The organism is Microbacterium sp. ARD31 (assembly GCF_031844425.1).
This window is the reverse complement of sequence record NZ_JAUZVE010000001.1, coordinates 115,344-339,312: the sequence shown is the minus strand read 5'-3', so window position 1 is coordinate 339,312 and position 223,969 is coordinate 115,344. Positions and strand designations below refer to the sequence as shown.

At 70.0% G+C, this 223,969-nt stretch carries 218 protein-coding genes, 8 tRNA genes, 1 other RNA gene and 3 pseudogenes (2 of these 230 only partly in view); 87 read left to right on the top strand and 143 right to left on the bottom strand.

Annotated elements, in window-relative coordinates; genetic code table 11:
* The 7 genes from pepN to dut all read right to left on the bottom strand — a co-directional run.
* On the bottom strand, window positions 1-145 hold the beginning of the coding sequence (pepN, locus tag Q9S36_RS01690) for an aminopeptidase N (protein WP_311283700.1). It extends 2,378 nt beyond the left edge of the window; the window shows 145 of its 2,523 coding nt (coding positions 1-145); the start codon lies at window positions 143-145; its stop codon lies off the left edge, out of view.
* 28 nt (window positions 146-173) lie between these two features.
* Window positions 174-2,141 carry a 1-deoxy-D-xylulose-5-phosphate synthase gene (gene dxs, locus Q9S36_RS01685; protein WP_253034606.1) on the bottom strand — a complete coding sequence of 656 codons (1,968 nt, stop codon included), beginning with the start codon at window positions 2,139-2,141 and terminating at the stop codon, window positions 174-176.
* A 74-nt stretch (window positions 2,142-2,215) separates the two neighbouring features.
* Window positions 2,216-5,080, bottom strand: a complete 2,865-nt coding sequence (locus tag Q9S36_RS01680) for an aconitate hydratase (protein ID WP_311283698.1) — start codon at window positions 5,078-5,080, stop codon at window positions 2,216-2,218.
* A 150-nt stretch (window positions 5,081-5,230) separates the two neighbouring features.
* A complete protein-coding gene (locus tag Q9S36_RS01675) occupies window positions 5,231-5,872 on the bottom strand; it encodes an LON peptidase substrate-binding domain-containing protein (RefSeq protein ID WP_311283697.1) in 642 nt (213 codons plus the stop codon).
* 42 nt (window positions 5,873-5,914) lie between these two features.
* Window positions 5,915-6,694: a DUF3159 domain-containing protein gene (locus Q9S36_RS01670; RefSeq protein WP_311283696.1), complete on the bottom strand. Its 780-nt coding sequence runs from the start codon at window positions 6,692-6,694 to the stop codon at window positions 5,915-5,917.
* Window positions 6,691-7,275, bottom strand: a complete 585-nt coding sequence (locus Q9S36_RS01665; protein WP_064002126.1) for a DUF3710 domain-containing protein — start codon at window positions 7,273-7,275, stop codon at window positions 6,691-6,693. Before Q9S36_RS01665 ends, Q9S36_RS01670 begins: the two co-directional genes overlap by 4 nt.
* Complete coding sequence (gene dut, locus Q9S36_RS01660) at window positions 7,272-7,721, bottom strand: dUTP diphosphatase (protein ID WP_311283695.1); 450 nt, start codon at window positions 7,719-7,721, stop codon at window positions 7,272-7,274. Before dut ends, Q9S36_RS01665 begins: the two co-directional genes overlap by 4 nt.
* A gap of 12 nt (window positions 7,722-7,733) precedes the next feature.
* Here dut and Q9S36_RS01655 point away from each other — a divergent pair, with 12 nt between their 5' ends.
* A complete protein-coding gene (locus tag Q9S36_RS01655) occupies window positions 7,734-8,204 on the top strand; it encodes a DUF3093 domain-containing protein (RefSeq protein WP_064002128.1) in 471 nt (156 codons plus the stop codon).
* Window positions 8,205-8,225: 21 nt separating this feature from the next.
* On the opposite strand, the gene Q9S36_RS01650 is transcribed toward Q9S36_RS01655, so the two are convergent.
* Complete coding sequence (locus Q9S36_RS01650) at window positions 8,226-8,519, bottom strand: DUF4193 domain-containing protein (protein WP_018186686.1); 294 nt, start codon at window positions 8,517-8,519, stop codon at window positions 8,226-8,228.
* A 218-nt stretch (window positions 8,520-8,737) separates the two neighbouring features.
* Here Q9S36_RS01650 and sepH point away from each other — a divergent pair, with 218 nt between their 5' ends.
* Window positions 8,738-9,760, top strand: coding sequence for a septation protein SepH (gene sepH / locus Q9S36_RS01645; protein ID WP_311283694.1), 1,023 nt, complete (start codon window positions 8,738-8,740; stop codon window positions 9,758-9,760).
* Window positions 9,761-9,763: 3 nt separating this feature from the next.
* Here the strand turns inward: sepH and Q9S36_RS01640 are convergent, their stop codons facing one another.
* Complete coding sequence (locus tag Q9S36_RS01640; RefSeq protein ID WP_311283693.1) at window positions 9,764-10,894, bottom strand: alkaline phosphatase family protein; 1,131 nt, start codon at window positions 10,892-10,894, stop codon at window positions 9,764-9,766.
* 75 nt (window positions 10,895-10,969) lie between these two features.
* Here Q9S36_RS01640 and Q9S36_RS01635 point away from each other — a divergent pair, with 75 nt between their 5' ends.
* Genes Q9S36_RS01635 through Q9S36_RS01625 form a run of 3 tightly spaced genes read left to right on the top strand, consistent with a single transcriptional unit; the run spans window position 10,970 to window position 14,708 of the window.
* Window positions 10,970-13,423, top strand: coding sequence for a DNA topoisomerase IV subunit A (locus tag Q9S36_RS01635; RefSeq protein WP_311283692.1), 2,454 nt, complete (start codon window positions 10,970-10,972; stop codon window positions 13,421-13,423).
* An 11-nt stretch (window positions 13,424-13,434) separates the two neighbouring features.
* Window positions 13,435-14,043, top strand: coding sequence for an SRPBCC family protein (locus Q9S36_RS01630; RefSeq protein WP_311283691.1), 609 nt, complete (start codon window positions 13,435-13,437; stop codon window positions 14,041-14,043).
* A complete protein-coding gene (locus Q9S36_RS01625; protein ID WP_311283690.1) occupies window positions 14,040-14,708 on the top strand; it encodes a DUF4166 domain-containing protein in 669 nt (222 codons plus the stop codon). The genes Q9S36_RS01630 and Q9S36_RS01625 overlap by 4 nt, the downstream gene beginning before the upstream one ends.
* Window position 14,709: 1 nt before the next feature.
* Here the strand turns inward: Q9S36_RS01625 and Q9S36_RS01620 are convergent, their stop codons facing one another.
* Together Q9S36_RS01620 and Q9S36_RS01615 are read right to left on the bottom strand one after the other, a co-directional pair.
* Entirely contained in the window at window positions 14,710-14,958 is a 249-nt protein-coding gene (locus Q9S36_RS01620) for a DUF4287 domain-containing protein (protein WP_253034595.1), read from the bottom strand.
* Between the two features lie 31 nt (window positions 14,959-14,989).
* The gene (locus Q9S36_RS01615; protein ID WP_396653714.1) at window positions 14,990-17,062 is read right to left on the bottom strand and encodes a type IIA DNA topoisomerase subunit B; all 2,073 of its coding nucleotides are present in this window, start codon (window positions 17,060-17,062) and stop codon (window positions 14,990-14,992) included.
* A gap of 194 nt (window positions 17,063-17,256) precedes the next feature.
* Between Q9S36_RS01615 and Q9S36_RS01610 the strand changes: the two genes are divergently transcribed.
* Complete coding sequence (locus Q9S36_RS01610; protein ID WP_018186680.1) at window positions 17,257-17,478, top strand: hypothetical protein; 222 nt, start codon at window positions 17,257-17,259, stop codon at window positions 17,476-17,478.
* A gap of 61 nt (window positions 17,479-17,539) precedes the next feature.
* Here the strand turns inward: Q9S36_RS01610 and Q9S36_RS01605 are convergent, their stop codons facing one another.
* The 5 genes from Q9S36_RS01605 to Q9S36_RS01585 form a co-directional block, all read right to left on the bottom strand.
* The gene (locus Q9S36_RS01605) at window positions 17,540-18,553 is read right to left on the bottom strand and encodes a sugar-transfer associated ATP-grasp domain-containing protein (protein WP_217531711.1); all 1,014 of its coding nucleotides are present in this window, start codon (window positions 18,551-18,553) and stop codon (window positions 17,540-17,542) included.
* A gap of 24 nt (window positions 18,554-18,577) precedes the next feature.
* A complete protein-coding gene (locus Q9S36_RS01600; RefSeq protein WP_311283689.1) occupies window positions 18,578-19,600 on the bottom strand; it encodes a sugar-transfer associated ATP-grasp domain-containing protein in 1,023 nt (340 codons plus the stop codon).
* 2 nt (window positions 19,601-19,602) lie between these two features.
* A complete protein-coding gene (locus tag Q9S36_RS01595) occupies window positions 19,603-20,307 on the bottom strand; it encodes a coenzyme F420-0:L-glutamate ligase (RefSeq protein ID WP_064002135.1) in 705 nt (234 codons plus the stop codon).
* Window positions 20,304-21,623 carry an RNA polymerase sigma factor gene (locus tag Q9S36_RS01590; protein ID WP_311283688.1) on the bottom strand — a complete coding sequence of 440 codons (1,320 nt, stop codon included), beginning with the start codon at window positions 21,621-21,623 and terminating at the stop codon, window positions 20,304-20,306. Before Q9S36_RS01590 ends, Q9S36_RS01595 begins: the two co-directional genes overlap by 4 nt.
* 222 nt (window positions 21,624-21,845) lie before the next feature.
* Window positions 21,846-22,775: a proteasome assembly chaperone family protein gene (locus Q9S36_RS01585; protein ID WP_064002137.1), complete on the bottom strand. Its 930-nt coding sequence runs from the start codon at window positions 22,773-22,775 to the stop codon at window positions 21,846-21,848.
* Between the two features lie 86 nt (window positions 22,776-22,861).
* Between Q9S36_RS01585 and Q9S36_RS01580 the strand changes: the two genes are divergently transcribed.
* The 3 genes from Q9S36_RS01580 (at window position 22,862) to sucB (ending at window position 27,516) form a co-directional block, all read left to right on the top strand.
* Window positions 22,862-24,334, top strand: a complete 1,473-nt coding sequence (locus tag Q9S36_RS01580; protein ID WP_311283686.1) for a leucyl aminopeptidase — start codon at window positions 22,862-22,864, stop codon at window positions 24,332-24,334.
* A complete protein-coding gene (gene lpdA, locus Q9S36_RS01575; RefSeq protein WP_311283685.1) occupies window positions 24,331-25,701 on the top strand; it encodes a dihydrolipoyl dehydrogenase in 1,371 nt (456 codons plus the stop codon). Before Q9S36_RS01580 ends, lpdA begins: the two co-directional genes overlap by 4 nt.
* A 63-nt stretch (window positions 25,702-25,764) precedes the next feature.
* Window positions 25,765-27,516 (top strand): 2-oxoglutarate dehydrogenase, E2 component, dihydrolipoamide succinyltransferase, encoded by a 1,752-nt coding sequence (sucB, locus tag Q9S36_RS01570; RefSeq protein ID WP_311283684.1) that lies wholly within the window; start codon window positions 25,765-25,767, stop codon window positions 27,514-27,516.
* Between the two features lie 14 nt (window positions 27,517-27,530).
* On the opposite strand, the gene Q9S36_RS01565 is transcribed toward sucB, so the two are convergent.
* Window positions 27,531-28,805, bottom strand: a complete 1,275-nt coding sequence (locus Q9S36_RS01565; RefSeq protein WP_311283683.1) for a hypothetical protein — start codon at window positions 28,803-28,805, stop codon at window positions 27,531-27,533.
* A 117-nt stretch (window positions 28,806-28,922) separates the two neighbouring features.
* Here Q9S36_RS01565 and Q9S36_RS01560 point away from each other — a divergent pair, with 117 nt between their 5' ends.
* The gene (locus Q9S36_RS01560; RefSeq protein WP_311283682.1) at window positions 28,923-29,633 is read left to right on the top strand and encodes a DUF4191 domain-containing protein; all 711 of its coding nucleotides are present in this window, start codon (window positions 28,923-28,925) and stop codon (window positions 29,631-29,633) included.
* A gap of 9 nt (window positions 29,634-29,642) precedes the next feature.
* On the opposite strand, the gene Q9S36_RS01555 is transcribed toward Q9S36_RS01560, so the two are convergent.
* A complete protein-coding gene (locus Q9S36_RS01555; RefSeq protein ID WP_396653713.1) occupies window positions 29,643-30,071 on the bottom strand; it encodes an RDD family protein in 429 nt (142 codons plus the stop codon).
* 131 nt (window positions 30,072-30,202) lie between these two features.
* Between Q9S36_RS01555 and glnA (Q9S36_RS01550) the strand changes: the two genes are divergently transcribed.
* Window positions 30,203-31,627: a type I glutamate--ammonia ligase gene (gene glnA, locus Q9S36_RS01550; RefSeq protein WP_311283680.1), complete on the top strand. Its 1,425-nt coding sequence runs from the start codon at window positions 30,203-30,205 to the stop codon at window positions 31,625-31,627.
* A 57-nt stretch (window positions 31,628-31,684) separates the two neighbouring features.
* Here the strand turns inward: glnA (Q9S36_RS01550) and Q9S36_RS01545 are convergent, their stop codons facing one another.
* The 7 genes from Q9S36_RS01545 to Q9S36_RS01515 form a co-directional block, all read right to left on the bottom strand.
* On the bottom strand, window positions 31,685-32,008 hold the full coding sequence (locus tag Q9S36_RS01545; RefSeq protein WP_311283679.1) for a GntR family transcriptional regulator: 324 nt from the start codon (window positions 32,006-32,008) through the stop codon (window positions 31,685-31,687).
* A gap of 107 nt (window positions 32,009-32,115) precedes the next feature.
* Window positions 32,116-33,042 (bottom strand): glutaminase A, encoded by a 927-nt coding sequence (glsA, locus tag Q9S36_RS01540; protein WP_311283678.1) that lies wholly within the window; start codon window positions 33,040-33,042, stop codon window positions 32,116-32,118.
* A complete protein-coding gene (locus tag Q9S36_RS01535) occupies window positions 33,039-33,305 on the bottom strand; it encodes a hypothetical protein (RefSeq protein WP_311283677.1) in 267 nt (88 codons plus the stop codon). Before Q9S36_RS01535 ends, glsA begins: the two co-directional genes overlap by 4 nt.
* Window positions 33,306-33,353: 48 nt before the next feature.
* Window positions 33,354-34,262, bottom strand: a complete 909-nt coding sequence (locus Q9S36_RS01530) for a DUF808 domain-containing protein (protein WP_311283676.1) — start codon at window positions 34,260-34,262, stop codon at window positions 33,354-33,356.
* Window positions 34,263-34,289: 27 nt separating this feature from the next.
* The gene (locus tag Q9S36_RS01525; RefSeq protein ID WP_311283675.1) at window positions 34,290-37,271 is read right to left on the bottom strand and encodes a bifunctional [glutamine synthetase] adenylyltransferase/[glutamine synthetase]-adenylyl-L-tyrosine phosphorylase; all 2,982 of its coding nucleotides are present in this window, start codon (window positions 37,269-37,271) and stop codon (window positions 34,290-34,292) included.
* 4 nt (window positions 37,272-37,275) lie between these two features.
* Window positions 37,276-38,613, bottom strand: coding sequence for a type I glutamate--ammonia ligase (gene glnA / locus Q9S36_RS01520; protein WP_064002148.1), 1,338 nt, complete (start codon window positions 38,611-38,613; stop codon window positions 37,276-37,278).
* Window positions 38,614-38,691: 78 nt separating this feature from the next.
* Window positions 38,692-38,874: an SPOR domain-containing protein gene (locus Q9S36_RS01515; RefSeq protein WP_253034582.1), complete on the bottom strand. Its 183-nt coding sequence runs from the start codon at window positions 38,872-38,874 to the stop codon at window positions 38,692-38,694.
* Between the two features lie 92 nt (window positions 38,875-38,966).
* Here Q9S36_RS01515 and ppgK point away from each other — a divergent pair, with 92 nt between their 5' ends.
* Window positions 38,967-39,788 (top strand): polyphosphate--glucose phosphotransferase, encoded by an 822-nt coding sequence (ppgK, locus tag Q9S36_RS01510; protein ID WP_311283674.1) that lies wholly within the window; start codon window positions 38,967-38,969, stop codon window positions 39,786-39,788.
* Between the two features lie 16 nt (window positions 39,789-39,804).
* Here the strand turns inward: ppgK and rnpB are convergent.
* The 3 genes from rnpB to Q9S36_RS01495 form a co-directional block, all read right to left on the bottom strand.
* An RNA gene (gene rnpB / locus Q9S36_RS01505) (RNase P RNA component class A) lies at window positions 39,805-40,165 on the bottom strand.
* A gap of 31 nt (window positions 40,166-40,196) precedes the next feature.
* Window positions 40,197-41,960: a bifunctional 3'-5' exonuclease/DNA polymerase gene (locus Q9S36_RS01500; RefSeq protein ID WP_311284439.1), complete on the bottom strand. Its 1,764-nt coding sequence runs from the start codon at window positions 41,958-41,960 to the stop codon at window positions 40,197-40,199.
* A complete protein-coding gene (locus tag Q9S36_RS01495) occupies window positions 41,918-42,649 on the bottom strand; it encodes a zinc ribbon domain-containing protein (RefSeq protein ID WP_217531803.1) in 732 nt (243 codons plus the stop codon). The genes Q9S36_RS01500 and Q9S36_RS01495 overlap by 43 nt, the downstream gene beginning before the upstream one ends.
* Before the next feature lie 96 nt (window positions 42,650-42,745).
* On the opposite strand from Q9S36_RS01495, the pseudogene Q9S36_RS01490 reads away from it, so the two are divergent.
* From Q9S36_RS01490 to Q9S36_RS01455, 8 genes and pseudogenes are all read left to right on the top strand, one after another.
* Window positions 42,746-42,889 (top strand): annotated as a pseudogene (locus Q9S36_RS01490) (amino acid permease C-terminal domain-containing protein); the annotation flags it as partial.
* A gap of 45 nt (window positions 42,890-42,934) precedes the next feature.
* Window positions 42,935-43,007: transfer RNA gene (locus Q9S36_RS01485), tRNA-Val, on the top strand.
* Between the two features lie 165 nt (window positions 43,008-43,172).
* Window positions 43,173-45,899 carry a pyruvate dehydrogenase (acetyl-transferring), homodimeric type gene (gene aceE, locus Q9S36_RS01480; protein WP_311283672.1) on the top strand — a complete coding sequence of 909 codons (2,727 nt, stop codon included), beginning with the start codon at window positions 43,173-43,175 and terminating at the stop codon, window positions 45,897-45,899.
* A gap of 8 nt (window positions 45,900-45,907) precedes the next feature.
* Window positions 45,908-47,110 carry a helix-turn-helix domain-containing protein gene (locus Q9S36_RS01475; RefSeq protein WP_311283671.1) on the top strand — a complete coding sequence of 401 codons (1,203 nt, stop codon included), beginning with the start codon at window positions 45,908-45,910 and terminating at the stop codon, window positions 47,108-47,110.
* A gap of 85 nt (window positions 47,111-47,195) precedes the next feature.
* Window positions 47,196-48,113: an ACP S-malonyltransferase gene (locus Q9S36_RS01470; protein WP_311283670.1), complete on the top strand. Its 918-nt coding sequence runs from the start codon at window positions 47,196-47,198 to the stop codon at window positions 48,111-48,113.
* The gene (locus Q9S36_RS01465) at window positions 48,110-49,111 is read left to right on the top strand and encodes a beta-ketoacyl-ACP synthase III (RefSeq protein WP_311283669.1); all 1,002 of its coding nucleotides are present in this window, start codon (window positions 48,110-48,112) and stop codon (window positions 49,109-49,111) included. Before Q9S36_RS01470 ends, Q9S36_RS01465 begins: the two co-directional genes overlap by 4 nt.
* Window positions 49,112-49,181: 70 nt before the next feature.
* A complete protein-coding gene (locus tag Q9S36_RS01460) occupies window positions 49,182-49,430 on the top strand; it encodes an acyl carrier protein (RefSeq protein ID WP_036308817.1) in 249 nt (82 codons plus the stop codon).
* 50 nt (window positions 49,431-49,480) lie between these two features.
* Window positions 49,481-50,719 carry a beta-ketoacyl-[acyl-carrier-protein] synthase II gene (locus Q9S36_RS01455; RefSeq protein WP_311283668.1) on the top strand — a complete coding sequence of 413 codons (1,239 nt, stop codon included), beginning with the start codon at window positions 49,481-49,483 and terminating at the stop codon, window positions 50,717-50,719.
* Between the two features lie 170 nt (window positions 50,720-50,889).
* On the opposite strand, the gene Q9S36_RS01450 is transcribed toward Q9S36_RS01455, so the two are convergent.
* Window positions 50,890-51,393, bottom strand: coding sequence for a DUF3145 domain-containing protein (locus tag Q9S36_RS01450; protein WP_311283667.1), 504 nt, complete (start codon window positions 51,391-51,393; stop codon window positions 50,890-50,892).
* Window positions 51,394-51,593: 200 nt separating this feature from the next.
* Here Q9S36_RS01450 and Q9S36_RS01445 point away from each other — a divergent pair, with 200 nt between their 5' ends.
* Together Q9S36_RS01445 and Q9S36_RS01440 are read left to right on the top strand one after the other, a co-directional pair.
* Complete coding sequence (locus Q9S36_RS01445) at window positions 51,594-51,782, top strand: hypothetical protein (protein ID WP_311283666.1); 189 nt, start codon at window positions 51,594-51,596, stop codon at window positions 51,780-51,782.
* Window positions 51,783-51,921: 139 nt separating this feature from the next.
* Complete coding sequence (locus Q9S36_RS01440) at window positions 51,922-52,200, top strand: hypothetical protein (protein ID WP_311283665.1); 279 nt, start codon at window positions 51,922-51,924, stop codon at window positions 52,198-52,200.
* Here the strand turns inward: Q9S36_RS01440 and Q9S36_RS01435 are convergent.
* Both Q9S36_RS01435 and Q9S36_RS01430 read right to left on the bottom strand, forming a co-directional pair.
* A tRNA-Ile gene (locus tag Q9S36_RS01435) sits at window positions 52,198-52,271 on the bottom strand. The two genes, Q9S36_RS01440 and Q9S36_RS01435, sit on opposite strands and share 3 nt — an antisense overlap.
* A 14-nt stretch (window positions 52,272-52,285) precedes the next feature.
* Window positions 52,286-53,365 carry a DMT family transporter gene (locus tag Q9S36_RS01430; protein WP_311283664.1) on the bottom strand — a complete coding sequence of 360 codons (1,080 nt, stop codon included), beginning with the start codon at window positions 53,363-53,365 and terminating at the stop codon, window positions 52,286-52,288.
* A gap of 41 nt (window positions 53,366-53,406) precedes the next feature.
* Here Q9S36_RS01430 and def point away from each other — a divergent pair, with 41 nt between their 5' ends.
* The 3 genes from def to Q9S36_RS01415 all read left to right on the top strand — a co-directional run bounded on the left by def (window position 53,407) and on the right by Q9S36_RS01415 (window position 54,744).
* Window positions 53,407-53,973, top strand: coding sequence for a peptide deformylase (gene def, locus Q9S36_RS01425; protein ID WP_311283663.1), 567 nt, complete (start codon window positions 53,407-53,409; stop codon window positions 53,971-53,973).
* Between the two features lie 14 nt (window positions 53,974-53,987).
* On the top strand, window positions 53,988-54,377 hold the full coding sequence (locus tag Q9S36_RS01420) for an ester cyclase (protein ID WP_311283662.1): 390 nt from the start codon (window positions 53,988-53,990) through the stop codon (window positions 54,375-54,377).
* 100 nt (window positions 54,378-54,477) lie between these two features.
* Entirely contained in the window at window positions 54,478-54,744 is a 267-nt protein-coding gene (locus Q9S36_RS01415; RefSeq protein ID WP_311283661.1) for a hypothetical protein, read from the top strand.
* A gap of 97 nt (window positions 54,745-54,841) precedes the next feature.
* Here Q9S36_RS01415 and Q9S36_RS01410 read toward each other — a convergent pair whose 3' ends face one another.
* The 3 genes from Q9S36_RS01410 to Q9S36_RS01400 all read right to left on the bottom strand — a co-directional run bounded on the left by Q9S36_RS01410 (window position 54,842) and on the right by Q9S36_RS01400 (window position 56,105).
* Window positions 54,842-55,078 (bottom strand): hypothetical protein, encoded by a 237-nt coding sequence (locus Q9S36_RS01410; protein ID WP_311283660.1) that lies wholly within the window; start codon window positions 55,076-55,078, stop codon window positions 54,842-54,844.
* Between the two features lie 122 nt (window positions 55,079-55,200).
* Window positions 55,201-55,276: transfer RNA gene (locus Q9S36_RS01405), tRNA-Asn, on the bottom strand.
* A 61-nt stretch (window positions 55,277-55,337) separates the two neighbouring features.
* Entirely contained in the window at window positions 55,338-56,105 is a 768-nt protein-coding gene (locus tag Q9S36_RS01400; protein ID WP_311283659.1) for an ATP-binding cassette domain-containing protein, read from the bottom strand.
* A 215-nt stretch (window positions 56,106-56,320) separates the two neighbouring features.
* On the opposite strand from Q9S36_RS01400, the gene Q9S36_RS01395 reads away from it, so the two are divergent.
* A complete protein-coding gene (locus tag Q9S36_RS01395) occupies window positions 56,321-57,724 on the top strand; it encodes a DUF222 domain-containing protein (RefSeq protein ID WP_311283658.1) in 1,404 nt (467 codons plus the stop codon).
* Window positions 57,725-57,899: 175 nt separating this feature from the next.
* On the opposite strand, the gene dnaG is transcribed toward Q9S36_RS01395, so the two are convergent.
* Genes dnaG through dusB form a run of 3 tightly spaced genes read right to left on the bottom strand, consistent with a single transcriptional unit; the run spans window position 57,900 to window position 62,282 of the window.
* Window positions 57,900-59,753 (bottom strand): DNA primase, encoded by a 1,854-nt coding sequence (dnaG, locus tag Q9S36_RS01390; RefSeq protein ID WP_311283657.1) that lies wholly within the window; start codon window positions 59,751-59,753, stop codon window positions 57,900-57,902.
* Entirely contained in the window at window positions 59,753-61,102 is a 1,350-nt protein-coding gene (locus tag Q9S36_RS01385; protein ID WP_396653712.1) for a deoxyguanosinetriphosphate triphosphohydrolase, read from the bottom strand. The genes dnaG and Q9S36_RS01385 overlap by 1 nt, the downstream gene beginning before the upstream one ends.
* A 19-nt stretch (window positions 61,103-61,121) precedes the next feature.
* The gene (gene dusB / locus Q9S36_RS01380; RefSeq protein WP_311283656.1) at window positions 61,122-62,282 is read right to left on the bottom strand and encodes a tRNA dihydrouridine synthase DusB; all 1,161 of its coding nucleotides are present in this window, start codon (window positions 62,280-62,282) and stop codon (window positions 61,122-61,124) included.
* A 63-nt stretch (window positions 62,283-62,345) separates the two neighbouring features.
* Here dusB and Q9S36_RS01375 point away from each other — a divergent pair, with 63 nt between their 5' ends.
* Complete coding sequence (locus Q9S36_RS01375) at window positions 62,346-62,840, top strand: glutathione peroxidase (protein WP_311283655.1); 495 nt, start codon at window positions 62,346-62,348, stop codon at window positions 62,838-62,840.
* Here the strand turns inward: Q9S36_RS01375 and Q9S36_RS01370 are convergent, their stop codons facing one another.
* A complete protein-coding gene (locus tag Q9S36_RS01370) occupies window positions 62,841-63,518 on the bottom strand; it encodes a DsbA family oxidoreductase (protein ID WP_253034732.1) in 678 nt (225 codons plus the stop codon).
* Between the two features lie 59 nt (window positions 63,519-63,577).
* On the opposite strand from Q9S36_RS01370, the gene Q9S36_RS01365 reads away from it, so the two are divergent.
* Complete coding sequence (locus Q9S36_RS01365) at window positions 63,578-64,144, top strand: AAA family ATPase (RefSeq protein ID WP_311283654.1); 567 nt, start codon at window positions 63,578-63,580, stop codon at window positions 64,142-64,144.
* Between the two features lie 2 nt (window positions 64,145-64,146).
* Here Q9S36_RS01365 and Q9S36_RS01360 read toward each other — a convergent pair whose 3' ends face one another.
* Both Q9S36_RS01360 and recO read right to left on the bottom strand, forming a co-directional pair.
* Window positions 64,147-64,953, bottom strand: a complete 807-nt coding sequence (locus Q9S36_RS01360) for an isoprenyl transferase (protein ID WP_311283653.1) — start codon at window positions 64,951-64,953, stop codon at window positions 64,147-64,149.
* The gene (recO, locus tag Q9S36_RS01355) at window positions 64,950-65,678 is read right to left on the bottom strand and encodes a DNA repair protein RecO (RefSeq protein WP_311283652.1); all 729 of its coding nucleotides are present in this window, start codon (window positions 65,676-65,678) and stop codon (window positions 64,950-64,952) included. Before recO ends, Q9S36_RS01360 begins: the two co-directional genes overlap by 4 nt.
* Before the next feature lie 35 nt (window positions 65,679-65,713).
* On the opposite strand from recO, the gene Q9S36_RS01350 reads away from it, so the two are divergent.
* Complete coding sequence (locus Q9S36_RS01350; protein ID WP_217531459.1) at window positions 65,714-66,400, top strand: TRIC cation channel family protein; 687 nt, start codon at window positions 65,714-65,716, stop codon at window positions 66,398-66,400.
* Window positions 66,401-66,427: 27 nt separating this feature from the next.
* Here Q9S36_RS01350 and leuA read toward each other — a convergent pair whose 3' ends face one another.
* Window positions 66,428-68,188 (bottom strand): 2-isopropylmalate synthase, encoded by a 1,761-nt coding sequence (gene leuA, locus Q9S36_RS01345; protein ID WP_217531460.1) that lies wholly within the window; start codon window positions 68,186-68,188, stop codon window positions 66,428-66,430.
* A gap of 185 nt (window positions 68,189-68,373) precedes the next feature.
* On the opposite strand from leuA, the gene Q9S36_RS01340 reads away from it, so the two are divergent.
* Window positions 68,374-69,000 (top strand): hypothetical protein, encoded by a 627-nt coding sequence (locus tag Q9S36_RS01340; protein WP_311283651.1) that lies wholly within the window; start codon window positions 68,374-68,376, stop codon window positions 68,998-69,000.
* Between the two features lie 16 nt (window positions 69,001-69,016).
* On the opposite strand, the gene Q9S36_RS01335 is transcribed toward Q9S36_RS01340, so the two are convergent.
* The 12 genes from Q9S36_RS01335 to lepA all read right to left on the bottom strand — a co-directional run bounded on the left by Q9S36_RS01335 (window position 69,017) and on the right by lepA (window position 80,847).
* Window positions 69,017-69,946 (bottom strand): NADP-dependent oxidoreductase, encoded by a 930-nt coding sequence (locus Q9S36_RS01335; protein WP_311283650.1) that lies wholly within the window; start codon window positions 69,944-69,946, stop codon window positions 69,017-69,019.
* Between the two features lie 38 nt (window positions 69,947-69,984).
* A complete protein-coding gene (gene era / locus Q9S36_RS01330; RefSeq protein ID WP_396653711.1) occupies window positions 69,985-70,881 on the bottom strand; it encodes a GTPase Era in 897 nt (298 codons plus the stop codon).
* Window positions 70,878-72,200: a hemolysin family protein gene (locus Q9S36_RS01325; protein WP_311283648.1), complete on the bottom strand. Its 1,323-nt coding sequence runs from the start codon at window positions 72,198-72,200 to the stop codon at window positions 70,878-70,880. Before Q9S36_RS01325 ends, era begins: the two co-directional genes overlap by 4 nt.
* Window positions 72,197-72,664, bottom strand: a complete 468-nt coding sequence (gene ybeY, locus Q9S36_RS01320; protein WP_311283647.1) for an rRNA maturation RNase YbeY — start codon at window positions 72,662-72,664, stop codon at window positions 72,197-72,199. Before ybeY ends, Q9S36_RS01325 begins: the two co-directional genes overlap by 4 nt.
* Window positions 72,661-73,779, bottom strand: a complete 1,119-nt coding sequence (locus Q9S36_RS01315) for a PhoH family protein (RefSeq protein WP_396653710.1) — start codon at window positions 73,777-73,779, stop codon at window positions 72,661-72,663. The genes ybeY and Q9S36_RS01315 overlap by 4 nt, the downstream gene beginning before the upstream one ends.
* Window positions 73,736-74,083 (bottom strand): HIT domain-containing protein, encoded by a 348-nt coding sequence (locus tag Q9S36_RS01310; RefSeq protein ID WP_064002185.1) that lies wholly within the window; start codon window positions 74,081-74,083, stop codon window positions 73,736-73,738. Before Q9S36_RS01310 ends, Q9S36_RS01315 begins: the two co-directional genes overlap by 44 nt.
* Before the next feature lie 44 nt (window positions 74,084-74,127).
* Complete coding sequence (locus Q9S36_RS01305; RefSeq protein WP_253034726.1) at window positions 74,128-74,865, bottom strand: 16S rRNA (uracil(1498)-N(3))-methyltransferase; 738 nt, start codon at window positions 74,863-74,865, stop codon at window positions 74,128-74,130.
* Between the two features lie 2 nt (window positions 74,866-74,867).
* Window positions 74,868-75,983 (bottom strand): molecular chaperone DnaJ, encoded by a 1,116-nt coding sequence (dnaJ, locus tag Q9S36_RS01300; RefSeq protein ID WP_311283646.1) that lies wholly within the window; start codon window positions 75,981-75,983, stop codon window positions 74,868-74,870.
* Window positions 75,984-76,014: 31 nt separating this feature from the next.
* Window positions 76,015-77,049: a heat-inducible transcriptional repressor HrcA gene (gene hrcA / locus Q9S36_RS01295; RefSeq protein ID WP_253034724.1), complete on the bottom strand. Its 1,035-nt coding sequence runs from the start codon at window positions 77,047-77,049 to the stop codon at window positions 76,015-76,017.
* 70 nt (window positions 77,050-77,119) lie between these two features.
* Window positions 77,120-78,337, bottom strand: coding sequence for a radical SAM family heme chaperone HemW (gene hemW, locus Q9S36_RS01290; protein ID WP_311283645.1), 1,218 nt, complete (start codon window positions 78,335-78,337; stop codon window positions 77,120-77,122).
* Window positions 78,337-78,987 carry a DUF1990 family protein gene (locus Q9S36_RS01285; RefSeq protein WP_064002190.1) on the bottom strand — a complete coding sequence of 217 codons (651 nt, stop codon included), beginning with the start codon at window positions 78,985-78,987 and terminating at the stop codon, window positions 78,337-78,339. Before Q9S36_RS01285 ends, hemW begins: the two co-directional genes overlap by 1 nt.
* A gap of 9 nt (window positions 78,988-78,996) precedes the next feature.
* Window positions 78,997-80,847, bottom strand: a complete 1,851-nt coding sequence (gene lepA, locus Q9S36_RS01280) for a translation elongation factor 4 (protein WP_311283644.1) — start codon at window positions 80,845-80,847, stop codon at window positions 78,997-78,999.
* A gap of 212 nt (window positions 80,848-81,059) precedes the next feature.
* On the opposite strand from lepA, the gene Q9S36_RS01275 reads away from it, so the two are divergent.
* From Q9S36_RS01275 to rpsT, 3 genes are all read left to right on the top strand, one after another.
* Window positions 81,060-85,796 (top strand): ExeM/NucH family extracellular endonuclease, encoded by a 4,737-nt coding sequence (locus tag Q9S36_RS01275; RefSeq protein ID WP_311283643.1) that lies wholly within the window; start codon window positions 81,060-81,062, stop codon window positions 85,794-85,796.
* An 83-nt stretch (window positions 85,797-85,879) separates the two neighbouring features.
* Window positions 85,880-86,614: an alpha/beta fold hydrolase gene (locus Q9S36_RS01270; protein ID WP_217531472.1), complete on the top strand. Its 735-nt coding sequence runs from the start codon at window positions 85,880-85,882 to the stop codon at window positions 86,612-86,614.
* A gap of 128 nt (window positions 86,615-86,742) precedes the next feature.
* On the top strand, window positions 86,743-87,003 hold the full coding sequence (gene rpsT / locus Q9S36_RS01265) for a 30S ribosomal protein S20 (protein WP_064002194.1): 261 nt from the start codon (window positions 86,743-86,745) through the stop codon (window positions 87,001-87,003).
* A gap of 63 nt (window positions 87,004-87,066) precedes the next feature.
* Here the strand turns inward: rpsT and holA are convergent, their stop codons facing one another.
* The 6 genes from holA to Q9S36_RS01235 form a co-directional block, all read right to left on the bottom strand.
* Complete coding sequence (gene holA / locus Q9S36_RS01260; protein ID WP_217531473.1) at window positions 87,067-88,101, bottom strand: DNA polymerase III subunit delta; 1,035 nt, start codon at window positions 88,099-88,101, stop codon at window positions 87,067-87,069.
* Window positions 88,102-88,142: 41 nt separating this feature from the next.
* Window positions 88,143-90,437 (bottom strand): ComEC/Rec2 family competence protein, encoded by a 2,295-nt coding sequence (locus tag Q9S36_RS01255; protein WP_311283642.1) that lies wholly within the window; start codon window positions 90,435-90,437, stop codon window positions 88,143-88,145.
* The gene (locus tag Q9S36_RS01250; protein ID WP_311283641.1) at window positions 90,434-91,024 is read right to left on the bottom strand and encodes a ComEA family DNA-binding protein; all 591 of its coding nucleotides are present in this window, start codon (window positions 91,022-91,024) and stop codon (window positions 90,434-90,436) included. Before Q9S36_RS01250 ends, Q9S36_RS01255 begins: the two co-directional genes overlap by 4 nt.
* 284 nt (window positions 91,025-91,308) lie before the next feature.
* On the bottom strand, window positions 91,309-91,911 hold the full coding sequence (locus tag Q9S36_RS01245; protein WP_311283640.1) for a hypothetical protein: 603 nt from the start codon (window positions 91,909-91,911) through the stop codon (window positions 91,309-91,311).
* A gap of 197 nt (window positions 91,912-92,108) precedes the next feature.
* The gene (gene leuS, locus Q9S36_RS01240) at window positions 92,109-94,688 is read right to left on the bottom strand and encodes a leucine--tRNA ligase (RefSeq protein WP_311283639.1); all 2,580 of its coding nucleotides are present in this window, start codon (window positions 94,686-94,688) and stop codon (window positions 92,109-92,111) included.
* A gap of 68 nt (window positions 94,689-94,756) precedes the next feature.
* Complete coding sequence (locus Q9S36_RS01235) at window positions 94,757-96,040, bottom strand: anthranilate synthase component I family protein (protein WP_311283638.1); 1,284 nt, start codon at window positions 96,038-96,040, stop codon at window positions 94,757-94,759.
* A gap of 33 nt (window positions 96,041-96,073) precedes the next feature.
* On the opposite strand from Q9S36_RS01235, the gene Q9S36_RS01230 reads away from it, so the two are divergent.
* The 5 genes from Q9S36_RS01230 (at window position 96,074) to Q9S36_RS01210 (ending at window position 99,675) form a co-directional block, all read left to right on the top strand.
* Window positions 96,074-96,751 carry a DedA family protein gene (locus Q9S36_RS01230; RefSeq protein WP_311283637.1) on the top strand — a complete coding sequence of 226 codons (678 nt, stop codon included), beginning with the start codon at window positions 96,074-96,076 and terminating at the stop codon, window positions 96,749-96,751.
* A gap of 4 nt (window positions 96,752-96,755) precedes the next feature.
* Window positions 96,756-97,802, top strand: coding sequence for an App1 family protein (locus tag Q9S36_RS01225; RefSeq protein WP_253034713.1), 1,047 nt, complete (start codon window positions 96,756-96,758; stop codon window positions 97,800-97,802).
* 10 nt (window positions 97,803-97,812) lie between these two features.
* On the top strand, window positions 97,813-98,520 hold the full coding sequence (locus tag Q9S36_RS01220) for an SOS response-associated peptidase (protein ID WP_311283636.1): 708 nt from the start codon (window positions 97,813-97,815) through the stop codon (window positions 98,518-98,520).
* Window positions 98,521-98,578: 58 nt separating this feature from the next.
* Complete coding sequence (locus Q9S36_RS01215; RefSeq protein WP_290440359.1) at window positions 98,579-99,385, top strand: 3-methyladenine DNA glycosylase; 807 nt, start codon at window positions 98,579-98,581, stop codon at window positions 99,383-99,385.
* 83 nt (window positions 99,386-99,468) lie between these two features.
* Window positions 99,469-99,675, top strand: a complete 207-nt coding sequence (locus Q9S36_RS01210; RefSeq protein WP_253034709.1) for a hypothetical protein — start codon at window positions 99,469-99,471, stop codon at window positions 99,673-99,675.
* Here Q9S36_RS01210 and Q9S36_RS01205 read toward each other — a convergent pair.
* The 3 genes and pseudogenes from Q9S36_RS01205 to Q9S36_RS01195 form a co-directional block, all read right to left on the bottom strand.
* On the bottom strand, window positions 99,658-99,942 hold the full coding sequence (locus Q9S36_RS01205) for a low temperature requirement protein A (protein WP_359918885.1): 285 nt from the start codon (window positions 99,940-99,942) through the stop codon (window positions 99,658-99,660). The genes Q9S36_RS01210 and Q9S36_RS01205 overlap by 18 nt on opposite strands.
* 127 nt (window positions 99,943-100,069) lie before the next feature.
* Window positions 100,070-100,145: transfer RNA gene (locus Q9S36_RS01200), tRNA-Ala, on the bottom strand.
* A 354-nt stretch (window positions 100,146-100,499) separates the two neighbouring features.
* Window positions 100,500-101,393: pseudogene (locus Q9S36_RS01195) on the bottom strand (IS5 family transposase).
* A gap of 212 nt (window positions 101,394-101,605) precedes the next feature.
* Here Q9S36_RS01195 and Q9S36_RS01190 point away from each other — a divergent pair.
* The 3 genes from Q9S36_RS01190 (at window position 101,606) to Q9S36_RS01180 (ending at window position 103,053) form a co-directional block, all read left to right on the top strand.
* Complete coding sequence (locus tag Q9S36_RS01190) at window positions 101,606-101,902, top strand: hypothetical protein (protein ID WP_311283634.1); 297 nt, start codon at window positions 101,606-101,608, stop codon at window positions 101,900-101,902.
* Window positions 101,899-102,303 carry a four-helix bundle copper-binding protein gene (locus Q9S36_RS01185; protein WP_253034706.1) on the top strand — a complete coding sequence of 135 codons (405 nt, stop codon included), beginning with the start codon at window positions 101,899-101,901 and terminating at the stop codon, window positions 102,301-102,303. The genes Q9S36_RS01190 and Q9S36_RS01185 overlap by 4 nt, the downstream gene beginning before the upstream one ends.
* Before the next feature lie 129 nt (window positions 102,304-102,432).
* Entirely contained in the window at window positions 102,433-103,053 is a 621-nt protein-coding gene (locus tag Q9S36_RS01180) for a DUF305 domain-containing protein (protein WP_311283633.1), read from the top strand.
* A gap of 135 nt (window positions 103,054-103,188) precedes the next feature.
* Here Q9S36_RS01180 and Q9S36_RS01175 read toward each other — a convergent pair whose 3' ends face one another.
* The 12 genes from Q9S36_RS01175 to rplU all read right to left on the bottom strand — a co-directional run bounded on the left by Q9S36_RS01175 (window position 103,189) and on the right by rplU (window position 111,406).
* A complete protein-coding gene (locus tag Q9S36_RS01175; RefSeq protein WP_311283632.1) occupies window positions 103,189-103,632 on the bottom strand; it encodes an HAD hydrolase family protein in 444 nt (147 codons plus the stop codon).
* A gap of 459 nt (window positions 103,633-104,091) precedes the next feature.
* Window positions 104,092-104,325 (bottom strand): helix-turn-helix domain-containing protein, encoded by a 234-nt coding sequence (locus tag Q9S36_RS01170; RefSeq protein ID WP_311283631.1) that lies wholly within the window; start codon window positions 104,323-104,325, stop codon window positions 104,092-104,094.
* A gap of 157 nt (window positions 104,326-104,482) precedes the next feature.
* Window positions 104,483-104,558 (bottom strand) — tRNA-Ala (locus Q9S36_RS01165).
* A gap of 72 nt (window positions 104,559-104,630) precedes the next feature.
* Entirely contained in the window at window positions 104,631-105,008 is a 378-nt protein-coding gene (gene rsfS / locus Q9S36_RS01160) for a ribosome silencing factor (RefSeq protein ID WP_311283630.1), read from the bottom strand.
* On the bottom strand, window positions 105,008-106,240 hold the full coding sequence (locus Q9S36_RS01155) for a hypothetical protein (RefSeq protein ID WP_311283629.1): 1,233 nt from the start codon (window positions 106,238-106,240) through the stop codon (window positions 105,008-105,010). The genes rsfS and Q9S36_RS01155 overlap by 1 nt, the downstream gene beginning before the upstream one ends.
* Window positions 106,237-106,833 carry a nicotinate-nucleotide adenylyltransferase gene (nadD, locus tag Q9S36_RS01150; RefSeq protein ID WP_311283628.1) on the bottom strand — a complete coding sequence of 199 codons (597 nt, stop codon included), beginning with the start codon at window positions 106,831-106,833 and terminating at the stop codon, window positions 106,237-106,239. The genes Q9S36_RS01155 and nadD overlap by 4 nt, the downstream gene beginning before the upstream one ends.
* 10 nt (window positions 106,834-106,843) lie before the next feature.
* Window positions 106,844-107,068 carry a hypothetical protein gene (locus Q9S36_RS01145; protein ID WP_253034889.1) on the bottom strand — a complete coding sequence of 75 codons (225 nt, stop codon included), beginning with the start codon at window positions 107,066-107,068 and terminating at the stop codon, window positions 106,844-106,846.
* A 44-nt stretch (window positions 107,069-107,112) separates the two neighbouring features.
* Window positions 107,113-108,372 (bottom strand): glutamate-5-semialdehyde dehydrogenase, encoded by a 1,260-nt coding sequence (locus Q9S36_RS01140; RefSeq protein ID WP_217531487.1) that lies wholly within the window; start codon window positions 108,370-108,372, stop codon window positions 107,113-107,115.
* Window positions 108,373-108,414: 42 nt separating this feature from the next.
* Window positions 108,415-109,245 carry a glutamate 5-kinase gene (gene proB / locus Q9S36_RS01135; protein ID WP_311283627.1) on the bottom strand — a complete coding sequence of 277 codons (831 nt, stop codon included), beginning with the start codon at window positions 109,243-109,245 and terminating at the stop codon, window positions 108,415-108,417.
* Complete coding sequence (gene obgE / locus Q9S36_RS01130) at window positions 109,242-110,747, bottom strand: GTPase ObgE (RefSeq protein WP_064002213.1); 1,506 nt, start codon at window positions 110,745-110,747, stop codon at window positions 109,242-109,244. Before obgE ends, proB begins: the two co-directional genes overlap by 4 nt.
* A 71-nt stretch (window positions 110,748-110,818) precedes the next feature.
* On the bottom strand, window positions 110,819-111,076 hold the full coding sequence (rpmA, locus tag Q9S36_RS01125; protein WP_064002214.1) for a 50S ribosomal protein L27: 258 nt from the start codon (window positions 111,074-111,076) through the stop codon (window positions 110,819-110,821).
* Window positions 111,077-111,097: 21 nt separating this feature from the next.
* Window positions 111,098-111,406 (bottom strand): 50S ribosomal protein L21, encoded by a 309-nt coding sequence (gene rplU / locus Q9S36_RS01120; RefSeq protein ID WP_064002215.1) that lies wholly within the window; start codon window positions 111,404-111,406, stop codon window positions 111,098-111,100.
* Window positions 111,407-111,617: 211 nt separating this feature from the next.
* On the opposite strand from rplU, the gene Q9S36_RS01115 reads away from it, so the two are divergent.
* Window positions 111,618-111,890, top strand: coding sequence for a DUF4031 domain-containing protein (locus Q9S36_RS01115; RefSeq protein WP_217531489.1), 273 nt, complete (start codon window positions 111,618-111,620; stop codon window positions 111,888-111,890).
* Between the two features lie 9 nt (window positions 111,891-111,899).
* Here the strand turns inward: Q9S36_RS01115 and Q9S36_RS01110 are convergent, their stop codons facing one another.
* Window positions 111,900-114,254 (bottom strand): Rne/Rng family ribonuclease, encoded by a 2,355-nt coding sequence (locus Q9S36_RS01110; RefSeq protein WP_311283626.1) that lies wholly within the window; start codon window positions 114,252-114,254, stop codon window positions 111,900-111,902.
* A gap of 302 nt (window positions 114,255-114,556) precedes the next feature.
* On the opposite strand from Q9S36_RS01110, the gene Q9S36_RS01105 reads away from it, so the two are divergent.
* On the top strand, window positions 114,557-115,162 hold the full coding sequence (locus Q9S36_RS01105) for a vitamin K epoxide reductase family protein (RefSeq protein ID WP_311283625.1): 606 nt from the start codon (window positions 114,557-114,559) through the stop codon (window positions 115,160-115,162).
* Window positions 115,163-115,214: 52 nt separating this feature from the next.
* Here the strand turns inward: Q9S36_RS01105 and ndk are convergent, their stop codons facing one another.
* Genes ndk through ileS form a run of 4 tightly spaced genes read right to left on the bottom strand, consistent with a single transcriptional unit; the run spans window position 115,215 to window position 120,751 of the window.
* The gene (gene ndk / locus Q9S36_RS01100) at window positions 115,215-115,631 is read right to left on the bottom strand and encodes a nucleoside-diphosphate kinase (protein ID WP_311283624.1); all 417 of its coding nucleotides are present in this window, start codon (window positions 115,629-115,631) and stop codon (window positions 115,215-115,217) included.
* 1 nt (window position 115,632) lies between these two features.
* Window positions 115,633-116,028 carry a DUF4233 domain-containing protein gene (locus Q9S36_RS01095; protein WP_311283623.1) on the bottom strand — a complete coding sequence of 132 codons (396 nt, stop codon included), beginning with the start codon at window positions 116,026-116,028 and terminating at the stop codon, window positions 115,633-115,635.
* Complete coding sequence (locus tag Q9S36_RS01090; RefSeq protein WP_311283622.1) at window positions 116,025-117,377, bottom strand: folylpolyglutamate synthase/dihydrofolate synthase family protein; 1,353 nt, start codon at window positions 117,375-117,377, stop codon at window positions 116,025-116,027. Before Q9S36_RS01090 ends, Q9S36_RS01095 begins: the two co-directional genes overlap by 4 nt.
* A complete protein-coding gene (gene ileS, locus Q9S36_RS01085) occupies window positions 117,374-120,751 on the bottom strand; it encodes an isoleucine--tRNA ligase (protein ID WP_311283621.1) in 3,378 nt (1,125 codons plus the stop codon). Before ileS ends, Q9S36_RS01090 begins: the two co-directional genes overlap by 4 nt.
* Before the next feature lie 221 nt (window positions 120,752-120,972).
* Between ileS and Q9S36_RS01080 the strand changes: the two genes are divergently transcribed.
* Together Q9S36_RS01080 and Q9S36_RS01075 are read left to right on the top strand one after the other, a co-directional pair.
* A complete protein-coding gene (locus Q9S36_RS01080) occupies window positions 120,973-121,635 on the top strand; it encodes a hypothetical protein (protein WP_311283620.1) in 663 nt (220 codons plus the stop codon).
* Entirely contained in the window at window positions 121,632-122,144 is a 513-nt protein-coding gene (locus Q9S36_RS01075; protein ID WP_311283619.1) for a GNAT family N-acetyltransferase, read from the top strand. The genes Q9S36_RS01080 and Q9S36_RS01075 overlap by 4 nt, the downstream gene beginning before the upstream one ends.
* On the opposite strand, the gene Q9S36_RS01070 is transcribed toward Q9S36_RS01075, so the two are convergent.
* Window positions 122,141-122,554 carry an OsmC family protein gene (locus Q9S36_RS01070; RefSeq protein WP_311283618.1) on the bottom strand — a complete coding sequence of 138 codons (414 nt, stop codon included), beginning with the start codon at window positions 122,552-122,554 and terminating at the stop codon, window positions 122,141-122,143. The genes Q9S36_RS01075 and Q9S36_RS01070 overlap by 4 nt on opposite strands.
* Before the next feature lie 48 nt (window positions 122,555-122,602).
* Here Q9S36_RS01070 and Q9S36_RS01065 point away from each other — a divergent pair, with 48 nt between their 5' ends.
* The 3 genes from Q9S36_RS01065 to Q9S36_RS01055 are packed head-to-tail and all read left to right on the top strand — an operon-like array spanning window position 122,603 to window position 124,890.
* A complete protein-coding gene (locus tag Q9S36_RS01065; protein ID WP_311283617.1) occupies window positions 122,603-123,346 on the top strand; it encodes an ATP-binding cassette domain-containing protein in 744 nt (247 codons plus the stop codon).
* Window positions 123,343-124,035 (top strand): methionine ABC transporter permease, encoded by a 693-nt coding sequence (locus Q9S36_RS01060; RefSeq protein ID WP_311283616.1) that lies wholly within the window; start codon window positions 123,343-123,345, stop codon window positions 124,033-124,035. Before Q9S36_RS01065 ends, Q9S36_RS01060 begins: the two co-directional genes overlap by 4 nt.
* Window positions 124,036-124,080: 45 nt before the next feature.
* Complete coding sequence (locus Q9S36_RS01055) at window positions 124,081-124,890, top strand: MetQ/NlpA family ABC transporter substrate-binding protein (RefSeq protein WP_311283615.1); 810 nt, start codon at window positions 124,081-124,083, stop codon at window positions 124,888-124,890.
* Window positions 124,891-125,030: 140 nt separating this feature from the next.
* On the opposite strand, the gene Q9S36_RS01050 is transcribed toward Q9S36_RS01055, so the two are convergent.
* Window positions 125,031-125,864, bottom strand: coding sequence for a type IV toxin-antitoxin system AbiEi family antitoxin domain-containing protein (locus Q9S36_RS01050; RefSeq protein ID WP_311283614.1), 834 nt, complete (start codon window positions 125,862-125,864; stop codon window positions 125,031-125,033).
* Between the two features lie 271 nt (window positions 125,865-126,135).
* Between Q9S36_RS01050 and valS the strand changes: the two genes are divergently transcribed.
* Window positions 126,136-128,712: a valine--tRNA ligase gene (gene valS / locus Q9S36_RS01045; RefSeq protein ID WP_311283613.1), complete on the top strand. Its 2,577-nt coding sequence runs from the start codon at window positions 126,136-126,138 to the stop codon at window positions 128,710-128,712.
* Window position 128,713: 1 nt separating this feature from the next.
* Window positions 128,714-128,962, top strand: a complete 249-nt coding sequence (locus Q9S36_RS01040) for a hypothetical protein (RefSeq protein ID WP_311283612.1) — start codon at window positions 128,714-128,716, stop codon at window positions 128,960-128,962.
* A 7-nt stretch (window positions 128,963-128,969) separates the two neighbouring features.
* On the opposite strand, the gene Q9S36_RS01035 is transcribed toward Q9S36_RS01040, so the two are convergent.
* Together Q9S36_RS01035 and Q9S36_RS01030 are read right to left on the bottom strand one after the other, a co-directional pair.
* Window positions 128,970-129,185, bottom strand: coding sequence for a hypothetical protein (locus tag Q9S36_RS01035; RefSeq protein WP_311283611.1), 216 nt, complete (start codon window positions 129,183-129,185; stop codon window positions 128,970-128,972).
* Window positions 129,182-129,781, bottom strand: coding sequence for a helix-turn-helix domain-containing protein (locus Q9S36_RS01030; protein WP_311283610.1), 600 nt, complete (start codon window positions 129,779-129,781; stop codon window positions 129,182-129,184). Before Q9S36_RS01030 ends, Q9S36_RS01035 begins: the two co-directional genes overlap by 4 nt.
* 97 nt (window positions 129,782-129,878) lie before the next feature.
* Here Q9S36_RS01030 and Q9S36_RS01025 point away from each other — a divergent pair, with 97 nt between their 5' ends.
* Window positions 129,879-131,936, top strand: a complete 2,058-nt coding sequence (locus Q9S36_RS01025; RefSeq protein ID WP_311283609.1) for a M3 family metallopeptidase — start codon at window positions 129,879-129,881, stop codon at window positions 131,934-131,936.
* A 6-nt stretch (window positions 131,937-131,942) separates the two neighbouring features.
* Here the strand turns inward: Q9S36_RS01025 and Q9S36_RS01020 are convergent, their stop codons facing one another.
* From Q9S36_RS01020 to Q9S36_RS00995, 6 genes and pseudogenes are all read right to left on the bottom strand, one after another.
* Window positions 131,943-132,506 (bottom strand): dihydrofolate reductase family protein, encoded by a 564-nt coding sequence (locus Q9S36_RS01020; RefSeq protein WP_311283608.1) that lies wholly within the window; start codon window positions 132,504-132,506, stop codon window positions 131,943-131,945.
* Window positions 132,507-132,545: 39 nt separating this feature from the next.
* Entirely contained in the window at window positions 132,546-133,814 is a 1,269-nt protein-coding gene (gene clpX, locus Q9S36_RS01015) for an ATP-dependent Clp protease ATP-binding subunit ClpX (protein ID WP_064002236.1), read from the bottom strand.
* Window positions 133,815-133,943: 129 nt separating this feature from the next.
* Window positions 133,944-134,609 carry an ATP-dependent Clp protease proteolytic subunit gene (locus tag Q9S36_RS01010; RefSeq protein ID WP_064002237.1) on the bottom strand — a complete coding sequence of 222 codons (666 nt, stop codon included), beginning with the start codon at window positions 134,607-134,609 and terminating at the stop codon, window positions 133,944-133,946.
* Between the two features lie 20 nt (window positions 134,610-134,629).
* Window positions 134,630-135,226: pseudogene (locus Q9S36_RS01005) on the bottom strand (ATP-dependent Clp protease proteolytic subunit); the annotation flags it as partial.
* A gap of 165 nt (window positions 135,227-135,391) precedes the next feature.
* Window positions 135,392-136,936, bottom strand: a complete 1,545-nt coding sequence (gene tig, locus Q9S36_RS01000) for a trigger factor (protein ID WP_311283607.1) — start codon at window positions 136,934-136,936, stop codon at window positions 135,392-135,394.
* 68 nt (window positions 136,937-137,004) lie between these two features.
* A tRNA-Pro gene (locus tag Q9S36_RS00995) sits at window positions 137,005-137,081 on the bottom strand.
* 94 nt (window positions 137,082-137,175) lie between these two features.
* Here Q9S36_RS00995 and Q9S36_RS00990 point away from each other — a divergent pair.
* Window positions 137,176-137,249, top strand: a tRNA-Gly gene (locus tag Q9S36_RS00990).
* Window positions 137,250-137,322: 73 nt separating this feature from the next.
* On the opposite strand, the gene Q9S36_RS00985 is transcribed toward Q9S36_RS00990, so the two are convergent.
* The 8 genes from Q9S36_RS00985 to Q9S36_RS00950 form a co-directional block, all read right to left on the bottom strand.
* Window positions 137,323-139,785: a DEAD/DEAH box helicase gene (locus Q9S36_RS00985; RefSeq protein WP_311283606.1), complete on the bottom strand. Its 2,463-nt coding sequence runs from the start codon at window positions 139,783-139,785 to the stop codon at window positions 137,323-137,325.
* Entirely contained in the window at window positions 139,782-140,537 is a 756-nt protein-coding gene (gene tatC / locus Q9S36_RS00980) for a twin-arginine translocase subunit TatC (protein ID WP_311284437.1), read from the bottom strand. Before tatC ends, Q9S36_RS00985 begins: the two co-directional genes overlap by 4 nt.
* 61 nt (window positions 140,538-140,598) lie before the next feature.
* Window positions 140,599-140,853, bottom strand: coding sequence for a Sec-independent protein translocase subunit TatA (gene tatA, locus Q9S36_RS00975; protein ID WP_311283605.1), 255 nt, complete (start codon window positions 140,851-140,853; stop codon window positions 140,599-140,601).
* A 56-nt stretch (window positions 140,854-140,909) separates the two neighbouring features.
* Window positions 140,910-141,869, bottom strand: coding sequence for a WYL domain-containing protein (locus Q9S36_RS00970; RefSeq protein ID WP_311283603.1), 960 nt, complete (start codon window positions 141,867-141,869; stop codon window positions 140,910-140,912).
* Complete coding sequence (locus Q9S36_RS00965; protein WP_217531512.1) at window positions 141,866-142,864, bottom strand: YafY family protein; 999 nt, start codon at window positions 142,862-142,864, stop codon at window positions 141,866-141,868. The genes Q9S36_RS00970 and Q9S36_RS00965 overlap by 4 nt, the downstream gene beginning before the upstream one ends.
* Before the next feature lie 44 nt (window positions 142,865-142,908).
* Window positions 142,909-143,874 (bottom strand): FKBP-type peptidyl-prolyl cis-trans isomerase, encoded by a 966-nt coding sequence (locus tag Q9S36_RS00960; RefSeq protein WP_311283601.1) that lies wholly within the window; start codon window positions 143,872-143,874, stop codon window positions 142,909-142,911.
* A gap of 4 nt (window positions 143,875-143,878) precedes the next feature.
* A complete protein-coding gene (locus Q9S36_RS00955) occupies window positions 143,879-144,892 on the bottom strand; it encodes a tRNA (adenine-N1)-methyltransferase (RefSeq protein WP_311283600.1) in 1,014 nt (337 codons plus the stop codon).
* On the bottom strand, window positions 144,889-145,569 hold the full coding sequence (locus Q9S36_RS00950) for an HAD family phosphatase (protein WP_311283599.1): 681 nt from the start codon (window positions 145,567-145,569) through the stop codon (window positions 144,889-144,891). Before Q9S36_RS00950 ends, Q9S36_RS00955 begins: the two co-directional genes overlap by 4 nt.
* Before the next feature lie 78 nt (window positions 145,570-145,647).
* On the opposite strand from Q9S36_RS00950, the gene Q9S36_RS00945 reads away from it, so the two are divergent.
* Window positions 145,648-146,511, top strand: a complete 864-nt coding sequence (locus Q9S36_RS00945) for a PAC2 family protein (RefSeq protein ID WP_253034911.1) — start codon at window positions 145,648-145,650, stop codon at window positions 146,509-146,511.
* Window positions 146,512-146,517: 6 nt separating this feature from the next.
* Here Q9S36_RS00945 and Q9S36_RS00940 read toward each other — a convergent pair whose 3' ends face one another.
* The 5 genes from Q9S36_RS00940 to Q9S36_RS00920 all read right to left on the bottom strand — a co-directional run bounded on the left by Q9S36_RS00940 (window position 146,518) and on the right by Q9S36_RS00920 (window position 151,949).
* A complete protein-coding gene (locus Q9S36_RS00940; protein WP_311283598.1) occupies window positions 146,518-147,351 on the bottom strand; it encodes an undecaprenyl-diphosphate phosphatase in 834 nt (277 codons plus the stop codon).
* Window positions 147,352-147,361: 10 nt separating this feature from the next.
* Window positions 147,362-148,660 carry a M20/M25/M40 family metallo-hydrolase gene (locus tag Q9S36_RS00935; RefSeq protein ID WP_311283597.1) on the bottom strand — a complete coding sequence of 433 codons (1,299 nt, stop codon included), beginning with the start codon at window positions 148,658-148,660 and terminating at the stop codon, window positions 147,362-147,364.
* Window positions 148,661-148,746: 86 nt separating this feature from the next.
* Window positions 148,747-148,831 (bottom strand) — tRNA-Leu (locus Q9S36_RS00930).
* 92 nt (window positions 148,832-148,923) lie between these two features.
* The gene (locus Q9S36_RS00925) at window positions 148,924-150,027 is read right to left on the bottom strand and encodes a VIT1/CCC1 family protein (protein WP_311283596.1); all 1,104 of its coding nucleotides are present in this window, start codon (window positions 150,025-150,027) and stop codon (window positions 148,924-148,926) included.
* Window positions 150,028-150,107: 80 nt separating this feature from the next.
* Window positions 150,108-151,949 carry a DEAD/DEAH box helicase gene (locus tag Q9S36_RS00920; RefSeq protein ID WP_217531544.1) on the bottom strand — a complete coding sequence of 614 codons (1,842 nt, stop codon included), beginning with the start codon at window positions 151,947-151,949 and terminating at the stop codon, window positions 150,108-150,110.
* A 98-nt stretch (window positions 151,950-152,047) separates the two neighbouring features.
* Between Q9S36_RS00920 and Q9S36_RS00915 the strand changes: the two genes are divergently transcribed.
* A complete protein-coding gene (locus tag Q9S36_RS00915; RefSeq protein WP_311283595.1) occupies window positions 152,048-152,890 on the top strand; it encodes an SGNH/GDSL hydrolase family protein in 843 nt (280 codons plus the stop codon).
* 6 nt (window positions 152,891-152,896) lie between these two features.
* Here the strand turns inward: Q9S36_RS00915 and Q9S36_RS00910 are convergent, their stop codons facing one another.
* Entirely contained in the window at window positions 152,897-153,688 is a 792-nt protein-coding gene (locus tag Q9S36_RS00910) for a TrmH family RNA methyltransferase (RefSeq protein WP_311283593.1), read from the bottom strand.
* A 78-nt stretch (window positions 153,689-153,766) separates the two neighbouring features.
* On the opposite strand from Q9S36_RS00910, the gene Q9S36_RS00905 reads away from it, so the two are divergent.
* On the top strand, window positions 153,767-154,612 hold the full coding sequence (locus Q9S36_RS00905) for a Sir2 family NAD-dependent protein deacetylase (protein WP_311283592.1): 846 nt from the start codon (window positions 153,767-153,769) through the stop codon (window positions 154,610-154,612).
* A 26-nt stretch (window positions 154,613-154,638) separates the two neighbouring features.
* The gene (locus Q9S36_RS00900; RefSeq protein WP_217531521.1) at window positions 154,639-155,244 is read left to right on the top strand and encodes a histidine phosphatase family protein; all 606 of its coding nucleotides are present in this window, start codon (window positions 154,639-154,641) and stop codon (window positions 155,242-155,244) included.
* A gap of 3 nt (window positions 155,245-155,247) precedes the next feature.
* Here the strand turns inward: Q9S36_RS00900 and Q9S36_RS00895 are convergent, their stop codons facing one another.
* Genes Q9S36_RS00895 through pdhA form a run of 4 tightly spaced genes read right to left on the bottom strand, consistent with a single transcriptional unit; the run spans window position 155,248 to window position 159,867 of the window.
* Window positions 155,248-156,402 (bottom strand): acyl-CoA dehydrogenase family protein, encoded by a 1,155-nt coding sequence (locus Q9S36_RS00895; protein ID WP_311284436.1) that lies wholly within the window; start codon window positions 156,400-156,402, stop codon window positions 155,248-155,250.
* A gap of 8 nt (window positions 156,403-156,410) precedes the next feature.
* Window positions 156,411-157,745, bottom strand: a complete 1,335-nt coding sequence (locus Q9S36_RS00890; RefSeq protein WP_311283591.1) for a dihydrolipoamide acetyltransferase family protein — start codon at window positions 157,743-157,745, stop codon at window positions 156,411-156,413.
* Complete coding sequence (locus tag Q9S36_RS00885; protein WP_064002256.1) at window positions 157,742-158,749, bottom strand: alpha-ketoacid dehydrogenase subunit beta; 1,008 nt, start codon at window positions 158,747-158,749, stop codon at window positions 157,742-157,744. Before Q9S36_RS00885 ends, Q9S36_RS00890 begins: the two co-directional genes overlap by 4 nt.
* On the bottom strand, window positions 158,746-159,867 hold the full coding sequence (gene pdhA, locus Q9S36_RS00880) for a pyruvate dehydrogenase (acetyl-transferring) E1 component subunit alpha (RefSeq protein WP_311283590.1): 1,122 nt from the start codon (window positions 159,865-159,867) through the stop codon (window positions 158,746-158,748). The genes Q9S36_RS00885 and pdhA overlap by 4 nt, the downstream gene beginning before the upstream one ends.
* A gap of 177 nt (window positions 159,868-160,044) precedes the next feature.
* Here pdhA and Q9S36_RS00875 point away from each other — a divergent pair, with 177 nt between their 5' ends.
* Window positions 160,045-160,518: an Lrp/AsnC family transcriptional regulator gene (locus Q9S36_RS00875; RefSeq protein ID WP_253036082.1), complete on the top strand. Its 474-nt coding sequence runs from the start codon at window positions 160,045-160,047 to the stop codon at window positions 160,516-160,518.
* Here Q9S36_RS00875 and Q9S36_RS00870 read toward each other — a convergent pair.
* Window positions 160,466-161,473 (bottom strand): DMT family transporter, encoded by a 1,008-nt coding sequence (locus Q9S36_RS00870; RefSeq protein WP_311283589.1) that lies wholly within the window; start codon window positions 161,471-161,473, stop codon window positions 160,466-160,468. The two genes, Q9S36_RS00875 and Q9S36_RS00870, sit on opposite strands and share 53 nt — an antisense overlap.
* A 91-nt stretch (window positions 161,474-161,564) precedes the next feature.
* Here Q9S36_RS00870 and Q9S36_RS00865 point away from each other — a divergent pair, with 91 nt between their 5' ends.
* Entirely contained in the window at window positions 161,565-162,122 is a 558-nt protein-coding gene (locus Q9S36_RS00865) for a CGNR zinc finger domain-containing protein (protein ID WP_064002260.1), read from the top strand.
* On the opposite strand, the gene Q9S36_RS00860 is transcribed toward Q9S36_RS00865, so the two are convergent.
* Window positions 162,082-162,978, bottom strand: a complete 897-nt coding sequence (locus Q9S36_RS00860) for an alpha/beta hydrolase (RefSeq protein ID WP_311283588.1) — start codon at window positions 162,976-162,978, stop codon at window positions 162,082-162,084. The two genes, Q9S36_RS00865 and Q9S36_RS00860, sit on opposite strands and share 41 nt — an antisense overlap.
* 65 nt (window positions 162,979-163,043) lie before the next feature.
* Between Q9S36_RS00860 and Q9S36_RS00855 the strand changes: the two genes are divergently transcribed.
* Window positions 163,044-163,826 carry an exonuclease domain-containing protein gene (locus Q9S36_RS00855; RefSeq protein ID WP_311283587.1) on the top strand — a complete coding sequence of 261 codons (783 nt, stop codon included), beginning with the start codon at window positions 163,044-163,046 and terminating at the stop codon, window positions 163,824-163,826.
* Window positions 163,827-163,863: 37 nt separating this feature from the next.
* On the opposite strand, the gene Q9S36_RS00850 is transcribed toward Q9S36_RS00855, so the two are convergent.
* The 4 genes from Q9S36_RS00850 to glgA all read right to left on the bottom strand — a co-directional run bounded on the left by Q9S36_RS00850 (window position 163,864) and on the right by glgA (window position 167,099).
* Window positions 163,864-164,658: a hypothetical protein gene (locus tag Q9S36_RS00850; protein WP_311283586.1), complete on the bottom strand. Its 795-nt coding sequence runs from the start codon at window positions 164,656-164,658 to the stop codon at window positions 163,864-163,866.
* 102 nt (window positions 164,659-164,760) lie between these two features.
* Entirely contained in the window at window positions 164,761-165,012 is a 252-nt protein-coding gene (locus Q9S36_RS00845) for a type B 50S ribosomal protein L31 (RefSeq protein WP_018186539.1), read from the bottom strand.
* 80 nt (window positions 165,013-165,092) lie between these two features.
* Entirely contained in the window at window positions 165,093-165,878 is a 786-nt protein-coding gene (locus Q9S36_RS00840; protein ID WP_064002264.1) for an ABC transporter ATP-binding protein, read from the bottom strand.
* Window positions 165,879-165,905: 27 nt separating this feature from the next.
* Window positions 165,906-167,099, bottom strand: coding sequence for a glycogen synthase (gene glgA / locus Q9S36_RS00835; protein ID WP_311283585.1), 1,194 nt, complete (start codon window positions 167,097-167,099; stop codon window positions 165,906-165,908).
* 76 nt (window positions 167,100-167,175) lie between these two features.
* Here glgA and glgC point away from each other — a divergent pair, with 76 nt between their 5' ends.
* From glgC to Q9S36_RS00820, 3 genes are read left to right on the top strand one after another with little or no spacing between them, the layout of a single operon-like run.
* The gene (glgC, locus tag Q9S36_RS00830) at window positions 167,176-168,420 is read left to right on the top strand and encodes a glucose-1-phosphate adenylyltransferase (protein ID WP_217531530.1); all 1,245 of its coding nucleotides are present in this window, start codon (window positions 167,176-167,178) and stop codon (window positions 168,418-168,420) included.
* Between the two features lie 37 nt (window positions 168,421-168,457).
* Window positions 168,458-169,093 (top strand): phosphoserine phosphatase SerB, encoded by a 636-nt coding sequence (gene serB, locus Q9S36_RS00825; protein WP_311283583.1) that lies wholly within the window; start codon window positions 168,458-168,460, stop codon window positions 169,091-169,093.
* A 52-nt stretch (window positions 169,094-169,145) separates the two neighbouring features.
* Complete coding sequence (locus tag Q9S36_RS00820; RefSeq protein ID WP_311283582.1) at window positions 169,146-169,829, top strand: alpha/beta hydrolase; 684 nt, start codon at window positions 169,146-169,148, stop codon at window positions 169,827-169,829.
* 6 nt (window positions 169,830-169,835) lie between these two features.
* Here Q9S36_RS00820 and fabG read toward each other — a convergent pair whose 3' ends face one another.
* The gene (gene fabG, locus Q9S36_RS00815; protein ID WP_064002268.1) at window positions 169,836-170,546 is read right to left on the bottom strand and encodes a 3-oxoacyl-ACP reductase FabG; all 711 of its coding nucleotides are present in this window, start codon (window positions 170,544-170,546) and stop codon (window positions 169,836-169,838) included.
* 92 nt (window positions 170,547-170,638) lie between these two features.
* Between fabG and Q9S36_RS00810 the strand changes: the two genes are divergently transcribed.
* The 4 genes from Q9S36_RS00810 to Q9S36_RS00795 all read left to right on the top strand — a co-directional run bounded on the left by Q9S36_RS00810 (window position 170,639) and on the right by Q9S36_RS00795 (window position 172,560).
* A complete protein-coding gene (locus Q9S36_RS00810) occupies window positions 170,639-171,160 on the top strand; it encodes a DUF4190 domain-containing protein (RefSeq protein WP_311283580.1) in 522 nt (173 codons plus the stop codon).
* A 109-nt stretch (window positions 171,161-171,269) separates the two neighbouring features.
* A complete protein-coding gene (locus tag Q9S36_RS00805; protein WP_217531533.1) occupies window positions 171,270-171,533 on the top strand; it encodes a DUF3099 domain-containing protein in 264 nt (87 codons plus the stop codon).
* Window positions 171,530-171,733 (top strand): hypothetical protein, encoded by a 204-nt coding sequence (locus Q9S36_RS00800; RefSeq protein ID WP_217531534.1) that lies wholly within the window; start codon window positions 171,530-171,532, stop codon window positions 171,731-171,733. Before Q9S36_RS00805 ends, Q9S36_RS00800 begins: the two co-directional genes overlap by 4 nt.
* The gene (locus tag Q9S36_RS00795; RefSeq protein ID WP_311283579.1) at window positions 171,730-172,560 is read left to right on the top strand and encodes an SURF1 family protein; all 831 of its coding nucleotides are present in this window, start codon (window positions 171,730-171,732) and stop codon (window positions 172,558-172,560) included. Before Q9S36_RS00800 ends, Q9S36_RS00795 begins: the two co-directional genes overlap by 4 nt.
* A gap of 20 nt (window positions 172,561-172,580) precedes the next feature.
* On the opposite strand, the gene Q9S36_RS00790 is transcribed toward Q9S36_RS00795, so the two are convergent.
* Window positions 172,581-174,179 carry an ABC-F family ATP-binding cassette domain-containing protein gene (locus tag Q9S36_RS00790; RefSeq protein WP_311284435.1) on the bottom strand — a complete coding sequence of 533 codons (1,599 nt, stop codon included), beginning with the start codon at window positions 174,177-174,179 and terminating at the stop codon, window positions 172,581-172,583.
* A 165-nt stretch (window positions 174,180-174,344) separates the two neighbouring features.
* Between Q9S36_RS00790 and Q9S36_RS00785 the strand changes: the two genes are divergently transcribed.
* The 5 genes from Q9S36_RS00785 to Q9S36_RS00765 are packed head-to-tail and all read left to right on the top strand — an operon-like array spanning window position 174,345 to window position 179,247.
* A complete protein-coding gene (locus Q9S36_RS00785; protein WP_311283578.1) occupies window positions 174,345-175,391 on the top strand; it encodes an iron-siderophore ABC transporter substrate-binding protein in 1,047 nt (348 codons plus the stop codon).
* Window positions 175,392-175,416: 25 nt separating this feature from the next.
* Complete coding sequence (locus tag Q9S36_RS00780; protein ID WP_311283577.1) at window positions 175,417-176,466, top strand: iron ABC transporter permease; 1,050 nt, start codon at window positions 175,417-175,419, stop codon at window positions 176,464-176,466.
* Window positions 176,463-177,512 (top strand): iron chelate uptake ABC transporter family permease subunit, encoded by a 1,050-nt coding sequence (locus tag Q9S36_RS00775; protein WP_311283576.1) that lies wholly within the window; start codon window positions 176,463-176,465, stop codon window positions 177,510-177,512. The genes Q9S36_RS00780 and Q9S36_RS00775 overlap by 4 nt, the downstream gene beginning before the upstream one ends.
* Window positions 177,509-178,318, top strand: coding sequence for an ABC transporter ATP-binding protein (locus Q9S36_RS00770; RefSeq protein ID WP_311283575.1), 810 nt, complete (start codon window positions 177,509-177,511; stop codon window positions 178,316-178,318). The genes Q9S36_RS00775 and Q9S36_RS00770 overlap by 4 nt, the downstream gene beginning before the upstream one ends.
* 23 nt (window positions 178,319-178,341) lie before the next feature.
* Window positions 178,342-179,247, top strand: a complete 906-nt coding sequence (locus tag Q9S36_RS00765) for a siderophore-interacting protein (RefSeq protein ID WP_311283574.1) — start codon at window positions 178,342-178,344, stop codon at window positions 179,245-179,247.
* Between the two features lie 58 nt (window positions 179,248-179,305).
* Here the strand turns inward: Q9S36_RS00765 and Q9S36_RS00760 are convergent, their stop codons facing one another.
* The 5 genes from Q9S36_RS00760 to sufB are packed head-to-tail and all read right to left on the bottom strand — an operon-like array spanning window position 179,306 to window position 183,370.
* Window positions 179,306-179,635: a metal-sulfur cluster assembly factor gene (locus Q9S36_RS00760; protein ID WP_064002279.1), complete on the bottom strand. Its 330-nt coding sequence runs from the start codon at window positions 179,633-179,635 to the stop codon at window positions 179,306-179,308.
* A 9-nt stretch (window positions 179,636-179,644) separates the two neighbouring features.
* Window positions 179,645-180,415 (bottom strand): Fe-S cluster assembly ATPase SufC, encoded by a 771-nt coding sequence (gene sufC, locus Q9S36_RS00755; RefSeq protein ID WP_253034464.1) that lies wholly within the window; start codon window positions 180,413-180,415, stop codon window positions 179,645-179,647.
* 14 nt (window positions 180,416-180,429) lie between these two features.
* Window positions 180,430-180,759 (bottom strand): non-heme iron oxygenase ferredoxin subunit, encoded by a 330-nt coding sequence (locus Q9S36_RS00750; protein ID WP_064002281.1) that lies wholly within the window; start codon window positions 180,757-180,759, stop codon window positions 180,430-180,432.
* Window positions 180,756-181,952, bottom strand: a complete 1,197-nt coding sequence (sufD, locus tag Q9S36_RS00745) for a Fe-S cluster assembly protein SufD (RefSeq protein WP_253034465.1) — start codon at window positions 181,950-181,952, stop codon at window positions 180,756-180,758. The genes Q9S36_RS00750 and sufD overlap by 4 nt, the downstream gene beginning before the upstream one ends.
* Window positions 181,952-183,370: a Fe-S cluster assembly protein SufB gene (sufB, locus tag Q9S36_RS00740; RefSeq protein ID WP_064002283.1), complete on the bottom strand. Its 1,419-nt coding sequence runs from the start codon at window positions 183,368-183,370 to the stop codon at window positions 181,952-181,954. The genes sufD and sufB overlap by 1 nt, the downstream gene beginning before the upstream one ends.
* 219 nt (window positions 183,371-183,589) lie before the next feature.
* Here sufB and Q9S36_RS00735 point away from each other — a divergent pair, with 219 nt between their 5' ends.
* Together Q9S36_RS00735 and Q9S36_RS00730 are read left to right on the top strand one after the other, a co-directional pair.
* On the top strand, window positions 183,590-184,507 hold the full coding sequence (locus tag Q9S36_RS00735) for a COX15/CtaA family protein (protein ID WP_311283573.1): 918 nt from the start codon (window positions 183,590-183,592) through the stop codon (window positions 184,505-184,507).
* Between the two features lie 85 nt (window positions 184,508-184,592).
* Window positions 184,593-184,997 (top strand): dinucleotide-utilizing enzyme, encoded by a 405-nt coding sequence (locus Q9S36_RS00730; protein ID WP_311283572.1) that lies wholly within the window; start codon window positions 184,593-184,595, stop codon window positions 184,995-184,997.
* A gap of 22 nt (window positions 184,998-185,019) precedes the next feature.
* Here the strand turns inward: Q9S36_RS00730 and Q9S36_RS00725 are convergent, their stop codons facing one another.
* Window positions 185,020-185,946: a heme o synthase gene (locus tag Q9S36_RS00725; RefSeq protein WP_311283571.1), complete on the bottom strand. Its 927-nt coding sequence runs from the start codon at window positions 185,944-185,946 to the stop codon at window positions 185,020-185,022.
* Window positions 185,947-186,167: 221 nt separating this feature from the next.
* On the opposite strand from Q9S36_RS00725, the gene tkt reads away from it, so the two are divergent.
* Genes tkt through pgl form a run of 5 tightly spaced genes read left to right on the top strand, consistent with a single transcriptional unit; the run spans window position 186,168 to window position 192,625 of the window.
* Window positions 186,168-188,249, top strand: a complete 2,082-nt coding sequence (gene tkt, locus Q9S36_RS00720; protein WP_311283570.1) for a transketolase — start codon at window positions 186,168-186,170, stop codon at window positions 188,247-188,249.
* Complete coding sequence (gene tal, locus Q9S36_RS00715) at window positions 188,246-189,358, top strand: transaldolase (protein ID WP_311283569.1); 1,113 nt, start codon at window positions 188,246-188,248, stop codon at window positions 189,356-189,358. The genes tkt and tal overlap by 4 nt, the downstream gene beginning before the upstream one ends.
* A gap of 3 nt (window positions 189,359-189,361) precedes the next feature.
* Window positions 189,362-190,909, top strand: a complete 1,548-nt coding sequence (gene zwf, locus Q9S36_RS00710) for a glucose-6-phosphate dehydrogenase (protein ID WP_253034470.1) — start codon at window positions 189,362-189,364, stop codon at window positions 190,907-190,909.
* Window positions 190,906-191,838, top strand: a complete 933-nt coding sequence (locus tag Q9S36_RS00705) for a glucose-6-phosphate dehydrogenase assembly protein OpcA (RefSeq protein WP_217531322.1) — start codon at window positions 190,906-190,908, stop codon at window positions 191,836-191,838. The genes zwf and Q9S36_RS00705 overlap by 4 nt, the downstream gene beginning before the upstream one ends.
* 7 nt (window positions 191,839-191,845) lie before the next feature.
* A complete protein-coding gene (gene pgl / locus Q9S36_RS00700; RefSeq protein ID WP_311283568.1) occupies window positions 191,846-192,625 on the top strand; it encodes a 6-phosphogluconolactonase in 780 nt (259 codons plus the stop codon).
* Window positions 192,626-192,661: 36 nt separating this feature from the next.
* Here pgl and Q9S36_RS00695 read toward each other — a convergent pair whose 3' ends face one another.
* From Q9S36_RS00695 to Q9S36_RS00645, 11 genes are all read right to left on the bottom strand, one after another.
* Entirely contained in the window at window positions 192,662-193,018 is a 357-nt protein-coding gene (locus Q9S36_RS00695) for an RNA polymerase-binding protein RbpA (RefSeq protein ID WP_064002292.1), read from the bottom strand.
* The gene (gene secG / locus Q9S36_RS00690) at window positions 193,018-193,266 is read right to left on the bottom strand and encodes a preprotein translocase subunit SecG (RefSeq protein ID WP_064002293.1); all 249 of its coding nucleotides are present in this window, start codon (window positions 193,264-193,266) and stop codon (window positions 193,018-193,020) included. The genes Q9S36_RS00695 and secG overlap by 1 nt, the downstream gene beginning before the upstream one ends.
* Before the next feature lie 97 nt (window positions 193,267-193,363).
* Window positions 193,364-194,155, bottom strand: a complete 792-nt coding sequence (gene tpiA / locus Q9S36_RS00685; RefSeq protein ID WP_217531320.1) for a triose-phosphate isomerase — start codon at window positions 194,153-194,155, stop codon at window positions 193,364-193,366.
* The gene (locus tag Q9S36_RS00680) at window positions 194,143-195,360 is read right to left on the bottom strand and encodes a phosphoglycerate kinase (RefSeq protein WP_311283567.1); all 1,218 of its coding nucleotides are present in this window, start codon (window positions 195,358-195,360) and stop codon (window positions 194,143-194,145) included. Before Q9S36_RS00680 ends, tpiA begins: the two co-directional genes overlap by 13 nt.
* A gap of 2 nt (window positions 195,361-195,362) precedes the next feature.
* A complete protein-coding gene (gap, locus tag Q9S36_RS00675) occupies window positions 195,363-196,373 on the bottom strand; it encodes a type I glyceraldehyde-3-phosphate dehydrogenase (protein WP_311283566.1) in 1,011 nt (336 codons plus the stop codon).
* 137 nt (window positions 196,374-196,510) lie between these two features.
* Entirely contained in the window at window positions 196,511-197,137 is a 627-nt protein-coding gene (locus tag Q9S36_RS00670; protein WP_311283565.1) for a Fe-Mn family superoxide dismutase, read from the bottom strand.
* Window positions 197,138-197,250: 113 nt separating this feature from the next.
* Window positions 197,251-198,228: a DNA-binding protein WhiA gene (whiA, locus tag Q9S36_RS00665; RefSeq protein ID WP_311283564.1), complete on the bottom strand. Its 978-nt coding sequence runs from the start codon at window positions 198,226-198,228 to the stop codon at window positions 197,251-197,253.
* A 55-nt stretch (window positions 198,229-198,283) separates the two neighbouring features.
* Window positions 198,284-199,156, bottom strand: a complete 873-nt coding sequence (rapZ, locus tag Q9S36_RS00660) for an RNase adapter RapZ (RefSeq protein WP_217531341.1) — start codon at window positions 199,154-199,156, stop codon at window positions 198,284-198,286.
* Window positions 199,157-199,189: 33 nt separating this feature from the next.
* Complete coding sequence (uvrC, locus tag Q9S36_RS00655; RefSeq protein WP_311283563.1) at window positions 199,190-201,109, bottom strand: excinuclease ABC subunit UvrC; 1,920 nt, start codon at window positions 201,107-201,109, stop codon at window positions 199,190-199,192.
* A 1-nt stretch (window position 201,110) separates the two neighbouring features.
* Complete coding sequence (uvrA, locus tag Q9S36_RS00650; RefSeq protein ID WP_311283562.1) at window positions 201,111-203,996, bottom strand: excinuclease ABC subunit UvrA; 2,886 nt, start codon at window positions 203,994-203,996, stop codon at window positions 201,111-201,113.
* 54 nt (window positions 203,997-204,050) lie between these two features.
* The gene (locus Q9S36_RS00645) at window positions 204,051-204,494 is read right to left on the bottom strand and encodes a MarR family transcriptional regulator (protein WP_311283561.1); all 444 of its coding nucleotides are present in this window, start codon (window positions 204,492-204,494) and stop codon (window positions 204,051-204,053) included.
* Window positions 204,495-204,532: 38 nt separating this feature from the next.
* Between Q9S36_RS00645 and Q9S36_RS00640 the strand changes: the two genes are divergently transcribed.
* Window positions 204,533-204,769, top strand: coding sequence for a hypothetical protein (locus Q9S36_RS00640; RefSeq protein ID WP_311283560.1), 237 nt, complete (start codon window positions 204,533-204,535; stop codon window positions 204,767-204,769).
* A 6-nt stretch (window positions 204,770-204,775) separates the two neighbouring features.
* On the opposite strand, the gene uvrB is transcribed toward Q9S36_RS00640, so the two are convergent.
* The 6 genes from uvrB to Q9S36_RS00610 all read right to left on the bottom strand — a co-directional run bounded on the left by uvrB (window position 204,776) and on the right by Q9S36_RS00610 (window position 212,571).
* Complete coding sequence (gene uvrB / locus Q9S36_RS00635) at window positions 204,776-206,857, bottom strand: excinuclease ABC subunit UvrB (protein WP_311283559.1); 2,082 nt, start codon at window positions 206,855-206,857, stop codon at window positions 204,776-204,778.
* Window positions 206,858-206,916: 59 nt separating this feature from the next.
* On the bottom strand, window positions 206,917-207,513 hold the full coding sequence (gene coaE / locus Q9S36_RS00630; RefSeq protein WP_311283558.1) for a dephospho-CoA kinase: 597 nt from the start codon (window positions 207,511-207,513) through the stop codon (window positions 206,917-206,919).
* 23 nt (window positions 207,514-207,536) lie between these two features.
* Window positions 207,537-208,724 (bottom strand): diguanylate cyclase, encoded by a 1,188-nt coding sequence (locus tag Q9S36_RS00625; RefSeq protein WP_311283557.1) that lies wholly within the window; start codon window positions 208,722-208,724, stop codon window positions 207,537-207,539.
* Window positions 208,724-210,451 (bottom strand): ATP-binding protein, encoded by a 1,728-nt coding sequence (locus Q9S36_RS00620; RefSeq protein WP_311283556.1) that lies wholly within the window; start codon window positions 210,449-210,451, stop codon window positions 208,724-208,726. Before Q9S36_RS00620 ends, Q9S36_RS00625 begins: the two co-directional genes overlap by 1 nt.
* 100 nt (window positions 210,452-210,551) lie before the next feature.
* Complete coding sequence (gene rpsA / locus Q9S36_RS00615) at window positions 210,552-212,003, bottom strand: 30S ribosomal protein S1 (RefSeq protein WP_064002307.1); 1,452 nt, start codon at window positions 212,001-212,003, stop codon at window positions 210,552-210,554.
* 148 nt (window positions 212,004-212,151) lie between these two features.
* Complete coding sequence (locus Q9S36_RS00610) at window positions 212,152-212,571, bottom strand: YchJ family metal-binding protein (protein ID WP_311283555.1); 420 nt, start codon at window positions 212,569-212,571, stop codon at window positions 212,152-212,154.
* A 91-nt stretch (window positions 212,572-212,662) separates the two neighbouring features.
* Here Q9S36_RS00610 and Q9S36_RS00605 point away from each other — a divergent pair, with 91 nt between their 5' ends.
* The 3 genes from Q9S36_RS00605 to Q9S36_RS00595 are packed head-to-tail and all read left to right on the top strand — an operon-like array spanning window position 212,663 to window position 215,017.
* Window positions 212,663-213,193: a hypothetical protein gene (locus tag Q9S36_RS00605; protein WP_311283554.1), complete on the top strand. Its 531-nt coding sequence runs from the start codon at window positions 212,663-212,665 to the stop codon at window positions 213,191-213,193.
* 8 nt (window positions 213,194-213,201) lie between these two features.
* Window positions 213,202-214,083 (top strand): hypothetical protein, encoded by an 882-nt coding sequence (locus Q9S36_RS00600; protein WP_311283553.1) that lies wholly within the window; start codon window positions 213,202-213,204, stop codon window positions 214,081-214,083.
* 16 nt (window positions 214,084-214,099) lie between these two features.
* A complete protein-coding gene (locus tag Q9S36_RS00595) occupies window positions 214,100-215,017 on the top strand; it encodes a 5'-3' exonuclease (RefSeq protein ID WP_311283552.1) in 918 nt (305 codons plus the stop codon).
* A gap of 1 nt (window position 215,018) precedes the next feature.
* Here the strand turns inward: Q9S36_RS00595 and Q9S36_RS00590 are convergent, their stop codons facing one another.
* Window positions 215,019-216,011 (bottom strand): PHP domain-containing protein, encoded by a 993-nt coding sequence (locus tag Q9S36_RS00590; RefSeq protein WP_311283551.1) that lies wholly within the window; start codon window positions 216,009-216,011, stop codon window positions 215,019-215,021.
* 7 nt (window positions 216,012-216,018) lie between these two features.
* Window positions 216,019-217,071 carry an anthranilate phosphoribosyltransferase gene (gene trpD, locus Q9S36_RS00585; RefSeq protein ID WP_311283550.1) on the bottom strand — a complete coding sequence of 351 codons (1,053 nt, stop codon included), beginning with the start codon at window positions 217,069-217,071 and terminating at the stop codon, window positions 216,019-216,021.
* Window positions 217,072-217,193: 122 nt separating this feature from the next.
* Between trpD and Q9S36_RS00580 the strand changes: the two genes are divergently transcribed.
* From Q9S36_RS00580 to Q9S36_RS00560, 5 genes are all read left to right on the top strand, one after another.
* The gene (locus Q9S36_RS00580; protein WP_311283549.1) at window positions 217,194-217,838 is read left to right on the top strand and encodes a heme-copper oxidase subunit III; all 645 of its coding nucleotides are present in this window, start codon (window positions 217,194-217,196) and stop codon (window positions 217,836-217,838) included.
* 24 nt (window positions 217,839-217,862) lie between these two features.
* Window positions 217,863-218,660 carry a cytochrome c gene (locus Q9S36_RS00575; RefSeq protein ID WP_311283548.1) on the top strand — a complete coding sequence of 266 codons (798 nt, stop codon included), beginning with the start codon at window positions 217,863-217,865 and terminating at the stop codon, window positions 218,658-218,660.
* A gap of 40 nt (window positions 218,661-218,700) precedes the next feature.
* Window positions 218,701-219,777 carry a Rieske 2Fe-2S domain-containing protein gene (locus tag Q9S36_RS00570; RefSeq protein ID WP_311283547.1) on the top strand — a complete coding sequence of 359 codons (1,077 nt, stop codon included), beginning with the start codon at window positions 218,701-218,703 and terminating at the stop codon, window positions 219,775-219,777.
* Window positions 219,774-221,597: a cytochrome bc complex cytochrome b subunit gene (locus Q9S36_RS00565; protein ID WP_254632147.1), complete on the top strand. Its 1,824-nt coding sequence runs from the start codon at window positions 219,774-219,776 to the stop codon at window positions 221,595-221,597. The genes Q9S36_RS00570 and Q9S36_RS00565 overlap by 4 nt, the downstream gene beginning before the upstream one ends.
* Window positions 221,598-221,675: 78 nt before the next feature.
* On the top strand, window positions 221,676-222,101 hold the full coding sequence (locus Q9S36_RS00560; RefSeq protein WP_217531301.1) for a rhodanese-like domain-containing protein: 426 nt from the start codon (window positions 221,676-221,678) through the stop codon (window positions 222,099-222,101).
* Window positions 222,102-222,119: 18 nt separating this feature from the next.
* Here Q9S36_RS00560 and Q9S36_RS00555 read toward each other — a convergent pair whose 3' ends face one another.
* The 3 genes in view from Q9S36_RS00555 to ctaD are tightly spaced (at most 6 nt apart) and all read right to left on the bottom strand, a layout consistent with a single transcriptional unit that may run on beyond the window.
* Window positions 222,120-222,917 (bottom strand): PP2C family serine/threonine-protein phosphatase, encoded by a 798-nt coding sequence (locus Q9S36_RS00555; protein WP_217531300.1) that lies wholly within the window; start codon window positions 222,915-222,917, stop codon window positions 222,120-222,122.
* 6 nt (window positions 222,918-222,923) lie between these two features.
* Window positions 222,924-223,358 carry a cytochrome c oxidase subunit 4 gene (locus Q9S36_RS00550; RefSeq protein ID WP_311283545.1) on the bottom strand — a complete coding sequence of 145 codons (435 nt, stop codon included), beginning with the start codon at window positions 223,356-223,358 and terminating at the stop codon, window positions 222,924-222,926.
* Window positions 223,359-223,969, bottom strand: the 3' end of a protein-coding gene (gene ctaD, locus Q9S36_RS00545; RefSeq protein WP_311283543.1) for a cytochrome c oxidase subunit I. It continues 1,132 nt past the right edge of the window; 611 of the gene's 1,743 nt are visible here — the last part of the coding sequence; its start codon lies off the right edge, out of view; its stop codon occupies window positions 223,359-223,361. It abuts the gene before it with no gap.

The following is a 223,969-nucleotide window of genomic DNA, read 5'->3' as shown; positions in this document are numbered from 1 at the left end:
GCGTCTCGAAGTCCTCGCGCGCCGGGTCGGACGCCGATCGCACGTCGAGGTCGACCTCGATCGTCTCGAGCGTGACGACGGATGCGCGGGCCGCGGCATCCTCTCGACTCAGGTTCTCATCGCCGGGATGCTGCGGTGTCTGCATCCCTCCATGCTGTCACGCAGGGGCGACGTCAGTCCGACGCGGAGTCGGCGGGGCCGCGCAGTTCGACGTCCTGCGAGGACCACACCGCGTCGTCGGTCGATTGCCGGGCGATCGGCACGCGCGTGCCGAGGACCTGAGCGACCACGTCCTGCGCGATCTTCGGTGCCGTGAGCCCCGCATCCGCGAGGATCTGCTCGCGACTCGCGTGGTCGATGAACTCGTCGGGGAGCCCCAGCTCATCGACCGCGGTCGACACTCCGGCCTCGCGCAGCACCTGCCGGACCCGGGTGCCGACGCCGCCGACGCGGATGCCGTCCTCGATCGTGATCACGAGGCGGTGGGATGCCGCCAGGTCGACGATCGCGGGGCGGATCGGCACGGCCCATCGAGGATCCACGACGGTCGACCCGATGCCCTGCGCGCGCAGACGTTCGGCGACGGCGACGGCGAGGTGGGCCATGGGTCCGATCCCGACCAGGAGCACGTCCTCCGCGCCGCTGCGGTAGAGGACGTCAGTACCGTCCTCGAGCCGCTCGATCGCCTCGAGGGCGTCGGGTACGGACCCCTTCGGGAAGCGCACGACGGTCGGGGCGTCCTCGACCGTGATGGCCTCGTCGAACAGTTCGCGCAGCCGCTCGCCGTCGCGGGGTGCCGCCAGACGGATGCCGGGGACGAGCTGCAGCATGGCGAGGTCCCAGATGCCGTGGTGGCTGGGGCCGTCGGGGCCGGTGACACCCGAGCGGTCGAGGACGAAGGTGACGCCCGCCTTGTGGAGGGCGACGTCCATCATGACCTGGTCGAACGCGCGGTTCATGAAGGTCGCGTAGATCGCGACGACGGGGTGGAGTCCGCCGAAGGCGAGACCTGCGGCCGAGGCGACCGCGTGCTGCTCGGCGATGCCCACGTCGTACACGCGGTCGGGGAACCGCTGCGCGAACGGTTGCAGACCTGTCGGGCGGAGCATCGCGGCGGTCATCGCGATGATGTCCTCGCGCCGGTCGCCGGCGTCGACGAGGGCGTCCGCGAACACATCGGTCCACGCCACGGCATCCGAGGCTCCGATGGGCTCACCCGTGACGGGGTCGATCTTGCCGACCGCGTGGAACTGGTCGGCCTCGTCGCGCCGAGCCGGCTCGAAGCCGCGCCCCTTGTCGGTGATCGCGTGCACGATGACGGGGGCGCCGTACTCCTTCGCGAGGCGGAGGGTTTCCTCCATCGCGTCGAGGTCGTGCCCGTCGACGGGACCGAGGTACTTGATGTCGAGGTTGGAGTAGAGCGCGATGTTGTTCGTGAACCGGGAGAGGAACCCGTGCGTGCCGCCGCGCACACCGCGGTAGACGGCGCGCCCGATCGGGCCGAACAAGCGCGAGACGTGCGCGGAGCTGCGACGGAGCGTCTGGTAGCTGTCGGCGGTGCGCACGCGGTTGAGGTAGCGGGCCATGCCACCGATGGTCGGCGCGTACGACCGGCCGTTGTCGTTGACGACGATGACGAGGTTGCGGTCGTTGTCGTCGGAGATGTTGTTGAGCGCCTCCCACGTCATCCCGCCCGTCAGCGATCCGTCACCGACGACGGCGACGACGTGACGGTCCTTGCGCCCGGTGCGGGTGAGGGCACGCGAGACGCCGTCGGCCCAGCTCAGCGAGCTCGACGCATGCGAGGACTCGACGACGTCGTGCGGGCTCTCCGACCGCTGCGGGTAGCCGGCGAGGCCGCCGCGGGAGCGGAGCTTCGAGAAGTCCTGTCGCCCGGTCAGCAGCTTGTGGACGTAGGACTGGTGCCCCGTGTCGAAGATGATGGGGTCGTTCGGCGAGTCGAACACACGGTGCAAGGCGATCGTCAGCTCGACCACGCCGAGGTTGGGCCCGAGGTGGCCACCGGTCCGCGAGACGTTCTCGACGAGGAAGGTCCGGATCTCGTCGGCGAGGATGTGGAGCTCCTCGCTCGAGAATCGGTCGAGGTCACGTGGACCGGTAATTCCCTCGAGAAGACTCATGTCCAGAGTCTACGTGGCCCTACGCGAGAGGACCCCGAATCCACGCGGAGCCGGGGTCCTCTTGACAACGGACCTCAGACGAGCGAACGCAGCACGTACTGCAGGATGCCGCCGTTGCGGTAGTAGTCGGCCTCACCGGGGGTGTCGATACGGACGACCGCGTCGAACTCGATCGTCTGCTTACCCTCGGGCGAGAACTCGCTGGGCTCGGCGACGACCTTCACCGTCTTCGGGGTGACGCCCTCGTTGAGCTGCTCGAGACCCGTGATCGAGACGATCTCGGTGCCGTCGAGGCCGAGCGACTTCCAGCTCTCCCCCTCGGGGAACTGGAGCGGCACGACACCCATGCCGATGAGGTTCGAGCGGTGGATGCGCTCGAAGCTCTCGGTGATGACCGCCTTGACGCCCAGCAGGCTCGTGCCCTTGGCCGCCCAGTCGCGCGACGAGCCCGAGCCGTACTCCTTGCCGCCGAAGACGACGAGCGGGGTGCCCTGCGCCTGGTAGTTCTGGCTCGCGTCGTAAATGTACGACTGCGGGCCGCCCGGCTGCGTGAAGTCGCGGGTGAACCCGCCCTCGACGACCTTGCCGTCGTTGACGGCGGCCACGAGCTCGTTCTTCAGGCGGATGTTGGCGAAGGTGCCGCGGATCATGACCTCGTGGTTCCCGCGGCGCGAGCCGTAGGAGTTGAAGTCCTTCTGCGCGACCCCGTGCTCGGTCAGGTACTGCGCGGCGGGGGTGCCCGCCTTGATGTTCCCGGCCGGGCTGATGTGGTCGGTCGTGACCGAGTCGCCGAGCGTCGCCATGACGCGCGCGCCGGAGATGTCGGTGACCGGTGCGGGGGTGCGCTCCATGCCGTCGAAGTACGGCGCCTTGCGGACGTACGTCGAGTCCTCGTCCCATTCGAAGACGGGACCGGTGGGCGTGGGCAGGTTCTTCCAGCGCTCGTCGCCGTCGAAGACGGTCGAGTACTGCTTGATGAACTGCTCGCGGGAGATCGACTGGTCGATGACCTCCTGCACCTCGTCGGGCGAGGGCCAGATGTCCTTCAGGAACACGTCGTTGCCGTCCGCGTCCTTTCCGAGGGCATCGGTCTCGAAGTCGAAGTTCATCGACCCGGCGAGGGCGTAGGCGACGACCAGCGGCGGCGACGCGAGGTAGTTCATCTTCACGTCGGGGCTGATGCGACCCTCGAAGTTGCGGTTGCCCGAGAGCACCGCGGTCACGGCCAGGTCGTTCTCGTTGATGGCCGCCGAGACCTCGTCGATGAGCGGGCCCGAGTTACCGATGCAGATCGTGCAGCCGTAGCCGACGGTGTAGAAGTCGAGCGCCTCGAGCGCCTTGTCGAGCCCGGACTTCTCGTAGTAGTCCGTGACGACCTTCGAGCCGGGGCCGAGCGTCGTCTTGACCCACGGCTTGCGCTTCAGGCCCTTGTCGGTGGCCTTCTTGGCGAGCAGGCCCGCCGCGATCATGACCGACGGGTTCGACGTGTTCGTGCACGAGGTGATGGCCGCGAGGGTCACCGCGCCGTTGTCGAGGAGGTAGGACTGCCCGTCGGGCGTCGTGACCTTGACCGGCTTGGATGCCGCGTGGCGGGCACCGCTCGAGATCATCGAGGGGACGTGCTCGTGGTCGTGCTGGTGCGAGACGCCCTCTGCCGAAACCGTCTCGTGCTCAACACCCGGGGTGGTACCCGGGTCGGAGGCGGGGAACGTGCCCTCGATCTCGACCGAGTCCTCCTCGGCGGCATCCGCGTAGTTGAGGATGTCCTTCTCGAACTGGCTCTTCGCCTCGGAGAGCAGGATGCGGTCCTGCGGGCGCTTCGGGCCGGCGATGGAGGGGACGACCGTCGAGAGGTCGAGCTCCATGAACTCGCTGAAGCTGAGGTCGCGCGCCGGGTCGTGCCACAGCGACTGCGCCTTCGCGTACGCCTCGACCAGCGCGACGGTCTGCTCGTCGCGACCGGTCAGACGCAGGTAGTCGAGCGTGACGTCGTCGACGGGGAACATGGCCGCGGTCGAGCCGAACTCCGGGCTCATGTTGCCGATGGTGGCGCGGTTGGCGAGCGGCACCTGGGCGACGCCTTCGCCGTAGAACTCGACGAACTTGCCGACGACGCCGTGCTTGCGGAGCATGTCGGTGATCGTGAGGACGACGTCCGTGGCGGTCACGCCGGCGGGGATCTCACCGGTCAGCTTGAAGCCCACGACGCGCGGGATCAGCATGGAAACGGGCTGGCCGAGCATCGCGGCCTCGGCCTCGATGCCGCCGACACCCCAGCCGAGCACACCCAGGCCGTTGACCATCGTGGTGTGCGAGTCGGTGCCGACACAGGTGTCGGGGTAAGCGCGCAGCACACCGTCGACGGTGCGGTCGTAGACGACCTTGGCCAGGTGCTCGATGTTGACCTGGTGGACGATGCCGGTGCCGGGCGGGACGACCTTGAAGTCGTCGAAGGCGGTCTGGCCCCAGCGGAGGAACTGGTACCGCTCGCCGTTGCGCTCGTACTCGATCTCGACGTTGCGCTCGAGAGCGTTCTCGCTGCCGAAGAGGTCGGCGATGACCGAGTGGTCGATGACCATCTCGGCGGGCGAGAGCGGGTTGATCTTGTTGGGGTCGCCGCCCAGGGCGGTCACGGCCTCGCGCATCGTGGCGAGGTCGACGATGCACGGGACACCGGTGAAGTCCTGCATCACGACGCGTGCGGGCGTGAACTGGATCTCCGTGTTCGGCTCGGCGTCGGGCTGCCAGTTCCCGAGAGCCTCGATCTGCTCCTTCGTGACGTTCGCACCGTCTTCGGTGCGGAGCAGGTTCTCGAGGAGGATCTTGAGGCTGTACGGAAGCTTCTCGTAGCCGGGAACGGTGTCGATGCGGAAGATCTCGTAGTCGGTGTCGCCGACCGTGAGTGTGCTCTTCGCACCGAAGCTGTCAACAGTGGACACGTGTGCTCTCCTTCGTCGGCGGGCGCGGCGTGAGCCGGCCCTCCCATCTTCGCCCCGCCCGGTCCCGGCGGCTAGTGAGGTCTGCCTTACCATGACGGGCGAAATCTATCTTGATATCAAGATACCTCACGGACGCCTCTGGCACGTGTGTCAGACGTCCCCGTCTTCCGTATCGGCCACATCCGCGATCCGGGCGATGAGGACCGGTTCCTCCTCGAGACACATCCCGCGCAGCCGTTCGAGCAGATCCGCGATGCTCGTGGAACCCAGCAGGCGGAACCGGTCGTACTCCCCCAGCGGGGCCATGGCGGCCAGCTGCCACGTCGAGACGACGGGATCGTCGGCCACCTCGGCATCCGGATCCCAGCGCGCTTCATCGAGGACCGCAGCCAACGTCGCGACACGACGCACGACGCGCTCCACCTCACGGCGCAGCGGCAGGAGGTCCTCGTCCCAGGCGAGCGGCGCGACGGGTGACACGTCCGCCACGGGATGCGGGTCGTCCTCACCCCACCTGTGGACGGCGATCCGCTCCCCTCCCACCGCGATCACGAACAGGTCCTCGGCGCCCGCCTCGACCCGGACGATGCGCGCCAGGGTTCCGAGCATCGCGCGCTCGTCGCCGCCCCCGGCCTCGAATCCGCGCTCGATCAGGACCACCCCAAACGACGGGTCGTCGGCATCGAGCAGCCGCCCGATCATCGTGAGGTACCGCGGCTCGAAGACGCGCAGCGCGAGCGGCGTGTGCGGGAGCAGCACGCTTCCCAGCGGGAACATCGGCACGGCGTCCATGGGCTCAGTCAATCAGCCCCGCGGCGCCGGTGGGGTGGTTCCTCAGCTCTCGTCGAGGCGCGGGACACGCGGCGGGTACAGCGCCCGGACCGCGAGCCATGTCACGGCGACCATCGGGGCGAACAGCGGCAGACCCATGACGAGTTTGAGCGTGCCGAGCGCTGCGACCTCCCCCGCGAGGTACAACGGGAGCTGCACGGCCAGCCGGGCGTAGAACAACGCCGCCCACGCGATCGTGAGCCAGAAGAAGGCACGACGCTTGCGTCGGTCGGCGCGCCACGCGGTGCCCTCGTTCATGAGGAAGCCGACGGCGAGCCCGATGAGCGACCAGCCGATCAGTGCCGAGATCAGCAGACCGGTGCCGTACGCGGCGTTCGTGATCAGCCCGGGGACGAAGTTGTCCTCGCCGCGACCGGTGAACAGCGCGAGCGCGGCAGCGACACCCGTCGCGACGAGACCGCCGAAGGCGGCGGCCGCCGGCGACCGCTGGAGGAGGCGGATGATCGTGAACACGGCCGCGAGCCCGACCGACGCCACGAGTGAGAGCACGAGGTTCTGCCCGGTCACGGTGAAGAGGACCACGAAGACGAGACCGGGGAGGACGGATTCGGCGATGCCGCGCCATCCCCCCATCGCCCGCCAGACGACGTGACCGGTCGTCGCATCCTCGGCCGGATCCAGTCCGGCCCGCTTCGCCGCACCGCCCAGGGCCTGCCCAAGCAGCTCGGACGCCGTCGCACCCTCGGATGCGACCGGGGGGACGAGGTCGGGGCGGGGCGTCGAGGGCTCGTCGGATCCGCCCTGGTCCTGCGACGCGGTCATGCGCTGCCGGGAGAGGCGGGCATCTTCAGCGGGATCAGGTCGCGTGGCGGCATGGGAGTCGCTCCCCGCACCACGACGATCGATCGGAAGAGGTCCTCGACCTGCGCCGCAGCGTCGATGTCGCTCGCGGCGGCTCCGCCGATGACGCCGCGCAGGAACCACCGGGGACCGTCGACACCCACGAACCGGGCGAGACGCTTGCCGGCCGCGCCGTCGGCTCCCGCGACGGGGACCTCGGCGAGCAGCTCGGGACCGAGCGGGCCCTCGCGCTCCTCGACGCGACCGCCCTGCTGGCGCACCTGCTGTCGGATCTGCTCGCGCGTCTCCTCCCACAAGCCGCTCGAGCGCGGCGCGGCGAAGGGCTGGACCTGCAGCGTGGAGCCGGCGTAGTCGAGGCCGACGGCCACGATGCGCTTGGTCTGCTCCTCGACCTCGAGACGCAGGTTCAGGCCCTCGCGGGGCAGCACCTTCACGCCGCCGAGATCGATGTACGGACGGACGGGATTGGCTTCCGCCTCGTCGAAGGGACCGTTGCTGGCACGATCGCTCGGTGCCGACTTGGGGGCGAGCTCGTCGCTCATGCGGGTTGTCCTGTCGTATAGCCGGTGGATCCGAATCCCCCGTCGCCGCGCACACTGTCGGGAAGCGCGTCGACGGGGAGGAAGGTCGCCCGCGAGACGGGCATGACGATGAGTTGGGCGATGCGGTCGCCGGGCGCGACGTCGAACGCCTCTGCGGCATCCGTGTTCAACAGCGTGACCTTGATCTCGCCGCGGTAGCCGGCATCCACCGTCCCTGGGGAGTTGACCACCGTGATGCCGTGTTTCGCCGCGAGACCGCTGCGCGGTACGACGAAGGCGACGTAGCCGTCGGGCAACGCGATGCGCACGCCGGTGCCGATCAGGGCGCGCTGCCCGGGGGCGAGTCGGACCCGCTCCGTGGCGACGAGGTCGGCGCCCGCGTCGCCCGGGTGCGCGTAGACGGGGACCTGAGCCGAGATAATGGGAACGTCCACGGTATCCATCACCCCCCGAGGCTAATGCACAACACCGACCGCTCCGCTCCCCCCTCGTACCGCGAGCGGCTGAGCCCGTCGCTGTGGCTGCTGGTCAGTGCCGCGGTGTGCGCACCGATGGCCGCGGTGACCTTCGCGCCGATCGACACGACCCTCGCGCTCGTGGTCGGTCTGGCCGTCGGCGTGGGCCTCGTCTCGGCACTCATCGCCGGCGCTCCGGTGGTCTCGGTGAGCGACGGCGAGCTCCGCGTGGGCCGCGCGCACATCGCCGTCAGCGACCTCGGCGAGCCCGAGATCCTCGCCGGCGAGGCCGCGCGGGCCGCCCGCGGCAGCGACCTCCGCCGCGACGACTGGCACCTCCTGCGCGGAGGCATCGACGGTGTCGTCCGCGTTCCCGTCGCAGACGAAGACGACCCCACGGCGCGGTGGGTGTTCTCGTCCCGCACTCCCGAGAGGGTGGCGGCGATGATCACCCGCGCGCAGCGGGGTCGCTGAGACCTGGAAGGTCGGTGCCGGTCAGGCCGCGCACTCGGTGCAGATGGCACCGATCGAGGTCTGGTGGTCGATCTGGGTGCGGTGCTTCACGAGGAAGCACTCGACACAGGTGAACTCGTCCTCCTGCGGAGGCAGGACGACGACGTCGAGGTCGACGTCGGAGAGGTCGGCGCCGGGCAGTTCGAAACCGCTCGGGTTGTCGGAGTCCTCGACGTCGACCGAGCCGGACATCTTGTCCGGGACGCGTTCCTTCAGAGCCTCGATCGACTCGCTGTCGTCTTCGGTCTTGCGGGGGGCGTCGTAATCCGTGGCCATGCGAGAACGTCTCAACTTTCGGGGTGTTGCAGTGGGTGCGGCCCGTTCGGGCGGCCATAGTTTGCATCACGCACCCGTGAATCGCAAATGGGCCGCCGGGTCGCCGCCGCCTTTCGGAGGGGCCTCACCGCAAACTCGCGGCACGCCCCGGATATTCCCGTCGCCGGGCGCCCGCCGTGACACCATGGGCGCACACGCTGGATCTGGAGGACGTCCGCATGGAACAGCTCAAAGTGATCGGCACCGAGGACGGTCGCCTCATGCTCGCGACCGACGCCGGCGACCGCTTCTCGCTCGCCGTCGACGAGGCGCTGCGCACGCAGTTGCGCCGTCTGCAGCGCGACGCCGAACCTCGACTCGCCCGCCCCAACCCCCGCGACATCCAGGCGCACATCCGTGCCGGGATGTCGGCTGAGGACGTCGCCCAGCTGCTCGGAGTCCGCGTCGAGGACGTCCAGCGTTTCGAAGGGCCCGTCCTCGCCGAGCGCGAGCACGTCGTCGACCAGGCCCTCGCCGTGACTGTGCTGATCGGCGGCGAGCTCGACCCCGGGGCGCAGCCCACGTTCGGCAACGCCGTGCGCGCGAAGCTCGCCGAGGCGGGCGCGACCGGCGAACGGTGGACGAGCTGGAAGGACCAGAACGGCTGGACCGTGAAGCTCGAGTTCACCGTCGGCGAGGTCGAGCACGACGCGCGGTGGTCGTTCGACCCCCGCCGATCCTCGCTCGCACCCCAGAACTCTGACGCGACGCAGCTCTCCCGGCAAGGCTCCCTCCCGGAGGGCCTCATCCCTCGCCTGCGCGCACTCGACACCGCTCCGCAGAAGGATGCCTCGCGGTTCGACAGCGGATCGTTCGGTCCCCGCGGGCTCGTCGCCCCCGACGGCGCGGCCGAAGTGACCGACGATCGCCCCTCCTCCTCGGCGGCTGTCCAGCAGGCCGCGATCAAGCGTGCCCCGGACGCCCCGGTGACCTCCGCGGAGACGGCCGACCTCCTCGAGGCGCTCCGCCGCCGCCGCGGACAGCGCGAGCCGATGCCGACGGAACAGACCGAACAGCGGTCGTCGAGCCCGGTCGCCCTGTTCGACACGCTCGAGACGCCCGAGGAGTCCGTCCCCGACGAGCCGGCACCCACCGAGACCGAGGCGAGCGAGGCTCCGGCCGAGCAGACGCGCCGCCGCGGACGCACGTCGATGCCGTCGTGGGACGAGATCGTCTTCGGCGCCCGCACCGAGGACGGCTGAGCGTCAGGCGAAGGACCCCAGTCGCACCATCGGGACGACGCGCTCCTGATCAGTGAGTGATCCGTGCTGCCCGATCATGCTCTGCGGCCGCTTGTCCGACTCCCGGTCGTCGTAGTACGCGACCGCTGAGCGGGCGGCCACCAGGACGTCGCCGATGCGAGGGAGCACCTCCGCGTCCACGACCTCGCCGAACAGGCCCGCCGCGACGGCCTCGTCGCGCGACAGCACCCAGGACCTTCCGGACTCGGCCTCGTGCCACCGACGCAAGACGTCGTCCGCGCGTCCCTCCTCCGCGTAGAGATGGAGCATGCGCGGCTCGCCGCCCACGATGCGGACGTCGTCCACCAGCGGATCGCCGTCCTGCAGGAGCAGGTGACGGTGCCGCGGGACGTCGACCACCCCGTGGTCGGCCGTAACGACGGCACCCGCGTGGGCGCCCATCGCCGTGTCGAGATCGCGCGCCGCCACGTCGACGGTCTCCAGCGCGGCCGACCATTCGTCGCTCTCCCACCCGCGCGCGTGCGCGATCGTGTCGAGCTCGGGGATGTAGGTGTAGACGAGGGCGCCCGGATGCCGCAACGCGAGATCCGCGGAGCGCTCCATGCGCTCCGCGATGGTCGTGGCCCCGATGAACTCCGCCCCGCGCTGCAGCGCGCGGGTGAACCCGGTCGCGGCGTACCGCGGCGACGAGACGACGAAGCAGGGTCGCCCGGCTGCGGTCTCGCGTTCGAGTATCGGCGCGCATCGCTGCCACGTGAGCGGATCGAGACCGTCGGTCTCCCAACCCTTGAGCTGATTCGGTGCAAGGTCGGTGCCCGGCACCCGCACGCGGTAGCCGACGAGGCCGTGCCGGCCCGGCGACTCCCCGGTGAGCAGACTCGTCAGCGCCGCTGCGGTCGTCGCGGGGAAGACGGTGCGCGCGGCATCCTTCTTCGTCATGCGTCCGGCGAGGAAACGGGCGTACCCGGCGCGGGCGGTGAGGTTCGATCGACCGAGTCCGTCGACCATGACGACGATCGCCGATCGCGCCGGCGCGAACCACTCGCCGCGCCCCTGCAGCGACGCCAGGATCTGCGGCACGACACCGGTGAGGCTCCGGGCCGTGGGCGGGTCCGCGGGTAGGCTGGCAGTCATCCGGGTCAGTCTTCCACACGGTGCCCCGCCGCCGTCCTGACCCCTGGCAGCATCTCCCGAAGACCGATCGAGGCCATGGCATCGCGCACTCCCCCTCCCCCTCCCGCCGTTGAACGCATCGAGGACGTCGATCTCGCCGACGAGATGCAGGGGTCCTTCCTGGAGTACGCCTACTCGGTCATCTACTCGCGCGCCCTGCCCGACGCGCGGGACGGCCTGAAGCCGGTGCAGCGCCGCATCCTGTTCCAGATGTCGGAGATGGGGCTGCGCCCCGACCGCGGGCACGTCAAGAGCGCGCGCGTCGTCGGCGACGTCATGGGAAAGCTCCACCCGCACGGAGACTCCGCGATCTACGACGCGCTCGTGCGTCTCGCCCAGGACTTCGCCCTGCGCGTCCCGCTCGTCGACGGCCACGGCAACTTCGGCTCGCTCGACGACGGCCCCGCGGCGGCGCGGTACACGGAGGTCCGACTCGCGGCATCCGCCCTCGCACTCACCGAGAACCTCGACGAGGACGTCGTCGACTTCATCCCGAACTACGACGGCCAGTTCCAGCAGCCCGAGGTGCTGTCGGCCGCCTTCCCGAACCTCCTCGTCAACGGCGCGACCGGCATCGCCGTCGGCATGGCGACCAACATGGCGCCGCACAACCTCATCGAGGTCGTCTCGGCGGCCGTCCACCTGCTCGAACACCCCGATGCGACCCTCGACGAGCTCATGGAGTTCGTGCCGGGTCCCGACCTCCCCGGCGGCGGCGTCATCGTGGGACTCGACGGCATCAAGGAGGCGTACGAAACGGGCCGCGGCTCCTTCCGCACGCGCGCGAAGACGTCGATCGAATCGCTCGGCCCGCGTCGCACCGGCATCGTCGTCACCGAGCTCCCCTACATGGTCGGCCCCGAGCGGGTGATGGAGAAGATCCGCGACGCCGTCACCGCGAAGAAGCTCACCGGCATCTCGGACCTGACCGACCTCACCGACCGCAACAACGGTCTGCGGCTCGTGATCGGCATCAAGACGGGCTTCGACCCGAACGCCGTGCTCGAGCAGCTGTACCGCCTGACGCCGCTCGAGGACTCGTTCGGCATCAACAACGTCGCCCTCGTCGCGGGTCAGCCGCAGACGCTCGGGCTGAAGGACCTCCTGCGGGTGTACCTGGACCACCGCATCCAGGTCGTCACGCGGCGCAGCCGCTACCGGCTCGCCCGCAAGCAGGAACGCCTCCACCTCGTCGAGGGACTCCTCATCGCGATCCTCGACATCGACGAGGTCATCCAGGTGATCCGCACCTCGGACGACAGCGATCAGGCCCGCACGCGACTCATGGACGTGTTCGACCTGTCGCAGCCGCAGGCCGAGTACATCCTCGAACTGCGCCTGCGCCGGCTGACGAAGTTCTCGCGTGTCGAGCTCGAGAGCGAGCGCGACACCCTGAAGGCCGACATCGCCGCGCTGGAGGAGCTGCTGGCCAGCGACGTGCTCCTGCGCCGTCAGGTCGCGAAGGAGCTGGATGCCGCGGCCGAGTCCTTCGGCACGCCGCGCCGCACCCTGCTCATGAACGGCGGACCGGTCACCCCGCGCGGCCGCGCCGCTGCCCCCGCCGATCTGCAGATCGCCGACGCCCCGTGCCGCGTCTTCCTCTCCGCGACCGGCCGCATGGTGCGCGCAGAGCTGGTGCCCGACGCACCGGGCGGCGGCATCGTGCCGCCGGTCCGACGATCCAAGCACGACGCCATCCGGTCGGCGGTCGACACGACGACCCGCGGCGACCTGGGCGCGGTGACCACGCTCGGACGCCTCGTCCGGTTCACCCCCGTCGACCTCCCCTCGGTCCCGGCGAACTCGGTGCAGCTGGCGGCCGGCACACGCGCCGCGCAGTACCTCGGGTTGGGCGCGAACGAGCATGTGCTCGCCCTCGTCCCGTTGACGGGCGACGCGCCGATCGCGCTGGGCACGGCGCAGGGCGTCGTCAAGCGTGTCGCGGCGACCGAGCTCCCGGCCGGCAAGCCGGACGTCGAGATCATCGCGCTCAAGCCGGGCGACACCGTCGTCGGGGCGGCGCTCGCGGCGGACGGGACCGAACTCGTCTTCGTCACGACCGATGCCCAGCTGCTGCGGTTCGATGCCGCGGCCGTGCGTCCCCAGGGCCGCTCGGCGGGCGGCATGGCCGGCATCCGTCTGGCAGGCGACGCCCGTGTGATCGCCTTCACCGCCGTAGCCGCGACCGACGACACCGTCGTCACGACCGTCGCCGGATCCACCGCGGCCCTGCCGGGGACGGATGCCGGATCCGCGAAGGTCTCCGCGTTCACCGAGTTCCCCGCCAAGGGGCGTGCGACCGGCGGCGTGCGCGCGCAGCGATTCCTCCGCGGCGAGGACGCGCTCATCCTCGCCTGGGTGGGCGATGGCCCCCGCGCCGTGGGTGCGGACGGTTCGGTCCGGCAGCTGCCCGAACCGGGTGCGAAACGCGACGCCTCCGGTCAGGCCCTCGACGCCGTCATCGGCGCCATCGGCACCGCGGTCTCCTGAGGCGGCACGGCGTGGCTCGGCGCGGCATCCATGTGGAGATCGACATCGCCGCGCCGATGGAGCACCTGTGGGCGCTCACCCAGGACCCCGAGCTGCACCCGCGCTGGGACGTCCGGTTCTCGCGTATCCAGCCGACGGGCACCGACGCGTCCGGGATGCAGCGGTTCACGTACGAACGCCGGACGCCGCTCCACACGGTGCGGGGCACGGGCGTCAGCCTGGGCGAGCGCCTGCGGCCCGACCGCACCCGGACGTCGGCGCTGCGTTTCTCGACGACCGATCGACTCTCTCCGATACGCCGCGGACGGGGGTACTGGCGGTACATCCCCCTCCCCGACGGCAGGGTGCGATTCGTGACGGGGTACGACTACGACCCCGGGTGGGGCCCCGCCGACGTCCTCGTGCGTCCGCTCCTCGGCTGGGCGACGGCGTGGAGCTTCGACCGGCTGCGCATCTGGGCCGAGACGGGGGTCGCACCGGAGCGCTGGGGCCTCGTCTCCGCCTTGGCCTGGTGGCGCGCGGACCGACCTCGCGCGGCGCGGTGCGGTCGTCGACCCGCCGGCCGGCACGCCCTCGACGATGCGCCGGCAACCCTCGCCGACCTTCGGGAGCCGACATGACCTCGCTCTTCCGCACCACGATGGGAGCGGACTTCGATCGTCTGCACCCGCAGCTCCAGCGTCGTTTCGACGTCGGGTTGACGGGCGGCATGGCTTGCGTGGGACGCGGGATCATGACGCAGATCACGCGCGGCCCGTGGTGGACGGTGCCGTTCCTGCAGATCGGGCGCCTTCGCAACATCCTCGTCCCCGACGTGGGCTCCGATGTCCCCTTCACCATCGCCAACTACCCCTACCTCGATCCGTACGGACGGGAGACGGTCACCTTCGTGCGCGAGTACGGGGTCCGCGGCAGGAGGCGCCGGTTCGACGCGACGATGGTGGCAGGGCACGACGGGATCGTCGACTACCTGGGGACCCACCAGCACCTCGCGGTCGACCTCGACGTGTCGGCGGAGCCCGACGGGTCACTCCTCCTGCGCAGCGGCGCACAGCGCTTCTACGAGGGGCCGGTCGCCTTCCGCTTCCCGATGCTGTTCAGCGGCCGCGCGACTCTCCGCGAGCGGTTCGACGAGACCGACGGACGGTTCCACGTCGACCTTCGCGTCGACAACGACCGCTTCGGGTACCTCTTCGGCTACCGAGGGTCCTTTACGTGCGAGTGGATGCCGGCATCCGACGCCCCGGCTCATCTGAAGCCGCGTCGCCACGAGCGGCGCCTCTGAGTCAGGCGGTCAGCTTCGCCTTGACGTAGGCGACGATCGCGTTCGCGTGGCCGTGGCCGAGGCCGTGCTCCTCCTTGAGGAGCCCCACCGTCGCCATGTGCGTCCTCGTGTCGAGCGCGTCGGCCGCGATGTCGAGCCAGTGCTGCACGGGCTGCCCATACGTCTTCTCGATGCTCGGGAAGTACGACGCCGGCCCCTTCGGCTTGTCGCCGGGGGCGATCACAGGAGCGACGACGCGGTGGGAGGTCATGAGCACAGAGTAGATCCGACGGAAGCCTGGGTCAGGCGTCGATCCTTTCGCGGTCGAGCCGTTCGCTCGAGGTGACGATGAAGTCCCGGCGGGGCGCCACCTCGGATCCCATGAGCAGCTCGAACACGGTGGAAGCGACTTCGGCGTCCTGCACCCGGACGCGGCGGAGAGTGCGTCCCGCGCGGTCCATCGTCGTCGTCGCGAGCTGGTCCGCGTCCATCTCGCCGAGGCCCTTGTAGCGCTGCACCGGCTCCTGCCACCGCTTGCCCGACTTCGTCAGCTTCGCAAGCAGCGTGTGGAGCTCCTGCTCGCTGTAGGTGTAGATCGTCTCGTTGGGCTTGGAGCCGGGGTTCATGACGACGACGCGGTGCAGCGGCGGCACGGCGGCGTACACCCGACCCTCTTCGATGAGGGGCCGCATGTACCGGAAGAAAAGGGTGAGCAACAGCGTGCGGATGTGTGCACCGTCGACGTCGGCGTCGCTCATCAGGATGATCTTGCCGTAGCGCGCGGCCTCGAGGTCGAAGGAGCGGCCCGAACCGGCACCGATCACCTGGATGATCGCGGCGCACTCGGCGTTCGAGAGCATGTCGCTGATCGACGCCTTCTGGACGTTCAGGATCTTGCCGCGGATCGGCAGCAGCGCCTGGTACTCGCTGTTGCGGGCGTGCTTGGCCGTCCCGAGCGCCGAGTCACCCTCGACGATGAACAGCTCCGACTCGGCGACGTCGTTCGTCCGGCAGTCGGCGAGCTTCGTCGGCAGCGAGGACGACTCGAGCGCGTTCTTTCGGCGCTGGGTCTCCTTGTGCGTGCGCGCCGAGATGCGCGCCTTCATCTCGGAGACGACCTTCTCGAGCAGCAGGGCGGTCTGCGCCTTGTCGTCCCGCTTCGTCGAGGCGAATTTGGCGGCGAGCTCCTTAGAGACCACCGAGGTCACGATGTTGCGGACCGCCGGCGTGCCCAGGATCTCCTTCGTCTGGCCCTCGAACTGGGGCTCCGGCAGGCGGACGGTCAGCACCGCCGACAGTCCCGCGAGGATGTCGTCCTTCTCGATCTTGTCGTTCGCACCGACCTTGAGCTTGCGGGCATTCGACTCGATCTGCCCGCGCAGCGTCTTCATGAGGCCCTGCTCGAAGCCCTGCTGGTGCGTGCCGCCCTTCGGCGTCGCGATGATGTTCACGAACGAGCGGGTGACCGTCTCGTAGCCCGTCCCCCACCGCAGCGCGATGTCGACCTCGCATTCGCGCTGCACCTCGGTGGGGACCATGGCTCCGGAGGCCTGCAGGACGGGCACCGTCTCGGTGAACGTGCCGGTGCCGGTCAGACGCCACGTGTCCGTGATCGGCGCATCCGGGGCGAGGAAATCGGCGAACTCCGAGATGCCTCCGTCGAAGCGATAGCTCGTCTCGACGGTGTCCACTGTCCGCTCGTCGACGATGACGATCTCGAGACCGGGGACGAGGAACGCGGTCTGACGAGCGCGCTGCTCTAGCTCGCTGAGATCGAACGCTGCGTCCTTCGTGAAGATCTGCCGGTCCGCCCAGTAACGGATGCGGGTACCCGTGACACCCTTCGCCGCCTTGCCGACGACGCGCAGCTCGCTGGACTTCTCGAACGGCCGGAATCCGGATGACGGCGAGTCGCCCTCGAACACGCCCGGCTCACCCCGGTGGAACGACATGGCGTACGTCTTGCCCGCCCGGTCGACCTCGACGTCGAGCCGCTCCGAGAGCGCGTTGACGACGGACGCACCGACACCGTGGAGCCCACCGGATGCCGCGTACGACCCACCGCCGAACTTGCCACCCGCGTGCAGCTTGGTGAACACGACCTCGACACCCGTCAAGCCGGTGCGCGGTTCGACGTCCACCGGGATGCCGCGCGCCCGGTCACGGACCTCGACGCTGCCGTCGGCGTGCAGGATGATCTCGATGCGGTCACCGTGTCCGCCGAGGGCTTCGTCGACCGAGTTGTCGATGATCTCCCACAGGCAGTGCATGAGTCCGCGGGAGTCGGTCGAGCCGATGTACATACCGGGCCGCTTGCGCACGGCCTCGAGCCCTTCCAGGACCTGGAGATGATGGGCGGAATACTCGGCTGTCACGATCTCCCATCGTATGCGGCACCCCCGACACGACGCCGACCGACACACACGCCGTCACGAGGTCGACACGCACAGGGAGCGCATACCGTACGCGCACAGCGAAATGTCATGCAATGGCGGCATACCCGCAACATCGGCGTGGTTGTATTGCGTGACAGTTCACCCGTCATGAGCAGTACGAGGAGGCACCTGACATGAGCACGTCGACCACCACCGAGCCCGGAGCCGTCCTCGAACACCGCCTGACGGCGATGGATCGCTGCGACTCCTGCGGAGCCCAGGCCTACATCGCCGCCGAGGTCAACGGGAGCGAACTCCTGTTCTGCGCCCACCACGGCCGCAAGTACGAGGAGAAGCTCCGCGCCGTCGCCACCTCGTGGCACGACGAGACCGCCCGCCTGACCGAGTCGGTCTGAGCCGCGGCATCCCGATCACGACGAAAGCCCCCTGCGATGCAGGGGGCTTTCGCGATGCCGGTCAGAACCCGACGGCCGCCTGGTACACCGGGAGGAGGCCCGTCCGCACACCCGACGCCGACGGCTTCGGCTGGAAGACGCTGGAGTTGTGGTTGCCCTCGATGACGACGGGACCGTTCGCGGTGATCGCGATGTCCCAGCCCACATAGGGCGCCTCGGGCGTCCGACGGGCGAGGGCGGCGACCAGATCGAGGACCTCGCTGTAGAGCGGCACCCGGAATCCGACGATCGGCGTTCCCGTCACGGGGTGCTCGCGGTAGACGTTGCTGTTCTTGTCGACACCGGGGTACAGCGCGACGCCCTCGTCGTCGAGCATCGTGAACATCCCGCCCGAGGCGAAGTTGTCGATGACGTCGCCGTTGCCGATGCGCAGCACGGCCGCCAGCAGGTGCACACGGTCGTCTTTGTCGAGGAACGTGATGAGCCGGACGGTGTTGACCGCGTCCGGGTACAGCGCCGACATCTCGGGGTGCTGCACGATGAACTCGTCGAGCACCGTCTGGCCCTGGGCGGTCACCTCGGCCCGGAACCGCGCCGGGTCGACGTCGGGGCCGACCTCGTGGAGCTCGATCCCCCCGCCGCCGTGACCCTCGTTGGGCTTGGCCAGCACACGCGGGTGCCGGGAGAGGAACGCCGCCAGCTGCGCGTCGTCGACGTCCCGCAGATCGATCGTCTCGCGACCGAGCAGATCGGCGTACTCGCGGGCGAACCGGCGCTTGTCCTCGAGCTTCGAGCGCCCCTCGGGTGTGTTGTACATCTTCGTGATGCGGAAGGACTTCGGATGCGTCATCCACGTCTTCCGCTCACGCGCGTTCAGGAGCCGGATGTCCCACACCGCGTAGTCGCGGAACGCCATGTCGTAGCGCACCGAGCACCACAGCATGTCCGCGATGATCACCGGCAGCGGCGCCTTCGACACCCGCTGGACGGTCCGCGCGAACTCGACGAGGTTGCCCGGGCGGAGCTTGCGTGCGCGACGGATCAGGTACTGCAGGCGGACGCGGATGCGGCGCATGTCGGTCCCTTCGGTTGGGGTCGGTCAGAAGCGCATCGCAGCGCGGTAGCGGGGCAGCAGACCGCGACGGATGCCGGAGACCGAGGGCTTCGACTGGAAGACGCCGGAGTTGTGGTTGCCCTCGATGACGACGGGGCCGTCGGGCGTGATGGCGATGTCCCACCCGATGTACGGGAAGGCCGGCACGCGACGCGCGAGCCGGTCGACGAGCTCGAGCACCTCGTCGTAGAGCGGCACCTGGAACCCGGTGATGGGTGTTCCCGTCGCGGGGTGCTCGGCGAAGGGGCGCCCCTCCTCGTCGCTGGCGGCGTGCAGGGCACGACCCTGCTCGTCGAGCATCGTGTACATGCCGCCGTTGCTGAAGTTGTCGATGACGCCGCCGTTGCCGATCTTCAGCACACCCGCGAGGACGTGCACCTCGCCGTCGGGATCGAGGTAGGACACCATCCGGAGCGAGTTGACGCTCCCGGGGTACAGCGCCGCCATGTCGGGATGCTGCACGAGCACCTCCTCGACGAGCGTCTGACCGTCGGCGAGCAGCCGATCGCGGAAGGCGTCGACGTCCCCGATGTCGACGGACTCGACGAGCGTGATCCCGTTGCCGCCCACGCCGCCGGGGTTCTTGGCGATGATGCGCGGGTGGCGGGCGACGAAGGCGGCGAAGGCCGCGGCATCCGACTCACCGAGGTCGAGCCACTCACGACCCAACTCGGGCCCGAAACGGGTGGCGAACTGGAGCTTGTCGTCGAAGATCGCCCGCTGCGCGTTGTCGTTGAGGCGTCGCGAGAGGTGGAACGACTTGGGGTCGGTCATGTACGTCTTGCGCTCACGACCCTTGAGGATGCGGAAGTCCCACTCCGAGTAGTTCTCGAACGTCGTCTCGTAGCGCACCGAGCACCAGGCCATGTCGGCGACGACCCACCACAGCGGCGCCTTCGACAGCCGCGCGGACTGACGGGCGAACTGCAGCACACGCTCGGTGTCGAAGTTGACCACCCGGCGCACGAAGAAGCGGGCACGGCGATAGAACCTGTTGACGGCGCCCACGGTCAGCCCTTCGACGGACGGATGATGCCGAGCGGCGTGGACTGGTGTCCCTGACCGAGCGGGTTGTCCGAGAGGATGCGGACGAGCCGCTGCTCCCCGGCCTTGTCGAGCGTCGACCCGAGGATGTTGCCGCCGATGTCGTTGATGTCGACGACCGCCACCTCGAACGCGCCGCCGAGACGGGACTTCAGGCGCGCGGCCACGGCGGCCGGCTCCTTCGGACCGAGCACGACCGCCTTGTTGTACGGCGGGATCGTGTGCGGAGTCGGCCCGTCGATCGACCGTGCCTTGTCGCCGGCGATCCGGTAGAAGTCACCGCGTCGTCCGAACAGCTTCGTGATCGCGGCGACGCCCGCGGCGAACAGGATGCGGGGCGTCCCGCATTCGCGCAGCGCCATCTCCATCGTCTCGGGCATGCCCAGGCCGATGCCGTACTTCGTCTTGACGACGTAGCGCGAGAGGAAACGCGCGAGCGGGCGCGGCGCGATGTCCTCGACGAGGTACGACCTGCCCTGCGTGATCGCGACGATCTTCTCCGTCACGAACAGCAGATCACCGGGCTGCAGCTCGGGCGAGGCGTAGGTCGCGACGATTTCGTCGATGTCCTCGCCCGGCATGACGACGTGCGTCCGGATCGGGATCCGGGCGTACGTCGCGCCGTCGACCGCTCGCGTGAGCTCCTTGCCCTCGTTCGCGGCGCCGCTCATTCGAGGTAGTCCCGGAGCGACTGCGACCGCGACGGGTGCCGCAGCTTCGCCATCGTCTTGGACTCGATCTGACGGATCCGCTCCCGCGTGACGCCGAACGTGTCGCCGATCTGGTCGAGCGTCTTGGGCTGACCGTCGCCGAGGCCGAACCGCATCCGGATGACACCCGCCTCGCGCTCGCTGAGCGAGTCGAGCAGGGACTCCAGCTGACGCTGCAGCATCGTGAAACCGACGGCGTCGGCGGGGACCACGGCCTCGGTGTCCTCGATGAGGTCGCCGAACTCGCTGTCGCCGTCCTCACCGAGGGGCGTGTGAAGCGAGATGGGCTCGCGGCCATACTTCTGGACCTCGATGACCTTCTCGGGCGTCATGTCGAGCTCGCGGCTGAGCTCCTCGGGCGTGGGTTCGCGACCCAGGTCCTGAAGCATCTGCCGCTGCACGCGGGCCAGCTTGTTGATGACCTCGACCATGTGGACCGGGATGCGGATCGTGCGCGCCTGGTCGGCCATCGCGCGGGTGATCGCCTGACGGATCCACCAGGTGGCGTAGGTCGAGAACTTGAAGCCCTTGGTGTAGTCGAACTTCTCGACGGCACGGATGAGGCCGAGGTTGCCCTCCTGGATGAGGTCCAGGAACTGCATGCCGCGACCGGTGTAGCGCTTGGCGAGCGAGACGACCAGTCGCAGGTTCGCGCCGAGCAGGTGGCTCTTGGCGCGCTGCCCGTCACGGGCGACCCACTGCAGGTCGAGACCCAGCTGCGACGACTTCTCGGCAGCCGTCATGTGCGACAGCTTCTCCTCGGCGAACAGGCCCGCCTCGATCCGCATCGCGAGCTCGACCTCTTCGGCCGCGTTGAGGAGCGGGACCTTGCCGATCTGCTTCAGGTAGTCCTTGACCGGGTCGGCGGTCGCACCGGTGATCTGCGTCGAGTAGACCGGGACCTCGTCGTCGTCCGAGGAGGAGATGACGATCGCGCCCGTCGGGAGCGGCTCGGTGAAGGCAGGCTTCGCGGGCTCGTCCTCGTCCTCGCCGTCCGCCTTCTCGGCATCCTTCTTCGTGTCGTCGTCCGAGGCATCGTCGGCGGCGTCGACATCGATCTCGACCTCGTCGACTTCTTCGTCTTCGTCCTCGTCGTCGGCTGCCTTCTTGGCGCGTGCCTTGGCCGGGGACGCCTTCGTCGCGGCAGGCTTCTTCGCCGCGGCCTTGCGAGCCGGGGCCTTCTTCGCCGGGGTGGTCGCCGCCTCGGGCTCGACCGCTTCGGCGGCGTCGACCGTGTCGGCCGCGCGTGTACGGGTGGTCCTCGTGCTCGAAGTCACGTTTCGCCTTTCACCGACGGCACTCCGCCGGGTTTCGGACACTAGTAAGACCCTTGTCAAGTCCGCCGGACTCGCACGGAAGCGACTCCACGGGCCCGACAACGGGTCATTTCGTCCATTCTCTCATACGTCTCGGATGCATGAAGGACGTACCCGTGTCAACACCGAATACCTTGTGCGCATTCCCCGGCGGAATGCTGTCACGGCGGCGCGGAGTGCGACTCAGCCGAGCCCGGGGCGCCGGTCGTCGTCGCCGGAGGGACGGTTCGCGAGGAACCGCTCGAGCTCGGCGGCCAGCTCGTCGGCGGACGGCAGATCGCCGGTGTGGATGATCGGCTGGGCCTGCGTCGAGCCCGCCATGTAGGCGTCGTAACGGTTCTCGAGGTTGCCGAGCATGGCGGTCAGTTCCTCACTGGCCGCGACCTGGTCGTCCACCTTCTCGAGGTACTCCCGGTTCTCCTCGCGGAGGGTGTCGCTGTCGAAGACGAGACCGGTCGCGACGGAGACGCTGTCGAGCGCGGCGATCGCCGCCGCGGGGAAGTCCGTCTCCGCGAGGTAGTGCGGCACCAGCAGGGCGAACCCGGACACCGAGACACCGGCATCCGAGAGCCGGTACTCGAGGAGGTGCCCGGCGGTCGAGGGGACCTGGGTGCGGGGCTTCCACACGGAGTGCGCCTCGGTGAGGTCGGCGCGGTTGCCGCTGACCGTCGTCCCCAGCGGCCGCGTGTGGGGCACCGGCATCGGGATCGCGTGCACCCACGTGACGGACCGGACCTGCAGCCCCTCGGCGAGTCCGACGACGGTGTCGACGAAGGCCTCCCAGGCGAAGTCGGGCTCGTAGCCGGACAGCAGGACGAAGGGCTGACCCAGCGAGTCGTGGACCAGCGCGAGGTCGAGACGGGGAGGCTGGTAGTCCTCGAGGTGGTCGCCGTTGAAGGTGATGAGGGGCCGGCGGGCGCGGTAATCGAACAGCACGTCCGGGTTGAAGGTGATGACCGGTTGCGGGTCGAGCTCGGTGTGCAGGTGGTCGACGACGCGGGTGACCGCGGAACCGGCATCCGTGAAGCCGGTCAACGCGACGACCAGCGGAAGGCCCGCGGGCACGGGCGGCGCCGTCGTGATGCGCTCGTAGAGGGGACCAGACAGGGGCATGTCTCCACTGTAGGAGCACGCCCGAAGCAGGCGGCGCGCCACCCGTCCCGCTCTGAGCGAACGCCCCCGTCCATAGGATGGAGTCCATGCCGTACCCCGAGCTGACCGTGTCCACTTCTCCTGCACGCGACGGCGGTGCCGACGCGATCATCCTCGCCCTCCCGCCCCTCGACGAGGCGGCGTCGGTCCTCGCGGACTGGCCGGGTGTCGAGGAGGTCCTCCGCGGCATCGGATTCAGCGGCACCCCCGGGACCACGACCCGGGTCTTCGCCCCCGCAGCCACCGCGCTCCCCCTCTTCGTCGTGGGGACCGGCTCTGCACCCTCGGCCGAGGCGATCCGGGATGCCGTCGGTGCCGCCGTGCGCACGACGACGGGGTTCGCCCGGCTCGCCGTCGCCCTCCCGCACGCCGAAGCGCACTGGCGCGCCGCGGCCGAAGGCGCGGTCCTCGGCGGATACCGCTTCGAGGGGTACAAGTCCTCCGAGTCCGGGAAGACCCGCGCCTCCCACGTCGTCCTGCATCTGTCGGCCGACGTCGACCCGGAGGAGCTGCGCGCGGTCGACGTCACCGGGTCCGCCGTCGCCCTCGTGAAGGACCTCGTCAACGTGCCCGCGGAGTGGCTCGGACCCGCCGATCTCGCCGAGCGCGCCATCGAGGCCGTCGCGGGGCTCCCCGTCGACGTCGAGGTGCTCGACGAGACCGAGCTCGCGGCGCAGGGCTACGGCGGCATCCTGGGCGTCGGCAAAGGGTCCGACCGTCCGCCGCGTCTCGTCCGCCTGACCTACTCCCCCGCGGGCGCCGACCGCCACATCGCCCTGGTGGGCAAGGGGATCACGTTCGACACCGGCGGGCTGTCGCTGAAGCCACCGGCATCCATGGTCGGGATGAAGTTCGATATGGCGGGCGCGGCGACCGCGCTCGCGGTGGTGCGCGCCGCCGCGCAGCGCGAACTGGCGATCGCGGTGACCGCGTGGCTGTGCATCGCCGACAACATGCCCTCCGGGCGCGCGACCCGCCCCGGCGACGTCCTGCGGATGCTCGACGGGACGAGTGTCGAGGTCCTCAACACGGATGCCGAGGGCCGCCTCGTCCTCGCCGACGGGCTCGTCGCGGCGAGCCGGACGCGACCCGATGTCATCGTCGACGTCGCGACGCTCACGGGTGCCGTGATCGTCGCGCTCGGCAACCGCCACACGGGGGTCATGGGCGACGACGCGACCGTGGCGCGCTACCTCGAGGCGGCAGCATCCGCCGGTGAGGCCGCATGGCAGCTGCCGCTCCCCGACCACATGGAGGACGAGCTCGACTCCCCCATCGCGGACCTCCGCAACGCCAAGGTCGGCGACCCGGCGGGCGGCACGATGTTCGCCGGGCTCTTCCTGCGCCGCTTCGTCGGCCGCACGGGAGAGGCTGCCGACGCCCCCCGCATCCCGTGGGTGCACCTCGACATCGCGGGCAGCGGCGAGAACAAGGCCTCGCCCTTCGGCCCGACCGACAAGGGACCCACGGCGGCGACGGTCCGTTCGCTGCTCGCCTTCCTCGAGGCGGAGATCCGATGAGCCGCCACGAGTTCGACGTCGTCGTCCTGGGCGGCGGCAGCGGCGGGTACGCCGCCGCGATCCGCGCGAGCGAGCTGGGCAAGAAAGTCGCCCTCATCGAGAAGGACAAGGTCGGGGGAACCTGCCTGCACCGCGGCTGTGTGCCGACCAAGGCGCTCCTCCACACCGCGGAGATCGCTGACCACGTGCGGGAAGCCGCCGCGGTCGGCGTCGACGCCTCGCTGACGGGGTTCGATCCGGCGCGGATGACCGCTTACCGCGAAGGCATCGTCGCCAAGAAGTACCGCGGCCTGCAGAGCCTGCTGTCCACGCGCGGCATCACCGTGGTCGCGGGCGAGGGCCGGCTGAGCGCGGACCGGTCCGTGATCGTCGGCGAGGACGAGTACGCGGGTGCGGATGTCATCCTCGCGACGGGCTCGCAGACGAGGTCGCTTCCGGGGGTCGAGGTCGGCGGACGGGTGCTCACGAGCGAGACCGCGCTGACGCTCGACACCGTCCCCGGCTCGGTGGTCGTCCTGGGCGGCGGGGTCATCGGGGTCGAGTTCGCGAGCGCGTGGCGTTCGCTCGGCGTCGACGTCCTCATTGTCGAGGCCCTCGACCGACTGCTCCCGGCAGAGGATGCCGCGTCGAGCAAGGCCCTCGAACGCGCGTACCGCAAGCGCGGCATCCGGACTGCCCTCTCGACCCGCTGCGAGGGCGTCTCGCCGCGCGAGGACGGCGTGGCCGTCACGCTGTCGGACGGAGCCGTCGTCGAGGCGGACTACGTCCTCGTGGCGGTCGGACGGGGTCCCGTCACCGACGGCCTGGGCCTGGACGAGGCGGGTGTCACCCGCGACCGCGGGTTCGTCGTCGTGGGCGACGACCTGCAGACCTCGGTGCCCCACGTGTGGGCCGTGGGCGACATCGTCCCCGGGCTCCAGCTCGCGCACCGCAGCTTCCAGCAGGGCATCTTCGTGGCGGAGCGGATCGCCGGTCTCGCGCCGGTCGCCGTCCCCGAATCGACCATCCCGCGCGTGTCGTACTCCCACCCGGAGGTCGCCTCGGTCGGCCTCACCGAGGAGCAGGCGCGCGCCGCGCACGGGGATCGCGTCGCGGCCTATGAGTTCAACCTCGCCGGCAACGCGAAGAGCGAGATCCTCGGGACCGCGGGCTTCGCCAAGGTCGTCCGCATCGTGGACGGCCCCGTCGTGGGCGTGCACCTCGTCGGCGACCGCGTCGGCGAGCTCATCACCGAGGGGCAGCTCGCGATCGGATGGGAAGCCCACCCGGAGGACATCGCACCGTTCGTCCACGCGCATCCGACCCAGAGCGAAGCCCTCGGCGAGGCGTTCCTCGCTCTCGCGGGCAAGCCCCTCCATACCGTCTGACCCCGTCGCACGGGCGACACTAAGCTAGACAGCACATCGCACTTTCTTGAAGGAGACACAGTCATGAGCACATCCGTGGTCCTCCCCGCGCTCGGTGAGAGCGTCACCGAGGGAACGGTCACCCGCTGGCTCAAGAAGGTCGGTGATTCCGTCCAGGCCGATGAAGGACTCCTGGAGATCTCGACCGACAAGGTCGACACCGAGATCCCCTCGCCCGTCAGCGGCGTCATCGAGGAGATCCTCGTGCAGGAGGACGAGACCGTCGAGATCGGCGCCGTGCTCGCGAAGATCGGTGACGGCTCGTCCGCGCCGGCCGAGTCCGAGCCCGCCGAGTCCGCTCCGGCCGAGTCCGAGCCCGCCGAGTCCGCTCCGGCCGAGTCCGCGCCCGAGCAGTCCGCACCCGCCGAGCCCGCCCCGCAGGAGACCCCCGCCGAGTCCGCACCGGCACCGGCGGCATCCGGCGATGCGAAGGACGTCGTCCTCCCCGAGCTCGGTGAGAGCGTCACCGAGGGCACCGTCACCCGCTGGCTCAAGCAGGTCGGCGACGACGTCGCGGTCGACGAGCCCCTCCTCGAGATCTCGACCGACAAGGTCGACACCGAGATCCCCTCGCCCATCGCCGGCACGCTGACCGAGATCCTGGTCCAGGAGGACGAGACCGTCGAGGTCGGCGCCGTCCTGGCCCGCGTCGGATCCGGCGCCGCCGCGGCACCCGCTGAATCGGCCCCCGCGGCACCCGCCGAGGAGAAGGCCTCCGAGGCCCCGGCGCCCCAGAGCGAGGCGCCCGCCGCCGAGCAGCCCAAGGCCGAGGAGCCGAAGGCCGAGGAGCCGAAGGCTGAGCAGCCCAAGGCCGAGCAGCCCGCTCCGGCCGCACCGGCGCCGGCCGAATCGGCGTCGGACGACGAGGGCGTCACCTACGTGACTCCTCTCGTGCGCAAGCTCGCCCAGCAGCACGGCGTCGACCTGTCGAACGTGCGTGGCAGCGGCGTCGGTGGACGCATCCGCAAGGAGGACGTCCTCAAGGCCGCCGAGGCCCCCAAGGCCGAGTCCGCACCGGCCGCTGCCGCCGCGCCGGCGCCCGCCGCCGTCGAGGTCTCGCCGCTGCGCGGCACCACCCAGGCGATGTCGCGTCTGCGCAAGGTGCTCGCCAGCCGTGCCGTCGAGTCGATGCAGCAGACTGCTCAGCTGACGACGGTCGTCGAGGTCGACGTCACGAAGCTTGCGAGCTACCGCGACTCGGTGAAGAACTCGTTCCTCGAGAAGACCGGCGACAAGCTGTCGTTCCTGCCGTTCTTCGCGCTGGCGGCCGCCGAAGCCCTCAAGGCATTCCCGATCATCAACGCGACCGTCGACGGCGACCAGATCGTCTACCCGGCGAGCGAGAACCTCTCGATCGCGGTCGACACCGAGCGGGGTCTGCTGACGCCTGTCCTGCGTGACGCGGGCGACAAGAACATCGCACAGATCGCGCACGAGATCGCCGACCTCGCCGACCGGACGCGCAACAACAAGCTGAAGCCCGACGAGCTGGCCGGCGGCACGTTCACGCTCACCAACACCGGTTCGCGTGGCGCGCTGTTCGACACCCCCGTGGTGTTCCTGCCGCAGTCGGCCATCCTGGGCACGGGCGTCGTCGTGAAGCGTCCCGGAGTCGTCTCGGTCGACGGGAAGGACGCGATCAGCGTCCGCTCCTACGTCTACCTGGCGCTGTCCTACGACCACCGCGTCATCGACGGTGCCGACGCCGCGCGCTTCCTCAGCGCGGTGAAGGCTCGCCTCGAGGCGGCGCAGTTCGAGGGTCAGCTCGGCGTCTGACACCCCCAGCGGGATCATGGCTGGTCCGCGAGGTCGTACACCTCGCGGACCAGCCATCGCTTTTCCACCCGCACCATGACGAGCACCTGGGTCACCTCGGCCGTCACGATCCGGACGGCCGCGGCACCGCCGTACTCGTCGACCACCTCCACCGCGTAGTCCCCACCCGCGGCGTCGATCGGTCGGGCCGATCCGGACTCCTCCCAGAGCTTTTCGAGACACGCGTCGTCACCACAGGCAGCCAGCGCGTCCACCAGGCCGCGAGCCGCGTCGACGATCTCCGCCGGCCCCTCATCGGACCGGGCGGCGTCCTCCGTCGCAGGATCCTCGTCGCGCACCGGAGAGGCGGATGCCGACGGCGCCGCCGCGCGCGTCGGATCAGCGGACCCGCCGGCCGCCGCTGCCGGGCGCTCCCCCTCCCCTGACGGCCACAGGGCGCCCCCGACGATGACCGCCGTGGCCACGGCTGCCGCGACGAGGAGGACACGGCGCCGTCCCCCCGTGGGCCGGCCTGCCTGCCGATCACCCGCGCGCGGCGTCGCACGGGTGCGACGGACGACCGCGGCCCACGCGCGCCCGACCCGCTCGGCGACCCCCACGTCCACCAAGCGCGCGAGCAGGTCCCGCACGGTGCCGGCGACGCTCCCACTCGCGCGCGGAGGAGCCACGGCGCGTTCGCGTGTCTTAGGCAGGTGCCCGTCCTCGCGCCGTTCCGTCGGAAGCGGTTCGGGATCCGCCGCGGCGAACAACGCGCCTTCGATCGCCTCGCCCTCTCGACGCAGGAGCCGGGGGTCGCCGATCGCCGCTGCGGCGCTCTCGAGTGCTCGCTGCAGCGGCGGGTCTGCGGCATACACCCGCCGGAGGAGGTCGACGGTGTCCTCGCGCCAGGCGAGCGTGCCGGTCAACGCGAGGACGGGTCTGCCCTCGGTGGTGACCCACCATCGTCCGGCCTCGGCACCGAGTCCGTCCGCCTCGCGTGCGCCTCGGAGGGCGCTGACCGCCAGCGTGACGAGGACACCCGGCGGAGGCGAGCCGTCCGTCAGCACCTCGTCGAGCCTGACGGGACAGTGCGGCAGGACGACACGGGAACCTTCCGGCGTCCCCGCGGCGTCCATCGGGGCGAGGAGGTGCTCGGCCCCGTGCGCCGCCCACGCGGGCGAGGCGCCGAAGGCAGCGGCGTCCACCCACACGGTCGGCGGGTCACCGGCGCGCAGTACCCCTGCGAACGGGGCCTCGGCCGCGGTGAGCTCGCGCAGCGCCGGCGGGATGTCCAGAGCGACGGGTTCCATTCCTCCACCCTCCGTCCGCGCCCACCATGATCGGCTGCGCCCCGACGACCGGTGGACAGCCGCCCGCGCCCGACGACGTGTGAAGAAGTCCGCGGGCCGCGAAGGTAGGCTGAGCACATGGCATCCCGCAGTACCGCACCTGAGAAGCGCCCCGGATTCTTCTCCCAGATCCGCTCGCTGTACACGTTCACCCGGAGCGAGTTCCGGTGGTTGCCGTGGGCCTTGATCGGTGCCCTGCTCCTCGGTGTCGCCCTGGGCGTCGGCCTCGGCTTCCTCGTGCCGCCGGTGGCGATCTGGAGCGTCATCCTCTGGGGTGTCAGCGGCCTGCTCATGGGCTTCCTCTTCGCGATGATCCTGCTGACGCGCCTGTCGACGCGGGTCATGTACAAGAAGCTCGACGGGATGCCGGGTGCCACCGGCCACATCCTCTCGACCGGTCTCGGTCGCAGCTGGGTGACGTCCGACATGCCCGTGGGTGTCAACCCGCGGACGCAGGACGCCGTCTACCGGGCCGTCGGTCGCGGCGGGGTCGTCATCATCGGCGAGGGTGCGCGTGGGCGACTGACGCGCCTCGTGAACGATGAGCGCAAGAAGGTCGCGCGGGTCGCCTCGGGCATCAACATCGAGGTCCTCTACGTCGGCGACGGCGAGGGCGACGTCCACATCTCCAAGCTCGCCAAGACCATCAAGGCGCTGCCCAAGACCGTCGATCGCGCCACCCTCGCGGCCGTCGTCAAGCGCATCGACTCGGTGTCGCAGTCGGTGACGTCGCTGCCGATCCCCAAGGGCATCGACCCGACGCGCGCCCGCGCTCCGCGACCCCGGTAAGCGGCCGCGTCAGCCGCGGACGAGGACGGTTCCGACCACTTTGTCGTGGAGGCCCCGCTGGTCGGCGTCCCAGATCACCGCGGGCAGCACGACCACGAGCAGTGCCGTGCGGACGATGGGACGCCAGAGGCCGGGCCATCCGCCGCGCGCCAGCTCCACCCGCATCCCGAGGATCCGGTGACCCGGACTCCCGCCGAGCGTGGGGATGAACAGGATCTGGAGGGCGGCGAACACGATCATCGGCGCGAACAGCGTCCAGCCGGCCTTCTCAGGCAGGGCGAACTGGTCGTATCCGAAGAACGCCGTCGCCAGGACCGTCGCCGCCGCATAGTCGATGAACAGGGCGCCGATGCGCCGGCCGGGCCGGCCGATGCTGCCGCGGCCGGTGGCGGGACGTCCGAGCCGTTCGCCGGGGTAGTCGGGCAGGGTCGATGACACCGTCTCAGCGTAATCCGGGGCACGTAACATCCCCGAAACATCGGGGACACTGCCGGGCAACTGCATCCCGGTAGGTTCGAGGGGCGCCTGATCCGACAGGCGACGACATCGCACCCGATCTTGGAGACTCCATGTTCAAAGATTCTTCCGAGGTGCTCGCGTTCATCAAGGACGAGGACGTCAAGTTCCTCGACATCCGTTTCACGGACCTCCCTGGTGTGCAGCAGCACTTCAACATCCCGGCCTCGACCGTTGACGAGGAGTTCTTCACGGTCGGCCAGCTCTTCGACGGCTCCTCGATCCGCGGCTTCGCGAACATCCACGAGTCGGACATGCAGCTGATCCCGGATGTCACCACCGCCTACCTGGACCCGTTCCGCGAGGCGAAGACGCTGATCATGGTCTTCGACATCTACAACCCGCGCACCGGCGAGATCTACGCCAAGGACCCGCGTCAGGTCGCCAAGAAGGCCGAGAAGTTCCTCGCGTCGACCGGCATCGCCGACACCGCGTTCTTCGCCCCCGAGGCCGAGTTCTACATCTTCGACGACGTCCGCTACGACGTGAAGCAGAACCAGAGCTTCTACTTCGTCGACTCCGAGGAAGGCGCCTGGAACACCGGTCGCGTCGAAGAGGGCGGCAACCTCGCCAACAAGACCCCGTACAAGGGCGGCTACTTCCCCGTCTCCCCCGTCGACAAGCAGGCCGACCTGCGCGACGACATCTCGCTCAAGCTCATCGAGGCGGGCCTCAAGCTCGAGCGCGCGCACCACGAGGTGGGCACCGGCGGCCAGGCGGAGATCAACTACCGCTTCGACACGATGGTCCACGCGGCGGACGACATCCTGAAGTTCAAGTACATCGTCAAGAACACCGCCGAGGAGTGGGGCAAGGTCGCGACCTTCATGCCCAAGCCGCTTTTCGGTGACAACGGTTCCGGCATGCACACCCACCAGTCGCTGTGGAACGGTGGCGAGCCGCTCTTCTACGACGAGAAGGGCTACGGCGGGCTCTCGGACATCGCCCGCTGGTACATCGGCGGCATCCTGGCCCACGCCCCGGCGGTCCTGGCCTTCACGAACCCGACCCTCAACAGCTACCACCGCCTGGTGAAGGGCTTCGAGGCGCCGGTCAACCTGGTGTACTCGGCAGGCAACCGCTCGGCCGCCATCCGCATCCCGATCACCGGTTCGAACCCCAAGGCCAAGCGCATCGAGTTCCGCGCGCCGGATGCCTCGGGCAACCCGTACCTCGCGTTCGCCGCGCAGCTGATGGCCGGCATCGACGGCATCATCAACCGCATCGAGCCGCACGAGCCCGTCGACAAGGACCTCTACGAGCTCCCGCCGGAGGAGGCCAAGAGCATCCCGCAGGTGCCGAACTCGCTGCTCGACTCGCTTGAGGCGCTCCGCGCGGACCACGAGTTCCTGACCCGGGGCAACGTCTTCACGCCCGAGCTGATCGAGACGTGGATCGAGTACAAGATCGAGAACGAGATCCAGCCGCTGGCCCAGCGCCCGCACCCCTTCGAGTACGAGCTGTACTTCGGGGTCTGATCTCCGGATCCTGAGAATGGCTCGTCGGCGTCAGCCGGCGGGCCATTCCGCTTCCTGTCAGCCCGTGGTGGTCGAGCGGGCGAGGGCACCGTCGACGAGCGCTCGCACCCGATCCGCGGGGACGTCGTTCTCGCGGGAGACCTGGACGAGTTGGGCGGCGAGCTCCTGCACTCGGCGCTCACCGGCATCCGTCGACCAGGCCACGACGGTGCCGTTGCGGCCGCGGGTTTCGATCGCCCCGATCGCTTCGAGCTCCTTGTAGGCGCGCGCCACCGTCCCGGGTGCCACGCCGAGGTCGGCAGCGAGGTGACGGACCGTCGGCAGGCGCGTGCCAGCGGGCAACTCCCCCGCCTGCATCTGCTCGAGGAGTTGCGCGCGCATCTGCACGAACGGTGGCTCCGGCGCTTCGGGGTCGATCCTGATCCGACTCGCTCCTGTTGCCATGTCGAAGACCCCCGAGTTCCCTTCGTCGGACTGACTTCAATGTATCAACACAGACCACCGAAGGCGTGCAGATCCAAGTCCGCGCTGATGATGTCTGCCGCTGCATGGCCGCGCACGCTCGTCCCACGCTCGTCGAGCGGCGGACTGATCGTCGCGGCACCCAGGACGCCGGGCGCCGCAAGGACCAGGGCACCGGACACGCTGGATTTCGCAGGGATGCCGACGCTCCGCATCCATCTGCCGGAACCGTCGTACACCCCGCACGTGGCCATGACGGATACGACGTCACGAGCGACCGCCGCGGAGACCACTCGCTCCCCCGTCAGCGGATTCCGGCCTCCGTGGGCGAGGGTCGCGCCCATGACAGCCAATGCCCGAGCGTCGACGAGCGTCGCACACGCACGCGCGTAGACGGCAACCGCGTCGTCGGCGGTCACCGTCAACGTGCCCTCCGAACGCATCAGATGCGCGAGTGCGTGATTGCGATCGCCGAGCAGGTGCTCATCCCGCGCGATCTCCTCGTCAACCTCGAGCGACCTGCCCGCGAAGGCAGAAAGCCCTCGCAGGATCCGCTCGTCACGCTCGGCGACATCATCGCCGTCGACGAGCGACGCTGTGAGGAGCGCACCGGCGTTGACCATGGGGTTGGGCGGGCGTCCCGTGCCGCTCTCGAGCTTGATCGCATCGAAGGCCTCGCCTGTCGGCTCGATCCCCACACGATCGAGCGCAGCGCCGTCCGAGTCGGCCAGAGCCAGCGCGAAGAGGAATGGTTTGACAGCCGACTGCAGGCTGAAGAGGACGCCGGCATCGTCGGATGCCGCGACCTCCCCATCCACGCTGACGAGCGCGACTGCTACCAGGTCGGCATCGGCAGACGCGAGCGCGGGGATGCTGCGATCCACCTCGCCTCCGGTGTGCTCGCGGACCTTCTCCACGAGGCCCGCGAGATCGTACGACGACAGGCCGGTCAAAGGCCGGGGAGGTTGATGTCCTTCGGGTCGACCTCGACCTCACCAACGTCGTCGGGTCCCCCGGTGCCCGGTGCGACCTGGACCTGATCCTCATCGATGTCGCCCGCCACCTCATCGGAGACGTGCTCGTCCTGCTTCTGCTGCGTCTCGGTCTCGCTGCCGGGGCTGTACGCGGTGTCGTGATCGATCTGGTCGTCCTGCGAGTGGGCGGTGTCGGTCGCCTCGGTGGGCTCGACCGGAGCGGAGTTCTGATCGTTGGTCATGACTGGACGGTACGGCCCCGCACGGCAGCCGCCGGACCCCTTGACAGGTCAGTGAACGGAGGCGGACGAACTGCCGCGGTGCTCCTTGTGGCCTCCGCGGAGCCGGCCGACGAGCATGATCACCCCGACAAACACGAGGCCGAGGACGAGGCCGGCGATCGCGGAGACCAGCGTCTCGCCGACCCAGACCACGACCGGACCGGCAGCCTCGAGCAGGTGCTCGACGTCGTGCAGGAGGTCGGTCGTCCAGTGCCACCCGACCTTGCCCACGTTCTCCAGGACGAGGTGTCCACCGACCCACAGCATCGCCACCGTCCCCAGGATGCTGATCCCGCGGAACACCGCGGGCATGGACCGCACGATGCGGGCGCCGTTGTGGCGGACGCGCCTGACCGGGCTCTTCGCCATCCGCAGACCGATGTCGTCGATCTTCACGAGCAGGGCGACGGCCCCGTAGACGAGCAGCGTCATCATGAATCCGATGACGGCCAGGATGGCGAGGGTCTGCCAGATCCCGAGCCCTTCCTCCAGGCTGTCCAGCGAGATGAGCATGATCTCGCTCGAAAGGATGAGGTCGGTGCGGACGGCGCCCAGCACGAGCTTCTTCTCGTCGCGCTCCGCTTCCTCCTCCGCGTGGAGGTGGAACCCGAACCACTCGAGGACCTTCTCCGCACCCTCGAAGCAGAGGAAGGCGCCGCCCAGGATCAGGAGGTAGGGCAGCACCCACGGCGCGAAAGCGGTCAGTACGAGGGCGATCGGGATGATGATCAGGAACTTGTTGATCAACGAGCCGAGGGCGATCCTGCCGACGATCGGCAGTTCGCGGGCCGGGGTTACACCCTGCACGTACTGCGGGGTCACCGCGGCGTCGTCGATGACGACACCCGCGGTCTTGGACGACGCCTTCAGGGCGGCGCTCAGGATGTCGTCGACGACGGCCAGCAGTCCAACAGACATGGGGGAAGCCTTTCGGTGGGTCGGCGCTCAGCCGTAGAAGAGATTCTCGAAGGTGCGGCGGGCTCGCCGCGCGGTCCGCAGCCAATCTTCCTCCACCTGCGTGGCCGAGCGCGGTTCATACTCCAGGAGGCGGCCGATCCCGTCGAGTTTGCCACGGTCGCTCGGCAACACGTCGCTCGTCTGACCGGACAGGAGCGTGTTCGCCGAACGGAGGCGACTCGCGAGCCACCAGGCGGACGAGAGCCGCTCGGCTGCGGCATCCGGGATCAATCCGGCGCCCTGCGCTGCCGCGAGTGCCTGTGTCGTGGACGTCGTGCGAAGACCCTCGACCTGCGCGGCGTGCTGCAACTGCAGCAGCTGCACGAGCCACTCGACGTCGCTGAGGCCGCCGGGGCCGAGCTTCAGATGACGCGACCGGTCGGCCCCCTGCGGCAGCCGCTCGCTCTCGACGCGCGCCTTGATGCGTTTGATCTCGCGCAGGCCCTGCGGGTCGGGATCGAGCGGATAACGGACCTCGTCCGCCAACGCCATGAACCGCGCGATCAGCTTGACGCTGCCGGCGACGCCCCTCGCCCGCAGCAGGGCCTGAGCCTCCCACGACAGGGACCAGCGCCGGTAGTACTCGGCGTAGGCGTCGATCGAGCGCGCCATGGGCCCGTTCCGGCCCTCGGGCCGCAGCCCCGCGTCGAGGTCGAACGGCGCGCGATGGTCCTCGGAATGCGTGCGCAGACCCTGCACGATCTTCAGCGCGAGATCGTGGGCGCGCTGAGGCGGCACACCGTTGGGGTCGTAGACGAACATGACGTCGGCATCCGACCCGAAGCCCAGCTCGGCGCCGCCGAAGCGCCCCATCGCGATCACCGCGAAATCGAGCGAATCGTCCTCGGGGGGCACGACCTCCCGCCAGACGGCCCGCAGCGTCGCCTGGATCGTCACCTCGCTGATGGACGTGAGACCGTCGGCGAGCTCGGCCATCGTCAACTCGCCGAGCAGGCCGCCGAGGGCGAGACGCAGCAGTTCCCGGCGTCGCAACGCACGGACCGACCGCATCGCGTCGCCGATCGACTCGTGACGGGCCTGGATGGCGCGGGCCTCCTGCTGCAGGGCGAACCCGGACCTCGGGCGCAGCTGTTCGGACGAGTCCAGCCACGCGACCGCCTCGGGGATCCACTCCATGAGGTCGGCGGCGTAGCGGGAGCCGGAGAGCACGTGGGTGAGCCGTTCGGCCGCGCCCGACGAGTCCCGGAGCATGCGGAGGAACCACGGCGTGTCGCCGAGGCGTTCGCTGATGCGGCGGAACGAGATCATCCCGTAGTCGGGGTCGACGCCGTCGGCGAACCACCGGATCATCACCGGCATGAGGTGCCGTTGGATGGTGGCCTTGCGGCTGAGTCCGCTCGTCAGTGCGCCGATGTGGCGGAGCGTGCCGGCGGGATCGCGGAAGCCGATGGCCGCGAGACGATCGTGCGCCTGCGTGGACGACAGCGCCCCCTGCTCCTCGGCCGGGAGAGCAGCCACGGCCGACAGCAGCGGCCGGTAGAACAGACGGATGTGGATCTCGCGCACCTGCTGCTTGATCCGCTCCCAGACCGCACCGATGCCCGCCGCGTCGGTGGCGAGGCCCGTGGCGCGCGCCAGGACGCGCAGCTCGTCGTCCGTGGTCGGCATGAGGTGCGTGCGCTGCAGCCGGCGCAGCTGCAGTCGGTGCTCCATGACCCGGAGGGTGCGGTAATGCTGGCCGAAGGCCGCGGCATCCGTCCGTCCGATGTACCCCTCCCCGACGAGCGCGACGAGGGCCCCGAGCGTGCTCTGCTGCCGGATCCCCTCGTCGGCGAGACCGTGGACCAGTTGCAGCAGCTGCACCGTGAACTCGATGTCGCGGATCCCGCCCGGCCCGAGCTTCAACTGCCGCGCGACCTCGTCGGCGGGGATGTGATCCGTCACGCGTTCGCGCATCCGCTGCACGCTGTCGACGAAGTTCTCGCGCGCGCTGCTCGTCCACACCTGCGGCTGCACGGCCGCGCAGTATTCCTCCCCCAGCGCCAGGTCGCCCGCGAGCGGGCGCGCCTTGAGCAGCGCCTGGAACTCCCAGCTCTTCGCCCACCGGGCGTAATAGGACAGGTGCGAGTCGAGGGTCCGCACGAGCGCACCCTGCTTGCCCTCGGGTCGTAGGTTGGGGTCGACCTCCCACAGCGGCGGTTCGATCTCGACGTCCGAGATGCCGCGCATCGTGAGGGTGGCGAGACGCGTCGCGATGTCGATTGCGCGCCCCTCCGCCAGGTCGGCGCCGTCGGCGACCCCGGCGACGAAGATCACGTCGACATCGCTCACGTAGTTCAGTTCGCGGGCCCCGGTCTTGCCCATCCCGATGACGGCCAGCCGCGTCGCCGCGACCTGCTCGCGCGGGAACATCGCGAGCGCCGCACGCGTCCGCGCCGCGCACAGCGAGGCGTCGAGGGCGGCACCGGCGGCGTCGGCGAGAGCGGCCGCCACCTCGGGCAGGACGTCGGTCGCGTCGGTCGCGGCGAGATCGTACGCCGCGATGAGGGCGACGAGCCGCCGGTAGCGGACGCGCAGGGCGACCCACGCGGATTCATCGGATGCCGCCGCGAAACCGTCGGCATCCGCTCCGATCGCCTCGAGCAGCCCCTCCCGCATCGCCTGCGGCGAGGGGAGCATGCGACCGGCCCCGACGAGGTGGGTGAGCTCCTCGGGGTGGCGGAGGAAGAAGTCCGCGAACCCCGACGAGGCACCGAGCAGCGACCACAGCACCGCGCCCGCGTCGTCCATGGCGGTGCGCAGGGCGGCGGCATCGCGCCGACCGATCCGTACGCAGGACTGCACCGCCCCGTCGGGGTCGGCCGCGCGCCGGGCACCCTCGACGAGTTCGTCACGATCCACACCCGTGAGGGAGCTCAGCTCGTCGAGGGCGTCGGAGGATGTCTCGAGGTCGGAGAAGCCCGCACGGGCCAGATCGGTGAGTGCTGCGCGTCGCTCGGTGGAGGCCATCGCCTCAGAGCATCTCGAGGTTCTTCTGCAGCTCGAACGGGGTGACCTGCGACCGGTACTCCTGCCACTCGCGGCGCTTGTTCAGCAGCACGTAGTTGAACACCTGCTCGCCGAGGGTCTCGGCGACGAGCTCGGACTCCTCCATGTACTCCAGGGCGTGGTCGAGGCTCGAGGGAAGCGGACCGTAGCCGAGGGCCCGGCGTTCGGCATCCGTCAACGACCACACGTTGTCCTCGGCCTCGGGCGGGAGCTCGTACTCCTCCTCGATGCCCTTGAGGCCGGCGGCGAGCATGAGCGCGTACGCGAGGTACGGGTTGGCGGCGGAGTCGAGGGCGCGGTACTCGACGCGCGTCGACTGGCCCTTGTTGGGCTTGTACATCGGCACCCTCACGAGGGCGGAGCGGTTGTTGTGGCCCCAGCAGATGAAGCTCGGCGCCTCGTCCCCGCCCCAGAGGCGTTTGTAGGAGTTCACGAACTGGTTCGTGACGGCCGAGATCTCGTTCGCGTGACGCAGGAGGCCGGCGATGAACTGGCGGCCGGTCTTGGAGAGCTGGTACTGCGCGCCCTCCTCGTAGAACGCGTTCATGTCGCCCTCGAACAGGGACATGTGCGTGTGCATGCCGCTGCCCGGCTTGCCGCTGAGGGGCTTCGGCATGAACGTCGCGTAGACGCCCTGCTCGATCGCCACCTCCTTCACGACGGTGCGGAACGTCATGATATTGTCGGCCGTCGCCAGCGCGTCGGCGTACCGGAGGTCGATCTCGTTCTGACCCGGCCCACCCTCGTGGTGGCTGAACTCGACGGAGATGCCGAGGTCCTCGAGCATCCGCACCGAGCGGCGGCGGAAGTCGTGCGCCGTGCCGCCGGGGACGTTGTCGAAGTAGCCCGCCGAGTCGACGGGCTCGGGTCCCTCGGGACCGAAGGACGACGACTTGAGCAGGTAGAACTCGATCTCGGGGTGCGTGTAGAAGGTGAAGCCGGCGTCCCCCGCCTTGGCGAGGGCGCGCTTGAGCACGTTGCGCGGATCGGCGACCGCGGGCTGCCCGTCGGGGGTCGTGATGTCGCAGAACATGCGCGCCGTCGGGTCGATCTCGCCGCGCCAGGGCAGGGTCTGGAACGTGGAGGGGTCCGGGTGGGCCAGCAAGTCGGACTCGTAGGAACGGGTCAGACCTTCGATCGCGGACCCGTCGAAGCCGAGTCCCTCCGCGAAGGCGCCCTCCACCTCGGCGGGGGCTATCGCGACCGACTTGAGGGTTCCGGTCACATCGGTGAACCACAACCGGATGAACTTGACCCCCCGTTCCTCGATCGTCCTCAGAACGAAGTCACGCTGCTTGTCCATCGCATCCTTCCCGGTGCCGAGCCGACTGCAAGACTATCGGTCCGCCACGGCGCCGCACTCACGCGACGCGGGCGCGCCTCAGTCGTCTTCGGCCGCGTCCTCCGCCGCCCACGCGCGGGAGCGTTCGCGCATGATCTCGGGAGCGCGCGCCGCCTCTTCGGCGGTGTCGAACGGGCCGGCCCGATCGACCGACGGCACCTCGTACCCCTGCTGCACCTCGCCCGTCTTCAGGTTGTACCAGTACTTGTCGGCGTCGCTCATGGGGTCCTCCTCGGCCTCGTGTGCTTCATCCTACGAAGGCGGCGCCCGGCATCCTACGATTCCCGTCGCGCGGTCGCAGTAGGCTCGGAGGCATGACTGGGACCGCCACCACCGCCGTCGGCATCGACATCGGAGGGACGGGCATCAAGGGTGCCCTCGTCGACCTCTCGCAAGGAACGCTCCTCACCGACCGGATCAAGGTCCCGACGCCCAAGGGCGCCGAACCCGACGACGTGCTCACGGCCGTGCGCGAGGTGCTCGAGAAGCTCGAGGTCACCGACGCCGACGTCCCCCTGGGCGTCGCGTTCCCGGCGATCGTGAAGAACGGGCGCACCCTGTCCGCCGCGAACGTCGCCGACACGTGGATCGACTTCGAGGCCGAGGCGTTCTTCGAGAAGGGACTCGGCCGCCAGATCCACTTCGCCAACGACGCGGACGTCGCCGGCGTCGCCGAGATGCGCTACGGCGCCGCGAAGGACCGCAACGGCCTCGTCCTGCTGACGACCCTCGGCACCGGCATCGGCACCGCGATGATCTACAAGGGCGTCCTCGTTCCGAACACGGAGCTGGGCCACCTGCACCGCCCCGGTCACAAGAAGGACTTCGAGCACTTCGCCGCCTACTCGGCGATGGAGCGCGAGGAACTCGAATGGGATGCCTGGGCCGGCCGTCTGCAGCAGTACTACGGCCACCTCGAGTTCCTGTTCACGCCCGACCTGTTCGTCGTCGGCGGCGGCGTCTCGAAGCACGCCGACAAGTTCCTGCCGCTGCTCGATCTGAAGACCGAGATCGTCCCCGCTGTGCACCGCAACAACGCGGGCATCATCGGCGCGGCGGCGCTCGCTCTCGCGGGCGAGCGTGAGGACATGCCGGCCGAGCAGGGCAGCGACCTGGCGGACACCACCGCGCGCTGACGCGTCGTCCGGGGGGCGAATGGGCCGGCCTGTACGCCGGGTTCTGTCCGGGGGTCGAAACCCCGTGGACGGTCATCTCTCTCGGCGACACGTTGCCGTGCCGCTCCAGCGGTCTACCCGGGGACTCAGCGGGCCGCGTCGGCATCCCCTGTCTGACCTTGCTCCGGGCGAGGTTTACCGTGCGGGTCGTGTCACCACGACCCCGGTGGTCTCTTACACCACCCTTTCACCCTTACCCCGGTCGGAACCGGGGCGGTCTGCTCTCTGTGGCACTGTCTCGCGGATCACTCCGGGTGGGTGTTACCCACCGCCCTGCCCTGTGGAGCCCGGACGTTCCTCGGTGCGCTCTCGCGCCACGCGACCGTCCAGCCGACCCATTCGCGTGGTCAAGTCTATCCGGCCGGCCGGTCACTCCTTCGCGGCGTCGACCCGCACCTGCAGGTCGAGGCGGAAGTCCAACGGGATGTCGCCGAAGAGCAGGCGCGTGGCCGCGTCGGCCGCGAGCGACACCGCCTCGGCCGCGAGCGCCGCGTGCGCGGCGGGCGTGTGGACGATGACCTCGTCGTGCAGGAAGAAGGCCAGGTGCGCCTGCCGTGCGTGGAGCGGACCCGACCGCGGCGCGGAATCCGCTTCGTCGACGAGCGGCAGTGCCGCGAGGCGCGCACGCAGGTCGCCCAGCCACGCGAGGGCCCATTCCGCCGCCGTCCCCTGCACGACGAAGTTGCGCGTGAAGCGCCCACGGTCGCGCGCGGCGCGGCGGGCGCGCGTCCTGTCCGCCTCGGTCGCCTCGGGGTCCCCCGCGCTCCCCTGCAGCGCTCGCCAGCCCGGCGACGGCGGCGGGCTGCTGCGCCCGAGCCACGTCGAGACGACCCCGCCCTCCTCGCCGACTCGCGCGGCGTCGTCGACGAGCCCCATGGCGCGCGGGTAGGCGCGGCGGAGGGCCGGCACGAGTCGCCCGCTGTCCCCCGTCGTCGCGCCGTACATCGCGCCGAGCAGCGCGAACTTCGCCTCGGACCGGGTGCTCACGACGCCGCGCGAGACGATGCCCTCGTACAGGTCGGTGTCCCGCGCGCTCTCGGCCAGGGCGGCATCCCGCGACATCGCGGCGAGCACCCGCGGTTCGAGCTGCGCCACGTCGGCGACCACGAGCGACCACCCGGGGTCGGCCCGCACCGCGGGGCGCAGCTGACGCGGCATCTGGAGTGCACCTCCCCCGGACGACGCCCACCGTCCCGTGACCACGCCGCCCGGCACGTACACCGGGCGGAACCGGCCGTCGGGTGCCCACTCGTCGCGCCAGGCCCACCCGTTCGCGGTGAACAGCCGCATGAGGCGCTTGTACTCGAGCAGCGGCGCGATCACCGGATGGTCGTACTCGCGCAGCTCCCACTTGCTGGTCGACGCCGCCGCGACCCCCACGCGGTGCAGCGCGCGCAGGAGCTTCGGCTGCGAGTCGAGGCTGACACCGGGGTCGCCGAGGAGCGCACGGATCTCGGCGCCGAGCGCCTCGATGCGCCCGGGCAGGCGTCCGGCGGGTTCCCGGGGCCCCAGCATCCCGGTCAGGATCCCGTCGTGCACCTCCGCGTCCCAGGGCACGCCCGCCGCGTGCATCTCGGTCGCGACGAGGGCACCGACCGATTCCGCCGCCACCAGCAGGCGCAGCCCCGCCGCGCTTGCGGCGATCACCTCGCGCTGACGTTCGAACTCCGCCAGGGCCGAGTCCAGGTCGCGGGGCACCTCGCGCGTGCCCGGATCGATGTCGAAGAGCGCGCTCGGGCCGTCATCGACGACGGATGCCGCGGCATCCCACTCCGTCGCAGAGCGCAGGCGGTCCGCTGCCACCGCACGCGCGCTGTCGCGCAGGATCGCGTGCGCGAGGCGCAGGTCGTGACACCGCGCGACGCGGACGCCTCCCGCGAGGAGGGCCGGGTACCAGGCGGTCGTGTCGCTCCACACCCAGCGGGTGGTGCCCTCCGTGCGCCGCACCCTATCGGCGAAGTCGCGCCTGTCGAGGCGGGTCGTGTCGCCGCGTGATCCGTCGGCGGCGACGGGGACGAGGGCGACACCGTCGCCGATGGCCCCCACCACGATCCAGGGGACGGCGTCCCCGGCGGAGGCGCCCGGGACGGTCAGAGCCCGGAGTCCTCGCCGCGGACGAGGATGCAGCCGCACTCGGGACACGTGACGACGTCGTCCTCGGCCGCCGCGCGGACGGTGTTCAGGTCGGTCCCCGACAGCACCATGCGGCACCCGCCGCAGGTGCGGTGCTGCAGGAGACCGGCGCCGACGCCCCGCGCCGCGAGGCGGTCGTACATCGCGACCAGGTCGGCCGGCAGGCTCGCCGCGATCGCGGCGCGGTCACGCGTGGCGGCCTCGTGGCGGGCGGTCGCGTCGGCCACGACCTCCTTGGCCTCGGCGCTCAGGCGGGCACCCTCCTCATTGACCGAGGCGATGAGCGCCTCCTGGGCCGCGACCGCGGCCTCCGCCTCCTCGAGGCGCTCCATGACCTCGAGCTCGGCGTCCTCGAGGTCGGACTTGCGCTTGGCGAGCGAGGCGATCTCGTGCTCGAGCCCCTGCGCGTCCTTCGCGCTCGACGTCGACGCGAGCCGCTCGTTGTCGCGGGCGGTCCGGGCGTCGACGACGGCGACGTCGGACTGGATGCGGGCGAGCTCCGCCTTCGCGTCGTCACGGGCACCGAGTCGACGGGTGAGCTCGGCCGAGTGCGTCGCGCGCTCGGCGAGCAGCTCCTTCACGCGGGCGGCCTGCGCGGGGTTGCGGCGAGCGTGATCCGCCTGCTGCGCGGCGAGGTCCGCGTCGGCGAGATCGAGGAGGCGGCGCTGGTCGGCGAAGCTGGCTTTCACGCCCTCCAACCTACCCTCGGCCGACGGACCGCCGGGGCGTCGGCTACGAGCGGGATGCCGCGACGCGCGAGCATGTCGTGCCCCGGGTGGGACCACCTGACGCTGAACCTCACGGTCGAGACCTGGCTGCGCTTCCTCATCTGGCTCGCGCTCGGCTTCGTCATCTACTTCGCGTACTCGCGCCGGCACTCGCGACTGGCGAAGGGCGGCGACCTGTCCACCGCGCCCACCGCGCGGTGATGATGCCCCGGGCCTGCGGCTCCCACCCGTAGACTCGGTCCGTCAGGGCCTTTAGCTCAGCTGGTAGAGCGCCACGTTTACACCGTGGATGTCGTCGGTTCGATCCCGGCAGGGCCCACTCCCGGCATCCGCCCTCCGCTGTCTCATCTCGCCGTCTCGAACGGCGAACGCCGCCGGGCGCAATGGGTAGGCTGAGGACAAGCGAGTTGTGCGCGGCGAACAAGCGCGCCCTCGCTCGTACCCTCCTTCCTGGCACGATCTGCCAGGCGACGAAAGGCCTCTTGTGACTGTCAACGATCAGGATCCGTACTCGCAGGGCCCGCAGGACAGCGACCCGGAAGAGACGTCGGAGTGGCAGGAATCCCTGCGCCAGCTCGTCGACGCCCGGGGCGCCGGCCGCGGCCGCGAGATCATGCTGAGCCTGCTGCAGAGCTCGCGCGAGCTGCACCTGAATGTCCCGCAGGTCCCCACCACGGACTACATCAACACGATCCCGGCAGACAGCGAGCCCGAGTTCCCCGGTGACGAAGAGATCGAGCGTCGCTACCGCCGCTGGATCCGCTGGAACGCCGCGTTGACGGTGCACCGCGCTCAGCGTCCCGGCATCGGCGTCGGCGGTCACATCTCGACCTACGCCTCGTCGGCGGCCCTCTACGAAGTCGGTTTCAACCACTTCTTCCGCGGCCCCGACCACTCCAGCGGCGGCGACCAGGTCTTCTTCCAGGGCCACGCCTCCCCCGGTATGTACGCCCGCTCCTTCCTCGAGGGCGGACTCACGAGCCAGCAGCTCGACGGCTTCCGCCAGGAGGCATCCGCTGCCCCCCACGGTCTGCCGTCGTACCCGCACCCGCGCCTCATGCCGGACTATTGGCAGTTCCCGACCGTGTCGATGGGTCTCGGTCCGATCAACGCCATCTACCAGGCGATGACGAACAAGTACCTCACCAACCGCGGGATCAAGGACCTCTCCGACTCGCACGTCTGGGCCTTCCTCGGCGACGGCGAGATGGACGAGGTCGAGAGCCGCGGTCAGCTGCAGGTCGCGGCGAACGAAGGCCTCGACAACCTCACCTTCGTCGTCAACTGCAACCTGCAGCGACTCGACGGCCCGGTGCGCGGCAACGGCAAGATCGTGCAGGAGCTCGAAAGCTTCTTCCGCGGCGCCGGCTGGAACGTCATCAAGGTCGTCTGGGGCCGCGAGTGGGACGACCTGCTCTCCCGCGACATCGACGGCGCGCTGCTGAACCTCATGAACAGCACCCCCGACGGTGACTTCCAGACGTACAAGGCCGAGAACGGCGCGTACGTCCGCGAGCACTTCTTCGGCCGCGACGAGCGCGCCGCCGCCCTCGTCAAGGACTACTCCGACGAGCAGATCTGGAACCTCAAGCGCGGTGGGCACGACTACCGCAAGGTCTTCGCGGCGTACAAGGCCGCCGTCGAGCACAAGGGCCAGCCCACCGTCATCCTCGCCAAGACGGTCAAGGGATACGGCCTCGGTCCGCACTTCGAGGGGCGCAACGCGACGCACCAGATGAAGAAGATGACCCTCGACGACCTGAAGCTCTTCCGCGACCAGATGCACATCCCGCTGACGGACGCGCAGTTGGAGGAGAACCCGTACGAGCCGCCGTACTACCACCCGGGTGAGGGCGACGAGACCATCGAGTACATGGTCGAGCGCCGTCGCGCGCTGGGCGGCACGCTCCCGCAGCGTCGCAGCACGCACACCGCGATCAGCCTTCCCGACGACAGCGTCTACGCGCTGCCGAAGAAGGGCTCGGGCACGCAGGAGGTCGCCACCACGATGGCGTTCGTCCGCCTGCTCAAGGACCTGCTGCGCACGAAGGACTTCGGCCACCGCATCGTGCCGATCATCCCCGACGAGGCGCGCACGTTCGGTATGGACGCCTACTTCCCGACCGCGAAGATCTACAACCCGAACGGACAGAACTACACGTCCGTCGACCGCGAGCTGCTCCTGGCCTACAAGGAGAGCCCGCAGGGCCAGATCATGCACGTCGGCATCAACGAGGCCGGCGCCGTCGCCGCCTTCACGGGTGTCGGCACCTCCTACGCGACGCACGGCGAACCGCTCATCCCGGTCTACGTCTTCTACTCGATGTTCGGCTTCCAGCGCACGGGCGACGCCCAGTGGGCGGCAGGCGACCAGATGGCGCGCGGCTTCATCATCGGCGCCACCGCCGGACGGACCACGCTGACCGGTGAAGGCCTGCAGCACGCCGACGGCCACTCGCACCTGCTCGCCTCGACCAACCCGGCGACGGTCTCCTACGACCCGGCCTACGGCTACGAGATCGCGCACATCGTGCAGTCGGGTCTCGAGCGCATGTACGGCGGGGAGCACGAGGACCCGAACGTCATGTACTACATCACGGTCTACAACGAGCCGATCGTCCAGCCGAAGGAGCCGGAGGATGTCGACGTCGACGGCATCATCCGCGGCATCCACCGCGTCGCGACCGGGTCGGGTGAGGGCCACCGTGCCCAGATCCTCGCCTCGGGCGTGGGTCTGCCGTGGGCGCTCGAGGCGCAGGAGCTGCTGCAGAAGGACTGGGGTGTGAGCGCCGACGTCTGGTCGGTCACCAGCTGGACCGAACTGCGTCGTGACGGTCTGGCGGCGGACGAGCACAACTTCCTGCACCCGACCGAAGAGCCCAAGACGGCCTACGTCACCGAGAAGCTGAGCGACTCCGAGGGGCCGATCGTCGCCGTCAGCGACTTCATGCACGCCGTGCAGGACCAGATCCGCCAGTGGATCCCCCGCCGGTACGCGACGCTCGGTGCCGACGGCTTCGGCTTCTCGGACACGCGCGCCGCGGCCCGTCGCCAGTTCAAGATCGACGGCCCGTCGATCGTCGTGCGCACGCTGCAGGCCCTGGCCGAGGACGGCGTCGTCGACCGCGGCCTGTCGGCTCAGGCGATCGAGAAGTACCGTCTGCACGATGTCAACGCCGGCACCTCCGGCAACGCGGGCGGCGAAGCCTGACCCGCGCGATGACCGAACGGCCGACCGCCCAGGAGAAGGCGGAGACACTGGCGTGGCTCCGTCGCATCTCGGGTGATCTCGCGAGCACCACACTGCGCAGGCTCGAAGAGTCCCTGCCGTGGTACGCCGAGATGCCCCCCGGGCGGCGGTCGGCGGTCGGTCTCGTCGCGCAGTCGGGGATCTCGTCGTTCGTCGACTGGTACGACGACCCGAACTCGACGCCGTGGATCGCAGCGGACGTCTTCGCGTCCGCTCCCCGCGAGCTGCTGCGGAGCATCAGCCTGACCCAGACGCTCCAGCTGATCCGCGTGACGGTGGAGACGACCGAGGAGCGCGTCGCGGGGCGCGGCAACGGGCTGCGCGAGAGCATCCTGCTGTACTCGCGCGAGGTCGCCTTCGCCGCTGCGGACGTGTACGCCCGCGCGGCCGAGGCGCGCGGACTGTGGGATGCCCGCCTCGAGGCGCTCGTCGTCGACTCGATCCTGACGGGCGAGGCCGACGAGGAGCTGCCGAGCCGCATCGCGGCGCTCGGCTGGCACGGTCACGGCGAGGTCGCCGTCCTGGTGGGGACGACACCGCCTCAGCTGGACGTCGACCAGGTGCGTCGGACGGCCCGCAAGCTCGGCGTCGACGTCCTCATCGGCGTGCAGGGTTCGCGCCTGGTGCTCGTCATCGGGCGGGCCGACCAGACGGGCCGGGAGGATGCCGAGGAGCTCCCGTTCACCGAGATCGCGACGCGTCTCGAGCCGGGGTTCGGGAGCGGTCATCTCGTGTTGGGCCCGACGGCGCCCGCCCTGTTGGATGCCGGCATCAGCGCGCGTGCCGCGCTCGCCGGCTTCGCGGTGGCGAAGTCCTGGCGTCACGCGCCGCGGCCGGTCGACGCCGACGACCTGCTGCCCGAACGCGCCCTCGCCGGTGACCCCCTCGCGAAGGCTGCCCTCATCGACAAGATCTACCGACCGCTGCAGGCGCACTCGACGGACCTCGTCACGACCCTGTGGAGCTACCTCGACAACGGCCGCTCGCTCGAAGCGACGGCCCGCGAGCTCTTCGTCCACCCCAACACGGTGCGGTACCGCCTGAAGCGGGTGTCGGACGTGATCGGGTGGGATGCCACCGGTCCCCGTGAGGCGCTCATCCTCCAGACGGCGCTGATCCTCGGCTCGATCGGCGCCGAGGTGACCCGCCGACGCCCGGCGCGCCGCGGCTGATCCTGTACGACACAGACAAACGATCCGCACTTTGTTGTGCGCCGACCGACAGCACGTCCGACCCGAACTTGCAAGGATGGAAACCGTGATCATCGCCGTCTTCCCGGGCCAGGGTTCGCAGACCCCCGGGTTCCTCACCCCGTGGCTCGACACCGAAGGCACCCGCGAGCTGCTCGAGCAGTACTCCGCGTTCGCCGAGGTCGACCTCGTCGCCGCCGGAACCGAGTGGGATGCCGACCGCATCCGCGACACCAAGGTCGCCCAGCCCCTCATCGTCGCCGCGAGCCTGCTCTCCTGGCGCGCGCTCGTCGCCGCCGGTCACCGCCCGGACGGCGTCGCCGGCCACTCCGTGGGCGAAATCGCGGCGCTCGTCGCCGCCGGCGTCCTCACCGAGGAGGACGGTATGCGCCTGGTGGGCATCCGCGGCCGCGCGATGGCCGAGGCCGCCGCGCTCGAGGAGACCGGCATGAGCGCCGTCGTCGGAGGAGACGAGGCCACGGTGCTCGGCCGCCTCGAGGAGCTCGACCTCACCCCCGCCAACTACAACGGCGGCGGTCAGATCGTCGCCGCCGGCGCGCTGCCCGCCCTCGCGGAGCTCGCCGCCGAGGCGCCGCGCGGCAGCCGCGTCATCCCGCTGCAGGTCGCCGGAGCGTTCCACACGCGGTACATGGCGCCGGCCGTCGAGACGCTGCGGTCGGCTGCGGCCGACGTCTCGGCATCCGACCCCTCTCTCACGCTCTGGAGCAACCGCGACGGCGGCACCGTCACCGACGGCCGCGCCGCACTGGATCTGCTCGTCGCGCAGGTCGCGAACCCCGTCCGCTGGGACCTGTGCATGGCTTCGTTCGCCGACAACGGCGTGACCGGGATCATCGAGCTCGCACCGGCGGGCACGCTCGTCGGACTCGCCAAGCGCGGGCTGCGCGGCGTACCGTCTGTTGCGGTGAAGACGCCCGAGGACCTCGCCGCCGCGAACGCCCTCCTGACCGGAGAGAACGCATGACCCCCCAGCTGATCCAGCCGACCGGCGCCGCCCACACCCGCATCTACTCCTACGGTGCGGCGCGCGGTCAGAACGCCGTCCCGAACGAGGACCTGATCGAACCGATCGACTCCAGCGACGAGTGGATCCGTCAGCGCACCGGGATCATCACCCGCGTGAGGGCAGATGCCGACACCTCGGCGATCGATCTCGCCGCCGACGCCGCCGCCGAGGCGATCGAACGCTCCGGCATCCCGGCCGACAAGATCGACGCCGTCATCGTCGCGACGATCTCGAACCCGAAGCAGACGCCGTCGGTCTCGGCGATCGTCGCCGACCGCGTGGGCGCGAACCCGGCGGCCGCCTACGATCTCAATGCCGCCTGCGCCGGCTTCGCCTACGGGGTCGCCCAGGCCGATGCCCTCATCCGCGCCGGCGCCGCCCACTACGCGGTCGTCATCGGTACCGAGAAGCTCAGCGACGTCGTGGACCCCACCGACCGCTCCATCTCGTTCCTCCTGGGCGACGGCGCGGGCGCGGTCGTCGTCGGACCGAGTGAGACTCCGGGCATCGGTCCGACCGTCTGGGGCTCGGACGGCTCGAAGGCGGATGCCGTGGGCATGAACCACACGCTGACCGAGTTCCGCGACGGCCTCGCCCCCTGGCCCACCCTCCGTCAGGAGGGCCCGACGGTGTTCCGCTGGGCCGTCTGGGAGATGGTCAAGGTCGCACGGCAGGCCATCGAAGCCGCCGGGATCACCCCCGACGACCTGGCCGCCTTCGTGCCGCACCAGGCCAACATGCGCATCATCGACGAGTTCGCCAAACAGCTGAAGCTGCCCGAGTCCGTCGTGATCGGTCGAGACATCGAGACGACGGGCAACACCTCCGCGGCATCCATTCCGCTGGCGACGCACCGTCTGCTCGAAGAGCACCCCGAACTCAGCGGCGGCCTCGCCCTGCAGATCGGATTCGGAGCCGGACTCGTGTTCGGCGCCCAGGTCGTCGTCCTCCCGTGACGACGGCACTCCCCCACCTAAACTGACTACCGGCCCGGCTGGGCCCGATTCCCACAGAAGGAGAAATCCCATGGCATTCACCAACGACGAGGTCCTCGCCGGCCTGGCCGAGCTCATCACCGACGAGACCGGAATCTCGTCCGACGAGGTCGCCCTCGAGAAGTCGTTCACCGACGACCTCGACATCGACTCGATCTCGATGATGACGATCGTCGTCAACGCCGAGGAGAAGTTCGGCGTCACCATCCCCGACGACGAGGTCAAGAACCTCAAGACCGTCGGCGACGCCGTCACCTACATCTCGTCCAACCAGGCCTGATCCGCGCGTCCGGTGGGGGTTCGCCCCCACCGGAGCAGCACGAGGGAACCATGAGCAACAAGCGAATCTTCGTCACCGGCATCGGTGCGACCTCCCCCATCGGCGGAACCGCCGGCGAGAGCTGGGACGCCCTCCTCGCCGGAGAGTCCGGCGCGCGCACCCTCGAGCACGAGTGGGTCGAGCAGTACCAGCTGCCCGTCACGTTCGCCGCCGAGGCGAAGGTGCGCCCCGACACGGTGCTGGAACGCCCCGTCGCCAAGCGGCTCGACCCGTCGTCGCAGCTCGCGATGGTCGCCGCCAAGGAGGCCTGGGAGGACGCGGGTTCGCCCGAGGTCGACCCTGAGCGCCTCGGCGTCGAGTTCGCCACGGGCATCGGCGGCGTGTGGACGCTCCTCGATGCCTGGGACACCCTGCGCGAGAAGGGGCCGCGTCGCGTCATGCCGATGACGGTGCCCATGCTCATGCCCAACGCGGCGGCGGGCAACCTGTCGCTGCACTTCGGTGCCCGCGCCTACGCCCGCACCTTCGCGAGCGCCTGCGCGTCGAGCACCGAGTCGATCGTCAACGCCCTCGAGCACATGCGCGCGGGCCTCGCCGACGTCGTGATCGCCGGCGGTACCGAATCGGCGATCCACCCCATCACGATCGCGTCGTTCGCCTCGATGCAGGCGCTCTCGCGGCGCAACGACTCGCCCGAGACGGCATCCCGTCCCGGCAGCATCGACCGCGACGGCTTCATCATGGGCGAGGGTGCGGCCGTGCTGATCCTCGAGACCGAGGAGCACGCCAAGGCGCGCGGCGCCAAGATCTACGCCGAGCTCGTCGGCGGCGGCGTCACGGCGGATTCGTACCACATCACCGCCAACGACCCCGAGGGCACCGGCGCCGCGCGCGCCGTCCGTCTCGCCCTGGAGATGGCGGATGCCGCGCCGGACGACGTGACCCACGTCAACGCGCACGCGACCTCCACCCCGGTCGGCGACCCGAACGAATACGTCGCACTGAAGTCCGTCTTCGGCGACCGTGTCGAGGAGATGCCGGTCTCGGCCACGAAGGCCTCCACGGGCCACCTGCTGGGCGGTACGGGCGCCCTCGAGGCGATGTTCACGGTGCTCGCTCTGCGCGAGCGTGTCGCTCCCCCGACGATCAACATCACGGAGCCGGACCCGGCCGTGCCGTTCCGCCTGTCCGGCGACGCGGTGCCGCTCGGCGACGGTGACCAGCTGGCCATCAGCAACTCGTTCGGCTTCGGCGGTCACAACGCCGTCGTCGCGTTCCGCTCGGTCTGATCCGACACACGACAGACGCCCCCGGGAAGCCACCGGGGGCGTCTGTCGTCCTATCCAGGCGGGGCCGAGGCCGCCCCGGTCTCCGGGAAGCCGTCCGAAGCCGGTCGAAGCTCTCCTGCCCCGCCTGAAAACCTGTCCGATCGTGGAGTGTCCGCTCGGGACGGGTCGTCTCAGCCGACCTTGTGCAGCCAGACGACCGGCGCGTCGTCGCTGGCGTGACGGAACGGCTCGAGCTCGTCGTCCCAGGCGACGCCGAGCGCGACGTCGAGCTCTCGCTGGAGCTCGGTGATGTCGCCACCCGCGATCTCCATGGCGTACCGGAGGCGGTCCTCGCCGATGACGACGTTGCCGGCCGAGTCCGTCTGGGCGTAGTGGATGCCGAGGCTCGGCGTGTGCAGCCACCGGCCGCCGTCGCTGCGCGGCGTCGGGTCCTCGCTCACCTCGTAACGCAGGTGCTCCCACCCGCGCATAGCGGTCGCCAGGGCGGCGCCGGTCCCGGCGGGTCCCTCCCAGTAGAACTCCGCACGTCGGCTGCCGTCGAGGACGGGCTGGTCCGCCCACTCGAAGTTGACGGCGTGCCCGAGGGCACGCCCGGCCGCCCACTCGAGGTGGGGGCACAGCGCGCGTGGCGCGGAGTGGATGAAGATCACTCCGCGCGCCTGAGGTGTGGCCATCGATCTCTCCGTTTCGTTCAGGTACGTCTTCCCCTACGACCTGATGGAGAGTGCTGGCCGGCTATCCGGTTGTGCCGCCATTATCGCCTACGTCGACACCGAATCACAACCGTGTAACACTCACGGCTCCGGTCATCCGTCAACCCCGTAGGACGCTGCCCTGTGCAGAGGCATAGTGGCCGCTCGACGGAAGGAAGATCATGAGCGAGAACACCCCTCACCACCGTGACACCGACGACGCCCACGCCGACGACGCGCTGCCGACCGACGCCGCGAGCGACGAGGTCAAGGCCGACGCGGCCCGAGCCGGCGACGAAGTGTCGGGCGGCGAGGTGTCGGACGACGAGGACAACCCTTTCCCCCAGGGACCGTCGATCACGCATCCCTGATGGGGCGAGGATCCGCGGTCGTCGGCCGCGCATTCGCCCTCGTGTTCCTCGGCGTCCAGCGGGTGCGGCATCCACGCCCGATCCATCCCCGCGGATTGTGTACGGCACGCTCGTCCCGTACGAAAGCGATCAGGGCCGCGTGATGGTGCGTGCGCGCTCGCTCGGGCCGCGTCTGCCCGCGCGGCTGTCCGAGCTGCACCGCACGCTGCGTCGGACGGCGTGGTGGGTGGAGCTCTCGCATGCGACACCCGCGGAGCCGTGGCATCCGTTCGCCCTGGTCGACCTGCGGGCGGCCGACAGTCCGGACGTGATGAGGGCGGATGCCGGTCGCCGCCTCATCCCCGGCGCGCGGATGCCCGCGTGGTTCGAGGCGCTGCGTCAGCCGTCCTACGGCGCCGTGCAACGCGGTGATCGGTAGGGCGGGTGGGACTTGAACCCACGATCGTCGGGTTATGAGCCCGCTGCCTTGACCAGCTTGGCCACCGCCCCCTGTGAGGACGAGCCTATCGTTTCGGTCGTTCCTCGTCCTTGACGGGCGGATCCGGCCAGACCTTCGCGACGGTCTCGGTGATCCGGATCGATCCCGTCGTGGGCTTCTTGCCGTCGGTGAACTCGGTGCTGCCGCGGGAGATCGGGATCTCCTGGCTGTCGCTGATCACCTGCGGGTGGTACCGAGCGAGCTGGAAGACGCCGACGATCGCGAGCGCGCCCGCCACGCTGAACCCGATGTACGCCCAGAACGGGGCACCGCTCGCCTCGTCGAGGACGGCGAGGCCGATGACGATCGCGACGATCGGGTCGATCACCGTGAGTCCGGCGATGACGAGGTCCGGCGGGCCCGACGAGTACGCCGTCTGGACGAAGTAGGCGCCCATCGCCGTTCCGGCGAGCAGCGCGACGATGCACAGGACCGTCAGCCACTCGAAGTCGCCGTTGGCGATGCGGTTGAGGACGACCTTCGCGAGGGTCGCGACGAAGCCATAGACGATGCCGGCCGCGACGATGTAGAACAGGGCCCGCATCCGCTTGCGGAGGGTCACCCACAGGACGCCCAGCACGACGACGACGCCGAGGAGGATCCAGAGGACCGTCAGCAGCTGCGGGTCGCTGATCGGGCGCTCGGTCGCGTACAGCGCGGCGACCGTCACGAAGATGAAGATGCCGCCGACGCACAGGGCGATCGAGGTGATCGAGCGTCGCGTCGGCTTGTGTCCGCTGACCCGCGCGTTGAGCAGCGTGGTGATGACGAGCGAGATCGCGCCGATCGGCTGTACGAGGATCAGCGGCGCGAAGGACAGCGCCGCGAGCTGGCAGAGGATCGCGAGGCCCAGCATGACGGTCCCGAGGACCCACGACGGACGGCGCAGCAACCGCAGGAGCTGACCGCCGGTCAGGCCGGAGACACCCGCCTGCGCGGTGAGCTGCTCGACCTTCTGCACGCCGCGGTGCTGATACTGCGCACCGAACGACATGAACACCGCGCCGATGATCGCGAGCGGGATGCCGATGAGAATCGCCGGGTTCCCGAAGACGCCGACGAGCTCGTCGGTCAGGTCGTCGATCGGCGTCCCGGGGAGAATCACGCCTCGACGATACCGGGCGCGAGCCTCGTTAGGCTTCTGACGTGGCCGTACTTCCGATTCGCATCATGGGCGATCCCGTCCTCCATTCCGTCGCCGCTTTCGTCGACGAGGTGACCGACGACATCCGCACGCTCGTCGCCGACATGTTCGAGACGATGGACACGGCACCGGGTGTCGGCCTCGCCGCCCCGCAGGTCGGCGTCGGGCTCCGTATCTACACGTACTCGTATCAGGACGACGACGGGCAGCCGTGGCGGGGTGTCCTCATCAACCCGGAACTCTGGATGACGCCACCCGAGCCCGGCTCCCCCGACCCCGACGACGAGTCCGAGGGGTGCCTGTCCTTCCCGGGCGAGCGGTTCCCTCTGCGCCGGGCCGACTCGGTCCTGGTGACGGGCACGGACCTCGACGGGGCTCCGGTCGAGATCCGCGTCGAGGGGTGGCGCGCACGCATCATGCAGCACGAGTTCGACCACCTCAACGGCATCCTCTACATCGACCGCCTGTCGGACTCCGACTGGAAGACCACCCAGAAGATCGCTCGCAAGCGCGGCTGGGGCAAGCCCGGACAGAGCTGGATGCCGGGCGTCGACGACCTCGACGCCTGAACGACCGTCCCGCCATGGAGCCGTGGGAGCTGCACGGGTGGTTCGACGACTTCGTCGACACCTGCAACCGGCACGATCTGGCGGCGATCCGGGATCTTCTCGATCCGGGTGTCCGGCGCGCCCACCTCCCCGCAGGAGCGGACGCCTGGATCGATGACCTGGCCGATCTGTTCCACGGCTTCCCGGACTGGCGGTGGAAGACGATCCAGGTGGTCGCCGAGGATGATCGGATCGCCGCGCACCTGCGCGCCGGCGGAACGCACGCAGGGGTGTGGCGCGGCATCCCGCCGACGCGTCGGCACGTGAACGTCGCCGAGTTCCTGTTCCTGCGCATCACGGCGGGACGCGTGGTCGCCGTGACCGGATCGGGCGACGAGGCCGTACAGGCCCACCTCACCGACTGACACCGATGTCCGCCGCTCTGCGTACGATCGCGGAGTCGGCCGGAGAGAGGGATGCCGGTTGGGTGCGAACAGGCGGTACGCGGCGAGCGTCGATGCGCGGATGGACGACCGCATCCTGCAGCGGGTCGCGTCGCGCGGCATCCTGCAGTCCCTCACGAACGAGGAGCTGGAGCTCGACCGCAGGCCCGTGACGACCGATCCGCGCCCTGCCCGGGTGCAGGCGTGGGTGCGCTTCGGCGCCGAGCCGGTGCTCGTCGATGCGGATCTGTGCATGTGGACCGACCGGGCCGCGGCGATCCGATTCCGGGTCGGCGATCAGGAGCGCCGGTGCTGGGTGTGGTCGGGCGCTGTGCTCCGCGACGGGTGAGGTCGGGCCCGGCGTGAGCGCCGCGCTCGACTATGCTGCCGGCGCCACGACGCTGTCCGCTCTCGAACGGCGCGACGTCAGCGTCCTGCGCTGAGGGTCAGCGCCGGCGCGGGCGCGACTGCCGGCGGAACCGGGCTTCGCGCGACGCGACCTGGACGCCGAGCCCGGTGATGCCCGCGACGAGCGCACCGAAGAGGGCGAAGAAGGCGACGTCCTGGCCGCCGCCGTACTGGAACGCGGCCCAGACCAGAAGGAGGACGGAGGCGGCGAGGACGATCACGCCCGCGCGCTCGCCCCAGCTCCACACCTTCCAGCCTCCGACGACGGCGTTCACGGCTCCAGGATGAGGCCGCTGTGGGCCCCGCGTAAGGAAATTTCTCGGAAGTGCGGACGCCGCGCCCCGGCATCCGTGCCGCGAAAGCGAAAACCCCCGGCGGGACCGGGGGTTTCGTTCAATGGCTCCCCGGCTTGGACTCGAACCAAGAACCTATCGGTTAACAGCCGATTGCTCTGCCAATTGAGCTACCGAGGATCAGTCACCCGCCACCGGGCAACCACACAATCGTAGCAAAGCCCGAGGGGTGCTCGTGACATCAGCCGCCGATGCGTGTCGCTTCGTCGGGGGTCCAGAGCACGTCGTCCAGGGTGGGGCCGACACCGATCGGGTGGCCGGCGCGCAGGACGAGGACCTGGGCCTCGAGGTCGGCCACGAGCTCGCGCTCGTTCGTGACGACGAGCAGAGCCATCCCGTCGTCGACACGTCGCCGGAGAGCGTCGAGGACGGCGGGCCGGACGTCGACGTCGAGGTTCGCATAGGGCTCGTCCGCGATGAGGACCGTGGGATCGAGCACGAGGCTGCGCGCGATTGCGACGCGTTGACGCATGCCGGAGCTCAGCTCGTAGGGGTACTTCTCCGACGCCCCGATGGGGAGCTGCAACTCATCGAGCAGCGCGGCGACCCGCAGCGCGAGGGCGCGCTCGTTGACCTTGCGATCACGGGCTGTGATCGGTTCCGCGACGATCTCCGAGATGGTGAGCCGCGCCGGAAGATCCGAGTTCGCGCCTTGACGCAGGTGCCCGGTGCGATAGGTCAGGACCCGCCGGGCGCGACCCCGTGCACGAAGGGAGATGCCGGCGACCTCCCCGACCCCGCCGACGATGCGCAGGTCGCGGTGGTCCGCCCCCGCGAGACACGAGGCGAGACTCGACTTGCCGGAACCCGTCGCGCCCATCACCGCGACGACCTCGCCCGGCGCGACCCGCAGAGACACGCCGTCGACGACACGCGTGTCTGCGGAGACACGAGCGATCGACAGGTCGGAGCAGTAGATGGCGGCATCCGGTTCGGTCACTCGAGGCATGCTTTCCATCCTCATCCGTCGGGGACGCGGGCGCCAGTCCGGGGCGGTGCGGGTGCGGCGGGTCCGGTGCGTTGTTCGGGGCGTGAGATGTCGCGACATCCGCTCGCGGCCGGCCGACGAGGATGAGAGGACTCTCATTCTTGGGGTGTGCATAACGTGTGTTCTGGGCCGGTCCTGCCGGGGTGAATGTCGGAGGTCAGTGGCAGAGTGCAGGTATGACGGATGCGGCGGAAACCCCCGGTAGCGAGGACTATCTCGCTGATCTGGCGGGGGTCGTTGCGGACGTCGATTCCGCGGCCCGGCGGATCGCCGCCGCGCAGATCGAGGAACTGCGCGCGCTGGCCGCCGCCGGCCGTCTCGCCGAAGCGCAGACCGCGCAGCGGAATGCGCGGGTGCAGGTGCATGACATGGCGCTGCGGTCGATCGCGGCCGAGGTCGGCGGGGTGATGCGGGTCACCGATCGGACCGTGCAACGCCGGATCGGTGAAGCGCGGACGTTGATCGAGGGCTTCCCCGCGACGATCGAGGCGTGGGAGCAGGGTCGGATCGTCCGCGGGCACGCGATCGCGATCCTCGAGACCGGGACGAGCCTGCCGGCCGAGATGTGGCCGGAGTTCGAACAGGTCGCGATCACCCGGTGTGAACGGGACACCCCGAACCGGGTGCGAGGCGAGCTCGAGATCCTCGCGCACCGAATGCACCCACGCTCGTTCGCGGAACGACACGAAGAGGCTGCCGCGACGCGATGCGTCCGGATCGTGCCCGGACGAGACGGGATGTCCGACGTGGTCGCGACCCTCCCGACGGTGATCGCCGAGGGCATTCACGACCGGCTCACGCAGCAAGCGCGGGCGATCATCGACACCCGTGACGAACGCGTCGCTGCGCACGGAGGGGCTGGTGACGCTTTCGGGGAAGCCGCCACGACACGCACTGGTGACGGCGACCGCGACGATGACGCCACCACGATCATCGCCACCGACCAGCGCTCCATCGACCAGGTCCGGGCCGACGTGCTCGCCGACCTTCTCCTCGCCGGGACCCCGGTGCTGGATCACACCCGCGACACCACCGCCGGTCCGTTGGGCGCGATTCGCGCGCGTGTGCAGATCCTCGTCCCCGCCGCGACCCTCACCGGCGAGGACAACGGACCGAGCGACCTCGCGGGCCGCTCCCCCATCGACCCCGCGACCGCCCGCACCCTCGCCGGCGGTGCGCAGATCTGGGAACGCCTGTTCCACGACCCCACCACTGGTGTCACGGTGTCGACAGATTCGTACCGGGTTCCGTCGGGGATGCGCCGGTTTCTGCAAGCCCGCGATCAGCACTGCCGTTTCCCCGGGTGCCGGGTCGCTGCCATCCGCTGCGAAGTGGACCACACGCACGATCACGCCCTCGGCGGACGAACAGAACTGTCGAACCTCGCGCATCTGTGCCAACGGCATCACTCGATGAAGCAGTTCACCGCCTGGAGGGTGCGACAACTGAAGGGTGGCGTCCTCGAATGGACCTCACCCCTCGGCAGGACCTACCGCGAAGACGCACCCACCCCGGCCGTCGCCTTCACCCCTGCCGAACCACCACCACCGACCACACCAGCGGAACCCGCACCCTTCTGAGTATCACTCGGCAATCAGAGCGCGTCGCTCTCGTAGCCCAGCGAACACGCCTGAGGGCGACGCGGCGGGGAAAACGCTTCGCTCGCGTAACCCGGCGAGCACGCCTGAGCGTGACGCGGCGGGGAGAACGCCCCGCATCCCACCATCCCGCGTTTCTCCACGGCCACACAAAGCGTCAGACGAGATCAGCCAGCGTCCGGCGCCGCTGGTCAAGGTCCCGCAGCGCGACCCGAACCGCGCGACCCTCCTCGGAGTCCGCCGGCACGCGCTGGACGGCGCCGAGCAGCTCCGCCTTCTCCCGATCCATCGCCCGCAGCCGAAGCCGACGGCACAGCGCACGCGCCGACGTCGTCGCCTCCACCTCCGTCAGCGCCGGGAACGACGCCGTCAACAACTCAGCGGCGAGCCCCCGATACGGCTCCCGCGTCGCGTCCACGGCGGCCGTCGACCACCCGACACGCGAACGGTCCGGCTGCGCCGCCACGGCCTGGCGCACCGCGTCGAGCGCCGGATGCTCCATCGGGATCTGCAACGCGGCATCCACCTCTTCCCGGTCGATGACGTGCCCGTACTGCAGCACACCCATCAGCGCATCCCGCTCGAGGGTCACGCTCGCCGTCCGCGGAAGGCTCGCCACCGTCACCCGCAGCGACGGAGCCGCCCCATCCGAGGACCTCTCGACCGGAGCCGCCTCCGGCTCCCGCGGGCCGCGCGGCCCGCGCGCCGCGCGCTCCACCGCCGGAGTGACCTCACCGAGGTCCATCCCGAGCTTGCGCGCCAGCACCCGCGTGTACCCCGGCCGCAGCGACGAGTCGCGGATCTCCGCGACGATCGGCGCGGCCGCGCGCAACGCGCCGACCCGGCCCTCGACGCTCCCGAGATCGAACCCGGCCAGCTTCTGGTCGATCACGAACTCGAACATCGGCGCCTTCGCGTCCATCAACGCCCGCACGGCGCCGTCGCCGCGATTGAGCCGCAGATCGCACGGGTCGAGACCGTCCGGCGCGACCGCCACGTATGTCTGCGCCGCGAACCGCTTCTCCTCCGAGAACGCCCGCAACGCCGCCTTCTGCCCCGCGGCATCCGGATCGAACGTGAAGATCACCTCGCCCGAGGCACTGTCGTCACCCATCACCCGGCGCAGCACCGTGATGTGGTCCGACCCGAACGCGGTGCCGCACGTCGCGATCGCCGTGGTCACCCCGGCGAGGTGGCACGCCATCACGTCGGTGTACCCCTCCACGACGACGACACGGTGCGAGCGGGAGACGTCCTTCTTCGCGAGGTCGAGACCGTAGAGGACCTGCGCTTTCTTGTAGATCGGCGTCTCGGGCGTGTTCAGGTACTTGGGCCCCTGGTCGTCCTCGTACAGCTTCCGCGCCCCGAAGCCGATCGTCTGGCCCGTGAGGTCGCGGATCGGCCACACCACCCGTCCGCGGAACCGGTCGTACACGCCGCGCTGCCCCTGCGACACGAGCCCCGCCGTCGCCAACTCCTCGTCGGTGAAGCCCTGCGCGCGCAGGGCGTCGCGCATGTTGTTCCACCCCTTCGGGGCGTATCCGACACCGAAGTGCGCGGCGGCACCGGCATCGAACCCGCGTTCGCCGAGGAACCGGCGACCCGCGTCGGCCTCCGCTGTCGCGAGCTGCGCGCGGAAGTACTCGGCCGCGGCCGTGTTCGCCTGGTAGAGCCGCGTGCGGCCGCCGGTCTCGGGCGCAGCACCGCCGTCCTCGTAGTGCAGCTGATACCCGATGCGAGCCGCGAGACGCTCGACCGCCTCCGTGAACGACAGGTGGTCCATCGCACGCAGGAACGAGTAGACGTCGCCCGACTCCCCGCAGCCGAAGCAGTGGTAGTACCCCGCCTGCGGCCGCACGTTGAAGCTCGGACTGCGCTCATCGTGGAACGGGCAGAGCCCCTTGAGGGACCCCACGCCCGCTGACTTCAGCGCGACCCGCTCCCCCACGATGTCCGCGATGTTCGTCCGGGCCTTCACCTCGTCGACGTCGGACTGCCGGATGCGGGCCATCAGAGACCTTCGATCGGCTCGGGAAGGGCGAAGCTCGCGTTCGCGACGACCCGAGACCCCGCCGGCCACAGGCCGAGTTCGCGCAAGTCCACCGGCCCGACGAGAGCCGAGTGCCACTCGATGGCGAAACGGTCGGTGAGCGTCGCCACCTGATCCACCACGACGCGCTTGCGTTCGACATCGCTCGATGCCGCCGCGAAGTCCACCGCGTGCACCCGATCGAGGTGTTCCGGGCGCTCCAGCAGAGCCGACGCGAGGCGCTTCAGCACCCGACGCTGCTCCTTGTAGAGCCCCTTACGACCGTCGATCGACACGACGAACGCCCCGATCGTGCCCTTCAGCACCGCCATCTCGGCCTCGATGACCCGCGGCACGATCATCCGTCCGCGGTAGCGGGTCAGCGCGGGCGTGTCGTAGTGCTCGCGCGTCGCCGCCGTCGCGGCACGAGCGAAGCGCCCGATGAAGTCGGACGTGAGGTTCTTCAGCCGGGCCACCGACGCCCGCGTGCCGTCGAAGTCGGTCATCCACTCGGGAAGTCGCACGAGTCGGTACAGCGCATCGGCGAGTTCATCGCGGCTGAACCCGAGCCCGACCCACGACTGGATCGCCGTCAGCAGCGCCTCGCGCTCCCGGGCATCCGCGAGTCGGCGGGGATCGAGGTAGCCGTTCAGGACGGCGTCCTCGAAGTCGTGCACCGAGTAGGCGATGTCGTCGGAGAGATCCATGACCTCGGCCTCGATGCACCGCACCCGACCGGGCGCGCCCTGCCGCATCCACCGGAAGATCGCCTCGTCCTCGGCGTACACACCGAACTTCTGGCGTCCTCCGGGATCCGGGATCGCGTGATCCGCCGTCCACGGGTACTTGCAGGTCGCGTCGAGGCTCGCGCGGGTGAGGTTCAGCCCGAAGCTCTCGCCGTCGTCGTCGACGACCTTCGGCTCGAGACGGGCGAGGATCCGGAGCGACTGCGCATTGCCCTCGAACCCGCCGATGTCCTCGGCCCACTCGTTGAGCGCCCGCTCGCCGTTGTGCCCGAAGGGCGGATGCCCGAGGTCATGGCTCAGGCACGCCGTGTCGACCACGTCGGGCGAGAGCTCGAGCGCGATCGCGAGCTCGCGTCCCACCTGCGCCACCTCGAGCGAGTGGGTCAGCCGGTTGCGGGCGAAGTCGTCGGGGCTCGCCGGGCTCAGCACCTGCGTCTTGGCCGCGAGCCGCCGGAACGCCGCGGAGTGCAGCACCCGGGCGCGGTCACGGGCGAACCCGTCGCGCAGGGAACGGTGCTTCTCCGGGTGGAAACGCTCGGCGTCGTGGTCGTCGTAGCCCGTGGGACGTCCGGCGGCGATGCCCACGCTCGCGCCGATCCCCGACTCAGCCGCCACTGGTGTCGAGCTCCGCATCCGCAAGGGCAGTGGATGCCGCGTGTCCGATCTCGCGCGAGTCGAGCCACCCGTCGGGCAGGGCCGGCCGCTTCGGCGTGCCCGCACGCCCGCGCTGACCCTCCGCGGCGGCACCGGGGTACGGCGCGTCGAGGTCGAGCGTCGCGAGCAGCTCGTCGATCTCCGCGAGGCTCGACGCGGTCGCGAGGCGAGCCCGCAGGTCACCCCCGACGGGGTAGCCCTTGAAATACCAGGCGACGTGCTTGCGGATGTTGCGGCAGCCGCGGTCCTCGTCCTCGAAGAACTCGACCAGCAGCTCCGCGTGGCGACGGAACGCGGCCGCGACGAACCCGAGGGTCGCATCGACGGGCGGAGCGGCGTGGCCGGTGCCGAGTTCGCGCGCGAGGTCACCGAAGAGCCAGGGGCGGCCGAGGCATCCGCGTCCGACGACGACACCGTCGCAACCGGTCTCGGCCATCATCCGGCGGGCGTCCTCCGCCGACCAGATGTCGCCGTTGCCGAGCACGGGGACGCTCGTGACCGTCTCCTTCAGCTTCGCGATCGCGGACCAGTCCGCGTGGCCCGAGTAGAACTCCGATGCCGTCCGCGCGTGGAGCGCGACGGCGGCGACGCCGGCGCCTTCGGCGATCCGGCCCGCCTCGAGGTAGGTCAGGTGGTCGGAGTCGATGCCCTTGCGCATCTTGACGGTCAACGGGATGTCGCCGGCGGCCTTCGCGGCGCGTTCGACGATCTCGCGGAACAGCTCGGTCTTCCACGGCAGCGCCGCGCCGCCGCCCTTGCGGGTCACCTTGGGCACGGGGCATCCGAAGTTCAGATCGACGTGGTCGGCGTGATCCTCCTCGACGATGATCCGGACCGCGGCCTCGACGGTCGCCGGGTCGACGCCGTACAGCTGGATCGACCGGGGGGTCTCGGACTCGTGGTGGCGGATGAGCCGCATCGTCGTGGCGTTGCGCTCGACCAGAGCGCGCGTCGTGATCATCTCGCTCACGTAGAGGCCCGCACCGTACTCGCGGCACAGGCGACGGAAGGCCGTGTTGGTGATGCCGGCCATGGGTGCCAGGACGACGGGAGCGTCGAGGGTGATCGGCCCGATACGCAGGGGCGCGGGGGGTGCGAGGGTCGAGGACATATCCTTCCCATTCTCCCAGACGGCGAGCGCTTGCGGCATCGGCGCGCGTCTTATCGTGGAGACATGACCGAGACCCCCTCCCTCCGCGACATCCCGTTCACTACGGCCGACGGGAGGGAGGCGACACTGGGCGACTTCGGCGACAAGGCGTTCCTCATCGTCAACGTCGCGTCGAAGTGCGGGTTGGCCCCGCAGTACGAGCAGCTCGAGGAGCTGCAGAAGACGTACGGCGAGCGCGGCCTGCAGGTCATCGGGTTCCCGTGCAACCAGTTCATGGGGCAGGAGCCCGGGTCGATGGAGGAGATCCTCGACTACTGCGCCGTCAACTGGGGCATCACGTTCCCCATCATGGACAAGATCCGGGTGAACGGCTCGCACGCCGCTCCGCTCTACAAGGCGCTGAAGAAGACCCCGAACGCGGAGCGCGCGAAGGGCCCCGTCATGTGGAACTTCGAGAAGTTCCTCGTGACGCGGGACGGCGAGCTGCACCGGTTCCGTCCGCAGACCAAGCCGAACGAGCCCGAGGTGGTCGCGGCGATCGAGGACGCGCTGGCCTGATCAGCTCGCGGCCGACGCCTCCGCGCGCTCGGACCACACCTGACGTGCGATCTGCGCGAACGCCTCGGCGGGCTGCGCCCCGCTGACGCCGTACTTGCCGTCGATGACGAAGAACGGCACACCCTGGATGCCGTAGGCCTGCGCCTGCGCCTGGTCGGCCCGCACCGCCTCGAGGTAGCGGCCGGACTCCAGCGCGTCGCGCGCGGCCTCCCGATCGAGTCCTGCTTCGGCGGCGAGATCGACGAGGTCGTCGATGCGACCGACATGACGGCCTTCGGTGAAGTAGGCCGACATGAGCCGCTCGGTCATCTCCTTCTGGAGACCCTGCTCCTTGGCGAAGTGGAGCAGCTCGTGCGCCTTCACCGTGTTCGTGTGCTTCAGCAGGTCGAACCGGTACTCGAGGCCTGCCTCGGCGGCGACACCCGTCACCCGGTCGAGCATCGGCTTGACCTGCTCGGGTGTCATGCCCTTGTGCTGCGACAGGAAGTCGACCTCGTTCCCGTCGAAGTCGACGGGGGTGTCCGGGGACAGCTCGTACGAGTGGAACGTCACCTCCACGCGGGGGGCGTCGGCGTCGTCCGCCGTCGCCGCGAGCCCCGTCTCGAGGTTGCGCTTGCCGATGTAGCACCAGGGGCAGGCGATGTCGCTCCACACGTCGATCTTGATGGCATCCGTCACATCGCCTGCAACGCGCCGGGCACTCGCATCTATTCCCGCCGCCGTCCTAGGCTGGCGGGATGCTCTCCGCCGACGACCCGCTGCCGGCTCTGCCGCGTCGCGTCGTGATCGCGGGCACGACGGGGGTGGGCAAATCCACCCTCGCACGACGGCTCGCCGACCTGTGGCACCTCGAGTACACCGAGCTTGACTCGCTCTTCCACGGACCGGGCTGGACGCCCCGGCCCGAGTTCCTCGACGACGTGCGCCGCGTCGCCGCCGGTGAGCGGTGGGTGTCGGAGTGGAACTACTTCAGCGCGGGCGGCGGGCAGGTGCTCGGCGAGCGCGCCGACCTCGCGGTGTGGCTCGACCTTCCCCGTCGTATCGCGCGCGCCCGGCTGGTGCGACGCACCCTGCGGCGCAGCATCCTGCGGCAGCCCCTGTGGAACGGGAACGTCGAGCCTCCCCTGTGGACGGTCCTCCGCGACCCCGACCACATCCTGCGCTGGGAGATGCGCACGCACGGCACCTGGCGGGAACGGATGCCGCGGGTCGCGGCCGAGTACGGCCTGCCCGTCGTGCGCCTCCGGCATCCGCGGGAGGTCGAGCGCTGGCTCGCGGGCCCTGCCGCGCGCGCCGCCGACTGACCTCAGGAGGACGTCGGGGCGTCCTTCGCCCCGCCGAAGCGGCGGTCGCGCGCCAGATAGAGCTCGATCGCGCCCCACAGGTCGGTCCGCGAGAAGTCGGGCCACAGCGTGTCGAGGAACACCATCTCGGCGTACGCCGCCTCCCACAGCAGGAAGTTGGACGTCCGCTGCTCACCGCTCGACCGCACGAAGAGGTCGACGTCGGGCATGTCGGGGACGTACAGGTGGCGCCGGAGCGTCTTCTCGGTGATGGCCGAGGGCTTCAGCTTTCCGCGTGCGATCTCCTCACCCATCGCCCGCATCGCGTCGATGATCTCCAGCCGCCCGCCGTAGTTGATGCACATCGTCAACGTCAGGCCGGTGTTGCCGGACGTCAGCTGCTCGGCGTACTGCAGTTCCTTGATGACCGATCCCCACAGCCGCGGCTTGCGTCCGGCCCAGCGGATGCGGACGTTCCACTCGTTGAGCTGGTCCCGGCGGCGGTGCAGCACGTCGCGGTTGTACCCCATGAGGAAGCGCACCTCCTCGGGCGAACGCGCCCAGTTCTCCGTCGAGAACGCGTAGACGCTGAGGTGCCTGACGCCCGCCTGGATCGCCCCGGCGACGACGTCGAGCAGCACCTCCTCGCCCGCGCGGTGCCCTTCGATCCGGGTCAGCCCGCGGCGGTTCGCCCACCGGCCGTTGCCGTCCATGACGATCGCGACGTGGCCCGGCACCGTCCCCTTCGGGAACTCCGGCGGGTACAGCCCGGTCCAGTCGAGCGGTCGATAGGGCACCGCGTCGCGATGCGTGTACGGCTTGGGACTCACCGAGGCGCCTCCAGGTGGGACAGGGAACGGATGCCGCGCTCGGTGTGCCACTGCGCGTAGGCGGCGATGAGGCCGGAGGATGCCGCGGTGGCGCCGGACGAGGCGGCATCCACCACATCCCACTCCCCCGCCAGCAGCGCCCGCAGCAGATCGCCGGTCTCGACACTCACCCGCGGAGCACCGGTGGGCGCGCACGCAGCGCAGACGATGCCGCCCAGCTGCGCGACGAACCACTCGTGCGGCCCTGGAGCACCGCACCGCGCACACTCCCGCAGGGACGGCGCCCACCCCGAGAGCGACATGACCCTCAGGAGGTACGAGTCGAGCACCGACCGCGGGGCGTGGTCGCCGCGGGCGAGGGCGCGAAGCCCGCCGACGAGGAGGAGGTACTGCTGCGGCGTCGTCTCGGCCTCGTTGAGCCGGTCGGCGGTCTCGGACATGGCGGATGCCGCGGTGTACCGGTCGTAGTCGGTCGCGATGTCCGCACCGTAGGCGCCGAGGGACTCGGCCTGCTGCACGATGTCGAGCGAGCGGCCCTTGTACATCTGGACGTCGGCGACCATGAACGGCTCGAGCCGGGCGCCGAACTTCGACGACGTCCGGCGGACACCCTTCGCGACGGCGCGCACCTTGCCGTGACGACGGCTGAGCATCGTCACGATGCGGTCCGCCTCGCCCAGTTTGTGGGTGCGAAGGACCACGACCTCGTCGCGGTAAGTGGGCACCCCTCGATTATCCCGTGACCGGGCACAATGAAGGCGTGACCGAGCCGCAGTTCCTCATCCCCCTCTGGGCAGACCTCACCGCCGTCGGACTCGGCGGCGTACAGGGCGCCCTGTTCGCCTCGGGGTTCCAGGGACAGCGCCGGCTCGACCTGCTCGGGGTCGCGATCATCGGCGTCGTCATGGGCCTCGGCGGCGGCATGATCCGCGATCTGCTCCTGAACACGACGCCCGTCGCCCTCCAGAGCGACGGATACCTCATCACCGTCACCGCCGCGGCCCTCGTCGGGATGCTGCTGGCGAACCTCTTCCAGCGGCTCAACGCCGTCATCGTGGCGCTCGACGCCGTCGCGATCGGCATGTTCGGCGCACTGGGGACGACCAAGGCGTTGGCGCTCGGCCTCCCCCTCATCCCGTCGGTCTTCGTCGGCGCGTGCGCGGCGGTCGGCGGGGGCCTCCTGCGCGACGTGTTCATGGGTCTCCCCGTCGCGATGATGCACGTCGGCTCGCTCTACGCCGTCGCCGCGGCGGTGGGATGCGCCGTCCTGGCCGTCCTCGACCTCGTCGGCGTCGCGGCGGTGCCGGCGGCGATCACCTGCATCGCGGTGACCGCCGTCATCCGGGTCCTCGCCGTCGCGTTCGACATCTCGCTGCCGGAGCAGCGCGCGCTCTACCGGCGCAAGGTCGCCGTCGAGACCTCGACCATCCCGATCATCAGACCGTGATCCGGTCCCGACGGCGACCGCGCGGACTCAGACGCCGGCGAGCTCACTCTCGGACACGCGGCTGCGGATCGCCCGGTTGACCGCCGAGACGACCGCCTTCAGGCTCGCCGTCGAGATGTCACCGTCGATGCCAACGCCCCAGAGGCGCTGGTCCCCGACCTGCAGCTCGACGTACGCGGCCGCGTGCGCGTCGCCGCCGGCACCCAGGGTGTGCTCGACGTAGTCGTAGAGGGAGATCTCGAAACCGCGCTCGCCCAGCACCTTCAGGAAAGCCGCGATGGGACCGTTGCCGGCGCCCGTCGCCGAGACGCGCTCCTCGCCGTCGCGGAGCGTCACCTCGAGCGCGACCTCCCCGGACATGTCGCTCTGCGTACGGGTCGACAGCAGTTCGAAGCGACCCCACTTCTCGTCGGCGGCGGCAGCGGGCAGATACTCGTCGGAGAAGATCGACCAAATCTGACCGCTCGAGACCTCGCCGCCCTCGGCATCCGTCTTCGCCTGGACGACCCCCGAGAACTCGATCTGCAGCTTGCGCGGCAGGTCGAGCGCGTGGTCGGTCTTCAGCAGGTACGCGACACCGCCCTTGCCGGACTGCGAGTTGACCCGGATGACCGCCTCGTACGAGCGTCCCAGGTCCTTCGGGTCGATGGGCAGGTACGGCACGGCCCACTCGATCTCGTCGACCGAGACGCCCGCCGCCTGGGCACGCGCCTCCATCGCCTCGAAGCCCTTCTTGATGGCGTCCTGGTGCGACCCGCTGAACGCGGTGAAGACCAGGTCGCCCGCCCAGGGGCTCCGCTCGGGCACGGGCAGCTGGTTGCAGTACTCGGCGGTGCGCTTGACGTGGTCGATGTCGCTGAAGTCGATCTGCGGGTCGATGCCCTGCGTCAGCAGGTTGATCCCCAGTGCGACCAGGTCGACGTTGCCCGTGCGCTCGCCGTTGCCGAAGAGGCATCCCTCGATGCGATCGGCCCCGGCCATGTAGCCGAGCTCCGCCGCGGCGATCGCGGTGCCGCGGTCATTGTGGGGGTGCAGCGACAGGATGACGTTCTCGCGGTGCGCCAGGTGCCGGCTCATCCACTCGATCGAGTCGGCGTACACGTTGGGCGTCGCCATCTCGACGGTCGCCGGCAGGTTGATGATGACCTTGCGCTCAGGGGTCGGCTCGAAGACCTCGATGACCTGGTTGCAGACGTCGACGGCGAACTCGAGCTCGGTGCCGGTGTAGCTCTCGGGCGAGTACTCGTAGTAGACGGTCGTCTCGGGGATCGTCTTCTCGTACTCGCGGCACAGGCGGGCGCCCTCGAGGGCGATGTCGATGATGCCCTGCTGATCGGTGCGGAAGACGACTTCGCGCTGCAGCACGCTCGTGGAGTTGTACAGGTGGACGATCGCCTGCTTGGCACCGGCGATCGACTCGTACGTGCGCTTGATGAGGTGGTCGCGGGCCTGCGTCAGCACCTGGATCGTGACGTCCTCGGGGATGAGGTCCTCTTCGATCAGCTGGCGCACGAAGTCGAAGTCGGTCTGGCTCGCGCTCGGGAAGCCGACCTCGATCTCCTTGTAGCCCATCTTCACGAGGAGCTCGAACATGATCCGCTTGCGCTCGGGACTCATCGGGTCGATGAGCGCCTGGTTGCCGTCGCGCAGGTCGACGGCGCACCAGCGGGGCGCGACCTCGATGCGCTTGCCCGGCCAGGTGCGATCGGGCAGCTCGACGCGGATCTGCTCGTGGAACGGGCGGTACTTGTGGATCGGGGCGCCGGAGGGCTTCTGGGTGTTTCGCATGATGGGTGCTTCTTCTCTCGTCACTGGTGCGGACCCACGACAACCTCCGCGACGAGTTGGTCCTAGATCGAGGACTCGTCGCGGCGACGAAGAAGGAGGCCGCAGAAGCGCATACCGACACGTTACACCCCGATCCGAAGCGCCGACATCCGAGACGGATGCCGCGGCCCCGACACTCTCCCGGTATGACGCTCCGCCGATCCGCCGCCGTCCTGCTCGCCGGCGCCACCTTGCTGCTCACCTCCTGCGCCGCCGCGGCTGATGCGGGCGGCTCCGCTGCGCCTCCCGGGGCTGCCCTCGCCGCGCTGACACCGGAGAACCCGACCGGCGAGGTGCTCGCACAGGGAACCGTCCTCGACGACGGGACGACGGCGACGCTGTGCCTGGGGGCCGTCGCGGAATCCGCGCCGCCGCAGTGCAGCGGCATCCCCCTCGTCGGATGGTCCTGGGACGGCCTCACGGACGCGGCCACTGCCGGCGGCTCGACCTGGGGGACGTACGCGGTGCGCGGTGTCTACGACGGCGAGAGCTTCACCGTCCGAGACACACCCGTACCCCTCGCCCTGTTCGACCCGATCGCACTGCCCGATCCCACCGGCGGGAAGGCGGGCGCCGCGTCCGCTCAGGACGCCGCGACGATCCAGTCGATCGTGCCCGATGCCCTCGGCTCGGGCTACCTCGGTTCGTACGAACAGGACGGCTGGGTGTACGTCGACGTGATCTGGGACGACGGCACCTGGCAGCGGGCCGCCGATCAGGACTTCGGCGCAGGCAAGGTGATCATCCGGTCCGCGCTGCGCTCCGTCGACTGAGCGGCGTCGCTCTCCGTCAGGGCAGCAACGCGAGCTTGCCGCCCGGGTGCCCCTTCATAAGGAAACGCGCCGCCTCGACCGCGTCGGCGAACGGGAAGGTGCGGGCGACCGGCACCTCGAGCAGTCCGCGCCGCGCGAGGTCGACGAGCTCGCCGCGGACGGAGTCACGGAAGGCCGCGCTTGCGCGCAGCATCCCGCCGATCGCGACGATGCCCTCGGACTCGAGGTCGCGACGGACGATCGTGATGATGCGGGTCCGGTCCTCGACGAGCGCGAGCGAGGCCTCGATCGCCTCGTCGGTCCCCACTCCGTCGAGCGACGCGACGAAGGAGGCGCCCGCCGCCGCATCCTTCGCCCGGTCGACGAGACCCGGGCCGTACGTGATCGGGATGCCGCCGTAGCGCCGCACGACGTCGGCGTTCCGCTCGCTCACCGTCCCGACCACGCGGACACCGCGGATCGCCGCCTGCTGCAGGAAGCTCACTCCGACCGCGCCGGAGGCGGCGTGGAACAGCACCGTGTCGCCGCTTCGCGCACCGCTCAGCTCGAGCAGCTCGGCGGCCGTCGCCCCGGCCAGGAGCAGGTTCGCGGCTTCGGGATGCGTGAGGCTCGACGGCTTCGCGAAGACCATCTCGGCGGGGACCGTCAGCTCGGTCGCGTACCCGCCGCTCACGCGGAACGCGAGCACCTCGTCGCCGACCGTCGCCGCGCCAGAGCCGATCTGCGTGTCGGTACCGAGCGCGGTGATCTCGCCGGACACCTCGTACCCGATCGGGAAGGGGAACGACGCGCCGGGACGAGTGGGGTACTTCACATCCGCGGGGTTCATCCCGGCGGCGTGCACCCGGATCGTCACCTCGCCGGGGCCCGGTGCCGGCGCCTCGACCTCGCGGAGCTCCCACTGCGACAGACCCTCCGGCCCCGTCGCGAACCATGCCTGTGCCATGTCGTCGTCCTTCCGTGGGATGCCGACGCCGTCGCCGGTCAGAATCCGAGGCGCCCCAGTTGCTTGGGGTCGCGCTGCCACTCCTTGGCCACCCGGACGCGCAGCGACAGGAACACGCGGCCGCCGACGAGCGGCTCGATGCCCGTTCGCGACCGCGCCCCGACCTCTTTCAGACGGGACCCGCCGCGGCCGATGATGATGGCCTTCTGGCTGTCGCGCTCGACGACGATGTTCGCGTACACGTCGGTCAGGTCACTGTCCTCGCGGGCCGAGACGTCCTCGACCGTCACGGCAATGGAGTGGGGCAGCTCGTCGCGGACGCCGTCGAGCGCCGCCTCGCGAATGATTTCGGCGATCCGATCCTCGACGCTCTCGTCGGTGACGACCCCTTCGGGGTAGAGCGCGGGGCCCTCGGGCATGAGCTTGAGCAGTTCGTCGGCGAGCACGTCGAGCTGGTCGTCGGTGACGGCCGAGAGCGGGATGACAGCGGCCCAGTCCTCGCGCAGCGCGTCGACCTCCATGAGGCGCTCGGTGATCTCCTCGCGGGTTGCGATGTCGACCTTCGTGACGATGGCCACCTTCTTCGCGCGACCGTATCCGTCGAGGGATGCCGCGATCCGCCGGTCGCCGGGTCCCACTTTCTCGGTGGCCGGCACGAGGAATCCGATGGCGTCGACGTCGCCGAGCACCTGCTCGACGAGGTCGTTGAGGCGCTGGCCCAGCAGCGTCCGCGGCTTGTGGATGCCGGGGGTGTCGACGATGACGAGCTGTCCGCTCGGGCGGTTCAGGATGCCGCGGATCGCTTTTCGGGTCGTCTGCGGCTTGTCGCTCGTGATCGCGACCTTCTCGCCGACGAGGGCGTTGGTCAGCGTCGACTTGCCCACGTTGGGGCGTCCGACGAACGTCACGAAACCGGAACGGTCGGTCACGGTCACTCCGATCCCCGCGAGACGCGGATCTCTCCGGTGGTGGGTGCGAAGGCGCTCTCGGCGGCCTCCAGGCTCTCGGCGCGCTCGACGAACACGGTGGCGAGACCGCGGCCGCGACCGAGGGAGGTGCCGCCGGTGAGGATCAGGCCGCTGTGCTCGACGCGGGCGCCCGGCACCGGGACGCTGCCGAGCGCCTTGCCGAACAGGCCGCCGATCGAGTCGACGTCGTCGTCCTCGAGCTCGATGCCGAAGAGGTCGCCGACCTCGTCGAGCCCGAGGCGCGTGCTCACGCGGAAGCGGCCGTCGCCGAGGTCCGTGACCTCGCTCGTGCGCAGGTCGTACTCGTCGGCGATCTCCCCGACGAGCTCCTCGATGAGGTCTTCGAGGGTCACGAGACCCGACACCCCGCCGTACTCGTCGACGACGAGGCAGACGTGCACGGCTTCGCGCTTCATCTGCTGCAGCAGCGTCTCGGCGCGCATCGACTCGGGCACGAAGACCGCCGGTCGGGCGATCTGGGCGACCGGGACGCCGCGCCACGCGGTCTCGTCGCGGTAGGCGAACTGGACGAGGTCCTTCAGGTACACGACACCGGTGATGTCGTCGGCCTCGCCGTCGGCGATCGGGATGCGCGAGACGCCCTTGTCGAGGAAGAGCGTCATCGCCTGCTGCGTCGTGGCCGCGGCATCCATCGTCACCATGTCGGTGCGCGGCACCATGACGGCGCGCACGAACCGATCGGTGAAGTCGAACACGGAGTGGATCAGGTCTCGGTCGTCCGCCTCGATGAGGTCCTGCGAGGCGGCCTCGTCGACCATGCTGAGGAGCTGCTCCTCGGAGGCGAACGAAGCACCCCGGTGGATGCCGGGGGTCAGCCGGTCCCCCACGAGGACGAGGAGGTGCGCGAGGGGTCCGAGCACGATGCGCGCGCCGCGGATGAGCGGGGCGCAGAACCGCAGGAAGCCCTTGGCGTGCTGACGCCCGACGGCGCGAGGCGAGGCGCCGACGAGGACGAAGGAGGCGATCGTCATGAGGACGACGGCGGCGAGCATCGCCCACCAGATGTTGTCGAAGATCAGCGTGAACGCGACCGTCACGAGCACCGCGGCCGCCGTCTCGACGAGGATGCGGATGAACACGACCGCCGTGCGGTGGGCGTCGGGGTCGGCGGCGATCCGCCGCAGGGCCGTTTCCGAGCGCGCCTCGTCGGCGAGGTCGGCGAGGTCGGCGCGACCCGTCACGTCGAGCGCGGCCTCGAGCGAGGCCATCAGCCCGCCAAGCGCGACGAGCAGGCCGGCCGCGACGAGGAGGAGGATCTCGGTCATGCGCGCCGGCGGCGCTCGCGCGAGTGGAACGCGCCGATGAGCTCCTTCTGGAGTCCGAACATCTCGCGCTCCTCCTCGGGCTCGGCGTGGTCGAAGCCGAGCAGGTGGAGCAGTCCGTGCGTCGTCAGGAGGATGAGCTCGTCCATCGTTGAGTGCTTCGCCGCCTGCGCCTGGGTCTCGGCGACCTGCGGGCACAGCACGATGTCGCCGAGGAGCCCGGGAGGAGTGGGCGCCTCCTCGGTCCCGGGGCGCAGCTCGTCCATGGGGAAGCTCAGCACGTCGGTCGGACCGGGCTCGTCCATCCACTGCACGTGCAGCGCTTCCATGGCGCCTTCGTCGACGAGGAGGATCGCGACGTCGGCGTCGGGGCTGACGTGCAGTTCGGCGAAGTTGTGCTCGGTGAGGCGCAGCAGGACGGTCTCGTCGACCTCCACACCGGACTCGTTGGTGATCTCGATGGTCATGATCGTCCTCGTTTGGGCTGTCGGTCGCGGGGTCCGGCGGGCCGCAGGCCCGCGCGGCGCTCGGCGCGGTTCGCGAACTCGCTCGCCTCGTCGCGCTCACGGCGTGCGGCGAGCTTCTCCTCGTCGTACGCGCTGTAGGCGTCGACGATGCGGCCCACCAGAGTGTGGCGCACGACGTCGTCGCTCGTCAGGCGCGCGAAGTGGATGTCGTCGATGTCTTTGAGCACCCGCGTGACGAGCCGGAGGCCCGACGCGCCCTGCGGCAGGTCGACCTGCGTGATGTCGCCCGTGACGATCATTCGCGTGCCGAACCCGAGACGGGTGAGGAACATCTTCATCTGCTCGGGCGTCGTGTTCTGCGCCTCGTCGAGGACGACGAAGGAGTCGTTCAGGGTGCGCCCGCGCATGTAGGCGAGGGGGGCGACCTCGATCGTTCCCGACGCCATGAGCTTCGGGACGAGCTCGGGGTCCATCATCTCGTTCAGCGCGTCGTAGAGCGGCCGCAGGTACGGGTCGATCTTGTCGGTCAGCGTGCCCGGCAGGAATCCGAGGCGCTCCCCCGCTTCGACGGCGGGACGGGTCAGGATGATGCGGCTGACCTCCTTGCGCTGCAGCGCCTGGACGGCCTTGGCCATCGCGAGGTAGGTCTTACCGGTGCCAGCGGGGCCGATGCCGAAGACGATCGTGTTCTCCTCGATCGCGTCGACGTACTCCTTCTGGCCGAGCGTCTTCGGACGGATGACCTTGCCGCGCGAGGAGAGGATGGCTTCGCCGAGGACCTCGGAGGGACGCATCCCGCCGTTGTCCCGCAGGATGCGGCTCGACTGGGTGACGTCGCTCGGGTCGAGACCCTGCCCCGCGCGCGCCATGCCGATGAGCTCGTCGACGAGTTCGCGGGCACGTGCCACGGCGTCGGACTCGCCGGTGAGCGTGATCTCGTTGCCGCGGACGTGCACCTGCACGTCGGGGTGTTCGCGTTCGACGGTGCGCAGCAGGCGGTCCTGAGGACCCAGCAGCTGCACCATCGCGACGCCGTCCGCGTAGATGCGGTCGACGGTGGGTTCGGTGCTGTCAGCCACCGAGGCTCCCTTCGCTGAGCCCGCCGCCCAGTACATGGGCGTGGACGTGGAAGACGGTCTGACCGGCGCCGGGGCCGGTGTTGAAGATCAGCCGGAAGTCGCCGTCGGCGTGCTCGGCGGCCAGGCTGTTCGCGAGCCCCACCAGCTCCGCGAGGAGGGCGGGGTCGCCCGCGGCGAGCTCCACGACGTCGCGGTACTGCTCGCTCTTGGGGATCACGAGCAGGTGCACGGGAGCCTGCGGGGCGATGTCGCGGATCGCGAACGCGTTCTCGGTCTCCGCGATGATCTCGGACGGGATCTCACCCCGGAGGATGCGGGTGAACACCGACGACTCGCTCATCCTCCCAGTCTAGTCAGCGGCTCCCGGCGTCGGCCGGTGCCGACTCACCAGCGGCCGAGCGCCCGGTTGACCAGCGCGAGCGCTGCGGGACCGGCGGTCGAGGTGCGCAGAACCGTGTCGCCGAGCCGCACGAGGGTCGCGCCGGCGGCCTGCAACGCGTCGAGCTCGTCGGGCGAGATCCCGCCCTCGGGACCGACGACGAGCAGCACGTCACGGGTGTCGGCGGCGTCGAGGTCGACCGCGGAGAGCGCAGCGGATGCCGTGGGTTCGAGCACCAGCATCCGTGCCGACTCGGCCTGCGAGACGAGTTGCCGCGTCGTCACCGGGTCGGCCACCTCGGGCAGCCAGGCACGGTGGGCCTGCTTGGCCGCCTCGCGGGCGATCGACTCCCAGCGTGCGACGCCCTTGGCGACCTTCGCGCCGTCCCACCGCGAGACGGACCGGGCTGCCTGCCACGGGAGGATCGCATCGACGCCGAGTTCGGTCGCGGCCTGCACCGCGAGCTCGTCGCGATCACCCTTCGCGAGCGCCTGCACGAGCACCGTGCGCGGCGACGGCGCCGGGTGCTCCCGCCGCTCGACGACCTCGACGACGACCTCCTTCGGTGCGACCGAGGCGACGGTTCCCGTGAGCCAGAGTCCGCGGCCGTCGCCGACGGTCACCCCCTCCCCGACCCGGATGCGGCGCACGGCGGCCGCGTGGTGCGCCTCGGCGCCTGTCAGCCGGACGACGTCGCCCGGGCCGGCGGCACCGGCATCCTCGATCAGGAAGTGCAGGGCCACGGTCAGCGCTTGAACTTGCCGCGGAGCTTGGAGAACAGACCCGGGTGGAACTCGGCGAGGTGCGGCGGCGCGGGGCGCGTGCGCTTGGCGAGCTCCTGGACGAGGGCCCGCGACTTGGGGTCGAGGTGCGACGGGGTGACCACCTGCACGGCGACGCGGAGGTCGCCGCGCTGCTCGCCGCGGAGCGGGGTGATGCCGCGCCCGCGGATGGTCAGCTCGTCGCCCGCCTGGACACCCTGGCGGATCTCGAGGTCGACGGGGCCGTCGAGCGAGTCGATCGTGACGCTCGTGCCGAGGATCGCGTCGATCATCGACACCTCGAGAGTCGCGAGCAGATCGTCGCCGTCACGGCTGAAGACGTCGTGCGACGCGACCGTCACCTCGAGGTACAGGTCGCCGTTGGGCCCGCCCGCGGGGCCGACCTCGCCCGATCCGGGCAGCTGGAGGCGCAGTCCCGTCTCGACGCCGGCGGGGATGTCGATCGACACGGTGCGACGCGCGCGGACGCGGCCCTGACCCTGACACGTGGAACACGGGTAGGGGATGGTCGTGCCGTAGCCCTGGCAGGTCGTGCAGGGCTGCGACGTGACGACGTTGCCGAGCAGGCTCCGCACGGTCCGCTGGATCTGCCCCGAGCCGTGGCAGATGTCGCAGGTCACCGGCTGGGTGCCGGGCTGGCAGCACGAGCCCTGGCAGGTCTCGCACAGCACCGCCGTGTCGACCTCGATGTCGCGGTGCACGCCGAAGACGACGTCGCCGAGGGTCAGGTCGACGCGCACGAGGGCGTCCTGGCCCCGCTCGCGACGCGAGCGCGGGCGTCCGGCACGCGTGCCCCCGCCGCCTCCGCCGAAGAACGTCTCGAAGATGTCGCTGAAGCCGCCGAACCCGGCCCCGGCGCCGCCGAACGCCCCGGAATCGCCACCGAGGTCGTACCGCTGGCGCTGGTCGGGGTCGCTCAGCACGTCGTACGCGTGCGTCACGAGCTTGAAGCGCTCCGCCGCATCCTCTCCCGGGTTCACATCGGGGTGGAGCTGTCGCGCCAGTCGGCGGTACGCCTTCTTGATCTCCTCGGGGCTCGCGTCGCGCGCGACACCCAGGACCTCGTAGTGGTCAGCCACAATCACCTCTCCGGCCCGGAGGCCGATTCGTTCAGCGCGACTTCTCGTCTTCTTCGAGCAGACGCGTCAGATAGTGCGCGACGGCACGGACCGCCGCGAGATTGGTGGGGTAGTCCATGCGGGTCGGGCCCAGCACGCCCACGCGCGCCTGCGAGCCGCCGGCGTCGTAGTCCCCCGCGACGACGGATGCCTCGGCGAGCCCGAACGGCTCGTTCTCGCGGCCGATGCTGGTCGCCAGACCACGGTCGTCCGCGACCATCTCGCCCATGAGGCGCAGGAGCGTCACCTGCTCCTCGATCGCCTCGAGCAGCGGGTAGATGCTGCCGCGGAAGTCGGCCTCCCGACGTGCGAGGGTCGCCGACCCGGCCATGACCATGCGGTCCGAGCGGAACTCGTCCAGTTCCTCGCCGATCGCGCGCAGGACGATCCGCCGGTTCTCCTCGCGGGGGGCCGGAGCCTCCTCCTCGAGGATACGGGCGATCGCCGCGGCACCGTCGCGGACGCTCTTGCCCGTCAGCAGCGCGGCCATCGCCAGCTTGAGCTGCTCGGCCTCCTCGGCGGACGGCTCGGTCGCGAGGAACGCGACCCGCTGCGAGACCCGGCCGGTGTCGGTCACGACGATGATGACGATGCGGGTGCCGCCGAGGTGGACGACCTCGACGTGCGAGACGTTCGCCCGGGCGAACGACGGGTACTGCACGATCGCGACCTGTCCGGTGAGGCGGGTGAGCGTGCGGACCGTGCGGACGAGCAGGTCGTCGAGGTCGCCGGTGTCCTCCAGGAACGCGCCGATCGCGGAGCGCTGCGCGGAGGTCAGCGGACGGACCTCGGCGAGATGGTCGACGAAGACCCGGTACCCCTTGTCGGTGGGCACACGGCCCGACGACGTGTGCGGCGCGATGATGAGTTCCTCGTCCTCGAGGAGGGCCATGTCGTTGCGGATCGTGGCGGCGGACACACCGAACTGGTGGCGGTCGACGATCGCCTTGCTGCCGACGGGTTCCCGCGTGTCCACGTAGTCCTGGACGATCGCGCGCAACACCTGAAGACCGCGTTCCGAGACCATCATCCCTCCTCCGCTGGCACTCTCGATCTTGGAGTGCCAATTCTACCGCGCGCGGAGCGTTCTGCTCGGATCACTCGGTGAGCGCCCGCACGACGGCGTCGGCGAGAAGCCGCCCGCGGCGGGTCAGCACGATCGTGCCGTGGACCGCCGCCGCGCCGTCGACGAGCTCGTCGGCGATGAGGGATGCCACGTTCCGCCGCCCGATGGCCGTCGCCTCGTCGACGGCCACTCCATCGACGATGCGCGAGCGCAGCAGGATGTCCTCGAGGCGGCGCGCCTCGGCATCCGGTCGCTCCCGTCCCGCGGCCGGGGACTGGCCGACGGCGAGACGCTGGGCGTACGCGGCCGGGTGCTTCACGTTCCACCACCGGAGTCCGCCGATGTGACTGTGGGCGCCCGGGCCGTACCCCCACCAGTCCTGGCCGCGCCAGTACGACAGGTTGTGGCGCGACCGCTGCGCGCCGTTCGTCGCCCAGTTCGAGACCTCGTACCACCCGTATCCCGCCGCGGCGAGCAGTTCGTCGGCCAGCTCGTACATGTCGGCCTGCAGATCGTCATCGGGAGCGGGCACCTCGCCGCGGCGGATCTGCCGCTCGAGTTTCGTGCCGTCCTCAACGATGAGCGCGTAGGCCGAGACGTGATCGGGTGCGAGGGCCGTCGCCGTCTCGAGCGAGGTTCGCCAGTCCTCCAGCGACTCCCCCGGAGCGCCGTAGATGAGGTCGAGGCTGACCGCCAGCCCCGCGTTCCGTGCCGCGGCGACGGCCGTCGCGATGTTCGCAGGGTCGTGGGTGCGGTCGAGGGCGGCGAGGACGTGCGGGACAGCCGACTGCATGCCGATCGACAGGCGTGTCACACCGGCGGCCGCGAGGGTCTCGGCCACGGCGTCCGTCATCGTGTCGGGGTTCGCCTCGACCGTCACCTCGGCACCGTCCGCCAGACCGAAGGCCTCCCGGACGCCGTCGAGCATGCGCGCCAGGTCGCCGGGCGGCAGGAGCGTCGGGGTGCCGCCGCCGAAGAACACCGTCTGCGCGGGGCGGAGCGGTCCGCGTTCGGCCAGCACGCGCCGGGAGATCGCGATCTCGCGCAGGACCTCGTCGGCGTACGCGTCCTGTCGGGCGCCGCGCAGTTCGGTCGCCGTGTAGGTGTTGAAGTCGCAGTAGCCGCAGCGGACGCGGCAGAACGGGACGTGCAGGTAGACGCCGAAGTCGACGTCGTCCGACACGCGCACGTCGGCGGGCAGTGCGCCGTCGAGAGGAGCGGGATCGCCGAGGGGAAGGGCCGAGCCCATCAGGAGCCGGTGGCGTACATCGGCGACATCGCCTGCAGGTACCCCTGGAACAGGGCGCGACGCCGACGCTTCACCAGCGGACGCCAGAGGCGGTAGAGCACGCCGGTCGGCTTGTCGAAGGCACGGACCGTGAACCAGACCTCGTCGTCGTCGCGCCATTCGAGCAGGAAGGACTCCTCGCCGCTGACGACGGATCCGCCGACGGTGCCGAGCGAGAACCCGACCCGACGCGGCTCGTCGACGACCGAGATGACCCGGAGTTCGGCATCGGCCCGCATCCCGCCGACGCGCCCCCGAAGGTGCACGGTCGTCCCGGCGCTCGCGAACGGCACGCCGTCGGCGTCGAAGCGCTGCTCGTCGTCGAGACGACTGGGCTGGACGGCGTTGCCGTCGGCGTCGAAGCCGACACCGGAGTACATCGGACCGGATGCCGGGCGCACATCGGTCACCTGGAGACCCGCCCCGCGCTGCGCTCCCCATCCGAGGAGCGACTCGGTCGAGGTGACGAACCGGCTCTCACCGCTGCCGAGACGCCAGGACGCCTCCGCCGGGGTCGTGCCCTTCGGCGGATAGCCCATGAGATCGGGGGCCTGCGTGGCCCCGACGGCGGCGTAGTCGACGGTCCCTGCCTGGAAACTCCCGCGGCGCATCGTGCCAGCCTACTTCTTGTCCTTGCCCTCGACGTCTCCCGAGAGCGCGGCGATGAACGCCTCCTGGGGGACCTCGACGCGGCCGACCATCTTCATGCGCTTCTTGCCCTCCTTCTGCTTCTCCAGCAGCTTGCGCTTACGGGTGATGTCACCGCCGTAGCACTTCGCGAGGACGTCCTTGCGGATCGCGCGGATGTTCTCGCGGGCGATGATGCGGGCGCCGATCGCGGCCTGGATGGGGACCTCGAACTGCTGACGCGGGATGAGCTTGCGCAGCCGCTCGGTCATCATCGTCCCGTAGGCGTAGGCCTTCTCGCGGTGGACGATCGAGCTGAACGCGTCGACCTTCTCACCCTGCAGCAGGATGTCGACCTTGACGAGGTCGGCGGTCTGCGAACCGGCCGGCTCGTAGTCGAGGCTCGCGTAGCCCTGCGTCTTGGACTTCAGGTGGTCGAAGAAGTCGAAGACGATCTCGCCGAGGGGCATGTTGTAGCGCAGCTCGACGCGGTCCTCGCTGAGGTAGTCCATGCCGAGCAAGGTGCCGCGGCGGGACTGGCAGAGCTCCATGACGGTGCCGACGTAGTCCTTCGGCAGGAGGATGCCGACCTTCACGACCGGCTCGGAGACCTCGGCGACGCGGCCGTCGGGGTACTCGGACGGGTTCGTCACCGTCACGGTCTCGCCGGTGTCGGTCATCACCTCGTACGTCACGGACGGCGCGGTCGTGATGAGGTCGAGTCCGAACTCGCGCGCGAGGCGCTCGGTGATGATCTCGAGGTGCAGCAGACCGAGGAAGCCGCAGCGGAACCCGAACCCGAGGGCGACCGAGGTCTCCGGCTCGTACTGCAGCGAGGCATCCGACAGTTTCAGCTTGTCGAGCGCCTCGCGGAGCTCGGCGTAGTCGCTGCCGTCGATCGGGTAGATGCCCGAGAAGACCATGGGCTTCGGGTCGGTGTACCCCGCGAGCGCCTCGGATGCGGGCTTGCGGTGGTTGGTGATCGTGTCGCCGACCTTGGACTGGCGGACGTCCTTCACACCGGTGATGAGGTAGCCCACCTCGCCGACGCCGAGACCCTTGGTGGGCACGGGCTCGGGGCTCGACACCCCGATCTCGAGGAGGTCGTGGGCCGCCTTCGACGACATCATCTGGATCCGCTCGCGCGGCTCGAGCTTGCCGTCGACCATCCGCACGTACGTCACGACGCCACGGTAGGCGTCGTAGACCGAGTCGAAGATCATGGCCCGGGCGGGGGCGTCGGCATCCCCGACGGGTGCGGGGATGCGCTCGACGATGCGGTCGAGGAGGGCCTCGACCCCCATGCCGGTCTTGCCGCTCACCTTGAGCACGTCGGCCGGGTCGCCGCCGATGAGGTTCGCGAGCTCGGCGGAGTACTTCTCCGGGTCCGCCGCGGGCAGGTCGATCTTGTTGAGGACCGGGATGATCTCGAGGTCGTTCTCGAGGGCGAGGTAGAGGTTGGCGAGGGTCTGCGCCTCGATGCCCTGGGCCGCGTCGACGAGGAGGATCGCGCCCTCGCAGGCCGCGAGCGACCGGCTGACCTCGTAGGTGAAGTCGACGTGGCCGGGCGTGTCGATCATGTTGAGGGCGAACGTGCCGTCGGCGGTGGCCCACGGCATCCGAACGGCCTGGCTCTTGATGGTGATGCCGCGCTCGCGCTCGATGTCCATCCGGTCGAGGTACTGCGCGCGCATGTCGCGGTCGGCGACCACGCCGGTGATCTGCAGCATGCGGTCGGCCAGGGTGGACTTGCCGTGGTCGATGTGGGCGATGATGCAGAAGTTGCGGAGCTGCGCGGGCGGCGTGGCCGCGGGCTGCAGGGGCTGAAGGGCGCGGGGTGACATGACCAGCCGAGTCTACCGGCGCGGGGCCGGGCGCCAGCCCCGACGATCGGGCACCATAACCCGCCACGGCGGCGACACGCCAGTGGCCCGCCGCATGAGAAAGAGTTAACCGATCTGACACTTGCGGGGCCGCGAGACCGACCGAATGCTCAATGTGGCGGTCGGTTCCTGCGCGATAAGCCCCGCGCCCGTGCCGCTTCGGGAGATCCCACGTGTCGAACCCACCCGTTCCTGCGCACGCGTCACCGTCCGCCTTCCGTCGCACCAGCGCTCTGCTGACCGTCACCGCCGTGACGGCCGCGGGTCTTGCCCTCGTGCCGAGCGCGGCGAACGCCGCCGTGTCGGCCGACGCGCCCGTCGTCATCTCGGAGGTGTACGGCGGCGGCGGCAACAGCGGCGCGGCCTTCAACCGCGACTTCGTCGAGCTCGCCAACACGGGCGACGAGACGGTCGACCTCAGCGGGTTCAGCGTGCAGTATGCCTCTGCGACCGGCGCCACCTGGCAGGTGACGAAGCTCGGCGATGTCGACCTCCCCGCCGGCGAGAACCTGCTCATCGGTCAGGCCTTCGGGAGCAACGCGTCGCTCCCCGCCTTCGAGGCGGACGTCGACGGCTCGATCGCGATGAGCGGCAGCGGCGCCAAGGTCGCCCTCGTGTCCACCGAGGCGGCACTGACCGGCAGCACCGGGATCGCCGATCTGGACCAGGTCGTCGACCTGGTCGGCTGGGGCAGCACCGCCTCGGCCTTCGCTGGCTCCGCGCCGGCGCCCGGGACCTCGAACGCGACGAGCGTCTCCCGCGACGAGGACGCCTCGAACACCGCGGACAACGCGGCGGACTTCGCCGCCGGCGCCCCCACGCCCACCGGGCTCGGCGCGGACGTCGACCCCGAGCCGGAGCCCGAACCCGACCCCGAGCCGCAGGTCGCCACGATCGCCGAGATCCAGGGCGAGACGGATGCCTCCCCCCTTGCGGGCCGCACCGTCACCACGACCGGCGTGGTCACCGCGCACTATCCCACCGGCGGCTACAACGGCTACGTCATCCAGACCCCCGGTACGGGCGGTGCACTGGATCTCGAGACGCACACCGCGTCGGACGCCGTCTTCGTCTACGCCCCGGGCGCCGTCCGAGAGGTCGCGCTCGGCGACACGGTCACGGTCACCGGTGTCGTGTCGGAGTTCGACGGGCTCACCGAGATCACCGTGGAGCCGGGCGACGCCGACGTCATTGACGACGCCGCGGCGCCCACGCCCGCGAGGATCGGCTGGCCGACGACGGCGGCGCAGCGCGAGTCGCTCGAGTCGATGCTCGTCGCCCCGGAAGGCGCGTTCACCGTCAGTGACACCTACAGCACGAACCGCTTCGGCGAGGTGGGTCTGGCCGCGGGCGACACCCCCCTGCGACAGCCCACCGACGCCGCCCGCCCGGGCAGTGACGCCGCGGCCGCGGTGGCCGCCGACAACGCCGCGCGCGGTGTGCGTCTCGACGACGGCGCCGGGATCGACTACACGTCGGGCGCCAACCGCGCGCTGACCCCGGCGTACGTCTCGCTCACCGAGCCCGTCACCGTGGGTGCCGGGGTGTCCTTCACCGCGCCGTTGATCGTCGATTACCGCAACGGCACGTGGAAGCTGAACCCGACCGAGCCGCTCGTCGGCGACGGCACGGGAGCCGACGAGGTCGTCTTCGAGAACGTCCGCACCGACGCGCCGGAGGACGTCGGCGGGGACCTGTCGATCGCGTCGTTCAACGTCCTCAACTACTTCACGACCCTCGGCACGGACTCGGCGAGCTGCGAGGCCTACCCCGACCGGTTCGGCGACGGCGTCACCGTCCGTGACGGATGCGCCCAGCGCGGCGCGTGGGACGCCGCCGACCTGGAGCGTCAGCAGACCAAGCTCGTCGAGGCCATCACCTCGGTGGATGCCGCCGTGATCGGTCTCATGGAGATCGAGAACTCGGCCGCTCTCGGCGAGGAGAAGGATGAGGCGACCGCCACGCTCGTCGACGCGCTGAACGCGGAGGCGGGTGCCGACACCTGGGCCTTCGTTCCTTCGTCGGCGGATCTCCCCCCGGCATCCGAGCAGGACGTGATCACCAACGCGATCATCTACCAGCCCGCCCTCGTCTCCCCCGTGGGCGCCGCGCGCGCCCTCGGTGACCAGAGCGCCGACGGCGAAGCGTTCGGCAACGCGCGCGAGCCGATCGCGCAGGTGTTCGAGCCCGCCGCGGGAGGCGACCCGTTCCTGTTCGTCGTCAACCACTTCAAGTCCAAGGGCTCCGCGGGTCCGTGGCCCGGCGACGCCGACACGGGCGACGGTCAGGGATCCTCGAACGAGTCGCGGGTCCGTCAGGCGACCGCACTGCGCGACTGGGTCGCGGAGATCCAGGGCGACGTGGATGCGGTGGCCCTCGCCGGCGACTTCAACTCGTACAGCCAGGAGGACCCGCTGCAGGTGCTCTACGAGGCCGGGTACGCGGATGCCGAGCAGGCGTTCGACCTCGACTCGTCGTCGTACAGCTTCTCGGGGCTCGCGGGCTCGCTCGACCACGTCCTGCTGAACGAGGCGGCGCTCGCCCGCTCCACCGGAGCGGACATCTGGAACATCAACTCCGGAGAGTCGATCGCCCTCGAGTACAGCCGCTTCCGCACCCACGGCACCGAGTTCTACTCGGCCGACCCGTTCCGTTCGAGCGACCACGATCCGGTCATCGTCGGAATGAACGCGGATGCCGCCCCCGTGCAGCTGACCCTTCTCGGGATCAACGACTTCCACGGACGCATCGACAGCAACACCGTCGCGTTCGCGGGGACCGTCGAAGAGCTGCGGAAGGCCGCAACCGGCCCCACCCTGTTCCTGTCTGCCGGCGACAACATCGGCGCCTCGCTGTTCGCGTCGTCCGTGGCGCAGGACGAGCCCACGATCGACGTCCTGAACGCCCTGGGCCTGCAGGCGAGCGCGGTCGGCAACCACGAGTTCGACCGCGGTTTCGCCGACCTGTCGGGTCGGGTGTCGGACGCGTTCGACGCGCCGCAACTGGGCGCGAACGTCTACGAGAAGGGCACGACGACGCCCGCGCTCGACGAGTACGCGCTGCTGGAGGCCGACGGACTGACGGTCGGCGTCATCGGCGCCGTCACGGAGGAGACCCCGACGCTCGTCACGCCGACCGGCATCGAGTCGGTGGACTTCGGCGACCCGGTCGAAGCGGTCAACCGCGTCGCCGCGCAGCTGACCGACGGCGACGCCTCCAACGGCGAGGCGGACGTCATCGTCGCGCTCTACCACGAGGGTGCCGGAGCCGGCACGCCGGACGGCGCGACCCTCGAGGAGGAGGTCGCCGCGGGCGGCGCGTTCGGGGCGATCATCGAGGACACCTCCCCCGAGGTCGACGCGATCTTCACCGGTCACACGCACAAGGAGTACGCGTGGTCGGCACCGATCCCCGGCACGGACCGCACGCGTCCCGTCGTGCAGACCGGCTCGTACGGCGCCAAGATCGGTGAGATCACGCTGACGGTGGATGCCGCCACGGGCGAGGTCTCGGCGCACACCGAGCGCAACGTCGCACGGACGACGACCCCTGCCGCCGACCTCGTCGCCGCCTACCCGCGGGTCGCGGAGGTCGACCGCATCACGAAGGCCGCGCTAGCGAACGCCGCCGCGATCGGCAACACCGAGGTCGGTCAGGTCTCGGGCGACATCACGACCGCCTACAGCGGCGGATCGTACGTCGACGGTGTCTACACCGGCGGATCGCGCGACAACCGGGCGGCGGAGTCGACGCTCGGCAACACGGTCGCCAACATGCTGCGCGACAGCCTTGCGGACCTGCCGAACGGCGCCGTCATCGGCGTGACGAACCCGGGCGGTCTGCGCGCCGATCTGTTCGACACGCAGGCCGAGTTCGGGGCCGGTGCGGTCGCGGGTCTCGAGGACGGATCGATCTCGTTCAGCCAGGCGAACGCGGTGCTGCCGTTCAACAACACGCTCGCGCTGGTCACCCTCACGGGTGAGGAGTTCACGACGATGCTCGAGCAGCAGTGGCAGCGGAATGCCGCGGGCAACGTCCCCCAGCGCCCCTACCTGCAGCTGGGACTCTCGGACAACGTCTCGTACACCTACGACCCGGCGTTGCCGGAGGGTGAGCGCATCACGTCCGTGACGGTCGACGGGGCTCCGATCGATCCCGAAGGGACCTACCGCATCGGCACGTTCTCGTTCCTCGCGGCCGGCGGCGACAACTTCCGCGCCTTCACGGAGGGCGAGGACTACGTCGACACGGGTCTGCTCGACTACGAAGCGTGGGTCGACTACCTCGCCGAGGGCTCGCCCGTCGCCCCCTCGTTCGCGAAGCACGGCGTGCAGGTCTCGGGCGTGCCCGAGACGGTCGCGGCGGGCGAGACCGTGTCGTTCCAGGTGGCCGGGCTCGACCTGACCAGCAAGGGCGCTCCCGCCAACGTCGAGGTCTCGGTGAGCCTGGGCGAGCAGGTGCTCGGCACGGCGCCGGTGTCGGAGGGCGCGGCATCCGTCAGCGTCACCCTGCCCGCCGGAACGCCCGCCGGCGCCGCGCAGCTGACCGTGACCGCCGCCCCCAGCGGCACGGTCGTGCAGGTGCCCGTCACCGTCGAGGAGGCGGCTGAGCCCGCCGCGGCGACGAAGACGCGTCTGGTGGCCGTCACGCCGGTCCACATCAACCGGTTCCTGCCCACGACGCTCGTCGCGATCGTCACGCAGGAGGGCGGCCGCGCCGAGGGCGTCGTCGAGTTCCGCGAGGGCGACACCGTGATCGCGACGGCGGAGGTCCGCCGCGGCACCGCGTCGACGACGCTCGGCCGGCTGTCCCGCGGGACGCACACCTACACGGCGACCTTCGTCCCCGACGACCCGACCGTCGCCGAGGGATCGGAGAGCACGCCGGTGAAGGTCCGCGTCCTCTTCTGACCGGACGGACCGGAACGGGGGCGGATCCATGGATCCGCCCCCGTTTTCGCGTCGAAGGGTCTCCGGATTCGTAGGCTGAGGGGATGACGCCTCAGGTGGTGTTCGTGCACGGCATCCGGACTTCCGCGACGATGTGGCGCGCGCAGGTGGAGCATCTCGCCGCGGCGGGTGTCGGCGCGATCGCCGTCGACCTGCCGGGGCACGGTCGCCGGATGAGCGAGACGTTCACGCTGGACGGCGCGTTCGAGACGATCGACACCGCGGTGAGGGATGCCGCGGCCCGCGGCCCCGTGCTGTTGGTCGCGCACTCGATGGGTGGGCTCGTGGCGATCGAGTACATGGGCCGTGAGGAGCCCCCGCCCGTGGATGCGTTCATCGCCGCCGGCTGCACGTCGATCCCCCGCGGCGCCGGCCTCGCGATCTATCGGGCACTGGCGCGGGGGTTCGATCGCCTGCCCCGACGCGGTCAGCCGCTCGCCGACCTCGTGCTCGACCGGACGCTCCCACCTGAGACGCGGGCGGACTTCGGCGCCGGCGGCTACGCGTACGACACGCAGGACATCGCTCTGCGCAGCCTGTCGGTCCTCGATCTCGTGGTCGCGTTGCAGCGGATCTCGGTCCCGATGTGGTTCGTGAACGGGCAGTGGGACCAGCTGCGGCTCAACGAGCGCCTGTTCACGAAGCTCAAGCCCGAGGCGGAGCTCATCGTCGTGCCCCGGACATCCCATCTCGTCACCGCGATGCGGCCCCGTGTGTTCAACGCGATCGTGGACCTGGCGCTGGCGACGATGGCGCGGGACCGGCCGACTTCGGGATGAGGCGCGCACCTGATAGAATCGGTTTTTGGCTTGCGTGTGGGTTCCTCCCTCACACGACCGCTGCGTGACAGCCCTCTTCTGTCGCCGGCACTTCCAACCGATAACTCCGAACGAAAGATACGTCGAACGTGGCGAACATCAAGTCGCAGATCAAGCGCAACAAGACCAACGAGAAGGCCCGCGAGCGCAACAAGGCCGTGAAGAGCGAGCTGCGGACCGTCGTCCGTCAGACCCGTGAGGCCATCTCGGCCGGCGACAAGGCCGCTGCCGAGAAGGCGCTGCTCAAGGCCACCAAGAAGCTCGACAAGGCCGTCAGCAAGGGCGTCATCCACGAGAACCAGGCGGCCAACCGCAAGTCCTCGATCGCCAAGCAGGTCGCCGCTCTCTGAGCCGCAACTCTTCCGAAGGCCCGTCCCCCTGGGGGCGGGCCTTCGTCGTTCCCGGGCGTGGTCTCAGGCGCCGTAGGGCGCGCGCGTCGCGACGACGGTGACGAGCCGCTCGACCGCGAAGACGGCGTCGCGCGAGGCGCCCTTCACCTCGGCATCCGCTCGCGCGGCCGCCTGGATGGCGATGCCGAGCGACGATTCCGTCCAGCCGGCGAGGTCGCGGCGGGCCCGGTCGACCTGCCAGTCCTTCATTCCGATGCGCGCGGCGAGGGCGCCGGACGGTTCGCGGGAGCCGGCCACGCGCGCCATGGTGCGCAGCTTCGACGCGATGGCGGCGACCATCGGGACCGGATCGGCGCCCGAGGCGAGAGCGTGCCGGAGGGTGATGAGGGCGTCGCCGTAGCGACCCGCGATGGCTGTGTCTGCAACGGCGAACGCGGTGGTCTCGACGCGACCACCGTAGTAGCGGGTGACGACCTGCTCGGTGATGTCGCCCTCGACGTCCGAGATGAGCTGCTGGCAGGCGGCCGCGAGCTCGGTGAGATCGTCCGAGAACGCAGAGACGAGGGCACGGAGGGCGGGCGGGGCGATGCGTCGTTTCGCGGCCTGGAACTCGCCCGCGGCGAAGTCGAAGCGGTCGGAGTCGCGTTTGACGGCGGGGCAGGCGATCTCGACACCGCCGCCGACGCCCGCGCGGATCGTGTCGAGAAGCTTCTTGCCGCGGACGCTCGCGCCGGTATGGCGGAGGACGATCGTCGCGCCGTCCTGCGGCGCCTCGAGGTAGCGGATCGCCTCGGCGAGGAAGGCGTCGGAGCACTTCTCGACCCCCGACACCCGGACGAGCCGCGGCTCGCCGAACAGCGACGGCGACGAAACGGCCAGCAGCGTGCCGGGCGCGTAGTCGTCGGCGCGGACGTCGGTGACCTCGAGACTCGGATCCTCGGCGCGCAGGTAATCGCGGATGCCGGCGGTCGCCCGCTCGGCGCAGACCTCTTCGGGACCGGAGACGAGCACGACCGGTGCCGGCTGCGGCGCCCGCCAGGAGATCTGCGGGATCGCCGACTTCGTCGTCTTCGCGGCGGGACGACGGGGGCTCGGCATGGTGTCCAGCCTACCGAGGGCGGCGGACGGTGACGGGAGCGTCAGCCCTCGCGCGAGCGCCAGAGGCGCAGGCCGGCGTCGTCGCGCCAGACGACGAGGTCGCCGGAGATGTCGGTGCGCGCGACGGTCGCCTGTTCCTCGTGCAGGAGATCGAGGATCTCGTCCCGGGGATGGCCGTATGTGTTCTCGCCCACGGTAACGAGGGCGACGCGAGCGTCGAGATCGCGGTACAGGCCGGCGTCCTGGTCGGCGCTGCCGTGGTGGGCGACCTTGACGACGGAATAGCGGCGATCGACGGCGCCCGTCGCCGCGAGGGAGCGCTGCGGCTGAGCCGACAGGTCGCCGAGGAAGATCGCGTCGGGGACGCGGCATCCGGTCACGTCGATGATGACGCTCGCGTCGTTCCCGGCGGGATAGACCGGATCGCGCGGCTTCGGCCACAGCGCGCGCCAGTGGCACTCCCCCAGCGCTCCGCTCTGGCCGGCCGACACCTCCTGCGTCCGGGCGCCGCGCGCGGCGAAGCGCGCGAGCAGGTCCGCGGCCTCCGCATCGGGGACCGGACCGTGCAGGACGAGGTCGGCGCGCCCGAGCACTGCGCCGGCGCCGCCGCGGTGGTCCATGTCGAAGTGGGTCAACACGAGGATGTCGACGCGGTCGATCGCGAAGCGGTCGAGGCATCCGGCCAACGCCGCAGGCTCGGGGCCCGTGTCGATGAGCATGACGGAAGCGGCGTCGCGCACGAGGACCGCGTCACCCTGCCCGACCTCGCACGCCGCGATCGTCCACTCGTCCGGCACGCGTGTGCGGTCGAACAGTGTGCGCACGGGGCCGGCGGCCACGACCGCGAGGACGACGGCGGCGAGAGTCCACGCCGCCACGCGCCGCAGACGGGGATGCCGCGCCGCGATCACCGCCCCGATCGCTGTTCCCGTCCCGGCGAGTGCGAGGAGCCCCGGCATCCCCTCGAGCCAGGGCAGGGATGCCCCGGGCAGGCGTGCGGCGAGGTCCGCCGTCCCTGCGATCCAGGCCGCGGGCAGCCAGGCGATCGCCGCGAGCCCCTGTGCGAGGACCGGAACGGGCAACGCGAGGCAGGCGAGCAGGCCGAGCACCGTGGCCGCGGGCGCGGCGGGACCCGCCAGGAGGTTCGCGAGCACCCCGACGAGGGGAACCGTCGGCTCGATGAGCACGAGCAGCGGCCCGCAGGCCAGCTGCACGGCGAGCGGCACCGACAGCGCGAGTGCGGCGGGCGACGGCATCCACCTCGACAGTCCGTCGGCAAGCGGTCCCGCGAACAGCAGCAAGGATCCGGTCGCGACGGCCGAGAGGGCGAACCCGAGGGATGCCGCGAGCCACGGATCGAGCACGAGGAGCAGGCACACCGACGCCGACAGCACTGAGACACCCGCGCCGATCCGCCCGAGCAGCAGGCCGAGCATCGCGATCGCGGCCATCGCGCCCGCTCGGACGACACTCGGCTCCGGCGAGACGAGGACGACGAACGCGACGAGCGTCACGAGCCCGGCTGCGACGCGGATGCCGCGCCGCGCCCCGCAGAGCGCTGCGATACCGAACGCGATCCCGACCACGAGCGCGCAATTCGCTCCGGAGACCGCGGTCAGGTGGGACAGCGACGATGCCTTCATCTGCTGGTCGAGCTCGTCGCTCACGGCCGAGGTGTCGCCGACGGCGAGTCCGGGGACGAGGCCGGCGCCGGGATCGGGCAGCCCGTCGACGGCCGACACGAGACCGGTGCGCAACGTCGCGGCCACGCCGAACGGGCCCGAGGGAGGCCGGTCGACGACGAGGGCGGATGCCTCGACGACGAGCACCGCACGGTCGCCGGGGTCCGCCCGGAACGCCGTGCCCGTGACCGTCGCGCGAGCGCCCAAGTCGAGACCCGGTGCACGCTCGGGCGCGCGGACGACGACGGGGGCCGACACGGCCCGGTCGTCATCGCCGACGGTCGCGGACCGCGTGATCGCATCGAAGCGGTACCCCGCGGCGGAGCGCTCCACCTTGCCGACGACGTCGACCTCGAACGTGACGCTGCGGCCCCCGTCGACCTCGAGACGGGCCAGCGCGTCCCGCGCCGGCTGCGCGAGCGCGACGTGGGATGCCGCGGCCGCCGCCACGGCGACGGAGACCGCGACGAGCGCGAGCACGGTGGGCCTGCGCCGCAGCGCCACACCGAGAAGCACGACGGCGATGACCCACAGGACGACCGCCGACACGCCCGCGTGCTCCGGGAACGTGATCGCCGCCCCCGCACCCGCCCACGCCGTGCCGGCGACCGGGAGCAGACGCAGGTCGCGGCGTCGCGCCGTCCGGACACTCACACCGTGACCAGGTCGCGGAGCGAGGCGAGCATCTTCTCGCCGATGCCGGGGACCGCGAGCAGATCGTCCACGCTTGTGAAGCGGCCGTTGTCCTCGCGCCAGTCGAGGATCCGCTGCGCGATCGCGGGACCCACGCGCGGCAGGGTGTCGAGGGCCGCGAGGTCCGCGGTGTTGAGGTTCACGCGACCGTCGCCCTCGGGCGCCGTCGCACCCGCGGCATCCGATCCCTGCTCCCCCGCGGCGGGAACCACGAGCTGTTCGCCGTCGCTGACGGGTCGCGCCAAGTTGACGCCTTCGCGGGATGCCGCATCGGTGAATCCCCCGGCGGCGGCGACCGCATCCACGACACGCGCGCCCTCGTCGAGCCGGTACAACCCGGGCTCGGCGACCTCACCCGACACGTGCACGTAAACGGTCGCGGGGGCCACGGTCTCGGACACGGCATCCGGCACCGTCTCGACCGCAGCCTCCGCCCCGGTCCGGACGATGCCGATCGCGATCGTGACCGCCGCGACCACGACGACGAGGGCGACGGCGGCACCGATCCCCAGCCGGCGACGCGACACCGGCACCGTCTGCGCACCCATGCGTCGAGGATCGCCCGCGGCCACGCGCGCGATCATCCGCCGCCCGTCAGCCGTGGACGGCTACCACGGTTCCCGTGTCGTGGAGGAATCGTCGCAGTGCGGCGCCCCGAGTGCGGCCCCGCAGCGACCGAACGGAGATGGGCATCATCCGCCGACCGCTGAGAGGCAACCGCAACCGTGGATTCGGAGATTGTCCCCGGAATCGGATGCCGCGCACGGATCTCCTCCGAATCCGCGAACAACGTCCGAATCTGCGGATCGCGCCTGTGAGACGCTGCCCAGAGTCAGCGGCGACGAAGCACCACGTCGAACCAACGACGCTTCCGGGGTGGTTCACCGACTCTGACGCCGTACCACTCCAACAACGACACATCATGCGACGACCACCGCTCCGAGCGGATCTCGTGAGAGACCGTTTCCCTCAACGCGGTGAGGCCGAGCCGATCAGCTGACTGCCAGGCCCTGCCCAGACTGGTCGCGCGCCCGGCGCCCGGCTGATCCCACTGACCGGCGAGGTACCCGGCGATGACGGCCTCAGCGTCGGGATGCGCTTCGATGGTCGGGAGGAGCGTCCTTCGCAGATCAGACGTCAACGTCTCCGAATTTGTGTACGGCTGGGAACGTCCGGCGACGTGGGAGAGCGACGACGTGGCCAGTATCTCTTCTTGCACACTGGCCGTCCGCGCGAGTGAAACGGCACGTAAGGCGACATCGAATTCGTCACCCGTCCCTCCCCGATCGACGCTCAGGAACAGCTCCCAGCGCACTCCCCCTTGAGTCTTCGACCAGTCGGCGCCGTCCCTCTCGAAGTGAGCAGACGTGAGATGCGTTGCCATCGCCTTCGAGATCTCGTACTTCGACGAGGTAGACCCGTTCTGGTGTTCCATATGGGCCAACCTAGCCTCGAGAGTTCGGCCCTGGCAGGCGCCGATAAAGGCGACCCTCGGTCCGCCGATCAGTCTCGACCGTGGATTCGGAGAACATCACCGGATTCGGATGCCTCGGGCCGGCCCACTCCGAATCCGCGAACGATATCCGAATCTGCGCATCGCGACGGCACCGCTCCAGCAGCCCGCGGACGGACTCACGCGACGGTGAAGCTGACGACCTTCGGCGCCCGGACGACGGCGCGCGTGATTTCCTTGTCGCCGATCGCGCGGCGGACCTTCTCGTCGGCGCGCGCGAGCTGCTCGAGCTCCTCGCCCGAGATCTTCGCCGGGACCGTGAGGGTGCCCCGCACCTTGCCGTTGACCTGGACGACCGCCGTGACGGACTCCTCGACGAGGAGCGTCGGGTCGGCCTGACGCCACGGCGCCACACCGACGAACGGCTCGTAGCCGAGGATCTCCCACATCTCCTCCGCGGTGTGCGGGGCGAACAGGTCCAGGACCATCGCCACGGCCTCTGCGGCCTCGCGCACCGCCGGGTCGGCCGCACCGGCGCCCGAGTCGATCGTCTTACGGGTCGCGTTGACGAGCTCCATGAGGCGCGCGACGACGACGTTGAACTTCGACTGCTCGACGAGGCCGACGACATCGGCCCACAGGCGATGCGTGACGCGGCGCAGAGCGGCATCGCCCTCGGCCCAGACGACATCCGTGGGGCTCGCGACGTCCGCGGCGATCCGCAGGGCGCGCGCGAGGAACTTCTGGGCACCCGTCGTCGAGACGTCCTCCCAGTTGATGTCGTCCTCCACGGGCCCGGCGAACGCGATCGCGACACGCACGGCATCCGCACCCGGGTCGTCCATGCTCGACGCGAACTCGACGAGGTTGCCCTTCGACTTCGACATCTTCGAGCCGTCGAGCAGCACCATGCCCTGGTTGATGAGGCTCGTGAAGGGCTCGGTGAAGTCGACGAGGCCCATGTCGAAGAGGACCTTCGTGATGAACCGGGCGTAGAGCAGGTGCAGGATCGCATGCTCGACGCCGCCGATGTACGAGTCGACCGGGGCCCACTTGGATGCCTCGGCCGTCGGGAACGGCTCCGTCGCCCCGTTCGGCGCCAGGAAGCGGAGGAAGTACCACGAGCTGTCGACGAACGTGTCCATCGTGTCCGCGTCGCGGAGCGCCGGCTCCCCCGTCTCGGGGTCGACCGTCGTCATCCACTCGGTCGCGCCGCCCAGCGGCGACGTGCCCTTCGGCTTCAGGTCGAGACCCTTCGCGTCGGGCAGCACGACCGGCAGCTGCTCGTCGGGGACGGGCACGATGCGGCCGTCCTCGGTGTGGATCATCGGAATGGGCGTACCCCAGAAGCGCTGGCGCGAGATCAGCCAGTCGCGCAGGCGGTAGGTCTTCGCGGCCCGACCGGTGCCCGCCGCGGTGAGCTCCTCGATCGCGCGCGCGATCGCGTTGCGCTTGGAGAGACCGTTGAGCGAACCCGAGTTGATGAGGCGCCCGTCGCCCGTCAGCGCGGTGCCGGTACAGGCGGGGTCGATCGACTCGAGGTCATCACCGATCGGCACACCGTCCTCGTCGACCTCGATGACCGGGATGGCGCCCGTGACCGGCGCCGTCGTGTCGACGACGACTTTCACCGGAAGGTCGAACGCGCGGGCGAAGTCCAGGTCGCGCTGGTCGTGAGCGGGCACGGCCATGACGGCGCCGTGGCCGTAGTCGGCGAGGACGTAGTCCGCCGCCCAGATCGGCAGACGTTCGCCGTTGATCGGGTTGATCGCGAAGCGGTCGAGGAAGACACCCGTCTTGGGACGGTCGGCGGTCTGCCGCTCGATCTCGCTCGTCTTCTGCACCGTGTCGAGGTAGTCGCGGAACCGCTGCTGCACCTCGGGCGAGGCGCCCTCGGCGAGCTCGGCAGCCAGGTCGGAGTCGGGGGCGACGACCATGAAGGTCGCGCCGTGCAGCGTGTCGGGACGAGTGGAGAAGACGGTGATCTTCTCGTCGCGCCCCTCGATCTCGAAGTCGATGTCCGCACCGACCGAACGGCCGATCCAGTTGCGCTGCATCTGCAGCACCTTGTGCGGCCAGAAGCCCTCGAGCTGATTCAGGTCATCGAGCAGACGGTCGGCGTACTCGGTGATCTTGAAGTACCACTGCGTCAGCTTCTTCTTGACGACCTCGTACCCGCACCGCTCGCAGTGACCGTCGACGACCTGCTCGTTGGCGAGCACGGTCTGGTCGTTGGGGCACCAGTTGACGGCACTCTGCTTGCGGTACGCGAGACCGCGCTCGAACAGGCGCTGGAACAGCCACTGGTTCCAGCGGTAGTACTCGGGGTCGCTCGTGTGAAGCACGCGGCTCCAGTCGTAGGACGACCCGAACGCGCGGAAGCTCGTCTTGTGCTGGGCGATGTTGTTGTACGTCCACTCTCGGGGATCCGAGCCCGCACCGCCCTTGATGGCCGCGTTCTCGGCGGGCAGGCCGAAGGAGTCCCAGCCGATCGGGTTCAGGACGTTGTAGCCGCGGTGGCGCCAGAACCGCGCGACCGCGTCGACGTAGGCGTAGTTCTCGGCGTGCCCCATGTGCAGGTCGCCCGAGGGGTAGGGGAACATGCCGAGCACGTACTTGCGCGGTCGGGTGTCCTCGTCGCCGCCCGCCTTGAAGGGGTCGGCCTCCGCCCACCGGGTCTGCCACTTGGTCTGGATGGCGCGGGAGTCGAAGCTCGTCTGCTCGGGAGTCGATGCGTCGTGGGAGGTGCTGGAGGACACGGTGAACCAATCGTGCAAAGTCGGGAGGGCGCGCGAAAGCGCCGTTTCAGCCTAGCGGACCGGGACTTTCACCAGCCCGGAGGCAGGTCCGCCCCCAAGGCGCGGAGCGGTGCCCGGGCCTTGATCCCCACCTCCGCGACCTCATCCGCGCCGACGGACCCCCAGGTGATCCCCCCTCCGGCGCCGACGTACGCGCCGTCCGGATGGACCACGATCGAGCGGATGACCATGGCGAGGTCCACCCCGCCGTCGTCGCCGATCCACCCGAAGCATCCCGAGAACACCCCGCGCGGCGCGGCCTCGAGCCGGTGCAGGATCTGCATGGCCGACAGCTTCGGCGCTCCCGTCATGCTCCCCGCCGGGAAGGCGGCATCCCACAGCTGGCCGACGGTCGTCCCGGGGCGCAGCCGACCCGCCACCGTGCTCACCAGTTGATGCACCGCCGGGTACGACTCCACCTCGAGCAGCCGTTCCGCCGCCACCGACCCGGGGACGCAGACCCGCTGCAGGTCGTTGCGCATCAGGTCGACGATCATCACGTTCTCGGCCTGCTCCTTGACGCTGGCGCGCAGATCCGCCGCGAGAGCCGCGTCGCGCTCCACCTCCGCGGATCGCGGGCGCGTTCCCTTGATGGGGCGGGTGCGGACGATCCCGTCGTCCACGGCGAGGAACTGCTCCGGCGACGCGCTCGCGAGCGCCCACCCGCCGCTGCGGATGAACCCGCCGTGGTGGGCGGGCGTCGCGGCGCGCAGCCGCAGGTAGGTCTGCACGGGATCGACGGATGCCGCCGTCTCGAACCGCGTCGTCAGGCACAGTTGATACGCGCGCCCCTCGCGGATCTCGTCCCGGCACTGTTCGATGAGTTCCCCGTACTCCCCCGGCTCGTGGCGCGCGGTGGCCTCGACCTGTGGAACAGGACCGACCGACGGCAGCGGCGACGCGGCGACCGATTCGACTTCGGAGACGAACCCGGCCAACCGATCGGCCGGGGCGAAGGCGAGGACACGACGCGAGGAGTGGTCGAACCCCAGCATCCGCTCGACGCGCAGCCAGAGTTCTTCCGGGCCCGGGTCGATCGCGGCCGGCGCACCCGCCCGGGCCGCCGCGGCGTCGTACCCGGCCCATCCGACCCAGCCGCCGCGGAACGGCCCCGCGGTACGGTCACCGCTGCCCGCGGCGATCACGTCGCGTGGAGAGGACGACGGGATGCCGCTGCCCACCCAGCTCCATCCGTCGGACGCCTCCGGGCCGGCGTCGAGCCAGAAGGCGTCGCCCGCGGCGAACAGCCCCGTGAACGCGACCGCAGGATCGACCCACCCCGCGAGGACGCGGTGCGGCAGGTCGCTCGACATCCCTTCAGGGTAGACGGCGGATAATCTGAGGTCGTGAACGAGATCCTCGACTGGTTGCTCGGCACCGTTCAGGCTGTCGACCCGGTCGTGCGGACGATCGTCGCCGGAGTCGCCATGATGCTCGAGACGAGCGTGCTGGTCGGCCTGATCGTCCCCGGCGACTCGATCGTGATCGTCGCCGGCACGGCGGTCGACACCTTCCCCGAGGGCGCGTGGCTCGTCGCGGCGGTTCTCATCGGAGCGTTGGCGGGCGAGAGCATCGGCTTCGCCCTGGGCCGCTGGCTGGGTCCCCGCATCCGCTTCTCCCGCGTCGGCCGGCTCATCGGTGAGCGCAACTGGGCGCGCGCCGAGCTCTACCTGCGGCGGCGGGGCGGGCCGGCGATCTTCCTGTCGCGGTTCCTGCCGGTCCTGCACTCCCTGGTACCGCTGACGGTCGGGATGAGCGGCTTCGCCTACCGGCGGTTCCTCGCCTGGACCGTGCCCGCGTGCGCCGTGTGGTCCGTCGCCTACGTGTCGGTGGCGGCGGCCGCCGCCGAGGGATACCGCGAGCTCTCCGACAACCTGCACTACGCGGGGTACCTGTTCGTCGGCGTGATCGCGGCGTTCCTCCTGCTGGTCTACGTCGCGAAGCGCGTCATCAGCGCGCGCGAGGCCCGTCACCTCGCCGAGGAGGAGCCCGCCGGGCTCGACGCCGACGACGTGAAAGACTGAAGCGATGGCTTCCCCCGCTTCGCCCCCGATGAAGGTGCTCTGGCTCGCGCGCTTGGAGTACAGGTTCCACGCGTGGCGCGAGAAACGCGCCCGCGCACGCGGGCGGACGGCGACCGTCGCCGCGTTCCCGGGGTACGGGAGCACCCAGTGGGTGCGGGTGCTCGGCAGGGTCCTCATCCCCCCGAAGGCCAAGAGGCGCGAACGCGGCGATTACGCGGGTGTGCGCGGATGGCGCAGCTTCGCGTCGGTCCCGGTCGCACACGCGACGGTCACCGTCACCGTGAACGGTGTACCGCACGAGGTCACCGCCGACCGCGGCGGCGTGATCGACGCCGTCCTGCCCGCCACGCTGCCGCCCGGGTGGCAAACGGTCACGATGCGGGTCGAAGAGGCCGAGCCCGTCGAGGCGCGCGTCTTCGTGGTCGGGGACGACATCCGGTTCGGCATCATCTCGGACGTGGACGACACCGTCATGGTGACCGCCCTCCCCCGCCCCTTCGTGGCGGCGTGGAACTCCTTCGTCCTCAACGAGCACGCCCGGCAGCCGGTGCCCGGCATGGCCGTGCTGCTGGAGCGGCTCGCCCGCGAGAACCCCGGATCGCCGGTCCTGTACCTGTCGACGGGAGCCTGGAACGTCGCGCCGACGCTCGTCCGGTTCCAGCGGCGGCACTTGTTCCCGATGGGCGCGATGCTCCTCACCGACTGGGGGCCGACGCACGACCGCTGGTTCCGCAGCGGCAAGCTGCACAAGCAGGAGAGCCTTCGCCGATTGGCCGACGAGTTCCCCGACATCGACTGGCTCCTCATCGGCGACGACGGGCAGCACGACGATGAGATCTATACGCAGTTCACGATCGAGCATCCCGAACAGGTCGCGGCGGTCGCGATCCGGCGGCTGACACCGGCGGAAGCGGTTCTCGCGGGTGGCCGCACGGCGGTCGACGACCACAGCGCCGCCGGGGTGCCGTGGGTGACCGGCGATGACGGGGCGGAACTGCTGGAACGGTTGACGGACGTCGACATCGTCCGCGATGTCCCCCCCTCCTCCTAGGCTGTCCGACATGTGTGGTCGCTTCGTCGTCGCGAATGTCGCTTCCGAGCTCGTCGGCGTGCTGCGCGTCGACGTCGAGAGCGACCACCTCCCGGCGCCGTCCTACAACATCGCTCCCACGTCGCAGGTCGCGATCGTCCTCGACTCGGCCAAGACCGATCCGCCTACGCGGCGCCTCGAGCCGGCGCGGTGGGGTCTCGTGCCGTCGTGGGCGAAGGACGTCAAGGTGGGTGCGCGGGCGTTCAACGCGCGTTCCGAGGAACTCGAGGACAAGCCGATGTTCCGGCAGGCCCTCATCAAGCGCCGCGCGATCGTGCCGGCGACGGGCTACTACGAGTGGCAGACCACCGACGAGGGCAAGACGCCCTACTTCATCCACCCCGCCGACGGCTCGCCCCTGCTGTTCGCCGGGCTTTACGAATGGTGGAAGGATCCCGCGAAGGCCGAGGACGATCCGAGCCGCTGGCTGCTCTCGTTCACCATCCTCACGCGCGCCGCCATCGATCCGCTCGGCTCCATCCACGATCGGATGCCGCTGTTCCTCGATGCCGACTTCGCCGACGCCTGGCTCGACACCGAGGTCGACAACGTGGGCGACCTGCTCGACGCGGCCGTCGACGCCGCGGACCAGGTGGTCGCCGGCCTGACCGACCATGTCGTCTCGAACGCCGTCGGGAACGTCCGCAACGACTCGCCCGACCTCATCGAGCCCGTCTGACCCGCTCGTGACGACCGCCACCGCGACCGTGCTCGACCGGTCCGATTGGACCGAGCGGATGCGGGCGCACGCCGCCCGCGCGGATGCACTCACCGCCCGGCGCCGTCAGCGGGCGGCGCGCGGCGAGACGCATCCCGTCGACGACTTCCTGTACACGTATTACTCGTACAAACCCTCCCTGCTGCGGCGGTGGCATCCCGGGCGGGACGTCGCGCTCGACGACGCGGCCGACGCACCCCACGCGGCCTGGCGGTGGTACCGCGCCGAGGGCGGCGTCGTCGGCGCGGACACCGAGGCGTTCCTCACCGAGAAACGCCCGCTCGTCCGAGCGATCCGCGGCATCCTCGCGGGCGCCCTGGGACGCACGGCATCGTATGGCTGCTTCGGCATGCACGAGTGGGCGATGGTGTACCGCGACCGGGACACGCGGCACCCGGTCCCCCTCCGACTCGGCGCGGAAGGGACGGATGCCGTCGTCGAGGCGCACGATGTGCGGTGCACGCACATCGACGCGTTCCGGTTCTTCACGCCCGACGCCGTGCCCCGCAACCGCTTCGCCCCGACGCGGGAGACGCAGCCGCAGATGGAACAGCCGGGATGTCTGCACGCAGGCATGGATCTCTACAAGTGGGCCGTGAAACTGGGGCCGCTCGTGCCCGGCGAGTTGATGCTCGATGCGTTCGAGCTCGCGCGCGACATCCGGGAACTCGACATGCGTGCGTCGCCCTACGATCTGACCGGGTGGGGGTACAGCGCGGTCCCCGTCGAGACACCCGAAGGGAAGGCGGCCTACGTCGCCGCCCAGCGCGAGTTCACGGCGAGGGCGCAGCCGATCCGTGCGGCGCTCCTCGCACGGATCGGCTGACCCCGGTCTCACCCCGGTGCCGACGTCAAGCCCTCGACCCTCGTCGCCTGCGCCGCGAGACTGGCGGAGTCGAAAGGATCATCGTGAGCGCTGACAGCACCTCGCACTCCCCCGAGCTCGACCGCTTCATCGGCGGTGAACAGGAGGGCCTCCCGCCCGCCCCCGAGGGCGCATCCGACAACAGGGCGGCCGTCGACCCCGACGAGCGGTTCCACGTCCCCGAGGACGGTGACCTCAGCGTCGACGCGCAGCTCGCGCAGGACGACCCGGACTCAGACGACGGGCTCTGATACCTCCCGGCTCGACGCGACGGGCGTACGCCAGAGCAGCACGGCGGCGACCCCTGCCAGGATGGCGGCGGTCAACGTGATCGGGACGGGGATGATGCTGAAGAACACGGCTGCGTAGCTGATCACGCCGTCGAGGACGCGATCCTCCGCGAGCGTGAGGTGGAGCTGATCCGCCGAGATGCTCACCGCGACGACGAACACGAGATCGAAAAGCAACTCGAGAGAGGATGCCGCCCGCCCCGGCTCGTGCGGATCGCGCGGCCGCATCGGGATCAGCCGTAGCGTCGAGGGCAGAGGAGTGTTGATCGGGTTCCCCGGGTCATGCGCACCATGGTGGCATCCCGCCGGTCACGCGCCATGCGGAAACACGAACACCCCGGCGAACCGGGGTGTTTGGTGCACCTGAGGGGACTCGAACCCCTGGCCCCCTGCATGCCCTGCAGGTGCGCTACCACCTGCGCCACAGGCCCGGATGGTCTCGCGGATGCCCAGAACTCCCGGAATCTTGCCCCTCGGCTTCACTCCGGTGGTGGTGATAGCCAGCATACGCGACCGGGCTTCGACGGATCCGGGCGGTCTTGGAGAGATCTCGAGGTATCTGAACAGTTGCGTACCTGTCTACATCTCAAGTCCGGCCCGCCGGCGCCACGGGCAGCATCTTCTGCTGCACGGGTCGGAACGAAGCTACTGGTCTCAGTCTGGCCGCGGGAGGAGAGCCGCCGGGCCGGGCGTGCCGAATGTGAGGAAGACCAGCGTGACGTCGTCACTCTGGTCCCATGGGACTTACCTCGTTGTGGGTGCAGCACTGACGAGGCGGATCGCAGTTAGGGCATGTCTGACAATTGCCGGGTCCAGGCGATGACGGCGTTGAGGATGACAGCGGCCCGGTAGGTGATCGCGAGTTTGTCGTAGCGGGTGGCGAGTCCTCGCCATTGCTTGATGTGGCAGTAGCGGCGCTCGATGACGTTGCGGCCCTTGTAGTCGGCGGCGTCGAGGCCGACGGGGCGTCCGCCGCGTGAGCCGCGGCGCTTGCGGTGGCCTTGCTGGTCGGACGGCTCGGGGATCACGGCCTTGATCCCGCGGGCGCGTAGATGCCCGCGGATCGCGCGGGATGAGTACGCCTTGTCACCCCGGACCGCGTCCGGACGAGTGCGGGGCCGGCCGACGGGACGGGCGACACGCAGGTGTCCCTCAGCGGCAGGAACATCGGCGAGTCCCCGGCCTGGCCTGCTGTCAGCAGCGCGACCAGCGGGAGCCCGTTGCCGTCGACGAGCTGGTGGATCTTCGTCGACAGGCCGCCTCGGGAGCGGCCGACCGCGTGATCAGGCGGCTCGACGCCCGGATTCGTGTAATTCGATCCAGCCCCCTGTGAGGCGCTTCGTGTTCGTCGCGTGCTGATGCGCGCGGGCGATCGTGGAGTCCACCGACAGCGACCACTCCACCAGCCCCGCCTCGTCCGCGGCGGCGGTGAGTGTGGCGAGCACCTTATCCCAGGTGCCTTCCGTGGCCATGCGGTGATGCCAGGTCCATACCGTCTGCCACGGCCCGAACACCTCCGGCAGATCCCGCCACGCGATCCCGCACCGATACCGGTAGACGATGCCCTCGACCATCAACCGCGCGTCCGCGAAGGGCCGTCCCCTGCGCCCGGTCGGGCGCGGCAGCATCTCCTCGAGCAACGACCACTGAGCATCCGAGAGCACCTGAAACCGCGTCACGACCTCAGACTCTCAGCGCGCCGCCGAACTATTTGTCAGACACGCCCTAGGTCGCGACGGCGGCACGACATGGGAGCCGGTGGCCTTCACGGGCGAGAATGACTTCCACGTTCTCACCGCCGCACCGGACGCATCATCGCCACGACGCCCGACGGGCCTCAGGTCAGTACCGACCAAGGGCGACGTTCGGACCGCTGCCAGACAGCCCGATCATGTCCCTCATCGCTATGTCCCCGGACGGCCAGCAACTGATCGGCGTGGGAAGCAAAGGCAGCTCGGAGAGGAGCACGACCCGCGATCTATCGTGGCGAAACATCGGCACGGCGCACGGCTCCGCGCAGGCATTCGCCATTACCGACGCTGGCGACATCCTCATCGTCGATGACAGCGGACCCAGCCAGCGGTTCTCCACCTATCGAAAAATTACAAGCCCCTCCGTCCATCCTCGACCTCGCTTTAGCGTGACCGCATTGGGGGAAGTGCCCCCGAAGAAGGAAGAGCCGCCATGACTGTTGCAGATCAGATGCTCGCCACCCACCCGAAAGTCGGTTTCGCCGCAGCACAGGACGCCCTTCTGCGCTGTATCGAGGCGTGCGCCGAATGCGCCCAGGCATGTACCGCCTGCGCGGACGCATGCCTCGGAGAAGACATGGTCGCGGAGCTCGTTACATGCATCCGGAAGAACTCGGACTGCGCAGACATCTGCGCCGCCACAGGTGCAGTGCTCTCCCGCCAAACCGCACCGGATGTTGCAACGGTTCGCGCCCTGCTCGAAGCCTGCCGCACCGCCTGCGCGTCCTGTGCCGCCGAGTGTGAACAGCACGCAGACATGCATGAGCACTGCCGCGTGTGCGCCGAATCCTGCCGCCGCTGCGAGGAGGCATGCACCGACCTTCTCGCCGCTCTCTAAAGCGGCCCAGGTTCGCAGTCCTCCTGCGAGCACTACCCGCCATTGGCGGTCGCTGACGGGACGGTCGATGCCGCAATCGCCCGCCCCGTCACCGTCGCCGCACCCCCTCCCATCCGAACAGGAGACGTCATGACCGCGAACGACCACCACGACCCCCAGCAGAACGACCGAAGCGCAGCGACCGGCGATCACAGCCAACAAGGTCACTCCACGCCCTGGAAGATGTATCTGCGATTCGGGGCGATGATCCTCACCGGAATGGTTGTCATGTACTGGGTGATGTTCGTCGGCTCGTGGGAGTGGAGCCACGTCCGCTTCAGCGAAAGCCGCGTCTTCATGGCCCTGACCATGGGCGGTGCGATGGGGTTGGTCATGCTGGCGTGGATGCTCAACATGTACAAGAGCGTCAAAGCGAACATCGCCGTCGCCACAGTTAGCGTCCTGCTGCTCGCCGGCGGAGTCGCGCTTGACCGCAGTCAGATCACCGTGGACGACACCGCCTGGATGAACGCGATGATCCCCCACCACTCCCTCGCCATCACCCGCTCCGAACGTGCACAGATCCAGGACGTTCGCGTCTGCGAACTCGCCGCCGAAATCAGCGCGGCGCAGCGCAACGAAATCCTCGAGATGAACTGGCTCATCGACGACATTGCGAGCAACGGCATCGCTGGAACCCCCGAAGAGGCGCAGGCACGTCCCGCCCCAACATTCGATGAGACAGCTCTGCGAGAGTGCCCCAAGGAGTAGCTCGTCCAGATCTGCATGACCCGAGTGCGGTCATGACCTAGGAGCGAGCGTCATCACGTTGGCTGCGCCGAAAACGATCGTTTGTGGCATGCGCCGCGGCGATCGCGAAGTGAGCCCCCGAAACCCCGCACCGTTTCAGAACCTCGTTTCGGGACAGATGGAGTCGGTGCGGGGTTTCGGCACGGCGGGTCGGTGTGGGGAGTCGATCAGTTCCACGCCGAGCGACGGAGTAGCCGGAGTCCGTTGAGGGCGACGATGACGGTCGATCCCTCGTGGCCGGCGACGGCGAGAGGAAGCGGCAGCGTTCCGATCAAGTCCCACAGGACGAGTGTGGCTGAATGTCCCGGCGATGATCAGGTTAGCGATGACGAACCGGCGCGCCCGCCGGGAGAGGGTGATGACGTTGGGAATCGCGCTGAGGTCGTCGCGGATGATGATCGCGTCGGCGGTGTCGAGCGCGAGGTCCGATCCATGGCGTCCCATAGCGACACCGACGCTTGCGGTTGCCAGCGCGGGTGCGTCGTTCACCCCGTCGCCTACGACCATGACGGCCGTCCCTGATGCTTGCAACCCGCGCACGACGTCAGCCTTGTCCTGACGCCGGCACTCCGCGAGACAGCAAACGCACCCACGAACCACATGTCAAGGGGCTTCCCGACCACTCCACGCGACCCGCAGTGATCTCACCGACCGAGAAGTGCTCGAACTGCGGCCTCACTCGGAGCCGGAGATCGTCGCGATAGTTCTTCTTCGTCCCGTCCGACAACTCGCGCAGCTCCAGATCCTCGAGCCACAGGTCAGCGAGGTCTCGGAAGGAGCTACTGAGGTCGAGGAGACCGCCGGCTCCAAACCCGGGCCTGTCGAGGAGACGCTCCTTCAAACGGGCTCGAGCCGCCGATTCGGTGCGAGCAGCACCGGTGAGTCTGCGCAGGCGCCCGTCGGCGTCGCAGATGCGCGCAAGGCCCACGTAGGAGGTGCCGCGCCTGGTGACGCTGATGGTCCCGTAGGAGCCGATCAGGGTGCGTGGCCGTCCGCCGTTCATGCTGCACCGCCCGCGTGGCGCTGCTCGTCAGCCTGTTCCGTGCGCTCGACCCAGGCGTCTACCTCGCTTTTGCGAAACCTCAACGGGGTGCCGACACGGAATCCCTGCGGCCCGCACCCCCTACTCCGCAGGTCGTAGATCGTCTGAACGGAGACCTTCGACTCGGCGGCAAGCTCAGCCAACGAGACGTAGTTGCCGAGTCCCGACTGTGAGGTGCCACCGCTGTCCATACAGCGAAGGTGCGCGGGGATTGCCGCGTACCTTGCAGATAGCTCTAGGAGGCTCGAAAGCGCCCTGCGGCTACTCGGCGAAGTGACCAGTACTCGACTACCAAACATTCAAACCCCCCGATCGGGGAGTGAAGTTTCGGTGCTTTACCGGGAGTTTTGGTGGACCTGAGGGGACTCGAACCCCTGACCCCCTGCATGCCATGCAGGTGCGCTACCAGCTGCGCCACAGGCCCTTGGTCGCCGCTCGCGGCAACTCATTCAGTTTACTACACGCCGAGGAGTGCTCTGAACACGAGGCGACATCGTCACTCGCTCGGAGTGGGCTCCGCGATCGTCACGGGGATGACCGGGCAGTCCTTCCACAGGCGCTCGAGCCCGTAGAAGACCCGCTCCTCCTCGTGGAAGACGTGCACGACGAGGTCGCCGAAGTCCAGCAGCACCCAACGCGACTCGTCGCGCCCTTCGCGGCGCAGACGCTTCTGCCCGGCCTCGAGCATCTTGTCCTCGACCTCGTCGGCGATGGCGGCAACATTGCGCTCGCTGTTTCCCGTCACGAGGAGGAACGCGTCGATGAGCGGGAGCGGACCGGAGACGTCGAAGGCGACGAGATCCGTGCCGCCCTTGCTGTCGGCGGCGGCGGCGGCCACCTGGACGAGTTCGTGCGTGTGCTCTGCAGCGACCATCAGAAACTTCCGTTCACAAGGATGAGGACGAGCACTGTCGCGATGGCAAGCCCGAGGGCTCCGGCGCAGATCGCGAGTGTCATCATGAGGCGGCTGCCCTTTTCGGGCGCCGGGGGGCGGACGATGTCATCCGCACTCTTGATCGTACTGATCGCGGCCGACGCGGCGATCGGGGTGGGCGACGACGCCGGCGGGAGTTCCCCGTCCATGAGGGCGGCGTCGGCATCCTTCCCGTCGGAGACCCCGGGGGCTCCACCGGTCGAGCCGAACGTGTCGGGCAGCTGGTAGCTGCCCGTGATGATCAACTCACCGGTACCGAGGATCGGGACCGACAGCGAGCCGGTGTCGGGCGTCTGCGACAGGATGAGGGCGTTCGGCGCGGAGGCGGACCCGCTCCCTCCCCGGGTCAGCAGGTGGTCGAACGACGGCGGCAGTTCGACGTGCGCCGCCCCGTCCTCGAGCAGCTGCGCGCCGAGATCGGGCGCGACGACGCGCGCCGGCTCCTGCTCCTCGTCGTGCGCCTCCGTCTCCTTGCGCTCCGCGGGTTCGGCGGCGGCGGCGTCGGCCGGTTCGTCGGCATCCGCCTCTGCGGGCGCGTCGTCCTGTGCGCGCTCCTCCTCGGCGAGATTCTCGTGCTCCGCGGACTCGTCGCCGTGGGCCGCGGGCTCCTCGTCGTCGACATCGTGCGCGTCCTCGTCGACATCGTGCGCGACCTCGTCGACGGCTCCGTGCGCGTCCTCGTCGACGGCTCCGTGCAGCGGCTCGGCCTCGATCTCGTCCGCGGGCTCATCGACAGCAGGCTCGTCCGCCGCTGCAGGCTCCTCGGGGTGTTCGATGTCCTCGGCGTCGACGACGTCGGGAGCATCCTCGGGCGCCTCATCTCCGGCGTCGGCCTCGGTCTCCGAGGTGGGGACGTCGCCGGTGTCGGTCGGGATCACCTCGACGGTGCCGGTGCGCAGCTTCTCCAGCAGACGCGCCTGTCGCCGCGTGACGGGATGCGCGTCCGGGTCGAGGTCGGAGAGATCGTCGAGCGCGATCGGCGTCCGCTCGGGCGCGACCTCGGCTTCGTGGGCGGCGGCCGCCTCGGCCGCTTCCTCCGCGGCGGCATCCGACATCTCGGCATCCGCCTGCGCCTGCTCGGGGGTGATGATGGGCGTGGATGCCGTGTTGCGCAGCTCGCGCAGTTGGCGCCGGGTGAGCGGCGGAGTGCTCGGCTGGTCAGGTGTGCTCATGCCTTGCTCCGATACAGGTGATGCTTCGCGATGTATTGGACGACGCCATCCGGGACGAGGTACCAGACGGGGTGTCCACGGCTCACGCGAGCGCGGCAGTCGGTGGAGGAGATCGACAGGGCGGGGATCTCGAGCTTACTGACGTCCTCAGCTGGCAGCCCGTCGACGCTGAGCGTGTGCCCCGGACGCGACACCGCCACGAAGTGCGCGAGCTCCCATAGCTCGGCGACATCGCGCCACCCGAGGATCTGCGCGATGGCGTCGGCCCCGGTGATGAAGAAGAGGTCGGCTTCGGGCCGCTGCGCCTTGAGGTCCCGCAGGGTGTCGATCGTGTAGGTCGCCCCGGTCCGGTCGACGTCGACGCGGCTCACGGTGAACATCGGGTTGGATGCCGTCGCGATGACGGTCATCAGATACCGGTGCTCCGCCGAGGAGACACCCGACTTCTGCCACGGCTGACCGGTCGGGACGAAGATGACCTCGTCGAGATCGAACGACTGAGCGACCTCGCTCGCCGCCACGAGGTGGCCGTGATGGATCGGGTCGAACGTGCCGCCCATCACACCGATACGCGGTGCGCGCGTGGTTGCCATGGACACGGCCTCAGTGGTGGCCGTGGCCCGCCTGCTGCACGGGGTTCTTCGCGGCGTACGCCTCGGCCTTGTGCGCGTGGCGGTTGGCCACGTTGCGGTACGACACCGACACGAGCGCGAGCAGCAGGAACAGCACGAGGGCCACCACACCGTAGACGAAGGTCGTGGCCATGACGTTGCCGCCCTGGTGCTCGGCCTCCGCCGCAGCGGAAACGATGGTCGTCGCGAGATTCATTCGGGCTCCGTTCGAGGGGTCGGGTGCAGGAACAGTTTAGTTGGTCAGGAGCGGATCTGCCCGGCGCCCCGCGCCAGCCACTTGGTGGTCGTCAGCTCCGGGAGGCCCATGGGGCCCCGCGCGTGGAGCTTCTGCGTCGAGATGCCCACCTCAGCGCCGAAGCCGAACTCGCCGCCGTCGGTGAAACGGGTCGACGCGTTGACCATGACGACCGCGGCATCCACCTCGGCGAGGAACCGCTCCGCGGCCGCGTCGTCGGCCGTGATGATCGACTCGGTGTGCTGTGTCGAGTAGCGCCGGATGTGCGCGAGGGCCTCGTCGAGGTCGTCGACGACACGCACCGAGATGTCGAGGCTCATGTGCTCGGTCGCCCAGTCGGCCTCCGTCGCGGGGACCACATCGGCCGCCAGGGCCGCGGTGGCGTCGTCGCCGTGGACGGTGACCCCCTGGGCCTGCAGAGCGGCCACCACGGGCGGCACGAGGCGCTCGGCGGCGCCCCGATGCACCAGCAGAGTCTCGACGGCGTTGCATACGCTGGGGCGCTGCACCTTCGCGTTGACGGCGATGTCGGTCGCCCACTCGAGCGGAGCCGATTCGTCGAGGACGATGTGCACGACGCCCGCACCGGTCTCGATGACCGGCACCGACGACTCCGTGACGACCGTCTCGATCAGCTGCGCGCTGCCGCGCGGGACGAGGACGTCGACGAGTCCGCGGGCGCGCATGAGCGCCCGCGCGCCGTCCCGACCGAAGTCGTCGACGGTCTGGATGGCCTCGGGGTCGACGCCGGCCTCGGCGAGGGCGCCGCGCATGACGGCGATGAGGGCCGCGTTCGAGGACTGCGCAGCGCTCCCGCCGCGAAGGACCACGGCGTTGCCCGACCGCAGCGCGAGGGCGGCGATGTCGACGGTCACGTTGGGGCGGGCCTCGTAGATCGAGCCGATCACCCCGAATGGGACGGACACCTTCTGCAGGTGCAATCCATTGGGCAGGACGCGCTCATCGAGCACGCGACCCACGGGGTCAGGGAGCTCGGCGACGTCGCGCACGGCGGCAGCGAGGGCGCGCACCCGCTGATCGTCGAGCGTCAACCGGTCGAGCAGGCCGGTCGAGAGGCCGTCGGCGCGGCCGCGCGCCAGGTCCTCGGCGTTGGCGGCGACGATGGGCGCGATGTTCGCCTCGATCGCGGCGGCGATCGAGCGCAGGAGGTCGGCCTTGGCGGCATCCGTCAACAGACCCAGGGACCGGGACGCGGTGCGCGCCGCGTGCATGCGCTCCTGGGGGGTGGTCGCGGTGATCGTCATCCGCCAAGTCTAGAGCGGACGGATGCCGCCGCTCCCCTCGTGTCAGGCCTCGGGAACCCGCACGGACCCGGTGATCGACGGCGCGGCGGGATGCGGGTTCGGCGCGAACCACGTGCCCACCTCGTCGCCGCGGAGCGCCGCGTGCACGAGATCGGCGCTCGTGACGAGCACCGCGATCCCCGCAGCGGACGCGAGCCGGGCCGCCGACACCTTTGTGGCTGCTCCCCCGGTGCCGACGCTGTTCACGACGACGGAGCCGAACTGGTACCCGGCGAGCTCGTCACCGAAGTCGACGCGCGTGATGGGGACGGCGCCGGGCTCGTCGGGCGGGCGGGTGTAGAGCGTCTCGATGTCGCTCAGCAGCACGAGTGCGTCGGCCCCGATCAGCTGGGCGACGAGGGCGGCGAGCCGGTCGTTGTCGCCGAAGCGGATCTCGTGGGTCGCGACGGTGTCGTTCTCGTTGACGATCGGCAGGATCCGCAGACCCAGCAATCGCTCCATCGCGCGTCGCGCGTTCGAGCGGTGCGTCGGGTTCTCGAGGTCGCCCGCGGTCAGCAGGACCTGACCCGCGACGATCTCGAACGGGCGCAGCGCCTCCTGGTAGCGGTAGATGAGGACGTTCTGCCCCACCGCGGCGGCCGCCTGCTGCGTGGCGAGGTCGCTCGGACGCGCGTCGAGGAGCAGGAACGGCATGCCGGTGGCGATGGCGCCGGAGGAGACCAGCACGACCTCGGTGCCGCGCGCGTGCGCCTCGGCGAGGGCATCGACGATCGGTCCGATCTTGCCGGCGTTCTCACCGCTGATCGAGGACGACCCGACCTTCACCACGACACGGCGTGCGCCGGCGAGGCCCGCGCGGTCCTGCAGCGTCACGACGCGTCCTCGTCCTCCCCGCGGGCCGCGAGGCGCTCGGACTCGAGCTCGGCGCGGGCCTCGGCCTTCGCATCCATCCGCTCGTGATAGCGGTCACGGCGCTGGGACGTCGTCCGACGCGGGTTCAGATCGAGTCGGGGGTCGGTGCCGCGCGGCGCGGTCATGAGCTCGGCCGCGGACCCGAGGGACGGGTGCCAGTCGAACACGATGCCGTCACCGGGGCCGATCACGACCGTCGACCCGGCCTGCGCGCCGGCCTTGAAGAGGCCGTCCTCGACGCCCAGCTTCTCGAGGCGGTCCGCCAGGAATCCGACGGCCTCCTCGTTCTGGAAGTCGGTCTGCTGCACCCACCGCACCGGCTTGTCGCCGAGGATGCGGTAGATGTTGCCGTACGTGCCGCCCTCGACGCGGATCTCGAAGTCCTTCGTCGATCCCTTCGGGCGGATCACGACGCGCTCCGGCGCGGGCGCGGCAGCGAGGGCCGCGCGGTGCTCCTCGACGATCTCGCCGAGCGCGAAGGTCAGCTGACGCAGACCGTCGCGGCTGACGGTCGAGATGTCGAACACGCGGAAGCCGCGCGCTTCGAGCTCGGGCCGGACGAGGTCGGCGAGGTCCTTCGCCTCGGGGACGTCGAGCTTGTTGAGTGCGACGAGCTGCGGACGCTCCAGCAGGGGCACCTGGCCCTCGGGCACGGGGTAGGCCCCGAGCTCGGCGAGGATCACGTCGAGGTCGCTGAGAGGATCGCGACCGGGCTCGAGCGTCGCGCAGTCGAGGACGTGCACGAGCGCCGTGCAGCGTTCGACGTGACGCAGGAACTCGAGTCCCAGACCCTTGCCCTCACTGGCACCCTCGATGAGGCCGGGCACGTCGGCGACGGTGTACCGCGCATCGCCGGCCTGGACGACCCCGAGGTTCGGGTGGAGCGTCGTGAACGGGTAGTCGGCGATCTTGGGCCGCGCGGCGGAGATCGCCGCGATCAGGCTCGACTTGCCGGCGGACGGGAAGCCCACGAGGGCGACGTCGGCGACCGTCTTCAGCTCGAGGTGGACATCCCCCTCCCAGCCGGGCGTGCCGAGCAGCGCGAAGCCGGGGGCCTTGCGCTTGGGGTTGGCGAGCGCCGCGTTGCCGAGACCGCCCTGCCCGCCTGGCGCGACCACGAAGCGGATGCCGGGGGTCGCCATGTCGATGAGGGTTTCACCGTTGTCGTCTTTGACGACCGTGCCGACGGGGACGGTGAGCTCGAGGGGCTCGCCGTTCGCGCCGGAGCGGTGGTCGCCCATGCCGAACCCGCCGTTGCCGGCCGAGCGGTGCGGCGAGTGGTGGTACGACAGGAGCGTCGTCACCTGCGGGTCGGAGACGAGGACGATGTCGCCGCCGTGCCCACCGTTGCCGCCATCGGGGCCGGCGAGCGGCTTGAACTTCTCGCGCTTGACAGAGACGCAGCCGTTGCCGCCCTTGCCCGCGCGCAGATGCAGCGTCACGCGGTCGACGAACGTCACCATGCGATGTCTCCTATCAGGGGAAAAGACGAGGGGCGGGCCGTAGCCCGCCCCTCATGAAGGATTGCGTCCGATTACTCGGCGACCGACACGATGTTGACGACCTTGCGGCCGCCCTTCGTGCCGAACTCGACCGCGCCCGCGGCCAGCGCGAACAGCGTGTCGTCGCCACCGCGGCCGACACCGGCGCCCGGGTGGAAGTGGGTGCCGCGCTGACGGACGATGATCTCGCCGGCGAGGACCTGCTGGCCGCCGAAACGCTTCACGCCGAGGCGCTGTGCGTTGGAGTCACGACCGTTACGGGTGGAGCTCGCGCCCTTTTTGTGTGCCATCTCTCGTGTCCTCTCGGCTTCTTACTTGATGCCGGTGATCTTGACGCGCGTGAGGTCCTGGCGGTGGCCCTGGCGCTTCTTGTAGCCGGTCTTGTTCTTGAACTTCTGGATGACGATCTTCGGGCCGCGCTCCTCGCCGAGGACCTCGGCGGTGACCTTGACCTTCGCGAGCTTGTCGGCGTCGGTCGTCACGGCGTCGCCGTCGACGAACAGGACGGCGGGGAGCTCGATCTTGTCGCCGACCTTCGCCGCCTGACGGTCGAGGACGACGATGGTGCCGACCTGGACCTTCTCCTGACGGCCACCGGCGCGCACAACTGCGTAAACCACTTCACACCTTGTTTCTTCTGTGGAGCGCTCGGCTCCGATTGTCTGATGAGACTGGAAGTCGTGGTGCGGAAGCCAGGCTCTGCGTCGCAACTGCCTGCGACACGTGACGCACCAAGGAGCCAGAATACCCGATCGCCGCAGTGAGGGCAAAAGCGCGGCCCGGCGCGCCGCGGGCGGTCCCCCTCGCGCGGCGCGGTCATATGATCGGCGGATGGCCATCCTCGTCGACTCCGCGATGTGGCCGGCGCACGGCAGGCTCTGGGCCCACATGGTCTCGGACAACGACCTCGACGAGCTCCACGCCTTCGCGGCGACCCACGGCATCCCGCCCCGCGCCTTCGACCGCGACCACTACGACGTCCCCGAGGACGCGATCGATCGCCTCGTGGCGGGCGGTGCGGAGCGCGTGAGTGCGCACGACCTGGTCCGTCGGCTGATCGCCTCGGGACTGCGCGTCACCGCCCGCGAGCGCCGCGGACGGTGACGTGCGCGTTCAGTCCTCGGTCGGGGTCTGGACGGGCGTGCCGGTCAGCGCGGCGGTCGTCACGCGACGACGCGCGCGCCCCTGACCGGGCGCCTTCGGCTCGGGCAGCGCCTCGAGCACCGAGTCGAGCAGGCGGTCGGCGTCGGTCTTGGCGGGCTCCGCCTTCTTGCGGCGCGGGCGCTTGGGCCGCTCGGGACGCTCGGCGACGGGCTCCTCCGCGACGACAGCGGTGGGCTCCTCGTGCGGCTGGATGGTGGATGCCGCGATCTGCGCGAGCGCGGACTTCACACCCTCGGTGATCACGTGCGTGCCGCCGGGTGCCGGTGCGGCGGCGGCGCCGTTCTGCGCCGGCGCGGAGCCGCCGTTCTGACGCGGGCGCCGGTTGTTGCCGTTGCCGTTGCCGTTGCCCCCGCCCGACGAAGTGCGGTGCTTGACGACCGGGTCGTGGTGCACGATGACGCCGCGACCGGCGCACACCTCGCACGCCTCACTGAAGGTCTCGAGCAGCCCGAGGCCGATCTTCTTGCGGGTCATCTGCACGAGGCCGAGCGAGGTGACCTCGGCGACCTGGTGCTTCGTCCGGTCGCGGCTCAGGCACTCGACGAGGCGGCGCAGGACGAGGTCGCGGTTGGACTCGAGCACCATGTCGATGAAGTCGACGACGATGATGCCGCCGATGTCGCGCAGCCGCAGCTGGCGGACGATCTCCTCCGCGGCCTCGAGGTTGTTCTTGGTGACGGTCTCCTCGAGGTTGCCGCCCGTGCCGACGAACTTGCCGGTGTTGACGTCGACGACCGTCATGGCCTCGGTGCGGTCGATGACGAGCGATCCGCCGGAGGGCAGCCACACCTTGCGGTCGAGCGCCTTCTCGATCTGCTCCGTCACGCGGAACACGTCGAACGGGTCCTGCTCCCCCTCGTACTTCTCGATGCGCTCGAGCAGGTCGGGGGCGACGCCGGTGAGGTAGGACGTGATCGTCTGGTACGCCTCAGCCCCCTGGATGAGCATCTTGCGGAAGTCCTCGTTGAAGACGTCGCGGACGATCTTGACGAGCAGGTCGGGCTCGGAGTGCAGGAGCGCGGGCGCCTGGCCCGTCTGAGCCTGCGTGCTGATGTGCTCCCACTGCGAGGTGAGGCGCTGCACGTCGCGGGTGAGCTGCTCCTCGGTGGCTCCCTCCGCCGCGGTGCGCACGATGACGCCCGAGGACTCCGGGAGGACCTCCTTGAGGATCTTCTTGAGGCGGGCGCGCTCGGTGTCGGGGAGCTTGCGCGAGATGCCGTTCATCGCGCCGCCGGGCACGTACACGAGGTAGCGGCCGGGGAGCGAGATCTGGCTGGTCAGTCGCGCACCCTTGTGGCCGACGGGGTCCTTGGTGACCTGCACGAGGACGCGGTCGCCGGACTTGAGGGCGAGTTCGATCCGGCGCGGCTGGTTGCCGGTCTCGACGGCATCCCAGTCCACCTCGCCCGAGTACAGCACGGCGTTGCGACCGCGACCGATGTCGACGAAGGCCGCCTCCATGCTGGGGAGCACGTTCTGCACGCGGCCGAGATAGACGTTGCCGATGAGGGAGGCGTCCTGGTTGCGCGCGACGTAGTGCTCGACGAGGACGTTGTCCTCGAGCACGGCGATCTGGATGCGGCCGCCGCGCGAACGAACGATCATGTCGCGGTCGACCGACTCGCGGCGCGCGAGGAACTCCGCCTCGGTGACGACGGCGCGCCGACGGCCCGCCTCGCGTCCGTCGCGGCGACGCTGCTTCTTGGCCTCGAGGCGCGTCGAGCCCTTGATGCGCTGCGGCTCGGTGATGACCTCGACGACGCGACGACGCGGCGCCGCGGGCTCGTCGTTCTGTTCGGACGTGTTGCCGCCGCCGCGCCGGCGGTTGCGGCGACGCGATCCCCCGGATGCCTCGGCTCCGGCGTCGTCGCGGTCGTCACGATCGTCGCGCGACAGGGCCGGGAGCGGGGCGACCTCGGGGGCGTAGAAGTGCAGCGCGGTCGACACCGCGGAGACGAACTGCTCCGGGAGCAGACCGAGGCTCACGGCGGTGGGGATCGCGGGGGCGGCGGGCTCTTCCGGTGCCCCCGGCGCTTCCGCCGCGGGCGTCTCGGTCACGGGCGCCTCCTCCGCGGGCGCCTCGGTCCCGTGCGCCTCTTCGGCGGGCGCCTCCGCGGCCGGAGCCACCTCGGCGGGGGCCTCGACCTCGACGGCCGCGTCCACGGGCGCGTCCTCGGTCGGCTCGGCGGGCTGCGACTCCGCCTCGACGGGCTGGCCGGTCTCGGTCCCGCCGTCGGCGTCGTGAGGCGTCAGAACGCCCTCGGTCGCATCGGATGCTGTCGTGTCGTTCGTCTCATCTGCCATCTCTGGCTTACTCCCAGCCGACGGCTCCGCGTGCCGTCCGGCGAAAATCGGGCGGCTCCGCTCCGGTCTCGGAGGTGTGCCGCGAACTCATCTGGTCTGCAGCCGATCCCCGCACTCGCGGCGGGGTGATGCTGCGCGGGCGTTGCTCGCCCGAAGTCTTCTGGTGACATCCTGGCGGCGCGGCCGCGGGGACGTCGACCCCCATTATCCCACTTCCCGAGCCGGAGCCGTGACCGACGCCCTCGGATATGCACGGCCGGCGCCTCAGAGAGCGGATCACGGGCGGTGCGATAATCGCCCGCATGCCCTCCCCGAGCCGCACCTCCCGCCCGACTGTCTTCGCCCTGTGGCTCATCTTCGCCGGCGTCGTGGGCTGGTTCGCCGCCTTCCAGCTGACCACCGAGCGCTTCCATCTCCTCGAGAATCCCGGGTCCGCGGCATCCTGCGACATCAGCCTGCTCGTCCAGTGCGGCAAGAACCTCGAATCGGCGCAGGGGTCGGTGTTCGGATTCCCGAACCCGATCCTCGGCCTGACGGGCTGGGTCGCGCCGATCGTGGTCGGTGCGGCGCTGCTCGCCGGCGCGCGCTTCGCGCGATGGTTCTGGGTGCTGTTCGGGCTCGGAGTCACCGCCGCCGTCGCCTTCGTCCTCTGGCTCATCTCGCAGAGCATCTTCGTGCTCGCGACCCTCTGCCCCTGGTGCATGGTCACGTGGTCGGTGACGATCCCGACGTTCTTCGCCGTCGCCGTGCATCTGGTGCGGGTCGGCGCGCTGCCGGCCTCCGCTAGCGCGCGCCGTCGCGCGGACGCCCTGATGGCGTGGACGCCGCTCATGGCGATCGTCGCCTTCGCCATCATCGGGGTGATCGCGCAGGTGCAGCTGGACTGGATCTCGGAGTTCACCCGCTGACACGACGAAGCGCCCGCCCCGATGACGGGACGGGCGCTCTCGTGGATCCGGGTCAGTCGAACCAGATGGCGAGCTCGCGGTTCGCGGACTCGACGCTGTCGCTGCCGTGGACGAGGTTCTGCTGGACGGCGAGGCCCCAGTCGCGGCCGAAGTCGCCGCGGATGGTGCCCGGTGCCGCCGTGGTCGGGTCGGTGGTGCCGGCCAGGGAGCGGAACCCCTCGATGACGCGGTTGCCGGCGAGGCGGACGGCGACCGAGGGCCCCGACATCATGAACTCGAGCAGCGGCTCGTAGAAGGGCTTGCCGGCGTGCTCGGCGTAGTGCTGCTCGAGACGCTCACGGTCGGGCTCGACGAGGCGGATGTCGACGAGCGAGTACCCCTTCGCCTCGATGCGGGCGAGGATCGCGCCGGTGAGTCCGCGGGCGACCCCGTCGGGCTTCACCAGGACGAGGGTCTGTTCGGTGGCCATGTCAGTCTCCGTTCTTCTCCGCCTCGGCGGCGAGTGAGGCGTTGCGCGCATCGAGCGCGCCGCCCTTGATGGTGCCATAGACGTACAACGCGCCGAAAACGGCCGCCGCGATGAGGAGCGCGGGCACGAGGATCGCCCCGAGCGCGATGACGACCTGCAGCGCGCCGCCGGCGATGACCGCCCAGCGGTACCGGGTGACCCCTGCGAGGGCGATCATCAGGAGGCCGAGGACGACGCCGCCGACGATCCCCCACCACGGCTCGATGCCCTCGGGCAGCGCGCGCAGGCCGTAGACCGCGAGACCGGCCAGGAACGCGACGATCGACTCGAACCCGAGGATGACCGAGAGGAGCGATTCCCGGGCGCCGCGCCGGCGGCGCACGCGCGGCCCGCTCACGCCTCGTACCCCGACTTCCAGTCCTCCGCCTCGGCGAGCACGACGGCTTCGCCGGCGAGCACGACGCTGCCGGCGATGACGACGGCCCGGCGGTCGGATGCCGCGGCCCACGCACGCGCGGCCTCGGCGGCATCGGCGAGGTCGCGGTGGACCGTCACGGGTGTCTCGGTCTGCTCGACGAGGTCGGCGACGGCATCCGGTTCCTCCGCCCGGTCGGACTCGGGCGCCGTGGCGAACACGTGCGCGACGGCGGGCGCGAGCGTGCCGACGATGCCGGCGACGTCCTTGTCGGCGAAGGCGCCGAGAACGAGGCCCCACTCGTCGAAGTCGAACGACTCGCCGAGCGCTGCGACGAGCGATCGCGCGCCATGCGGATTGTGGGCGCTGTCCACGAGCACGGTGGGCGCGACTCCCACGAGCTGCAGGCGCCCAGGCGAGGTGGCGGCGCCGAGTCCGTCGGCCAGCACATCGGGGGCGATCGGCTGCGTGCCACCGCCGATGAGCGACTCGACCGCGGCGATCGCGAGGGCGGCGTTGCGCCCCTGGTGCGCGCCGTAAAGGGGCAGATACAGCTCCTCGTAGGTCGCGGCGAGTCCGCGGACCGTGAGCAGCTGACCGCCGACCGCGAGCTTCTGGTCGAGCAGGCCGAACTGCTCGCCCTCGACGGCCAGGGACGCGTCCTGAGCCCGCGCGGCCGTCGTCAGCACGCTGAGGGCCGCGGGTTGCTGCGCCGCCGAGACGGCAGCCGCGTTCGGCTTGATGATCCCGGCCTTCACCGTCGCGATCTCGGCGATCGTGTCGCCGAGCTTGTCGGCGTGGTCGATGTCGATGGGGGCGAAGACCGCGACGTCGCCGTCGGCCGTGTTCGTCGAGTCCCACGCACCGCCCATGCCCACCTCGATCACGGCGACGTCCACGGGGGCGTCGGCGAACGAGACGAAGGCGAGCACGGTGAGCAGCTCGAAGAAGGTGAGCGGCGGCTCGCCCTTGCCGTCGAGCTCCTCGTCCACCAGCGCGACGATCGGGGCGATCTCGTCCCACGCGTCGGCGACCGCGGCGTCGGCGATCGGCTCGCCGTCGATCATGATCCGCTCCGTGAACCGCTCGAGGTGGGGGCTGGTGAACAGCCCCGTGCGCAGGCCGTGGGCGCGCACGATCGATTCCGCGATGCGGCTCGTCGACGTCTTGCCGTTCGTGCCCGTCGCGTGGATGACGCGGTAGGTCCGCTGCGGGTCGCCGAGGAGCTCGAGGGCACGACGGGTGCGCTCGACGCGGGGCTCGACCCACCGCTCGCCCTGCCGCTGCAGGAGCGCCGCGTACACGGCATCCGCTCGGGTCCGGTCGCTCATGAGGTCGCTCCGATCCGGCGGACGCCGATGGTGAGGTCGCCGGCGTTCGCGTACGTGCCGGCGGGGACGGATGCCGTGTACTCGGGGCTCGAGCGCAGGGCCTCGCCGCGCAGCGTGTCGCCGTCGGCGGTCGCGACGAGGTCGGCGACCGACAGCGTCTCGCCCGCGACGTCGGCGACGTCGAACGCCGCGGCGACGGCTTCGGCGTCGGCACGGTCGGCGAAGGTGAGCTGCAGCGCGATGCGGTCGCTCACCTCGAATCCGGCCGCCTTGCGGGCGTCCTGCACGGCGCGGATGACGTCGCGCGCGAGGCCTTCGGCCTCGAGCTCGGGCGTCGTCGTGGTGTCGAGCAGGACGAAGCCGCCGCGCGGCAGGAGCGCGATCGCGGTGCCCTCGGCGACGCCGCCCGCCTCGAGCGTGAGGTCGTACTCCCCCGGCTCGAGCGCGATGCCGTCGACGACGACCACGCCGCCCTCCTCGCTCCACAGGCCCGCCTTGGCGCCCTTGATGACGTGCTGCACCTGCTTGCCCAGGCGCGGCCCCGCGGCGCGCGCGTTGACCGCGAGACGCTGGCTGATGCCGTACTGCTCGGCCAGGCCGTCGGTGAGCTCGACGACCTCGACCGCCTTGACGTTGAGCTCGTCGCGGACGATGTCCTCGAACTGCGCGAGTCCGTCGGCGCCCGTCACGGCGACCGTCAGCGACGCGAGGGGCAGACGCACGCGCTTGCCCTCCTTCTTGCGCAGCGCGTTGGCGACCGACGAGACCTCGCGGACGGTGTCCATGGCTTCGCGGATGTCGGATGCCGCGGCGAACCGCTCGGCGTCGGGCCAGTCCTCGAGGTGCACGCTGCGACCCCCGGTGAGTCCCTGCCAGACGCGCTCGGCGACGAGCGGGATGAGGGGCGCTGCGACGCGGGTGAGCGTCTCGAGCACCGTGTAGAGCGTGTCGAACGCCTCGGTCGTGCTCGGGTCAGCGGCATCCACCCCCACCCAGAACCGGTCGCGGGAGCGGCGGATGTACCAGTTGGTGAGCGCCTCGGCGAACTCGCGGAGCTTGGCGGCGGCCATCGTCGAGTCGAGCGCCTCGAGGTCGGCGGCGACGTCGCGGACGAGGTCGCCGATGAGCGCCAGGATGTGACGGTCGAGGACGTTCGTGGAGTCCGTGCGCCAGACGGCCTCGTACCCCTCGCCGTCGGGTCCGCCGGCCGCGTTCGCGTACGTCGAGAAGAAGTACCAGGCGTTCCACAGCGGCAGGAGGAACTCGCGCACGCCCGAGCGGATGCCCTCCTCGGTGACGACGAGGTTGCCGCCGCGCAAGACGGACGAGCTCATCAGGAACCAGCGCATCGCGTCGGAGCCGTCGCGGTCGAAGACCTCGCTGACGTCCGGGTAATTGCGCAGGGACTTCGACATCTTCTGCCCGTCGCTGCCGAGGACGATGCCGTGGCAGGCGACGCCCGAGAACGCGGGACGATCGAACAGCGCGCCCGACAGCACGTGCATGACGTAGAACCAGCCGCGGGTCTGCCCGATGTACTCGACGATGAAGTCGGCGGGGGCGTGCTCGTCGAACCACTCGCGGTTCTCGAACGGATAGTGCACCTGCGCGTACGGCATCGAGCCGGAGTCGAACCACACGTCGAACACGTCCTCGATGCGGCGCATCGTGGACTGCCCGGTCGGGTCGTCGGGGTTCGGCCGGGTCAGGTCGTCGATGAACGGGCGGTGGAGGTCCACCTCGCCGGCCTCGTTCACCGGCAGGCGACCGAAGTCGCGCTCGAGGTCCTCGAGCGAACCGTAGACGTCGACGCGCGGGTACTCGGGGTCGTCGCTCTTCCACACCGGGATCGGCGAGCCCCAGAACCGGTTGCGGCTGATCGACCAGTCGCGCGCGCCCTCGAGCCACTTGCCGAACTGCCCGTGCTTGACGTTCTCGGGCGCCCACGTGATCTGCTCGTTGAGTTCGACGAGGCGGTCCTTGATCGAGGTGACCCGCACGAACCAGCTCGAGACGGCCTTGTAGATGAGGGGGTTCCGGCAGCGCCAGCAGTGCGGGTACGAGTGCTCGTACGACGCCTCGCGCAAGAGCCGCCCCTCGGCCTTCAGCAGACGGATGAGCGGACGGTTCGCGTCCATCCACAGCTCGCCGGCGACGTCGGTCACCTGAGGCAGGAAGCGTCCGCCGTCGTCGAGGCTCATGATGAGCGGGATGCCGGCGGCCCCCGTCACACGCTGGTCGTCCTCACCGTAGGCCGGGGCCTGGTGGACGATGCCGGTGCCGTCGGTCGTGGTGACGTAGTCGTCGACGAGGATGCGCCAGGCGTTCTGCGTGCCCCACGTCTCTTCGTCGGCGTAGTAGTCGAACAGGCGGTCGTACGCGACGTCGGCGAGCTCCGCTCCGCGGACCGTCTGGTCGACAGCGGCGCGCGCCTCCTCGGCGGAGGCGTATCCCAGGTCCTTCGCGTAGTTGCCGAGCAGGTCGGCGGCGAGCAGGTAGCGGTGGGACTGCCCCTCGAGGGCGTCCTCGTGGACGTCGGCGGCGCCGGCGGGACCGCCCGGCAGGACCACGTACTCGATGTCGGGTCCGACGGCGAGCGCGAGGTTGGTCGGCAGGGTCCACGGCGTCGTCGTCCAGGCGAGCGCACGGACGGCGGTGAGGCCCAGGGCCTCGGCCTTCGCGCCGACGAGCGGGAAGGTCACCGTCACCGACGGGTCCTGGCGCATCTTGTAGACGTCGTCGTCCATGCGCAGCTCGTGGTTGGACAGCGGCGTCTCGTCGCGCCAGCAGTAGGGCAGCACGCGGTGGCCCTCGTAGGCGAGGTCCTTGTCGTAGAGCTCCTTGAAGGCCCACAGCACCGACTCCATGTACCCGGTGTCGAGCGTCTTGTAGCCGCGCTCGAAGTCGACCCAGCGGGCCTGCCGGGTGACGTAGTTCTCCCACTCCTGCGTGTACTCGAGCACGGAGGAGCGCGCCTTCGCGTTGAAGGCGGCGATCCCCATGTCCTCGATCTCGCTCTTCTCCGTGATCCCGAGCTGCTTCATCGCCTCGAGCTCGGCGGGGAGGCCGTGCGTGTCCCACCCGAAGACCCGGTCGACCTTCTTGCCGCGCATGGTCTGGAAGCGCGGGAAGAGGTCCTTCGCGTACCCGGTGAGGAGGTGCCCGTAGTGCGGCAGGCCGTTGGCGAACGGCGGACCGTCGTAGAACACCCACTCGTCGGCGCCGTCGCGCTGCGCGATCGAGGCGCGGAACGTGTCGTCCTGCTCCCAGAACGCGAGGACCTCGCGCTCGAGGTCGGGGAAGCGCGGGCTCGGGACGACGGCCGCGGGCGCGTCGGCGGCCGGGCCGAAGGCGGAAGGTCGGGGGTAGGTCATGTCACTCCTGCAGGTCTGCTCCTGCGAGGACGATCCGGAGACCGCGGTACCACCCCGCTTGATGCCACCCGGATCCGGGGGCACCCACTCACCTGCGGCGATGACGGGCCTGCCCCGCTCGGTTCTACTGGGCGGCGGACCGCTGTTCTTCCGAGAGCTCCCCGGTGATGGCCGGATCGGTGCTGATGTCCACAATCATACCGTCGGCATAGCCTGGCGTCATGGCCCGCCCCCGCACCCGTCCCGAGCCGCCCCGCATCCCCGATCCCGATCTGCCCCGCGCGTTCGAACCCGCGACGCTGCGCCGGTCGGGCGGGTTCTCCGAGGCGCGCATCGACCTCGACCCCGGAACGACGGATGCCGCGCACAGCCGCATCAGCGAGAGCGTCGTGGCCCCGGCATCCGTTCACTCCCTCGATCTGACCGGCGCGGTTCTGGCGGACGTCGTCGTGGACGGGGTGTCGGCCGCCGAACTGATCGCCCGCGACGCGACGTGGCGGACGGTCGTGGTGCGCGGCGGCCGGATCGGCACGCTCGACCTCTCGCGAGCGCGGTGCGACGGGCTCGTCCTCGACGGCGTGCGGGTCGACTACGTGACGGGTGGGGGCGCGACCCTGCGCGACGTCGAGGTGAGCGGATGCCGCATCGGCACCCTCGACCTCCCGGGCGCCCGCGTCGAGCGGATGCGGTTCGGGGGGACGTCGGTGGACGAGATGGACGTCAGGGAGTGGCAGGCGAGCGACGTCGACCTGCGCGGCGCGGAGGTGTTGTCGTTCACGGATGTCCGAATGCTGCGCGGCGTCACCATGACTTCCGACCAGGCGACCTCGCACGCGCTCGCACTCGCGGCATCCCTCGGGATCGACGTCCGGACCGGCGAATGAGACTGCGTACTGCCCGGTTGGTTCTCCGAGACATGGGCGAAGACGATCTGCCGGCGCTCCGGACGATCCTCACCGACCCGGTTGCGATGACCGCCTACGAAGGGGCCTTCGCCGAGGCGGAGTGCCGGGCGTGGCTCGATCGCAACCTGCAACGTTACGAGGAGGACGGGTTCGGGCTCTGGGCGGTCGAGCTCGCCGCCGAGCCGGGCGGGATGATCGGCCAGTGCGGGATCACCCGCCAGCGGATCGAGGACGTCGGGGTCCTGGAAGTCGGGTACCTCTTCCAGCGGGCGCACTGGCATCGGGGATACGCGACCGAGGCCGCCGCGGCGTCACGCGACTGGGCCTTCCGCCACCTCGACGCCGCCACCGTCTGGGCGAAGGTCCGCGACACGAACATCGCGTCGATGAACGTCGCCATCCGCCTCGGCATGACCGTGCGCCGTCGTTTCGTCACGCGCTACCGAGGCGTCGACATGCCGCACCTCGGTTTCGCCGTGGACCGCTAGGAGGCCCAGTCCTCCGCACGGATGCCGACGGTCGCCGCTCCCTGCAGGAGCCGCGAGATCGGGCATCGATCGTGGGCGGCAGCGACGAGTTCCTCTGTCTCGGCGAGGGTGCGTCCCTCGGCGGAGACGAAAGCGGTGACGTGGAACTCGTAGCCGCCGCGCTCCGGGGAGTCGTGGAGCTCGACCTCGACGCGGACCCGCGTCCGGTGCGCGGCCTTCACGATCGCCTGCAGGGTGGCGTCGAGGCAGGTGGCCCAAGCCAGGGCGAGCAACTGCTCGGGATTGGTGCGCGACAGGTCCGCATCGGGGCTCAGCGGGTTCGAGACCGCGACCTCCAGGCCGCCGACGATCCGGCTGACACCGGTCCCGCCGTCGTCGTTGATCGCCTCGGTCCGGTACCTGGTGCTCATGGCAGAACTATAATTGGACTTCATCCAACAACGTTCTGAGGTCCGTTCGTGCTGTCCACATCCCCGGTCGAGCTCGCTCGTGCGGGCGTCGCCTACTCCGGCGGCGTACAGGGCCTCACCGACGTCGACCTCATCGTCGCCGACGGAGAGATCCTGGGCGTGATCGGCGAGAGCGGGGCGGGCAAGAGCACGCTCCTGAACCTCCTGACCGGTGAGGTCGCGGCCACCGCGGGCTCGGTGAGGGTGCTCGGCGACGACGTCGGCCGCCTCGACCGGGCGGGCCTGCGCCGGCTGCGACGTCAGGTCGGCGTCGTCTTCCAAGGTGTCCACCTGCTGTCCAACCGGACCGTCCGCCAGAACGTCGAGGTCGCCCTCGCGCTCCGACCCCGGAAAGCGCGATCGCACGCCGCCGTCGACGACGTGCTGCGCTTCGTGGGGCTCGATCACCGCGCGGACGCCTACCCGGCGCAGCTCAGCGGCGGCCAGCGTCAGCGCGTCGGGATCGCCCGGGCACTGGTCACACGGCCGCGCCTGCTGCTGTGCGATGAGCCCACGTCGGCGCTCGATGCCGCGACCGCCGCCGAGGTGCTCGACCTGCTCCGCGACGCCCGGGACCGTTTCGGGACCACGATCGTCATCGTCACCCACGACCTCGCCGTCGTCCGCGGCGTGTGCGACCGGGTCGGCCTGTTCGACGACGGCAGGCTCGTCGAGGTGCTCGACGTTCCCGAGGCGGCACGCGGCGAGCGCGAGAGCTACCTCGATCGCGCGCGACGGGAGCTCGGCGCATGAACGACCCCGAGGACGTCCTCGCCTCGCTCGGAGCGTCGCTCGCCGAGCGCGGCGACGACCTCATCGCGGCCCTCGGCGAGACCGGCTACATGCTCGGCGTCTCGCTCGCGGCCGCCGTGGTGTTCGGGATGCCGCTCGGGGCCGCCGTCTACCTCACGCGTCCCGGCGGGATCCTCCCTCAGCGCCTCGTCTGGTCCGTCACAAACTTCCTGATCAACGTCATCCGCTCGTTCCCGTTCCTGCTGCTCGTCGTGTTCCTCGTGCCGGCGACCCGGGCGATCTACGGCACCACCTTCGGCACGCCCGCTGCGACATTCTCGCTGTGCGTCGTCGCCGTCGCCGTGTACGGCCGGCTGGTCGAGCAGATCCTCCGCGAGGTGAGCCCCGGCATCCCCCGCGTCGCGCAGACCCTCGGGGCCACGGTGCCGCAGACCGTGTGGCGCTTCCTCCTGCCCGAGGCGCTGCCGGGTCTCGTGTACGCGCTGACCTCGGCGAGCATCAGCCTGCTGTCCTACTCGACCGTCCTCGGTGTGGTCGGCGGCGGCGGGATCGGAGACTTCGCTCTGCGGTACGGCTACCAGGAGTACGACGACGCGCTCATGTACTTCACGATCCTCGTCATCCTCGCCATCGTCCTCGTGATCCAAGCGGTCGGGCAGCGGATCTCGGTCCGCCTCGACCATCGCTGAGCGTCCGCCACCACCGGCATCCACCCCCATCCCACAAGGAGCACCATGTCCCCGCGCCGCCTCACCCTCGCCGCCGCCCTCACGGCCGCCGCCGTCGCCTTCCTGGCCGGCTGTGCCTCACCCGCCGCACCAGGCGGTGAGCAGGTGCAGACGCTGCGGGTCGGCGCCGTCACCTCGCCCATGACCGACATCGTCGAGGCCGCCGCCGACGAGATCGAGGACGGCTACGCCATCGAGCTCGTCGAGGTCGCCGACTACATCACGATCAACAAGATGCTCGCCGCCGGCGACATCGACGCGAACTTCTCGCAGCACGAGCCCTACATGCAGGAGTTCAACGCCGCGAACGACGCGTCGCTGACAGCGGTGCAGCCGATCTACAACTTCACGATCGCGTTCTACTCGAAGACGATCGACGACATCGCCGACCTGCCCCAGGGGGCGACCGTCGCCATCCCGAACGACGCCTCCAACACCGGCCGTGCGCTGAAGATGCTCGCCGACGCGAAGCTCATCACGCTCGCCGAGGGCGTCGACCCGTACGAGGCGACCGTGGACGACATCGCCGAAAACCCGAAGGACCTGCAGTTCCTCGAACTCCAGATCAACCAGCTCAACACGGCGTACGACGAGGCCGACCTGGTCTTCCAGTGGCCGTCCCACATCGCCGCCCTCGGCCTCACCCCGCAGGACGACGGGCTGCTGACCGAGCTCGACGACCGCTTCGCCCTGCAGCTGGTCGTCCCCGAAGAGGACGCGGATGCCGCCTCCACCGAGGCGCTCATCGACGCGTTCACGAGCGACCCGGTGCGCAAGATCATCGACGGCAACGAGACGATCGAGGCCGCGTTCTGACGCGCTGACGCCGGCCGCGGCGCGTGGCGCGTCGCTGTGCGGAGGTTCGCGAGGAGATGACGCGTCCCGAGGGGCGGATCCCGGCATCCGCTCCTCGATAACCTCCATCTCCTCGCGAACCGTCACCGACAGCGTCACCGTCACCGCTCAGCGAGATGCAGCCCCTGCGCCACCGCGCGCGCGACGGCGTCCTGCACGACGTGCCAGCGATGCACGACCTGCGCGTACCCGACGCGGATCACGTGGTACCCGAGCAGCATCAGTTCGGCGTCGTGGGCGTTGTCCCTGTCGCGCTGCGCGCCGACGTGGGTGCCGCCGTCGATCTGCAGGACGAGGCGATCGCCCAGCAGGAAGTCCACGCGATGTCCGGCGATCCAGGCCTGCGGCACGATGGGCACCCGCAGCCACGCGAGCCGCGGCGGGATGAAGGACTCGAGGCCCGAACCGGCGAAGGGTGTCACCTGGGCCAGGACCTCGCGTGCCCGTCCGCGGAACGGCAGCCGACGGAGCGCGGGCAGCTGGACCGGTCCCCGCTCGATCGCGGACTCCCACATCGCGAGGGCCTCCTCGAACGGCAGACAGCTCGCGCTGAGCGCGAGGACGTTCTCGATCGGGTCGACGAGCGCATCCGGTGCGCGCGGCACGATCGGCTCGGACCAGTGGACGACCGTGCCCGGGTCCTCGGTCCGGACGGATCCCGAATGAGCGGATGCCGCGACGTGCGCCCCCTCCGCGTGCAGCACCCACAGCCCCAGTCGCTGCGCCTGCGTGACGCACGAGAGGACGACCCCTGCAGCGGCCGCCGCGCGGAGCGCGGGGTCGCTCGACGGGAGGGCGACCCACCCTCGCCGCGGCCTCACGAACTCCCCTATGTCCACCGCCGTGCGCACCGCGCGCTCACTGAAGCCGAGTCGGCGCAACGCCGCCGATCGGACGATCCCACCGCGCTGCCCCACCGCATCCGTCACCCTCATCCGCACAGCCTGCGGCCTCGACCGGCCGACAAACCGGCACCGCCGGAACGGTGTGCACGGGCGCGGCCCGGTGCGCACCGGGGAGGAAGCGGCGGAGGTTCGCGAGGAGATGACGCGTCCCGAGGGGCGGATCCCGCATCCGCTCCTCGATAACCTCCATCTCCTCGCGAAGCGTCACCCGTCCGGCGGACGCCCCGGCGGTAGACTGGCGCGGCATCCACACTCAGGCACGCTCACACAGTGCCGCACATATCGCTCGAGGAGCCCCACCATGACGAATGCGCACATTCCCGACAAGCCCGCCCTGGAAGGCCTCGAGCAGAAGTGGGATGCCGCGTGGTCCGACGCCGGCACGTACCTGTTCGACCGCGACGCGGCCAAGGCGAAGGGACGCGCGGGCGTCTTCTCGATCGACACGCCTCCCCCGACGGCATCCGGCTCGCTCCACATCGGTCACGTGTTCAGCTACACCCACACCGACGTGAAGGTGCGCTACGAGCGCATGCGCGGCAAGACCGTGTTCTACCCGATGGGCTGGGACGACAACGGCCTGCCGACCGAGCGTCGCGTGCAGAACTACTACGGCGTGCGCTGCGACACGTCGCTCCCCTACGATCCGGACTTCACGCCGCCGTTCCGCGGTGACGCGAAGAGCCTGAAGCCGGCCGACCAGGTGCCGATCAGCCGACGGAACTTCATCGAGCTCTGCGAGGAGCTGACGATCGAGGACGAGAAGCAGTTCGAGGACCTGTTCCGCAAGCTCGGCCTGTCGGTGGACTGGACGCAGACCTACCGCACCATCTCGGACGACACGATCCGCACGAGCCAGCTCGCCTTCCTCCGCAACCTCGAGCGCGGCGAGGCCTACCAGGCGATGGCGCCCACCCTCTGGGACATCGACTTCCGCTCCGCCATCGCGCAGGCCGAACTCGAGGACCGGGACCAGCAGGCCTCGTACCACCGCGTCGCCTTCCACAAGACCGACGGTTCGGGCGACATCCACATCGAGACGACGCGGCCCGAGCTGCTCCCCGCGTGCGTGGCACTCGTGGCGAACCCCGACGACGAGCGCTACCAGCCGTACTTCGGCTCCACCGTGCGCACCCCGCTGTTCGACGTCGAGGTGCCGGTCCTCCCCCACCCCCTCGCGGTGAAGGACAAGGGCACGGGCATCGCCATGATCTGCACCTTCGGCGACGTGACCGACATCATCTGGTGGCGCGAGCTCGACCTGCCCAACCGCACGATCCTCGGCCGCGACGGCCGCATCATCGACGAGGCTCCCGACGTGCTCGTGACGGATGCCGCGAAGGCGGCCTACGCGGAACTCGCCGGTAAGACGGTGTTCAGCGCCAAGAAGCGCATCGTCGAGCTGCTGGAGGAGTCCGGTGAGCTGCTCGAGGTGTCGAAGCCGTTCACGCACCCCGTGAAGTTCTACGAGAAGGGCGACCGCCCCCTCGAGATCGTCTCGACCCGTCAGTGGTACCTCCGCAATGGGGCGCGCGACGCCGACCTGCGCGAGAAGCTCATCGAGATGGGGCGCAGCATGGGCTGGCACCCCGACTTCATGCGGGTGCGCTACGAGAACTGGACGAACGGTCTCACCGGCGACTGGCTCGTGTCGCGTCAGCGCTTCTTCGGTGTGCCGATCCCGGTCTGGTACGGCCTCGACGAGAACGGCGAGCGGGACTACGACCGCGTCCTGACGCCCGACGCGTCGCGCCTGCCCGTCGACCCCACCACCGACGTGCCCGACGGCTACACCGAGGACCAGCGCGGCGTGCCCGGCGGGTTCGACGCCGAGCGCGACATCTTCGACACCTGGGCGACCTCGTCGCTGACCCCGCAGCTCGCCGGCGGATGGCAGCGCGATGAGGAGCTGTGGAACCTCGTCGCCCCGTTCGACGTGCGCCCGCAGGGCCAGGACATCATCCGCACGTGGCTCTTCTCGACCATGGTGCGTTCGGTGCTCGAGGACGGCCGGGCGCCGTGGACGGATGCCGCCATCTCCGGCTTCATCGTCGACCCCGACCGCAAGAAGATGTCGAAGTCCAAGGGCAACGTGGTGACGCCCGCCGACATCCTCGACGCCCACGGCACGGATGCTGTCCGCTACTGGGCGGCCTCGAGCCGTCTCGGCGCCGACGCCGCCTTCGACCCGCAGAACCCGACGCAGGTCAAGATCGGCCGTCGCCTGGCGATCAAGGTCCTGAATGCGGCGAAGTTCGTCCTGTCGTTCCCGGTCCCCGAGGACGCCCGCATCACGCACGCGCTCGACGCGTCGATGCTCGCGACCCTCGATCAGGTGGTGCGCGACGCGACGAAGGCGTTCGACGCCTTCGACCACGCCCGCGCGCTGGAAGTCACCGAGGCGTTCTTCTGGACCTTCTGCGACGACTACCTCGAGCTCGTCAAGGAGCGTGCGTACAACCAGGCCGATGCCGGTCAGGCGTCGGCAGCGCTCGCGCTCCGCATGGCCCTGTCGACGCTCCTGCGTCTGCTCGCGCCGGTGCTCTCGTTCGCCGCGGAGGAGGCCTGGTCGTGGTTCGAGGAGGGGTCGGTGCACACCGCCTCGTGGCCCGAACCGCTCGGCATCGAGGGTGACCCGGCCGTGCTGCGGACGGTGGGCGAAGCGCTCATCAGCGTGCGCCGCGCGAAGACCGAGGCGAAGGCCTCGCAGAAGACGCCGGTCGCGTCGCTGACCATCACGGGACCGGATGCCGCACTCGACGCCATCCGCTCGGCCGAGGGCGACCTGGCCGCCGTCGGACGCATCGCGCACGTCTCGTACGCGACCGGCGACACGGTGTCGGTCGGCGACATCGTCCTCACCCCGCAGGAGGCCTGACATGCAGCTCGGAACCCGTTGGACCAGCGGCGACCAGCCGCCGTCCGCCGTGCCGGAGATCCTGCGAGAGCAGATCGCGGCCGTGGACGCCACGATCGACCAGGATCCGCTCGGCCAGCCCCGCCCACGATGGACGCTGACCTGGCTCGAGGGACGCCCGGTCGCGGAGCTCGAGACAGGGGTCGTCGTGCGTGTGGACCGCGAGGGCGAGATCGTCGTCGGTCATCTCGACGACGACGGAATGGCCTGACGCAGGCTCAGCCGCGCGGGTGACGCGCGAGGTGCGCGGCGACGTCGGCGCGGGTGCGCTCGACGTGCTCGTCGGCGGCTGACTGCGTCAGTGCCTGCTCGGCGCGGCGCATCATCCGTGCGGCCACGGCGCGCTGCACCGAGGCCGACGCCGCGAGCAGTGCCGCCTCGAGCCGGGTCGGACGCGCGGCGACGTCCAGCGCAGGAATGGTGATCGTGGTCATCGTCCGTCTCCGTCCTCGGGAAGCTGGAACACGTCCACCCGGATGGTGAACGGCAGTCGGTCGGGCTCTTCTTCGCGCCCGCGGGCACCGGCGACGGCCTCGTCGACGACGGCGGACAGACGCGCGATGAGCGCCATAGCGTCATCGCGCGTGAGGTGGATGTTCGCGGTGGAGATCATCGCGGCGTCGTCCTCCTTGTCGGGCGACGCGATGCCCTCGCTGACGTGACGCATCAACTGCTGGTGCCGGCGACCGAGGAACTCGTTCATGATGAGCTGCGTGGCCGACCGGATGGCCGGCGACGCGAGGGCCTCGGGGCTGTCGAAGGAGACGGACTTGTCCGCACGCTCCCACCACCGCTCCCGCGCCGAACCGCGGTCGGGGATCTCGCGGATGAGGTCCTGTTTGGCCAGCGCCCGCAGGTGGTAGCTCGTCGCCCCCGAGGACTCCCCCGTGCGCTCGGCGAGCGAACTCGCCGTCTGGGGTCCGTACTGCGACAGGATGTCGAAGAGCTGCACACGCAGCGGATGCGCGAGGGCACGGAGGGCCCCGGCATCCAATTTGCGGTCTTCGCGCACCTGTCGCTGTTCGGTCATGATGCAAAGATACCTTTGCATGGCTTACTTTGCAAGTTTTTCTTTGCAACGGGTCCTTTGCACGCCGCGGTTCCTAACCGCGACGTACGCTGGGACGATGACGGATGCCGCTGCCAACCCGCTCCTCTCGCCCTCCCCTCTCCCGTTCGATCTGCCGGATTACCCCCGCATCCGCCCCGAGCACTACCTGCCCGCTTTCGAGCAGGCGTTCGCGGCTCACCGCGCGGAAATCGAGGCCATCGCCGCCTCGACGGAGGAGCCCACGTTCGAGAACACGCTCGTCGCCCTCGAGCGCTCCGGCGAGCTGCTGGGACGCGTCGCACGCACCTTCTACACCGTCAGCTCCGCCGACGCGACGGCCGAGATCCAGGAGATCGACGAGCAGCTCGCGCCGCTCATGGCCGCGCACCAGGACGCCGTCACCCTCGACGCCCGCTTGTACGCGCGGGTCGCCGCCGTCCACGCGCAGCTGGACGACCTCGGCCTCACCGGGGAGGACCGCTACCTCGTGGAGCGCACCCACCGCGAGATGACGAACGCGGGTGCCGGACTCGACGCGGCCGACAAGACCGTCCTCACGGAGCTCAACCAGCAGCTCTCCGTCCTGACGACGACCTTCGAGAAGAACCTCCTCGCCGACACCAACGAGCTCGCCGTCGTGTTCGACGACGCCGCGGAACTCGACGGCCTCACCGACGGCGAACTGTCGGCCGCGGCACGCAACGCCGCCGATCGCGGCCTCGACGGGAAGTTCGTCATCACGCTGACGCTGTTCACGGGGCATCCCTACCTCTCCTCGCTCACGTCCCGCGCGAGCCGCGAGAAGCTGATGACCGCCTCCCGCTCGCGAGGGCGACGCGGCAACGAGAACGACAACCGCGCGGTCCTCACCGAGATCGTCCGGCTGCGCGCCGAGCGCGCCCGGGTGCTGGGGTACGACTCGCACGCGGCGTACGTCACCGCGGACGAGACGGCCGGTTCGCCCGAGGCGGTGCACGCGCTGCTGCGCCGCCTCGCCGTGCCCGCGGCGGAGAACGCCCGGCAGGAGCAGGCGGCACTGCAGGAGATCATCGACCGCGACGGCGGTGGGTTCGACCTGGCGGCGCACGACTGGGCGTTCTACACCGAGCGGGTCCGCGCCGCACGGTACGACCTCGACCGCACCGCGCTGCGGCCCTGGTTCGAGGCCGAGCGCGTGCTCGTCGACGGCGTGTTCCGCGCGGCGACCGACCTGTACGGCATCACCTTCACCGAGCGCCCCGATCTGCCCGCCTACCACCCCGGGGCGCGCGTGTTCGAGGTCCGGAACGAGGACGGCTCGCATCTCGGGCTCTACATCCTCGACCTCTACACCCGCGACTCGAAGCGCGGCGGGGCGTGGATGAACTCGATCCTCTCGCAGTCCGCCCTGCGCCGCACGGCGCCGATCGTCGTGAACAACCTCAACGTGCCGCAGCCCGCGCCCGGCAGCCCCACGCTGCTGACCCTCGACGAGGTCACGACGCTCTTCCACGAATTCGGTCACGCGCTGCACGGACTGTTCGCGACGGTGACCTACCCGCACTTCGCCGGCACGGCGGTCTTCCGCGACTTCGTCGAGTTCCCGAGCCAGGTCAACGAGATGTGGATCTTCTGGCCCGAGATCCTGGCCTCGTACGCCCGCCACATCGACACCGATGAGCCGCTCCCGGCGGAGGTCGTCGCGAAGCTGCGCGAATCGGAGGCCTTCAACCAGGGCTTCGCCACCAGCGAGTACCTGGCCGCATCCTGGATCGATCAGGCGTGGCACAGCCTCGACGTCGAGGACACGGCATCCGAGATCGACGTCGATGCCTTCGAAGCGACCGCCCTCGCCGACATCGGGCTCGACAACCCCGCCGTGCCGACCCGGTACTCGTCCACGTACTTCGCGCACGTCTTCTCGGGCGGCTACAGCGCCGGCTACTACTCCTACATCTGGAGCGAGGTCCTCGACGCCGACACCGTGGAATGGTTCCGCGAGAACGGCGGCCTCACCCGTGCGAACGGCGACCGGTTCCGCGAGCGCCTGCTCGGTGTGGGCGGGTCGAAGGACCCGCTCGAGGCCTACCGCGACTTCCGCGGTCGCGACGCGCGGATCGAGCCGCTGCTCGAGCGCCGCGGTCTCACGGGCTGACCGGGCTCAGCCCGCCGCCGAGCCGACGCGGTAGACGAGTCGCGCGAACTGTCCGACCGCCTCGGCCGACACGAGCCGCAGGCGGTCGGACTCGAGTCGACGCGGCAACAGCGGTGCGCCGCCGGTGAGGAAGACGGGCGCGACCGACACGGCGATCTCGTCGAGCGCCCCGACGTCGAGGAACTGACCGGCGAGGTCTCCCCCGCCGACGATCCAGACGTCGCCGTCGCCGGCGGCCTCACGGATGTCGGGAAGGACGGATGCCACCGGTCCCCGGACGAAGCGGATGTCGGCGCCCGCGGGTCGCGGCAGGTCCCGCGTCGTGAACACGAACGTCGGACGCCCGCCGTGGAACTGCGTCCACCGCTCGGGGTGGGCGAGGATGTCGGACTCCGCCAGCACCCATTCGTAGGTCGTCGATCCTTCGACGAGCACGGTCGCCCCGGACGGCAGGAGGGCGTCGTCCGGGGTGTCGCCGTTCTCGACGGCGAACAGCCAGGCGAGGGAGTTCTCCTCGTCGGCGATGAATCCGTTGGCCGTCGTGGCGGTGTCGTAGAGGATGCGTCCCATGACGGGGACGCTACCCCCGGCCTACGACATCCGCGGGCGTCAGGCGCTCTTGCGCTTCTGGCGCAGCACGAGGGTGGGGGGCGCGCCGTCCTGGACGGCGGCGCGCGTGACCACGACTTTGTCAACGTCCTCCGCGGAGGGGATCTCGAACATGATCGGACCGAGGACGTCCTCGAGAATGGCCCGGAGACCGCGGGCGCCGGTCTTGCGGGCGACGGCGAGGTCGGCGACGGCACGGAGCGCATCGTCCTCGAACTCGAGCTCGACACCGTCCAGCTCGAACATCCGCTGGTACTGCTTGACGAACGCGTTCTTGGGACCGGTGAGGATCTCGATCAGCGCGGTCTGGTCGAGCGGCGACACCGTCGTGACGACGGGCAGGCGGCCGATGAACTCGGGGATGAGGCCGAACTTGTGCAGGTCCTCAGGGAGGACGTCGCGGAAGACGTCCAGCTCCTGCTCCTTGTCCTGCAGCGGAGCACCGAAGCCGACGCCGTGCTTGCCGACACGCGACGAGATGATGTCCTCGAGCCCCGCGAACGCGCCCGCGACGATGAACAGGACGTTCGTCGTGTCGATCTGGATGAACTCCTGATGCGGGTGCTTGCGACCGCCCTGCGGCGGCACCGAGGCGACGGTGCCCTCGAGGATCTTCAGCAGTGCCTGCTGGACGCCTTCACCCGAGACGTCGCGGGTGATCGACGGGTTCTCGGCCTTGCGGGCGATCTTGTCGACCTCGTCGATGTAGATGATGCCCGTCTCGGCGCGCTTGACGTCGAAGTCGGCGGCCTGCAGCAGCTTGAGGAGGATGTTCTCGACGTCCTCGCCGACGTAGCCGGCCTCGGTGAGGGCCGTCGCGTCCGCCACCGCGAAGGGGACGTTCAGCCGCTTGGCGAGCGTCTGCGCGAGGTACGTCTTGCCGCATCCGGTCGGTCCCAGCAGCAGGATGTTGCTCTTGGCGATCTCGACCTCGTCGGCGCGCTGCTCGGCGGACTGGATCGTGCTGCGGGCGCGGACGCGCTTGTAGTGGTTGTAGACGGCGACGGCGAGGGCGCGCTTGGCGGAGTCCTGACCGACGACGTACTCCTCGAGGAAGCTGAAGATCTCGCGCGGCTTGGGAAGGTCGAAGTCCTTGACCTCACCGTCGCCGGACTCGGCCATGCGCTCTTCGATGATCTCGTTGCAGAGCTCGACGCACTCGTCGCAGATGTAGACGCCGGGGCCGGCGATCAGCTGCTGGACCTGCTTCTGGCTCTTGCCGCAGAAGGAACACTTGAACAGGTCGGCGCTCTCACCGATGCGTGCCATGGTGTCCCCCTCAGGATCTCGTGCCGGTGGAGATGAGCCTAATCGCAGATCCGGGCACGGGGTGGATTGCGACGCGAGTGTGGACGACGACGCCCCGCCGACGGATCGGCGGGGCGTCGGGTGCCGGCATCACGCGGTGATGGCGGCGGGGGTGCGCTTGCGCGAGGTCAGGACCTGGTCGACGATGCCGTACTCGAGCGCCTCCTGGGCCGAGAGGATCTTGTCGCGGTCGATGTCCTTGTTGACCTGCTCGACGGTGCGGTTGGTGTGACGGGCCATCGTCTCCTCGAGCCAGGTGCGCATGCGGAGGATCTCCGCCGCCTGGATCTCGATGTCGGACGCCTGCCCGTGACCGGCCTCGCCGACGGCCGGCTGGTGCATGAGGATGCGGGCGTTCGGCAGCGCGAGACGCTTGCCGGTGGCACCCGCGGCCAGCAGGACGGATGCCGCCGAGGCCGCCTGTCCGAGGACGACCGTCGACACCTGGGGCGAGATGTACTGCATCGTGTCGTAGATCGCCGTCATGGCCGTGAACGAGCCACCGGGCGAGTTGATGTACATGATGATGTCGCGGTCGGGGTCCATCGACTCGAGGACCAGCAGCTGCGCCATCACGTCGTCCGCGGACGCGTCGTCGACCTGGACGCCCAGGAAGATGACGCGGTCCTCGAACAGCTTGTTGTACGGGTCCTGGCGCTTGTAGCCGTACGCGGTGCGCTCTTCGAACTGCGGCAGGATGTAGCGGCTCGAGGGCATGGCGACGCCCTGCGGGCGACCGAAAGTGGGGGTGTGCATTCTCTTCGTCCTCCGGGCGATCAGTTCTCGGTCCCGCCACCGCCGGCGACGTCGGCGGCGTGTTCGCGGATGTGGTCGACGAAGCCGTACTCGAGGGCTTCCTCGGCCGTGAACCAGCGGTCGCGGTCGCCGTCGGCGTTGATCTGCTCGACGGACTTGCCGGTCTGCGCGGACGTGATCTCCGCGAGACGGTTCTTCATCGAGATGATCAGCTGGGCCTGGGTCTGGATGTCGCTGGCCGTACCGCCGAAGCCACCGTGGGGCTGGTGCAGCAGCACACGGGCGTTGGGCGTGATGTAGCGCTTGCCCTTCGTGCCGCTGGTCAGCAGGAGCTGACCCATCGAGGCGGCCATGCCGATGCCGACGGTGACGATGTCGTTCGGCACGAACTGCATCGTGTCGTAGATCGCCATGCCGGCGGTGATCGAGCCACCGGGCGAGTTGATGTAGAGGTAGATGTCCTTCTCGGAATCCTCGGCCGCGAGCAGCAGGATCTTGGCGCAGATCTCGTTCGCGTTCTCGTCGCGCACCTCGGAACCGAGCCAGATGATTCGGTCCTTCAGCAGCCGGTCGAAGACACTGGTCGCCATAAGGGGTTCAGCCATGGATGCTCTCCTGGATTCGTGTTCGTGCTTCGAATCTAGTGGCGCGTCCCGAGCGCCTCGCCCGTGTTCGCCGTGGGCATACCGGGGCGGGCATCCAGCCGCGCGCGGCCCGCGGACGTTGCCCGGAGACGCCGAAGGGCGGCGGGGCCGTGAGGCACCCGCCGCCCTTCGAAACGATCACTCCGCGTCGGCGGCCTTCTTGGTAGCGCGCTTGGCGGGAGCCTTCTTGGTGGGCGCCTCGGCGGCGTCCGCGTCGGCCTTCTTGGCGGCCGGCTTGCGGGCCGGAGCCTTCTTGGCGGCCGGCTTCTCCTCGGCTGCCTCGTCGGCGGCATCCGCCTTGTCGGCGGCGGCCTTCTTGGCCGGAGCCTTCTTCGCCGGAGCCTTCTTGGCAGGCGCCTTCTCGGCGGCCGGCTTCTCGTCGGCTGCCTCCTCACCGGCGTCCTCGTCCTCGGCGGCGAAGCCGGCCAGGTCGACCTTCTTGCCGTTGGTGTCGACGACGTTCACCTTGCCGAGCGCGATCGCCAGGGCCTTGTTGCGGGCGACCTCACCGACCATGAGCGGGATCTGGTTGCCCTCCTGCAGCGCGTTGACGAAGTCCTGCGGCGACATGCCGTACTGCGCCGACGACTGGATGAGGTACTGGGTGAGCTCCTCCTGGGAGACCTGCACCTCGTGCTTCTCGGCGATCTTGTCGAGGATCATCTGCGTGCGGAACTGCTTCTCGCTCGCCTCGGTGACCTCGGCGCGGTGCACGTCGTCCTCCAGGCGGCCCTCGCCCTCGAGGTGGGCGTGGACCTCGTCCTCGACCAGCTTGGCGGGGACGGGGATGTCGGCCTTCTCGATGAGGGCCTCGACGAGCTTGTCGCGCGCGGCGGAGCCCTGCGTGAAGACGGCCTGCTCCGAGACACGCTCGACGAGGCTCTCGCGGAGCTCGGCGATCGTGTCGAACTCGGAGGCGACCTGCGCGAAGTCGTCGTCGGCCTCGGGGAGCTCGCGCTCCTTGACGGCCTTGACCGTCACGGCGACCTCGGCCTCTTCACCGGCGTGGTCGCCGCCGACGAGCTTCGAGCGGAACGTGGTGTCCTCACCGGCGGTGAGCGACTCGACGGCCTCGTCGATGCCCTCGAGCAGCTCGCCCGAGCCGACTTCGTAGGACACGCCCTCGGCGCGGTCGATCTCGGCGCCGTCGATCGTGGCGACGAGGTCGAGCTCGACAAAGTCGCCGGCCTTGGCGGGACGGTCGACGGTCACGAGCGTGCCGAAACGGCTGCGGAGCTTGTCGAGCTCGGCGTCGACGGCGGCCTCGTCGGTCTCGACGGCGTCGACCTCGATCGTGATGTCGTCGTAGGAGGGCAGCTCGAACTCGGGGCGGACGTCCACCTCGACCTCGACCTTGAGGTCGCCGGAGAAGTCCTTCGTGCTCGGCCACTCGACGATCTCGGCGGCCGGGCGGCCGACGATACGCACCTCGTTGGCCGTGACGGCCTCGCGGTAGAACGCGTCGAGCCCCTCGCTGACGGCGTGCTCGAGGACGGCCTCGCGCCCGATGCGCTGGTCGATGATCGGCGCGGGGACCTTGCCCTTGCGGAAGCCGGGGATCTGGACGTCCTGCGCGATGTGCTCGTACGCGTGGGAGATGCTCGGCTTGAGCTCCTCCGGGGTGACCGTGATGTGGAGCTTCACCCGGGTGGGGGTGAGCTGCTCGACGGTGCTGGTGACCATGCCTGTCGTTCTCCTTGTCCGGCCGCGCACACGCGCGTCCGTTCGGTGATCTGGGTTCGTGGGGCCGTTGGTCGGGGCGACAGGATTTGAACCTGCGGCCTCCCGCTCCCAAAGCGGGCGCTCTACCAAGCTGAGCTACGCCCCGGGCGCGCACGCTGGCGAGCGCCGAAAAACGGCCGTTGGTCAGTCTAGCCGACCATGTCGGGTACACTCGTCGAGGCGCTCATCGCGGCGCCGACGGGGATGTAGCTCAATGGTAGAGCCTCAGTCTTCCAAACTGATTACGCGGGTTCGATTCCCGTCATCCCCTCCATCGCCCTCACGTTCGGCCGCAGGCCGTGCGGGAGGGCGATCGTGTTGTCAGCCGGGCCGCACCCGGCCAGGCGTCACACCGAGCTGTAGGCGACGATGCCCCGTCGCACGGCGTCCAGGGCCTTCCGCGCGGTCGTCGCGACATCGGCATCCGCCACGATCGACAGCTGGTCGAGCAGGTCGATCGTCTGCTTCGTCCACCGGACGAAGTCGCCCGCGGCCATGTCCGCCTCGGTGAGGACGACGTCGAGCGACGCCCCGCGCGCCCAGGAGTTCATGGCCTGCGCGAGGCCGGTCGCGATCGCCTCGGTGCCCGGTAGGTGGTGCGCCTGTTCGAGGTCGTCGAGCCGGCTCCAGAGGTCCTGCGTCTTCGTGAGGGCCTCACGGAACGGCCCGCGCGGCAAGCGGTACTCCCCGGCCTCGTCGCGGCGCGGCTCGTAGACGAGGCAGCACGCGAGGGCGGCGAGGCCGGCGGGGTCGAGCTCGCGCCACAGCCCGCGGCGCAGGGACTCCGCGACCAGCAGATCGCGTTCGCCGTAGATGCGGCGCATTGTGCGCCCGGCGGCCGTGAGCGTGGCCGCGCCGTCGTCGTCGAAGGCGACGTAGTCCAGCTCGGCCAGCACGTCGATGATGCGGTCGAAGATCCGCGCGACGGTGCCGGTGCGGGTCTCGATGTCGCGGCGCGTGCGATCGGTGCGCCGACGCAACTTCCAGTACCGCTCGGCCCAGCGGGCGTGGTTCTCGCGATCGGGGCAGCCGTGGCAGGGGTGCCGCTGCATCCGGCGACGCAGCGACTGGATCTCGTTCTGGCGTTGCTGACGGATGCGGGCCGGCGCCGTCCGATCGGCGCGGTTGAGCTTCTCGGCGTCACTGAGGTCGCGCCGGATACCGGAGTACTCGGCGAAATCGCCGCGGTCGCACGTCATCGACTTCTCGTAGCCCGCGAGGGATGTCTCGGCCTCCTTCACCTGCCGGGCGAGGCCCACGACGGCGCGGTCCGCCTGGAACTGCGCGAACGAGGACTCGAGGATCTCTCTCGCCCGCGGCCGGCCGAACTGGTCGATCAGGTTGACCGCCATGTTGTACGTCGGCCGGAAGCTCGAGTTGAGCGGGTACGTGCGGCGCGACGCGAGCGCCGCCACCGCCTGCGGGTCGAGCGACTCGGTCCACTGGACGACCGCATGCCCCTCGACGTCGATGCCGCGCCGGCCCGCCCGCCCGGTGAGCTGTGTGTACTCGCCCGACGTGATCGCGACCCGCGCCTCGCCGTTGAACTTCTCGAGCTTCTCGAGCACGACGGTCCGGGCGGGCATGTTGATCCCGAGCGCCAGGGTCTCGGTCGCGAAGACCACCTTCACGAGTTTGCGCTGGAACAGCTCCTCGACGACCTCCTTGAACGCGGGCAGCAGACCCGCGTGGTGGGACGCGATCCCCCGCTCGAGGTTGTCGCGCCACTCCCAGTAACCGAGGACGCCGAGGTCCTCGTCTTGAAGCGCCCGCATCCGCTCGTCGATGATCCAGCGGATCTCGTCGCGCTCCGCGGTGTCGGTCAGCCACACACCCGCGCGCCGGACCTGCTGCACCGCGGCGTCGCATCCGACCCGACTGAAGATGAAGAAGATGGCCGGCAGCAGGTTGGAGCGACCCAGCAGCTCGACGACCTGCGGACGGTCCATCCGCTCGGTCCGCATCGCCGTCGACGGTCGTACGGGACGCTTACCGCCCCGGTGCGGGCGGCGCCTCTCCTGATCGCCGCGTGAGCGGTACTCCATGGCGCGGCGATTGTTCTCGTAAAGGGCACCCTTGGGTGAGCGGATGCGGGTGAGCTCCTGGTTCACCTGTGCGGTGGCGACGCCGGCGCGGTCGTCGAACAGCGGCAGGAGGTCGCCGCGCACGAGGACGTGCTGCTCGAGCGGAACGGGACGGGTCTCGGAGACGATCACGGCCGTGTCGCCGCGGACCGTGTCGAGCCAGTCGCCGAATTCCTCGGCGTTCGAGACCGTCGCCGACAGAGAGACGAGGCGCACAGCGGGCGGCAGATGGAGGATGACCTCCTCCCACACCGGTCCGCGGAACCGGTCGGCGAGGTAGTGCACCTCGTCCATCACGACGTAGCGGAGTCCGCGCAGGGCCGGCGAGTCGGCGTAGAGCATGTTCCGGAGCACTTCGGTGGTCATGACCACGACGCGCGCGTTCCCGTTGATGTTCGTGTCGCCGGTGAGCAAGCCGACCTCGCCCTCGCCGTAGACCTCCTGCAGCTCGCGGAACTTCTGGTTCGACAGCGCCTTCATCGGCGTCGTGTAGAAGGCCTTGTCGCCCGGTTCCCGCATCGCGAGGTGGATGGCGAACTCGCCGACGATCGTCTTGCCAGCGCCCGTCGGGGCGGCGACGAGCACGCTCCTCCCCTCTTCGAGCGCGTGACAGCCCTCGATCTGGAACGGGTCGAGGTCGAACCGCTGCAGGGACGCGAAGGAGGCGGAGATCGGATGCCGGCGCTCCGACTGCGCGCGGGCGTAGCGTGCCGAGGGGTCCGTCATGCGACCGGAGCGAGGAGCGCCTCGTCGCGCTTGCGTTTGCGGCGATCGAAGAGCATCGAGAGTCCGGCGGCGGCGAAGAAGAGCACCGTCAGGATGCCCGCGAGGATGAGCATGCTGACGACGTCGGCTGCGGGGGTGGCGGCTCCGGCGAACACCGTCGCGATGACGATCGCCACGCGCCAGCCCTTGATGATCTCGCGGCCAGTCATGACGCCGGCGAGGTTCAAGGCGACGAGGAACACCGGGGTCACGTAGGCGACGCCCACGACGAGGAGGAGTTTGAACACGAAGTCGTAGTAGTACTTCGCGTCGTAGAAGTTGGAGGCGCCGACGGGCGTGAAGCCGGCCATCAGCTCGACGAGGTGCGGAAGGATCAGCCAGCCGGTGAAGGTGCCTGCGAAGAACAGGGGCACCGCGGCAGCGACGAACCCGATCGTGTAACGGATCTCCTTCCGCGTCAGCCCGGGCATCAGGAAGGCCCAGATCTGCCACAGCCAGACAGGCGCAGAGATGAGCAGGCCGACGGCGAAGGAGATGCGGATGCGGAGGTCGAAGGCGGATGTCACCGTCGCGAACATGAGGGTGACGGCATCCTCGTCACCTCGACGCTCGGCGACGATGCGGATGGGCTCCGTCATCGCCCAGATGATGCCGTCCGTCAGGATGAAGGAGACGATCATCCCCACGACGAGCGCCGCGGCAGCGATCAGCAGCCGTTTGCGGAACTCTCGCAGATGGTCGCCGAGCGACATCCGCTTGTCCCGGTAAGGGGCGTCGTCTCGCGCGGCGTCCCGTTCGGTGGTCGTCACTGAATCAGGATGCGGGGCCCTGCGATGGGCCCTGCGCGGGCGGCGGCGTCAGCGGGGTGACCGAGGACGGCGCCGGAGGAGCCTGGTGGTTCGGCGTCTCAGCCGGCCCGTCCTCCTCCTTCATCGCCTTCATCTCGCCCTTGAAGACACGCGCCGACTGACCGACGCTCTTCGCCAGCGCCGGCAGTTTGGCCGCACCGAACAGAAGGAGGATCACCGCCAAGACGATGAGAAGATGCCAGCCCTGCAGACCGCCCATGAAAGCTCCTCGGGGTTGAAGTCGTTCCAGTCTAACCGCCCGGGAGCGGCCGGTCCTCAGGTGTACTGCGCGAGCCCCGCCTCGGCCCACGCCCGCGCCGCTTCCCGCGCGGTGGCGGGCGAGACGACCTCGACGTCGCCCCCGAGACGCGCGGCCAGTCGCTTCAGGCTGCGCTCGTCACCGACCCGCAGACGGACCGACCGGACATCGCCCTTGCCCCGCACGACGGCGCGCGCCGCGAACTCGCCGAGCAGCGGAACGACGTCCTTACGGCAGCGGAGCTCGACGATCACATCGGACTCGGTCGGTTCGAACAGGCCCGGCAGCGGGTCCGCGCCGTGCGTGCTCGGGATGTCGGTGAGGACGACCTCGGAGACCCGGTCGAGGTGGAACGTGCGCACGGCCTGCCGCAGGTGGCACCAGCCCTGCAGGTACCACTGGCCGTCGGCGATGTGGACCTTGACGGGGTCGACCGTGCGGGTGGTCACCGGCGCATCCGGAGCCCGGTACTCGAACGAGACGGCGACGCCCTGCTGGACGGCCGCCGCGACCGTGGTGCGGACGTCGTCGACGACGGGGGTGGCGACGATCACCTCCGCCGGAGCACTCGACGCGCCGGCGGCGAGCTTGGCGAGGAGCCCCTGGACGACGCCGCTGTCCCCCACTCCCGGAAGGCTCGCCGCGAGCTGCAGGCCCGCCAGCAGGGCGGCCGCCTCGCGGGCGGTCAGCCGCGGCGTGCGCTCGAGCGCGACGGCGTTCGTGATCGAGATGGTGTCCTGCTCGTCGAGCAGATCCCAGTCGATGTCGAAGAGGTCGTTCGCCATCTGCCAGAAGCCGCCGTCGCCCGGCAGGCCGATGACGGTCAGCTTCTCGACCATCGAGCGCATCTCGTCGGGCGCGACCTCGAAGTCGCGTGCGGCGTCCTCGACGGTGACCTCGCCCTTCGAGATCAGGTACGGCACAAGCTGGAGGATCAGGGAGGCGCGGTCGGTCGCGACCAGCGGTTGCGCGCTCATCCGGCGGCCTCCGCGTGCAGGTCGCGGGCGCGGCGGAGGCGCGCGACGACGAGGTCGGCCAGCTCGACCGGCTCGATCACCCGGACCTCGGGACCGTAGGAGGCGAGCTCGTCGGCGAAGATCTGCGCGTCGACGTAGGGCACCCGGCATCCGGTGTCGTCGGCGGCGACCGCGCGACGGTTCAAGCGCACCGCGGCCTCGGTCCCCGGCTCGACCTGGACGAGCGCGCGCTGACGACGGGCGACCGCCTCGAGCCCGGCGATCGCCTTGTCGCCCGCGCCCTCGCGCAGCGAGAGATCGAACGAGGTCCGGGTGACGACGACGTCCGAGGAGATGCGGGTCAGCAGGAAGGTGCGCTCGGCGTCCTGCAGCAGATCGAAGCCGTACACGTGCCACCGACCCTCGTACTCGACGAGCGCCCACGGCTGCACACGGCGGCGGTGCGCGGCATCCGATCCGCCCTTGACGTAGTCGAACTCGACGACCCGCCCCTGCTCGATCGCGCGCTGCAGCGGTGAGAAGGACGGCTCGCGCAGGCTGATGCGCGGGGCGTAGCCGATGATGGGGGCGTCGACCTCGATGCCGAGCGCCTGGATCTTGCGCAGACCGCTGCGCGCCGACGCCGACATGGAGCTCTCGCCCCAGACGCCGCTGGCCAGGTTGAGCACCGCGATCTCGGCCGGGGTGAAGTCGATGTCGACCGGCAGGGAGTACTCGGCCGTCGGGATCCGGTACCGCGCCTCGCGGAGGTCGTCGGGGTCGGCGTAGTCACCGATCGTCTCGATCGGAACGCCGAGCGAGCGCAGGCTGTCCTTGTCGCGTTCGAACATCTTCTCGAGCGCATCCTTCGACGCACCCGCCGCCCCTTGCTCGCGGTAGCCCGAGACGGACGAGAGGATCGTGTCCTTCGTCAGCCCTTGCTCCGTCGCGAGCAACGCGACGACGAGGTTGACGAGCCGTTCCTCGGGCGCGCTGCGGATCGGATCGGTGGGCACACGGCAATCCTAGGCGCGGGACCGGTCGCCGGCCCCGCGCGGGCTCACTGTGTCGCCGTGGTGGCGTCGTCGCTCGTGTCGATCCCGAGGATGTCGATCACGAAGACGAGCGTCGAGTTCGCGGGGACGGAACCCGAGGCCGTGTCGCCGTAGGCCTGGTCGGGAGGGATGACCGCGAGCACCTGCGACCCCACGGTCTGACCCTCCAGCGCCTTCTGGAAGCCGGGGACGACGCTGTCCAGCGACAGCGTCGCCGGGGAGCCCTTCTCCCACGTGGAATCGAACACCTCTCCGGTGTTCCAGAGCACACCGGTGTAGTTGACGCGCGGCGTCGAGTCGGCGGTGAGCTTCTCGCCGTCGCCCTTCTTGAGCGTCTTGATGATCAGGTCCTTCGGCGCGACCGCGTCGGGGACGATGATGCCCGGGGTGCCGTCGGGGGCGAGGACGACGGTGGGGATGTTGCTGCCGTCGACGTACTGCGGCACGCCGTTCGCCGCCGGGAGGAAGACCGTGTTCACGTCGATGACGACCACGGCCGCCTGCTCCTCGCTCAGGCCGATCTGGCTCACGAGGTCGGGGTTCAGGTCCTTCGCCGGGATGGCCGAGACGATCCGCGAGCCCGGGCGGGCGCAGTCGAGGATCTTCTCGATCGTCGGGAACGTCTGCTCGAGGACGCTCACCTGGACGAGGCGGGTGGGCGCGGACAGTACCGTCTGACCTGTCGCGCCGTCGAGGAGCGTGATCCCCAGCTGGACGTCCTGCTTGCTCGTCGTGATCGGGGTGCCCGAGCCGGTCGCGATGTCGGTGAACGAGGTCTCCGTGACGTAGACCGGGTCGGTGGTGGTGGCCGCCGGTGCCGCCTCGGCATCCGTCACCTCGACGAGGTCGAGGGACGAGGCGGGCGCGGTGACGCGCTCGCAGCCGGCGTCTGCCGGACCGGTGGGGGCGCACCCGACGAGGGCCAGGGCGGTCAGGCCGAGCACGGCCACGGCAGCGGGGATCTGACGCATTGGATCAGTCTACGGTCTCGCCGGAGCGGTCCTCGGCAGCCTGCCGGGCGCCCTCGACGGCGCGCTGGGCGTCGCGCACCCGCTTGCGGAGGTTCTTGTCCGTGATCTCGCGGTCGCCCACGGCGCCGGGGGTCCATGCCTCGACGTCCTCGTCGGCGTACGACGGCTTCTTCAGCGCGCGCTTGCGCACATCGGGCGGCATCGCACCGGGGGCCAGGCGACGGGCGGTGAGGAGGAACCCGGTGTGCGCGACCATGCGGTGGTCCGGACGCACGGCGAGACCCTCGACGTGCCACCCCCGCACCATCGTCTCGGTCGCCTCGGGCTCGGTGAACAGGCCCGAATGCCGGATGTACTCGGCGACCCGGCTGAGCTGGGTCGCCGTCGCGATGTAGCAGAGCACGACGCCGCCCGGGGTGAGCGCCTCGGCCACGACGTCGATGCACTCCCACGGCGCCAGCATGTCGAGCACGACGCGGTCGACGCTCCCCGGCCCGGTCGCCTGCGGCAGTTGCTCGGCGAGGTCGCCGACGACCACCCGCCACGAGTCGGGGTAGTGCCCGAGGAAGGTTTCGACGTTGGCCTCGGCGACCTCGGAGAACTCCTCGCGGCGCTCGAACGACAGCAGGCGACCGGAGGGCCCGATCGCGCGGAGCAGCCACAGCGACAGCGCGCCCGAGCCGACGCCGGCCTCGACGACGGTCGCCCCGGGGAAGATGTCGGCGGAGGCGAGGATCTGCGCGGCATCCTTCGGGTAGACGATCGCCGCGCCCCGCGGCATCGACATGACGAAGTCGCGCAGCAGCGGACGCAGCGCCAGGTACTCGTGGCCGCCGCTGTTCACGACGACCGAGCCGTCGGGCTGACCGATGATCGCCTCGTGGCGCAGCACGCCGTGGTGCGTGTGCAGCTCGCCGCCCTCCCGCAGGGTGACGGTGTGCATGCGCCCCTTGGGTCCGGTCAGCTGGACACGGTCACCCAGCCGGAACGGGCCGCTCGGCCGCAGGTCGGCGCTCACGCATCCACCTCCTGGCGCACGCGGGCGAGCACGTCGGCGACGTCGGCGACGGTCCGGCCGTCGAGCGTGGGCCACAACTCGTGCGCCCCCACCCCGTCGAGCGGGACCATGTGCGGGATGCCGACCGTCACCGTGCCCGCGGCGATGGCGGAGGCGGTGCCGGTGAGCGAATCCTCGAAGGCGACCGTGTCGGCGGGATCCACCCCGAGCGCGGCACAGGCCTGCAGGTACGGAGCAGGATGCGGCTTGGCGTGGGTGACGTCATCGCCGCCGATGACGAGATCGAACGCGTCGAAGTCGATGAGCTCGGTGATGGCCCTCGCCATCCGGCTCATGGACATGGTGACGAGGGCCGTCGGCACGCCATGCTCGCGGAGCTCGCGGAGCAGCTCCCGAGCACCGGGACGGAAGGGCACGCCGTCCTCGCGCAGGCGGCGCATGACCTCGTCGGTCAGGTGGGCGACGATCTCGTCGACCTCGAGGCGCACACCGGCGCCCTGCAGGACGCGGGCCGCGTCCTCGAGGCCCATGCCCACCATGGCGAGACCGTCCTCATGCGTCCAGGTGCCGCCGAAGCGCTCGACGAGCGGGGTCTCGGCGGCCATCCAATAGGGCTCGGTGTCGACGAGGGTGCCGTCCATGTCCCAGAGGACCGCGGCGGGAAGGGGGGAAGTCACCGGTCAATGCTATGCGAGGGCTTCCGCCCGCCCGGTGACGGGCGGCGTATCGTGGGGGTACCGACAGAGAGGACGTCCGTGCAGGGACTGGGACAGCGGGTGCTCGTGATCGCCGTCGACGGCTGGAACGACGCCGGAGAGGCCGCCACCGCCGCGGTCGCACAGCTGCGCTCGTCCGGGACGTTCGAGAGGGCGTTCGGCGTCGACCCGGAGCTGTACTTCGACTACCAGTACACGCGTCCGCAGATGCAGATGGATGCCGACGGTGCCCGTCGCCTGGTCTGGCCCGACGCCACCCTCTGGCGCCCCGTGACGCCGCGCGAAGACGGCCCCGACCTCTGGCTGCTGACCGGGACGGAGCCGGCGCGCGCCTGGCAGGCGTTCGCGGCGGAGTTCGTCGACGCCGCCCTGCGCGAGGACATCACCGGCATCGTGGCCCTCGGATCGATGATGAGCGACGTCCCGCACACCCGCCCGATCTCGGTGTTCGCAGGATCCGAGAACGAGGAGTTGCGCTCGGCTCTCGGGCTCGAGCGCTCGACCTACGAAGGTCCGGTCGGCATCCTGTCGGCGCTCGCCGCAGCCGGCGAGGCCGCCGGCATCCCCTCGGCCGGTCTGTGGGCGAGCATCCCCCACTACGTCGGCGGACACACGCCGTCGCCCAAGGCCACCCTCGCGCTCCTCGACAAGCTCGAGGAGATCACCGGCGCGACCATCACGCGCGGCACGTTGCCGGCGGACGCGCTCGCGTGGGAGGCGTCGATCGACGCCGCCGCGGCCGACGACGAGGAGATGACGGAGTACATCCGCCAGCTCGAGACGACCCGTGACGCATGGGACTCCCCCGAGGCGTCGGGCGACGCCATCGCGCAGGAGTTCGAGCGCTACCTGCGCCGCCGCGGCGACGGGCCGCGCGGGCCGAAGGACGACCCGCGCCGCTGAGCGGGCTCAGTAGGCCTGCAGCACCCCGGTGGCGAGCAGGATCAGCAGGACGACGCCCAGCACGACCCGGTAGAGGACGAACGGCAGGAAGCTGCCGCGCCTGAGGTATCGCATGAGGTAGGCGATGACCGCGAGACCCACGCCGAACGAGACGACCGTCGCGACCGCGGTCTCACCCAGGGTGAACGGCGACTGCCCGGGCTCGCGGATCGCCTGCAGCAGCTCGTAGAGGCCGCTGCCGAACACGGCCGGCACCGCCAGCAGGAACGCGACCTCCGCCGCGGCCGGACGGGTGTACCCGAGCGCCAGGCCGGCGGTCGTCGTGGCACCCGAGCGCGAGACGCCGGGGATGAGGGCGAGCGCCTGGGCGAAGCCGAGGGTCAGTCCGTGACCCATCGTCAGGTCCTTCTCGGTGCGGTCGCGCTTCCCGAGGGCGTCCGCGACACCGAGGATCAGGCCGAACACGATGAGGACGATCGCGACGAGCCAGAGGTTGCGGAACGTCTCGCGGATCACATCCTGGAAGAGGAAGCCGAGCACGCCGATCGGGATCGTGCCGATGATGACGATCCACCCCATCCGCGCGTCCGGGTCGTTGCGCGGGACACGCCCCGTGAGGGACTTCGCCCACGCGACGATGATGCGCACGATGCGGGCCCAGAAGTACACGAGGACGGCGAGCTCGGTGCCGATCTGCGTGATGGCGGTGAACGTCGCACCCGGGTCCTCGGCCGAGGGCAGGAACTCGCCCACGATGCGCAGGTGCGCACTCGAGGAGATCGGGAGGAACTCGGTCAGACCCTGGACGATGCCCAGGATGATGGCCTCGAGGATCGACATGCGGGGCCTTTCAGTACGAGCGGATCAGATCGGTGAGCACACGCTGCCCGAACACCAGCGCGTCGATCGGGACACGCTCGTCGACACCGTGGAACATCCCCGTGAAATCGAGATCGGCGGGCAGTCGCAGCGGTGCGAACCCGAACCCGGCGATGCCGAGCTCGGCGAGGGCCTTGTTGTCGGTCCCTCCCCCCATAAGGTACGGGATGACCGGTACGCCGGGATCGTGCCTGCCCAGCGCGCCGACCATCGCGTCGACAAGGTCCCCGGCGAACGGCACCTCGAGTCCGATGTCGCGGTGCACGACCTCGATGCGGATGTCGTCGCCGACGATCCGCTGCACCTGTGCGAGCACCTCGTCCTCGCGCCCGGGGAGGGTGCGGATGTCGATCGCGGCGGTCGCGGCATCCGGGATCACGTTGTGCTTGTAACCGGCGGCGAGACCGGTCGGGTTCGTGGTCGTCCGGAAGGTGGAGCGCAGGAACGCGGATGCCGCGCCCGCCGTGTCGGCGACGGTGTCGGGGTCGTCGGCCAGGGTGCCCGACAGCTCGGCGAGCGAGCCGACGAGCTGGCGCGTCGTCGAGGTGAGTTCGATCGGCCATCCCGTGCGGCCGAGAGCGGCGACGGCCTCGGCGAGGCGCGTGACGGCGTTGTCGGGGTGGTGGCGGCTGCCGTGCCCGGCGAGGCCGGTCGCGTGCAGCCGGATCCAGACGAGCGCCTTCTCGCCGACCTGCAGCAGATACGCGCGCTCGTCGCCGACAGCGATCGAGTATCCGCCGACCTCGCTGATCGCCTCGGATGCGCCGGCGAACCACTCGGCCCGGTCCCGGACCACCAACTGGGAGCCTTCGACGCCGCCGTTCTCCTCGTCGGCGAAGAAGGTCAGGACCAGGTCGCGCTCGGGCTGCTCCCCCGCCCGCAGGAGGTCGCCGACCGAGGTGAGGATCATGGCGTCCATGTCCTTCATGTCGACGGCGCCGCGACCCCACAGCATCCCGTCCTTGACGACACCTTCGAAGGGGTCGACGCTCCAGTCCTCGGCCACGGCGGGGACGACGTCGAGGTGGCCGTGGAGGACGAGCGCGGGCTTGTCGGGGTTGCGCCCAGGCACCCGCGCGGTGACGTTCGTGCGGCGCGGGATCGGCTCGAAGAACTCCGGGGTGAGGCCGAGCGACTCGAGGTACGCGCCGACGTACTCGGCGGCCTCCCGTTCGCCGTGCGCGCGCCCTTCGCCGTAGTTCGTCGTGTCGAACCGGATCAGGTCGCGCGCGACGCGGGCGACCTCGGGCAGATCGTCGGGAGCGGACATGCCGCCCACGCTACCCGGTCGGCAGGACGGCGCCGCGGAGGCCGGAAACGAGAAATGGGCCCCTTTCGGGACCCATTTCGACTCTGTGCGCGAGGGGGGACTTGAACCCCCACGCCCTATTCGGGCACTAGCACCTCAAGCTAGCGCGTCTACCTATTCCGCCACCCGCGCAGAGTTTTCTCCCGTCGTTTCCTCGGGGATTTCGGTTTCGCAACCGAGGATCGACAGTAGCACGTTCTGACCGCTCCCGATAATCGGGGCGACTACGCCGCGGAGACGCCGAAGAGCAGACCCAGCAGGTAGGTGATCGCCGCGGCACCGAAGCCGATCGCGAGCTGGCGGAGGCCGCGGCGCAGGGGCGGGGCGCCCGAGAGCAGCCCGACGGTGGCGCCGGTGAGCAGCAGCGCGAGCCCGACCAGCGCGAGGGCGAGGACGACGGCGGAGAGCCCTGAGAGGCCGAAGATCCAGGGCAGGACCGGGATGACGGCACCCGAGGCGAAGAACGCGAAGCTGGATGCCGCGGCCCCGAACGCCGAGCCAACGGATTCGAGGTCGGCGGGCGGCTCCGCGGCGCGCCGGTAGGGCACGGCGCGGTCGCTCGCCTGGGCGGTCGCGATGACCTTGCGTGCCCGGGCCAGCGCGTCGTCCTCGTCGAGCCCGCGCGTCCGGTACACCAGGGCGAGCTCATTGGCGTCCAGGTCGAGGTCGGGCAGGACGTGATCGGTGTCGTTGTTGGGATGCGTCGCCTCGATCAGTTCGCGCTGCGAGCGGACCGAGACGAACTCGCCGGCCGCCATCGAAAGGGCGCCCGCGAGGAGGCCCGCGATGCCGCTGAAGAGCACGAACTGCGGCGCGACCCCGGTCGCGCCGATGCCCATGACGAGGGCGAGGTTGGACACCAGTCCGTCGTTGGCCCCGAAAACGGCGGCGCGGAAGGTGCCCGACAGGCGCATCCGACCGCGCGCGGCCAGGCCGCGCACGACCTCGCCGTGGATCTTCTCGTCGGCTCGCATGGCGGGGGTGGCGTGCGGGTCGTCGTCGTACGGGGAGCGGTTCTCGGCGTTCTGCGCGAGCGCGAGGACGAAGATCGAGCCGAAGCGGCGCGCCATCGCCGCCAGCATCCGTGTGCGCACCGACGCCCTCGGCAGCCGCTGCGGCTCGCCTCCCAGCAGTTCCAGCCAGTGCGCTTCGTGGCGCCCCTCCGCGTCGGCGAGCGCCGTCAGGATGTCGCGCTCCTCCCCGGACTTCCGTGCGGCGAGTTCGCGGTACACGCGGGCCTCGGCGCGTTCGTCGGCGAGATAGGAGGCCCAGCGTCGTCGATCCGTCGGGGTGGCGTCGGGCAGCGGGGTCGCGTTCGTCGTGCTCATGTCCCCTTCACGGTAGTCACCGCGTCCGGCCGGGACCGCGCCGAAGCCGGAACTGCCAGCATTTCGGGGATCCGAAGGGGTCAGGAGTGCACGCGCCGTCGGAGGACGTCGATGCGCGCCTGCAGCTGCGCGACGGTCGCGCGCGCGACCTCGGGTCCCCCGCACACGCGACGCAGTTCGGCGTGCACGGCGCCGTGGGGTTCGCCGCTCTGCCGCGCGTAGAGCCCGACGAGGCTGTTGAGCAGCTGTCGCTGCTCGCGGAGGGTACGGTGCAACGCCGGCGGCAGGGTGTTCTCCGGCTCGCCCGTCGCCTCGCCGTGCGCCTTCTCCCGTGCTTCGCGGGCGTGACGGTGGCGCGACTGCCGCGACTGGCGTTGCATGAGGAGTTCGTGGACGTGCTCGGGCTCCAGCAGGCCCGGGATGCCGAGGAACTCCTCCTCCTCGAGAGTGCCCGGGACGGCGAGCTGGCCGAACTCCTTGCCGTCGTAGAGCACCCGGTCGAAGTGCGCGGTCGACCCGAGAGCCTGGTAGCTGCCCTCCTCGAGCAGGGAGTCCGACGCCTTGTCCTCGCGTTCGGCCTCCTCCAGCAGCGAGTCCTCGAGACCGTCGTCGTCCGACTCCTCGCGGTCGAGCGCGTGGTCGCGCTCGCGTTCCATCTCGTTCGCGAGCGCGAGCAGCTGCGGCACGTTCGGGAGGAAGACGGATGCCGCTTCGCCGCGGCGCCGGGCCCGCACGAAGCGTCCGATGGCCTGAGCGAAGAAGAGCGGGGTCGAGGCGCTCGTCGCGTAGACGCCGACGGCGAGACGGGGGACGTCGACCCCCTCCGACACCATCCGCACCGCGACCATCCACCGCGTCGTGGACTGCGAGAAGGTCTCGATCCGCCCCGACGCGGCCTTGTCGTCGGAGAGGACGACCGTCGTCGGCTCCCCCGTGATGTCGCGGAGGATCGCGGCGTAGGCACGGGCGGCCGTCTGGTCGGTCGCGATGACGAGACCCCCGGCATCCGGGACGTCCTGGCGGACCTCGCTCAATCGGCGATCCGCGGAGCGCAGCACGGCCGAGATCCACTCGCCCTCGGGGTTCAGCGCCGTCCGCCACGCCTGCGCGTTGATGTCCTTCGTGTTGTCCTGGCCGAGGTGCGCCTCGTACTCGTCACCGGCCTTGGTGCGCCACTTCATCTGGCCCGCGTACACGTGGAAGAGCACCGGACGGACGACGCCGTCGGCGAGCGCGCGGCCGTAGCCGTAGTTGTAGTCGGTCCGCGAGATGCGGATGCCCTTGTCGTTCGGGTGGTACTCGACGAACGGGATCGGCGCCGTGTCGCTGCGGAACGGCGTGCCCGACAGCAGCAGCCGTCGGGTCGCCCGCCCGTAGGCCTCGCGCAGCGCGTCGCCCCAGCTCAGGGCGTCGCCGCCGTGGTGGACCTCGTCGAGGATGACGAGAGCGCGCGAGTCGAGGACGAGACGCTCGTGCACGGCGGCCTTCACCGCGACCTGCGCGTAGGTGACGGCGACGCCGTGGTAGTGCCGCGCCGGCGAGTAGTGCTTGTTGCTGAACCGCGGGTCGAGCCGGATCGAGACGCGGGCCGCGGCATCCGCCCACTGCGTCTTCAGGTGCTCAGTCGGCGCCACCACGATGATGCGATCGATCACCCCGCGCCGCAGCAGCTCGCTCGCGAGCCGGAGCGCGAAGGTCGTCTTGCCGGCGCCGGGGGTGGCGGCGGCGAGGAAGTCGCGGGGTCCCCGTCCGACGCCGTCGGGCCCGTCGGCCTCGAAGTACTGCTCGAGGGCCTCGGCCTGCCAGGCACGCAGGTTCTGGGCCGTTCCCCACGGGGCGCGCTGCGGGAACGCGGGCGAGAGGTGCTCGGCGGCGAAACTCCCGAAGTGGGGCTCCTGCGAAGCCGCCCCCTCTTCGTTCATCGTCTCGCTCGTCACGTCGATCCACCCTAATCGTCCGGTCCGACACCGGGCGCCCCGGGTCGCCGCGCACGGACGGGTAGCCTCGAGGCGGAGGTGCCATGCACGACATCGACCCCGGGCCCGACGAGAACCGTTCGCCCTACGTCCCCAACTCGACCGCCCACCCGTGGCGACGGATGGTGTCGATCGGTGACTCGTTCACCGAGGGGATCGGCGACCCCTACCCCGACCGCCCGGGTGAGCACCGCGGCTGGGCCGACCGCGTCGCTGCCGTGCTCTCGTCCCAGGTCGAGGACTTCGCCTACGCGAACCTCGCGATCCGCGGCAAACTCATCCGCCAGATCGTGGACGGGCAGGTCGAACCCGCCCTCGCGTTGAAGCCCGACCTCATCACGCTCTCCGCCGGCGGCAACGACGTCATCCGCCCGCAGGGTGATCCGGATGCGGTCGCCGAACTCTTCGAGGACGCCGTCGCCCGGTTGTCGTCGCAGGGCGCGACGCTGCTCGTGTTCACGGCCGTCGACACCGGCTTCACCCCGGTCTTCCGCGGCATCCGCGGGCGCGTGGCGATCTACAACGAGAACATCCGCGCCATCGCGGACCGGTACGACTGCATCGTCGCCGATCAGTGGGCGCTGAAGTCGGTGCAGGACATGCGCTTCTTCGACGACGACCGGTTGCACTACAACGCGCTCGGGCACCACGAGGTCGCACGGATGGTGCTGCGCGCCCTGAACGTGCCGAATGACCTGCAGCCGATGGCTCCCGAGGCGCTGCCGCCCACCACGTGGCGCGCCGCGCGCGCGAACGACCTCGTGTGGGCGCGGGAGCACTTCGTGCCCTGGGTCCTGCGGCGCCTGCGGCACCAGTCCTCGGGCGACAACGTCACCGCCAAGCGCCCCGAAGCGCTGCCGTTCTCGACCGACGCACCGCACGGCTGATCCGACTCAGCGCAACGCCCAGAGCGCGACCGCGGCGGCCGACGCGACGTTGAGGGAGTCGACCCCGCCCGCCATCGGGATCGTGACGATCGTGTCGGCGGCGGCGAGGGCGGCGGCCGAGAGCCCCTCGCCCTCCGACCCCATGAGCACGGCGAGCCGCTCCGGTCGCGCGGCGGCGAACGCGTCCAGTGGCACCGCGTCCTCGGCGAGCGCGAGAGCCGCCAGATGGATGCCGGCGGCCGCGAACAGCGGCGACGCGGCATCCCATTCGGGCAACCGCGTCCACGGCACCTGGAAGACGGTGCCCATGCTCACCCGCACGCTCCGGCGGTACAGCGGATCGCCGCAGCGCGGACTGACGAGCACGGCGGCCGCGCCGAGGGCGGCGGCGGCGCGGAACGCGGCCCCCACGTTCGTGTGGTCGACGATGTCCTCGAGGACCACGACCGTGCGCGCACCCTCGAGGAGCGCGGCGGGATCCGGGAGCGCGGGGCGATGCATGGCGGCGAGCGCACCCCGGTGGACGGCGAAGCCCGTGACCTGCTCGGCGACGGTGTCCGGCACGACGTAGACGGGGGCGTCGCCGGCCAGCGGGAGCGCGTCGTCGAGCCACTTCTCCTGCACGAGCAGGGAGCGGGGACGGTGCCCCGCCGCGACCGCACGGGAGATGACCTTCGCCGATTCGGCGATGTAGAGGCCCCCGGCGGGTTCGGCGACGCGCCGCAGCGCCGTGTCGGTGAGGTCGCGGTAGTCCGACAGGCGCGGATCGGCGGGATCGTCGATCCGGGTCGTCGTCATACGCCCATGCTGTCACGGGCGCCGCGACGTGATCTGCGCGAAACCGCGACGGCGTAGGCTCGGAAACCGAGGAGGGCCATGAGCGTGCTGGACCTGGATGCGGCGACGAGCGCCGCCGTGGAACGCGCGGTCGACGCGCTCGCCGGTCGCCGCGTCGCCGTCCTCACCGGCGCCGGGGTCTCGACCGATTCGGGCATCCCCGATTACCGCGGCAAGGGCGCCCCCGTCCGCACCCCCATGACGGCGCAGGAATTCCTCGCCGACGACGCCTCCCGGCGGCGGTACTGGGTGGGCAGTCACCTCGGCTGGCGCACCTTCGCCGCCGCCGCCCCCAACGACGGGCACCGCGCGCTCGCCGACCTCGAGCGGTCCGGGGTCGCGACCGGCGTCATCACGCAGAACGTCGACGGGCTCCACCTGCGCGCCGGTAGCCGCCGGGTCGTCGAGCTGCACGGCACGATGCGGCGGGTGAGCTGCCTGCACTGCGGTCAGGTCTTCGACCGGCGCGACCTCGCCGAGCGCATCGAACGCGACAACCCATGGATCACCGTGCCCGACAGCGTCGAACTCGGTCCCGACGGGGACGTCCTGCCGGGTCGCAGCGACGGCTTCGTCGTCCCGGACTGCTCGGTGTGCGGCGGGATGCTGAAGCCCGAGGTCGTCTTCTTCGGCGAGTACATCCCGCTGGAGAAGTTCCGCGAGGCCGAGCAGCTCGTGCGCGCCAGCAGCGCCCTGCTGATCGCCGGCTCGTCGCTCGTCGTGAACTCCGGCATCCGACTACTCGACCGGGCGCGGCGCCGCAAGCTCCCGGTCGTCATCGTCAACCGCGGGCAGACCCGCGGTGACGCGCGGGCGACGGTGAAGATCGACGCCGGCACTTCCGAGGTGCTGACGGCGCTGAGCCGGGCCCTCTCGGCGGGCTGACACCGCGCCCCGCGTAGGCTCGTGGGGTGACGATCCTCACCCTCGTACGCCACGGCGAGACCGACTGGAACCGCGCCCGCCGCATCCAGGGCTCGACGGACATCCCGCTCAACGACACCGGCCGGATCCAGGCACGTGCCGCGGCCCATGACCTCGCCGAGCGCGTGACGCGCGCGAGCACGACCGTCGTGGTCTCGAGCGACTTGTCCCGCGCGCATGAGACCGCCCGCATCATCGCCGCGGAGCTGGGCTTGCCGGAGCCGACCACCCACATCGGCCTGCGGGAGCGCTCGTACGGCGAGGCCGAGGGCGTCACCGACGTGGAGTTCGCCGAGCGCTGGGGACCCTGGGACACGGCCGTCGTGCCAGGCGCCGAATCCCGCGATGCCGTGGCGGTCCGCGCGCTCGCCGCACTACAGGAGGTCGTCGAGCGCGCCCGGCGCGAGAACGATCCGCACGCCCCCGACCTCATCGTCGTCGCCCACGGCGCGCTCATCCGCGCCGTCATGGAGCACGTGACCGACGGCGTGCACCCCGGCCGAGGCCACAAGATCCTCAACGGGTCGGCTCACAGCTTCCGCGTCGAGCCGGAGGGTCTCATCCTGCTCGAGACCTCCGCCGTCCCCGTCTGACGATCAGGCGAGCCCGAGCGATCGGGCGATCAGGAGCAGCTGCACCTCGGTCGTCCCCTCCCCCACTTCGAGGATCTTCGAGTCGCGGAAGTGCCGGGCGACGGGGTACTCGTTCATGAACCCGTTGCCGCCGAAGATCTGCGTCGCATCGCGTGCGTTGTCCATCGCGGCGTCGCTCGAGGTGAGCTTGGCGATGGCGGCCTCGGTCTTGAACGGCAGGCCGGCGTCGCGCAGACGAGCGGCATGCAGCCAGGCCAGCCGCGACACGTGCACGCGCTGCTGCATGCGCGCCAGCATGAACTGGATCGCCTGCCTGCTGCCCACCGACTCCCCGAACACGACACGGCTCTTCGCGTAGTCGACGGCCGCCTCGAGGCATCCCTCCGCGGCACCGGTGGCGAGCGCCGCAATCGCGATCCGACCCTCGTCGAGGATGTGCAGGAAGTTCGCGAAACCGCGGCCGCGCTCCCCCAGGAGGTTCCCCTCCGGGACGCGCGCGCCCGTGAAGACGAGCGGATGCGTGTCGCTCGCATGCCAGCCGACCTTGTCGTACGCCGGGCCGACCGTGAACCCCGGGGTGCCGCTCGGGACGATGATCGTCGAGATCTCCCGCGTCGCGGAACCCGGCTCACCCGTGACGGCGGTGACGGTGACGAAGCGCGTGATCGGGGTGCCCGAGTTGGTGATGAACTGCTTGGCCCCGTCAATCACCCACTCGCCGCCGTCGGGACGCGCGGTCGTGCGGGTGGCCCCGGCATCCGATCCCGCCTCGGGCTCGGTCAGACCGAACCCGGCGAGCGCACGACCCGCCAGCAGGTCGGGCAGGTGCTCCTCGCGCTGCGCGTCGGTCCCGAAGCGGAAGATCGGCATCGCCCCGAGGCTGACACCGGCCTCCAGCGTGATGGCGATGGACTGATCGACGCGCGCGAGCGCCTCGATGGCGAGTCCGAGCGTGACGTAATCGCCGCCCTGCCCGCCGACCTCCTCGGGGAACGGGAGGCCGAACAGTCCCATGTCGCCCATCTGGGCGACGACGTCCATCGGCAGGGTCTTCGTGCGATCCGCCTCGTACGACACCGGTGCGACCACCTCGTCGGCGAACGAGCGCACGAGACCCGCGAGCTCGACCTGGTCCTCGCTGAGTCCGTATCCCGACATCGACAGGCTCATGCGAACACCATCGCCCGGGCCGGGTCCCGCAGGACGTCGCCCACGTCGGTGAGGAACCGAGCCGCCTCGGCGCCGTCAACCAGCCGGTGGTCGAACGACAGGCTCAGCGTCATGACGTCGCGCAGCGCGACGCCGCCCTCGTGCTCCCAGGGCCGGCGCTGGACCGCTCCGAGACCGAGGATGCCGGCCTCCCCCGGCACGAGGATGGGTGTGCCGGCGTCGACGCCGAACACCCCGTAGTTGGTGATCGAGAAGGTGCCGCCCGACAGGTCCGCCGGAGTGGCCTTGCCCGCCCGTGCCGTGTCGGCGAGGGCGCGGATCGCGTCGGAGAGCTCGAGGAGCGGCATCCCGCCGGCATCCTTCACCGACGGGACGACGAGTCCGCGCTCGGTCGCCGCGGCGATGCCGAGGTTGATCTTCGCGAAGCGGACGATCTCGCCCGCCGCGTCGTCCCACGTGGCGTTCAACTCCGGCGTGCGGCGCAGCGCGAGGCAGACCGCCTTCGCGGCGACCGCCAGGATCCCGACCCGGTGCGCCGCGTAGCGGGCGTCGGCCCGCAGGCCCGCCACGAAGGCGACGGATGCCGTCACGTCGACGGTGAGGAAGGTCGCCGCGTGCGGGGCGGTGAACGCGGAGCGCACCATCGCGTCGGCCGTGTGCTTGCGCACCCCGCGGATCGGGATGCGCTCGTCGCCGGCCGCGCCGGCGACGGGTGCCGCGGTCGGCGGCACGGGCCCGCGCGGCGCCTCGGGGGTCGCCGGGGCCGTGCGGGCGGCGTAAGCCTCGACGTCGTCGCGCGTGATGAGACCGTCCACCCCGCTCGCGGCCACGAGGTCGAGGTCGACCCCGAGGTCGCGGGCCAGCTTGCGCACCGGCGGCGTGGACCGGGGGCGCTCGCGCGGCTCGCGCTCGGGGGCGCTCGGCGCGATCGCGTCGTGCGGAGCGGCCTCGCGGACGGCCAGATCGACGGCGTCGCCCGCCGCCCCGGCCCGGGCCCGCCGCTGCGGGCGGGCGGTGCTGCGGGGCGCCGCCCCGTAGCCGACCAGGTTGGGCTCGCGCTTCTCCGCGGTCTCGGGGACCGCGGCCTCCGACCCTTCGACGTCGAACGAGATGAGCACCTCGCCGACGGGGACGACGTCGCCCTCGGCGTGGCGGATCGCCGAGACGGTGCCGGCGAACGGGGACGGGAGTTCGACGACGGCCTTGGCCGTCTCGACCTCGGCGATCGTCTGGTTCAACGTGACCTCGTCACCCGCGGCGACGTGCCACTGCACGATCTCGGCCTCGACGAGGCCCTCCCCCAGGTCGGGAAGGCGGAAGTCGGTGATCACGCGGTCACCTCCGGCATCCCGGCGCGACCCATGACGCGGTCGACGGCGTCGAGGATCCGATCGAGGTCGGGCAGATGGTGCTGCTCGAGCTTCGCCGGCGGGTACGGCACGTCGTGCCCGGTCACCCTCAGCGGCGGCGCTTCGAGGTAGTGGAAGCACTTCTCCGTGATGCTCGCGATCACCTCGGCGGCGACACCGGCCTCACGGGACGCCTCGTGCGTGACCACGACACGACCCGTGCGCCGGACGGAGGCCGCCACGGTCCCGTAGTCGACCGGGGACAGCGACCGCAGGTCGATCACCTCGAGCGACAGCCCCTCGTCCTCGGCGGCGAGCGCGGCATCCATCGCCGTCGTCACCTGCGAGCCGTAGGTGACGATCGTCACGTCGGTGCCCTCCCGGACGACGCGCGCGAGGCCGAGGGGCGGGGCGTCGGCGATGTCGCCGTCGAGATCGACCTCGCCCTTGGAGTGGTACAGCCGTTTCGGCTCGAAGAAGACGACCGGGTCGTCGCTCGCGATCGCCTGGCGGAGCATCGTGTACGCGTCCTGCGGGTTCGACACGGCCACCACGCGCAGACCCGCGGTGTGGACGAAGTACGCCTCGGGCGATTCGGAGTGGTGCTCGGCGGCCCCCACGCCGCCGGCCCACGGGATGCGGATCGTGATCGGCATCTTCACGCGTCCCTGCGTGCGGTAGTGCAGCTTCGCGACTTGACTGACGATCTGGTCGAAGGCGGGGTAGACGAACCCGTCGAACTGGATCTCGACGATCGGCCGGAAGCCCCGAAAGGCGAGACCGACGGCGGTGCCGACGATGCCGGACTCCGCGAGCGGGGTGTCGACCACGCGGCGGGGTCCGAACTCGGCCTGCAGACCGTCGGTGATGCGGAACACGCCGCCGAGGCGGCCGATGTCCTCCCCCATCACGAGCACGCGGTCGTCATCGGTCATGGCGCGACGCATCGCGGCGGTGAGGGCCTTGCCCATCGTGAGCTCGGTCATCGCGCACCTCCTTCGGCGAAGCCGTCGAGGTAGGCGGCGAACCCGGCGCGCTGCTCGTCGAGCCCGCTGTGGGGCTCCGCGTACACGTGGTCGAACACGCGCAGCGGCTCGGGGGCGGCGGCCCCCACGACGGCGCTGCGCATCGCCGCCGTGAAGCGGTCGGCATCCGCCGTCAACGCCTCGGCGAAGGCGTCGTCGAACGCACCGAGGGACCGAAGGTACGCCTCGACCCGGGCGAGGGGGTCGCGCGCCCGCCAGTACGCCACCTCGTCCGCGTCGCGGTAGCGGGTGGGGTCGTCCGAGGTGGTGTGCGGTCCGACGCGGTAGGTGACGGCCTCGAGGTACGCGGGACCGCGGCCGCTCCGGGCGTGGTCGGCCGCCCAGCGCATCGCCGCGATGCACGCGAGGACGTCGTTGCCGTCGACGCGCAGGCTCGGGATGCCGAAGCCCGGCGCGCGGCCGGCGATCGGTGTCCGCGACTGCAGTCCGACGGGTTCGGAGATCGCCCACTGGTTGTTGGAGCAGACGAACACGACGGGCACCCCGAAGGCCGAGCCGAAGACCATCGCCTCGTTGACGTCGCCCTGGCTCGTCGCGCCGTCGCCGAAGTAGGCGACCGCGACCTGGTCGCCGCCGTCGCGCTGGACGCCCATGGCGTACCCGACGGCGTGGAGGCTCTGCGCGCCGATGATGATCTGCGGGTTCGCGACGTGGACGTCGGCGGGGTCCCAGCTGGCGTGCTCGGCGCCGTGCCACACCATGACGAAGTCGCGGGGCTTCACGCCGCGGACGACCTCGATGCCGATCTCGCGGTAGCTGGGAAAGAGGAAGTCGTCGTCGTGGCAGGCCCAGGCGGTGCCGACCTGCACGGCCTCCTGACCCTGCGCCGGCGCCCAGAGGCCCAAGTGGCCCTGGCGCTGCAGCGCGACCCCTTCGGCATCGAGGCGGCGGGTCAGGAACATGTCGCGGTAGACCTGGCGGAGCATCGCGGCGTCGACGTCGGCGGCCCACGGGTCGAGCCGCTCGTCGCGGACGCGGCGGCCCTCGTAATCGAGAAGACGGGCCACGTCCTCGGTGTCGCTCGCCACCGACGCGGCGGGGGTCAGAGTGTCGGTCATCATCGTCCCTCTCTGATCGCGGACACGCGTCTTGTGGACGGGTGACCGGCGCAGAACACCGGCTTCGTCGCCGGATGCTGTGAGAGTATGCCGACATCGCACCTCGCTCAAGCATCACGCGCAACATTGAGCAGGATGCGTAAGCGGCGCCGCGACCCCCTGCTATGGTGTGGCACTATGAGCGCCCTCGACCACGTGGATCTCGAGCTGCTGAACGCCCTCGCCGAGGACCACCGTGCCACCGTGGTCGCGCTCGCCGAGCGACTCGGGCTCTCCCGCAACACCGTCCAGGCTCGCATGGCCAAGCTCGAGCGATCGGGGGTCTTCCTCTCGTTCGAGCGGGCGATGTCGCCCGCCGCACTGGGGTATGCGATCGACGCGATCCTGCACGTCCAGGTGCGCCAGGCGGACCTACCGCGGATCACCGACGAGCTGCAGGAGATCCCCGAAGTGGTCCAGTGCCACGGACTGAGCGGCCCCGTCGACCTGCTCGTGCGGGTCGCGGCCCGCGACACTCAGCACCTGTTCGACATCGACGCGCGCATCCTCGCGATCGACGGCGTCGAGCGCACTGAGACCTCCCTCGCCATGGGCGAGGTCATCGGATACCGGGTCCGACCTCTCCTGGCAGCGGCTCGGCGGGGGAACTGACATCGGCGGGCGCGCGTTCCTCGACACGGACGAGGACCACGCCCACCAGGATGAGCGCGCCACCCACGAACTGGACCGGCGCAGGCGCCTCCCCCAGCAGCAGCCACGCGAAGCTCAGCGCGAACAGCACCTCGGACAGCCCGACGAACGAGGCCAGCCGCGACCCGATCCTCGGGACCGCCATGACGCCGAACGCGTACCCCAGGGCCGTGCACAATCCCACCAAGAGCAGCGGGACCAGCGGCGCAGCACTCATCCCGAGGAGCTCGACCGGCGCGCCCGACACGGTGAGTGGCAGGATGCCGACACCCGCCAGGGCCAGGATCGTCACCGTTCCGACGAGCAACCCTCCGGCCGCCAGGGCGAGCGGCGGCAGGTCGTCCCCGGTGCGCTCACTCATGACGAAGTACACGCACGCGCACACCGCCGCCAGGAGGGCGAACGCCGTGCCGAGCAGATCGAAGCGCGCACCGGCGATGTCGACGACGAGGACGAGGCCGGCCATGGCGACGACCGACCCGATGAGGACGGTGCGCGACGGCGCGCGGCGCGTCCTCGCCCAGACGAAGAGGACGAGCATGACCGGCGCGAGGTACTGGATGAGCAGGGCTACGCCCACCGGCATCCGCTGCAGGGCCGAGAAGTAGAAGACCTGGCATCCCACCACCGGGATGAGCCCGAAGGCGACGAGCGAGAGCCAGTGCACCCGCAGGAAGTCCGGGCGGCGGCGGAGCGTGCGAACGAGCGCGGGCGAGAGGACGAGGCCCGCGACACCCATCCGGATCGCCAGCACGGCCGCGAGCGACCAGCCGCCCTCGAGGAGCGGCTTGGCGATCGGGCCGCTGATCGAGAACGTCAGCGCGCTCGTGACCGCCAGCAGCAGTCCGCTCGAGGGCGTGCGCCGCACGACGGGGGCGGGGCCGGCGGCGAGCCGGACGGGCGCGGTGTGCGTCATCGATGGTCCTCGGGGGCGCGGTCCGTGAGTCATGACCTAAGCGTCATTACACTGGTGACAGTAGCGATCCCCCGCGTCAGGAGTCAAGACCATGTTCATCCATGACACCGAGATCTCGCTGCGTGCCGCGACGGCGCTTGTGAACTCCCTCCCCGAGATCGACGGCGAGGGCGTCGACAGGCTGGCGACCCTCGACGACCTGAGCGCGTTCCTGCAGGAGTTCCCCTACAGCGGCGTGATCCGCCGGGACGACGTCGAACTGTCCGAGCTGCGTGCCGCACGCACGCGACTGCGGATGCTGTGGGCCGGCGACCGGGTGGCGGCGGTGCCCATCGTCAACGCGATGCTGCGCGAGGGGAAGGCGCTCCCCCAGCTCGTCATCCACGACTCCTACGACTGGCACATCCACGCCACCGATGACGCGGCGCCGCTCGCGACGCGCATCACCGTCGAGGTCGCGATGGCGTTCGTCGACGTCATCCGCTCGGACGAGTTTGACCGCGTACGGGTGTGCTCGGCCGACGACTGCGAGGCCGTCTACATCGACTATTCGAAGAACGGCTCGAAGCGCTACTGCGACACCGGCAACTGCGGCAACCGCATGAACGTCATGGCGTATCGCCGCCGGAAGGCCGAAGAAAGCGCGTGACGGCGGATGCCGCGGCCTGCGGCGTCTCGTAGTGGATCAGGTGCCCCACACCGGGGATCACGACGAGCTCCGCGTGCGGGAACAGCTTCTGCAGCGCGTACTGCGCCGACAGCGGCGTGATGTCGTCGTTCTCCGCGGCGATGAGCAGCGTCGGCACCGCGATGTCGGGGGCTGCGGCCCGGACGTCGTTCGACACCGAGGTGACGAACGCCTCGTGCAGGGTGTCTCGATCGGCGAATCGCGAGAAGTAGGTGTCGTGCTGGTCGTGGATGAAGGCGCGGAGGTCCTTGTCGCGCGTCTTGGCCATCGCGATGCTCATGACCCGCACGATGAGCGGGTTCCGCAGGAGCGCGTCGCCCAGGCGGCGCGGCAGGCGTGCCCCGGCCCGGTAGTAGAAGATCGCGAGACGGGTGAGGATGCCGCGGGGTCCCTCGAGCGCCGGTGCGCCGATGGGGTTCACGAGGATGAGCCGCGGCGTCGGGAGCCCGCGGGCCACGGCGGCCGCCGAGACGATCGATCCGAACGAGTGCCCCAGGACGACGGCTCCCGGCGCCGCCGCGGCGGCGAAGGCCGTGAGCCAGTCGGCGTAGCCGACCAGATCGTGCCGGCCGGGCAGGGCGGGGGTCTCGCCGAACCCCGGGAGGTCGGGTGAGACGACGCGTACGTCGTCGAGGAAGGCGACGACCGGCTCGAGGCCGTGGTGCTCCCCCCGGAATCCGTGGACGGCGAGGATCGTTGTGGCCGCGTCATCCGGTCCGTAGGTCCAGTAGGCCGTCGGCACGCCCGCGACGGTCGCCTCGTGCCGCTCGACGGGGATCGCCCGGAGTCGGTCGGCGTACGGGCTGGCGGCGGTCACCCACCGAGTCTACGAGCGCGGCGCGCCGCCGGAGGCATGTCGGCGGTCCGTCCTACGCTCGGAGTGTGGTGAGTTGGCAGTCCGTTCCCCTCTGGGACGACTGTGCGTGGGACGACGACGCGCTCGCGCCCGACATCGTTCTGCCGGCCGCGGAGGTCTCCGACGTACCGGCGGACGGGACGCTCGGTGTCTTCGACCTCGAGACGACGGGCGTCGACGTCTGCGAGGACCGCATCGTGACCGCCCACGTCGGCGTGCTGGACGCCCAGGGACGTGTGGTCTCGGCGCAGAGCTGGCTCGCAGATCCGGGGATCGAGATCCCCGCGGGCGCGACCGCCGTCCACGGGATCACGACGGCGCACGCGCGCGCCGCGGGGCGTGCCGCAGCGGAGGTCGTGGCCGAGGTGACCGCCGCATTGCGCGCCCTCTTCGTTCGCGGCATCCCCGTCGTGGCCTACAACGCCCCGTTCGACTTCTCGATGCTCAAGTACGAAGGGATGCGACTCGGCGTCGAGCCCATCGCGAACCCGTCGCCCGTCGTCGACCCGCTCGTCGTCGACAAGACCTACGACCGCTACCGCCGTGGCAAGCGCACCCTCGAGGTCGTCGCCGCGCACTACGCCGTCCCCCTCGAGGGTGCGCACGATGCGGCGGCGGATGCCGTCGCCGCGGGGCGCGTCGCACAGGCGATCGCCGCCCGGTTCGGGCTCGAACTCGGTTCGACCGAGCTCCACACCCAGCAGGTGTCGTGGGCCAGGGCTCAGGCCGAAAGCCTCACGCAGTACTTCATCAGCATCGGCCGGCTCGACCCTGAGGACGCCCTCGACGGCAGCTGGCCGATCCGCTGACCCTCGGCGGAAACGACGAAGGCCCCGCCGGAGCGTGTCAGTCGATCAACTTCTCCGCACCAGGGTGCTTGACGAAACCCAGGAGGCGATCAGCACGCTCGGTCCATAGCGCGATCCGGTCCGTCATGACCGATAGAGGCAATCGACCACCATGCTCCTCCCGCAGGCGTGGCTGATCGTATATCCGGACCAGCCCATCAGCGTCGAATTCTTGGACGTAGGCATGAGCATCGGCTTGATCGCCGCCGATCGCAGGCAGCATCTCTCCCTCAACGCTTGGCCACGATTTGGGCTCTGGCGCGAGAGCCTTTAGTCGCTCCAGGGCCTGGAAGTGTTCGACGTCGTATTTGGCGACGATACGGAGAAATCTGTCGCGCTCAGGATCTCCCCCAGTGCGGACCCAACCGTTGATCAAGGCGAGCCAGATCAGCTCACGTTTGGCTTCGACCTGAGCCTCATGCGCCGCTGACCATGCACGGACCACTGCAGAGTCGAATTCCTCAGAATCCATTGCTCGTCGCCAGTCGTTGGAGGTCACGACCGATTGCAGTTCCTGAACCAGCCGTGCCAGCGTCCTGATGGCGCGGGCGTGCTGTCTCCCGGTCGGCGTGTCGACCACTTCGAGCAAGCTGGCGGCGATCGGCCCAACAGCCGGAAGTACGCCCACCGCGGCCAGTACAGTGCGCACCAAAGCTAGCTGCGCATCCCCAGGAGTTGGAGCGAGCAGATCTTCGCCGGCGATGGCTTCGAGCGCTAGTCTCGCGTCACCTGAGTCATCATTTGCCAAGTCCGCTCTCCGTTCGGTGTGCAACCAGATCCGCGGATCGAGCATAAGGGCACAGGAAGCCGGCCATCTCGTCACGACTTACCCGCGCACCACGCGTAGCGGAAACGACGAAGGCCCCGCCGGAGCGGGGCCTTCGGTGACGGCTGCTTACTTGCTGCCGAAGTTCTTGAAGCGCTGGTTGAACTTCTCGACGCGGCCGGCCGAGTCCATGATGCGCTGCTTGCCCGTGTAGAACGGGTGCGAGGCGGACGAGATCTCGACGTCGATGACGGGGTAGGTCTCGCCGTCCAGCTCGATCGTCTTGTCGCTCGAGACCGTCGAACGGGTCAGGAAGGTCTCGCCGGAGCCGAGGTCGCGGAACACGACGGCGCGGTACTCGGGGTGGATGTCAGTCTTCATTGGGTTCCTCACGAAGTGCCCTGGATTTTGCCAGATGCGGGTGGAAGTCTGCGGCGCGAGCGCGCCAACGCAAGATTCTATCAGGATGCCGCGCGAGCGGCGAACCGGCCGTCCTCGGCCGTCAGCGTGATGGGCAGACCGAAGGTGGCGGTGAGGTTCTCCGCCGTCAGGGTCTCGGCGATCGGCCCCTGCGCGACCGCGGCTCCCTCGCGCAGCAGGAGAACGTGCGTGAAGCCGACGGGGATCTCCTCGACGTGGTGGGTGACCATGATCATGGCCGGCGTCGACTCCTCCCGGGCGTACCCGCCGAGGAGGGACAGCAGCTCCTCGCGGGCGCCGAGGTCGAGGCTGGCGGTCGGCTCGTCCAGCAGCAGCAGCTCGGGGTCGGTCATGACGGCACGGGCGATCTGCACCCGCTTCTGCTCACCGTCGGAGAGCGTCCCGAAGGTGCGGTCGGCGAGGTCCGCAAGACCCCACTCCCCTAGCACGCGACGCGCACGGCGCTCATCGATCGCCTCGTAGTCCTCGCGCCACCGGCCCAGGACCGAGTAGGCCGCCGTGAGGACGACGTCGAGCACCGTCTCGTCCTGGGGCACGCGCTTGGCCATCGCCGACGACGCGAAGCCGATCCGCGGGCGCAGGTCGAAGACGTCGGTGCGCCCGAGCCGCTCGTCGAGGACGGTCACGGCGCCGGAGGTGGGGTGGACGAGTGTCGCCGCGAGCTGCAGCACCGTCGTCTTGCCGGCGCCGTTGGGGCCGAGCACCACCCAGCGCTGGTCGGACTCGACCGTCCAGTCGATCCCGTCGACGATGTTGCGGGCGTTGCGGCGGACGACGACGTCGGCGAGTTCGAGCACCTGAGGCATGGCCCCAGCCTATCGAGCCTCGCGGGGCTACCGAGCGGCCGCCACGACCTCCCGGTACAGGGCGGCCGTCTCGTCGGCGATCGCCTCCCAGCTGAAAGCGGATGCCGCCCGCTCGCGACCGGCTCTGCCGTAGGCGCGTGCCTTCTCCGGATCGGAGACGACCTCCGTGAGCGTCGCGGCGAGGTCGGCGACGAACTTCTCCGGATCGACCGGCGTCCCCGTCCCGTCCTCGGCCTGTTCGATCTCGACGAGGCGACCGGTCTCGCCGTCGATGACGACCTCGGGGATGCCGCCGGTCGCGGTGCCGACGACGGCCGCGCCGCACGCCATGGCTTCGAGGTTGACGATGCCGAGCGGCTCATAGATCGACGGGCAGACGAAGGTCGTCGCCGAGGTGAGGATCGCACAGAGATCGGGACGCGGCAGGAACTCCTCGATCCAGACGACACCCTCGCGGGTCCGCTGGAGCTGCTGGACGAGGCCCTGGACCTCGGCCATGATCTCCGGCGTGTCCGGGGCCCCGGCGCACAGGATGAGCTGCACCTCGGGGGGCAAGAGCTCGGCGGCGCGCAGGAAGTACGGCAGACCCTTCTGGCGGGTGATGCGCCCCACGAAGACGACCGACGGCCGGGACGGGTCGATGCCCCACCGCGACAGGAGCTCCGGGTCCTCCCGGGGCTGCCAGGCGTCGACGTCGATGCCGTTGTAGATGACCCGCACCTTGGCGGGGTCGAGGGCCGGATAGCTCCGGAGGATGTCGCGCCGCATCCCGTCGCTGACGGCGACCACCGCGGCGGCGTTCTCGTAGGCGGTCTTCTCGACGTAGCTCGAGAGCGCGTAGCCGCCGCCGAGCTGCTCGGCCTTCCACGGACGCAGCGGCTCGAGGGAGTGCGCGGTCACGACGTGCGGCACACCGTGCAGCATCGAGGCGAGGAACCCGGCGTAGTTCGCGTACCAGGTGTGGCTGTGCACGACGTCCGCGCCCGCGACGTCGCCCACGATCTCGAGGTCGGTCCCGAGGGTCTGCAGCGCGGGGTTCGCCGCCGACAGGCCGACGGGGACGGCATAGGACGTGGTGTCGGCCTCGTCGCGCTCGGCGCCGAAAGCACGGACCTGGACCTCCATGCGGGAGCGGAGCGCCTTCACCAATTCGGTCACATGGACACCGGCTCCGCCGTAGATCTCGGGCGGGTATTCCTTCGTGACGATGTCGACGCGCATGGACCGAACTCTAGGGCACCGGGACACGGCGTCACAGTCCTAGTCGGACCCTCGGAAAGACACATAGTGTGAGCACATGCCAGCATCCCCGAAGGTCCTCGGTATCGTCCTCGCCGGTGGCGAGGGCAAGCGACTCATGCCGCTCACCCAGGACCGCGCGAAACCCGCCGTCCCCTTCGGCGGGCAGTACCGATTGATCGACTTCGCGATCTCGAACCTCATCAACTCCGAGCTCCGCCAGATCGTCGTCCTGACGCAGTACAAGTCGCACAGCCTCGACCGTCACGTGTCGCAGACGTGGCGCATGTCGGCTCTGCTCGGGGCCTACGTCACCTCCGTGCCCGCACAGCAGCGGCTCGGCAAACGATGGTTCTCGGGGTCGGCCGACGCGATCCTCCAGTCCCTCAACCTGATCCACGACGAGAAGCCCGACATCGTCGCGGTCATCGGCGCCGATCACGTGTACCGCATGGACTTCCAGCAGATGATCGAGGCGCACATCGCCTCGGGCGCGCGCGCCTCGGTGGCCGGCATCCGTCAGCCCATCGGGCTGGCCAACCAGTTCGGCGTGATCGACGTGGACCCCGCCGACGGCGTCACGATCCGGGACTTCCTCGAGAAGCCGCAGAACCCCACCGGGCTGCCCGACAGCCCCGGCGAGGTGCTCGCCTCGATGGGCAACTACGTCTTCGACACCGACGCGCTGATCGAGGCCGTCGAGGCCGACGGAGAGCTGCCGACCTCGAACCACGACATGGGCGGCGACATCATCCCCTACTTCGTCTCCCGGGGCGAGGCCGCAGTCTACGACTTCAAGCGCAACGACGTGCCCGGCTCCACCGACCGCGACCGCGACTACTGGCGCGACGTGGGGACGATCGACTCGTTCTTCGACGCGCACATGGACCTCATCTCCGCCCTGCCGGTCTTCAACCTCTACAACATGGACTGGCCCATCCGGTCGCAGTCGGTGAACTCGCCGCCCGCGAAGTTCGTCCGCGACGGGATGGGGCGCATCGGGAACGCGATCGACTCGATCGTGTCGCTGGGCTGTGTACTCTCGGGCACGCATCTCGAGCGGAGCGTGCTGGGTCCGTGGACGCTCTCGGGCGGCGGCGCGACCATCACCGACTCGGTCCTCTTCGACCACGTGAGCGTCGGTGCCGGCGCACGTGTGCACCGCGCGATCCTCGACAAGAACGTCGTGATCGAACCCGGGGCCACCGTGGGCGTCGACCGCGAGCTCGATCTGTCGCGCGGGTTCACCGTCACCGACAGCGGACTCACCGTCGTGGGGAAGAACATCCGCATCACCTCCTGAGCGCGGGGCCCGGCGATGGAGCCGCTAGCGTGGTCGGGTGCCTGACGCCCGATTCCTCGTCGTGTTCGACGCCGATTCCACGATCATCCGCAACGAGGTCATCGAGCTCATCGCCGATGAGGCCGGCCGCGGTGCGGAGGTCGCCGCCGCGACCGAGGCGGCGATGCGCGGTGAGGTCGATTTCGCGACGAGTCTGCGCTCCCGGGTGCAGGAGCTGACCGGCGTCCCGGTCGCCTCCTTCGCACGGGTGCTGTCGCGCGTCGAGCCGACGCCGGGCGTACACGAGCTGATCGGCGCGATCCACGACCGGGGCGGCGTCGCGGCCGTCGTGTCGGGGGGCTTCCACGAGATCCTCGACACCGTCGCCCCCGCACTCGGCGTCGACGTCTGGCGAGCCAACCGGCTGGCGGTCTCGGGCGGTGCGCTCACCGGCGTCGTCGACGGTCCGATCGTCGATGCGGCCGGCAAAGCCGAGGCGCTGCGCGAGTGGGCGCTGACCTACGGGTTGGCGCCGGCGGCGACCATCGCGGTCGGCGACGGGGCGAACGACCTCCTGATGATGGATGCCGCGGGCCTGGGTGTCGCGTTCAACGCGAAACCCGCCGTCCGCCGTCGTGCCGACCTCGTCGTCGGTCCGGTCGATCTCGCCGCACTCATCCCCCTCCTCCCCTGATCCGATACCGGGGTACCGCCGGATGTCGGCGACCGCGGGTAGCGTCGCCGCCATGGACATCATCCTCATCCCCGGACTCTGGTTGACGGCCGCGTCATGGGACGACGTCGTCCCCGCACTGCGCGACGCGGGCCACTCCCCGCATCCGCTCACGATGCCGGGCGTGGGCGCCCCGGCATCCGAGGTCCGTCTCGCGGACTGGGTCGACGCGGTCGTCGACGAGATCGACCGCATCGACGGTCCGGTCGTGCTCGTCGGTCACAGCGGCGGCGGCAACGTCGCGTGGGGCGCCGCCGAACGCCGCGCCGACCGGGTGACGCGGGTGGTGTTCGTCGACACGACGCCTCCGCCTCCTGGCGCCGACATCTCGGAGTTCCCCCTCGTCGACGGCGTCGTCCCGTTCCCCGGCTGGGAGTTCTTCGATGCCGAGGACGTCGATGACCTCGACGACGCGACCCGTCGGCGGACGGCGCCGCTCACGGCATCCGTTCCCGGGCACGTCCCGACCGATCCGCTGGTGCTCGAGGGCACCGACCGTCACCGCGTCCCGGTCACCATGCTCATGGGGTCCCTGGACGAGGCGGCGTTCCGCGAGGCGGTGACGGCCTGGGGCGCTTTCGCCGCGGAATTCGCCGCGATCGCGGAAGCCGAGGTGGTCCGGCTGGGGACCGGTCACTGGCCCCAGTTCTCCGCGCCGGACGAGTTGGCGCGGCGGATCATCGAAGCGGTGCGCTGATACCCGTCAGTGGCCCATGCCGAGGCCGCCGTCGACCGGGATGACGGCGCCCGAGATGTAGGCGGCGTCGTCGGAGGCGAGCCAGACGACGGCAGCGGCGACCTCGTCGGCGGCGCCGAAACGCGCCGCGGGGATGTTCTTCTTGTACTCCGCCTGCGTGTCCTCGGGAAGGGCTGCGGTCATGTCGGTCTCGATGAAACCCGGAGCGACGACGTTGGCCGTGATCCCCCGCGACCCGAGCTCGCGGGTCAGCGAGCGGGCGAAGCCGACGAGCGCGCTCTTGGAGGACGAGTAGTTGATCTGCCCGGCCGAGCCGTAGAGGCCGACGACCGAGGAGATGAGGATGACGCGGCCCCACTTGGCCCGCAGCATCCCCTTGGCGGCGCGCTTGACGACGCGGAAGGCGCCGCCGAGGTTCGTCGAGACGACCGAGTCGAAGTCCTCCTCCGTCATACGCAGCAGCAGCGTGTCCTTCGTGATCCCGGCGTTCGCGACGACCACCCCGACGGGGCCGAGCTGCTGCTCGACCTCGGTGTACGCGGCATCGAGGGAGGCGGCGTCGGTGACGTCGGCCCGCACCGTGAGCGTCCCCTCGGGACCCTCGCCCGATCGAGCGGTGACGGCGACCGTGTAGCCCTCCGAGACGAATCGCTCGGCGATCGCGCGGCCGATGCCGCGGTTGCCTCCGGTGACGAGGACGACGCGCTCGTGGGACATGTTTCTCCTTGCTCCGAGCCGGGTGAACCGCACCAGCCTAGCGGCGCGCACGGCGGGTAGGCTGGGGGTCACCTCGCCTGAAGGAGACGGACGTGACCGACGCCACGAACACCCCGCCGCAGCCCTCCGACGTGCCGCCGGCCCCGCCCGCCGCGGGCGGCTCGTACCCGCCCGCCCCGCCGTACGCGCCGCCCTCGGCGCAGGGACAGCCCGCCTACGGCGAGCAGCAGACCGGCACGCCGCAGCCCTACGCGCAGCCGACCTACGGCCAGCAGCCGTACGCCCAGCCCGCCTACGGGCAGCAGCCCTACGGGCAGCCCGCCTACGGCTACGCGCCGCCCCGGCCCAACAACGTCCTCGCGATCATCTCGCTCGTCGCCTCGATCGCCGGGGTGACGTTCATCCCCCTCATCGGTTCGATCGCCGGTGTCATCACGGGCCACATGTCGCTCAAGCAGCTCAAGACCTCCGGTGAGAACGGCCGCGGTATGGCCGTCGCCGGCACCATCATCGGCTGGATCGGCACGGGCTTCTGGCTGCTGCTGATCCTCATCTGGGTGATCGCGGCCATCGCGTTCGCCGCCTCGATCCCGTCCATGGGCCAGATCTCCTAGGAGCCCTCCCACGTCCCGCCGCACCAAGCACACCTCGACACCGTCCGCGACCTCGCTCGCCACGGCGCCGGAGGTCGACGCACGCTCGCGCACCCGTCGCTACGTCATCATGATGACCGTCCGCGTGGTCTGCTTCATCCTGATGGTCACCGTCACCCCCTACGGCTGGCAGACCTGGATCTTCGCGGCCGGCGCTGCGGTCCTGCCCTACCTCGCCGTGGTCGTGGCCAACGTCGGCAACGGCGACGAGGTCGTCGTGGCCGAACGCCCGTCGCGCGAGATCGACGCGGCACCGACGGCATCCGCTCCCCCGCCGAAACCGGACGAGAACGTGATCAGGATCCAAGAGACCCGGCCCCGGGAGGAGCGATGACCAGCCCGCAGTGCTCGCGCGCGGGATGCCACGCCGACGCGCAGTGGCAGGTCGTGTGGCGGAATCCCCGCATCCACTCGGCCGACCGGCGCAAGGTGTGGACCGCCTGCCCCGACCACGTCGGGTTCCTCCGCGACTACCTCGCGTCGCGGAGCTTCCCCGTCGAGGTCCTCGCGCTCGACACCGCACCCGCCTCGTGAACCGCGACACAGCGCTGCGCTGGAGCGGATACGTCGCCATGGCGATCGTGTTCGCGATCGCCTGCGCGTTCCTGTCCAACTGGCAGTTCTCGCGCAACGCGGAACGGGATGCCGAGCTCGCACTCGTCGCCGACAACTATTCGCGCGAGCCGGTCGCCCTCCGCGACCTCATCCCCGCCGGGCAGGATCTCGTCGCGAGCGACGAGTGGCGTCCCGTCGAGATCCGCGGTGAGTACCTGACGGATCAGACGCTGCTCGTGCGCAACCGACCCCACGGCGGCACGAGCGCCTTCGAGGTCCTCGTGCCGTTCCGGACGGACGACGGTCGCGTCGTCGTGATCGATCGGGGCTGGGTCCCGCCCGGCGACGACCAGCCGGAGCCCGACCGCGTCCCCGCGCCGCCGACGGGCGAGGTCACCGTCGTCGGCCGCCTGCAGCCCGGCGAGCCGCCAGTGCGCGAGGGTCGCTCCGCCCCCGAGGGGCAGGTCGCCACGATCGATCTCACCCTCATCGCGCAGATGACGGGCCAGGCAGGCGACATGATCGACTCCGCCTACGTCCTGATGACCGAGGAGACCCCCGCGCCGGCGGAACGCCCGCAGCAGCTGGAGGATCCGTCGGCCGACCCCGGGCCGTACCTCTCGTACGCGATCCAGTGGATCCTCTTCGCCATCATGGGTTTCGCCTTCATCTGGTACATGATCCGGACCGAGATCCGACACCGGCGCGAGGACGAGGAGGACGGCGGGCGCACGCGGCCTTCCCGGCCGCAACGGCGGCGCGACCGCGACATGGAGGCCGAGGACGAGCTCCTCGATGCCCGCTGACCGCGGCCGGCGGGCGTCCGTCAGGCCAGGGTGATGAGGTCGATGTAGTCGCGACCCCAGATGTCCTCGACCCCGTCGGGCAGGATCAGCACACGCTCGGGGTTCAGGGCCTCCACAGCGCCCTCGTCGTGCGAAACGAGAACGACCGCGCCCTCGTAGTGCGCGAGCGCACCGAGGATCTCCTCACGGGATGCCGGGTCGAGGTTGTTCGTCGGTTCGTCGAGCAGCAGCATGTTGGCCGACGAGACGACGAGCGTCGCGAGGGACAGTCGCGTCTTCTCGCCGCCCGAGAGCACCCCGGCCGGCTTCAGCACGTCGTCGCCGGTGAACAGGAAGGACCCCAGCACCTTGCGCGCCTCGGTGGCGTTGATGTCCGGCGCGGCCGACATCATGTTGTCGAGGACCGAGCGGCTGACGTCGAGGTTCTCGTGCTCCTGCGCGTAGTATCCGATCTTCAGCCCGTGACCGGGCTCGATGATCCCGGTGTCCGCCTTGTCGACGCCCGCGAGGATGCGCAGCAGAGTGGTCTTGCCCGCGCCGTTGAGCCCGAGGACGACGACGCGCGACCCGCGGTCGATGGCGAGGTCGACGCCCGCGAAGATCTCGAGCGAGCCGTAGGACTTCGAGAGGTTCTTCGCCATGAGCGGCGTCTTGCCGCAGGGCGCGGGCTTCGGGAACCGCAGCTTCGCGACCCGATCGTCCTGACGGACGTCGTCGAGACCGGCGAGCAGCTTCTCAGCGCGGGCCACCATCTGGTGGGCGGCGGCGGCCTTGCTGGCCTTCGCGCCGAAGCGGGCAGCCTGCTGCTGCAGTGCCGTCGCCTTCTTCTCGGCGTTCGCGCGCTCCTTGCGGCGCCGCTCCTCGTCCGCCGCACGCTGACGCAGGTAGTTCTTCCAGTTCATGTTGTAGACGTCGATGACCTGACGCATGGCGTCGAGGTAGAACACCCGGTTGACCGTCTCGCCGACGAGGTCGATGTCGTGGCTGATCACGATCAGCCCGCCCTTGTACCCCTTCAGGAATTCCCGCAGCCACACGACGCTGTCGGCGTCGAGGTGGTTCGTCGGCTCGTCGAGGATCATCGTCTGCGCGTCGGAGAAGAGGATGCGGGCGAGCTCGATGCGTCGCCGCTGTCCACCTGACAGCGTCTTCAACGGCTGATCGAGGATCCGGTCGGGCAGGGAGAGGTTGTGGGCGATCGACGCCGCCTCCGCCTCGGCCGCGTATCCCCCGAGCGCCTCGAAGCGCTCCGTGAGCGAGGCGTACTTCCGCATGGCGCGGTCGGCGACGGCGGCATCCGTCGATGCCATCTGGTCGGCCGTCTCGCGCATGCCGATGACGAGGGAGCCGAGCCCCCGGGCGTCGAGGATGCGGGTGCGGGCGAGCATCTCGGGGTCGCCCGACCGCGGATCCTGCGGGAGGTACCCAAGCTCGCCGCTGCGGTCGACCTTGCCGTCCGCGGGCAGCAGGTCGCCGGCGAGCACCTTGGTCAGGGTCGTCTTGCCGGCGCCGTTGCGCCCGACGAGACCGATCTTGTCGCCCGGCGAGACGCGGAAGGAGACATCGGACATGAGGGTGCGCGCACCGACGCGGATCTCGAGATCGTGCACGGCGAGCACAGCAGACGTCCGTTCTTCCTGGGGAGGCGGCCGAGTGGCCAAACCCCCAGTATACGGCGCGGATCGAGGACGAGCAGGCCGGTCCCGGATGGGTTCCTTGGTTTCCGCCCGCCCCGGGTTCGTTGTAAGGTTAGGCGACCCTAATCACCTTCCCAGGAGACCTCCGTGCCTCGCATCCGCACTGCGTTCGCCCTCGCCGCAGCATCCGCCCTCCTCCTCACCGGCTGCGCCACCACGGCCGCCGCCCCCGCCGGGACTACGTCTTCGGACGGCGCCACCGCGTCGGGCGACGCGTTCCCCGTCACGATCACGCACGCGTTCGGCACGACGACGATCAAGAGCAAGCCCGAGCGGGTCGCGACGGTGTCCTGGGCCAATCAGGAGGCGGCGCTCGCCCTCGGTGTCGTGCCGGTCGGCATGCCCGCCGTCACCTGGGGTGACGACGACGGCGACGGCATCCTCCCCTGGGTCGAGGACAAGCTCGAGGAGATGGGCGCCGAGACCCCCGTGCTCTTCGACGAGGCCGACGGCTTCGACTACGAGGCGATCGCCGACACGGCGCCCGACGTCATCCTCGCCGCGTACTCCGGCATGACGAAGGAGGAGTACGAGACCCTCAGCAAGATCGCGCCGGTCGTCGCCTACCCCGACGTCGCGTGGGGCACCACCTGGCAGGAGCTCACCGTGATCAACGGCACCGCGCTGGGCCTGAAGGACGAGGCCGAGACCCTCGTCGACGACCTCACCACCCAGCTCGGCGACCTCACCGCGGGACAGCCCGACATCGCGGACAAGACCGTCATGTTCAGCTCGTTCGACGCGACCAACCTCGCCGAGATCGGCTTCTACTCCGAACAGGACCCGCGCCAGCTGTTCCTGCAGGACCTCGGCATGGAGCCCGCGTCCACGGTCGCCGAGCAGTCCAAGGACACCGATCAGTTCTGGATCACCAACAGCACCGAGGAGATCGAGCGCTTCAGCGACCTCAACGTCCTCGTGACCTACGGCGACGACACGACGCTGGCGACGATGCAGGCCGACCCGCTGCTGTCGCGGATCCCTGCGGTCGCCGACGGTTCCGTGGTCATCCTCCCGCTCGCCAACGCGCCGCTTTCCGCCGCCGCCAACCCGAGCCCGCTCTCGATCCCGAACTCGCTGACGGCCGACTACGTCGACCTCATCGGCGAAGCGGCCGCCAAGGTCTCCGACTGATCCGGAACGGTTCGCCGCTCTCACGATGACCGCTCTCGCACCCGCGCCCGCCGCCGCCTCGACCGCGTCCCTCCGACGCCGGTCGGGGCGGCGGCGGGTGCTGTGGGTGCTGGTCCTCGCGGTCGCAGTGGCGGTCATCTGCGTACTGTCGGTCACCTTCGGCAGCCGGACGGTCGACGCATCGCAGATCATCGCCGGTCTGACGGGTGATCTGACGACGACGGATGCCGCTGCCGTCGCGCGCCGGGTGCCCCGCACCATCCTCGCCCTCCTGGTCGGAGCCTCCCTCGCGGTAGCCGGTGCCGTCATGCAGGGCGTCACCCGCAATCCCTTGGCCGACCCCCAGATCCTCGGCATCAACGGCGGCGCGTCGCTCGCCGTCGTGACCGGGCTCGCCTTCTTCGGCGTGACGAGCGCCCTGGGCTACATCTGGCTCGCGATGCTGGGCGCCGCGCTCGCGGCACTCTTCGTCTACACCATCGGGTCGCTCGGCCGTGGCGGCGCGAGCCCCCTGAAGCTCGCCCTCGCGGGTGCCGCGACCGCCGTCGCCTTCACCTCGCTCATCAGCGCGATCCTGCTCCCCCGGATCGACGTCATGAGCATCTTCAGGTTCTGGCAGATCGGCGGCGTGGGCGGCGCGACGACGCAGAACATCCTCCTCGTCCTCCCCTTCCTCGCCGTCGGCATGGTCATCTGCGTCGCCTCGGCGGCGGCGTTGAACGCCCTCGCCCTCGGCGACGACCTCGCGACCGGCCTCGGCCAGAAGGTCCGGACGGCGCGACTGCTGTCGGCCCTCGGCGCGGTGATCCTCTGCGGCGCGGCCACCGCGGTCGCCGGACCTATCGGCTTCGTCGGACTCATCGTGCCCCACGTCTGTCGCCTGCTCGTCGGCCCCGACCACCGCTGGCTGCTCCCCGTCTCGGCCCTCGTCGGCGCAGGTCTGCTCACCGTCGCCGACGTCGTCGGACGCGTCATCGCGCGGCCGCAGGAGGTCGAGGTCGGCGTCGTCACCGCCTTGATCGGTGCTCCGTTCTTCATCGCCATCGTCCGCCGACAGAAGATGCGTGCCCTGTGACCGCCCTCGCCCCCGCGCCGACCACCCTGGCCGCCGTCACGTCGGGGCGGGCACGTCGTGCGCGCCGCCGCATCCTCGTCACCGGCGGACTCCTCGTCGCCGTGCTGGCGACGTATCTCGTCTCGCTGATGGTCGGACAGACCTTCTACACGCCCGCCGAGGTGTGGGCGGTGATGACCGGACAGACGGTGCCGGGTGCGTCCTTCACGGTCGGCGAGCTGCGATTGCCGCGATCGACCGTCGCCCTGCTGACGGGACTGTGCTTCGGCATGGGCGGTGCGGTCTTCCAGACGCTGCTGCGCAACCCGCTGGCCAGCCCCGACATCATCGGGATCAACGCGGGCGCGAGCGCGGCGGCCGTCGTGGGCATCGTCTTCCTGTCGCTCTCGGGGACCGCCGTCTCGGTGCTCGCGACCGTCGCCGCGGTGGGCACGGCGCTGACCATCTACCTCCTCGCGTTCAAGGACGGCGGCGCCGGGGCGCGCTTCATCCTCATCGGCATCGGTGTCGCCGCGATCTTCAACAGCGTCGTCGCCTTCGTGCTCTCGCGCGCGGCCGAGTGGGATCTGCAGGCCGCGATGCGGTGGATCACCGGCAGCCTCAACAGCGCATCGTGGAACGAGGTCGTCCCGCTGGCAGGGGCGATGGTCGTCGTCGTCCCCGTCCTGCTGTGGCTCACCCGCGACCTCGAGCTCATGCGGCTGGGCGACGAGGCGGCGGCCGCCCTCGGCGTTCCCGTCGAGCGGCGGCGCATCCTCCTCATCGTCGCGGCGGTCGTGCTGCTCGCCTTCGCGACGGCGGCCGTCGGCCCCATCTCCTTCGTCGCCTTCCTGTCGGGCCCCATCGCCGCGCGGATGCTGGGCCCCGTCGGCTCCCCCGTCCTGGTCGCGGGCCTGTTCGGCTCCTTCCTGGTGCTGCTCGCCGACCTCACCGGGCAGTACCTGCTCGGGATGCGTCTGCCCGTGGGCGTCGTGACCGGTGTCCTCGGCGCGCCCTACCTGATCTTCCTTCTCATCCGCAGCAGCCGCTCGGGAGGCTCCCTATGACCGCGGAACGCACCCTCCACGCCTCCGGCCTGAAGCTGGCCTACGGCGACCGCCTCATCGTCGACGACCTCGACCTCGTCGTCCCGCCCGGACGGATCACGGCGATCGTCGGCGCCAACGCGTGCGGCAAGTCGACCCTGCTCAAGTCGATGGCGCGACTGCTGGCCCCCCGCGCGGGGCAGGTGCTGCTGGACGGCAAGGACATCCACAAGCTGCCGACGAAGCAGGTGGCGCGCGAACTCGGCCTCCTCCCCCAGTCCCCGATCGCCCCCGAGGGCATCGCCGTCTCGGACCTCGTCGGCCGCGGGCGCACGCCCCACCACGGTCCGCTCTCCCGCTGGAGCCGTGCCGACGACGAAGCCGTGGCCGCGGCCCTCGACGCCACCGACACCGCCGCGCTGGCGGATCGCCCCGTCGACGAGCTGTCCGGCGGCCAGCGCCAGCGGGTCTGGATCGCGATGGCCCTCGCACAGCAGACGGACGTCTTGCTCCTCGACGAGCCGACGACCTTCCTCGACGTCAGCCACCAGGTCGACGTCCTCGACCTCCTCACCGACCTCAACCGCCGTCGGGGGACGACCATCGTCATGGTCCTCCACGACCTGAACCTCGCGGCCCGTTACGCCGACCACCTCGTCGCGATGGCCGGCGGGCGCCTGTACGCCGCCGGAGACCCGGGCGAGATCCTGACCGCCGAGACCGTCAAGGACGTCTTCGGCATGGACAGCCGCGTCATCCCCGATCCGCTCACCGGCCGCCCGATGGTCCTCCCCATCGGCCGCCATCACGTCCCCGCCGGCGTCTGACCGCACGAAAGCCGAGACCCCCCATGTCCCTGAGCACGATGAACTTCTTCCGCGCCCCCGTCGCGGCGGTCACCGACCTCACACCCAGCTTCCGGCGGTTCACATTCCGCGACGAGGCGCTCGGCGCATACGGCGACCCCGGATTCGACCAGCGGGTCAAGATCATGTTCCCGACGCCGACCGCCTCGCTGGAGGCGATGCCGACGGATGCCGACTGGTACGACCGCTGGCGCGCCATGCCCGAGGAGACGCGTCCCGCCATGCGGACTTACACGACGCGTGCGGTGCGGAGCTCCGCCGGGGAGGTCGACATCGACATGGTCGCGCACGACGTGATGGGTCCGGCGTCCGCGTGGATCGCCGACGCCAAGGCGGGCGACGAGGTCCTGATCCTGGCCCCGACCACCGAGCACACCGGCGTCAGCTATGGCATCGACTTCGTGCCGCCGGCCCGGACCGACGCCATCCTGCTCGCCGGCGACGAGACGGCGGCCCCCGCGATCGCGCGGATCCTGGAGCAGCTCCCTGCGGACGCGCGCGGTGTCGTCGTCCTCGAGCTCCCGCACCCGAGCGACGTCGCCTACGTGCCCTCGCACCCGGGCTTCGAGCTGATCATCGAGGCGCGCGGCGGGGAGGACCGTCGCCACGAGCACCTGATCTCCGCGGTGGCCGATGTCGCCCGTCGCCTCGCCCCCGGCGGCATCGGGGCCGAGGTCGAGGAGATCGACGTCGACCACGACATCCTCTGGGAGGTCCCCCGCACGGCGAAGGGCGGCGCCGCGCTGAAGAGCGCCCCCCTCTACGCGTGGCTCGCGGGCGAGGCCTCCGCCATCAAGGCACTCCGTCGTCACCTCGTCAGCGAGGTCGGCGTCGACCGACGCGCGGTCGCCTTCATGGGCTACTGGCGTCTGGGCCGCTCGGAGAACTGACTCCGGCACGGGAAAGGGGCGGTGCGACGTGGTCGCACCGCCCCTCTCGCGGATTCGGTCAGATCGAGAAGCCGAGCGCGCGCATCATGTCGCGGCCGTCATCAGTGATCCGCTCGGGGCCCCACGGCGGCATCCACACCCAGTTGATCCGAAAGCGGTCGACGACGCCGTCCAGCGCCTGTCCGGTCTGCTCCTCGAGCACGTCCGTCAGCGGGCAGCCGGCGGAGGTCAGGGTCATATGGATGACGAGGGCGTCGTTCTCGTCATCCCACCCGAGGTCGTAGATGAGCCCCAGGTCGACGACGTTGACCCCGAGTTCGGGGTCCATGACGTCCTTGAGGGCCTCGGTGACCTCGTCGTACTTCTCGGGTGCGAGCGTCTCGGTCATGCGACGATCCTAGGCCTGCTCGCCCGCGACGGGGGCGAGGAAACGGTCGTACCCCTCTTCCTCGAGGCGCGCGGCGAGCTCGGGGCCGCCCTCTTCCGCCACGCGGCCGTTCACGAGCACGTGGACGAAGTCGGGCTGGATGTAGCGGAGGATGCGGGTGTAGTGCGTGATCAGGAGCACACCCATGTCGGTCTGCTCCTTGGCACGGTTCACACCCTCGGACACGATCTTCAGCGCGTCGACGTCGAGGCCCGAGTCGGTCTCGTCGAGCACGGCGAGCTTCGGCTTGAGGAGCTCGAGCTGGAGGATCTCGTGACGCTTCTTCTCACCGCCGGAAAACCCCTCGTTCACGTTGCGCGCGGCGAACTTCGGATCCATCCGCAGGTTCTGCATCGCCTGCTTGACGTCCTTGGTCCACGAACGGATCGACGGCGCCTCGCCGTCGACGGCCGTCTTCGCGGTGCGCAGGAAGTTGGTCACCGTCACGCCGGGGATCTCGACCGGGTACTGCATCGCGAGGAACAAGCCGGCGCGGGCGCGCTCGTCGACCGACATCGCGAGGACGTCCTCGCCGTCGAGCGTGATCGTGCCGCCGGTGACGGTGTACTTGGGGTGGCCCGCGATCGTGTAGGCGAGGGTCGACTTGCCGGAACCGTTGGGGCCCATGATGGCGTGGGTCTCGCCCGTGCGGACGGTGAGGGTCACGCCGTTCAGGATCGGGGTCTCGCCGGCTTCCGTCTCGACCGTCACGTGGAGGTCGCGGATCTCGAGGACAGACATGTCAGCTTCTTTCTTCAGTTCACGGCTTTGGTCACGGCGGGGTCGATGAGGATGTCGTCCCCGTCGATCGTGACCTCGTAGACGGGCACCGGCTCGTAAGCCGGCAGGTTCAGGGGGCGCCCGGTGCGCAGCGAGAACGCCGACCCGTGCGCCCAGCACTCGAGCGAGTCGCCTTCGACGAAACCGTCGGCCAGCGAGATGTCGCCGTGCGTGCAGGTGTCGCCGATGGCGTGCACCTCGCCCTGACCGTCCAGCACGACGGCGATAGCGACACCGTCGACCTCGACGCGCACGGCCGTGTCCTGCGTCAGGTCGCTCAGCTGCAGCACCTTCTGGGCGGTCATGCGTCGCTCCCGCCGGCCAGCTCCGCCTCGATCGCGGCGATGAACTCGTCCTCGAGCGAGGGGATGCCGATCTTCTGCACGATCTCGGCGAGGAAGCCGAGGACGACCAGGCGTCGGGCCTGCTCCTCGTCGATCCCGCGGGCCTGCAGGTAGAACAGCTGCTCGTCGTCGAAGCGTCCGGTCGCACTAGCGTGCCCGGCGCCGACGATGTCACCCGTCTCGATCTCGAGGTTCGGGATGGAGTCGGCGCGCGCACCGTCGGTGAGGACGAGGTTGCGGTTCGCCTCGTAGGAGTCGGTGCCCACGGCATCCGGTCCGATGAGGACGTCGCCGATCCAGACCGTGCGGGCCGACGCACCCTGCAGCGCACTCTTGTAGAGCACGTCGCCGTTGGTGTGGGCGCCCTTGTGGTGCAGGTAGACCTGGCTCTCGAGGTGCTGACCGGCGTCGGCGAAGGACAGCCCGTAGAGGCGTCCCTGCGCGCCGGCACCGGCGAGCTCGACCGACGGGTTGACGCGGACGAGACCGCCGCCGAGGCTCACGACGATGTGCGTGAGCGACGCGTCGCGGTCGACGCGGGCCTGGTGCGCCGCGAGGTGCACGGCGTCGTCGTCCCAGCGCTGCACCGAGACGACCGTCAGGGCCGCGCCGTCGCGCACGATGATCTCGACGTTCTGCGCCTGAGCCGCGGATCCCTCGTGCCGGAGCACGACCGTCCCGCGCGAGTTCGGCTGGGCCTCGATGACCACGTGCGCGTGCGCGACGCCACCGCGACCGGTGAGGGTCACGACGACAGGCTCGTCGAGCTCGGCGTTCGCAGGGATGCGGATGAGCGGGGCCTCCGGCTCCTGCGACCACGCGATCGCGCTCACCACGTCCTCGGGACGGAAGACCTCGCCGCGGGGCGCCTCGTCCTTCTGCAGACGACGGTGCTCCACCGCATCCGGACCGGACACCTCGACGCCGATCACGTCGTGCGGGGCTTCCTCGTCCGCCAGCAGCGGAGCGACGCGGTCGAGCGGCGTGTGCTTCCAGTTGACCTCGCGGCCGGTGGGCGTGCCGAAGTCCGCGGGGTCGAACGACCACGGCCGCTCCGACCGGGTCTGGACGGGGACGGTGGTCTCCGTCAACGTCGCCGCAGGGTCGATGTGGCCCTTCGCATCGGATGCGGGGGCCTGAGTCGCTGTCGTCATCAGCCGACGGATCCTTCCATGCCCATCTCGATGAGCTTGTTCAGCTCGAGGGCGTACTCCATGGGCAGTTCGCGGGCGATCGGCTCGATGAAGCCGCGCACGATCATCGCCATCGCCTCGTCCTCGGGCATGCCGCGGCTCATGAGGTAGAACAGCTGCTCCTCGCTGACCTTCGAGACGGTCGCCTCGTGGCCGAGCTGGACGTCGTCGACGCGGATGTCGATAGCCGGGTAGGTGTCGGACCGCGAGATCGTGTCGACTAGCAGCGCGTCGCAGCGGACGGTGTTGGCGGAGTGGTGCGCGTTCGCGTCCACCCGGACCTCGCCCCGGTAACCGGCACGACCGCCGCCGCGGGCGATCGACTTCGAGACGATCGAGGACTGCGTGTGCGGCGCCATGTGGATCATCTTCGCGCCGGCGTCTTGGTGCTGACCGGGACCGGCGAAGGCGACCGACAGCGTCTCGCCCTTGGCGTGCTCGCCCATCAGGTAGATCGACGGGTACTTCATCGTCACCTTCGAGCCGATGTTGCCGTCGACCCATTCCATGGTCGCGCCCTCATGGGCGACGGCGCGCTTGGTGACGAGGTTGTAGACGTTGTTCGACCAGTTCTGGATCGTCGTGTAGCGCACGCGGGCGTTCTTCTTCACGATGATCTCGACGACAGCCGAGTGCAGCGAGTCGCTCTTGTAGATCGGGGCGGTGCAGCCCTCGATGTAGTGGACGTAGCTGTCCTCGTCCGCGATGATCAGCGTCCGCTCGAACTGGCCCATGTTCTCGGTGTTGATCCGGAAGTAGGCCTGCAGCGGGATCTCGACGTGCACGCCCTTCGGGACGTAGACGAACGAGCCACCCGACCAGACGGCCGTGTTCAGCGCGGCGAACTTGTTGTCGCCGGCGGGGATGACGGTGCCGAAGTACTCCTCGAAGAACTCGGGGTGCTCGCGCAGCGCCGTGTCGGTGTCCATGAAGATGACGCCCTGCTGCTCCAGGTCCTCGCGGATCTGGTGGTAGACGACCTCGGACTCGTACTGCGCCGCGACACCGGCGACGAGGCGCTGGCGCTCCGCCTCGGGGATGCCGAGCTTCTCGTACGTGTTGCGGATCTCCTCGGGGAGGTCCTCCCACGTCTGCGCCTGCTTCTCGGTCGAGCGCACGAAGTACTTGATGTTGTCGAAGTCGATGCCGGACAGATCGGCACCCCACGTCGGCATGGGCTTGCGCCCGAACAGCTGATACCCCTTCAGACGGGTCTTCAGCATCCACTCCGGCTCGTTCTTCAGCGAGGAGATCCCGCGGACCACGTCCTCGTTGATACCCCGCTGGGCGACGGCACCGGCGGCATCGGCGTCGTGCCAGCCGAATTCGTACACCCCCAGCCCTTCGAGCTCGGGACGGTCGATGAGCACATCCGACATGACTTTCCTCCTCACGGGCGGCAACGGTGTCATCCGTTCCGGCATTCCCTCCCGCGAGAGGAGTGCACGAGGGGGATGCCGCTGCTGGCCGCTCTGATGACGCGAGACCGCGCCTAGAATCGTTGTGCGGGCTGCGATGGGGATCGCGCTCGCCGACAGCTTCATTCTACAGGCACGGCCATCCCCCGCGGCGTGCCGGCCCTCGCCCGGAGGCGACCCATGCTGATCACCGCGTCGACACCGACCGCCCCGCCGACGACCCGGGTCCCGCGCCTGCTGCGCGTCGTCGCGTGGCTGTCGTTCCTCGCCGAGACCCTCATCATCGGGACCGGCGGCGCCGTGCGTCTGACCGGTTCGGGTCTCGGCTGCCCGACCTGGCCGACCTGCACCGCGGACTCGCTCGTCGCGACCCCCGAGATGGGCATCCACGGCGTGATCGAGTTCGGCAACCGCACGCTGACGGGCCTCGTCGGCATCCTCGCCCTCGCCGTCGTCGTCCTCGTGTGGCGGATGCGTCGCACCCGCCGCGATCTCTTCGTCCTGGCGCTCATCGTGCTCGGCGGCGTCGTCGCCCAGGCGATCGTCGGCGGCATCACTGTCCTCACGGGCCTCAACCCGTTCATCGTGGGGTTCCACTACGTCGTGTCGCTCATCCTGGTCTGCGTCTGCGCGGCGTTCCTCGTCCGCCTCGACGAGCCCGGCGGCGCCCGCGTGCGCGTCGTCCCCGCCTGGTACGCGCGGCTGACGCACCTCACCACCGGCGTGCTGGCCCTGACCATCGCGTTCGGGGTGCTCACGACCGGAGCGGGTCCCCACTCCGGTGACGCCGCCGCCGGCCGCAACGGATTCAACGCCGAGATCCTCGAGCACGTGCACGCGTGGCCCGGGTACGCGCTGCTCGCGCTCACGGTGACCCTCGCCGTGGTGGCGTGGCGCCGGGGGCTCTCGACTCGGACGTGGGTGGGCGTCCTGCTGGCCGCCGAAGCCGTGCAGATCCTCGTCGGCCTCTACCAGGCGCGCAACGGCCTGCCCGAGCTCGCCGTCGGCGTGCACATGGTGCTCGCCGCCCTCACCGCCGCGGCGATGACCGTCGTCGTCCTGCGGCTGAAGGCGCCGGCGCACACCGAAACCTCATAGGCGGCGCATCGGTTCCGTCAGGGTGGGTCGGGAACAGTGGCCCGGGTCGCCCGAGAGCGGGCGACCTCGACCCGGAGGAGAATCGATGAACACCCGCCCCCGCCTGACCCGCAGCATCCCGTTCTGGCTGCTCGTGGCCGGCTCGCTCGCATCCGGAGCCGCCGGCGGCGTCGTCCTCATGGACAAGCTCGCGAAGATGGAGACGGCCCTGACCGCCGGCACCGCGACCGGAGTGGACGTCTACGTCGGCCAGATCTGGGCGGTCCTCGGCGCGATCCTCGTGGGCGTCGGCGCCATCGGCCTGCTGCTCGCCTTCACGCTGGGAGCACTCCGCGCCTTCGCCGTCGCGACGCGCGCACAGCGGGCCGCGGACGACGAGCCCGCGACGGCGCAGGATGCAGCAGCGACGGAGGACGCTCCGCCGTCCGCAGCAGCCCAGGACGCGTCCGACACGACGCCGCAGCCCGTGCTCGACGGCGCCGGACGCTGATCGCCTCGGTCGGCCCGCTGCGTCAGAAGGGCAGCAGCGGGTCGATCGCGATCGCGACGAACAGCAGGGTCAGGTACGTGATCGACGCGTGGAACACGCGCATCGGACGGACCTTCTCGGCGCGGACGGCGCGCGCGTACAGCACGTGGGACTCGTAGATGAACCAGCCGCCCAGCACGAGAGCCGAGGCGGTGTAGACGAGGCCCATCGGCGCGACGGGGATCAACAGGAGCGAACTCGCCACCGTCGCCCACGCGTAGAGGATGACCTGGAGTCCCACCTGCGTGCCGTTGCGCGTCGCGCCCAGCATCGGGACGTCCACCTCGGCGTAGTCGCCCTTGTACTTCATCGAGAGCGGCCAGTAGTGCGGCGGCGTCCAGAGGAACACCAGGAGGAAGAGGATGAACGGGGTCCACGTGAGCGACTCGGTGACGGCCGACCAGCCGATGATGACCGGGAAGCATCCGGCGATCCCGCCCCACACGATGTTCTGCTCGGTGCGACGCTTGAGCAGGATCGTGTAGATCACGACGTAGAAGAAGATCGCGCCGGCGCTGAGGGCCGCCGCGACCCAGTTCGTGAAGACCCAGAGCCAGACGGTCGAGACGACGGCGAGCGTCCACGAGAAGACAAGCGCGCCGCGCGGCGTGACCTCGCCCGTCACGAGCGGACGGTTCTCGGTCCGCTTCATGTGCGCGTCGATGTCGCGGTCCAGATACATGTTGAAGGATGCCGCCGACCCGGCACTCATGGCACCGCCGACGACGGTCGCCAGGATCAGCCAGAGATCGGGCAGTCCGTCCGCCGCGAGGAACATGACCGGGATGGTCGTGACCAGCAGCAGCTCCAGGACGCGCGGCTTCGTCAACTGGACGTACGCGCGGACGGTGCGGCCGAACGACTGTCGAGCGGGCGCGGATACGCGCGCGCCGGTGTCCGTGAGTGCCATCGCCCCTGCCGTGTAGATCGTCCGATCGAGTCTACGCCATCCCCCGGACGGGGTCCCTCCGCGCCCGCTCCCCGGCTTCGCTCACAGCGCACGTCACACAGCGTCGACCCGGCCTCGTCGAGGGGCTCGGATGGATATGCTGAAAATCCCGGCGTCAGGCGTCCCCTCCTTCTTCCTGAGAAGCGGACGCCCGCGCGGACTCACCGACGAAAGGCTTCCAGGTGTCAGAGCTGGTTTGGGACGAGATCGATCGGCGCGCGGTGGACACCGCGCGCGTGCTGGCGGCGGACGCCGTCGAGAAGGTCGGTAACGGCCACCCCGGAACGGCCATGAGCCTCGCCCCGGCCGCGTACCTGCTGTACCAGCGGGTGCTGCGCCACGACCCGACCGACACCCACTGGCTCGGCCGCGACCGCTTCATCCTCTCCGCGGGCCACTCCTCGCTGACGCAGTACGTCCAGCTGTACCTCGGCGGCTTCGGGCTCGAGCTCGACGACCTCAAGGCGCTGCGTACATGGGGCTCGCTGACCCCGGGACACCCCGAGTACGGACACACCAAGGGCGTCGAGATCACGACCGGCCCGCTGGGTCAGGGCCTGGCCTCGGCCGTCGGCTTCGCGTACGCCGCCCGCTACGAGCGCGGACTCTTCGACCCCGAGGCGGAGGCCGGCACGTCGCCCTTCGACCACCACGTGTTCGTCATCGCCGGCGACGGCGACCTGCAGGAGGGTGTGACGGCCGAGGCCGGTTCGCTCGCCGGTCACCAGCAGCTCGGCAACCTCATCGCGATCTACGACTCCAACCAGATCTCGATCGAGGACGACACGAACGTCGCCTTCACCGAAGACGTGCAGAAGCGCTACGAGGCGTACGGCTGGCAGGTCCAGACGGTCGACTGGAAGAAGACGGGTGAGTACGTCGAGGACGTCGCCGCCCTCTACGACGCGATCGAGGCGGCCAAGGCCGAGACGTCGAAGCCCTCGCTCATCATCCTCAAGACGATCATCGGATGGCCCGCCCCGGGCAAGCAGAACACCGGCAAGATCCACGGTTCCGCGCTCGGCGCGGACGAACTCGCCGCGACGAAGAAGGTGCTCGGCTTCGACCCCGAGGAGAGCTTCGCCGTCGCCGACGACGTGATCGCGCACACGCGCGCCCTCGCCGAGCGCGGTGCCGCCGACCGTGCCGCCTGGCAGGAGTCCTTCGACGCCTGGGCCACCGCGAACCCCGAGCGCAAGGCGCTGCTCGACCGCCTCGAAGCGGCCACGCTGCCCGAGGGCATCGAGGACGCGCTCCCCGTGTTCGAGCCCGGCAAGGACGTCTCCACGCGCGCCGCATCCGGACTCGTCATCAACGCCCTCGCTGCCGAGCTGCCCGAGCTGTGGGGCGGCTCCGCGGACCTCGCGGAGTCCAACCTCACGACGATCAAGGACGCCAAGAGCTTCATCCCGGCCGAGTGGTCGACGCACGAGTGGTCGGGCGACCCGTACGGGCGCGTGCTGCACTTCGGCATCCGCGAGCACGCCATGGGCGCCATCGTCAACGGCATCAAGCTGCACGGTCCGACCCGCCCCTTCGGCGGTACGTTCCTGATCTTCAGCGACTACATGCGTCCCGCCGTGCGCCTCGCCGCCCTCATGGACATCCCCTCGGTGTTCGTCTGGACCCACGACTCGGTCGCCCTCGGTGAGGACGGCCCGACGCACCAGCCGATCGAGCAGCTGGCGACCCTGCGGCTCATCCCGAACTTCACGGTCGTCCGTCCCGCCGACGCCAACGAGACCGCTGCGGCGTGGCTCGAGATCCTGCGCCGCCAGGGCGGTCCGACCGGCATCGCGCTGACGCGTCAGAACATCGCGGTCTTCCCACGCGGCGAGAACGGTTTCGCCACGACCGAGGGAGTCGCGAAGGGTGCGTACACCCTGCTCGAGGCGCCCGAGGGCGAGCCCGACGTGATCCTCATCGCGACCGGCTCCGAGGTCCAGCTGGCCGTCGCCGCCCGCGAGACGCTCGCCGCCGAAGGGATCGGCGCGCGCGTCGTGTCGGTTCCAAGCCTCGAGTGGTTCGCGGAGCAGGATGCCGCCTACCGCGAGTCCGTGCTCCCGCCATCCGTCAAGGCGCGTGTCTCGGTCGAGGCCGGCGCAACCGGCCTGTGGCGCGGCATCGTCGGCGACAGCGGACGCACCGTCGGCATCGACCACTTCGGCGCCTCCGCCGACTACAAGACCCTGTTCGAGAAGTTCGGCGTCACCGCCGATGCGGTCGTCGAAGCGGCCCGCGCAACCGTCAAGGAGAACGCATGAGCACCCCCACCGAGGACCTGTCCGGCGCCGGCGTCAGCATCTGGCTCGACGACCTGTCGCGATCGCGGATCGACACCGGCAACCTGGCGCAGCTGATCGAGACGCGTGACGTCGTCGGCGTCACCACCAACCCGTCGATCTTCCAGGCCGCCATCGGCAACACGGAGGACGACTCGTACGACGCGCCGCTCCAGGCCCTCGCGGCCCAGGGCGCCGACGTCGACACCGCGATCTTCGAGATCACGACCACCGACGTCCGCGACGCGGCGGACATCTTCCGTCCGGTCTTCGACCGCACGAACGGCGTCGACGGCCGGGTCTCGATCGAGGTCTCCCCCGACCTCGCTCACGACACCGGCGCGACGGTGGCGCAGGCGAAGGAACTGTGGGCGAAGGTCGACCGGCCGAACACGCTCATCAAGATCCCCGCGACGCTCGCCGGTCTCCCGGCGATCAGCGCCGTCCTGGCAGAGGGCATCTCGGTCAACGTCACTCTGATCTTCAGCCTCGAGCGGTACGCGGCGGTCATCGACGCCTACCTCGAGGGCGTGCGCCGGGCGAAGGAGAACGGGCACGACATCGCGACCATCCACTCCGTGGCGTCGTTCTTCGTCTCGCGCGTGGACACCGAGGTCGACAAGCGTCTCGAGGCCATCGGCACGGACGCGGCGGCATCCCTCAAGGGCAAGGCCGGGATCGCGAACGCCCGACTGGCCTACGAGCTCTTCGAGAAGCGGTTCGCCGAGCCGGCCGCCCTCGAGCTCATCGCGGCGGGCGCGAACGTCCAGCGCCCCCTGTGGGCGTCGACGGGCGTCAAGGATCCGGCGCTCCCCGACACCCTCTACGTCACCGAGCTCGTCGCTCCCGGCACCGTCAACACGATGCCCGAGAAGACGCTCGAGGCGACCTTCGACCACGGGAAGATCACCGGCGACACCGTGACCGGGTCGTACGAGGACGCCCACCGGGTCTTCGATCAGCTCGCCGAGGCGGGCATCGATCTGGTGGACGTCACCCAGGTCCTCGAGGACGAGGGTGTCGAGAAGTTCATCGTCTCGTGGCACGACCTGCAGGGCACGGTGCGCACGGCCCTCGACAGCGCACGCTGACCGATGGCTGCGGAGATCTCGCGGGGGAACAACCCCCTCCGCGATCCGGATGATCGGCGCCTCAACCGCATCGCGGGACCCAGCGCGCTCGTGATCTTCGGCGTGACGGGCGACCTGTCGCGCAAGAAGCTCATGCCCGCGGTGTACGACCTCGCGAACCGGGGCCTGCTTCCCCCGGGGTTCGCGCTGGTCGGTTTCGCCCGACGCGACTGGGAGGACCAGGACTTCGCGAAGGTCGTCTACGACGCGGTGCGGCAGCACGCGCGCACGCCCTTCCGCGAGGAGACGTGGAACCAGCTCCTGCAGGGCATCCGCTTCGTGCAGGGCGAGTTCGACGACGCGGCATCCTTCGCCCGGCTCCGCGAGACGGTGGAGCGTCTCGACGCCGAGCGCGGCACCATGGGAAACCACGCGTACTACCTCTCGATTCCGCCGAAGGACTTCCCGGTCGTCGCGCGACAGCTGCGCGACTCCGGCCTCGTCGACGAGACGGCGGACGGGGACACCTGGCGACGCGTCGTCATCGAGAAGCCGTTCGGCAGCGATCTGCAGACCGCCCGCGAGCTGAACGAAGCCCTCGAGGTCGCCTTCCCGGCCGACGCCATCTTCCGGATCGACCACTATCTCGGCAAGGAGACGGTCCAGAACATCCTGGCGCTGCGCTTCGCGAACGAGCTGTACGAGCCGCTCTGGAACGCGAACTACGTCGACCACGTGCAGATCACGATGGCCGAGGACATCGGCGTCGGCGGTCGCGCGGGGTACTACGACGGCATCGGCGCGGCGCGCGACGTCATCCAGAACCACCTCCTGCAGCTGCTCGCGCTGACCGCGATGGAGGAGCCCATCTCGCTCGACGCGGAGCACCTCCGCGCCGAGAAGGAGAAGGTCCTCGCCGCGGTCAAGCTCCCCGACGACCTGTCCACCGCCACCGCGCGCGGACAGTACGCGGGCGGCTGGCAGGGCGGCGAAGAGGTCACCGGCTTCCTCGACGAGGACGGTATGGACCCGCAGTCCCGGACCGAGACGTACGCCGCCATCAAGCTCGAGATCGCCACCCGACGCTGGAACGGTGTGCCGTTCTACCTGCGCACGGGCAAGCGCCTCGGCCGCCGGGTCACGGAGATCGCCGTGGTCTTCAAACACACGCCGCCGCTGCTGTTCCTGCGCTCGCAGGCGCTGCAGCTCGGGCAGAACGCCCTCGTCATCCGCATCCAGCCCGACGAGGGCGTGACCCTCCGCTTCGGGTCCAAGGTCCCGGGTGCGGGCAACGAGGTGCGCGACGTCACGATGGACTTCGGCTACGGCCACGCGTTCACCGAGTCGAGCCCCGAGGCCTACGAACGCCTCATCCTCGACGTCCTCCTGGGCGACCCGCCGCTGTTCCCCCGTCACGAGGAGGTCGAGCTGTCCTGGCGCATCCTCGACCCCGTCGAGCAGCACTGGGCAGAGCAGGACGAGCCGCTCGAGCAGTACTCCCCCGGATCCTGGGGTCCCCCGTCCGCCGATGAGCTCCTGGCCCGCGACGGCCGCGTCTGGAGGCGCCCATGATCGTCGACCTGCCCGACACCACGGTGTCCACGATCGCGAAGAAGCTCGTGAGCGTGCGCGAGGAGGGCGGCGCCGTCGCCCTCGGGCGCGTGCTGACCCTCGTCATCGTCTCCACGGGGGGCTTCGACGAGGAGGCCATCGACGCCGCGAACGCCGCCTCGCGCGAGCACCCGATGCGCGTCATCGTCCTGGTCGTCCAACCCGACGCCCCGACCGGGCTCGACGCGCAGATCCGCGTCGGCGGCGACGCCGGTGCCAGCGAGGTGGTCGTCCTCCGCGCCCGGGGTGCGGCGGCCGGCAACCAGGAGAGCCTCGTCAACGGCCTCCTGCTCCCCGACGCTCCCGTCGTCGCCTGGTGGCCCGACGACCCGCCCACCGACCCCGCGCACTCCGCGATCGGTCGCATGGCGCAGCGGCGGATCACGGATGCCTCGACGAAGCCGTTCGCCAAGGACCGGCTCGCGCAGCTCGGCTCCGTTTACGCGCCCGGTGACACGGATCTGGCGTGGACGAGGCTCACCCACTGGCGCGAGCAGCTCGCCGCCGTCCTCGACCAGCCGCCGTACGAGTCCGTCACGGCCGTGACGGTCGTCGGTGCGGGCAGCTCGCCCTCCACCGGGCTGCTGGCCGCGTGGCTGCGGATGAAGCTCGATGTGCCGGTCGAATGGCACTACACGGACGAGCACGAGTGGGCCCACGGCATCCGCTCTGTCACGCTCTCGCGGGACTCCGGTGACATCGTCCTCGAACGCTCGAGCGCCACGGACGCGACCCTCACTCAGCCCGGCCAGCCGACGCACGACATCGTGCTGCCGCGGCGATCCCTGCGCGAGTGCCTCGCGGAGGAACTGCGCCGTCTCGATCCCGACCTCTTGTATGGTCGAGTCATCACCGAAGGGTGGGAGCTCCTCGACCCTCCCACGAGGTAGGAGTCGCATGTCGGAGTTCCGCGCGGAGAAGCGTGTCGTCGTCCGTCCTGACGCGCAGACGTTGGCCCGAGGGGTCGCGAAGCGCTTCTTTCAGCGGGTCTCCGCACGCGCCGCCGAGGGAAAGACGACGCACATCCTGCTGACCGGGGGCACCGCCGGAACGGCCGTGCTGCACGCGGCGGGCGAGAGCGATCGCCGGCGGGAGGTGGACTGGTCGAAGGTCCACTTCTGGTGGGGGGACGAGCGTTTCATCCCGGCAGACGATCCGGAGCGGAACGAGACGGCGGCACGCGCCGCGTTCCTCGACCACATCGACGTCCCGGCGGCGAACATCCACCCCATCGCCGCCTCCGACGCCGGGCGCAGCCATGACGAAGCGGCCGCCGACTACGCGGCGGAGCTGGCCTCGTTCGCCGCCGAGGACCTGCCCTGGCCACGGTTCACCCTGGCGTTCCTGGGCGTCGGACCCGACGGGCACATCGCATCACTGTTCCCGGATCGCAGCGAGATCTCCGACACCGAACACGCCGTCCTCGCGGTGCGACACTCCCCCGTGCCGCCGTCCGAGCGGATCACCCTGACCCGTCCGGTGATCAACTCGTCCCGGCGCGTGTGGTTGGTCCTCCCCGGCACCGACAAAGCGTCCGCGCTGGGCTTGGCGCTCGCCGGCGCGAGCTACCACTCCGTCCCCGCCGCCGGGGCGAAGGGGCGCAAGCAGACGGTGTTCTTCGTCGACGAGGCCGCCGCGCAGGGCGTGCCCGAAGAACTGATCGACCCCGAGTTCTGAGCGAACCCGGGGTCGTATCGGTGTGAAAGGCAGCGATCAGTCCTGACCGCGGCGCTCCCGAAGCTGCTTGAGGGCGTCGTCCAGGATCGACTCCGCCTCCTCGTCCGTGCGACGCTCCTTCACGTACGCGAGGTGCGTCTTGTAGGGCTCGGTCTTGGCCAGCGCGGGCGGGTTCGCCTTGTCGCGACCGGCCGGAAGGCCCGAGTGCGGCGAGTCGATCGTCTCGGGGATCTCCTCCTCCGAGATGCCGGCCGCGAAGTAGCGCACCGTCTCGTTACCGAGTGCGTCCCAGTATGAGACGGCCACACGGTCGGCGTGGTGACCGTGGTCCTGCTCCCCCATCGGTCCGGCACCGACGCGGGTGCCCCGGATCGCGTTGCCCCCGGTCGCCATCAGATGCTCTGGAACTTCGTGATGAGGCCCAGCGCGACGATCGCGACGAACCAGACGAGTGCGAGCACGACCGTGAAGCGGTTGAGGTTGCGCTCGGCGAGGCCCGAGGACCCCATCGCCGAACTCATGCCGCCGCCGAACATGTCGGAGAGGCCGCCGCCGCGCCCCTTGTGCAGGAGGATCAGGAGAGTGAGCAGGAGGCTGGTGAGTCCCAGCAGCACCTGCAGCACAAGCTGGAGGATGTCCACAGTCGTTGAAAGCCTTTCGGGTCGCCGAGTCGCTCAGCGCTCGCACGAGTATACCGGCTGAGCGGTGCGACGCCGCGAGGCGCCGCACCGCTCAGGATCACACGCCGACGTGCTTCTGGTAGCGGATGATGGCGGCGAACTCGTCGGCGAGGAGGCTCGCTCCTCCGACGAGGGCGCCGTCGACATCGGGTTCACGCATGAAGCTCGCGATGTTGCCGGACTTCACCGATCCGCCGTAGAGGATGCGCGTGCGCTCGGCCGCGGCATCCCCGAGGCTCTCGGAGAGCACCGTACGCAGCGCGGCGCACACTTCCTGCGCCTGCTCGGGCGACGCGACCTGTCCGGTCCCGATCGCCCAGACCGGCTCGTAGGCGACCACGACGTCCGCGTCCGAGGGCACACCCTCGAGCGCGGCGCGGAGCTGAGCGACCGACACGGCGGTCGGGCCGGACTCCTCGCGCTGCTCGAGCGTCTCGCCCACGCAGATCACCGGCACGAGCCCGTGACGCAGCGCGGCCTGGACCTTCGCCGCGACGACCTCATCGGTCTCGCCGTGGTACTCGCGTCGCTCGGAGTGACCGATGATCACGTAGTCGACGTCGAGCTTCTTCAGGAACGCTCCGGAGACCTCACCCGTGTAGGCGCCCGAGTCCTTCGTCGACACGTCCTGCGCACCGAGGGCGAACGGGATCTTGTCGGCGTCGATGAGCGTCTGCACCGTGCGGATGTCGGTGAACGGCGGGAACACCGCGACCTCGACCGAGTCGGTCTCGTGCGCGGCATCCTTCAGCGTCCAGTGCAGCTTCTGGACGAACGCGACCGCCTGCAGGTGGTCGAGGTTCATCTTCCAGTTGCCGGCGATGAGGGGCTTGCGGGTCACGCTTCCCATCCGAGGATCTCCAATCCGGGCAGCTTCTTGCCCTCGAGGAATTCGAGGCTGGCCCCACCACCGGTGGAGATGTGGCCGAACTGGTCGTCGTCGAATCCGAGCTGACGGACGGCGGCCGCGGAGTCGCCGCCGCCGACGACCGACAGGCCGTCGACCTCGGTCAGCGCCTGGGCGACCGTCTTGGTCCCTTCGGCGAACGCCGCCATCTCGAACACGCCCATCGGGCCGTTCCAGAACACGGTCTTCGCGCCGCGGATCGCGTCGGCGAACAGCTCCGCCGTCTTCGGTCCGATGTCGAGGCCCATGCCGTCTGCACCGAAGGGGGTGTCCTCCAGCGCATCGGCAGATGCCACGACGTGATCGGCGTCGGCGGCGAAACCGGCGGCCATCACGGCGTCGACGGGGAGCACGAGCTCCACCCCGCGCTCGCGCGCCGTCTCCATGTATCCGCGGACCGTCTCGAGCTGATCGACCTCGAGGAGACTCTTGCCGACCTTGTGCCCCTGTGCCGCGAGGAAGGTGAACAGCATCCCGCCACCCACGAGGATCTTGTCTACGCGGGGCAGGAGGTGCTCGATCACGCCCAGCTTGTCGCTGACCTTCGAGCCGCCCAGGACGACCGCGTACGGACGCTCCGGACGCTCGGTCAGGCGGTCGAGGACGTCGACCTCCTTCTCGATGAGGAGGCCGGCAGCGGAGGGCAGCAGCTCGGCGAGGTCGTAGACCGACGCCTGCTTGCGGTGCACGACACCGAACCCGTCCGAGACGAGGGCGTCACCGAACGACGCGAGCTGCTCGGCGAACGCGCGACGGGTCGCGTCGTCCTTCGCGGTCTCCCCCGCGTTGAAGCGGAGGTTCTCGAGGACGGCGACCTGCCCGTCCTCGAGGCCCGCCACGGTGCCGCGAGCGGAGTCGCCGACCGTGTCGGTCGCGAAGGCGACGTCCGTGCCGAGGAGCTCCGACAGCCGCGTGGCGACGGGGGCGAGGCTGTACTTCGCCTCCGGGGCGCCGTCGGGCCGGCCGAGATGGGAGACCGCGATGACGCGAGCTCGCTGCTCGACCAGCGCCGACAGCGTCGGCAGAGCCGCACGCACGCGGCCATCGTCCGTGATGACGCCGTCCTTCAGGGGGACGTTGAAGTCGACACGGACGATGACGCGCTTGCCTGCGAGCGAACCCAGCGAATCGAGGGTGCGCAGAGCCATCGTCAGAGCTTGCTGGCGACGAGCTCGGTGAGGTCGACGAGGCGGTTCGAGTAGCCCCACTCGTTGTCGTACCAGGACGAGATCTTCACGAGGTTGCCCGACACGTTGGTCTGGCCGGCGTCGAAGACCGAGGAGTGCGGGTCGAGCTGGATGTCGCTCGAAACGATCGCGTCGGTGTTGTACTTCAGGTACCCGACGAGCTCGCCCTCGGCAGCGGCCTTCTCGAAGGCGGCGTTGATGACCTCGGCGGTCAGGCCCTCGGTCGGGGTGACGACCGTGAGGTCGACGATCGAGCCGGTGGGGACCGGAACGCGGTACGACGAGCCGCTCAGCTTGCCGTTGAGCTCGGGCAGCACGAGGCCGATGGCCTTGGCGGCGCCGGTGGCGGCGGGGACGATGTTGATCGCCGCAGCGCGCGCACGGTGCAGGTCGCCGTGGGGGCCGTCCTGCAGGTTCTGGTCGGCCGTGTAGGCGTGGGCCGTCATCATGAAGCCGCGCTCGATGCCGAAGTTGTCGTTGAAGACCTTGGCGATCGGGGCGAGGCAGTTCGTGGTGCAGGACGCGTTCGAGATGACGTGCATCGTCTCGGAGTCGTAGGTGCCGTCGTTGACACCCATGACGAAGGTGCCGTCGACGTCGGTGCCCGGTGCCGAGATGATGACCTTCTTCGCACCGCCGTCGATGTGCTTCTTGGCGTCCGCAGCCTTCGTGAAGCGGCCGGTCGACTCGATGACGATGTCGACGCCCAGCTCGCCCCAGGGGAGGTTGGCGGGGTCGCGCTCTTCGAAGACCTTGATGGTCTTGCCGTTGACCCTGATCGAGTCCTCGGTGTACGAGACCTCGGCGTCCAGGCGACCGCCGACGGAGTCGTACTTCAGGAGGTGAGCGAGGCTCTTGTTGTCGGTGAGGTCGTTCACCGCCACGATCTCCAGGTCAGCTCCCTGCGCGAGAGCCGCGCGGAGGAAGTTGCGTCCGATTCGGCCGAAGCCGTTGATGCCGATCTTGACAGACACGTTGTCTCCCGTTTTTCGTCGCGTACGCCCCGTGAACGGGGTCGACTCGCGATGTGCTGGAAAAGAGAGAGGATGCCGGGGCTTCGCCCCCGTTGCCGGGAGGAGCCCGGCATCCTCACCTGTGAACGACCCTACTACTAGAGCAGGCCCGCCGTCTTGTCACGGGCGGCGTCGAGACGCTGCGCGACGTTCTGCCAGTTGGCGATGTTCCAGGCCGCCTTGACGTAGTCGGCCTTGACGTTGAGGTAGTCGAGGTAGAAGGCGTGCTCCCACATGTCGAGCTGGAAGATCGGGATGGTCCCCTGCGCCGTGTTCGACTGCTGGTCGAACAGCTGCTGGATGATCAGCTGCTGGCCGATCGGGTCCCAGCTGAGGACGGCCCACCCGGAGCCCTGGATGCCGGTGGCAGCGGCCGTGAAGTGCGCCTGGAACTTGTCGAAGCCGCCGAAGAACTCGTCGATCGCCGCGCGCAGCTCGCCCTCGGGCTCGCCGCCGCCGCCCTGCGAGGGGGGGGCCAGGTTGGTCCAGAAGATGGAGTGGTTGACGTGTCCGCCGAGGTTGAACGCGAGGTCCTTTTCGAGCTTGTTGACGTTCGCGAGGTTGCCGGTTTCCCGCGCCTCCGCGAGCTGCTCGAGGGCGGTGTTCGCTCCGGTGACGTACGCCTGGTGGTGCTTCGAGTGGTGAAGCTCCATGATCTTGCCGCTGATGCTCGGCTCGAGCGCGGAGTAGTCGTACGGGAGCTCAGGCAGCGTGTACTTCGCCATGTCCTCTTCCTTCTGTCGGTGCCGCGCGCACGGCGCGGCCGGTCGGATTCATCCTATTGAGGGCCAACCCGCCGGACACCCGGTTGCTTCCCGTGAAGAGGGGATGTATCCCGTCAGTCCTCGAGACCGGCGGGGACGGCGGACTCGGTGTCGGGGATGCCGTCCTGCGCGGCCTTCTTGTCGGCCATCGCCAGGAGACGGCGGATGCGGCCCGCCACGGCATCCTTCGTCAGCGGCGGATCGGCGTGGTGGCCGAGCTCGTCGAGGCTCGCGTCGCGGTGCGCGAGGCGGAGGTCGCCGGCCTGCTTCAGGTGCGGCGGGACGGTGTCGCCGAGGATCTCGAGCGCACGCTCGACACGGGCACAGGCGGCGACCGCCGCCTGTGCGGAACGGCGCAGGTTGGCGTCGTCGAAGTTGACCAGTCGGTTCACGCCGGCGCGGACCTCACGGCGCTGCCGCATCTCCTCCCACGCGGCGGCGGTCTTCTGCGCACCCATCATGAGGAGGGTCGCGCGGATCGCCTCGCCGTCGCGGACGACGACGCGCGGCACGCCGCGGACCTCGCGCGCCTTGGCGGCGATCCCGAGACGGTGCGCCGCACCGACGAGCGCCATGGCCGCCTCGCCCGAAGGGCAGGCGACCTCGAGCGCCGCCGAACGGCCCGGATCGGACAGGGTGCCGGTCGCGAGGAAGGCGCCACGCCACACGGCCGCGAGGTCGGGGCGTGCGCCGGTGGTCAGCTTGTTCGGGAGTCCGCGGACCGGTCGCCGACGGTTGTCGAGCAGACCCGTCTGGCGGGCCAGGGTCTCGCCGCCCTCGATGACGCGCACCGCGACGAGGTTCGCCGTCCGTCCGCCGGAGGACTGCACGTGCGCGAGTTCGGGCCGGACGCCGTAGATCTCGACGAGGTCGCGGGCCACACGTCGGGCCAGGATGTCGGTCTCGACCTCCGCCTCGACGGCCACTCGGCCGGCGATCGAATGGAGTCCGCCCGAGAAGCGCAGGATCGTGGTGAGTTCTGCGACGCGGGCCGTCGGCCGCGGATCACGCACCGAGGTGAGTTCCGTCTTCACGTCAGCAGTTAGCGGCACGGCGATCCTTCGGTGGGGGCGAGGGGGACAAAGGATCAGCTTACTCGCGCACCGGTCATTCGCGACCCAGGTCCCGGTGCGTGACCCGTACGGCCACGCCCGGTTCGGCGCCCAGACGCTCGGCGAGCTCGAACGACGTCACGACGGAGCGGTGCTTGCCCCCGGTGCATCCGATGGCGATCACGGAGTGACGTTTGTTCTCGCGCTGATACCCCTGGAGCACGGGGTGGAGGGCCGCCGCATACGCGTCGATGAACTCGCGTGCGCCCTCCTGACCGAGCACGAACTCGCGGACCGCCTCGTCCTCCCCCGTGAGGGCGCGCAGCGAGGGCTCCCAGTACGGGTTGGGGAGGAAGCGCATGTCCGCGACGAGGTCGACGTCCGGCGGCAACCCGTACTTGAAGCCGAAGCTCATGACGGTGACGGTGTGCCGTGCGTCGCCGTCCGCGCTGAACAGGTCGACGATGCGGTTCGCCAGCTGATGGATGTTGAGGGCGCTGGTGTCGACGATGACATCGGCGGCCTCACGGATGGCAGCGACGCGCTCGCGCTCACGGCGGATGCCGTCGAGGATCGTCCCCTCCCCCTGCAGCGGGTGGGGCCGACGGACGGCTTCGAACCGACGGACGAGCACCTCGTCGGAGGCGTCGAGGAACAGCACCCGCAACTGACGGCCGTCGCGGAGCGAATGGGTCACGGACGGCAGCTCGCCGAAGAGCTGGCGCCCGCGGACGTCGACCACCGCGGCGACACGCGGGAGCGCATCGGCTGCGAGTGCCGTGAGATCCAGCAGATGCGACAGCATCTGGGGCGGCAGGTTGTCGACGACGTACCAGTCGAGGTCCTCGAGGGCGTTCGCCGCGGTCGTGCGCCCGGCTCCGGACATGCCCGTGACGATCAGGACCTCGCCCGCCGTCTGGCCGTCCATCCGTACCCCGCCTTCCACGCGTGTCATCTCAGCCTAACCACCCGAGGGCACGGCATCCGACCCGGCCGCCAGATGCGCGTGGATCGTGGCCGCGAGCCGCGGGCCGATCCCGGGCAGCTCCTGGATCTCCTCGGGTGTCGCCTGCTTCAGGCGGCTCACCGATCCGAAGTGACGCAGGAGCGCCTTGATCCGCGTCGCGCCGAGACCGGGCACCTCCGCCAGCACCGTCGTGATGTCCCGGCCGCGCTTCTTGCGCTGGTGGGTGATCGCGAAGCGGTGCGCCTCGTCGCGGAGCCGCTGCAGCAGGTAGAGCGCCTCGGAGGAGCGCGGCAGGATCACCGGGAAGTCGTCGTCGGGCAGCCACACCTCCTCGAGACGCTTCGCGATCCCGCACAGGGCGATCTCCTCGTGGCCGGCGTCGCGCAGGGCACGCGCCGCGGCCTGCACCTGCGGCTGGCCGCCGTCGACGAGCAGCAGCTGAGGCCGATAGGCGAAGCGCGGGCGCTTGCGCGTGGCATCCACCTCACCGTCCGCCATCGGGTCGATCTTCTCCTGCTCGGCCTCGTCGCGGTCGATGTGCGCGAGCCGTCGGGTGAGCACCTGATACATCGAGTCGGTGTCGTCGGTGGTCTCGGCGACGGAGAACGACCGGTACTGGTCCTTGCGCGGCAGACCGTCCTCGAACACCACCATCGACGCGACGACCCCCGTGCCGCCGAGGTGCGAGATGTCGAAGCACTCGATGCGCAGCGGGGCCTCGGTCATCCCGAGCGCCTCCTGCAGGTCCGTCAGCGCCTTGGTGCGAGCCGTGTAGTCGCTCGTCCGCCGCGTCTTGTGCAGCATGAGCGCCTGCTGGGCGTTGAGCGTCGCCGTCCGCATGAGGTCGGCCTTCTGACCGCGCTGCGCGATCTGCACCGTCACCTTCTTGCCGCGCCGCGACTGCAGCCACTGCTCGAGCTCGGCCGAGTCGTCGGGAAGGGCCGGCACGAGGACCTGGCGCGGGATGTCCTCGGCAGAGGCGGCCCCGTAGGCGCGCTGCAGGATCTGATCCACGAGGTCGGGCCCGGAGATGTCGAGCTCCTTGTCGATCGTCGTCGCACGGACGCCGCGCACACGTCCGCCGCGGACGACGAAGTGCTGGACGGCCGCGGACAGCTCGTCCTCGGCCACGCCGAACAGGTCGGCGTCCGTGTCCTCGCTCAGCACGAGCGCGCTGCGGTTGAGGACAGCGTCGAGCGCCTGCAGCTTGTCGCGGTACGACGCCGCGGCCTCGTAGTCCATCGCGGCCGCCGCTTCGCGCATCCGCGCTTCGAGCCGCTTCGTGAACCGCTTATCGCTCCCGGACATGAACGAGACGAAGTCGTCGACGATGGCGCGGTGCTCCTCGATCGTGACCTTCATCGAGCAGGGACCGCCGCACCGGCCGATCTGCCCGGGGAAGCACGGCCGCCCCGAGGCCATCGCCTTCTTGTACGACGAGTCGCTGCAGGTGCGGATCGGGAACACCTTGATGAGCTGATCGATCGTGTCGTGGACCGCCCAGACCTTCGGGTACGGGCCGAAGTACTTGGCCCCGCGGATGCGGCGGTTGCGGGTCACGATGACCCGCGGCGCCTCGTCGGCGAGGGTCACCGCCATGTACGGATAGGACTTGTCGTCCTTGTACCGGACGTTGAACGGCGGCGAGTACTCCTGGATCCAGGTGTACTCGAGCTGGAGCGAGTCGATGTCGGTCTTCACGACGGTCCACTCGACCTTCGCGGCCGTCGTCACCATGCGCCGTGTGCGCTCGTGGAGCGTGTGGAGCGGCGCGAAGTAGTTGGACAACCGGGCGCGGAGGTTCTTGGCCTTGCCGACGTAGAGGATCCGACCGTCGGCATCCAGGAACCGGTAGACGCCGGGGTCGGTGGGGATCTCCCCCGGCTTCGGCTTGTACGGCAGAGCGGATGCCACGTCAGCCCGCCTTGCGCGCGGGAGCCACTTCCAGGATCTCGGCGAGGAACTGCCCGGTGTGGCTCTCGGGTACGGTCGCGACCTGCTCCGGGGTCCCCGTCGCCACGATCGTGCCGCCGCCCGAGCCCCCCTCGGGGCCGAGGTCGATGACCCAGTCGGCGGACTTGATCACGTCGAGGTTGTGCTCGATGACGAGCACCGAGTTGCCCTTGTCGACGAGGCTGTTCAGGACCTCGAGCAGGCGCTGCACGTCTTCGAAGTGCAGACCCGTCGTCGGCTCGTCGAGCACGTAGATGGTGCGCCCGTTGGAGCGACGCTGGAGTTCGGTGGCGAGCTTCACGCGCTGCGCCTCACCGCCGGAGAGCGTCGTGGCCGACTGCCCCAGCCGGACGTAGCCGAGCCCCACGTCGACGAGGGTCTTCAGGTACCGGTGGATCGCCTGGATCGGCTCGAAGAAGTCGGCTGCCTCCGAGATCGGCATGTCGAGGACCTCGGCGATGTTCTTGCCCTTGTAGTGCACCGCGAGGGTGTCGCGGTTGTAGCGCTGGCCGTGGCAGACCTCGCAGTCGACGTACACGTCGGGCAGGAAGTTCATCTCGATCTTGATCGTGCCGTCACCCGAGCATGCCTCGCACCGGCCGCCCTTGACGTTGAAGCTGAAGCGACCCGGCTGGTAGCCGCGCGCCTTCGCCTCGGTCGTCTCGGCGAACAGCGAGCGGATGCGGTCGAAGACCCCCGTGTAGGTGGCCGGGTTCGACCGGGGCGTGCGACCGATGGGGGCCTGATCGACGTGGACGACCTTGTCGAGGTGCTCGAGTCCGGTGACCCGGGTGTGCTTGCCGGCGACGCGACGCGCACCGTTGAGCTTGGTCGCGAGGACTTCGTAGAGGATGCCGTTCACGAGCGACGACTTACCGGAACCGCTCACGCCGGTGACGGCGGTGAGCACGCCGAGCGGGAAGTCGACGGTGACGTTCTGCAGGTTGTTCTCCCGCGCCCCGACGACGCGCAGCTGGCGCCCCCTGTCGATCTTCCGACGCTTCTTCGGCATCCGGATGGCGCGTCGTCCGCTCAGGTAGGCGCCGGTGATCGACTCCTGGTCCGTCAGGAGCTGCTCGACCGGTCCCGAGTGGACGACGTTGCCCCCCTCGACGCCCGCGCGCGGACCGATGTCGACGATCCAGTCGGCGGCGTGGATGGTCTCCTCGTCGTGCTCGACGACGACCAGCGTGTTGCCGAGGCTCTTCAGACGCACGAGGGTCTCGATGAGCCGGCGGTTGTCGCGCTGGTGGAGTCCGATGGAGGGCTCGTCGAGGACGTACAGCACGCCCGTGAGCCCCGAGCCGATCTGCGTCGCAAGACGGATGCGCTGCGCCTCGCCGCCCGAGAGCGAGCCCGCCGCACGGCTGAGGCTGAGGTAGTTGAGGCCGACCTGAATGAGGAAGTCGAGGCGGGCCCGGATCTCGCGCAGGACTGCGGCCGCGATGGTCGCCTCGCGGTCGGTCAGCGAGAGCTGCGCGAAGAACTGCTGCGCCTCGCCGAGGCTGAGCCGTGAGGCATCCGCGATCGAGTGCCCGTGGACGAGGACCGACAGCACCTCGGGCTTCAGGCGATCGCCGTTGCAGACGGGGCAGGGCACCTCGCGGAGGAACTCGGCCCAGCGCTGACGCTGCGTGTCGGTCTCGGCCTGCGTGAACTGACGCTCGATGTACGGGATGACGCCCTCGAAGCCCGACGCATACCGCATCTCGCGGCCGTAGCGGTTCTTCCACTTGACGGTGACCTTGTAGTTCTCGCCGCTCAGCACCGCGTCCTGCACGTCGGCCGGAAGGTCCTTCCAGGGCGTGTCGAGCGAGAACCCGAGGTCGTCCGCGAGTCCCACGAGCAGCCGCTCGTAGTACTGGAACAGTCCCTTGCCCTGCGTCGTCCAGGGGACGATGACACCTTCGGCGATGGAGAGCTCCTCGTCGCCCAGCAGCAGTTCGGTGTCGACCGACATGCGGGTACCCAGACCCGAGCAGGCCGGGCAGGCGCCGAACGGCGCGTTGAAGGAGAACGTCCGCGGCTCGATCTCGGTCAGGGTCAGCGCGTGCCCGTTGGGACAGGCCAGCTTCTCGCTGTAGCTCTGCCAGGCGTCGTCGCCCTCTTCGTCGACGAAGTTGACCTGCAGGATGCCGCCTGCGAGACCCAGGGCCGTCTCGACCGAGTCGGTGACGCGGCTCAGGATGTCGGGGCTCGCCACCAGACGGTCGACGACCACGGCGATGTCGTGCTTGTAGCTCTTCTTGAGGGTCGGCGCCTCGGCGAGCTGGACCGTCTCGCCGTCGACGATCGCGCGGGCGTAGCCCTTCGCCGACAGCTCCTTGAAGAGGTCGACGAACTCGCCCTTCTTCTGCGACACGACGGGGGCGACGATCTGGTACCGCGTGCGCTCGGGGAGCTCCATGAGCTGGTCGGCGATCTGCTGCACCGTCTGCCGCTGGATGCGCTCGCCGCACTCGGGGCAGTGCGGGATGCCGACGCGCGCCCACAGCAGACGCATGTAGTCGTTGATCTCGGTGATGGTGCCCACCGTCGAGCGCGGGTTGCGGTTCGTCGACTTCTGATCGATCGACACCGCAGGGCTGAGGCCCTCGATGAAGTCGACGTCGGGACGGTCGACCTGTCCGAGGAATTGGCGTGCGTAGGAGCTGAGCGACTCGATGTACCGGCGCTGACCCTCGGCGAAGATCGTGTCGAACGCGAGGCTCGACTTCCCCGACCCGGACAGGCCGGTGAACACGACGAGCGAGTCCCGCGGGATCTCGAGGTCGACGTTCTTCAGGTTGTGGACGCGCGCGCCGCGGACACTGAGTTTGGAGGCGTGGGGAACGGGGACGATGGGCACCGGTCAATCCTAGGTTGGGCCACCGACACGGGCTCCGTGCTTCGCTCCCGGCGATCAGTCCTCGGTGGTCGGCCTGCGTCCGGCGAAGGGTTGCAGACCGTCCCTCAACCGCTCGACGTCGGCGACGCCGAGTCCGACGCGCGACATGATCTGCCTCGGCACGTCCAGCGCCTGCTCGCGCAGGGCCGCTCCCTCGTCGGTCAACGCGATGTCGAGGATGCGTTCGTCCGCCGCGCGCCGGCGCCGGACGACGCGGCCCTGCGCCTCGAGACGCTTGATGGTCGGCGACAGGCTGGCGGGCTCGACCGCGAGGGCGGTCGCGAGCTCGGAGAGGGACTGCGGCGCCCGCTCCCACAGGGCGAGCATCACGAGGTACTGCGGGTGCGTCAGACCGAGGGGCTCGAGGACCGGCCGGTAGATCGAGACGACGTTCCGGGCGGCCGTCACGATCGCGAAGCACAACTGGCTCTCGAGCTTCAGCATGTCGTCTTCATCCATCGATCCTCCTCACCCTAATAGTTAGTACACTAATCATTATGGACGCAGAACGGGAGTCACGACCACCGCTCCGGGAACGGATCCGCGCGGCGGGCGGGTTCTACCGCTGGTGGAACAGCCGCCTCATCCGTTACGCGGGCCCAGCTTCGGTCGGTCCCTACGAGACCGAGCCCGAACCGGTCCGGACCGAGCGCGCGTGCCCCCTGTGCGGTCAGCCGATGTCGGCGCACACCTTCGACCGCTCGGGGGAACGCCCCCTCATGCACTGCCCCTGAGCACGCTCAGGCGTGCCCGGCACGTTCCATGGCGCGCAGCTCCTTCTTCAGGTCCTGCACCTCGTCGCGCAGGCGCCCCGCGAGCTCGAACTTGAGTTCGTCGGCAGCCGCCAGCATCTGCCGCGTGAGATCCTCGATCGTCGCCTCGAGCTGGTTCGCACCTTCGGCGGCGATGCCCTCGCGCCGCAGCTGCGGGGTCGGGCTCTTGCCCTTGCCGGACTTCGTCTTGCCCTTGCCGCGACCGTCCATCATGTCGCGCGTGTCGCTCGCCTCACGGGCGAGCGCATCGGTGATGTCCGCGATCTTCTTGCGCAGCGGCTGCGGATCGATGCCGTTCTCGAGGTTGTACGCGATCTGCTTCTCGCGTCGACGTTCGGTCTCCTCTATGGCGGCCGCCATAGAGTCCGTGATCTTGTCGGCGTACATGTGCACCTGGCCCGATACGTTGCGCGCCGCGCGACCGATCGTCTGGATGAGGGACGTCCCCGACCGCAGGAAGCCCTCTTTGTCGGCATCCAGGATCGCGACGAGCGACACCTCGGGCAGGTCGAGGCCCTCACGCAGTAGGTTGATGCCCACGAGGACGTCGTACACGCCCTGCCGCAGCTCGGTCAGCAGCTCGACGCGACGCAGCGTGTCGACGTCGGAGTGCAGGTAGCGCACGCGCACGCCGTGCTCACCGAGGAAGTCGGTCAACTCCTCCGCCATCTTCTTGGTCAACGTCGTGACGAGGACGCGCTCGTCACGCTCGACGCGCAGCCGGATCTCCTCCAGCAGATCGTCGATCTGACCCTTCGAGGGCTTCACGATGATCTCCGGGTCGATGAGACCCGTCGGACGGATGATCTGCTCGACGACGCCGTCGGCGATTCCCATCTCGTACCGCCCGGGGGTCGCCGACAGGTACACGGTCTGCCCGATCCGCTGCTTGAACTCATCGAAGCGCAACGGCCGGTTGTCCATCGCGCTCGGCAGCCGGAACCCGTGGTCGACGAGGGTGCGCTTGCGGGAGGCATCCCCCTCGTACATCGCACCGATCTGCGGGACCGTCACGTGGGACTCGTCGATGACGAGCAGGAAGTCGTCGGGGAAGAAGTCGAGGAGGGTGTGCGGCGCCTCGCCCGGCATCCGTCCGTCGAGGTGACGCGAGTAGTTCTCGATGCCGGAGCAGAAGCCGAGCTGCTGCAGCATCTCGAGATCGAACGTCGTGCGCATGCGCAGGCGCTGGGCTTCGAGCAGCTTGCCCTGCGACTCGAACTCCTTCAGCCGCTCCTCGAGCTCGTGCTCGATGGTGCCGATCGCGCGCTGGACGGTCTCGGTGCCCGCGACGTAGTGGGATGCCGGGAAGATCGGCACGCTCTCGAGCTTCTGCACCACATCGCCGGTGAGCGGATGCAGCATGTACAGCGCTTCGATCTCGTCGCCGAAGAGCTCGATGCGCACGGCGTACTCCTCGTACACCGGGATGATCTCGATCGTGTCGCCGCGGACGCGGAAGTTGCCGCGCGAGAAGTCGACGTCGTTGCGGTTGTACTGCATCGCGATGAACTTGCGGATGAGAGCGTCGCGGTCGTACCGCTCCCCCACCTGCAGGGCGACCATCGCGCGGAGGTACTCCTCGGGCGCGCCGAGGCCGTAGATGCACGACACCGTGGACACCACGACGACGTCGCGCCGACTCAGCAGCGAGTTGGTCGTCGAGTGGCGCAGCCGCTCCACCTCGGCGTTGATCGAGGAGTCCTTCTCGATGAAGGTGTCCGTCTGCGGGACGTACGCCTCAGGCTGGTAGTAGTCGTAATAGCTGACGAAGTACTCGACCGCGTTATTCGGCATGAGGTCGCGGAACTCGTTGGCGAGCTGCGCCGCGAGCGTCTTGTTGTGCGCGAGCACGAGCGTCGGACGCTGCACCTGCTCGATCAGCCAGGCCGTCGTCGCCGACTTGCCCGTACCCGTCGCGCCGAGCAGGACGACGTCGGTCTCACCCGCGTTGATGCGGGCGGCGAGGTCGGCGATCGCCTGCGGTTGGTCGCCGCTGGGCTGGTACTCGCTGACGACCTCGAAAGGGCGGACGGAGCGCGTGGTCTGCATGATTCCAGCGTAGGCGCGGCCTCCGACACCGGCTCCGGCGTTCGCCGTCGGCGTGGATGTCAGCCGGCGACGCGCTCCCAGAGGGCGTCGACCTGCGACAGCGTCTGCGCCATCGACCCCGACGTGTCGATGACGACGTCGGCGATCGCGAGGCGGCGCTCATCGTCGACCTGCGACGCGATGCGCGCGTCCGCATCGGCGGGGCTCATCCCCCGCAGGGAGACGAGCCGCTCCCGCCGCAGCTCGACGGGCGCGTAAGCCACCACGACGAGCTCCCAGGGGTCCTCCGCGCGCGCCTCGAGCAGCAGGGGGACGTCGTAGACGACGACCGCGCTCGGATCCGCGGCCTGCGCGGCCTCGAAGCGCGCCGCGGATTCGACCCGCACGGCGGGGTGGACGATCGCGTTGAGGCGGCGCACGGCATCCTCGTCACCGAAGACGCGTGAGGCGAGAAGCGGTCGGTCGAGCTCGCCGGTGCCCGTCAGGACGTCGTTGCCGAACGCCGCGGCGATCTCCGCGAGCACCGGCGACCCCGGCTGCTGCACCTCGCGGACGATCGCGTCCGCATCGACGATCACCGCCCCGTGCTCGGCGAGTCGACGCGCGATCGTGGACTTCCCCGACGCGATGCCGCCGGTCAATGCGATGAGTGTCACCCTCCGAGGATGCCACGGCGCCGTCACGCCCGAGCGGTGCCGCCGTCCTCGATCCCGCCGAAGAGAACGGATGCCTCGAGGCTGCGCGACGCGCGCTGCGCCGCGGCACGCGCGGCGTTCAGCAGGACCTCGGGGTCGTATCCGACCGTCTCCGTCAGCGCGACACCGACGCCGACGATCGGGAGCAGCCCCGTGGGATTGCCGGCGAGGTCGTCGATGCAGCCCCGGTAGATGGCCGCGGCCTGGCGACGCGCCTCGGCGGCCGTCCCGGAGACGACGCAGACCGACATCGTCGCGTCGCCGTCCTCCCCCACGAAGGCGGATGCCGGGGCGTGTCGACGCACGGACCGCCGCCATTGCGCCGCGAGCTCGTCCGTGGCATCCGTTCCGAAGGCCGCCGCCATCTCCTCCATCCCGTCGACCCCCACGACGACGACGCTCAGCAGATCCTGTCGCCAGCTCGCCCGCTCGGCGACGTCGCGGAGGGCGTCGCGGTAGGTTCCCGAGAGCATCACCCCGTCGGCGGCCACCCCGTTCTCGCTCAGCCACTCGAAGCGATGCGTCGCGCTCTTGGTCGATCGCAGGATCGACGTCACGACGACGGCGACCATTGTGAGCACGACGGTCGCGATGTTCGCGGACACCGATCCGAACCAGGTCGTGAAGAAGTCGCCCTCCGGTCCGTTCCACACGAAGGCGACGAGGCGTGCGGCGTAGTAGACCGCCGCCGCCAGGAGGACGATGGCGAACAGTCGCGCGTTGCCGACGCGCCCCATGGGTCGTCGCAGCGCCTCGATGCCTCCGACCGCGAAGAGGCCGACGATGGTGACCACCATGACCGTCCACCCGCCCCAGCTGCCGTTCACGGGGACCCGCACCACGGTCGCGACGAACGTCGCGACGGTCAGGACCGCCACGATGACGGCGGGCCGCGCGATGGGTCGATCGTTGAAGCGGCGGTTCCCCAGCCAGATGAAGGCCGGCGTGAGCGCGAACGAGGCGTTGCCGATCGCGATGGCCACGGCGCCGCCGATGCCGGACGCCCACGAGATGTAGGCGAACGTCGTGGCGGTGCCGCAGAGATAAGCGACGGCCCAGAGGCGCCCGGCGCCCGTGTCCCGGCGTCGCAGCGTCTCGACGACGAAGATCCCCGCGGCCGTCAGCGCGACGATCGCCGTCATGACGGTCACCGAGAAGAGATCGAGGGTCATCACTCGCCGTCCCCGGCCGCGGAGCGCAGCGCGCCGTCGCTCGCCGTCTCCGCCGTCGCGGGCAGGCGGACCATGAACGTCGTCCCGAGACCCGGGGTCGATGTCACCGTGATGTCGCCGCCGTGCGCGCGCACGATCTCGCGGCTGATGGCGAGACCGAGCCCGGTTCCCGGCACACCGCTCTCCGCCCGGAAGAACCGCTCGAAGACCCGCTCCTGGTCCTCGGCCGACAGCCCGATCCCGGTGTCGCGGACGAGGAACCAGGAGTGCCGGCCGTCGGTCGAGGAGCCCACCGTGATCGTGCCGCCGTCGCGGTTGAACTTGATCGCGTTGCTGAGCAGGTTGTCGGCGACCTGCCGGATGCGCGCCGCGTCGATGAACGCCGGGGTCGGCACGAGGTCGCTCGCGTCGATCCGGATCGCCCGGTCGCGGGCCACCGGTCCGAGATCGGATGCCGCCGCCCCCACGACGTCGGAGAGGTCGGTCTCCTGCGGCGACAGGGTGACCTCGACCGACATCCGCGACGCCGTCGAGGCGGCGAGGATCCCCGACACGATCCCGAGGAGGCGCTCGCTGTTGCGGTAGGCGACGTCGACCTGTCGGGCGATCTCCGGAGGCAGGTCGTCCTGGTCGAGGACGAGCTCGAGGTACCCGATGATCGAGGTCAGCGGCGTCCGCAGTTCGTGGGAGACCGACGCGACCAGACTGTCGCGCGCCTTGAGGGCGGTGCGCTCCTCGCTCACGTCGCGCGCAACGAGCACGATGCCGGCAGGGCGGCCGTCGGCATCCTTCATCCGCCGCGCGGTCAGGCTGATCGCGGCCCGTCGGGACTCGGAGACGGGGAACCAGACCACGAGGTCGCTGAACGTCTCGCCTCGGAGGATGCGGGCGAGCGGCCGCTCGTGCGGTGCGAGCGGGGTCTCGCCGTCCGCAGCGTAGATGGTCTGCGCGGCGTCGATGCGACCGAAACTCGGGATGCGCTGCTGGAACTTGCCGAGAGCGTCGTTGACGAACGTGATCTCGCCGTCGGTACCGATGCGGAGGACGCCGAAGTCGACGGTGTCCAGCACCTCGGTGAGCAGCTGCTCCTGCCTGCTGGCGTGGCGCAGCGCCGCCGCCAGACGGACGTTCTGCTTGTCGAGGAGGGCGCGTTGCGCCTGGAAACGGCGGGTGCCGTTGTAGGTGGAGACACCGATCGCGATGACCACAGCCGGGAGGACGATGATGCCCCAGGTGAACTCGAACGACGGCGCGAGGGCGAGCGCGATCCAGTAGGCGCTGATCGATCCGACGCAGCCCACGATCAGCCAGATCCGCCCGAGGCTCGACAGCCACATCGTGGGGAACGCCCACAGTAGAGCGATCCCCGGGACGTCGGAGATGCGCATCAGTCCGATCGCGACGATGTCCACCACGGGGACGATCGCGACCCACGACGGGTTTATGCGGGACCACGGCACCGCGAGGCTCGCGAGGGCAGCGACGAGGACGAGCACGACGCCGGCCGCGAACGAGGAGGCCTGCGCCAGCCACCCGCCGGGGAAACCCGACAGGAAGATGCCGGCGACGATCGCGGTGAGGAGGATCTGGTTGTTCGCGACGACGCGGTCGCGCAGCTCCGTCAGCGGCACGCGCGGGCGCGACGCCCGGTGGGGGCGTTCGCCCGGGGCGGGCGGAGGCGCGGGCGCGCGGTCGGCGGAAGCCGCGTCCTGATCCGCATGTGCCACAGGAGAACGTTACCGGCCCGGATGCCCCGGCGTCAGACGCCCGGAAACGGCCGAGGGGCCGGAGCACATGGCTCCGACCCCTCGGTCGTGGTGGTGTCGATCAGCGACCGGACAGCTTCTCGCGGAGAGCAGCCAGCGCCTCGTCGTCGGCGAGGGTGCCTGCACCGCTCGAGACCTCGGACGAGAAGGACGACGAACCCGAGTCGGCGGGAGCGGCGGCCTCGGCCTCGAGGGCCTTGGCGACGGCGGCCTTGTGAGCCTCCCAGCGACCCTGAGCAGCGGCGTACTCGGCCTCCCAGGCGAGGCGGGCCTCGTCGAAGCCTTCCTTCCACTGGTTGGTCTCGGGGTCGAAGCCCTCGGGGTACTTGTACTCGCCGTTCTCGTCGTACTCGGTGACCATGCCGTACAGGGCCGGGTCGAACTCGGTGCCGTTGGGGTCGACCGACTCGTTGGCCTGCTTCAGCGACAGCGAGATGCGGCGACGCTCGAGGTCGATGTCGATGATCTTGACGAAGACCTCCTCACCGACGGAGACGACCTGCTCGGCGAGCTCGACGTGCTTGCCCGACAGCTCGGAGATGTGCACGAGGCCCTCGATGCCGTCGGCGACGCGGACGAACGCACCGAACGGAACGAGCTTGGTGACCTTGCCCGGCGCGACCTGACCGATCGCGTGGGTGCGGGCGAAGACCTGCCACGGGTCCTCCTGCGTCGCCTTCAGCGACAGGGAGACGCGCTCGCGGTCGAGGTCGACCTCGAGGATCTCGACGGTGACCTCCTGGCCGACCTCGACGACCTCGGATGCGTGCTCGATGTGCTTCCACGAGAGCTCCGAGACGTGGACGAGACCGTCGACGCCACCGAGGTCGACGAACGCACCGAAGTTGACGATCGACGAGACGGTGCCCTTGCGGACCTGACCCTTGTGGAGGTTGTTGAGGAAGTTCGAACGCGACTCGGACTGCGTCTGCTCGAGCAGGGCGCGGCGCGAGAGGACGACGTTGTTGCGGTTCTTGTCGAGCTCGAGGATCTTGGCCTCGATCTCCTGGCCGAGGTACGGCGTCAGGTCGCGAACGCGACGCAGCTCGATGAGCGACGCCGGGAGGAAGCCGCGGAGGCCGATGTCGACGATGAGACCACCCTTGACGACCTCGATGACGGAGCCGGTGACGACACCGTCGTTCTCCTTGATCTTCTCGACGTCTCCCCAGGCACGCTCGTACTGCGCGCGCTTCTTGGAGAGGATCAGGCGGCCTTCCTTGTCCTCCTTCTGGAGGACGAGGGCCTCGACCTGGTCGCCGACGTTGACGACCTCGTTGGGGTCGACGTCGTGCTTGATCGAGAGCTCACGCGAGGGGATGACGCCCTCGGTCTTGTAGCCGACGTCGAGGAGGACCTCGTCGCGGTCGATCTTCACGACGGTGCCTTCGATGAGGTCTCCGTCGTTGAAGAACTTCAGGGTCTTCTCGACCGCGGCCAGGAAGTCCTCAGCAGATCCGATGTCGTTGATGGCGACCTGCTTGGTGGCCGGGGCGGTCGTTGCGTTAGTCATGTAGGGGGTTGTCCTTGGATGGTGTTGTGTTCGGGCCACGGAGCCAGTCCGCACGAGGACGTGCGGCAGCCGATCGCGGCAGGGTGGTTGGTTCGTGCGATGTCACGCGGGCGCGGCACAAGGGCCACGCGTGTGACACTCCAGGGTATCAGAGAGCGTCCGCGTAGTACCAGCGCCCCGCGCGCCGCACGAACCGGCTGTCCTCCTCGAGGACGCCCTGATCACCGGTGCCGCCGTCGGACCATCGCGCCCGGAAGCTCACCCGCCCTGATCGGCCGTCGGCGGCCGTCTCGGAACGCAGGACCTCCAGCCCGAGCCAGGTGGTCGCGGCATCCACCGACACCTCGTCCGGACGTGTCGCGGGGAACCAGGTGTCGGCCAGATGCCGGGCGTCTCCCAGGGCGAACGCGGTGTACCGCGACCGCATGAGGTCCTCGGGCGTCTCGGCGGGAACGCCGGCGAGGACGGGCCCGCAGCACGATCCGAACGCGCGTCGGCCGCAGGGGCAGAGCGAGTCCGGCGCGGGTCGACGCCCTCGATGAGCGGATGCCGCGGCTCCGAACGACATGATCCCCTCCCCACCCGGTGGATGACGCCAGCGAGCCTACGCGCTGTGGAGAACCGACCGGGTGAGCGCGCACGGTCACTACCGTGGTCGCATGACCGCTCGACGTTCTGCAGCGCTGCTCGCGGCGACCGCGCTCGCCGCCGCTCTCACCGCGTGCGCTCCGGCCTCCGCCCCGACGCCCTCCCCCACGCCGACCGGGTTCGCGTCGGAAGAAGAGGCGTTCGCCGCCGCCGAAGCGACCTACCGCGCGTACGTCGACGCCCTGAACCAGGTGGACCTCAGCGACCCCGCGACCTTCGAGCCGGTTTACGCGCTCCTGGAGGGTGAGGCAGCCGACGCGGCACGCAGGTCCTTTTCGCAGATGCACGCAGACGGTTGGCGGGTTGAGGGCGACAGCCGCCCGACCCTCGTGCAGACAGCGGAGTACGCCAACGAGCAAGTCTCGCTCGCGGTCTGTGTGGATGTGTCTGACGTTCGCGTTCTCGATGCAAACGGAGAATCTGTGGTCAACGACCGGCCAGAGGTTCAGAGCCTGACCGTCCTGGCTGACAGCGACCCAAGAAAGTCGACGAAAGCAGTCATCACTAAGTTCAGCGCCCGGTCGGACGGCCCAGCGTGCTAGCCGAGATAATGCACGCAACGGCGATCGCACTAACCTTCGCAAGCGCGGCCAGTGGCACCGACGCTTGCGCTGATGGCACGGCCTGGGTCTGCGACTCGACAAACAACGGCTCCTCCGTCACGATCCAAGCCACCCGCACGGAAACCACAACCCCCCGCGCCCCCTCGCGCAACACCAACAACAACGACGGCGGGGGCAGCGCCCCGATCCTCGCCCCGCCCCCGCCGCGCGACCCGAACGCGTACTACCCCGGCGGCCGCACACGCGATCAGTGGCTGGCGGACTGCGCCTTCGACCTCGCCTGCACCGCCCCGATCACGGCCCCCGGCGGTGCGCCGCTGCCCGGGGCCGAACAGGCCGATCAGGAGCCCGCCGACCCGGCGCCAGCCCCCGCCGCACCCGACCCGACGACCGCCACGATCGACGACGTGGCGCAGTTCGCGCCGGCACCCCCGCGGGTCGTCGGCGAGCCCCACGGGTTCGGGGTGGTCGGCATGCCCACGAACTTCGTCGTCGGCGCCACGGAGCACACGGTCGACGGTGAGATCTTCGACGTCCCCGTGACCGTCCGATTCACACCGGTGTCCTTCCTCTTCGACTACGGCGACGGCGCCACCCGCGAGACGACGACCCCCGGAACGTCCTGGCAGGACCTCGACGTCCCGCAGTTCTCCGCCACCGACACCAGCCACAGCTACGCCGAGCCCGGCGAGTACGAGGCCCGCGCGACGATCCGCTACGTCGCCGAAGCCGACGCCGGCGGAGGCTGGTTCGCCGTCCCCGGGATCCTCGAGACCGACACCCCCGCGACCGTCATCCGCGTCGTGGACGTCGACACGGCCCTCGTCGAGCAGACCTGCGACGAAGACCCCGGCGGTCCCGGCTGCTGAATGCGAGGATGAGCGCGTGACCGGACGCCTCATGCTGCTCGACTCCGCCAGCCTCTACTTCCGCGCCTTCTACGGCGTGCCCGACACGGTGAAGGCGCCCGATGGTCGCCCCGTCAACGCCGCGCGCGGATTCCTCGACATGATCGCCAAGCTCGTCATCACCTACGAGCCGACGCACCTCGTCGCCTGCTGGGACGACGACTGGCGTCCGCAGTGGCGTGTCGACCTGATCCCGTCGTACAAGGCTCACCGCGTCGCGCAGGAGGTGCAGTCCGCGCCGGACGTCGAGGAGGTCCCCGATCCCCTCGAGATCCAGGTGCCCGTGATCCGTGAGGCACTCGACACCCTCGGCATCCCGATCATCGGCGCACCCGAGCACGAGGCCGACGACGTCATCGGCACGCTCGCCTCGACCAGTGACATCCCCGTCGACGTCGTCACGGGCGACCGCGACCTCTTCCAACTCGTCGACGACGCCCGCGGCGTCCGTGTCGTCTACACCGGGCGCGGCATGAGCAAGCTCGAAGAACTGACGGATGCCGTCATCGTCAGCAAGTACGGCATCCTCCCGACGCAGTACGCGGACTTCGCCGCGATGCGCGGCGATGCGTCCGACGGCCTCCCCGGGGTCGCGGGTGTCGGCGAGAAGACGGCCGCGACGCTCCTCGCCGTCCACGGCGACCTCGCCCGCATCCGGCGGGCAGCCGAATCCAGCGAGGGGATGAGCGCCGGCGTGCGGAACAAGATCCTCGCCGCGGCCGACTACCTCGATGTCGCACCCCGCGTCGTCGAGGTCGTCCGCACCCTCGACCTCCCCGCGGTCGACACCCGGATCACGGCGCCCGACGAGGCGGCCGTCGCACAGCTCGCGGAAGCGTGGTCGCTCGGATCCTCCGCCACGCGCGCCGCAGCGGCGCTGTCCGCGCGGGCCTGACTCAGCGCGACGCCTTCCACTCCCGCAGCCGCGCCAGCGGCCACGTCGTGATGATGCGCTCCGGGGGCACACCGGCGCGTTCGGCGCGGACCGCGCCGTGATCGAGCAGCGACAGCTGACCGGGCGCGTGCGCATCCGAGTCGATCGAGAACAGGCATCCCACCTCGATCGCGAGAGCGAGCAGATCGTCCGGCGGGTCCTCGCGCTCCGGCCGGGAGTTGATCTCCACGGCGGTGCCGTGCGCGGCGCAGGCCTCGAAGACCGCCCGCGCGTCGAACACGGACGGCGGACGCGTGCCGCGTGATCCCGAGACGAGCCGCCCCGTCACGTGACCCAGCACGTCGACACGCGGATCGGATGCCGCGGCCACCAGCCGCCGCGTCATAGGACCGCGCTCCATTCGCAGCGTCGAATGCGCCGACGCGACGACGACGTCGAGGGAACGGAGCAGCCCGTCCTCCTGGTCGAGCGAGCCGTCGTCGAGGATGTCGACCTCGATGCCGCTGAGGAGAGTGAAGTCGTCGTCGCAGAACCCCGGGATGAGCGCCAGTTGCTCGCGGAGCCGCTCCGCGGACAGGCCCCGCGCGACGCGCAGCCGCGGCGAGTGGTCTGTGAGCGCGAGGTACTCGTGACCGAGCGCCCTGGCCGCCTCCACCATGAGGTCGATCGACGTCAGCCCGTCCGACCATTCGGAGTGCGCGTGCAGGTCTCCGCGCAGCTGCGACCGCAGAGCGGATGCCTGTGGCGGCGCCACGCGCTCCCGGAGATCCGCCAGATACGTGGGGACGCGGCCCGAGACCGCCTCGCTGATCACGGCGAAGGTGGAGTCGCCGATGCCCTTCCGAGCACGGATCCCACGGAGGTCGGTCCGCTCGTCCGCGCTCAACTCCGCCAGGGTCTTCGCGGCGGCGCGGAACGCCTTCGACTTGTACCGCGAGGCGCGATCGCGCTCGAGGAGCTCCGCGATCTCCGTCAGCGCCTCGATCGGGTCCATGTCGGCCTCAGCGCCCGGATGCCGCGACCCACGCGTCGAGCTTGGCTGCGGCCGCACCTGAATCGACCGCCGCCGCCGCCTCGGCGTGGGCCTCGGCGAGGCGCTCCACGAAGGGCCGTTGGAGCTCACCCGCATCCCGGAACAGCCGGTACGAAACGATCCCGGCGGCGGCGTTGAGCAGCACGATGTCGCGCACCGGACCGGACTCGCCCTGCAGCACGCGACGGACCACCTCGGCGTTGTGCGGGGCATCGCCCCCGAGGAGGTCGGAGATCTCCGCCCGCGGGATCCCGAGGTCGCGGGGGTCGAGGTCGTGCTCGCGGACGTCGCCCCGGCTGATCTCCCACACCCGGCTGTGCCCGGTGGTGGTGAGTTCGTCCATGCCGTCGTCGCCGCGGAAGACGAGCGCCGTCGCACCGCGCGTCCGGAAGACGCCGGTGATGAGCGGCACGCGGTCCAGGTGCGCGACCCCCACCGCGTTGGCCTCGGCGCGCGCCGGGTTGCAGAGCGGTCCGAGGAAGTTGAAGACCGTCGGGATGCCGAGCTCGGCGCGCGTGGGACCGGCATGGCGGAACCCGGGGTGGAACGCGGACGCGAACGCGAACGTGATCCCCACCTCGTCGAGCACCGCGGCGACCCGTTCGGGCGAACTCGTCAAGTCGACGCCGAGGGCCGCCAGCACGTCGGACGATCCCGACTTCGAGCTCGCGGCGCGGTTGCCGTGCTTGACGACGGGGATGCCGGTGGCCGCCACGACCACCGATGCGGTCGTCGAGACGTTCACGGTCCCGTAACGATCGCCGCCCGTGCCGACGATGTCGAGCACCCCGGCCGGCACCGGGAGGGGAACGGCCGCTTCGAGGATGGCGTCGCGGAAGCCGACGACCTCGTCGACGGTCTCGCCCTTGGCGCGCAGCGCGACGAGGAACGCCGCGAGCTGCGACGGGGTCGCCGCACCCTGCATCACCTGGCGCATCGCCCAGGTCGACTCGGACACGCTGAGGTCCTGACCGGAGAGCACCGAGGTGAGGATTTCGGGCCAGGAGTACATGTCCGCCATGCCTCCCGATCCTACTCAGCACTCTGTCAGCCGACTCGCGGCCCGTGCATCACGCGATCCGATGCCGGAGAAAGGGACGAGTACCTTCAGGAATGCGAAACCCTCCCCCAACATCGGCCATAATGGGGAGCGTGACGACCACTCCCGCGAAATACAACCAGGCACTGCGTTCGGTGAAACGACCGGACCCGGTGGCCGTCGGCACGATCGTGTGGCTCGGCAGCGAGGTCATGTTCTTCGCCGGCCTCTTCGCCATCTACTTCACGATCCGCAACACCTCGCCGGAACTGTGGGCCGCGCGCACCGAGCTGCTGAACATCCCGTTCGCCGCGGTGAACACCCTCATCCTGGTGCTGTCGTCGTTCACGGCGCAGGCAGGTGTCTTCGCGGCCGAGCGCTTCCAGCCCTACCGTCGCGGATCCCTCTGGAACTTCCGCCAGTGGGGCATGGTCGAGTGGTTCTACCTGACCTTCATCATGGGTGCGGTCTTCGTGTCCGGTCAGGTGTGGGAGTACGCCACCCTGATCGCCGAGGGCATGCCCATCAGCGCCGACTCCTACGCGTCGGCCTTCTACCTGACGACCGGCTTCCACGCCCTGCACGTGACGGGTGGCCTCATCGCCTTCCTGCTCATCATCGGGCGCGCCTTCGCCGTCAAGAACTTCGGCCGCAAGGAGATGACCTCCGCGATCGTCGTGTCGTACTACTGGCACTTCGTCGACGTCGTGTGGATCATCCTCTTCGCCGTCATCTACTTCATCCGGTAACACAGAGCGGAGCTGAGTTCCTCAATGGCATCCAAGACCCCGCGTCGGCAGACGGGCCGTCGCAGCAAGTGGGCGGCCGCCGCTCTGATCGGCGTCGGCCTGCTGCTCACGGGTGGCATCTACGCCGGTGCGTCCGCCGCCATGGCGTCGACGACGTCGACCGAGACGTCCACGCTCACCGTCGAGGACGGCAAGAAGCTGTTCCAGGCGAACTGCGCGACCTGCCACGGCCTCAACCTCGAAGGCACGCCCGACGGCCCCTCGCTCTACGGCGTCGGGGAGCTGTCCGTCGAGTTCCAGGTCGCGACCGGCCGTATGCCCCTGCAGAACCAGGGTCCGCAGGCACCGCAGAAGTCGCCGCAGTTCACCGAGGACCAGATCAAGGCGATGGCCGCCTGGGTGCAGTCCGTCGCCCCCGGACCCACCTACCCCGACGAGCGCATCCTCGACGGCGAGGGCAACCTGACCGAGGGCGCCGAGCTCTTCCGCATCAACTGCGCGATGTGCCACAACGTCGCCGCCGCCGGTGGTGCTCTGACCGAGGGCAAGTACGCTCCCGCGCTCACCGAGACCAGCCCGCTGCACATCTACGCGGCGATGGTCACGGGCCCGCAGAACATGCCCGTCTTCAACGACATGACCATCACGCCCGACGAGAAGCGCGACATCATCTCGTCCCTGATGTACCTGCAGAAGAGCGAACCCGTCGGTGGGTTCACGCTCGGTTCGCTCGGACCGGTCTCCGAAGGCCTGTTCATCTGGATCTTCGGCATCGGCACGCTGATCGGCATCTCGGTGTGGATCACCGCGAAGTCCAACTGACCCACCACTGACGCACAGAATTTCACGGACGAGGAGCAGAATGTCACACGAGGAAGAGCCGCAGGCGCTCGAGAAGGCTCCTCAGCCTTCGTCGGGTCTCGTCGTCGCGGTCGCCGACCCCGTGCAGAACCCGGGTCTGCCGCCGCACCGCGAGCGGATGACCGATAAGGACCCGGCGGCGATGGCCCGCGCGGTCCGCACCGTCTACACGCTGTTCTACATCTCGCTCGCCGCCAGCCTCTGGGCGGTGGCCGCGTACATGCTGTTCCCGATCGAGAGCGGCGCCTTCGGCGACATCCGCGCGAACAACCTGTTCATCGGACTCGGGATCGGGTTCGCACTCCTCACCATCGGCATCGCTGCGATCCACTGGTCGAAGGCGATCATGCCCGACAAGGAGCACATCGAGCAGCGCCACCCGACCCGCGGCAAAGAGTCCACCCGCGAAGCGGCCGTCGACGTCTTCCGCGAGGCCAACGAGGAATCCGGCTTCGGCCGTCGCACCGCCATCCGCGGTGGTCTCATCGCCGCCCTGGTCGCCTCGATCGTCCCGGGTGTGACGCTGTTCCGCGGCCTCGCTCCCCACGCATCCGAGGAGCACCCGCTCGCCGGTGACCCCGTCGCGCTGCTGAAGCACACGATGTGGAAGGAGGGTGAGCGCCTGGCGCACGACCCGTCCGGCCTCCCCATCCGCGCCGCCGACGTCGCGCTCGGCTCCGCCGTGCACGTCATCCCGGAGTCCCTCAAGGACGTCGACCACCTGGATGGATACCTCGAGGAGAAGGCCAAGGCCATCGTCCTCCTCATGCGGCTGCTCCCCGAGCAGCTGCCCGCCGAGTACAACCGCCTCGACTGGTCCTACGACGGGATCGTGGCGTACTCGAAGGTCTGCACGCACGTCGGATGCCCCGTCGCGCTGTACGAGCAGCAGACCCACCATCTGCTCTGCCCCTGCCACCAGTCGCAGTTCGACGTGTCGCGCGGCGCCGAGGTCATCTTCGGACCCGCCGCCCGCCCGCTCCCCCAGCTGCCCATCACGGTCGACGCAGACGGATACCTCATCGCCAAGAGCGACTTCGAAGAGCCCGTCGGGCCGAGTTTCTGGGAGCGTCATTGAGCACCGTGACTGAATCCTCGTCCACCACAGCGGTGGCCAAGCCGGCGGAGAAGCCGCTCGGCGGCCGCTTCATCGGCGCCACGGCCAACTACCTCGACGAGCGAACGAGCATCTCCGGTCTCGTCAAGGAGATCGGGCGCAAGATCTTCCCCGACCACTGGTCGTTCATGCTCGGTGAGATCGCCCTCTGGAGCTTCGTCGTCGTCTTCCTGTCGGGCTCGTTCCTGACGTTCTTCTTCGAGGCGTCGATGGCGCCCACGCACTACAACGGCGCATACGTACCGCTGCGTGGCATCGAGATGTCGGCTGCCCTCGAGTCGACGCTGAACATTTCGTTCGACCTCCGTGGCGGTCTCCTCGTGCGGCAGCTCCACCACTGGGCGGCGCTGCTGTTCATCGCCGCGATCGGCGTGCACATGCTGCGCGTGTTCTTCACCGGCGCGTTCCGCAAGCCGCGTGAGCTCAACTGGGTGATCGGTTTCGTCCTGTTCATCCTCGCCATGGCACTCGGCTTCACCGGTTACTCGCTCCCCGACGACCTGCTCTCGGGCAACGGCCTCCGCATCATCGACGGCATGATCAAGGGTCTGCCGCTGATCGGCACCTGGACCTCGTATCTGCTCTTCGGCGGCGAGTTCCCGGGCATGGCGATCGTCGGTCGTCTGTACACGCTGCACATCCTGCTGCTGCCGCTGATCCTCATCGCGCTCATCGCCGCGCACCTCATGCTGATGATCATCAACAAGCACACGCAGTTCGCCGGCCCCGGCCGCACGAACGACAACGTCGTGGGCTACCCGATGGTCCCGATCTACATGTCGAAGATGGGCGGCTTCCTGTTCATCACGTTCGGTGTGCTCGTCCTCATCGCCTCGATGTTCACGATCAACCCGATCTGGAACTACGGCCCGTACGACCCGTCCCCCGTCTCGGCCGGCACCCAGCCCGACTGGTACATCGGCTTCGCGGACGGCGCGCTCCGTCTCGCGCCCTCGAACCTGGACCTCGTCCTGTTCGACCGCACCTTCTCGTTCGGCATCCTGCTGCCGGTCGCGGTGCTGGGCCTGTTCATCGTGCTCGTCGCGGTGTACCCCTTCATCGAGGCGTGGGTCACGGGCGACAAGCGCGAGCACCACATCGCGCAGCGTCCCCGCCACGCGCCGACCCGCACGGCCATCGGCGTCGCCGGCGTCATCTTCTACGCCGTTCTGTGGGCCGCCGCCTCCTCGGACATCATCGCCACGCACTTCTCGCTGACGATGGAGGGGGTCATCCACTCCCTCCAGGCGCTACTGTTCATCGGCCCGATCGTCGGCTACTTCGTGACGAAGCGGATCGCGATCGCGCTCCAGAAGAAGGACCGCGAGATCGCCCTGCACGGGTACGAGTCGGGTCGCATCGTCCGCCTTCCCGGCGGCGAGTACATCGAGGTCCACCAGCCCGTCGACGCGTACGAGCGCGTGAAGCTGATCGACTTCGAGGTGCACGAGCCCCTGGTCGTCCGTCCGAACGACAACGGCCGGATCCCGTGGCACCAGAACGTCCGCGCCTCGCTGTCGCGCTGGTTCTTCGAGGACCGTCTGTCGCCGGTCACGCAGACCGAGCTGGATGCCGCGATCGCCCACCAGCACCACGCACTCGAGCACATCGAGCACGAGGAGCAGGAGGAGATCCGCGGTGCCCACGAGCGCGCCGGTGTCCCCGACGCGCCGCTGCACCCGATCGACGACGGTCACAACCCGGAGACCGCGAACCGCCCGTCGAACATCATCGTGGTCGACGACGCTCCGCGGAAGAAGGACGACGGCGCGAAGAGCTGATCCTCTCTGGCAGGATTGCGGCGGGGTCTGACCGAAAGGTCAGGCCCCGCCGCTTCTCTGTTCCCGTAGCGTCGAGACATGACCACCTCCCCCGTCGACGCACTCACCTACTTCCGGACGAAGCTCCACCACGAAACGGACCCCAGCGACGTCTACGCGGCGCAGAAGGCCGGCGAGCACTTCGTCCTCGTCGATGTGCGCAACCAGGAGGCCTGGGACCAGGGACACGCACGAGGCGCGCTGCACATGCCCCACCGCGAGATCGCGGCCCGCGCGCCGCAAGAGATTCCCGCGGACACCCCCGTCGTCGTGTACTGCTGGAGTCCCGGCTGCAACGGCGGCGCCCGTGGCGCCGTGGAGTTCGCGCAGCTCGGCTACAGCGTCCGCGAGATGATCGGCGGCTACGAGTACTGGGCACGGGAAGGGATGCCGGTGGACGCCGCATCCGGCTCACTCCCCCGCATCTTCGATCCGCTCGTCATGCCGGTCCGATCCGACTCCTGAGCGCCCCTGTGGGAGCGTTCAGGCGCTCGCCAGACCGGCCTCGATGACCTCGGTCCACCGGGAAGCTGCCGCGCCAGCGATGACGGGGACGGCGGCGATGTCGGGCACGCCGTCGATCACGTCGCACACGACCGCGGTGACGTTGTCGCGTGAGGCCGCCTGCAGCGCGAGCTCGACGATCATCCGCGACGCCGCGACGGGATCGGCGACGCCACCCACGATCTCGGCGAGGGCATCCTCGGGGACGTAGTCGGTGACGCCGTCGCTGCAGAGGAACCAGCGGTCGCCGATGCGCACATCGCGCGTCTCGACCCGGATCACGTCCTCCTCGTTGCCGCCCAGCGAGGCCGTGATGATGTTGCGGCGCGGATGCGTCCAGGCATCCTCGGGACGGATGAGTCCGCGGTCGACCAACGCCTGCACGAAAGAGTCGTCACGCGTCTGCCGTGCCAGCTCACGGTCCCGCAGGAGATACGCGCGGGAGTCCCCCGTGTGGGCGACGACGAGTCCGCCGTCCCCCGTGAGCCAGACGCCGGTCAGTGTGCTCGCCATACCCGCGAGGGCGGCGTCGCGGCGGATGTGAGCACCGATGTCCCAGTTGGCGGCCTTGACCCGGCCGATGAGGTCTTCGGCGCTGGGAAGAGCGCCGCGCAGCGTGATCAGCTTGTGGATGATCGCGGCCGACGCGAGATCACCGGAGGGACCACCGCCGACGCCGTCCGCCACAGCTGCGGCAAACGGCGAGGCGAAAGCGGCGTCCTGGTTGACGTCCCGGTAGCCTCCGACGTCGGAGAAGACGCCCGCATGGATGCGCATGGAGACTCAGCGGGCGAAGTAGCCCCGGTAGTACTCGTAGACCCAGCCGACGATGGCGACGACGAAGATGGCGAAACCGATCGGGATCATGAACTCACCGACGGCGAGACCGATGAATGCCACGGCCGCCGAGCCGGCGAGCACGAGCGGCCACCACGACCACGGCGAGAACTCGCCCATCTCGGGGTCGCCGTCGTCGATGTCGGCCGTGAGGGAGTCCTCGGGGAGGACGCCGCCCTGGGCCTTCTCGACGCGGCTCGTGTAGAACGCGATCATCGCACCCATGGCCGTCACGAAGACGAGTGCCACGGACCCGACCCACTCGATCCGGTTGAAGACCGGCAGCTGCGGGTGGGCGATGATGTTCCACACCACGTAGACGACGGCGACGACGCCGAAGAACGCGGTCAGGATCCACCAGAGGTTGATGTTCGTCTTCACTTACTTGACCTCACCGTTCGTCAGATCGACCACCGGGGCGTCGGGCGCGTCCTTGGCAGGACCCACACCGACGGGGATGCCGGCTTCGGGGTGGTTCAGGTCGAATGCGGGCCGCTCGCTGCGGATGCGCGGGATCGACGTGAAGTTGTGGCGCGGCGGCGGGCAGCTGGTCGCCCATTCGAGCGAACCGCCGTAGCCCCACGGGTCGTTGACCGTGACGCGCGGCGCGGTGCGTGCCGTGATCCAGACGTTCAGGAGGAACGGCACCATCGAGGCGGCGAGGATCATGGAGCCGATCGTCGACACCTGGTTCTGCCAGGTCCAGCCGTCCTGCATGGCGTAGTCGGCGTAGCGTCGCGGCATGCCGTCCGCGCCCAGCCAGTGCTGGATGAGGAACGTCATGTGGAAGCCGATGAACAGCAGCCAGAAGTGCACGAGACCCAGACGCTCGTTCAGCATCTTGCCCGTCCATTTGGGCCACCAGAAGTAGAAGCCCGCGAACATCGCGAAGACGACGGTTCCGAAGACGACGTAGTGGAAGTGCGCCACGACGAAGTACGAGTCGGAGACGGCGAAGTCCAGCGGCGGCGAGGACAGGATGACGCCGGTCA

Excerpts from the sequence above, each read along its gene's own strand:
- dxs (WP_253034606.1), bottom strand. The coding sequence starts at position 2,141 with ATGAGTCTTCTCGAGGGAATTACCGGTCCACGTGACCTCGACCGATTC.
- Q9S36_RS01675 (WP_311283697.1), bottom strand. The coding sequence starts at position 5,872 with ATGGACGCCGTGCCGATGTTCCCGCTGGGAAGCGTGCTGCTCCCGCAC.
- Q9S36_RS01670 (WP_311283696.1), bottom strand. The coding sequence starts at position 6,694 with ATGACCGCGTCGCAGGACCAGGGCGGATCCGACGAGCCCTCGACGCCC.
- Q9S36_RS01665 (WP_064002126.1), bottom strand. The coding sequence starts at position 7,275 with ATGAGCGACGAGCTCGCCCCCAAGTCGGCACCGAGCGATCGTGCCAGC.
- Q9S36_RS01655 (WP_064002128.1), top strand. The coding sequence starts at position 7,734 with ATGCACAACACCGACCGCTCCGCTCCCCCCTCGTACCGCGAGCGGCTG.
- Q9S36_RS01650 (WP_018186686.1), bottom strand. The coding sequence starts at position 8,519 with ATGGCCACGGATTACGACGCCCCCCGCAAGACCGAAGACGACAGCGAG.
- sepH (WP_311283694.1), top strand. The coding sequence starts at position 8,738 with ATGGAACAGCTCAAAGTGATCGGCACCGAGGACGGTCGCCTCATGCTC.
- Q9S36_RS01640 (WP_311283693.1), bottom strand. The coding sequence starts at position 10,894 with ATGACTGCCAGCCTACCCGCGGACCCGCCCACGGCCCGGAGCCTCACC.
- Q9S36_RS01635 (WP_311283692.1), top strand. The coding sequence starts at position 10,970 with ATGGCATCGCGCACTCCCCCTCCCCCTCCCGCCGTTGAACGCATCGAG.
- Q9S36_RS01625 (WP_311283690.1), top strand. The coding sequence starts at position 14,040 with ATGACCTCGCTCTTCCGCACCACGATGGGAGCGGACTTCGATCGTCTG.
- Q9S36_RS01620 (WP_253034595.1), bottom strand. The coding sequence starts at position 14,958 with ATGACCTCCCACCGCGTCGTCGCTCCTGTGATCGCCCCCGGCGACAAG.
- Q9S36_RS01610 (WP_018186680.1), top strand. The coding sequence starts at position 17,257 with ATGAGCACGTCGACCACCACCGAGCCCGGAGCCGTCCTCGAACACCGC.
- Q9S36_RS01605 (WP_217531711.1), bottom strand. The coding sequence starts at position 18,553 with ATGCGCCGCATCCGCGTCCGCCTGCAGTACCTGATCCGTCGCGCACGC.
- Q9S36_RS01595 (WP_064002135.1), bottom strand. The coding sequence starts at position 20,307 with ATGAGCGGCGCCGCGAACGAGGGCAAGGAGCTCACGCGAGCGGTCGAC.
- Q9S36_RS01585 (WP_064002137.1), bottom strand. The coding sequence starts at position 22,775 with ATGCCCCTGTCTGGTCCCCTCTACGAGCGCATCACGACGGCGCCGCCC.
- Q9S36_RS01580 (WP_311283686.1), top strand. The coding sequence starts at position 22,862 with ATGCCGTACCCCGAGCTGACCGTGTCCACTTCTCCTGCACGCGACGGC.
- lpdA (WP_311283685.1), top strand. The coding sequence starts at position 24,331 with ATGAGCCGCCACGAGTTCGACGTCGTCGTCCTGGGCGGCGGCAGCGGC.
- sucB (WP_311283684.1), top strand. The coding sequence starts at position 25,765 with ATGAGCACATCCGTGGTCCTCCCCGCGCTCGGTGAGAGCGTCACCGAG.
- Q9S36_RS01565 (WP_311283683.1), bottom strand. The coding sequence starts at position 28,805 with ATGGAACCCGTCGCTCTGGACATCCCGCCGGCGCTGCGCGAGCTCACC.
- Q9S36_RS01560 (WP_311283682.1), top strand. The coding sequence starts at position 28,923 with ATGGCATCCCGCAGTACCGCACCTGAGAAGCGCCCCGGATTCTTCTCC.
- glnA (WP_311283680.1), top strand. The coding sequence starts at position 30,203 with ATGTTCAAAGATTCTTCCGAGGTGCTCGCGTTCATCAAGGACGAGGAC.
- Q9S36_RS01545 (WP_311283679.1), bottom strand. The coding sequence starts at position 32,008 with ATGCGCGCGCAACTCCTCGAGCAGATGCAGGCGGGGGAGTTGCCCGCT.
- Q9S36_RS01535 (WP_311283677.1), bottom strand. The coding sequence starts at position 33,305 with ATGACCAACGATCAGAACTCCGCTCCGGTCGAGCCCACCGAGGCGACC.
- Q9S36_RS01530 (WP_311283676.1), bottom strand. The coding sequence starts at position 34,262 with ATGTCTGTTGGACTGCTGGCCGTCGTCGACGACATCCTGAGCGCCGCC.
- Q9S36_RS01525 (WP_311283675.1), bottom strand. The coding sequence starts at position 37,271 with ATGGCCTCCACCGAGCGACGCGCAGCACTCACCGATCTGGCCCGTGCG.
- glnA (WP_064002148.1), bottom strand. The coding sequence starts at position 38,613 with ATGGACAAGCAGCGTGACTTCGTTCTGAGGACGATCGAGGAACGGGGG.
- Q9S36_RS01515 (WP_253034582.1), bottom strand. The coding sequence starts at position 38,874 with ATGAGCGACGCCGACAAGTACTGGTACAACCTGAAGACGGGCGAGGTG.
- ppgK (WP_311283674.1), top strand. The coding sequence starts at position 38,967 with ATGACTGGGACCGCCACCACCGCCGTCGGCATCGACATCGGAGGGACG.
- Q9S36_RS01475 (WP_311283671.1), top strand. The coding sequence starts at position 45,908 with ATGACCGAACGGCCGACCGCCCAGGAGAAGGCGGAGACACTGGCGTGG.
- Q9S36_RS01465 (WP_311283669.1), top strand. The coding sequence starts at position 48,110 with ATGACCCCCCAGCTGATCCAGCCGACCGGCGCCGCCCACACCCGCATC.
- Q9S36_RS01460 (WP_036308817.1), top strand. The coding sequence starts at position 49,182 with ATGGCATTCACCAACGACGAGGTCCTCGCCGGCCTGGCCGAGCTCATC.
- Q9S36_RS01455 (WP_311283668.1), top strand. The coding sequence starts at position 49,481 with ATGAGCAACAAGCGAATCTTCGTCACCGGCATCGGTGCGACCTCCCCC.
- Q9S36_RS01450 (WP_311283667.1), bottom strand. The coding sequence starts at position 51,393 with ATGGCCACACCTCAGGCGCGCGGAGTGATCTTCATCCACTCCGCGCCA.
- Q9S36_RS01445 (WP_311283666.1), top strand. The coding sequence starts at position 51,594 with ATGAGCGAGAACACCCCTCACCACCGTGACACCGACGACGCCCACGCC.
- Q9S36_RS01420 (WP_311283662.1), top strand. The coding sequence starts at position 53,988 with ATGGAGCCGTGGGAGCTGCACGGGTGGTTCGACGACTTCGTCGACACC.
- Q9S36_RS01415 (WP_311283661.1), top strand. The coding sequence starts at position 54,478 with ATGGACGACCGCATCCTGCAGCGGGTCGCGTCGCGCGGCATCCTGCAG.
- Q9S36_RS01400 (WP_311283659.1), bottom strand. The coding sequence starts at position 56,105 with ATGCCTCGAGTGACCGAACCGGATGCCGCCATCTACTGCTCCGACCTG.
- Q9S36_RS01395 (WP_311283658.1), top strand. The coding sequence starts at position 56,321 with ATGACGGATGCGGCGGAAACCCCCGGTAGCGAGGACTATCTCGCTGAT.
- dnaG (WP_311283657.1), bottom strand. The coding sequence starts at position 59,753 with ATGGCCCGCATCCGGCAGTCCGACGTCGACGAGGTGAAGGCCCGGACG.
- dusB (WP_311283656.1), bottom strand. The coding sequence starts at position 62,282 with ATGTCCTCGACCCTCGCACCCCCCGCGCCCCTGCGTATCGGGCCGATC.
- Q9S36_RS01375 (WP_311283655.1), top strand. The coding sequence starts at position 62,346 with ATGACCGAGACCCCCTCCCTCCGCGACATCCCGTTCACTACGGCCGAC.
- Q9S36_RS01365 (WP_311283654.1), top strand. The coding sequence starts at position 63,578 with ATGCTCTCCGCCGACGACCCGCTGCCGGCTCTGCCGCGTCGCGTCGTG.
- leuA (WP_217531460.1), bottom strand. The coding sequence starts at position 68,188 with ATGCGAAACACCCAGAAGCCCTCCGGCGCCCCGATCCACAAGTACCGC.
- Q9S36_RS01340 (WP_311283651.1), top strand. The coding sequence starts at position 68,374 with ATGACGCTCCGCCGATCCGCCGCCGTCCTGCTCGCCGGCGCCACCTTG.
- Q9S36_RS01335 (WP_311283650.1), bottom strand. The coding sequence starts at position 69,946 with ATGGCACAGGCATGGTTCGCGACGGGGCCGGAGGGTCTGTCGCAGTGG.
- Q9S36_RS01325 (WP_311283648.1), bottom strand. The coding sequence starts at position 72,200 with ATGACCGAGATCCTCCTCCTCGTCGCGGCCGGCCTGCTCGTCGCGCTT.
- ybeY (WP_311283647.1), bottom strand. The coding sequence starts at position 72,664 with ATGACCATCGAGATCACCAACGAGTCCGGTGTGGAGGTCGACGAGACC.
- Q9S36_RS01315 (WP_396653710.1), bottom strand. The coding sequence starts at position 73,779 with ATGTACTGGGCGGCGGGCTCAGCGAAGGGAGCCTCGGTGGCTGACAGC.
- Q9S36_RS01310 (WP_064002185.1), bottom strand. The coding sequence starts at position 74,083 with ATGAGCGAGTCGTCGGTGTTCACCCGCATCCTCCGGGGTGAGATCCCG.
- hrcA (WP_253034724.1), bottom strand. The coding sequence starts at position 77,049 with ATGGTCTCGGAACGCGGTCTTCAGGTGTTGCGCGCGATCGTCCAGGAC.
- hemW (WP_311283645.1), bottom strand. The coding sequence starts at position 78,337 with ATGGGCTCGGCCCTTCCCCTCGGCGATCCCGCTCCTCTCGACGGCGCA.
- Q9S36_RS01285 (WP_064002190.1), bottom strand. The coding sequence starts at position 78,987 with ATGCGCCGCGGGAGTTTCCAGGCAGGGACCGTCGACTACGCCGCCGTC.
- lepA (WP_311283644.1), bottom strand. The coding sequence starts at position 80,847 with ATGTCACCCCGCGCCCTTCAGCCCCTGCAGCCCGCGGCCACGCCGCCC.
- Q9S36_RS01270 (WP_217531472.1), top strand. The coding sequence starts at position 85,880 with ATGACGCCTCAGGTGGTGTTCGTGCACGGCATCCGGACTTCCGCGACG.
- holA (WP_217531473.1), bottom strand. The coding sequence starts at position 88,101 with ATGCCGAGCCCCCGTCGTCCCGCCGCGAAGACGACGAAGTCGGCGATC.
- Q9S36_RS01250 (WP_311283641.1), bottom strand. The coding sequence starts at position 91,024 with ATGGGTGCGCAGACGGTGCCGGTGTCGCGTCGCCGGCTGGGGATCGGT.
- Q9S36_RS01245 (WP_311283640.1), bottom strand. The coding sequence starts at position 91,911 with ATGGAACACCAGAACGGGTCTACCTCGTCGAAGTACGAGATCTCGAAG.
- Q9S36_RS01235 (WP_311283638.1), bottom strand. The coding sequence starts at position 96,040 with ATGTCGAGCGACCTGCCGCACCGCGTCCTCGCGGGGTGGGTCGATCCT.
- Q9S36_RS01225 (WP_253034713.1), top strand. The coding sequence starts at position 96,756 with ATGGCTTCCCCCGCTTCGCCCCCGATGAAGGTGCTCTGGCTCGCGCGC.
- Q9S36_RS01220 (WP_311283636.1), top strand. The coding sequence starts at position 97,813 with ATGTGTGGTCGCTTCGTCGTCGCGAATGTCGCTTCCGAGCTCGTCGGC.
- Q9S36_RS01215 (WP_290440359.1), top strand. The coding sequence starts at position 98,579 with ATGCGGGCGCACGCCGCCCGCGCGGATGCACTCACCGCCCGGCGCCGT.
- Q9S36_RS01205 (WP_359918885.1), bottom strand. The coding sequence starts at position 99,942 with ATGCGGCCGCGCGATCCGCACGAGCCGGGGCGGGCGGCATCCTCTCTC.
- Q9S36_RS01190 (WP_311283634.1), top strand. The coding sequence starts at position 101,606 with ATGTCCCTCATCGCTATGTCCCCGGACGGCCAGCAACTGATCGGCGTG.
- Q9S36_RS01185 (WP_253034706.1), top strand. The coding sequence starts at position 101,899 with ATGACTGTTGCAGATCAGATGCTCGCCACCCACCCGAAAGTCGGTTTC.
- Q9S36_RS01180 (WP_311283633.1), top strand. The coding sequence starts at position 102,433 with ATGACCGCGAACGACCACCACGACCCCCAGCAGAACGACCGAAGCGCA.
- Q9S36_RS01170 (WP_311283631.1), bottom strand. The coding sequence starts at position 104,325 with ATGGACAGCGGTGGCACCTCACAGTCGGGACTCGGCAACTACGTCTCG.
- rsfS (WP_311283630.1), bottom strand. The coding sequence starts at position 105,008 with ATGGTCGCTGCAGAGCACACGCACGAACTCGTCCAGGTGGCCGCCGCC.
- Q9S36_RS01155 (WP_311283629.1), bottom strand. The coding sequence starts at position 106,240 with ATGAGCACACCTGACCAGCCGAGCACTCCGCCGCTCACCCGGCGCCAA.
- nadD (WP_311283628.1), bottom strand. The coding sequence starts at position 106,833 with ATGGCAACCACGCGCGCACCGCGTATCGGTGTGATGGGCGGCACGTTC.
- Q9S36_RS01145 (WP_253034889.1), bottom strand. The coding sequence starts at position 107,068 with ATGAATCTCGCGACGACCATCGTTTCCGCTGCGGCGGAGGCCGAGCAC.
- Q9S36_RS01140 (WP_217531487.1), bottom strand. The coding sequence starts at position 108,372 with ATGACGATCACCGCGACCACCCCCCAGGAGCGCATGCACGCGGCGCGC.
- obgE (WP_064002213.1), bottom strand. The coding sequence starts at position 110,747 with ATGGTGACGTTCGTCGACCGCGTGACGCTGCATCTGCGCGCGGGCAAG.
- rpmA (WP_064002214.1), bottom strand. The coding sequence starts at position 111,076 with ATGGCACACAAAAAGGGCGCGAGCTCCACCCGTAACGGTCGTGACTCC.
- Q9S36_RS01115 (WP_217531489.1), top strand. The coding sequence starts at position 111,618 with ATGGCCATCCTCGTCGACTCCGCGATGTGGCCGGCGCACGGCAGGCTC.
- Q9S36_RS01110 (WP_311283626.1), bottom strand. The coding sequence starts at position 114,254 with ATGGCAGATGAGACGAACGACACGACAGCATCCGATGCGACCGAGGGC.
- Q9S36_RS01105 (WP_311283625.1), top strand. The coding sequence starts at position 114,557 with ATGCCCTCCCCGAGCCGCACCTCCCGCCCGACTGTCTTCGCCCTGTGG.
- ndk (WP_311283624.1), bottom strand. The coding sequence starts at position 115,631 with ATGGCCACCGAACAGACCCTCGTCCTGGTGAAGCCCGACGGGGTCGCC.
- Q9S36_RS01090 (WP_311283622.1), bottom strand. The coding sequence starts at position 117,377 with ATGAGCGACCGGACCCGAGCGGATGCCGTGTACGCGGCGCTCCTGCAG.
- ileS (WP_311283621.1), bottom strand. The coding sequence starts at position 120,751 with ATGACCTACCCCCGACCTTCCGCCTTCGGCCCGGCCGCCGACGCGCCC.
- Q9S36_RS01080 (WP_311283620.1), top strand. The coding sequence starts at position 120,973 with ATGGCCCGCCCCCGCACCCGTCCCGAGCCGCCCCGCATCCCCGATCCC.
- Q9S36_RS01075 (WP_311283619.1), top strand. The coding sequence starts at position 121,632 with ATGAGACTGCGTACTGCCCGGTTGGTTCTCCGAGACATGGGCGAAGAC.
- Q9S36_RS01070 (WP_311283618.1), bottom strand. The coding sequence starts at position 122,554 with ATGAGCACCAGGTACCGGACCGAGGCGATCAACGACGACGGCGGGACC.
- Q9S36_RS01060 (WP_311283616.1), top strand. The coding sequence starts at position 123,343 with ATGAACGACCCCGAGGACGTCCTCGCCTCGCTCGGAGCGTCGCTCGCC.
- Q9S36_RS01055 (WP_311283615.1), top strand. The coding sequence starts at position 124,081 with ATGTCCCCGCGCCGCCTCACCCTCGCCGCCGCCCTCACGGCCGCCGCC.
- Q9S36_RS01050 (WP_311283614.1), bottom strand. The coding sequence starts at position 125,864 with ATGAGGGTGACGGATGCGGTGGGGCAGCGCGGTGGGATCGTCCGATCG.
- valS (WP_311283613.1), top strand. The coding sequence starts at position 126,136 with ATGACGAATGCGCACATTCCCGACAAGCCCGCCCTGGAAGGCCTCGAG.
- Q9S36_RS01040 (WP_311283612.1), top strand. The coding sequence starts at position 128,714 with ATGCAGCTCGGAACCCGTTGGACCAGCGGCGACCAGCCGCCGTCCGCC.
- Q9S36_RS01035 (WP_311283611.1), bottom strand. The coding sequence starts at position 129,185 with ATGACCACGATCACCATTCCTGCGCTGGACGTCGCCGCGCGTCCGACC.
- Q9S36_RS01030 (WP_311283610.1), bottom strand. The coding sequence starts at position 129,781 with ATGACCGAACAGCGACAGGTGCGCGAAGACCGCAAATTGGATGCCGGG.
- Q9S36_RS01025 (WP_311283609.1), top strand. The coding sequence starts at position 129,879 with ATGACGGATGCCGCTGCCAACCCGCTCCTCTCGCCCTCCCCTCTCCCG.
- Q9S36_RS01020 (WP_311283608.1), bottom strand. The coding sequence starts at position 132,506 with ATGGGACGCATCCTCTACGACACCGCCACGACGGCCAACGGATTCATC.
- clpX (WP_064002236.1), bottom strand. The coding sequence starts at position 133,814 with ATGGCACGCATCGGTGAGAGCGCCGACCTGTTCAAGTGTTCCTTCTGC.
- Q9S36_RS01010 (WP_064002237.1), bottom strand. The coding sequence starts at position 134,609 with ATGCACACCCCCACTTTCGGTCGCCCGCAGGGCGTCGCCATGCCCTCG.
- tig (WP_311283607.1), bottom strand. The coding sequence starts at position 136,936 with ATGGTCACCAGCACCGTCGAGCAGCTCACCCCCACCCGGGTGAAGCTC.
- Q9S36_RS00985 (WP_311283606.1), bottom strand. The coding sequence starts at position 139,785 with ATGACGGACCCCTCGGCACGCTACGCCCGCGCGCAGTCGGAGCGCCGG.
- tatC (WP_311284437.1), bottom strand. The coding sequence starts at position 140,537 with ATGTCGCTCGGCGACCATCTGCGAGAGTTCCGCAAACGGCTGCTGATC.
- tatA (WP_311283605.1), bottom strand. The coding sequence starts at position 140,853 with ATGGGCGGTCTGCAGGGCTGGCATCTTCTCATCGTCTTGGCGGTGATC.
- Q9S36_RS00970 (WP_311283603.1), bottom strand. The coding sequence starts at position 141,869 with ATGAGCGCGCAACCGCTGGTCGCGACCGACCGCGCCTCCCTGATCCTC.
- Q9S36_RS00960 (WP_311283601.1), bottom strand. The coding sequence starts at position 143,874 with ATGCGTCAGATCCCCGCTGCCGTGGCCGTGCTCGGCCTGACCGCCCTG.
- Q9S36_RS00940 (WP_311283598.1), bottom strand. The coding sequence starts at position 147,351 with ATGTCGATCCTCGAGGCCATCATCCTGGGCATCGTCCAGGGTCTGACC.
- Q9S36_RS00935 (WP_311283597.1), bottom strand. The coding sequence starts at position 148,660 with ATGTCCGCTCCCGACGATCTGCCCGAGGTCGCCCGCGTCGCGCGCGAC.
- Q9S36_RS00925 (WP_311283596.1), bottom strand. The coding sequence starts at position 150,027 with ATGAGCACGACGAACGCGACCCCGCTGCCCGACGCCACCCCGACGGAT.
- Q9S36_RS00920 (WP_217531544.1), bottom strand. The coding sequence starts at position 151,949 with ATGAACGAAGAGGGGGCGGCTTCGCAGGAGCCCCACTTCGGGAGTTTC.
- Q9S36_RS00915 (WP_311283595.1), top strand. The coding sequence starts at position 152,048 with ATGCACGACATCGACCCCGGGCCCGACGAGAACCGTTCGCCCTACGTC.
- Q9S36_RS00910 (WP_311283593.1), bottom strand. The coding sequence starts at position 153,688 with ATGACGACGACCCGGATCGACGATCCCGCCGATCCGCGCCTGTCGGAC.
- Q9S36_RS00905 (WP_311283592.1), top strand. The coding sequence starts at position 153,767 with ATGAGCGTGCTGGACCTGGATGCGGCGACGAGCGCCGCCGTGGAACGC.
- Q9S36_RS00895 (WP_311284436.1), bottom strand. The coding sequence starts at position 156,402 with ATGTCGGGATACGGACTCAGCGAGGACCAGGTCGAGCTCGCGGGTCTC.
- Q9S36_RS00885 (WP_064002256.1), bottom strand. The coding sequence starts at position 158,749 with ATGACCGAGCTCACGATGGGCAAGGCCCTCACCGCCGCGATGCGTCGC.
- pdhA (WP_311283590.1), bottom strand. The coding sequence starts at position 159,867 with ATGACCGACACTCTGACCCCCGCCGCGTCGGTGGCGAGCGACACCGAG.
- Q9S36_RS00875 (WP_253036082.1), top strand. The coding sequence starts at position 160,045 with ATGAGCGCCCTCGACCACGTGGATCTCGAGCTGCTGAACGCCCTCGCC.
- Q9S36_RS00870 (WP_311283589.1), bottom strand. The coding sequence starts at position 161,473 with ATGACGCACACCGCGCCCGTCCGGCTCGCCGCCGGCCCCGCCCCCGTC.
- Q9S36_RS00865 (WP_064002260.1), top strand. The coding sequence starts at position 161,565 with ATGTTCATCCATGACACCGAGATCTCGCTGCGTGCCGCGACGGCGCTT.
- Q9S36_RS00850 (WP_311283586.1), bottom strand. The coding sequence starts at position 164,658 with ATGCTCGATCCGCGGATCTGGTTGCACACCGAACGGAGAGCGGACTTG.
- Q9S36_RS00845 (WP_018186539.1), bottom strand. The coding sequence starts at position 165,012 with ATGAAGACTGACATCCACCCCGAGTACCGCGCCGTCGTGTTCCGCGAC.
- Q9S36_RS00840 (WP_064002264.1), bottom strand. The coding sequence starts at position 165,878 with ATGCCTCAGGTGCTCGAACTCGCCGACGTCGTCGTCCGCCGCAACGCC.
- glgA (WP_311283585.1), bottom strand. The coding sequence starts at position 167,099 with ATGCGCGTCGACATCGTCACGAAGGAATACCCGCCCGAGATCTACGGC.
- glgC (WP_217531530.1), top strand. The coding sequence starts at position 167,176 with ATGCCAGCATCCCCGAAGGTCCTCGGTATCGTCCTCGCCGGTGGCGAG.
- Q9S36_RS00820 (WP_311283582.1), top strand. The coding sequence starts at position 169,146 with ATGGACATCATCCTCATCCCCGGACTCTGGTTGACGGCCGCGTCATGG.
- fabG (WP_064002268.1), bottom strand. The coding sequence starts at position 170,546 with ATGTCCCACGAGCGCGTCGTCCTCGTCACCGGAGGCAACCGCGGCATC.
- Q9S36_RS00805 (WP_217531533.1), top strand. The coding sequence starts at position 171,270 with ATGATGACCGTCCGCGTGGTCTGCTTCATCCTGATGGTCACCGTCACC.
- Q9S36_RS00800 (WP_217531534.1), top strand. The coding sequence starts at position 171,530 with ATGACCAGCCCGCAGTGCTCGCGCGCGGGATGCCACGCCGACGCGCAG.
- Q9S36_RS00780 (WP_311283577.1), top strand. The coding sequence starts at position 175,417 with ATGACCGCTCTCGCACCCGCGCCCGCCGCCGCCTCGACCGCGTCCCTC.
- Q9S36_RS00770 (WP_311283575.1), top strand. The coding sequence starts at position 177,509 with ATGACCGCGGAACGCACCCTCCACGCCTCCGGCCTGAAGCTGGCCTAC.
- Q9S36_RS00765 (WP_311283574.1), top strand. The coding sequence starts at position 178,342 with ATGTCCCTGAGCACGATGAACTTCTTCCGCGCCCCCGTCGCGGCGGTC.
- Q9S36_RS00760 (WP_064002279.1), bottom strand. The coding sequence starts at position 179,635 with ATGACCGAGACGCTCGCACCCGAGAAGTACGACGAGGTCACCGAGGCC.
- sufC (WP_253034464.1), bottom strand. The coding sequence starts at position 180,415 with ATGTCTGTCCTCGAGATCCGCGACCTCCACGTGACGGTCGAGACGGAA.
- Q9S36_RS00750 (WP_064002281.1), bottom strand. The coding sequence starts at position 180,759 with ATGACCGCCCAGAAGGTGCTGCAGCTGAGCGACCTGACGCAGGACACG.
- sufD (WP_253034465.1), bottom strand. The coding sequence starts at position 181,952 with ATGACGACAGCGACTCAGGCCCCCGCATCCGATGCGAAGGGCCACATC.
- sufB (WP_064002283.1), bottom strand. The coding sequence starts at position 183,370 with ATGTCGGATGTGCTCATCGACCGTCCCGAGCTCGAAGGGCTGGGGGTG.
- Q9S36_RS00735 (WP_311283573.1), top strand. The coding sequence starts at position 183,590 with ATGCTGATCACCGCGTCGACACCGACCGCCCCGCCGACGACCCGGGTC.
- Q9S36_RS00730 (WP_311283572.1), top strand. The coding sequence starts at position 184,593 with ATGAACACCCGCCCCCGCCTGACCCGCAGCATCCCGTTCTGGCTGCTC.
- Q9S36_RS00725 (WP_311283571.1), bottom strand. The coding sequence starts at position 185,946 with ATGGCACTCACGGACACCGGCGCGCGCGTATCCGCGCCCGCTCGACAG.
- tal (WP_311283569.1), top strand. The coding sequence starts at position 188,246 with ATGAGCACCCCCACCGAGGACCTGTCCGGCGCCGGCGTCAGCATCTGG.
- zwf (WP_253034470.1), top strand. The coding sequence starts at position 189,362 with ATGGCTGCGGAGATCTCGCGGGGGAACAACCCCCTCCGCGATCCGGAT.
- Q9S36_RS00705 (WP_217531322.1), top strand. The coding sequence starts at position 190,906 with ATGATCGTCGACCTGCCCGACACCACGGTGTCCACGATCGCGAAGAAG.
- pgl (WP_311283568.1), top strand. The coding sequence starts at position 191,846 with ATGTCGGAGTTCCGCGCGGAGAAGCGTGTCGTCGTCCGTCCTGACGCG.
- Q9S36_RS00695 (WP_064002292.1), bottom strand. The coding sequence starts at position 193,018 with ATGGCGACCGGGGGCAACGCGATCCGGGGCACCCGCGTCGGTGCCGGA.
- tpiA (WP_217531320.1), bottom strand. The coding sequence starts at position 194,155 with ATGGGAAGCGTGACCCGCAAGCCCCTCATCGCCGGCAACTGGAAGATG.
- Q9S36_RS00680 (WP_311283567.1), bottom strand. The coding sequence starts at position 195,360 with ATGGCTCTGCGCACCCTCGATTCGCTGGGTTCGCTCGCAGGCAAGCGC.
- Q9S36_RS00670 (WP_311283565.1), bottom strand. The coding sequence starts at position 197,137 with ATGGCGAAGTACACGCTGCCTGAGCTCCCGTACGACTACTCCGCGCTC.
- rapZ (WP_217531341.1), bottom strand. The coding sequence starts at position 199,156 with ATGGACGGCCAGACGGCGGGCGAGGTCCTGATCGTCACGGGCATGTCC.
- Q9S36_RS00645 (WP_311283561.1), bottom strand. The coding sequence starts at position 204,494 with ATGGATGAAGACGACATGCTGAAGCTCGAGAGCCAGTTGTGCTTCGCG.
- Q9S36_RS00640 (WP_311283560.1), top strand. The coding sequence starts at position 204,533 with ATGGACGCAGAACGGGAGTCACGACCACCGCTCCGGGAACGGATCCGC.
- uvrB (WP_311283559.1), bottom strand. The coding sequence starts at position 206,857 with ATGCAGACCACGCGCTCCGTCCGCCCTTTCGAGGTCGTCAGCGAGTAC.
- Q9S36_RS00625 (WP_311283557.1), bottom strand. The coding sequence starts at position 208,724 with ATGACCCTCGATCTCTTCTCGGTGACCGTCATGACGGCGATCGTCGCG.
- rpsA (WP_064002307.1), bottom strand. The coding sequence starts at position 212,003 with ATGACTAACGCAACGACCGCCCCGGCCACCAAGCAGGTCGCCATCAAC.
- Q9S36_RS00610 (WP_311283555.1), bottom strand. The coding sequence starts at position 212,571 with ATGTCGTTCGGAGCCGCGGCATCCGCTCATCGAGGGCGTCGACCCGCG.
- Q9S36_RS00605 (WP_311283554.1), top strand. The coding sequence starts at position 212,663 with ATGACCGCTCGACGTTCTGCAGCGCTGCTCGCGGCGACCGCGCTCGCC.
- Q9S36_RS00600 (WP_311283553.1), top strand. The coding sequence starts at position 213,202 with ATGCACGCAACGGCGATCGCACTAACCTTCGCAAGCGCGGCCAGTGGC.
- Q9S36_RS00590 (WP_311283551.1), bottom strand. The coding sequence starts at position 216,011 with ATGGACCCGATCGAGGCGCTGACGGAGATCGCGGAGCTCCTCGAGCGC.
- trpD (WP_311283550.1), bottom strand. The coding sequence starts at position 217,071 with ATGGCGGACATGTACTCCTGGCCCGAAATCCTCACCTCGGTGCTCTCC.
- Q9S36_RS00580 (WP_311283549.1), top strand. The coding sequence starts at position 217,194 with ATGGGGAGCGTGACGACCACTCCCGCGAAATACAACCAGGCACTGCGT.
- Q9S36_RS00575 (WP_311283548.1), top strand. The coding sequence starts at position 217,863 with ATGGCATCCAAGACCCCGCGTCGGCAGACGGGCCGTCGCAGCAAGTGG.
- Q9S36_RS00570 (WP_311283547.1), top strand. The coding sequence starts at position 218,701 with ATGTCACACGAGGAAGAGCCGCAGGCGCTCGAGAAGGCTCCTCAGCCT.
- Q9S36_RS00560 (WP_217531301.1), top strand. The coding sequence starts at position 221,676 with ATGACCACCTCCCCCGTCGACGCACTCACCTACTTCCGGACGAAGCTC.
- Q9S36_RS00555 (WP_217531300.1), bottom strand. The coding sequence starts at position 222,917 with ATGCGCATCCATGCGGGCGTCTTCTCCGACGTCGGAGGCTACCGGGAC.